The organism is Blastococcus aurantiacus (assembly GCF_900102425.1).
Lineage (GTDB): Bacteria > Actinomycetota > Actinomycetes > Mycobacteriales > Geodermatophilaceae > Blastococcus > Blastococcus aurantiacus.
Map to the genome: position 1 here is coordinate 170,058 of NZ_FNBT01000004.1, position 224,034 is coordinate 394,091.

At 73.9% G+C, this 224,034-nt stretch carries 228 protein-coding genes, 3 tRNA genes, 1 other RNA gene, 1 pseudogene and 3 riboswitches (2 of these 236 running past the window's edge); of the genes and pseudogenes, 119 read left to right on the plus strand and 114 right to left on the minus strand.

The window, feature by feature from the left end:
* On the plus strand, positions 1–707 hold the 3' portion of the coding sequence (locus tag BLS70_RS09560; RefSeq protein WP_091766536.1) for an acyl-CoA dehydrogenase family protein. It extends 457 nt beyond the left edge of the window; the window shows 707 of its 1,164 coding nt (coding positions 458–1,164); its start codon lies beyond the left edge, outside the window; its stop codon occupies positions 705–707.
* Between the two features lie 26 nt (positions 708–733).
* Complete coding sequence (locus BLS70_RS09565; RefSeq protein ID WP_091766539.1) at positions 734–1,498, plus strand: SDR family NAD(P)-dependent oxidoreductase; 765 nt, start codon at positions 734–736, stop codon at positions 1,496–1,498.
* On the opposite strand, the gene BLS70_RS09570 is transcribed toward BLS70_RS09565, so the two are convergent.
* Complete coding sequence (locus BLS70_RS09570; RefSeq protein ID WP_091767192.1) at positions 1,476–1,907, minus strand: Fur family transcriptional regulator; 432 nt, start codon at positions 1,905–1,907, stop codon at positions 1,476–1,478. The genes BLS70_RS09565 and BLS70_RS09570 overlap by 23 nt on opposite strands.
* 83 nt (positions 1,908–1,990) lie before the next feature.
* Here BLS70_RS09570 and BLS70_RS09575 point away from each other — a divergent pair, with 83 nt between their 5' ends.
* The 5 genes from BLS70_RS09575 to BLS70_RS09595 all read left to right on the plus strand — a co-directional run bounded on the left by BLS70_RS09575 (position 1,991) and on the right by BLS70_RS09595 (position 5,193).
* Positions 1,991–2,266, plus strand: coding sequence for an antibiotic biosynthesis monooxygenase family protein (locus BLS70_RS09575; RefSeq protein ID WP_143030381.1), 276 nt, complete (start codon positions 1,991–1,993; stop codon positions 2,264–2,266).
* Between the two features lie 52 nt (positions 2,267–2,318).
* Entirely contained in the window at positions 2,319–2,732 is a 414-nt protein-coding gene (locus tag BLS70_RS09580) for a rhodanese-like domain-containing protein (protein WP_176946350.1), read from the plus strand.
* 46 nt (positions 2,733–2,778) lie between these two features.
* A complete protein-coding gene (locus BLS70_RS09585; protein WP_255362352.1) occupies positions 2,779–3,165 on the plus strand; it encodes an HNH endonuclease in 387 nt (128 codons plus the stop codon).
* Between the two features lie 72 nt (positions 3,166–3,237).
* Positions 3,238–3,702, plus strand: a complete 465-nt coding sequence (locus BLS70_RS09590; protein ID WP_091766543.1) for a hypothetical protein — start codon at positions 3,238–3,240, stop codon at positions 3,700–3,702.
* 87 nt (positions 3,703–3,789) lie between these two features.
* Positions 3,790–5,193, plus strand: coding sequence for a glycine--tRNA ligase (locus BLS70_RS09595; protein WP_255362353.1), 1,404 nt, complete (start codon positions 3,790–3,792; stop codon positions 5,191–5,193).
* A gap of 4 nt (positions 5,194–5,197) precedes the next feature.
* On the opposite strand, the gene BLS70_RS09600 is transcribed toward BLS70_RS09595, so the two are convergent.
* Entirely contained in the window at positions 5,198–5,830 is a 633-nt protein-coding gene (locus BLS70_RS09600; protein WP_091766549.1) for a class I SAM-dependent methyltransferase, read from the minus strand.
* A 62-nt stretch (positions 5,831–5,892) separates the two neighbouring features.
* Between BLS70_RS09600 and dusB the strand changes: the two genes are divergently transcribed.
* The 3 genes from dusB to ppdK all read left to right on the plus strand — a co-directional run bounded on the left by dusB (position 5,893) and on the right by ppdK (position 10,266).
* Positions 5,893–7,053, plus strand: a complete 1,161-nt coding sequence (dusB, locus tag BLS70_RS09605; RefSeq protein WP_091766551.1) for a tRNA dihydrouridine synthase DusB — start codon at positions 5,893–5,895, stop codon at positions 7,051–7,053.
* Positions 7,050–7,484, plus strand: a complete 435-nt coding sequence (locus tag BLS70_RS09610) for a hypothetical protein (protein WP_091766553.1) — start codon at positions 7,050–7,052, stop codon at positions 7,482–7,484. Before dusB ends, BLS70_RS09610 begins: the two co-directional genes overlap by 4 nt.
* 76 nt (positions 7,485–7,560) lie before the next feature.
* The gene (gene ppdK / locus BLS70_RS09615; protein WP_091766556.1) at positions 7,561–10,266 is read left to right on the plus strand and encodes a pyruvate, phosphate dikinase; all 2,706 of its coding nucleotides are present in this window, start codon (positions 7,561–7,563) and stop codon (positions 10,264–10,266) included.
* An 11-nt stretch (positions 10,267–10,277) separates the two neighbouring features.
* Here the strand turns inward: ppdK and BLS70_RS09620 are convergent, their stop codons facing one another.
* The 3 genes from BLS70_RS09620 to aztD form a co-directional block, all read right to left on the minus strand.
* Positions 10,278–11,636: a cytochrome P450 gene (locus tag BLS70_RS09620; protein ID WP_255362354.1), complete on the minus strand. Its 1,359-nt coding sequence runs from the start codon at positions 11,634–11,636 to the stop codon at positions 10,278–10,280.
* Between the two features lie 124 nt (positions 11,637–11,760).
* Positions 11,761–12,630 (minus strand): metal ABC transporter substrate-binding protein, encoded by an 870-nt coding sequence (locus tag BLS70_RS09625; protein ID WP_143030382.1) that lies wholly within the window; start codon positions 12,628–12,630, stop codon positions 11,761–11,763.
* Complete coding sequence (aztD, locus tag BLS70_RS09630; protein ID WP_091766562.1) at positions 12,627–13,919, minus strand: zinc metallochaperone AztD; 1,293 nt, start codon at positions 13,917–13,919, stop codon at positions 12,627–12,629. Before aztD ends, BLS70_RS09625 begins: the two co-directional genes overlap by 4 nt.
* A 152-nt stretch (positions 13,920–14,071) precedes the next feature.
* Between aztD and BLS70_RS09635 the strand changes: the two genes are divergently transcribed.
* From BLS70_RS09635 to BLS70_RS09650, 4 genes are read left to right on the plus strand one after another with little or no spacing between them, the layout of a single operon-like run.
* The gene (locus BLS70_RS09635) at positions 14,072–14,677 is read left to right on the plus strand and encodes a YdcF family protein (RefSeq protein ID WP_255362355.1); all 606 of its coding nucleotides are present in this window, start codon (positions 14,072–14,074) and stop codon (positions 14,675–14,677) included.
* A gap of 9 nt (positions 14,678–14,686) precedes the next feature.
* A complete protein-coding gene (locus tag BLS70_RS09640; protein WP_091766569.1) occupies positions 14,687–15,196 on the plus strand; it encodes a hypothetical protein in 510 nt (169 codons plus the stop codon).
* Positions 15,196–17,076 carry a DNA primase gene (dnaG, locus tag BLS70_RS09645; RefSeq protein WP_091766572.1) on the plus strand — a complete coding sequence of 627 codons (1,881 nt, stop codon included), beginning with the start codon at positions 15,196–15,198 and terminating at the stop codon, positions 17,074–17,076. The genes BLS70_RS09640 and dnaG overlap by 1 nt, the downstream gene beginning before the upstream one ends.
* Positions 17,073–17,627 (plus strand): hypothetical protein, encoded by a 555-nt coding sequence (locus tag BLS70_RS09650; protein WP_091766575.1) that lies wholly within the window; start codon positions 17,073–17,075, stop codon positions 17,625–17,627. Before dnaG ends, BLS70_RS09650 begins: the two co-directional genes overlap by 4 nt.
* Before the next feature lies 1 nt (position 17,628).
* Here BLS70_RS09650 and BLS70_RS09655 read toward each other — a convergent pair whose 3' ends face one another.
* On the minus strand, positions 17,629–17,838 hold the full coding sequence (locus BLS70_RS09655; RefSeq protein WP_091767207.1) for a hypothetical protein: 210 nt from the start codon (positions 17,836–17,838) through the stop codon (positions 17,629–17,631).
* Between the two features lie 144 nt (positions 17,839–17,982).
* Here BLS70_RS09655 and BLS70_RS09660 point away from each other — a divergent pair.
* The 5 genes from BLS70_RS09660 (at position 17,983) to BLS70_RS09680 (ending at position 22,186) form a co-directional block, all read left to right on the plus strand.
* Positions 17,983–18,055 (plus strand) — tRNA-Asn (locus BLS70_RS09660).
* A gap of 112 nt (positions 18,056–18,167) precedes the next feature.
* Positions 18,168–18,743 (plus strand): hypothetical protein, encoded by a 576-nt coding sequence (locus tag BLS70_RS09665; protein ID WP_143030383.1) that lies wholly within the window; start codon positions 18,168–18,170, stop codon positions 18,741–18,743.
* Positions 18,744–18,787: 44 nt separating this feature from the next.
* Complete coding sequence (locus BLS70_RS09670) at positions 18,788–19,369, plus strand: RNA polymerase sigma factor (protein WP_218122356.1); 582 nt, start codon at positions 18,788–18,790, stop codon at positions 19,367–19,369.
* A complete protein-coding gene (locus BLS70_RS09675; RefSeq protein WP_143030384.1) occupies positions 19,356–20,504 on the plus strand; it encodes a hypothetical protein in 1,149 nt (382 codons plus the stop codon). The genes BLS70_RS09670 and BLS70_RS09675 overlap by 14 nt, the downstream gene beginning before the upstream one ends.
* 113 nt (positions 20,505–20,617) lie before the next feature.
* Positions 20,618–22,186: an HNH endonuclease signature motif containing protein gene (locus tag BLS70_RS09680; protein WP_091766583.1), complete on the plus strand. Its 1,569-nt coding sequence runs from the start codon at positions 20,618–20,620 to the stop codon at positions 22,184–22,186.
* Between the two features lie 10 nt (positions 22,187–22,196).
* Here the strand turns inward: BLS70_RS09680 and BLS70_RS09685 are convergent, their stop codons facing one another.
* From BLS70_RS09685 to BLS70_RS09710, 6 genes are all read right to left on the minus strand, one after another.
* A complete protein-coding gene (locus BLS70_RS09685; protein WP_091766586.1) occupies positions 22,197–23,741 on the minus strand; it encodes an acyl-CoA synthetase in 1,545 nt (514 codons plus the stop codon).
* A 6-nt stretch (positions 23,742–23,747) separates the two neighbouring features.
* Positions 23,748–24,836 (minus strand): acyl-CoA dehydrogenase family protein, encoded by a 1,089-nt coding sequence (locus BLS70_RS09690; protein ID WP_091766589.1) that lies wholly within the window; start codon positions 24,834–24,836, stop codon positions 23,748–23,750.
* Positions 24,837–24,864: 28 nt separating this feature from the next.
* A complete protein-coding gene (locus BLS70_RS09695; protein WP_091766592.1) occupies positions 24,865–26,046 on the minus strand; it encodes an acyl-CoA dehydrogenase family protein in 1,182 nt (393 codons plus the stop codon).
* A 169-nt stretch (positions 26,047–26,215) separates the two neighbouring features.
* Positions 26,216–26,857: a TetR/AcrR family transcriptional regulator gene (locus BLS70_RS09700; protein ID WP_176946351.1), complete on the minus strand. Its 642-nt coding sequence runs from the start codon at positions 26,855–26,857 to the stop codon at positions 26,216–26,218.
* Positions 26,854–28,017 carry a thiolase C-terminal domain-containing protein gene (locus tag BLS70_RS09705; RefSeq protein ID WP_091766595.1) on the minus strand — a complete coding sequence of 388 codons (1,164 nt, stop codon included), beginning with the start codon at positions 28,015–28,017 and terminating at the stop codon, positions 26,854–26,856. The genes BLS70_RS09700 and BLS70_RS09705 overlap by 4 nt, the downstream gene beginning before the upstream one ends.
* Positions 28,014–28,418: a Zn-ribbon domain-containing OB-fold protein gene (locus BLS70_RS09710; RefSeq protein WP_091766598.1), complete on the minus strand. Its 405-nt coding sequence runs from the start codon at positions 28,416–28,418 to the stop codon at positions 28,014–28,016. Before BLS70_RS09710 ends, BLS70_RS09705 begins: the two co-directional genes overlap by 4 nt.
* 173 nt (positions 28,419–28,591) lie before the next feature.
* On the opposite strand from BLS70_RS09710, the gene BLS70_RS09715 reads away from it, so the two are divergent.
* The 3 genes from BLS70_RS09715 (at position 28,592) to BLS70_RS09725 (ending at position 31,256) form a co-directional block, all read left to right on the plus strand.
* Positions 28,592–29,518 carry an SDR family oxidoreductase gene (locus BLS70_RS09715; RefSeq protein WP_091766601.1) on the plus strand — a complete coding sequence of 309 codons (927 nt, stop codon included), beginning with the start codon at positions 28,592–28,594 and terminating at the stop codon, positions 29,516–29,518.
* Between the two features lie 8 nt (positions 29,519–29,526).
* The gene (locus BLS70_RS09720; protein ID WP_218122357.1) at positions 29,527–30,540 is read left to right on the plus strand and encodes a TIGR03617 family F420-dependent LLM class oxidoreductase; all 1,014 of its coding nucleotides are present in this window, start codon (positions 29,527–29,529) and stop codon (positions 30,538–30,540) included.
* Between the two features lie 116 nt (positions 30,541–30,656).
* Entirely contained in the window at positions 30,657–31,256 is a 600-nt protein-coding gene (locus tag BLS70_RS09725; protein ID WP_091766604.1) for an ATP-dependent Clp protease proteolytic subunit, read from the plus strand.
* 3 nt (positions 31,257–31,259) lie between these two features.
* Here the strand turns inward: BLS70_RS09725 and BLS70_RS09730 are convergent, their stop codons facing one another.
* The gene (locus tag BLS70_RS09730) at positions 31,260–32,204 is read right to left on the minus strand and encodes a pirin family protein (protein WP_218122358.1); all 945 of its coding nucleotides are present in this window, start codon (positions 32,202–32,204) and stop codon (positions 31,260–31,262) included.
* A gap of 31 nt (positions 32,205–32,235) precedes the next feature.
* Positions 32,236–33,081 (minus strand): SMP-30/gluconolactonase/LRE family protein, encoded by an 846-nt coding sequence (locus tag BLS70_RS09735; RefSeq protein ID WP_091766607.1) that lies wholly within the window; start codon positions 33,079–33,081, stop codon positions 32,236–32,238.
* Positions 33,082–33,137: 56 nt separating this feature from the next.
* On the opposite strand from BLS70_RS09735, the gene BLS70_RS09740 reads away from it, so the two are divergent.
* From BLS70_RS09740 to BLS70_RS09750, 3 genes are all read left to right on the plus strand, one after another.
* Positions 33,138–33,683 (plus strand): bifunctional adenosylcobinamide kinase/adenosylcobinamide-phosphate guanylyltransferase, encoded by a 546-nt coding sequence (locus BLS70_RS09740; RefSeq protein ID WP_255362357.1) that lies wholly within the window; start codon positions 33,138–33,140, stop codon positions 33,681–33,683.
* A gap of 117 nt (positions 33,684–33,800) precedes the next feature.
* Positions 33,801–34,940, plus strand: a complete 1,140-nt coding sequence (locus BLS70_RS09745; protein ID WP_255362389.1) for a zinc-dependent alcohol dehydrogenase — start codon at positions 33,801–33,803, stop codon at positions 34,938–34,940.
* Positions 34,941–34,953: 13 nt separating this feature from the next.
* The gene (locus tag BLS70_RS09750; RefSeq protein ID WP_091766613.1) at positions 34,954–35,535 is read left to right on the plus strand and encodes a hypothetical protein; all 582 of its coding nucleotides are present in this window, start codon (positions 34,954–34,956) and stop codon (positions 35,533–35,535) included.
* A gap of 5 nt (positions 35,536–35,540) precedes the next feature.
* Here the strand turns inward: BLS70_RS09750 and BLS70_RS09755 are convergent, their stop codons facing one another.
* The 3 genes from BLS70_RS09755 to BLS70_RS09765 form a co-directional block, all read right to left on the minus strand.
* Positions 35,541–36,521, minus strand: a complete 981-nt coding sequence (locus BLS70_RS09755; protein WP_091766616.1) for a hypothetical protein — start codon at positions 36,519–36,521, stop codon at positions 35,541–35,543.
* A gap of 65 nt (positions 36,522–36,586) precedes the next feature.
* Complete coding sequence (locus BLS70_RS09760) at positions 36,587–37,372, minus strand: lipase family alpha/beta hydrolase (RefSeq protein WP_218122359.1); 786 nt, start codon at positions 37,370–37,372, stop codon at positions 36,587–36,589.
* Between the two features lie 4 nt (positions 37,373–37,376).
* The gene (locus BLS70_RS09765; protein WP_091766619.1) at positions 37,377–37,682 is read right to left on the minus strand and encodes a hypothetical protein; all 306 of its coding nucleotides are present in this window, start codon (positions 37,680–37,682) and stop codon (positions 37,377–37,379) included.
* Between the two features lie 165 nt (positions 37,683–37,847).
* Between BLS70_RS09765 and BLS70_RS09770 the strand changes: the two genes are divergently transcribed.
* Entirely contained in the window at positions 37,848–38,102 is a 255-nt protein-coding gene (locus BLS70_RS09770; RefSeq protein WP_091766622.1) for a hypothetical protein, read from the plus strand.
* Positions 38,103–38,120: 18 nt separating this feature from the next.
* Here BLS70_RS09770 and BLS70_RS09775 read toward each other — a convergent pair whose 3' ends face one another.
* Positions 38,121–39,320 (minus strand): acyl-CoA dehydrogenase family protein, encoded by a 1,200-nt coding sequence (locus BLS70_RS09775; protein WP_091766625.1) that lies wholly within the window; start codon positions 39,318–39,320, stop codon positions 38,121–38,123.
* Positions 39,321–39,387: 67 nt separating this feature from the next.
* Here BLS70_RS09775 and BLS70_RS09780 point away from each other — a divergent pair, with 67 nt between their 5' ends.
* Entirely contained in the window at positions 39,388–40,413 is a 1,026-nt protein-coding gene (locus BLS70_RS09780) for an ion channel (RefSeq protein ID WP_091766628.1), read from the plus strand.
* A gap of 18 nt (positions 40,414–40,431) precedes the next feature.
* On the opposite strand, the gene BLS70_RS21275 is transcribed toward BLS70_RS09780, so the two are convergent.
* From BLS70_RS21275 to BLS70_RS09790, 3 genes are read right to left on the minus strand one after another with little or no spacing between them, the layout of a single operon-like run.
* Positions 40,432–40,566, minus strand: a complete 135-nt coding sequence (locus BLS70_RS21275) for a hypothetical protein (protein WP_255362359.1) — start codon at positions 40,564–40,566, stop codon at positions 40,432–40,434.
* A gap of 53 nt (positions 40,567–40,619) precedes the next feature.
* A complete protein-coding gene (locus BLS70_RS09785) occupies positions 40,620–41,048 on the minus strand; it encodes a hypothetical protein (RefSeq protein ID WP_091766631.1) in 429 nt (142 codons plus the stop codon).
* Positions 41,038–41,229, minus strand: a complete 192-nt coding sequence (locus BLS70_RS09790) for a helix-turn-helix transcriptional regulator (protein ID WP_091766633.1) — start codon at positions 41,227–41,229, stop codon at positions 41,038–41,040. The genes BLS70_RS09785 and BLS70_RS09790 overlap by 11 nt, the downstream gene beginning before the upstream one ends.
* Positions 41,230–41,357: 128 nt before the next feature.
* On the opposite strand from BLS70_RS09790, the gene BLS70_RS09795 reads away from it, so the two are divergent.
* From BLS70_RS09795 to BLS70_RS09805, 3 genes are read left to right on the plus strand one after another with little or no spacing between them, the layout of a single operon-like run.
* Positions 41,358–41,732 carry an ArsR/SmtB family transcription factor gene (locus BLS70_RS09795; protein ID WP_091766635.1) on the plus strand — a complete coding sequence of 125 codons (375 nt, stop codon included), beginning with the start codon at positions 41,358–41,360 and terminating at the stop codon, positions 41,730–41,732.
* Positions 41,729–42,424: a cation diffusion facilitator family transporter gene (locus BLS70_RS09800; protein ID WP_255362360.1), complete on the plus strand. Its 696-nt coding sequence runs from the start codon at positions 41,729–41,731 to the stop codon at positions 42,422–42,424. Before BLS70_RS09795 ends, BLS70_RS09800 begins: the two co-directional genes overlap by 4 nt.
* A complete protein-coding gene (locus BLS70_RS09805; protein WP_091766641.1) occupies positions 42,421–43,008 on the plus strand; it encodes a methyltransferase family protein in 588 nt (195 codons plus the stop codon). Before BLS70_RS09800 ends, BLS70_RS09805 begins: the two co-directional genes overlap by 4 nt.
* 1 nt (position 43,009) lies before the next feature.
* On the opposite strand, the gene BLS70_RS09810 is transcribed toward BLS70_RS09805, so the two are convergent.
* Positions 43,010–44,209 carry a serine/threonine-protein kinase gene (locus tag BLS70_RS09810; RefSeq protein WP_091766644.1) on the minus strand — a complete coding sequence of 400 codons (1,200 nt, stop codon included), beginning with the start codon at positions 44,207–44,209 and terminating at the stop codon, positions 43,010–43,012.
* A gap of 279 nt (positions 44,210–44,488) precedes the next feature.
* Between BLS70_RS09810 and BLS70_RS09815 the strand changes: the two genes are divergently transcribed.
* Positions 44,489–45,070, plus strand: a complete 582-nt coding sequence (locus BLS70_RS09815; protein ID WP_091766647.1) for a hypothetical protein — start codon at positions 44,489–44,491, stop codon at positions 45,068–45,070.
* Between the two features lie 3 nt (positions 45,071–45,073).
* Here BLS70_RS09815 and BLS70_RS09820 read toward each other — a convergent pair.
* Positions 45,074–45,147: transfer RNA gene (locus BLS70_RS09820), tRNA-Ile, on the minus strand.
* Between the two features lie 190 nt (positions 45,148–45,337).
* Positions 45,338–45,496: riboswitch (cyclic di-AMP (ydaO/yuaA leader) on the plus strand.
* 11 nt (positions 45,497–45,507) lie between these two features.
* Here BLS70_RS09820 and BLS70_RS09825 point away from each other — a divergent pair.
* Both BLS70_RS09825 and BLS70_RS09830 read left to right on the plus strand, forming a co-directional pair.
* Entirely contained in the window at positions 45,508–46,776 is a 1,269-nt protein-coding gene (locus BLS70_RS09825; protein ID WP_255362361.1) for a M23 family metallopeptidase, read from the plus strand.
* Between the two features lie 35 nt (positions 46,777–46,811).
* Positions 46,812–47,474 carry a TVP38/TMEM64 family protein gene (locus BLS70_RS09830; protein WP_091766653.1) on the plus strand — a complete coding sequence of 221 codons (663 nt, stop codon included), beginning with the start codon at positions 46,812–46,814 and terminating at the stop codon, positions 47,472–47,474.
* Here the strand turns inward: BLS70_RS09830 and BLS70_RS09835 are convergent.
* Positions 47,461–48,390 carry a maleylpyruvate isomerase N-terminal domain-containing protein gene (locus BLS70_RS09835; protein WP_255362362.1) on the minus strand — a complete coding sequence of 310 codons (930 nt, stop codon included), beginning with the start codon at positions 48,388–48,390 and terminating at the stop codon, positions 47,461–47,463. The two genes, BLS70_RS09830 and BLS70_RS09835, sit on opposite strands and share 14 nt — an antisense overlap.
* Positions 48,391–48,481: 91 nt before the next feature.
* On the opposite strand from BLS70_RS09835, the gene BLS70_RS09840 reads away from it, so the two are divergent.
* Positions 48,482–49,624, plus strand: coding sequence for a GGDEF domain-containing protein (locus BLS70_RS09840; protein ID WP_091766656.1), 1,143 nt, complete (start codon positions 48,482–48,484; stop codon positions 49,622–49,624).
* A 438-nt stretch (positions 49,625–50,062) separates the two neighbouring features.
* Positions 50,063–50,530 carry a DUF3145 domain-containing protein gene (locus BLS70_RS09845; RefSeq protein ID WP_255362363.1) on the plus strand — a complete coding sequence of 156 codons (468 nt, stop codon included), beginning with the start codon at positions 50,063–50,065 and terminating at the stop codon, positions 50,528–50,530.
* A gap of 154 nt (positions 50,531–50,684) precedes the next feature.
* Here the strand turns inward: BLS70_RS09845 and BLS70_RS09850 are convergent, their stop codons facing one another.
* From BLS70_RS09850 to BLS70_RS09875, 6 genes are all read right to left on the minus strand, one after another.
* Positions 50,685–52,097, minus strand: a complete 1,413-nt coding sequence (locus BLS70_RS09850) for an acyl-CoA carboxylase subunit beta (protein ID WP_255362364.1) — start codon at positions 52,095–52,097, stop codon at positions 50,685–50,687.
* A 43-nt stretch (positions 52,098–52,140) separates the two neighbouring features.
* Positions 52,141–53,376, minus strand: coding sequence for a beta-ketoacyl-[acyl-carrier-protein] synthase family protein (locus BLS70_RS09855; RefSeq protein WP_091766662.1), 1,236 nt, complete (start codon positions 53,374–53,376; stop codon positions 52,141–52,143).
* A 96-nt stretch (positions 53,377–53,472) separates the two neighbouring features.
* A complete protein-coding gene (locus BLS70_RS09860; protein WP_040336827.1) occupies positions 53,473–53,718 on the minus strand; it encodes an acyl carrier protein in 246 nt (81 codons plus the stop codon).
* Positions 53,719–53,815: 97 nt separating this feature from the next.
* Positions 53,816–54,781, minus strand: coding sequence for a beta-ketoacyl-ACP synthase III (locus BLS70_RS09865; RefSeq protein ID WP_091766665.1), 966 nt, complete (start codon positions 54,779–54,781; stop codon positions 53,816–53,818).
* On the minus strand, positions 54,778–55,980 hold the full coding sequence (locus tag BLS70_RS09870) for an acyltransferase domain-containing protein (protein ID WP_091766668.1): 1,203 nt from the start codon (positions 55,978–55,980) through the stop codon (positions 54,778–54,780). The genes BLS70_RS09865 and BLS70_RS09870 overlap by 4 nt, the downstream gene beginning before the upstream one ends.
* A 141-nt stretch (positions 55,981–56,121) precedes the next feature.
* On the minus strand, positions 56,122–57,288 hold the full coding sequence (locus tag BLS70_RS09875; RefSeq protein ID WP_255362365.1) for a PucR family transcriptional regulator: 1,167 nt from the start codon (positions 57,286–57,288) through the stop codon (positions 56,122–56,124).
* Between the two features lie 57 nt (positions 57,289–57,345).
* Between BLS70_RS09875 and BLS70_RS09880 the strand changes: the two genes are divergently transcribed.
* From BLS70_RS09880 to BLS70_RS09890, 3 genes are read left to right on the plus strand one after another with little or no spacing between them, the layout of a single operon-like run.
* Complete coding sequence (locus tag BLS70_RS09880; protein WP_255362366.1) at positions 57,346–58,032, plus strand: phosphatase PAP2 family protein; 687 nt, start codon at positions 57,346–57,348, stop codon at positions 58,030–58,032.
* Entirely contained in the window at positions 58,029–58,583 is a 555-nt protein-coding gene (locus BLS70_RS09885; protein WP_091766674.1) for a pirin family protein, read from the plus strand. Before BLS70_RS09880 ends, BLS70_RS09885 begins: the two co-directional genes overlap by 4 nt.
* Positions 58,584–58,628: 45 nt before the next feature.
* A complete protein-coding gene (locus BLS70_RS09890; RefSeq protein ID WP_091766677.1) occupies positions 58,629–59,831 on the plus strand; it encodes a M20 metallopeptidase family protein in 1,203 nt (400 codons plus the stop codon).
* Here the strand turns inward: BLS70_RS09890 and aceE are convergent.
* Positions 59,824–62,625 (minus strand): pyruvate dehydrogenase (acetyl-transferring), homodimeric type, encoded by a 2,802-nt coding sequence (gene aceE, locus BLS70_RS09895; protein ID WP_091766680.1) that lies wholly within the window; start codon positions 62,623–62,625, stop codon positions 59,824–59,826. The genes BLS70_RS09890 and aceE overlap by 8 nt on opposite strands.
* A 390-nt stretch (positions 62,626–63,015) precedes the next feature.
* Between aceE and BLS70_RS09900 the strand changes: the two genes are divergently transcribed.
* From BLS70_RS09900 to BLS70_RS09910, 3 genes are all read left to right on the plus strand, one after another.
* Positions 63,016–63,435, plus strand: a complete 420-nt coding sequence (locus BLS70_RS09900; protein ID WP_091766684.1) for a DUF3052 domain-containing protein — start codon at positions 63,016–63,018, stop codon at positions 63,433–63,435.
* Positions 63,436–63,456: 21 nt separating this feature from the next.
* Positions 63,457–63,918 carry a peroxiredoxin gene (locus tag BLS70_RS09905; protein WP_091766687.1) on the plus strand — a complete coding sequence of 154 codons (462 nt, stop codon included), beginning with the start codon at positions 63,457–63,459 and terminating at the stop codon, positions 63,916–63,918.
* 40 nt (positions 63,919–63,958) lie between these two features.
* Positions 63,959–64,030 (plus strand) — tRNA-Val (locus BLS70_RS09910).
* 79 nt (positions 64,031–64,109) lie between these two features.
* Here BLS70_RS09910 and BLS70_RS09915 read toward each other — a convergent pair.
* Complete coding sequence (locus BLS70_RS09915) at positions 64,110–64,922, minus strand: esterase/lipase family protein (RefSeq protein ID WP_091766690.1); 813 nt, start codon at positions 64,920–64,922, stop codon at positions 64,110–64,112.
* A 172-nt stretch (positions 64,923–65,094) separates the two neighbouring features.
* Here BLS70_RS09915 and BLS70_RS09920 point away from each other — a divergent pair, with 172 nt between their 5' ends.
* Positions 65,095–66,048: an alpha/beta fold hydrolase gene (locus tag BLS70_RS09920; RefSeq protein ID WP_255362367.1), complete on the plus strand. Its 954-nt coding sequence runs from the start codon at positions 65,095–65,097 to the stop codon at positions 66,046–66,048.
* A gap of 13 nt (positions 66,049–66,061) precedes the next feature.
* Here BLS70_RS09920 and BLS70_RS09925 read toward each other — a convergent pair whose 3' ends face one another.
* The 4 genes from BLS70_RS09925 to BLS70_RS09940 form a co-directional block, all read right to left on the minus strand.
* Positions 66,062–67,102: an NAD-dependent epimerase/dehydratase family protein gene (locus tag BLS70_RS09925; RefSeq protein ID WP_091766696.1), complete on the minus strand. Its 1,041-nt coding sequence runs from the start codon at positions 67,100–67,102 to the stop codon at positions 66,062–66,064.
* A complete protein-coding gene (locus BLS70_RS09930) occupies positions 67,099–68,580 on the minus strand; it encodes a WS/DGAT/MGAT family O-acyltransferase (RefSeq protein WP_255362391.1) in 1,482 nt (493 codons plus the stop codon). Before BLS70_RS09930 ends, BLS70_RS09925 begins: the two co-directional genes overlap by 4 nt.
* Before the next feature lie 159 nt (positions 68,581–68,739).
* Positions 68,740–69,723 carry an alpha/beta fold hydrolase gene (locus BLS70_RS09935; RefSeq protein ID WP_255362368.1) on the minus strand — a complete coding sequence of 328 codons (984 nt, stop codon included), beginning with the start codon at positions 69,721–69,723 and terminating at the stop codon, positions 68,740–68,742.
* Positions 69,724–69,769: 46 nt separating this feature from the next.
* Entirely contained in the window at positions 69,770–71,731 is a 1,962-nt protein-coding gene (locus BLS70_RS09940; RefSeq protein ID WP_091766704.1) for an FUSC family protein, read from the minus strand.
* A 76-nt stretch (positions 71,732–71,807) separates the two neighbouring features.
* Between BLS70_RS09940 and BLS70_RS09945 the strand changes: the two genes are divergently transcribed.
* The 3 genes from BLS70_RS09945 to BLS70_RS09955 are packed head-to-tail and all read left to right on the plus strand — an operon-like array spanning position 71,808 to position 74,498.
* Complete coding sequence (locus tag BLS70_RS09945) at positions 71,808–72,638, plus strand: Nif3-like dinuclear metal center hexameric protein (protein WP_091766707.1); 831 nt, start codon at positions 71,808–71,810, stop codon at positions 72,636–72,638.
* A gap of 31 nt (positions 72,639–72,669) precedes the next feature.
* Complete coding sequence (locus tag BLS70_RS09950; RefSeq protein WP_091766710.1) at positions 72,670–73,410, plus strand: zinc ribbon domain-containing protein; 741 nt, start codon at positions 72,670–72,672, stop codon at positions 73,408–73,410.
* The gene (locus BLS70_RS09955; RefSeq protein WP_091766713.1) at positions 73,407–74,498 is read left to right on the plus strand and encodes a bifunctional RNase H/acid phosphatase; all 1,092 of its coding nucleotides are present in this window, start codon (positions 73,407–73,409) and stop codon (positions 74,496–74,498) included. The genes BLS70_RS09950 and BLS70_RS09955 overlap by 4 nt, the downstream gene beginning before the upstream one ends.
* A gap of 21 nt (positions 74,499–74,519) precedes the next feature.
* On the opposite strand, the gene BLS70_RS09960 is transcribed toward BLS70_RS09955, so the two are convergent.
* The 4 genes from BLS70_RS09960 to BLS70_RS09975 form a co-directional block, all read right to left on the minus strand.
* Positions 74,520–75,269, minus strand: a complete 750-nt coding sequence (locus BLS70_RS09960) for an amino acid ABC transporter ATP-binding protein (protein WP_091766716.1) — start codon at positions 75,267–75,269, stop codon at positions 74,520–74,522.
* The gene (locus tag BLS70_RS09965) at positions 75,266–76,129 is read right to left on the minus strand and encodes an amino acid ABC transporter permease (RefSeq protein WP_176946353.1); all 864 of its coding nucleotides are present in this window, start codon (positions 76,127–76,129) and stop codon (positions 75,266–75,268) included. Before BLS70_RS09965 ends, BLS70_RS09960 begins: the two co-directional genes overlap by 4 nt.
* A gap of 5 nt (positions 76,130–76,134) precedes the next feature.
* On the minus strand, positions 76,135–77,001 hold the full coding sequence (locus BLS70_RS09970) for an ABC transporter substrate-binding protein (RefSeq protein ID WP_091766719.1): 867 nt from the start codon (positions 76,999–77,001) through the stop codon (positions 76,135–76,137).
* Between the two features lie 97 nt (positions 77,002–77,098).
* Positions 77,099–77,857: a sulfite exporter TauE/SafE family protein gene (locus tag BLS70_RS09975; RefSeq protein ID WP_091767237.1), complete on the minus strand. Its 759-nt coding sequence runs from the start codon at positions 77,855–77,857 to the stop codon at positions 77,099–77,101.
* A gap of 23 nt (positions 77,858–77,880) precedes the next feature.
* On the opposite strand from BLS70_RS09975, the gene BLS70_RS09980 reads away from it, so the two are divergent.
* The 4 genes from BLS70_RS09980 (at position 77,881) to BLS70_RS09995 (ending at position 79,984) form a co-directional block, all read left to right on the plus strand.
* A complete protein-coding gene (locus BLS70_RS09980; protein ID WP_091766722.1) occupies positions 77,881–78,240 on the plus strand; it encodes a DoxX family protein in 360 nt (119 codons plus the stop codon).
* Positions 78,241–78,304: 64 nt separating this feature from the next.
* Positions 78,305–79,024 carry a PIG-L deacetylase family protein gene (locus tag BLS70_RS09985; protein WP_091766725.1) on the plus strand — a complete coding sequence of 240 codons (720 nt, stop codon included), beginning with the start codon at positions 78,305–78,307 and terminating at the stop codon, positions 79,022–79,024.
* 33 nt (positions 79,025–79,057) lie between these two features.
* An RNA gene (rnpB, locus tag BLS70_RS09990) (RNase P RNA component class A) lies at positions 79,058–79,469 on the plus strand.
* A 101-nt stretch (positions 79,470–79,570) separates the two neighbouring features.
* A complete protein-coding gene (locus BLS70_RS09995; RefSeq protein ID WP_091766728.1) occupies positions 79,571–79,984 on the plus strand; it encodes a hypothetical protein in 414 nt (137 codons plus the stop codon).
* 21 nt (positions 79,985–80,005) lie between these two features.
* On the opposite strand, the gene BLS70_RS10000 is transcribed toward BLS70_RS09995, so the two are convergent.
* Both BLS70_RS10000 and BLS70_RS10005 read right to left on the minus strand, forming a co-directional pair.
* On the minus strand, positions 80,006–80,365 hold the full coding sequence (locus BLS70_RS10000; protein WP_091766731.1) for a DUF1801 domain-containing protein: 360 nt from the start codon (positions 80,363–80,365) through the stop codon (positions 80,006–80,008).
* A 121-nt stretch (positions 80,366–80,486) separates the two neighbouring features.
* A complete protein-coding gene (locus BLS70_RS10005; protein ID WP_218122360.1) occupies positions 80,487–80,828 on the minus strand; it encodes a DUF8129 domain-containing protein in 342 nt (113 codons plus the stop codon).
* 174 nt (positions 80,829–81,002) lie between these two features.
* Here BLS70_RS10005 and BLS70_RS10010 point away from each other — a divergent pair, with 174 nt between their 5' ends.
* The 5 genes from BLS70_RS10010 (at position 81,003) to BLS70_RS10030 (ending at position 84,053) form a co-directional block, all read left to right on the plus strand.
* Positions 81,003–82,133, plus strand: a complete 1,131-nt coding sequence (locus BLS70_RS10010; protein ID WP_091766737.1) for a baeRF2 domain-containing protein — start codon at positions 81,003–81,005, stop codon at positions 82,131–82,133.
* A 29-nt stretch (positions 82,134–82,162) separates the two neighbouring features.
* Positions 82,163–82,420 carry a DUF2795 domain-containing protein gene (locus tag BLS70_RS10015; RefSeq protein ID WP_091766739.1) on the plus strand — a complete coding sequence of 86 codons (258 nt, stop codon included), beginning with the start codon at positions 82,163–82,165 and terminating at the stop codon, positions 82,418–82,420.
* A gap of 1 nt (position 82,421) precedes the next feature.
* The gene (locus tag BLS70_RS10020) at positions 82,422–82,652 is read left to right on the plus strand and encodes a hypothetical protein (protein WP_091766742.1); all 231 of its coding nucleotides are present in this window, start codon (positions 82,422–82,424) and stop codon (positions 82,650–82,652) included.
* A gap of 95 nt (positions 82,653–82,747) precedes the next feature.
* Complete coding sequence (locus BLS70_RS10025) at positions 82,748–83,539, plus strand: alpha/beta fold hydrolase (protein WP_255362369.1); 792 nt, start codon at positions 82,748–82,750, stop codon at positions 83,537–83,539.
* 79 nt (positions 83,540–83,618) lie between these two features.
* Positions 83,619–84,053 (plus strand): ChaB family protein, encoded by a 435-nt coding sequence (locus tag BLS70_RS10030; protein WP_091766748.1) that lies wholly within the window; start codon positions 83,619–83,621, stop codon positions 84,051–84,053.
* A gap of 26 nt (positions 84,054–84,079) precedes the next feature.
* Here the strand turns inward: BLS70_RS10030 and BLS70_RS10035 are convergent, their stop codons facing one another.
* Both BLS70_RS10035 and BLS70_RS10040 read right to left on the minus strand, forming a co-directional pair.
* Positions 84,080–85,375, minus strand: coding sequence for a M24 family metallopeptidase (locus tag BLS70_RS10035; protein WP_091766751.1), 1,296 nt, complete (start codon positions 85,373–85,375; stop codon positions 84,080–84,082).
* A 12-nt stretch (positions 85,376–85,387) separates the two neighbouring features.
* Positions 85,388–86,584: a GGDEF domain-containing protein gene (locus BLS70_RS10040; protein ID WP_255362370.1), complete on the minus strand. Its 1,197-nt coding sequence runs from the start codon at positions 86,582–86,584 to the stop codon at positions 85,388–85,390.
* A 117-nt stretch (positions 86,585–86,701) separates the two neighbouring features.
* On the opposite strand from BLS70_RS10040, the gene BLS70_RS10045 reads away from it, so the two are divergent.
* The 4 genes from BLS70_RS10045 (at position 86,702) to BLS70_RS10060 (ending at position 88,429) form a co-directional block, all read left to right on the plus strand.
* A complete protein-coding gene (locus BLS70_RS10045; RefSeq protein ID WP_091766754.1) occupies positions 86,702–86,884 on the plus strand; it encodes a hypothetical protein in 183 nt (60 codons plus the stop codon).
* A 70-nt stretch (positions 86,885–86,954) separates the two neighbouring features.
* On the plus strand, positions 86,955–87,650 hold the full coding sequence (gene npdG, locus BLS70_RS10050; RefSeq protein WP_091766757.1) for an NADPH-dependent F420 reductase: 696 nt from the start codon (positions 86,955–86,957) through the stop codon (positions 87,648–87,650).
* Between the two features lie 35 nt (positions 87,651–87,685).
* Entirely contained in the window at positions 87,686–87,934 is a 249-nt protein-coding gene (locus BLS70_RS10055) for a DivIVA domain-containing protein (protein ID WP_218122361.1), read from the plus strand.
* Between the two features lie 72 nt (positions 87,935–88,006).
* On the plus strand, positions 88,007–88,429 hold the full coding sequence (locus BLS70_RS10060) for a DUF2784 domain-containing protein (protein ID WP_091766760.1): 423 nt from the start codon (positions 88,007–88,009) through the stop codon (positions 88,427–88,429).
* Here BLS70_RS10060 and BLS70_RS10065 read toward each other — a convergent pair.
* Genes BLS70_RS10065 through BLS70_RS10075 form a run of 3 tightly spaced genes read right to left on the minus strand, consistent with a single transcriptional unit; the run spans position 88,341 to position 91,486 of the window.
* Positions 88,341–88,820: an SRPBCC family protein gene (locus BLS70_RS10065; protein WP_091766762.1), complete on the minus strand. Its 480-nt coding sequence runs from the start codon at positions 88,818–88,820 to the stop codon at positions 88,341–88,343. The genes BLS70_RS10060 and BLS70_RS10065 overlap by 89 nt on opposite strands.
* A gap of 3 nt (positions 88,821–88,823) precedes the next feature.
* A complete protein-coding gene (gene panB / locus BLS70_RS10070) occupies positions 88,824–89,654 on the minus strand; it encodes a 3-methyl-2-oxobutanoate hydroxymethyltransferase (protein WP_091766765.1) in 831 nt (276 codons plus the stop codon).
* Positions 89,651–91,486: an NAD+ synthase gene (locus BLS70_RS10075; RefSeq protein WP_255362371.1), complete on the minus strand. Its 1,836-nt coding sequence runs from the start codon at positions 91,484–91,486 to the stop codon at positions 89,651–89,653. The genes panB and BLS70_RS10075 overlap by 4 nt, the downstream gene beginning before the upstream one ends.
* 106 nt (positions 91,487–91,592) lie before the next feature.
* Here BLS70_RS10075 and BLS70_RS10080 point away from each other — a divergent pair, with 106 nt between their 5' ends.
* The 4 genes from BLS70_RS10080 (at position 91,593) to BLS70_RS10095 (ending at position 97,298) form a co-directional block, all read left to right on the plus strand.
* Positions 91,593–91,970, plus strand: coding sequence for a DUF4345 family protein (locus BLS70_RS10080; protein ID WP_091766768.1), 378 nt, complete (start codon positions 91,593–91,595; stop codon positions 91,968–91,970).
* Positions 91,971–92,104: 134 nt separating this feature from the next.
* Positions 92,105–93,445, plus strand: a complete 1,341-nt coding sequence (glnA, locus tag BLS70_RS10085) for a type I glutamate--ammonia ligase (protein ID WP_091767248.1) — start codon at positions 92,105–92,107, stop codon at positions 93,443–93,445.
* Positions 93,446–93,468: 23 nt separating this feature from the next.
* Entirely contained in the window at positions 93,469–94,206 is a 738-nt protein-coding gene (locus tag BLS70_RS10090) for a type 1 glutamine amidotransferase (RefSeq protein ID WP_091766771.1), read from the plus strand.
* Entirely contained in the window at positions 94,203–97,298 is a 3,096-nt protein-coding gene (locus BLS70_RS10095; protein WP_218122362.1) for a bifunctional [glutamine synthetase] adenylyltransferase/[glutamine synthetase]-adenylyl-L-tyrosine phosphorylase, read from the plus strand. The genes BLS70_RS10090 and BLS70_RS10095 overlap by 4 nt, the downstream gene beginning before the upstream one ends.
* Positions 97,299–97,314: 16 nt before the next feature.
* Here the strand turns inward: BLS70_RS10095 and BLS70_RS10100 are convergent, their stop codons facing one another.
* Complete coding sequence (locus BLS70_RS10100) at positions 97,315–98,766, minus strand: glycosyltransferase family 4 protein (RefSeq protein ID WP_255362372.1); 1,452 nt, start codon at positions 98,764–98,766, stop codon at positions 97,315–97,317.
* Positions 98,763–99,584, minus strand: a complete 822-nt coding sequence (locus BLS70_RS10105; RefSeq protein ID WP_091766774.1) for a glycosyltransferase — start codon at positions 99,582–99,584, stop codon at positions 98,763–98,765. Before BLS70_RS10105 ends, BLS70_RS10100 begins: the two co-directional genes overlap by 4 nt.
* Before the next feature lie 385 nt (positions 99,585–99,969).
* On the opposite strand from BLS70_RS10105, the gene BLS70_RS10110 reads away from it, so the two are divergent.
* Positions 99,970–100,689, plus strand: coding sequence for a class I SAM-dependent methyltransferase (locus BLS70_RS10110; RefSeq protein ID WP_218122363.1), 720 nt, complete (start codon positions 99,970–99,972; stop codon positions 100,687–100,689).
* Positions 100,690–101,035: 346 nt separating this feature from the next.
* Positions 101,036–105,268 (plus strand): alpha-(1->3)-arabinofuranosyltransferase domain-containing protein, encoded by a 4,233-nt coding sequence (locus tag BLS70_RS10115; protein WP_091766777.1) that lies wholly within the window; start codon positions 101,036–101,038, stop codon positions 105,266–105,268.
* Here BLS70_RS10115 and BLS70_RS10120 read toward each other — a convergent pair.
* A complete protein-coding gene (locus BLS70_RS10120) occupies positions 105,237–105,935 on the minus strand; it encodes an FkbM family methyltransferase (protein ID WP_176946354.1) in 699 nt (232 codons plus the stop codon). The genes BLS70_RS10115 and BLS70_RS10120 overlap by 32 nt on opposite strands.
* Positions 105,936–106,244: 309 nt before the next feature.
* Between BLS70_RS10120 and BLS70_RS10125 the strand changes: the two genes are divergently transcribed.
* Positions 106,245–106,556 (plus strand): CDGSH iron-sulfur domain-containing protein, encoded by a 312-nt coding sequence (locus BLS70_RS10125; protein WP_091767303.1) that lies wholly within the window; start codon positions 106,245–106,247, stop codon positions 106,554–106,556.
* A gap of 6 nt (positions 106,557–106,562) precedes the next feature.
* On the opposite strand, the gene BLS70_RS10130 is transcribed toward BLS70_RS10125, so the two are convergent.
* Entirely contained in the window at positions 106,563–107,576 is a 1,014-nt protein-coding gene (locus BLS70_RS10130) for an iron-containing redox enzyme family protein (RefSeq protein ID WP_091767306.1), read from the minus strand.
* Positions 107,577–107,651: 75 nt separating this feature from the next.
* Between BLS70_RS10130 and BLS70_RS10135 the strand changes: the two genes are divergently transcribed.
* Complete coding sequence (locus tag BLS70_RS10135) at positions 107,652–108,497, plus strand: SDR family oxidoreductase (protein WP_091766783.1); 846 nt, start codon at positions 107,652–107,654, stop codon at positions 108,495–108,497.
* 537 nt (positions 108,498–109,034) lie between these two features.
* Here BLS70_RS10135 and BLS70_RS10145 read toward each other — a convergent pair.
* Together BLS70_RS10145 and glnA (BLS70_RS10150) are read right to left on the minus strand one after the other, a co-directional pair.
* Positions 109,035–109,310 carry a hypothetical protein gene (locus BLS70_RS10145; RefSeq protein ID WP_091766789.1) on the minus strand — a complete coding sequence of 92 codons (276 nt, stop codon included), beginning with the start codon at positions 109,308–109,310 and terminating at the stop codon, positions 109,035–109,037.
* Between the two features lie 103 nt (positions 109,311–109,413).
* A complete protein-coding gene (gene glnA, locus BLS70_RS10150) occupies positions 109,414–110,847 on the minus strand; it encodes a type I glutamate--ammonia ligase (RefSeq protein WP_091766792.1) in 1,434 nt (477 codons plus the stop codon).
* Between the two features lie 187 nt (positions 110,848–111,034).
* Between glnA (BLS70_RS10150) and BLS70_RS10155 the strand changes: the two genes are divergently transcribed.
* Together BLS70_RS10155 and BLS70_RS10160 are read left to right on the plus strand one after the other, a co-directional pair.
* The gene (locus BLS70_RS10155) at positions 111,035–111,454 is read left to right on the plus strand and encodes an RDD family protein (RefSeq protein ID WP_091766794.1); all 420 of its coding nucleotides are present in this window, start codon (positions 111,035–111,037) and stop codon (positions 111,452–111,454) included.
* A gap of 49 nt (positions 111,455–111,503) precedes the next feature.
* Complete coding sequence (locus BLS70_RS10160) at positions 111,504–112,037, plus strand: GNAT family N-acetyltransferase (protein ID WP_091766797.1); 534 nt, start codon at positions 111,504–111,506, stop codon at positions 112,035–112,037.
* On the opposite strand, the gene BLS70_RS10165 is transcribed toward BLS70_RS10160, so the two are convergent.
* The 3 genes from BLS70_RS10165 to BLS70_RS10175 form a co-directional block, all read right to left on the minus strand.
* Positions 112,034–112,801, minus strand: coding sequence for a DUF4191 domain-containing protein (locus BLS70_RS10165; RefSeq protein ID WP_091766800.1), 768 nt, complete (start codon positions 112,799–112,801; stop codon positions 112,034–112,036). The two genes, BLS70_RS10160 and BLS70_RS10165, sit on opposite strands and share 4 nt — an antisense overlap.
* A gap of 25 nt (positions 112,802–112,826) precedes the next feature.
* Entirely contained in the window at positions 112,827–113,801 is a 975-nt protein-coding gene (gene lipA / locus BLS70_RS10170) for a lipoyl synthase (protein WP_091766803.1), read from the minus strand.
* Between the two features lie 83 nt (positions 113,802–113,884).
* Positions 113,885–115,018 carry a hypothetical protein gene (locus BLS70_RS10175; RefSeq protein WP_143030386.1) on the minus strand — a complete coding sequence of 378 codons (1,134 nt, stop codon included), beginning with the start codon at positions 115,016–115,018 and terminating at the stop codon, positions 113,885–113,887.
* A 116-nt stretch (positions 115,019–115,134) separates the two neighbouring features.
* Between BLS70_RS10175 and BLS70_RS10180 the strand changes: the two genes are divergently transcribed.
* Positions 115,135–116,064 carry an LLM class F420-dependent oxidoreductase gene (locus BLS70_RS10180; protein ID WP_091766809.1) on the plus strand — a complete coding sequence of 310 codons (930 nt, stop codon included), beginning with the start codon at positions 115,135–115,137 and terminating at the stop codon, positions 116,062–116,064.
* Between the two features lie 6 nt (positions 116,065–116,070).
* Here BLS70_RS10180 and BLS70_RS10185 read toward each other — a convergent pair whose 3' ends face one another.
* The 3 genes from BLS70_RS10185 to BLS70_RS10195 all read right to left on the minus strand — a co-directional run bounded on the left by BLS70_RS10185 (position 116,071) and on the right by BLS70_RS10195 (position 119,728).
* Positions 116,071–116,826, minus strand: coding sequence for an HAD family hydrolase (locus tag BLS70_RS10185; RefSeq protein WP_091766812.1), 756 nt, complete (start codon positions 116,824–116,826; stop codon positions 116,071–116,073).
* Positions 116,823–118,355, minus strand: coding sequence for a mannitol dehydrogenase family protein (locus tag BLS70_RS10190; protein ID WP_255362373.1), 1,533 nt, complete (start codon positions 118,353–118,355; stop codon positions 116,823–116,825). The genes BLS70_RS10185 and BLS70_RS10190 overlap by 4 nt, the downstream gene beginning before the upstream one ends.
* Positions 118,356–118,660: 305 nt before the next feature.
* Positions 118,661–119,728, minus strand: a complete 1,068-nt coding sequence (locus BLS70_RS10195; RefSeq protein WP_176946355.1) for a class I SAM-dependent methyltransferase — start codon at positions 119,726–119,728, stop codon at positions 118,661–118,663.
* Positions 119,729–119,903: 175 nt separating this feature from the next.
* Here BLS70_RS10195 and BLS70_RS10200 point away from each other — a divergent pair, with 175 nt between their 5' ends.
* The 3 genes from BLS70_RS10200 (at position 119,904) to BLS70_RS10210 (ending at position 124,765) form a co-directional block, all read left to right on the plus strand.
* Positions 119,904–120,626, plus strand: coding sequence for a winged helix-turn-helix transcriptional regulator (locus BLS70_RS10200; protein WP_091766818.1), 723 nt, complete (start codon positions 119,904–119,906; stop codon positions 120,624–120,626).
* Positions 120,627–120,762: 136 nt separating this feature from the next.
* Positions 120,763–123,660, plus strand: a complete 2,898-nt coding sequence (gene leuS / locus BLS70_RS10205; RefSeq protein WP_091766821.1) for a leucine--tRNA ligase — start codon at positions 120,763–120,765, stop codon at positions 123,658–123,660.
* A 73-nt stretch (positions 123,661–123,733) separates the two neighbouring features.
* The gene (locus BLS70_RS10210) at positions 123,734–124,765 is read left to right on the plus strand and encodes a GNAT family N-acetyltransferase (RefSeq protein ID WP_091766824.1); all 1,032 of its coding nucleotides are present in this window, start codon (positions 123,734–123,736) and stop codon (positions 124,763–124,765) included.
* Positions 124,766–124,774: 9 nt separating this feature from the next.
* Here BLS70_RS10210 and lipB read toward each other — a convergent pair whose 3' ends face one another.
* From lipB to BLS70_RS21285, 3 genes are all read right to left on the minus strand, one after another.
* Positions 124,775–125,434: a lipoyl(octanoyl) transferase LipB gene (lipB, locus tag BLS70_RS10215; protein WP_091766827.1), complete on the minus strand. Its 660-nt coding sequence runs from the start codon at positions 125,432–125,434 to the stop codon at positions 124,775–124,777.
* The gene (locus BLS70_RS21280) at positions 125,431–126,156 is read right to left on the minus strand and encodes an FAD-dependent oxidoreductase (protein ID WP_255362374.1); all 726 of its coding nucleotides are present in this window, start codon (positions 126,154–126,156) and stop codon (positions 125,431–125,433) included. Before BLS70_RS21280 ends, lipB begins: the two co-directional genes overlap by 4 nt.
* Before the next feature lie 339 nt (positions 126,157–126,495).
* Positions 126,496–126,624, minus strand: a complete 129-nt coding sequence (locus BLS70_RS21285) for an NAD(P)-binding protein (RefSeq protein WP_255362392.1) — start codon at positions 126,622–126,624, stop codon at positions 126,496–126,498.
* Between the two features lie 88 nt (positions 126,625–126,712).
* On the opposite strand from BLS70_RS21285, the gene BLS70_RS21290 reads away from it, so the two are divergent.
* Positions 126,713–127,540: a serine/threonine-protein kinase gene (locus tag BLS70_RS21290; RefSeq protein WP_255362375.1), complete on the plus strand. Its 828-nt coding sequence runs from the start codon at positions 126,713–126,715 to the stop codon at positions 127,538–127,540.
* Positions 127,531–128,277 (plus strand): hypothetical protein, encoded by a 747-nt coding sequence (locus tag BLS70_RS21295; RefSeq protein WP_255362376.1) that lies wholly within the window; start codon positions 127,531–127,533, stop codon positions 128,275–128,277. Before BLS70_RS21290 ends, BLS70_RS21295 begins: the two co-directional genes overlap by 10 nt.
* A 10-nt stretch (positions 128,278–128,287) precedes the next feature.
* Here the strand turns inward: BLS70_RS21295 and BLS70_RS10230 are convergent, their stop codons facing one another.
* From BLS70_RS10230 to lpdA, 3 genes are all read right to left on the minus strand, one after another.
* Positions 128,288–129,196: a TIGR01777 family oxidoreductase gene (locus BLS70_RS10230; protein ID WP_091766830.1), complete on the minus strand. Its 909-nt coding sequence runs from the start codon at positions 129,194–129,196 to the stop codon at positions 128,288–128,290.
* A 74-nt stretch (positions 129,197–129,270) separates the two neighbouring features.
* Positions 129,271–131,175 (minus strand): 2-oxoglutarate dehydrogenase, E2 component, dihydrolipoamide succinyltransferase, encoded by a 1,905-nt coding sequence (sucB, locus tag BLS70_RS10235; RefSeq protein ID WP_091766833.1) that lies wholly within the window; start codon positions 131,173–131,175, stop codon positions 129,271–129,273.
* A gap of 44 nt (positions 131,176–131,219) precedes the next feature.
* On the minus strand, positions 131,220–132,599 hold the full coding sequence (lpdA, locus tag BLS70_RS10240) for a dihydrolipoyl dehydrogenase (RefSeq protein WP_091766836.1): 1,380 nt from the start codon (positions 132,597–132,599) through the stop codon (positions 131,220–131,222).
* 117 nt (positions 132,600–132,716) lie between these two features.
* Here lpdA and BLS70_RS10245 point away from each other — a divergent pair, with 117 nt between their 5' ends.
* Positions 132,717–133,103 (plus strand): oxidoreductase, encoded by a 387-nt coding sequence (locus BLS70_RS10245; protein WP_255362393.1) that lies wholly within the window; start codon positions 132,717–132,719, stop codon positions 133,101–133,103.
* 99 nt (positions 133,104–133,202) lie between these two features.
* On the opposite strand, the gene BLS70_RS10250 is transcribed toward BLS70_RS10245, so the two are convergent.
* Positions 133,203–134,714 (minus strand): leucyl aminopeptidase, encoded by a 1,512-nt coding sequence (locus BLS70_RS10250; protein ID WP_091766842.1) that lies wholly within the window; start codon positions 134,712–134,714, stop codon positions 133,203–133,205.
* Positions 134,715–134,802: 88 nt separating this feature from the next.
* Between BLS70_RS10250 and gcvT the strand changes: the two genes are divergently transcribed.
* Positions 134,803–135,921: a glycine cleavage system aminomethyltransferase GcvT gene (gene gcvT, locus BLS70_RS10255; protein ID WP_091767312.1), complete on the plus strand. Its 1,119-nt coding sequence runs from the start codon at positions 134,803–134,805 to the stop codon at positions 135,919–135,921.
* Between the two features lie 12 nt (positions 135,922–135,933).
* Here gcvT and BLS70_RS10260 read toward each other — a convergent pair whose 3' ends face one another.
* From BLS70_RS10260 to BLS70_RS10275, 4 genes are read right to left on the minus strand one after another with little or no spacing between them, the layout of a single operon-like run.
* Complete coding sequence (locus tag BLS70_RS10260) at positions 135,934–137,073, minus strand: YihY/virulence factor BrkB family protein (RefSeq protein WP_091766845.1); 1,140 nt, start codon at positions 137,071–137,073, stop codon at positions 135,934–135,936.
* A gap of 10 nt (positions 137,074–137,083) precedes the next feature.
* Complete coding sequence (locus BLS70_RS10265) at positions 137,084–137,386, minus strand: DUF4235 domain-containing protein (protein ID WP_091766848.1); 303 nt, start codon at positions 137,384–137,386, stop codon at positions 137,084–137,086.
* Positions 137,383–137,703, minus strand: coding sequence for a DUF3618 domain-containing protein (locus BLS70_RS10270; RefSeq protein WP_091766851.1), 321 nt, complete (start codon positions 137,701–137,703; stop codon positions 137,383–137,385). The genes BLS70_RS10265 and BLS70_RS10270 overlap by 4 nt, the downstream gene beginning before the upstream one ends.
* On the minus strand, positions 137,700–138,146 hold the full coding sequence (locus BLS70_RS10275) for a phage holin family protein (RefSeq protein ID WP_091766854.1): 447 nt from the start codon (positions 138,144–138,146) through the stop codon (positions 137,700–137,702). Before BLS70_RS10275 ends, BLS70_RS10270 begins: the two co-directional genes overlap by 4 nt.
* Before the next feature lie 107 nt (positions 138,147–138,253).
* Here BLS70_RS10275 and BLS70_RS10280 point away from each other — a divergent pair, with 107 nt between their 5' ends.
* Positions 138,254–138,466 (plus strand): hypothetical protein, encoded by a 213-nt coding sequence (locus BLS70_RS10280; RefSeq protein WP_091766857.1) that lies wholly within the window; start codon positions 138,254–138,256, stop codon positions 138,464–138,466.
* Between the two features lie 25 nt (positions 138,467–138,491).
* Here the strand turns inward: BLS70_RS10280 and BLS70_RS10285 are convergent, their stop codons facing one another.
* The 3 genes from BLS70_RS10285 to BLS70_RS10295 form a co-directional block, all read right to left on the minus strand.
* On the minus strand, positions 138,492–139,481 hold the full coding sequence (locus tag BLS70_RS10285) for an aldo/keto reductase family protein (RefSeq protein WP_091766860.1): 990 nt from the start codon (positions 139,479–139,481) through the stop codon (positions 138,492–138,494).
* A 48-nt stretch (positions 139,482–139,529) separates the two neighbouring features.
* Positions 139,530–140,213 (minus strand): MBL fold metallo-hydrolase, encoded by a 684-nt coding sequence (locus BLS70_RS10290; RefSeq protein ID WP_218122365.1) that lies wholly within the window; start codon positions 140,211–140,213, stop codon positions 139,530–139,532.
* Positions 140,214–140,339: 126 nt separating this feature from the next.
* Positions 140,340–140,960 carry a DUF3043 domain-containing protein gene (locus BLS70_RS10295; protein WP_091766866.1) on the minus strand — a complete coding sequence of 207 codons (621 nt, stop codon included), beginning with the start codon at positions 140,958–140,960 and terminating at the stop codon, positions 140,340–140,342.
* Between the two features lie 123 nt (positions 140,961–141,083).
* On the opposite strand from BLS70_RS10295, the gene BLS70_RS10300 reads away from it, so the two are divergent.
* The gene (locus tag BLS70_RS10300) at positions 141,084–141,473 is read left to right on the plus strand and encodes a HesB/IscA family protein (RefSeq protein ID WP_255362377.1); all 390 of its coding nucleotides are present in this window, start codon (positions 141,084–141,086) and stop codon (positions 141,471–141,473) included.
* A 105-nt stretch (positions 141,474–141,578) separates the two neighbouring features.
* Here the strand turns inward: BLS70_RS10300 and asnB are convergent, their stop codons facing one another.
* From asnB to BLS70_RS10315, 3 genes are read right to left on the minus strand one after another with little or no spacing between them, the layout of a single operon-like run.
* Positions 141,579–143,510 (minus strand): asparagine synthase (glutamine-hydrolyzing), encoded by a 1,932-nt coding sequence (gene asnB, locus BLS70_RS10305; RefSeq protein WP_091766869.1) that lies wholly within the window; start codon positions 143,508–143,510, stop codon positions 141,579–141,581.
* A 49-nt stretch (positions 143,511–143,559) separates the two neighbouring features.
* Complete coding sequence (locus BLS70_RS10310) at positions 143,560–143,910, minus strand: DUF3817 domain-containing protein (RefSeq protein WP_091766872.1); 351 nt, start codon at positions 143,908–143,910, stop codon at positions 143,560–143,562.
* A complete protein-coding gene (locus BLS70_RS10315) occupies positions 143,900–144,265 on the minus strand; it encodes a metalloprotease (protein ID WP_091766875.1) in 366 nt (121 codons plus the stop codon). The genes BLS70_RS10310 and BLS70_RS10315 overlap by 11 nt, the downstream gene beginning before the upstream one ends.
* A 232-nt stretch (positions 144,266–144,497) precedes the next feature.
* Here BLS70_RS10315 and ctaC point away from each other — a divergent pair, with 232 nt between their 5' ends.
* Entirely contained in the window at positions 144,498–145,385 is an 888-nt protein-coding gene (gene ctaC, locus BLS70_RS10320; RefSeq protein WP_091766878.1) for an aa3-type cytochrome oxidase subunit II, read from the plus strand.
* A 51-nt stretch (positions 145,386–145,436) separates the two neighbouring features.
* Positions 145,437–145,841 carry a cytochrome c oxidase subunit 4 gene (locus BLS70_RS10325; protein ID WP_091766881.1) on the plus strand — a complete coding sequence of 135 codons (405 nt, stop codon included), beginning with the start codon at positions 145,437–145,439 and terminating at the stop codon, positions 145,839–145,841.
* 674 nt (positions 145,842–146,515) lie between these two features.
* On the opposite strand, the gene qcrB is transcribed toward BLS70_RS10325, so the two are convergent.
* From qcrB to ctaE, 4 genes are read right to left on the minus strand one after another with little or no spacing between them, the layout of a single operon-like run.
* Positions 146,516–148,195, minus strand: a complete 1,680-nt coding sequence (gene qcrB / locus BLS70_RS10330; protein WP_091766884.1) for a cytochrome bc1 complex cytochrome b subunit — start codon at positions 148,193–148,195, stop codon at positions 146,516–146,518.
* Positions 148,195–149,307 (minus strand): cytochrome bc1 complex Rieske iron-sulfur subunit, encoded by a 1,113-nt coding sequence (gene qcrA / locus BLS70_RS10335; RefSeq protein WP_091766887.1) that lies wholly within the window; start codon positions 149,305–149,307, stop codon positions 148,195–148,197. The genes qcrB and qcrA overlap by 1 nt, the downstream gene beginning before the upstream one ends.
* Positions 149,304–150,158, minus strand: a complete 855-nt coding sequence (qcrC, locus tag BLS70_RS21490; protein ID WP_218122366.1) for a cytochrome bc1 complex diheme cytochrome c subunit — start codon at positions 150,156–150,158, stop codon at positions 149,304–149,306. Before qcrC ends, qcrA begins: the two co-directional genes overlap by 4 nt.
* A 7-nt stretch (positions 150,159–150,165) precedes the next feature.
* Positions 150,166–150,780, minus strand: a complete 615-nt coding sequence (gene ctaE / locus BLS70_RS10345; RefSeq protein ID WP_091766890.1) for an aa3-type cytochrome oxidase subunit III — start codon at positions 150,778–150,780, stop codon at positions 150,166–150,168.
* A gap of 134 nt (positions 150,781–150,914) precedes the next feature.
* Between ctaE and BLS70_RS10350 the strand changes: the two genes are divergently transcribed.
* Positions 150,915–151,340 carry a hypothetical protein gene (locus BLS70_RS10350; RefSeq protein ID WP_091766893.1) on the plus strand — a complete coding sequence of 142 codons (426 nt, stop codon included), beginning with the start codon at positions 150,915–150,917 and terminating at the stop codon, positions 151,338–151,340.
* Positions 151,341–151,386: 46 nt separating this feature from the next.
* Positions 151,387–152,409, plus strand: coding sequence for an anthranilate phosphoribosyltransferase (gene trpD / locus BLS70_RS10355; RefSeq protein ID WP_091766896.1), 1,023 nt, complete (start codon positions 151,387–151,389; stop codon positions 152,407–152,409).
* 4 nt (positions 152,410–152,413) lie between these two features.
* On the opposite strand, the gene BLS70_RS10360 is transcribed toward trpD, so the two are convergent.
* Both BLS70_RS10360 and BLS70_RS10365 read right to left on the minus strand, forming a co-directional pair.
* On the minus strand, positions 152,414–152,701 hold the full coding sequence (locus BLS70_RS10360) for an Lrp/AsnC family transcriptional regulator (RefSeq protein WP_091766899.1): 288 nt from the start codon (positions 152,699–152,701) through the stop codon (positions 152,414–152,416).
* A complete protein-coding gene (locus BLS70_RS10365; RefSeq protein WP_255362378.1) occupies positions 152,698–154,518 on the minus strand; it encodes a DEDD exonuclease domain-containing protein in 1,821 nt (606 codons plus the stop codon). Before BLS70_RS10365 ends, BLS70_RS10360 begins: the two co-directional genes overlap by 4 nt.
* Positions 154,519–154,701: 183 nt before the next feature.
* Between BLS70_RS10365 and BLS70_RS10370 the strand changes: the two genes are divergently transcribed.
* From BLS70_RS10370 to BLS70_RS10390, 5 genes are all read left to right on the plus strand, one after another.
* On the plus strand, positions 154,702–156,456 hold the full coding sequence (locus tag BLS70_RS10370; RefSeq protein WP_143030387.1) for a D-alanyl-D-alanine carboxypeptidase family protein: 1,755 nt from the start codon (positions 154,702–154,704) through the stop codon (positions 156,454–156,456).
* A 64-nt stretch (positions 156,457–156,520) separates the two neighbouring features.
* Entirely contained in the window at positions 156,521–156,844 is a 324-nt protein-coding gene (locus BLS70_RS10375; RefSeq protein WP_091766905.1) for a hypothetical protein, read from the plus strand.
* A gap of 195 nt (positions 156,845–157,039) precedes the next feature.
* Positions 157,040–157,220: riboswitch (cyclic di-AMP (ydaO/yuaA leader) on the plus strand.
* Between the two features lie 16 nt (positions 157,221–157,236).
* Positions 157,237–158,361: a C40 family peptidase gene (locus BLS70_RS10380; RefSeq protein ID WP_091766908.1), complete on the plus strand. Its 1,125-nt coding sequence runs from the start codon at positions 157,237–157,239 to the stop codon at positions 158,359–158,361.
* Between the two features lie 232 nt (positions 158,362–158,593).
* Positions 158,594–159,862, plus strand: coding sequence for a M48 family metallopeptidase (locus BLS70_RS10385; RefSeq protein ID WP_091766910.1), 1,269 nt, complete (start codon positions 158,594–158,596; stop codon positions 159,860–159,862).
* On the plus strand, positions 159,859–160,980 hold the full coding sequence (locus tag BLS70_RS10390; RefSeq protein ID WP_091766914.1) for a glycosyltransferase family 4 protein: 1,122 nt from the start codon (positions 159,859–159,861) through the stop codon (positions 160,978–160,980). Before BLS70_RS10385 ends, BLS70_RS10390 begins: the two co-directional genes overlap by 4 nt.
* A 102-nt stretch (positions 160,981–161,082) precedes the next feature.
* Here the strand turns inward: BLS70_RS10390 and BLS70_RS10395 are convergent, their stop codons facing one another.
* Complete coding sequence (locus BLS70_RS10395) at positions 161,083–162,876, minus strand: AMP-dependent synthetase/ligase (RefSeq protein ID WP_091766916.1); 1,794 nt, start codon at positions 162,874–162,876, stop codon at positions 161,083–161,085.
* A gap of 158 nt (positions 162,877–163,034) precedes the next feature.
* Here BLS70_RS10395 and BLS70_RS10400 point away from each other — a divergent pair, with 158 nt between their 5' ends.
* Genes BLS70_RS10400 through BLS70_RS10415 form a run of 4 tightly spaced genes read left to right on the plus strand, consistent with a single transcriptional unit; the run spans position 163,035 to position 165,959 of the window.
* Complete coding sequence (locus BLS70_RS10400) at positions 163,035–163,466, plus strand: SRPBCC family protein (protein WP_091766919.1); 432 nt, start codon at positions 163,035–163,037, stop codon at positions 163,464–163,466.
* Between the two features lie 5 nt (positions 163,467–163,471).
* Positions 163,472–164,620 (plus strand): ArsA family ATPase, encoded by a 1,149-nt coding sequence (locus tag BLS70_RS10405; RefSeq protein ID WP_091766922.1) that lies wholly within the window; start codon positions 163,472–163,474, stop codon positions 164,618–164,620.
* Positions 164,617–164,973 (plus strand): hypothetical protein, encoded by a 357-nt coding sequence (locus BLS70_RS10410; RefSeq protein ID WP_091766925.1) that lies wholly within the window; start codon positions 164,617–164,619, stop codon positions 164,971–164,973. Before BLS70_RS10405 ends, BLS70_RS10410 begins: the two co-directional genes overlap by 4 nt.
* On the plus strand, positions 164,970–165,959 hold the full coding sequence (locus BLS70_RS10415) for an ROK family protein (protein ID WP_091766928.1): 990 nt from the start codon (positions 164,970–164,972) through the stop codon (positions 165,957–165,959). The genes BLS70_RS10410 and BLS70_RS10415 overlap by 4 nt, the downstream gene beginning before the upstream one ends.
* A gap of 4 nt (positions 165,960–165,963) precedes the next feature.
* Here BLS70_RS10415 and BLS70_RS10420 read toward each other — a convergent pair whose 3' ends face one another.
* On the minus strand, positions 165,964–166,638 hold the full coding sequence (locus BLS70_RS10420) for a hypothetical protein (RefSeq protein ID WP_091766930.1): 675 nt from the start codon (positions 166,636–166,638) through the stop codon (positions 165,964–165,966).
* Positions 166,635–167,444 carry an alpha/beta hydrolase gene (locus BLS70_RS10425; protein WP_091766932.1) on the minus strand — a complete coding sequence of 270 codons (810 nt, stop codon included), beginning with the start codon at positions 167,442–167,444 and terminating at the stop codon, positions 166,635–166,637. The genes BLS70_RS10420 and BLS70_RS10425 overlap by 4 nt, the downstream gene beginning before the upstream one ends.
* A gap of 112 nt (positions 167,445–167,556) precedes the next feature.
* On the opposite strand from BLS70_RS10425, the gene BLS70_RS10430 reads away from it, so the two are divergent.
* Positions 167,557–168,318, plus strand: coding sequence for a lysophospholipid acyltransferase family protein (locus BLS70_RS10430; RefSeq protein ID WP_255362379.1), 762 nt, complete (start codon positions 167,557–167,559; stop codon positions 168,316–168,318).
* 24 nt (positions 168,319–168,342) lie between these two features.
* On the opposite strand, the gene BLS70_RS20760 is transcribed toward BLS70_RS10430, so the two are convergent.
* From BLS70_RS20760 to BLS70_RS10445, 4 genes are all read right to left on the minus strand, one after another.
* Positions 168,343–168,501, minus strand: coding sequence for a hypothetical protein (locus BLS70_RS20760; protein ID WP_176946356.1), 159 nt, complete (start codon positions 168,499–168,501; stop codon positions 168,343–168,345).
* Positions 168,502–168,600: 99 nt separating this feature from the next.
* Positions 168,601–169,191, minus strand: coding sequence for a TetR/AcrR family transcriptional regulator (locus BLS70_RS10435; RefSeq protein WP_091766934.1), 591 nt, complete (start codon positions 169,189–169,191; stop codon positions 168,601–168,603).
* Positions 169,192–169,201: 10 nt separating this feature from the next.
* Positions 169,202–170,152, minus strand: a complete 951-nt coding sequence (locus tag BLS70_RS10440) for an alpha/beta fold hydrolase (RefSeq protein WP_091766936.1) — start codon at positions 170,150–170,152, stop codon at positions 169,202–169,204.
* A complete protein-coding gene (locus BLS70_RS10445) occupies positions 170,149–171,693 on the minus strand; it encodes a flavin-containing monooxygenase (RefSeq protein WP_255362380.1) in 1,545 nt (514 codons plus the stop codon). The genes BLS70_RS10440 and BLS70_RS10445 overlap by 4 nt, the downstream gene beginning before the upstream one ends.
* A gap of 118 nt (positions 171,694–171,811) precedes the next feature.
* On the opposite strand from BLS70_RS10445, the gene BLS70_RS10450 reads away from it, so the two are divergent.
* Entirely contained in the window at positions 171,812–172,714 is a 903-nt protein-coding gene (locus BLS70_RS10450) for an SDR family oxidoreductase (protein WP_091766939.1), read from the plus strand.
* 51 nt (positions 172,715–172,765) lie between these two features.
* On the opposite strand, the gene glpK is transcribed toward BLS70_RS10450, so the two are convergent.
* Positions 172,766–174,241: a glycerol kinase GlpK gene (gene glpK, locus BLS70_RS10455; RefSeq protein ID WP_091766941.1), complete on the minus strand. Its 1,476-nt coding sequence runs from the start codon at positions 174,239–174,241 to the stop codon at positions 172,766–172,768.
* Positions 174,242–174,331: 90 nt separating this feature from the next.
* Here glpK and BLS70_RS10460 point away from each other — a divergent pair, with 90 nt between their 5' ends.
* Genes BLS70_RS10460 through BLS70_RS10470 form a run of 3 tightly spaced genes read left to right on the plus strand, consistent with a single transcriptional unit; the run spans position 174,332 to position 175,902 of the window.
* Positions 174,332–174,778: a RidA family protein gene (locus BLS70_RS10460; RefSeq protein WP_091766943.1), complete on the plus strand. Its 447-nt coding sequence runs from the start codon at positions 174,332–174,334 to the stop codon at positions 174,776–174,778.
* Complete coding sequence (locus tag BLS70_RS10465) at positions 174,775–175,266, plus strand: polyadenylate-specific 3'-exoribonuclease AS (protein WP_091766945.1); 492 nt, start codon at positions 174,775–174,777, stop codon at positions 175,264–175,266. Before BLS70_RS10460 ends, BLS70_RS10465 begins: the two co-directional genes overlap by 4 nt.
* A 51-nt stretch (positions 175,267–175,317) precedes the next feature.
* A complete protein-coding gene (locus BLS70_RS10470; protein WP_091766947.1) occupies positions 175,318–175,902 on the plus strand; it encodes a GNAT family N-acetyltransferase in 585 nt (194 codons plus the stop codon).
* A gap of 36 nt (positions 175,903–175,938) precedes the next feature.
* Here BLS70_RS10470 and BLS70_RS10475 read toward each other — a convergent pair whose 3' ends face one another.
* Positions 175,939–178,098: a methyl-accepting chemotaxis protein gene (locus tag BLS70_RS10475; protein WP_255362381.1), complete on the minus strand. Its 2,160-nt coding sequence runs from the start codon at positions 178,096–178,098 to the stop codon at positions 175,939–175,941.
* A 233-nt stretch (positions 178,099–178,331) separates the two neighbouring features.
* Here BLS70_RS10475 and BLS70_RS10480 point away from each other — a divergent pair, with 233 nt between their 5' ends.
* The 4 genes from BLS70_RS10480 (at position 178,332) to BLS70_RS10495 (ending at position 182,794) form a co-directional block, all read left to right on the plus strand.
* Positions 178,332–179,357, plus strand: a complete 1,026-nt coding sequence (locus BLS70_RS10480) for a 6-phosphofructokinase (RefSeq protein ID WP_091767333.1) — start codon at positions 178,332–178,334, stop codon at positions 179,355–179,357.
* A 46-nt stretch (positions 179,358–179,403) separates the two neighbouring features.
* A complete protein-coding gene (locus BLS70_RS10485) occupies positions 179,404–180,741 on the plus strand; it encodes a class II 3-deoxy-7-phosphoheptulonate synthase (RefSeq protein WP_091766949.1) in 1,338 nt (445 codons plus the stop codon).
* Positions 180,741–181,742, plus strand: a complete 1,002-nt coding sequence (locus tag BLS70_RS10490) for a threonine aldolase family protein (protein ID WP_091766952.1) — start codon at positions 180,741–180,743, stop codon at positions 181,740–181,742. The genes BLS70_RS10485 and BLS70_RS10490 overlap by 1 nt, the downstream gene beginning before the upstream one ends.
* Before the next feature lie 131 nt (positions 181,743–181,873).
* Positions 181,874–182,794, plus strand: a complete 921-nt coding sequence (locus BLS70_RS10495; RefSeq protein ID WP_091766954.1) for a DUF559 domain-containing protein — start codon at positions 181,874–181,876, stop codon at positions 182,792–182,794.
* A 52-nt stretch (positions 182,795–182,846) separates the two neighbouring features.
* Here the strand turns inward: BLS70_RS10495 and BLS70_RS10500 are convergent, their stop codons facing one another.
* From BLS70_RS10500 to BLS70_RS10515, 4 genes are all read right to left on the minus strand, one after another.
* Positions 182,847–183,740: a deoxyribonuclease IV gene (locus BLS70_RS10500; protein ID WP_255362382.1), complete on the minus strand. Its 894-nt coding sequence runs from the start codon at positions 183,738–183,740 to the stop codon at positions 182,847–182,849.
* A gap of 12 nt (positions 183,741–183,752) precedes the next feature.
* Positions 183,753–185,726 (minus strand): Stk1 family PASTA domain-containing Ser/Thr kinase, encoded by a 1,974-nt coding sequence (gene pknB / locus BLS70_RS10505; RefSeq protein ID WP_091766959.1) that lies wholly within the window; start codon positions 185,724–185,726, stop codon positions 183,753–183,755.
* A gap of 108 nt (positions 185,727–185,834) precedes the next feature.
* The gene (locus tag BLS70_RS10510; protein ID WP_091766961.1) at positions 185,835–187,304 is read right to left on the minus strand and encodes a glycine hydroxymethyltransferase; all 1,470 of its coding nucleotides are present in this window, start codon (positions 187,302–187,304) and stop codon (positions 185,835–185,837) included.
* 26 nt (positions 187,305–187,330) lie between these two features.
* Positions 187,331–187,415, minus strand: a riboswitch (ZMP/ZTP riboswitch).
* Positions 187,416–187,419: 4 nt separating this feature from the next.
* Complete coding sequence (locus BLS70_RS10515) at positions 187,420–188,556, minus strand: alpha-hydroxy acid oxidase (protein WP_091766963.1); 1,137 nt, start codon at positions 188,554–188,556, stop codon at positions 187,420–187,422.
* 13 nt (positions 188,557–188,569) lie between these two features.
* Between BLS70_RS10515 and BLS70_RS10520 the strand changes: the two genes are divergently transcribed.
* The 3 genes and pseudogenes from BLS70_RS10520 to BLS70_RS21310 all read left to right on the plus strand — a co-directional run.
* Positions 188,570–188,893 carry an Rv2175c family DNA-binding protein gene (locus tag BLS70_RS10520; protein WP_091766966.1) on the plus strand — a complete coding sequence of 108 codons (324 nt, stop codon included), beginning with the start codon at positions 188,570–188,572 and terminating at the stop codon, positions 188,891–188,893.
* Between the two features lie 43 nt (positions 188,894–188,936).
* Positions 188,937–189,281 carry a lycopene cyclase domain-containing protein gene (locus tag BLS70_RS10525; protein ID WP_091766968.1) on the plus strand — a complete coding sequence of 115 codons (345 nt, stop codon included), beginning with the start codon at positions 188,937–188,939 and terminating at the stop codon, positions 189,279–189,281.
* A pseudogene (locus BLS70_RS21310) lies at positions 189,278–189,487 on the plus strand (lycopene cyclase domain-containing protein); the annotation flags it as partial. The gene BLS70_RS10525 and the pseudogene BLS70_RS21310, both read left to right, overlap by 4 nt.
* On the opposite strand, the gene BLS70_RS21055 reads toward BLS70_RS21310, so the two are convergent.
* The 3 genes from BLS70_RS21055 to BLS70_RS10545 form a co-directional block, all read right to left on the minus strand.
* Positions 189,484–190,437 (minus strand): phytoene/squalene synthase family protein, encoded by a 954-nt coding sequence (locus BLS70_RS21055; protein ID WP_091766973.1) that lies wholly within the window; start codon positions 190,435–190,437, stop codon positions 189,484–189,486. The pseudogene BLS70_RS21310 and the gene BLS70_RS21055 sit on opposite strands and share 4 nt — an antisense overlap.
* A 73-nt stretch (positions 190,438–190,510) precedes the next feature.
* The gene (gene crtI, locus BLS70_RS10540; RefSeq protein ID WP_091766975.1) at positions 190,511–192,004 is read right to left on the minus strand and encodes a phytoene desaturase family protein; all 1,494 of its coding nucleotides are present in this window, start codon (positions 192,002–192,004) and stop codon (positions 190,511–190,513) included.
* Between the two features lies 1 nt (position 192,005).
* The gene (locus tag BLS70_RS10545) at positions 192,006–193,205 is read right to left on the minus strand and encodes a polyprenyl synthetase family protein (RefSeq protein ID WP_091766978.1); all 1,200 of its coding nucleotides are present in this window, start codon (positions 193,203–193,205) and stop codon (positions 192,006–192,008) included.
* A gap of 107 nt (positions 193,206–193,312) precedes the next feature.
* On the opposite strand from BLS70_RS10545, the gene metF reads away from it, so the two are divergent.
* Entirely contained in the window at positions 193,313–194,224 is a 912-nt protein-coding gene (gene metF / locus BLS70_RS10550; protein ID WP_218122367.1) for a methylenetetrahydrofolate reductase [NAD(P)H], read from the plus strand.
* Here metF and BLS70_RS10555 read toward each other — a convergent pair.
* Positions 194,208–194,849 (minus strand): hypothetical protein, encoded by a 642-nt coding sequence (locus BLS70_RS10555; RefSeq protein ID WP_091766983.1) that lies wholly within the window; start codon positions 194,847–194,849, stop codon positions 194,208–194,210. The two genes, metF and BLS70_RS10555, sit on opposite strands and share 17 nt — an antisense overlap.
* Before the next feature lie 91 nt (positions 194,850–194,940).
* On the opposite strand from BLS70_RS10555, the gene BLS70_RS10560 reads away from it, so the two are divergent.
* The 3 genes from BLS70_RS10560 to BLS70_RS10570 are packed head-to-tail and all read left to right on the plus strand — an operon-like array spanning position 194,941 to position 197,773.
* Entirely contained in the window at positions 194,941–196,050 is a 1,110-nt protein-coding gene (locus BLS70_RS10560; protein WP_091767336.1) for a LolA family protein, read from the plus strand.
* Positions 196,047–196,967: an ABC transporter ATP-binding protein gene (locus BLS70_RS10565; protein ID WP_091766985.1), complete on the plus strand. Its 921-nt coding sequence runs from the start codon at positions 196,047–196,049 to the stop codon at positions 196,965–196,967. Before BLS70_RS10560 ends, BLS70_RS10565 begins: the two co-directional genes overlap by 4 nt.
* Positions 196,964–197,773, plus strand: coding sequence for an ABC transporter permease (locus BLS70_RS10570; protein ID WP_091766988.1), 810 nt, complete (start codon positions 196,964–196,966; stop codon positions 197,771–197,773). Before BLS70_RS10565 ends, BLS70_RS10570 begins: the two co-directional genes overlap by 4 nt.
* Before the next feature lie 128 nt (positions 197,774–197,901).
* On the opposite strand, the gene BLS70_RS20455 is transcribed toward BLS70_RS10570, so the two are convergent.
* Entirely contained in the window at positions 197,902–198,324 is a 423-nt protein-coding gene (locus tag BLS70_RS20455) for a hypothetical protein (protein WP_143030388.1), read from the minus strand.
* A gap of 359 nt (positions 198,325–198,683) precedes the next feature.
* Complete coding sequence (locus BLS70_RS10575) at positions 198,684–199,481, minus strand: esterase/lipase family protein (RefSeq protein WP_091766990.1); 798 nt, start codon at positions 199,479–199,481, stop codon at positions 198,684–198,686.
* A gap of 68 nt (positions 199,482–199,549) precedes the next feature.
* Between BLS70_RS10575 and BLS70_RS10580 the strand changes: the two genes are divergently transcribed.
* On the plus strand, positions 199,550–200,239 hold the full coding sequence (locus BLS70_RS10580; protein ID WP_091766993.1) for a CDP-alcohol phosphatidyltransferase family protein: 690 nt from the start codon (positions 199,550–199,552) through the stop codon (positions 200,237–200,239).
* A gap of 165 nt (positions 200,240–200,404) precedes the next feature.
* Positions 200,405–201,382, plus strand: coding sequence for a carbohydrate kinase family protein (locus BLS70_RS10585; protein ID WP_091766996.1), 978 nt, complete (start codon positions 200,405–200,407; stop codon positions 201,380–201,382).
* On the opposite strand, the gene BLS70_RS10590 is transcribed toward BLS70_RS10585, so the two are convergent.
* The 7 genes from BLS70_RS10590 to BLS70_RS10620 form a co-directional block, all read right to left on the minus strand.
* Positions 201,383–202,039, minus strand: coding sequence for a flavin reductase family protein (locus BLS70_RS10590; protein WP_218122368.1), 657 nt, complete (start codon positions 202,037–202,039; stop codon positions 201,383–201,385).
* Entirely contained in the window at positions 202,036–203,184 is a 1,149-nt protein-coding gene (locus tag BLS70_RS10595; RefSeq protein ID WP_091766999.1) for a glycosyltransferase family 2 protein, read from the minus strand. The genes BLS70_RS10590 and BLS70_RS10595 overlap by 4 nt, the downstream gene beginning before the upstream one ends.
* Positions 203,181–203,996 carry a carotenoid biosynthesis protein gene (locus BLS70_RS10600; protein WP_255362383.1) on the minus strand — a complete coding sequence of 272 codons (816 nt, stop codon included), beginning with the start codon at positions 203,994–203,996 and terminating at the stop codon, positions 203,181–203,183. The genes BLS70_RS10595 and BLS70_RS10600 overlap by 4 nt, the downstream gene beginning before the upstream one ends.
* Positions 203,993–205,672: a phytoene desaturase family protein gene (locus tag BLS70_RS10605; protein WP_091767001.1), complete on the minus strand. Its 1,680-nt coding sequence runs from the start codon at positions 205,670–205,672 to the stop codon at positions 203,993–203,995. The genes BLS70_RS10600 and BLS70_RS10605 overlap by 4 nt, the downstream gene beginning before the upstream one ends.
* 2 nt (positions 205,673–205,674) lie before the next feature.
* Entirely contained in the window at positions 205,675–206,277 is a 603-nt protein-coding gene (locus tag BLS70_RS10610; protein ID WP_091767004.1) for a GNAT family N-acetyltransferase, read from the minus strand.
* Positions 206,274–206,828, minus strand: a complete 555-nt coding sequence (locus tag BLS70_RS10615) for a YbaK/EbsC family protein (protein ID WP_091767007.1) — start codon at positions 206,826–206,828, stop codon at positions 206,274–206,276. The genes BLS70_RS10610 and BLS70_RS10615 overlap by 4 nt, the downstream gene beginning before the upstream one ends.
* 64 nt (positions 206,829–206,892) lie before the next feature.
* Complete coding sequence (locus BLS70_RS10620) at positions 206,893–207,531, minus strand: maleylpyruvate isomerase family mycothiol-dependent enzyme (protein WP_091767009.1); 639 nt, start codon at positions 207,529–207,531, stop codon at positions 206,893–206,895.
* Positions 207,532–207,716: 185 nt separating this feature from the next.
* Here BLS70_RS10620 and BLS70_RS10625 point away from each other — a divergent pair, with 185 nt between their 5' ends.
* Genes BLS70_RS10625 through BLS70_RS10640 form a run of 4 tightly spaced genes read left to right on the plus strand, consistent with a single transcriptional unit; the run spans position 207,717 to position 212,972 of the window.
* Positions 207,717–208,040 (plus strand): DUF6504 family protein, encoded by a 324-nt coding sequence (locus BLS70_RS10625; protein WP_091767012.1) that lies wholly within the window; start codon positions 207,717–207,719, stop codon positions 208,038–208,040.
* Positions 208,040–208,510, plus strand: a complete 471-nt coding sequence (locus BLS70_RS10630; RefSeq protein ID WP_091767015.1) for an SAV_6107 family HEPN domain-containing protein — start codon at positions 208,040–208,042, stop codon at positions 208,508–208,510. The genes BLS70_RS10625 and BLS70_RS10630 overlap by 1 nt, the downstream gene beginning before the upstream one ends.
* Positions 208,507–212,337, plus strand: a complete 3,831-nt coding sequence (locus tag BLS70_RS10635) for a DNA polymerase III subunit alpha (protein WP_091767018.1) — start codon at positions 208,507–208,509, stop codon at positions 212,335–212,337. The genes BLS70_RS10630 and BLS70_RS10635 overlap by 4 nt, the downstream gene beginning before the upstream one ends.
* A gap of 26 nt (positions 212,338–212,363) precedes the next feature.
* Positions 212,364–212,972, plus strand: coding sequence for a GDSL-type esterase/lipase family protein (locus BLS70_RS10640; RefSeq protein ID WP_091767021.1), 609 nt, complete (start codon positions 212,364–212,366; stop codon positions 212,970–212,972).
* Here the strand turns inward: BLS70_RS10640 and BLS70_RS10645 are convergent.
* The gene (locus BLS70_RS10645; protein ID WP_218122369.1) at positions 212,969–213,382 is read right to left on the minus strand and encodes a GNAT family N-acetyltransferase; all 414 of its coding nucleotides are present in this window, start codon (positions 213,380–213,382) and stop codon (positions 212,969–212,971) included. The genes BLS70_RS10640 and BLS70_RS10645 overlap by 4 nt on opposite strands.
* A 126-nt stretch (positions 213,383–213,508) precedes the next feature.
* On the opposite strand from BLS70_RS10645, the gene BLS70_RS10650 reads away from it, so the two are divergent.
* From BLS70_RS10650 to BLS70_RS10660, 3 genes are all read left to right on the plus strand, one after another.
* Positions 213,509–213,997 (plus strand): VOC family protein, encoded by a 489-nt coding sequence (locus BLS70_RS10650; RefSeq protein ID WP_091767024.1) that lies wholly within the window; start codon positions 213,509–213,511, stop codon positions 213,995–213,997.
* Positions 213,998–214,063: 66 nt separating this feature from the next.
* Positions 214,064–214,819: a methyltransferase domain-containing protein gene (locus BLS70_RS10655; RefSeq protein WP_091767027.1), complete on the plus strand. Its 756-nt coding sequence runs from the start codon at positions 214,064–214,066 to the stop codon at positions 214,817–214,819.
* Complete coding sequence (locus BLS70_RS10660; RefSeq protein WP_091767030.1) at positions 214,819–216,000, plus strand: alkaline phosphatase family protein; 1,182 nt, start codon at positions 214,819–214,821, stop codon at positions 215,998–216,000. The genes BLS70_RS10655 and BLS70_RS10660 overlap by 1 nt, the downstream gene beginning before the upstream one ends.
* Before the next feature lie 16 nt (positions 216,001–216,016).
* Here BLS70_RS10660 and BLS70_RS10665 read toward each other — a convergent pair whose 3' ends face one another.
* The 3 genes from BLS70_RS10665 to BLS70_RS10675 all read right to left on the minus strand — a co-directional run bounded on the left by BLS70_RS10665 (position 216,017) and on the right by BLS70_RS10675 (position 218,570).
* Positions 216,017–216,982 carry a ferredoxin family protein gene (locus BLS70_RS10665; RefSeq protein WP_091767032.1) on the minus strand — a complete coding sequence of 322 codons (966 nt, stop codon included), beginning with the start codon at positions 216,980–216,982 and terminating at the stop codon, positions 216,017–216,019.
* Positions 216,979–217,974 (minus strand): cupin domain-containing protein, encoded by a 996-nt coding sequence (locus BLS70_RS10670; RefSeq protein ID WP_369406231.1) that lies wholly within the window; start codon positions 217,972–217,974, stop codon positions 216,979–216,981. The genes BLS70_RS10665 and BLS70_RS10670 overlap by 4 nt, the downstream gene beginning before the upstream one ends.
* 314 nt (positions 217,975–218,288) lie before the next feature.
* Positions 218,289–218,570 (minus strand): BatC protein, encoded by a 282-nt coding sequence (locus tag BLS70_RS10675; protein ID WP_091767038.1) that lies wholly within the window; start codon positions 218,568–218,570, stop codon positions 218,289–218,291.
* 216 nt (positions 218,571–218,786) lie between these two features.
* Here BLS70_RS10675 and dinB point away from each other — a divergent pair, with 216 nt between their 5' ends.
* From dinB to BLS70_RS10690, 3 genes are all read left to right on the plus strand, one after another.
* Positions 218,787–220,082: a DNA polymerase IV gene (gene dinB, locus BLS70_RS10680; protein ID WP_091767041.1), complete on the plus strand. Its 1,296-nt coding sequence runs from the start codon at positions 218,787–218,789 to the stop codon at positions 220,080–220,082.
* A gap of 126 nt (positions 220,083–220,208) precedes the next feature.
* On the plus strand, positions 220,209–220,619 hold the full coding sequence (locus tag BLS70_RS10685; RefSeq protein WP_091767044.1) for an SCO2097 family morphological protein: 411 nt from the start codon (positions 220,209–220,211) through the stop codon (positions 220,617–220,619).
* Positions 220,620–220,647: 28 nt separating this feature from the next.
* Entirely contained in the window at positions 220,648–221,112 is a 465-nt protein-coding gene (locus BLS70_RS10690; RefSeq protein ID WP_143030389.1) for a hypothetical protein, read from the plus strand.
* An 18-nt stretch (positions 221,113–221,130) separates the two neighbouring features.
* On the opposite strand, the gene BLS70_RS10695 is transcribed toward BLS70_RS10690, so the two are convergent.
* Both BLS70_RS10695 and BLS70_RS10700 read right to left on the minus strand, forming a co-directional pair.
* Positions 221,131–223,473 carry a transglutaminase TgpA family protein gene (locus BLS70_RS10695; RefSeq protein WP_091767049.1) on the minus strand — a complete coding sequence of 781 codons (2,343 nt, stop codon included), beginning with the start codon at positions 223,471–223,473 and terminating at the stop codon, positions 221,131–221,133.
* Positions 223,470–224,034: the 3' end of a DUF58 domain-containing protein gene (locus tag BLS70_RS10700; RefSeq protein ID WP_091767052.1), read on the minus strand. It continues 755 nt past the right edge of the window; only the last 565 of its 1,320 coding nucleotides appear in the window; its start codon lies beyond the right edge, outside the window; its stop codon occupies positions 223,470–223,472. Before BLS70_RS10700 ends, BLS70_RS10695 begins: the two co-directional genes overlap by 4 nt.

Sequence of the window (224,034 nt, forward strand, 5' to 3'; positions counted from 1 at the left end):
CCTGGATTTCCAACGCCCAGCACTCCGGGCTCATCGGACTGCTGTGCAAGACCGACCGCACCGCCGAGCCGGCCCACCGGGGCATGAGCGTGGTGCTCGTCGAGCCCGGCGAGGGCCTGACCGTCTCGGGCAAGATCCCGAAACTCGGGTACCGCGGGGTGGAGGCGTGCGAGCTGTCCTTCGACGCGATGCGGGTGCCCGTCTCCGCCGTCCTCGGGGGAGTGCCCGGTCAGGGATGGGCGCACATGATGCGCGGCCTGGAGGTCGGCCGGATCCAGGTCGCCGCACGGGCGGTCGGGGTGGCGCAGGCGGCGCTGCAGGCCGCGCTCCGCTACGCCCAGGACCGGGAGACCTTCGGCAAGCCCATCTGGCAGCACCAGTCGGTGGGCAACCTGCTCGCCGACATGGCCACGAAGACCCGGGCCGCCCGGCTGATGACCCTGGACGCCGCCGACCGGCTGGACAGCGGGCAGCGCGCCGACCTCGAGGCCGGCATGGCCAAGCTGTTCGCCTCGGAGACGGCCATGCAGGTGGCACTGGACGCCATGCGCGTGCACGGCGGCTACGGCTTCTCCCGCGAGTACGACATCGAGCGCTACTTCCGCGACGCCCCGCTGATGATCCTCGGCGAGGGCACCAACGAGGTGCAGCGCAATGTGATCGCCGCCCAGCTGGTCGCCCGCGACCGCAACCGCGAACGCATCTGAACCCCCTGGAAAGGACGTCCCCACCCATGCAGCTCTCCGGACTCACCACCGCCGTCACCGGCGGCGCCTCGGGCCTCGGCCTGGCCACCGCCCAGCGGCTCGTCGCCGCCGGGGGACAGGTCACGATCATCGACCTGCCCAGCTCGGCCGGGGAGCAGGTGGCCGCCGACCTGGGCGACGCCGCCCGGTTCGTCGCCGCCGACGTCACCGACAGCGAGCAGTTCGCCGCCGCCCTGGACGCCGCGGGGGAGAGCGGACCGCTGCGCGGGCTGGTGCACTGCGCGGGGGCCGGCCGCCGGCTGCGCGTCCTGGACAAGGACGGCGAACCGGGATCCCTCGAGGACTTCGAGTGGGTCATGAAGCTCAACGTGACCGGGTCGTTCAACGCCCTCCGCCTCGGCGCCGCCCGCATGGCGCGCAACGAGGCCGTGGACGGCGAGCGGGGCGCGATCGTGCTGACCGCGTCGGTGGCCGCCTTCGAGGGGCAGATCGGGCAGCTGCCCTACACCGCGTCCAAGGCGGCCATCGTCGGCATGACCCTCAACGCCGCCCGCGACCTCGCGAGCAAGGCGATCCGCGTGTGCACGATCGCGCCCGGGATCATGGACACCCCGCTGCTCGCCCGGCTCCGCGACGACGTCCGCGCCTCCCTGGAGGCCTCGGTGCCGAACCCGCCGCGGCTGGGGAACACCGCCGAGTTCGCGCTGCTGGCCGGCCAGATCTTGGAGAACGGCTACCTCAACGGCGAGACGATCCGCCTCGACGGTGCTATCCGGATGGCTCCGCGCTAACCGCCGCGTCGGCCGCCGGGGACCCGGCGGCCGACCGGCACCGGGCGCAGGTGCCGAAGATCTCGAGCGTGTGGCTGACGTCGTCGAAGCCGTGCTCGCCGGCGACGCGGTCGGCCCACTGCTCCACGGCCGGGCCCTCGACCTCCACGGTGAGCCCGCAGCCGCGGCAGACCAGGTGGTGGTGGTGCTGCGGGCTGCAGCGCCGGTACAGCGCCTCGCCGGAGTCGGTGCGGATGGAGTCCAGCTCGCCGTCGTCGGCCAGCGACTGCACCGCCCGGTAGACGGTGGAGAGCCCGACGGAGTCACCGGCGGCGCGCAGCCGGGCGTGCACGTGCTGGGCGCTGTGGAAGCCGTCGAGGTCGGCGAAGACCGCGCGCACGGCCTCGCGCTGGCGGGTGGTCCGGACCATGCCCTCCATGGTGACAGGCCGGCGGTGTGGTCAGACGGCATGGCACCGTTCGCCCCATCGCCTCGACGGACAGGAGACAGCCGGTGTTCGCAGTGACACGCCTCCGGGCGACGGGTGGGGACGGCGCGGCGCTGGAGGCCGCGGTCGGGCCGCTGCTCGAGGCCCTGGGCGCCATGCCGGGCTTCCGCGGCGGCGACTTCGGTCGCGCGGCCGACGACCCGACGCTGTGGGCGCTGGTGACCCGGTGGGACGGCGTCGGCGCCTACCGCCGAGGGCTGTCGGCCGCGGCGGTGAAGATCGCCGGGGCGCCGGTCTGGGTGCACGCCCTCGACGAACCTGGCGTCTACGTCACGGAGTGAGCGTCAGGACGACGGCGGGCGCGCAAGCGCGGGCGCTGGCAGGCTCGGAGCCGTGACGACCGTGGACTGCCGGGGCATCGACGCGGTGCTGGCCGCCAGCCGGGAAGGGGTGCGCCGGCTGTCACCCGCCGGGCTGCGCGACGCCGCGGGCCGCGGTGCGCTGGTCGTCGACACCCGCACCGAGGCGCAGCGGCGTCGGCAGGGCGAGCTGCCCGGGGCGGTGGTCATCGACCGGACCGTGCTGGAGTGGCGCCTCGATCCCGCCGGGGACCACCGCATCCCCGAGGCGACCGGGTGCGACCTGGAGGTCGTCGTCGTGTGCCGGCAGGGGTACAGCTCGAGCCTGGCCGCGGCGTCGCTGCGGGCCGTCGGCCTGCACCGGGCCACCGACCTCGAGGGCGGGGTGGAGGCGTGGCTCGCCGCCGGGCTGCCGATGTCGGACGGCCCCGCCGACGTGCGGGAGTGACGCGCCGCTCCCACGACCGGCGCCGCTCGGCGCTTACCGTCGGCCGGTGGTCAGCCGCACCCGCACCGCCCGGTACGCCCGCCGGCGCAAGCGCCGCATGGACGCCGTCGAGCACGACCTCACCCCTGAGCAGTGGGCCCTGCTGCAGCAGGTGTGGGGAGGCTGCGCCTACTGCGGCGCGACCGGCGTCCCGCTGCAGCGCGACTGCGTGCTCGCCCTGTCCCGCGGCGGCCGCTACACGCTGGACAACATCGCCCCGGCCTGCGGCTCGTGCAACGCCAGCAAGTGCAACGACGAGGTCACCGGCTGGCTGCGGCGCAAGCGCCTGGACGAGCGGGCCTTCCTGGTGCGGCATGCCGAGGTCCGGATGCTGCTCGCCCAGGAGTTCGCCGAGGAGGCCGACGACGAGGAGCCGGTGCTCCGCGAGGCGTAGGGCGCGCGCGGACGGGCACTGAGCACCGGAGTCCCCGCCGCCGGCGGGCCGTGGACACCCGGAGACGCCCCCATGACCGACCGGACGCACGACGATCCGCCGGCGCCCGACGACCGCACCCGCGACATCACGCTGCCGCCGCTGCCCGACCGCCCCCCGCCGGCCCTGCCCAAGGCGTGGGCGGGCCTCGCGTCGCCGTCCCCGCTCGACTCCCCGACGACGGCGGTGCCCGGCCCCGCCCGGCCACCGGCGGCCTCGGCTCCGGAGGTCGAGGTGGTCGAGGAGGCCGACCCGGCCGCCGAGGAGGCGCGGCGGCTGGCCAGGAGCCGCACCGACGAGATGCTGCCTCCCCCCAGCGCCGCGGTGCGGGAGCGGACCCTGGCCTTCAGCTCGCCCGAGATGAGGCACCGGCCCATCGAGCCCGTGCGGGTGGACCGCAACCCCCGCCGCTGGCCCTGGGTGGTGCTGACCCTGCTGCCCATCCTGGTGATCCTGGCCTCGGCGATCGGCTGGCTGATCCTGCTGCGGGGCAGCTGAGCGCACCGCGGGCGGAGGCGTCGTCCACGGCACAACTACCGTGGACAGGTCAACCCGCCGACCGCCAGCCGGATGGAGCCTCTCGCCGTGAGCGACAGCACCGCCAAGCACGACCCCGCCCGCCTCGACAAGGTCGTGAACCTCTGCAAGCGACGGGGCTTCGTCTTCCCGTCGGGGGAGATCTACGGCGGCACCCGCTCCGCATGGGACTACGGGCCCCTGGGCGTCGAGCTCAAGGAGAACATCAAGAAGCAGTGGTGGCGCACCGTCGTCCAGAGCCGGGACGACATCGTCGGGCTCGACTCCTCGGTCATCCTGCCGCGCCAGACCTGGGTCGCCTCCGGGCACGTCGGCGTCTTCACCGACCCGCTGACCGAGTGCCAGAGCTGCCACAAGCGCTTCCGGGCCGACCACCTCGAGGAGGCCTTCGAGGAGAAGAAGGGCCGCGCCCCGGAGAACGGGCTGGCCGACATCAGCTGCCCGAACTGCGGCACGAAGGGCGCGTGGACCGAGCCGCGCGACTTCAACATGATGCTGAAGACCTACCTCGGCCCGGTCGAGGACGAGTCCGGTCTGCACTACCTGCGCCCGGAGACCGCCCAGGGCATCTTCGTGAACTTCGCCAACGTCATGGGCGCCGCGCGCAAGAAGCCGCCGTTCGGCATCGGGCAGATCGGCAAGTCGTTCCGCAACGAGATCACGCCGGGCAACTTCATCTTCCGCACCCGCGAGTTCGAGCAGATGGAGATGGAGTTCTTCGTCGAGCCGGGCAGCGACGAGGAGTGGCACCAGTACTGGATCGACGAGCGCACCCGCTGGTACACCGACCTCGGCATCGCTCCGGACAACCTGCGGCACTACGAGCACGCGAAGGAGAAGCTGTCCCACTACTCGAAGCGCACCGTCGACATCGAGTACCGCTTCGGCTTCCAGGGCTCGGAATGGGGCGAGCTCGAGGGCATCGCCAACCGCACCGACTTCGACCTGAAGACGCACACCGAGCACTCGGGCACCGACCTTTCCTACTTCGACCAGGCGACCAACACCCGCTGGACGCCCTACGTCATCGAGCCCGCGGCCGGCCTCACCCGGTCGCTGATGGCCTTCCTCATCGAGGCCTACTCCGAGGACGAGGCGCCCAATGCCAAGGGCGGCGTCGACACCCGGACGGTGCTCAAGCTCGACCCGCGCCTGGCCCCGGTCAAGGCCGCCGTCCTCCCGCTGTCGCGCAACGCCGACCTGTCGCCGAAGGCGAAGGACCTGGCCACCGCACTGCGACGGAACTGGAACGTCGACTTCGACGACGCCGGTGCCATCGGCCGCCGGTACCGCCGGCAGGACGAGGTCGGGACGCCGTTCTGCATCACGGTCGACTTCGACACCCTCGAGGACCAGGCCGTGACGATCCGCGAGCGGGACTCGATGAGCCAGGAGCGGGTGGGCCTGGACCAGGTCGAGTCCTACCTGGCCGCCCGCCTCGTCGGTAGCTGACGCGTCAGGCCGGCTTCTGCCAGACCACCAGGTAGCGGAAGAACAGCAGCCGCCGGACGCGGACGTCCGGCAGGACGGCGCTCGCCTGCGCCCGCACCTCGCGGGTGGTGAGGGCGCCGTCCTGCACCGGCATGGCGTCGTGGGTGTCCTCGTGCCGGTGCAGGTCGGCCCCGGTGAGCGGCCGGGCGGCGGCGAACGCCAGCCCCAGCGCGTGGTGCGCGGCGGCGGCGGCCACGTCCACCGGCAGCTCGCGGCGCAGGTCGCCGCGGGGGAGGGCTACCGCGGCCAGGACGCCGCCGGGCCGGAGCCAGCCCGCCATCCGGGGCAGCGCCTCGTCCAGCGGCAGATGGTGCAGCACCGCCGAGCTGAGCACGGCGTCGTAGGACCCCGCCGGTGGGTCGAAGGTCAGGGCGTCGCCGACGCTGAAGGTGGCGTTGGGCGGTGCATCCCGGCGGGCGGCCTCGACCATCTCGACCGACCGGTCGACGCCGTCCACGTGCGGGACCGCCTGCGCCAGCTTGCGGGCCAGCGTGCCCGCGCCGCAGCCCACGTCCAGCACCCGCTGCGCGCCCGCGGGCACCGAGCGGATCAGCAGCGGGTGGTACCAGCTGTTGTGGTCCCAGTCCGTGACACCCATGCGGGGAGGCTGCCAGACCGGCGCGCCCGGGGTGACGTGGCTCGCCGCCTACTCTGGGTGCCGTGACCGCCACCCTCGAGCCGACGACGACGGCGCTCCCGCCGTTGCGGCTGGGGGCGCTGACCGTCGACCCCGCCGTGGTCCTCGCGCCGATGGCCGGCATCACGAACCCGGCGTTCCGGACGCTGTGCCGCGAGTTCGGCGCGGGGCTCTACGTCTGCGAGATGATCACCACCCGCGCGCTGGTGGAGCGGAACGACAAGACGCTGCGGATGATCCGCGCGACCACCGACGAGAAGGACGCCTTCTCCGTCCAGCTCTACGGCGTCGACCCCGCCACCGTGGGCCGGGCCGTCGAGATGCTGGTCGACGAGGGCGTCGCCGGCACCCGCCCCGCGCACATCGACCTGAACTTCGGCTGCCCGGTGCCCAAGGTGACCCGCAAGGGCGGCGGCTCGGCGCTGCCGTGGCGCCGCGTGCTGCTGCGCGACATCGTCCGCGCGGCCGTGCGCGCGGCGAAGGACGTCCCGGTCACCATCAAGACCCGCATCGGCATCGACGCCGACCACGTCACCTACCTCGACGCCGGGCGGATCGCCCAGGGCGAGGGTGTCGCGGCCATCACCCTGCACGGGCGCACCGCCGACCAGCTCTACAGCGGCACCGCCGACTGGGCGCCGATCGCGCGGCTGGTCGACGCCGTCGACATCCCGGTGCTGGGCAACGGCGACATCTGGGAGGCCGACGACGCGTTGCGCATGGTCGCCGAGACCGGGTGCGCCGGCGTCGTCATCGGACGCGGCTGCCTGGGGCGGCCGTGGTTGTTCGGCGACCTGGCCGCCGCGTTCGCGGGGGAGGACCGCCGCGCGCTGCCCGGCTTCCGCGAGGTGGCCGCGGTCATGCACCGGCACGCGACGCTGCTCGCCGAGGAGCACGGCGAGCGGCACGGCTGCTCGGACTTCCGCAAGCACGTGGCCTGGTACCTCAAGGGGTTCTCGGTGGGCTCGGACACCCGGCGCGCGCTGGCCATGGTGAGCGGCTTGGACGAGCTGGCCGACCTGCTCGCCCGCATCCCGGACCAGCCGTACCCCACCGCCGTCCTCGGGGCACCCCGCGGCCGCACCACCCCACCGCGGCCGGTCTCCCTCCCCGAGGGCTGGCTGGCCGACCGGGACGACCCGCGCCCCCCGGTGGGCGCGGAACTGGAGACGAGCGGCGGATGACCAGCACCGAGGGGCCCTTCCTCTACGACGACGACCCGGCGCCGCTGCACACCGGGGCCCCGCAGCGCTCGGGCAAGATCCTGGTGTTCATCCTCGGCGGCACCGTGATCGCCGCGTTCCTGGCCGTGTGGGCCAGCGTGGCGCTGCGCGGCACCCCGGGGGAGCAGGCCACCGAGGTCACCGGCGTCTTCCTGGCCGCGCTGGCCGCGGACGACACCGAGACCGCCCACGCGCTGCTCTGCGAGGACGAGCGCGCCCGTCTGGAGCCCGACGAGGTCGCCGCCGCCTACGTCGGCGAGGGCTCACCCGAGTTCGGGGAGCCGGGCCGGGACGGCGACAAGCGACTGGTGCCGGTGCAGTGGGAGGACGGGACGACGTCGGAGTTCACCGTCATCGGCGAGGACGGTCTGCGCGTCTGCGGCATCGACTGACCGGGCCGCACGCGCTCCTGTGCGGCACGATCGCCTCCACGCGGTAACGGGCCGGCGAACGCGGAGGTACGGGGCGATGACGAGCGCGACCACCTGGGTCTACGACTTCAGCGAGGGCGGCAGGGACCAGAAGGACCTGCTCGGCGGCAAGGGGGCCAACCTCGCCGAGATGACCAACCTGGGGCTGCCCGTCCCGCCCGGCTTCACCATCACCACCGACGCCTGCCGGTACTACCTCGAGCACGGCGGCACGCCCGAGGAACTCGACGCCCAGGTCACCGAGCACCTGACGGCGCTGGAGAAGGCCATGGGCAAGACGCTGGGCGACCCGGCCGACCCGCTGCTGGTCTCGGTGCGCTCGGGAGCCGCCGCCTCGATGCCCGGGATGATGGAGACCGTCCTCAACGTCGGCCTCAACGACGAGTCGGTCCAGGGGCTCGCGGCGCAGGCCGGCAGCGAGCGGTTCGCCTGGGACTCCTACCGCCGGCTGATCCAGATGTTCGGCAAGACGGTGCTGGACATCGACGGCGAGCTGTTCGACGACGCCTTCGACGCGGTGAAGCGCGAGCTCGGCACGGAGTCCGACCTGGACCTGGACGCCGACCACCTGCGCGACGTCGTCGGCAGGTTCAAGGCGATCGTGCGGGACCGCACCGGCCGCGACTTCCCGCAGGACCCGCGCGAGCAGATGGACCTGGCGATCAACGCCGTCTTCGACTCGTGGAACTCCGACCGCGCGGTCATCTACCGGCGGCGCGAGCGCATCCCCAGCGATGCCGGGACCGCGGTCAACGTCTGCGCGATGGTGTTCGGCAACCTCGGCATGGACTCCGGCACCGGCGTCGCCTTCACGCGGGACCCCGGCAGCGGCGCGCAGGGCGTGTACGGCGACTACCTGCAGAACGCCCAGGGCGAGGACGTCGTCGCCGGCATCCGCAACACCGTGCCGCTGGTCGACCTGGAGAAGATCGACGCGGACGCCTACGGCGAGCTCATGGAGATCATGGGCCGGCTCGAGTCCCACTACCGCGACCTGTGCGACATCGAGTTCACCGTGGAGCGCAACAAGCTGTGGATGCTGCAGACCCGCGTCGGCAAGCGGACCGCCGCAGCGGCGTTCGTGATCGCCACCCAGCTCGTCGACGAGGGCCTCATCGACCTGGACGAGGCGGTCCGCCGGGTGACCGGTGACCAGCTGGCGCAGCTGATGTTCCCGCGGTTCGTCGCCGGCGGGAACGCCAGGGAGCTCACCCAGGGCATGAACGCCTCCCCGGGTGCGGCCGTCGGGAAGGCGGTCTTCTCCTCGGAGGAAGCCGTGCGGTGGCAGCAGCGGGGCGAGCAGGTGGTCCTCGTCCGCCGGGAGACCAATCCCGACGACCTGTCCGGGATGATCGCCGCGGAGGGTGTGCTCACCAGCCGGGGTGGCAAGACCTCGCACGCCGCCGTCGTCGCCCGGGGGATGGGCAAGACCTGCGTCTGCGGCGCCGAGGAGCTGCAGGTCGACACCAAGGCGAAGAAGTTCACCGCCCCCGACGGCACGGTGGTGGGCGAGGGCGACGTCATCTCCATCGACGGGTCCACCGGGCGGGTCTGGCTGGGCGAGGTGCCGGTGGAGCCGTCGGCGGTGGTCCGCTACTTCGAGGGCGAGATCGACCCCGGTGCCGCGGACACCGACGACGTCGTGCGCAGCGTGCACAGGATCCTCACCCACGCCGACCGGGTGCGGCGCCTGGACGTCCGCACCAACGCCGACACTCCGGAGGACTCCGCCCGCGCCCGGCGGTTCGGCGCCCAGGGCGTCGGCCTGTGCCGGACGGAGCACATGTTCCTCGGCAGCGACCGGCGGAAGCTGGTCGAGCAGCTGATCCTGGCCGACGGCGACGACGAGCGGCAGCGTGCCCTCGACGCCCTGGAACCGCTGCAGAAGCAGGACTTCCTGGAGATCTTCGAGGCGATGGACGGGCTGCCGGTGACCGTCCGGCTGCTCGACCCGCCGCTGCACGAGTTCCTGCCCGACCTCACCGAACTCTCGGTGCGCGTGGCGCTGGCCGAGGAGCGCGGCGAGCCCGACGAGGGCAACCTGCGGCTGCTGGCCGCCGTCCGCGGCATGCACGAGTCCAACCCGATGCTGGGCCTGCGGGGTGTCCGGCTGGGCCTCGTCGTGCCGGGGCTGTTCGCCATGCAGGTGCGGGCGATCGCGGAGGCGGCCTGCGAGCGGAAGCAGGCCGGGGGAGACCCCCGGCCGGAGATCATGATCCCGTTGGTCGGCGCGGTGCAGGAGCTGGAGGCGATCCGCGAGGAGGCCCAGCGGGTGCTCGAGGAGGTCTGCCGGGACTGCGGCCTGGACGTCCAGCCGCTGATCGGAACCATGATCGAGGTGCCCCGGGCCGCGCTCACCGCCGGGGAGATCGCCGGCTCGGCGGAGTTCTTCTCCTTCGGCACCAACGACCTGACCCAGATGACGTGGGGCTTCTCGCGGGACGACGTCGAGGCCGCGTTCTTCCACCAGTACCTGGACAAGGGGATCTTCGGCATCTCGCCGTTCGAGTCGCTCGACCGGGACGGCGTGGGGCGGCTCGTGCAGATCGCCGCCGAGGCGGGCCGCGCCGCCCGTCCGGACCTCAAGCTCGGGATCTGCGGCGAGCACGGCGGTGACCCCGACTCGGTGCACTTCTTCCACGAGGTGGGCCTGGACTACGTCTCGTGCTCCCCGTTCCGGGTGCCGGTGGCCCGTCTGGAGGCCGGCCGGGCCGCGCTGGACGGCGACCGGGCCGGCTCCTGACGACCCCCTCCCTAGCCGGGGACGGCGGTCGAGTGCTCGTCGGACGGGGCCGTCACCGGATGGCCGAGGGTGACCGGCAGCGACTCGTAGCCGCGCAGGATGATCGTGCGGCGGCGCGTCCCCGCACCGGCGAGGGAAAGGTCGGGGAAGCGCTCGAACAGCGCGCGCAGCGCCACCTCGCCCTCCATCCGGGCGAGCGCGGCACCGAGGCAGAAGTGGATGCCGCTGGAGAAGGCGACGTGGTCGCGGGCGTTGCCGCGGGTGACGTCGAAGCGGTGCGGGTCCTCGAACATCTCGGGGTCGCGGTTGGCGGCCGCCAGGCCCAGGAGCACGAGCTCGCCCTCGCGCAGGTGCACGCCTCGCACCGTGGTGTCCCGCTTCACCCGCCGCCCGGTGCGCTGCACGGGCGACTCGACACGCAGCATCTCGTCGACGGCGTTGGGCCACAGCGACGGGTCGTCGAGCAGCAGGCGCCGCTGGTCGGGGGCGGCGAACAGCAGCGCTGCGCCGTTGCCGATCAGGTTGACCGTCGTCTCGAACCCGGCTCCGAACACCAGGGCTGCCGTGGCGACCAGCTCCTTCTCGGTGAGCCCACTGCCGTCGTCGTCGACCAGAGTGGCGAGCTGTGAGAGCAGGTCGTCGCCAGGGTCCTGGCGCAGCCGGCCCAGGTGGCCGCGGAACCAGGCGTCGAGTTCGGCGAGGTTGCGCTCGACGCTGCGGTGAGTGGTCAAGGACAGGCCCATGTCGAGGCTGGGTGTGGCGCCGTCACCCCAGGCGAGGAACTGCTCCCGCATGGCCACCGGGACGCCGAGCATCTCGGAGATGACCGTGACCGGCAGCAGGCTGGCGTAGCGGGCCACCAGGTCGACCGGCCGGCCCGCGGCGGCGTCGCGCTCCAGGTCGTCCAGCAGCTCCGCAGCGATCTGGCCGGTGCGCTCGCGCAGGTGCGCGACGGCGCGGGCGGTGAAGGCCCGGCTGACCAGCCGGCGGTAGCGGGTGTGCTCCGGCGGATCGACGGCCAGCATCGACGGCGGGTCGATGGGGCCGATGCTCTTTCGCGGGCCGGCCAGTCGCAGCACCGTCCGCAGCACCGGGGGGAGGCCTTCGGGGCGGGCCCCGCCGATCACCCCGAAGTCGTCGCTGCGCAACACCTCGGTGCAGACGTCGTGGTGGACGCTGACCCGGGCGAACGCGCCGCGGCCGAAGGGTTCCGCCGTCCGCAGCCGCTCGTAGTGCCCGTACGGGTCCTCGCGCACGGCGGGGTCGCTGAGCACCTCGGCGTCGGGGTTGCCCCGGCGTACCTGGGCACGGATGGCCAGCCGCATCGCACCGTGGGTCGCGGCCCAGCGGACCGTATCGCGCACCGTCACGTCGCATGCCTCCGCATCGGGGGAACGGGATGGTCCTTGGTACCGGACGCGCCCGGCGGACGCGAGTGGGGCGCCGACGACCTTCCCATCGGCGTCCGGGGTCGACGCGGGGTGGCCCTCGCGTTCAGCCTGCGCAGACGAGTCCCCGCTGCAGGGCGGCCAGGTTGGCCGCCATGAGCTCGGGATAGGACTCGTCGTCGGCCACCCGCTCGATCGGGTGCAGCACGTCGGTGGTCAGCCCGAGGTCGCCGGCGAGCACCTCCGCGACCGAGGAACCCGCGGCCGCCTCGAAGAAGATCGTCCGCGCACCCGAGGACTCCACCGCCTCGGCGACCCGGCGCAGCCGGCTGGGGGGCGGCTCCACGTGCGGGTCCAGTCCGGCGACCCCCACCTGCCGCAGGCCGTAGCGGTCGGCGAGGTAGCCGAAGGCCTCGTGCGCGGCGAGGAGCGTGGCTCCCCGGCACGGGGCCAGCCCCTCGGCGTAGTCGCGGTCGATCGCCGCCAGCGACTCCTCGAGCCGGTCGGCCGCCGCCGCGTAGTCCCCGGCGTGGTCCGGGTCGACCTCGGCCAGCTCACCGGCCACCTGATGCCCGAGCTCGGCCAGCCGGAGCGGGTCGAGCCAGAAGTGCGGGTCGGGCCCCTGGTCGGCCAGGCCCGCGGCGTCCACCAGGTGTTCGGGCGCCTGCTGGGCGAGGGCGTCGTCGACGGCCGGCTGCATGCCGCCGGACAGGTGCACGACGAGGTCGGCCTCGCCCAGCGCGGCGACGTCCCGGGGGGCCGGCTCGAGCCCGTGGGTGTCCCCGCCCCGCGGGGTCAGGTTGGCCACCATGACGTGCTCGCCACCGACCTGCTCGGCGACGTACTCGAGGGGGTAGGAGGTCACCAGGACCTCGGGTCGCCCGCCGTCCCCGGCGGGCTCACCGCCGCACGCGGTGAGCCCGCCGACGAGGCAGCCGGCCAGGGCGAGGACGCCCAGTGGTGCCAGGCGGCTCACTCGTCGTGCTCGCCCTCGTGCTCGTGCTCTGCGTGCTCCTCGACGTCGCCGCTCACGCCGGCCAGCTCGTTGGGGACGACCTCCAGCCCGGCGCTCTTCCAGACCTCGCCGGCCTCGACGTCCACGGCGTGGATCTCACGGGTGGCGGGCTCGGTCACGTACGCCATGCCGTCCACGACGACGACCTGCGGGTGCGGGTCCTGCCAGTCGTCGGACTCCTCCCACGGCCCGGTGACGGGGATGGAGCGGGTGACGGTGCCCGTGACGACGTCGATCACCTGGAGGTTGCCGTCGTAGGTGAGGACCAGGCCCTCGCCGTTCGGGCCTCGGTCGAACGACTGGTACCAGTACGGAGCCGGGAGGTCGACCAGGCGCAGGGACGCGGTCGTGGTGTCGATGAGCGCCACGGTGCTGGACCGGTCGTCCTCGCTGCGCTCGTAGTCGCCGAGCACGATCGGGGAGTCCTCGGTGCCGAACTGGTTGCCGATGCGGCCGTAGGCGTCCGGGCTCTGGATCTTGGTGAGCTCGCCCCCGGCGTAGAGGACGGCGCCGTCCTGGCAGCCGATCACGATCGCCTCGCCGGCGGCCACGGTCTCGCCGTGCACCGCGGGGCAGTCGTCGCGGGCGGTGATCTCCTGCCCGTCGGCGTCCAGGATGCGGACGCCGGAGCGCTCGTCCTCGGTGCCGTCGGAGACCAGCATCGTGCCGTCCTCCAGCTGGACCGCGACGCCGTGGTGCGCCTCCGGCGTGGTGAGGGATCCGACCTCGGCGTCGTCGCCCTCGGCGAGCTCCGCGCTCTCGAGCACCGTGATCTCCCCGGTGCCGTCGTCGAAGAGCACGGCGTGCCCGGCGTGCGCGACGACGTGGCCGGGCTTCTCGGCGTCGAAGAGCACGTCGGTCAGCCGGGGGTCTGCGGTGTAGTAGTGCGAGTGGTCGCCGTGCGGCTCTGCCCAGGCGCCGCCGTCGAGCAGGCGGAAGCCGCCCTGGGTGGAGACGAGGAAGTGGCGGCCGTCGCCGGCGGGGTTGAGCCGGTTGAACCCCTCGAGCGGCTCGTCGGCCAGCACCTCGAGCGTGGTGGCGTCCAGCACCTGGATCCCGCCGTCGTAGGTGAACGCCAGGCGCGGAGCGCTCGCTCCGGCCTCCGTGGGCTCCTCGGTGGCGGCTGCCTTGCTGGTGGAGGAGGCGGCGTCGTCCTCGCCGTCGGACGAGGCGCATCCGGCGGCGAGGAACAGCGGCAGCGTCGCGGCCAGCGCGACGGCGCGGAGGGAGGGTGCGGGGCGGGTGTGCATCAGGGGCTCCTGGGTCGTGGCGATCTGTCAGGAGCACCTAAGCACAATGGGAATCATTCCCATGTATGGGGTGCGCGGGTCCGTCCCTCGCTGGTCCCCGCCTCCATCCCGCGTGGTACCCATGTCGCGTGGGGGTGCGGTTGCGGAGTCTGGTGGCACGGGTGCTGGGCGCCGCCGTGCTCGCCTCCCTCCTGCTCGTCGCCGCGACCGCGCTGGCGATCTGGTGGACGGCGCGCCAGGACTCCCGCCCGCAGTCCGACGCGATCGTGGTGCTGGGCTCGGCGCAGTACAACGGCGTCCCCTCGTCGATCTTCGAGGCGCGGCTCGAGCACGCCCTCTCGCTCCACGAGGCCGGCGTCGCCCCGGTGATCGTGACCGTCGGGGGCAAGGCGGCCGGTGACGCGTTCACCGAGGCCGAAGCCGGCCGCGACTACCTGGCGGCCGCCGGCATCCCCACCGAGGCGCTGCTCGCCGTGCCCGAGGGCGTGGACACCCTGGAGAGCATCCGGGTCGTCTCGGACGCCTTCGCCGAGCGCGGCTGGTCCAGCGCCGTCCTCGTCACCGACCCCTGGCACGCGATGCGCGCCGAGCGCATGGCGGCCGACGCCGGCCTCAGCGCCCAGAGCTCGCCGACCCGCCAGGGCCCGGCGGTGCAGACCCGTGTCACGCAGTTCCGCTACATACTCCGCGAGACGGCCGCCTACCTGCTCTACCGGGCGACCGGGGAGTCCGTGGCCGGGGCTCCGGGGATCGGCTGAGGGGGCGCGGTGCTGGAACTGGGCAAGGCCGGCGCGCTCGGCGTCGGCAGAGGTGTCCTCCCGCTGCTCTCCGGCGGTGCGGTCGTCGGCACTCTCCAGGCGTCGAACTGGAAGGAACAGGCGACGGCGGTCATCGGCGACCGCGTGTGGCAGTACTCCAAGCGCAAGGGCGAGCTGAGGGCGCGCTGGGCGGTCGAGCCCGAGGACTCCGCCCGGCTGCGGGCGCGGCAGGCATCCTCGTGGAAGGGGACGTGGGTCGCCGACCTCGAGGGCACGCGGGTGGACGTGGAGGTCCTGTCCTACTGGAAGGGCACCCACCGCTTCGTCTCCGGCGGTCAGCAGGTCGCGCACAGCGCCTCGACCGGCGGCTGGTCGCCGCGGCCGACGCTGACCGCGACGCCGGGAATGCCCCTGGGCCACCAGATCTTCCTGCTGTGGCTGGAGCTGGTGATCAGCCGGCGCAACACCGCCGCGATGACCGCGGCGACCGGGGTAGCGGTCGTGGGAGGGAGCAGCTGATGGCAGGGCGAGGACGCATCCGGGCCGCCGACATCGCGCTGGTCCGCGAGCGCTCGCGCATCGACGAGATCGTCGGCGAGCACCTGCAGCTCAAGAACGCCGGCGGCGGCAGCATGAAGGGCCTGTGCCCCTTCCACGACGAGAAGTCGCCGTCGTTCCAGGTCACGCCCAGCCGCGGGCTCTACCACTGCTTCGGCTGCGGGGTCGGTGGCGACGTCATCTCCTTCATCCAGCAGATCGACCACCTGACCTTCTCCGAGGCCGTCGAGCTGCTGGCCGGCCGGGCCAACATCGAGCTGAAGTACGAGGACGACGGCGGTCGCCCGACGGCCGGCCCGGACCGCGCCTCGGTCGGTCAGCGCGCGCGGCTGGTCGCCGCCAACGCCGCCGCGGCCACCTTCTTCGCCGAGCAGCTGGGCACCCCGGAGGCAGCCCCGGCCCGCCAGTTCCTCGCGGAGCGCGGCTTCGACCGGCAGGTGGCGCTGGACTTCGGCTGCGGCTTCGCCCCCGGCGGCTGGGACGCGCTGACCCGGCACCTGCGCGGGGCCGGCTTCACCCAGAACGAGCTCATCACGGCGGGCCTGGCCAAGGAGTCCTCGCGAGGCACCCTCATCGACCGCTTCCACCGCCGGCTGGTGTGGCCCATCCGGGACATCACCGGCGACGTCATCGGTTTCGGCGCCCGCAAGCTGATGGACGACGACTCGGGCCCCAAGTACCTCAACACCCCGGAGACCCCGCTCTACAAGAAGAGCACCGTGCTCTACGGCATCGAGCGGGCCAAGCGCGACATCGCCAAGCGCCACCAGGCCGTCGTCGTCGAGGGCTACACCGACGTCATGGCCTGCCACCTGGCCGGCGTCACCACCGCCGTCGCCTCGTGCGGCACGGCCTTCGGCGGCGAGCACATCAGCGTGCTGCGCCGGCTGCTCATGGACCAGGACGAGTTCCGCGGCGAGGTGGTCTACACCTTCGACGGCGACGCGGCCGGTCAGGCAGCGGCGATGAAGACGTTCAAGGAGGACCAGCGCTTCGTCGCGCAGACCTTCGTGGCGGTCGAGTCCGAGGGGCGCGACCCGTGCGAGCTGCGCCAGGAGCAGGGGGACGCCGCGGTGCGCGACCTCATCGCCCGGCGGTCGCCGCTGATCGAGTTCGTGCTCAAGACGACGCTGGCGGACTACGACCTGGACACCGTCGAGGGCCGGGTCGCCGCGCTGGAGAAGACCGCGCCGCTGCTCGCGCAGATCAAGGACCACGCGCTCCGGCCTGCCTACGCCCGGCGGCTGGCGTCGCTCATCGGCGACACCGACGAGGCCGACGTCCTGGCGCGGGTCCGCCGGCACACCGGCGAGGGGCAAGCGCCCTCGCGCGGGCGGCCGCGCACGCCGCAGCGCACTCCGGACGACGCCGCGATCGCCATCGAGCGCGAGGCGGTCAAGGCCGCTCTGCAGGTGCCGGAGCTCGCCGGTCCGGCCTTCGACGCCGTGCCGCCCTCGGCCTACACCGATCCGGACTACGCCGCGGTGGCCGCCGCGGTCGCCGGGACCGGGGGAGCGGCAGGGGCAGCGGTGACCGGCCCGGCCTGGCTGGACCTGGTGGCCGAGCAGTGCGACCGCGAGAGCGCGCGGGCCCAGCTGACGGCGTTGGCCGTCGAGCCGCTGCGGTCCACCGGTGAGGCCGACGCCGGGTACGTCACCGCCGTGATGGCCCGGCTGCAGGAGATGGCCACCGTGCGAGAGGTCTCCGCTCTGAAGGGCCGGCTGCAGCGGATGAACCCCGTGGAGAGCGGCGACGAGTACATGAAGGCGTTCAAGCAGCTCATGGACCTCGAACAGTTGGCCATCTCGCTGCGCAAGCGCGCCATCGGCGGTCTCGGGTGAGCCTGCTCGACGCGCTCCGGCGCCGGTTCGCCCGCGCGCCCGAGGCGGTGCGGACGGCGCTGCCCGGCGACGAGCAGGTGCTGGCGTGGGGCTCGCTCATCCGCGACGAGGGCTGGCTGGTGGCGACCGACCGCGGGCTGCGCCGGCTGGCTGCCGACGGCGTCGCGGGAGAGCCGCTGCCGTGGCACGAAGTGGGCTCGGCGACCTGGTCGGCGGCGGGGGAGACGGGTGGCACGTTCCTCGTCACCCCGCTGGCCGAGGTCGAGCCGGGCGTGCAGGCGCGGCAGCCGGTGGAACGCCACTCGCTGGCCGACGCCGGTGACCTGCCCGCGGTGGTGCGCCGGCGGGTGGACCAGACGGTCGTCGACAGCCGGCGCTCGCCGCTGCCGGGGAGGGGAGGGGTGCTGCTGGTGGCCCGGCGCATCCCCGGCCGGCCGGGGCGCGAGTGGACCGTCGTGTTCGACGACGACGCCGACCGCGCCGACCCGGTGGCGCGCGAGGCGGCCCGGCAGAAGCTGGCCGAACTCGTGGCGGCCGACCAGCCCGACTGACTCAGCGGGGGGCGTCGGTGCCCATCTTCGCCCGGAGCGAGGAGAGGGCGTCGTCGGCCCGCGCCTGGGCCATGCCGGCCAGGCTCTGGAGGCGCGGGTCGTCCTTCGCGCGGTCCCAGCCCTGTCGAATTTGCTCGTAGCGCTCACGTCCGGCCTTGGAGCCGAGCACGTAACCGGCGCCGAATCCGGCCAGGAACGACAGCTTCGCCACGGGGACCTCCTGGGCTTCGGGAGCGGAACTGGCGATGACGCTACCTGTGAGCATCGTCGCCTCCGGACACGGCCGAGGGGGGCGAGGTCGGCCAGGACCGTTGCGGTAGTCTCGTCGGCGCCAGCGGGTGCTCGCGCCCGCTCGTCCCCCGTAGCTCAATTGGCAGAGCATGCGACTGTTAATCGCAGGGTTACTGGTTCAAGTCCAGTCGGGGGAGCAGAAAACGGCCCTGGTCAGCGCATGCGGATCAGGGCCTTCGCCGTCTCCGGGGCCGGAGATCGATCCGTGGGAGAGGCCCTCCCGGTCGGTCGGTGCGACATGATCCGGGGATGTCATCCGCCCGAGAGACGTCGTCGTTGCCGTTGCCGGACTTCGTGAAGTGGTCGATCTTCCCGTTCGAGGGTGAGCTCCGGGTGCGGCGGCCCAAGCCGCTGTACCCGACGGACCGTCCACGCTCCGGTGAGCCGGGCGGTGGACCCTGTCACGCGTGCGCGGCCACCGACGACGAGTACATCTGGGCCGACCAGCACTGGCGCGTCAGCGCGACGAAGCCGTCAGGGGTGCCGGTGCAGGTGTTCCTCGAGACCCGTGAGCACCTCGACATGGACGACCTCGACGACGAGCTGGCCGGTGGACTGGGGCGGATGATCGTCCGGCTCGACCGCGCCATCCAGGCCGTCGGTGGCATCGGCCGGGTCCACGTCGCTCGCTGGGGCGACGGTGGCTCGCACTTCCACATGTGGCTGTACGGCCGGCCTCGCGGCGCCGGGCAGATGCTCGGCTTCTGCCTGCCGATGTGGGCGCAGATCCTGCCGCCGACCCCGGAGGACGTGTGGCAGGCCAACATGGCGGTCGTCGCCGCCGAGCTCGCCAAGGTGAGCGGCACGGCGATCGTCAGGCCGTAGTGGCGCTGTAACGCTCGGCCTCGTGCCGGACATGTAGGTGTGTGATGGCCATGCAGGGCGAAGCCGCGCCCGCCCCCGAACACCCGCCCCCGTCCTCCGCGTCGCTCGTCGAGGAGGCCTACCGAACCACCGGTTCCGCCGTGCTCGGCTACGCGCTGCGTCGGACGGCGACGCGCGAGGACGCCCTCGACGTCGTGGCCGAGACCTTCGCCACCGCCTGGCGTCGCCGGGACGACGTGCCGGTCGACGCCGACCAAATCCGTCCCTGGCTGTTCGGCATCGCGCGGCGGTGCCTGGCCAACACCGCGCGGGGACACCGACGCGCCGCCCGGCTGGGTGAGCGCCTGGCCGACGCCTTCGGCGAGACGGGCGCCTGCATCCCCGACCACGCCGGCAGCCCCGACGAGGACGGCCGCCTGCACGAGGCACTGGAGCTGCTCACGCCGGATGACCGTGAGCTCGTGACCCTCGTCGCGTGGGAGTCCCTGACTCCTGCGGAGGCGGCCCAGGTGCTCGGCATCCCGGCAGGAACTGCTCGTGTCCGGCTCCACCGGGCCCGCACCCGGCTGCGTGCCGCACTGTCCGTACCCGACCGTGACCAGGAGGCCCTCCGTGATGATGTCTGACCAGGAGCTGGACGCCCGGCTCGCTGCCGCGCGCGGCGTCCGGGACGAGACCCTTCCAGCCCTGCCCGAGAGCTTCCTCGACCTGCTCCGCAGCGAAGGCTCGGCGGACCTGCCGCGGAGCTTGGAGCTGCTGTTTCCCGAGGAGCCGGCCTCCGTGGTGGCCGCCCGTCAGCTGGCCGAGGATGCCCGGAGCGGTCGACGGACCAGCCCGCGTGCTCGGCGCCGGACGCTCGTCCGACTGGGCGCCGGGGTGCTCGCGCTCGCGGCTGCCTGGGCGGTCGCCGTCGCCGTCGCCCCGTCCGATCGACCGACTGCGCCCGACGGCCGCACGGACGTGCCGGGCGAGACCGTGCCCGGGGCGATCGACCTCGTCGCGGTCGAGGAGGTCACCTTCCCCCTGACCATCGGGGCGCCCCCGCCCGGTGTGACGCCGTTGTTCAGCCGCTGGGGCGGGGTGCCGTTCTTCGGTGACCAGCCGTTGGTCCACGCCGCCGACTACACCTCCGACAGCGGCGACCGCGTGCTGGTGGTCCTGTACCCGCAGGATCCACGCGGCATGGACGACGTCGGCCTCGGCGACGAGCCGGCGGGGACGGTCGCGGTCGGTGATGCCGAGGCGGAGGTCCTGCGCGGTGACGGGTCGACGGAACTCCTGTGGGCACGGCCCGACGGCACGTGGGTCACGGTCTCGGGGGAAGGCGCCTACGACAGCCCGTCGGCGCTGATCCCCGTGGCGGCCTCGATCGTCGACCGGCCGCAGCCCCTGGATCTCCAGTTCGGGCTCGCGCCGGCCGGCTGGGAGGTCGGCGGCTACGAGGAGAGCCGCAGCATCGACCTGGTCAGCGAGACGCAGCCGGACGAGCTCCTCCGGCTGAGCCTGTGGGCCTTCGGCGGCGACGAGGCGCTCGACGGTGCTCTCGAGGGCATCACCTTCACCGGCATCCCGGAGCCGGTCACCATCCAGGGCGGCGCGGGCCGCATCGCACTCGGAAACGGGGGCGACGGTTCGTGCGCGTGCTGGTACGTCGTCGGCCAGTTCCCCGGCGCGAACCGGTTGTTCCTGCTGCTGGGGAGCGACGGCCTGAGTCGCGAGCAGATGCTCGCGATGGCCGAGCAGGTGACGTTCACCCCCTGAGCGGCGTGCTATCGGTCGGCGAGTGGATCAGCTCGCCGACCGATACCGCTCGGAATCGCGAAGTGGCTGGTCAGCGCGCCAAAAGTGTCAGACCCTGGGCCTAGCTTCGAGGCATGGCAGGAAGAGGCGGGTTCGCGGTCGGTGTGACCGTCGTGCCGGTCGATGCCGCCCCGTCTCCGTGGGAGGAGATGGAACACGAGCCGCGGCCGCAGGTGGAGCGATTGGGTGCCTGGCTGCCCCGGCGACGCTCCTCGTCGGAGTCGGCCGCGCTGATGCAGCAGGTCATGGCCGCCGAGGCAAAGCTGGCCGCGCTCAAGCTGGAGCTGGCCCTCGACATCGCCGCGGATCGCCCGGCTCCTGTCGACCCCCGCCCGGGAGAGGCCGGGGCCGCCGGCGTGGGACCCGACGGCGTCAGCGAGTTCGTGCTCGACGAACTGGCGTTGGTCATGAACACGAGCCGGACGGCAGCCGTCACGCTGCTCGACCAGGCCCAGATCCTCGCGACCCGCCTGCCCGCGACCTGGGCGGCACTGGCCACCGGCCGGCTGGACTGGCCACGCGCCCGGGCGATCGCGGCGGAGCTGGGACGGCCGGCCGACGACAGCGATCCGGCGGTCATCGCCGCCGTGGAACGGGCTGTTCTCCCCATCGCGACGGAGCTGTCGGTACGGCGGCTGCGGGAGCGTGTCCAGCGGGAACTCGTGGCGCGCGACGCGGCGGCCGCGGACCGGCGCCGCACGCAGGCCCGGGACGCCGCGGACGTCAAGGTGCGGCGGATCGGGAACGGGATGAGCGAGCTCAGCATGCTGATGCCGCACCCCGATGCGGTGGCCTGCCGGAAGACGCTCGACGGGCACGCCCGCGCCGCCCAGGAGGCGGGGGACCGTCGGCCCATCGGGATGCTCCGCGTGGGAGCCGGCATCGACCTGATGCTCCGGCCATGGCAGCAGCAGCCGTCGGTGTCGGCGCACGTCACGGTGGTCGCCCCGCTCCATGCGCTCACCGTCGGGGCCTTCCTGCGCGACGGCGCGACGCCGCCAGCCGTCTTCGTGCCGGGGCCGGTCCCCGCGTCGGTGGGCGAGGTCGACGGGGAGGCGATCACCTCCGCTCACCTCCGGGAGCTGCTCGAGCAGCTGGACGCGCTGTGCCCGGGCGGGCTGCAGGCGCCGACCGGCGGCACGCTCGACATCGCGGTCACCGACGCGTGCGGGCGGCTTCTCGCGGTCACCGGCCGGCGGGAGCTGGAGCGCCTCGCCGCTCGCGGGTGCACTGCCCACCCCGGAACGCGGTGCGACTGCCCGGTCCTCTCCGCGCCTCCGGCGGTGGACCGGTACAGCCCCTCCGCGGGGCAGCGCCGCTTCCTGGTCACGCGGGACCGGACCTGCCGTCATCCCGGTTGCAGCGTGAGCGCCGGCTGGGCGGACCTCGACCACGTCGTCGCACACGGAGCCGGCGGCGGAACCGACTGCAGCAACCTGTGCTGCCTGTGCCGACGGCACCACCGTCTCAAGACCCACGCGGACGGCTGGACGCACACCATGAGCGACGACGGTGTGCTCACCGTCATCACGCCGTCCGGGGTCACCCGGGTCAGCCGACCCCCCGGGTGGCGGGTGCTCGCGGTGCCCCCCGGCCCACCGCCGGCGCCGCCGGCGGTGGGCGAGGATCCTCCACCGTTCTGAATTCGAGCGGTCAGCTCACCGTGGCGGCGTACTCGTCGCGCAGCTTGCCCTTGACCATCTTGCCGGTGGGCGTGCGCGGCAGGGCCTCCCGGAAGTGGAACTCCCGGGGCACCTTGTAGCCGGCCAGGTGCTCGCGGGCAAACGTCGCCAGCTCGCCGGCCAGGTCGTCCGTGACCTCCACGCCAGGAGCTGGCTCGACGAAGGCCACCACGCGCTCGCCCATCTCCGGGTCGGGCACGCCGATGACGCCGATGTCGGCCACCTTCGGGTGCAGCGTGAACGCGTTCTCGATCTCCTGCGGGTAGATGTTGACCCCACCCGAGATGATCATGAACGACGAGCGGTCGGTCAGGTACAGGAACCCGTCCTCGTCCAGGTAGCCGAGGTCGCCCACGGTCGTCCAGTCCGGGTGCTCGGGGTGCTCGGCTCCCCGGGACTTCTCCTCGTCTCCGTGGTAGCTGAACGGCCGGGTGCCCGTCGCCGAGGCGAAGTAGATCGTCCCGACCTCGCGCGGGCCGAGCTCCTTGCCCTCGGCATCGCAGATGTGCAGGCTCCCCGGCGTGCTCGGCCTCCCGACCGACCCCGGGTGTTCCAGCCACGTCGCCGAGTCGATGAAGGTCGATCCGGCGGCCTCGGTCGAGGCGTAGTACTCCATGATGATCGGCCCCAGCCAGTCGATCATCGCCCGCTTGACGTCCGGCGGGCACGGCGCGGCCGCGTGGATGACCATGCGCAGCGAGGACAGGTCGTAGCTGCTGCGCAGGCTCTCCGGCAGCTTGAGCAGCCGCACGAAGTGCGTCGGCACCATCTGCATCTCGGTGACCCGGAACCGCTGGATCGCCTCGAGCACGCCCTCGGGGTCGAACTTCTCCATCATCACCACGGTGCCGCCCAGCGACTGCACCGCGGCCATGAACGCCATGGGTGCTGCGTGGTACGCCGGAGCCGGCGACAGGTAGATCGTCTGCTTCGTCATCCCGTAGAGCAGCTGCAGCGTCGCCGACATGGTGCTCTGCTCGTCCACCTGCGCCCCGGTCAGCGGCCGCTTGATGCCCTTCGGCCGGCCGGTGGTGCCCGACGAGTAGAGCATCGTGTCGCCGCGCGGCTGGTCACCGAGCGGCTCGTCCGAGGCGGCGTCCCGCACCGCCTCGTAGCTCTCGTACCCGGGCACCGCTCCACCGAAGACGAGACGGTGCTCCACCGACGGTGCCGTCAGCTTCGACGCGAGCTCGGCCAGGTTCGCCGACACGAACAGCACCCGCGCGCCGGAGTTCTCGATGATGTAGTCGGCCTCCGGTGCGGCCAGGTGGCTGTTCGCGAAAGTCACGTACAGCCCGATCCGCACGCCGGCCCAGTACAGCTCCAGCGTCTCGGGCACGTTGTCGCTGAGCACCACGACCGAGTCGCCGGGCACCAGCCCGACGGTGTCGCGCAGGAAGTGCGCAGTCCGGCGACTGTTGTCGTCGAGCTGCTTGTAGGTGAGCGACCGGCCCGAGCCGGCCATCACCATCGCGAGCTTGTCCGGCGCCGTCTGCGCCCAGGTCCCGGGATACATCGGCGGTCAGACCCCGAGCATCTCGGCGACGCGGTCCTGCTGCGCCGTAGGGCCGCCCAGTAGCACGTTGCCGGTGATGGCGTTCCGGTAGTACAGGTGCGCGTCGTGCTCCCAGGTGAAGCCGATGCCGCCGTGCAGCAGCATCGTCATCTTGGCGGCCTCGACGTACCCGCTGGAGGCCAGGAGCCGGGCCGACGCCGCGTCCAGCGACGCCGTGGGGCTGCCCTCGGCCAGCGACTCCGACGCCTTGCGGACGGCGGCGTCGGTCAGGGCCCAGTCGGTGTAGATGTCGGCGAGCGGGTGCTTGACGCCCTGGTAGATGCCGATCGGCTGGCCGAAGCTGTAGCGGATCTTGGCGTACTCGGTCGTCATGTCCAGGCAGGCCTTGGTCGCCGCGGCCTGCTCGGCCGCCAGGGCCAGGTTCGCCAGGTCGGCCACCTTTTCGATGGCGGCGGCCGCGTCGCCGGCGAGCAGGCGCCCCGGCGTCCCCTCGAACGAGACGTTCGCGATGCCGCGGGTCAGGTCCAGCGACTCGACGCGGGTGATGGTGAGGCCGGGAGCACCCTTCTCCACGAGGAAGACGCCCTCGGCGGTGGTCACCAGCAGGACGTCGGCGTCGGCGGCGTTGAGCACCGCCGTCTTCGTGCCGGTGAGCGCCCCGTCCGCCACGACGACGGCCGAGTCGGCCACGGGCCACTCGCGCCGCGGACCCTCGCTGACCGCCAGCGTGCCGATCGCGGTGCCCTCGGCGAAGCGGGGCAGCCACTCGCGCCGCGCCTCCTCGTCGTCCAGGGCCAGCAGCGTGCCGGTCGCCAGGACGCTGGTGGCCAGCAGTGGCGTCGGCACCAGGCCGGCGCCGAGCTCGCGCAGCGCGACGACGAGCTCGGCCCACGAGGCGCCGGCGCCGCCGTACTCCTCGGGGATCGCGAGTCCCGCGACACCGAGGTCCTGGCTCAGCCGCCGCCAGACCTCCGGGTCGAAGGAGGCCTCGGAGGCGATCGTCTTCCGGACGGCGGACATCGGCGCCTGACCGGCGACGAAGCGCTTGACGCTGCTCGCCAGATCGCGCTGGTCGTCGGTGTCGATGAGGGTCACGAGGTCGCTCCTTGGGCGGACGCGGCGGTCACTTGGACAGCTTCAGCTGGTTGAAGGGGACGTTCTTGTCGACGCCGGCGTCCTTGGGCAGGCCCAGCACGCGCTCGGCGATGATGTTGCGTTGGATCTCGTTGGAGCCACCCGCCGTCGCGCCGCCGGGGGCGGCCAGGATCGAGCGGGCCAGGGGGAGCATGTCCGGGGTCTGCAGCGCCAGCTCCTCGCCGAAGATCTCCTGGACGAGGTCGGAGACCCACAGCGGGAAGACGGCGCCGGCGAGCTTGGCCGCCGAGCCCCGTGCGCCGATGGGCAGGCCGGCTTTGGCCTCCTGGTGCAGCACCGCGCTGTAGGACCGCATGGCACTCTCGCGGGCGGCGACCTGGGCGAGCACCCGGCGCACGGTCGGGTCCCCGTCGAGGCCCCGCGCGCGGACCAGCTCGACCAGCGCGTCGTAGCCCAGCGGGTTGGCCCGCGCGCGGACACCGGTGCCGATGGTGACCCGCTCGTACCGCAGCATCGCCACGGCGACGGCCCAGCCGTTGTTGACCTCGCCGATCACCGCGTCCTCGGGGACGTGGACGTCGTCGAAGAAGACCTCGTTGAACGGTGCGTCGCCGGTGGCCACGACCAGCGGGCGCACCGTGACGCCAGGGTGGTGCAGGTCGACGATGAACATCGTGAGGCCCTGGTGCTTGGGCCGCGTCGGGTCCGTCCGGACCAGCACGGCGCCGTAGTCGCTGAACTGCGCACCGGAGGTCCACACCTTCTGGCCGTTGATCAGCCAGCCGTCCTCGACGCGGACCGCGGAGGTCTGCAGGCTGGCGACGTCGGAGCCGCCGCTGGGCTCGGAGAACAGCTGGCTCCAGATCTCGTCGCCGCGCAGCATCGGCGGGATGTAGCGCTTCTTCTGCTCCTCGGTGCCGAACTCCAGCAGCGTCGGCGCGGGCATGCCGAGGCCGATGACGAACGGGCCCACGGGCATGCGGAAGTCGGCGGCCACCTCGTTGAAGGCGAGCTGCTCGGCGGTGCCCAGGCCCTGGCCGCCGTACTCCTTGGGCCAGGTGATGCCGGCGAGACCCGCCTCCCACAGCCCCTTCTGGAACGCCTTGGACTCCTCGAGCGTCGCGGAGCTGCCCTGGGAGTTCTCGTCGAACGGCTTGGCGTTCTGCTGGAGCCAGGCCAGGGCCTTGGCCCGGAACTCGTCGGTCGACATGGTGGTGAGCCCTTCTTGCAGGGGGTGGCGAGACGGTCTGAGCGCGTCGGCGACGTGGTGATCGCTGGGGAGAACACGCTCTACTTACGCGGCGCGGTCATCGTAGCCGCAGGAACGGGAATGAGGCGAGGGTCACGTCCGCGGGTTCTGCGCACGCCGGCGACGGCGGTCAGCCGAGCAGCTTCTCGGCGGCCAGGCGGATGCGCTGCTCCGCGGCGTCGGCGGTCAGCCGGCTGTTGAGCCAGTCGACGGTGCAGCCGATCCAGAGCGACTCGACCATGTGCAGCGCGAGGTACTCCGCCGCCGTCACCTCGTGGTCGGCGCCCCAGGCGGCGGCCGCGGCGATGTCGACGAACGTGTTGTCGTGCCCCACCGGGGGGGTGCGCTCCTCGTGGGCGCCGAAGGGCACCGGCGACTGGCGCACCGACAGCGCCGCGTGGGCGAAGCCGGGGTCCTTGATCATCGCGTGGAACGCGCGGGCGAAGACCTCGCCGGCCCGTGCCTGTGGCGTCGCCCCGCGGGGACGGCGCGCGTCGACGTCTTCGCTGAGCTTGGCCATCTCGGACTGGACGGCGGCGAGCAGCAGCTGCTTCTTGGAGGGGTAGTAGCGGTAGAACGTCGCCAGCGCGACCTTCGCCCGGGCCGCCACCTCCCGCACCTGGACCGCCTCGTAGCCGCCCTGCCCGGCGAGCTCGATGGCCGCGCGGATCATGCGCTGCGTGCGGGCGGCGCGCGCCTCCGACGACCGCCCGGACAGGCGCTCCTCGGCCAGGTCGTCGTCGGTCACCTCGACCGCGTCCGGCGACGTCACGGCCGGCTGTTCGAGAGGACGAGGCTGCCGGCGGCGGCGAAGAACATGCCGACGCCCTGGACGAAGCTGGTGCGGACGCCGGGCACCTGCGCGAAGGCCTCACCACGCAGCTGGCGCACCGCCTCCTGGATGGCGAACATGCCGTACATCCCGGTGTGCGTGTAGGACAGCCCGCCGCCGTTGGTGTTCATGGGCAGGCGGCCGCCCTTGCCGGTGTGGCCCTCGGCGATGAAGTCGCGGGACTCGCCCCGCCCGACGAACCCGATGTCCTCGAGCATGTACAGCGGCAGGTGCGCGAACGCGTCGTAGGCCATGAGGTGGTCGACGTCGGCGTGCGCGATCCCGGCCGTGGCCAGTGCCTCCGCGCTCGCCAGCCGGAACGCCCGGAAGGATCCCGGGTCGGCCATCTGGGACACCATCGGCGCCTCGGCGGACTCGCCCGAGCCGAGCAGGTAGACGGCGCGGTCCCCGGCCGGCAGATCGGCGGCGCGCTCGGCGCTGGTCAGCACCAGCGCGCCACCGCCGTCGGTGACGACGCAGCACATGTCCTTGGAGAACGGCCACGCCACGGGCGGCTGCTCGAGGACCGCCTCGACCGTCGTCGGCGTGCGTCGTGACGCCCGCGGGTTGCCGACCGCCCACTCGCGCTGGGTCACGACGACCTGGGCGAGCGCCTCGCGGTCGAGGCCGCGGTCGTGCAGGAAGCGCAACGCGGGCACGGTGAACGTGGAGTACGGGGTGACCGCCCCGTAGACGGCCTCGAACTGGCCCTGGGGCGACGAGGGGTTCGGCCCCCGGCCGCCCATGCCCACCCGCGACCGCCCGGACTCCCCGTGGGTGACCAGGACGACGTCGGCGGCTCCGGCGGCGATGGCGGCCGCGGCATGGCGGACGTGCAGCATGAAGCTGCAGCCACCGACCATCGTGCCGTCGAGCCAGCGCGGGGTGATGCCGAGGTGGTGGGACACCTCCATCGCCAGCGGTCCGGCCGTCGCGACGCCGTCGACGTCCTTGGTCGTGAGGCCGGCGTCGGCGAGGGCGTTGCGCGCGGCGTCGGCGTGCAGGTTCAGCATCGAGACGTCGGGCAGGCTGCCGATCCCGGTGGTCTCGGAGGCACCGACGATGGCGATGTCGCCGCCGTGCATCGACGTGGTGCTCATCGGGTTCCCTCCGCCGGGGCGAACACGGGGATGGCGTGGTCGCCGCGCTGCTCGAAGGTCACCTGCAACGGCAGGTCGAGCGGCAGGTTCTCCGGCTCCGGCTCCACCCCGACGATGTTGGACATCATCTGCGGCCCCTCCTCGAGCTGGACGAGGGCGATGACCACGGGTGTGTCGGACGCAGGGATCGGCCGGTGGTTGATGACGTAGGAGACGAGCGTCGCCCGGCCGCTGACCACGCGCCAGACGACCTCCGCCGACCCGCAGTTCGGGCAGAACGGGCGGGGGTAGAAGTAGTGCCTCGTACAGCTGGTGCACTGCTGGATGCGCAGTTCGCCGGCCGCCGCGCCCTCCCAGTAGGGGGCGGTGTCCGGTGTGGGCAGTGGTGTCGGCCCGGGCATCGGCCGTCCTTTCGCGTGTCGCTGCTGACGGAGCCGACCTCGTCGAGGCGCACCCTTGCGGGTGTCGTTCCTACCGTAGTAGAACGTGCTCTCACAACCGGTAGAACGTGCTCTCACCACGTCGAGCGCGGGTTGTCACCGACTGCTGCGTTCGACCCCACGAGAGGCATTCCATGAGCGGCACACTCGATGGCCGGGTCGTCATCGTCACCGGAGCGGGCAGGGGGATCGGGGCGTCGGTCAGCCGGCTGTTCGCCGAGCAGGGCGCGAAGCTGGTGGTCAACGACCTCGGCGCCGGACCCGACGGCACCGGCGGCGACGAGGGCCCGGCGCGCGACATCGCCGACGAGATCGTCGGGGCCGGGGGAGAGGCGGTCAGCGACGGCGGCGACATCGCCGACACCGCGACCGGCAAGCGGCTCGTCGACCTCGCCGTCGACACCTACGGCAAGCTCGACGTCGTCGTGAACGTCGCCGGCATCCTGCGCGACAAGATGATCTTCAACCTCGACGACGAGGACTGGGACGCCGTCATCCGCGTCCACCTGCGCGGGCACTTCAGCACCGTCAAGCCGGCGGCCGCCTACTGGCGCCAGCAGCGCAACCCGGACGGCCACTTCCGGATCATCAACTTCACCTCGGACTCGGCCCTGCAGGGTTCGCCGGGACAGCCGAACTACGCCGCGGCCAAGATGGGCATCATCGGCCTGACCGCGTCGCTGGCCAACGCCCTGGGGCGCTACGGCGTGACCGCGAACGCCATCGCGCCGGGTGCTGCGACGCGGCTGACCGCGACCATCCCGCAGGACAAGCAGCTGCGCAGCTCCGAGCGACCGGCCGACGACGACTCGAGGTCCCCGGACAACATCGCGCCGCTGGTGACCTACCTGGCGAGCGAGGCCTCCGACTGGATCTCCGGTCGCACCCTCGGAGCGGCCGGCTACGGCGTGACGCTGTGGAACAACCCGGAGGTGCGAGCGTCCATCGCCTCCGACGGTCCCTGGGACCTCGACGACCTGGCCGCGCAGATGGAGCAGGAGTTCCGGCCGCTGGCCGACGGGCTCCACCCCTCGATCTTCATGCGCCAGGTCCCGAAGTAGGCCGGGCCGTGCGCATCGGATACGGGCTGCGGGGCGGGGCGGCAGAGGTCGCGGAGGAGGCCGCCCGCGCGAGAGACCTCGGCTTCGACGCGATCTCCACCGCCGAGGTCGCGCACGATCCCTTCCTGCCCCTCGCGCTGGCGGCGGGCTCGGCGGGGGACATGCGGCTGGAGACGCACATCGCCGTGGCCTTCGCGCGCAGCCCCATGGTCGTGGCCGGGGCGGCCCACTACCTGCACCTGCTGTCCGGCGGGCGGTTCGTGCTGGGGATGGGGACCCAGATCAAGCCGCACATCCAGCGGCGGTTCCACATGCCCTGGAGCGGCAAGCCGGCCGCCCAGATGCGCGACTACATCCAGGCCCTGCACGCGATCTGGCGGGACTGGAACGAGGGCGTCCCGCTCGACTTCCGCAGCGAGCACTACACGCACACGCTGATGACCGACAACTTCCGGCCGGCGCCGGCGGAGACCGCCCCTGAGGTCCACCTCGCCGCCGTGGGCCCGGTCATGACGCGGCTGGCGGGCGAGCTGGCCGACGGGCTGATTCCGCACGCCTTCAGCACCCCGGAGTGGTTCCGCGAGGTGACCCTGCCCGCGCTGCACGACGGGCTGGAGCGCGCGGGCAGGGAGCGCTCGGACGTCGTCGTGCACTGCCCGGGCTTCGTCGTCGTCACCGCGGAGGACGGGCCCGGTGAGCAGGAGCTCACCGCCCTCCGGCGGCAGATCGCCTTCTACGGCTCGACCCCCTCCTACGCCGAGGTGCTCCGTCAGCGGGACCGCGGGGACCTGTACGAGCAGCTCCACCAGCTGTCCGTCGGCCGCGACCCGGACCGCTGGGTGCGGATGGGCGACCTCGTGGACGACGAGCTGCTCGAGGCGTTCGCGGTGATCGGGACGCTGGAGCAGGTCGCCGGTGAACTGCGGGCCCGCTACGGCAGCGACATCGACCAGGTGCACCTCGCCCTGCCGTCCGACACCGGCCGGGACGCCCTGGAGGAATTCCGGCGCCGCCTGTCCTGACCACGCCCGTTCCGCTCTCCGCGCAACCCTCCGCCCTCAGCTGAAACGGCTTGGCCGGCGACCGCGGATGCCCGAGCGTCGACCTCCTCACCGATCAGGCAGACGGAGGTCATGGGATGAGCAGGATGCTTCTCGCAGTCGGCACAGCAGGCTCGACCGGGACGAGCGAGTCGGTGCGCGACCGGCTGCTCGAGGAACGGATCGTCTTCCTCGGCCAGCCGGTCGACGACGACGTCGCCAACCGGATCACCTCGGAGCTGCTGCTCCTGGCGGCGCACGACCCGACCCGGGAGATCACCTTCTACATCAACTCACCCGGTGGCTCGGTCACGGCCGGGATGGCCATCTACGACACCATGCAGCTGATCCGGCCGGACGTGTCGACCTGGGCGCTCGGCTTCGCCGCGTCGATGGGGCAGTTCCTGCTCTCGGCCGGGGCTCCCGGCAAGCGGTACGCGCTCCCGAACGCCCGCATCCTGATGCACCAGCCGTCGGCCGGGCTCTCCGGTGTGCAGTCCGACATCGCCGTCCAGGCCGCGGCGTTCAGCTCCATGAAGCGGCGGATCGCCGAGCTGACCGCGCAGCACACCGGCCGGTCGGTCGAGCAGATCACCGCGGACGCCGACCGGGACCGCTGGTTCACCGCCGAGGAGGCGCGCACCTACGGCCTGGTCGACTCCGTGGTCGAGCCGGGGAGCGTCCAGCCCGGAGCGTGACGCTCAGCCCCAGGCGCTGGGGTCCCGGGCCGCGGGCGGTGCCATCCGGGCCTTGAGTCGGACGGTGGGCAGGGGCGGTGCGGGCAGGCGCTGCACCTGCCCGCCGTACCCCTCGACCTGTCCGAAGCGGGCCGAGCCGGACTCCCAGTCCTCGCGGTAGCGGGCGATCTCCTCGTGGGTGCGCCCGATGAAGTTCCACCACATCACCACGGGTTCCGGGAACGGCTCGCCGCCCAGCAGCATGACCCGGGCGCCCCGGTCCCCGGGGTTGCCGATCGTCAGCTGCTGTCGGCCGGGCGCGGTGTACCCCAGCTCGGCGCGGCCCAGCTCCACGCCGTCCAGGACGACCGGCCCCCGGTCCACCAGCACGCCGTGCTCGAACCCCGGCGCTACGTCGAGCACCAGCTCCGTCCCGGGCTGGAGCACCACCTCCGCGCCGAGCAGCGGGGTGTGCGTCGGCACCGGGGACGTCGAGCCGGCCAGCGTCCCGAGCAGCACCCGGACCGTGGCGCCGTCCAGCGCGACCACCTCGGGGACGTGGTGCACGAAGGACCGCGGCAGGTGGCGCGCGGCATCGGGCAGCGCCGTCCACAGCTGGACGCCGTGCAGCGTGCCGGTGTCCGGGGTGGAGACCTCCGAGTGCGCGACGCCCGACCCGCCGGTCATGAGGTTCAGCTCGCCGGCCCGGACGATCGCGTGGGCGCCTGTGGTGTCGCGGTGCTCGATCTCGCCGCTGAACAGCCAGCTGACCGTCTGCAGGCCGGTGTGCGGATGCGGCGGGACGTCCATGCCGCCGGTGGTCGCGACGTCGTCGGGCCCGTAGTGGTCGGCGAAGCACCACGCCCCGACCAGGGACCGCGCGCGCTGCGGCAGGGTGCGGCGCACCGTCATGGCCCGCGGTCCACCCAGCGGCACCTCCCGGCTGGTGACCACCTGGACGTCGCTCACGCTCATCAGCCTGGCACAGACGACCACATGCTCAGCCGGCGAACTCCCGGACCGGCAGTCCCCGCACGCCGACGTCGGCACGGAAGAGCGAGCCCGCCAGCGGGTCCTCACCCGGCGGCACGTTCTCCCGCGACGTCGTGATGAACAGCTGGTCGAGGTCCGGCCCGCCGAACGTGCAGGCGGTCACCATGCCGACGGGCACCTCGACGACCTCGTCGTGCACCCCCTCGGCGGTGAAGTGCCACACCTCGCCTCGATCGGCCAGCGCCACCCAGACCCCGCCGTCCGCGTCGACGGCGAGCCCGTCGGGCAGGCCCCCGTCGGGGATCTCGGCGAAGGGACGGCGTCCGTGCAGCCCGCGGTCCGGGTCGTGGTCGAAGACGTCGACGCGGTGCGTGGCGGTGTCGTCGTAGTAGGCGAGGGAGCCGTCGGGACTCCACTCCAGCCCGTTGGAGACGGTGACGCCCTCGAGCACGGCGGTGGTGCCGCCGTCGGGGTCCAGGCGGTAGAGGGTGGCGGCGCCCGGGCGCTGGTCGTAGGCCATCGAGCCGCAGTAGAAGCGCCCCTGGGGGTCGCAGCCGCCCTCGTTCATCCGCACGCCCTCGTCGTCCCACAGCGGCGGGAGGCGGGTCACCGTGCCGTCGGCGTCCTCCAGGGCGAAGCCGCGCTCGATCCCGAGCACCGCACCACCGCCGCGCCGGGGCCGCAGCGCCGCCACGACCGTGCTGACCGACCGCCGCTGGACCGAGCCGTCCGCGGCCAGCGAGAGGACGTCGCCGGCCAGCATGTCCACCCAGCGCAGCCCGCCCCAGGACGGCGACCAGACGGGCCCCTCGCCGTGGTAGGCCACCGGGTCGGTCACCTGCTGCGCGCGCATCCCGCCTCCATGCCCCCGGCGGAGACCCGGCGAACCCGGGCGGCAGACTCGGGGCCGTGCCGCTCCGCCGTCCCCGTCGTGTGCTCGTGCTCGGCGGCGCGCGCTCGGGCAAGTCCTCCTACGCCGAGCGGCTGCTGGCCCGCGAGCGGGTGGTCGACTACGTGGCCTGCGGGCGCCCGGCCGGCCCGGACGACCCTGAGTGGGCCGACCGCGTCGCGCTGCACCAGCGCCGCCGGCCGGCGTCCTGGCGGACGGTCGAGACGCTGGACCTGCCCGGCGTGCTGGGCCGTCCCGGACCGCCGGTGCTCGTCGACTGCCTGACCACCTGGCTCGCCGGGACGATGGACGGGTGCGGCGTCTGGGACGAACGCCCGGGCGCCGACGACCGGCTGGCCACCGCGGTGGACGACCTGCTCTCGGCGTGGTCGGCCACCCGCCGTCGGGTGGTCGCGGTCAGCAACGAGGTGGGCAGCGGGATCGTGCCGGCCACCGCGTCGGGACGACGGTTCCGAGACGAGATGGGGATGCTCAACTCCCGCGTCGCGGCCGCCTCGCAGCGGGTGGAGCTGCTGACCGCGGGAGTGCCCCAGCGGTTGCGCTGACGCCGTTTCGCCCGAGGGGTGCACGGGCAGGTGCGGAGCGGTGCTGCCCTTCGAGCCAACGGAGACGGCGTACCGCCCGGCCAGCGGCCGTGATCCAGGGAGCTCCCCGTGCGCGCGATGGTCTACCGAGGCCCGTACAAGATCCGGGTCGAAGACAAGCCGATGCCGGTCATCGAGCACCCGAACGACGCCATCGTCCGGGTCACCCTCGCCGCCATCTGCGGCTCGGACCTGCACCTCTACCACGGGCTGATGCCGGACACCCGGGTCGGCCACACCTTCGGCCACGAGTTCATCGGCGTGGTGGAGCAGGTCGGCTCCTCGGTGCAGAACCTCCAGGTCGGCGACCGGGTCATGGTGCCGTTCAACATCTTCTGCGGCAGCTGCTGGTACTGCGCCCGCGGGCTGTACAGCAACTGCCACAACGTGAACCCCAACGCGACCGCCGTCGGCGGCATCTACGGCTACTCGCACACCACCGGCGGCTACGACGGCGGCCAGGCGGAGTTCGTGCGGGTGCCCTTCGCCGACGTCGGGCCGGTGAAGATCCCCGACTGGATGGACGACGAGGACGCCGTCCTCCTCACCGACGCCGCCGCCACCGGCTACTTCGGCGCCCAGCTGGGCGAGATCGCCGAGGGCGACACCGTCGTGGTCCTCGGCGCCGGGCCGGTCGGACTGGTCGCGGCCCAGTCCGCCTGGCTGATGGGGGCCGGCCGCGTCATCGTGGTCGACCACCTCAAGGAGCGCCTGGAGAAGGCCCGGACGATGGCCTACGCCGAGACGCTGGACTACGACGAGTACGACGACGTGGTGGTCGAGCTGAAGAAGCAGACCGACTACCTCGGTGCCGACGTCGTCATCGAGGCGGTGGGCGCAGAGGCCGACGGGAACCTCGCCCAGCAGGTCACCGGCCCCAAGCTGAAGCTGCAGGGTGGTGCGGCCACCGCGCTGAACTGGGCGATCGACGGCGTCCGGAAGGGCGGGAACGTCTCGGTGGTCGGCGCCTACGGACCGATCCCGAACGCGGTCAAGTTCGGCGACGCCCTGAACAAGGGCCTCACGCTGCGGATGAACCAGACACCGGTGAAGCGGCAGTGGCCGCGGATGTTCGAGCACGTGCGCAACGGCTTCCTCACGCCGCGCCAGATGGTCACCCACCGGTTCTCCCTGGAGGAGATCCCCGAGGCCTACCACGTGTTCTCCAGCAAGCTGGACGGCTGCATCAAGCCGCTGATCGTGCCCAGCGCGGCCTGAGCGAGGAGCCGACATGACCCACCCCGACATCCCCAGCGCCTACGTCCGCGACAAGCGCACGCCGCCGCCCAGCAGGGAAGAGCTGCGCGCGCGGATCCCCGGCTGGGGCGTGGACCTCGACCCGGTCGACCGGCCCTCGTACCCGAAGCTCCAGTACCCGGCCGACACCGGCGCGCACTGGGACTTCCCCGAGCGCCAGCCGCAGAAGTGGCCGCGGGAGCACTCGATCGAGCACGCGTTCGTCACGCCGGTCTTCGGGACGGCCCAGCCGCCGAAGGGGCTGTCCGGCGTCGTCCGGAAGTACGCCTACGCCCGGTTCAGCGAAGGGCGGCTGGCGCACTGGCTGCTGCTGGTCGCCGGTGACCGGATCGACGCGGCCGAGCACCGGCTGCGCTCCTTCGCCTCCACCCGGCCCGACGTGCCGGCCACCGGCATCCGCAGCGAGTTCACCCGGGGCGGTCTGCGCTCCCGCCGCGGACGGTCGGACGCCCGGCACCACCTGCTCGACCCGGTGGTCGTCGCCGGGCCCTGGGTCGCCGGCGCCGGCGCGGCCGTCCTCGGCGTGCGGAAGGTGACCCGGGCACTGCGCCGCTGAGCGACCTACTCCAGCTCGACGACGACCTCGCCGGCCTCCCGGCCGGCGGCGTGCCGCACCCACGCGGCCACGACCTGCCGCGCCACGTCGGGGTCGCCGGCGATGCCGAGCCGGCGGCCGCCGTCGGCCGGCAGGTGCGGCCGGTGGTCCTGGTCGTCGACGACCCCCTCCGAGCAGGCCCGGCAGAGCACGCCCATCTCGGTGGTCCAGTCCTCCACCTCGAGCTCCGCGAGCTCGAGCGCGTGTCGCAGCTCGGTCACGTCCTCGTCCGCGGCGCGCACTCCCACGCTGGACGTCGGGATCGGTGACCGCTCCCACAGCTCGATCTCCTCGAAGACCGGGTGGTCGGTCCCGTCGTGTCGGCGGGTGCCCTGCGGCTCGCCGTCGTGCAGGACGACGTCGCCGAACCGGTGCCCCGACTCCGGCAGGGGCACGCTGGCGATCCTGATGCGGGCCGGGTCGAGGCGCAGGCCCCACACGACCTCCGGCTCCCACACGCGGCCGTCGAGCTCCAGGTCGCGCTGGCCGACGTAGCGCACGGGCGGGTTGAGCCGGACTGCGCCAGGGCCCCGGTCGTCCTCGATCGGCTCGTCCCCCTCACCGCCCACCCGGAGGCCGTAGGCGGTCCAGGCCCGGCGGGCGGTGGCCCAGTCGCGGCGCGCCGTCGCCGCGATGCCGAGGTTCCAGGCGGCCGGCTCCTCCTCGCGCTGCGACTCCGGGGTGAGCTCGAGCGACCGGGCGCTGTAGTCCTGGGACGCCGGCCAGTCCCGCCGCCACTTGGCGAACATCCCGCGGTCGAACCACATGTTGCGGTCCTGGTCGTCCCGGTCCAGCAGCTCCGCGGCGATGCGGTCCGCTTCTTCGGCCCGCGCCGCGTCGACCTCCTCGTCGTCGTTCGCGCGGAAGCCGAGCTGCTGATAGCGCTCGAGCAGGGGGTCCGTGGACTGCGCGTCGGGACGGCGGTCGGACGAGCGGAACCAGCGCATGGCGGCGATCTTGCCGGTCAGCGGGGCCGATCGGGTCGCTCGATCGGGTGCGATGTGCGACCCGGTCAGCCCTCCGGCGGGAACAGGGCGCCGAGGCCGAAGCGGGTGGGCCGCTGGAAGGGTTGCCACTCGTGCCGCGGCTGGGCCAGCCGGTCGGCGATGACCCAGAGCACGGCGGGGTCGTGGCCCATGCCGAGGTGGCTGGCGTGCACGGCGACGTTCTCGCTGCGCGGGCCGGGCTGCTGGCGGCAGGCGCGCCAGTCGACGACGCCGTCCCACCGCGAGTAGACGGCGGTGCTCGGCACCGGCAGGGGAGCGGCCAGCGAGGTCCGCGGCCTGACGGGTCGCTGCGTGCCGTGCTGCGAGGAGTAGCGCCGGTACAGCCGGGCGGCCGGGCTGTCGTCGACGTCCCCGCCGCCGAACGGCGACCCGAGCGAGACGACCTGTCGGACCTGGCGCGGGACGCGACGGGCCAGGGTCCGGGCGAAGATCCCGCCCAGGCTCTGGCCGACGATGCTCACCGCCGTCCCGTGCTCGGCCGCGAGCCGGTCGAGCAACCGTGGCAGCGCGTCGAAGACCTCGTGCGTCGGTCCGCGGTTGCGGCCCAGCTCCCATCCGACGACGGGGTAGCCCAGCCGCCGAAGCCACACGCGCAGCACCCGGGTGGAGACGTCCGAGGCCATCAGGCCCGGCAGCACCAGCACCGGGTGCGGCTCGCCGCGGGGGGCCAGCTGCAGGAGCGGCAGGCCCGCGGCGAAGGCCCCGGCGCTGGCCAGCGCGCGGACGGGCTCGGTGACCCCGAGCAGGTCGGTGCGCCGGCGCCGGGCCGGCCGGGCGGGGAACTCGGGCACGCCGTCAGTCGACCGTCGGCGGCAGGAGACGGGGAGCGAAGACCTCGTCGATCGGGCGGGGGCCGACGTACTGCCGGCAGGTGCAGGGCACCCAGTTGTGGCCCGACCACCGGCCGCGCTTGTCGTAGGTGTCGCGCTTGAGCTCGGCGTAGCAGGTCGAGGTGTCGCGGTCGTGCTGGCTCAGCGCGTGCCCGCAGCCGCACACCGGGGTGACCGGCGGGGGAGGGGCGGACCGACGCCGGCCCAGCCTGCCCGCGAGGAACCCTGACGCGAGCAGGACACCGCCCACCAGCAGGCTCACCGGATCCATGCGCCCACTCCCTCGACTCGGCCCTCCCGACGGTAACGCGGCTGCGCCACCGCCCGCCTCCGGCAACACCCTGAGGAACACCCGGAGAGCATTGGGGAACGGTTCGGTCGCATTCGTCCCAACGGGCGGGATTGACCGGCTGTGGAACCGGGCACACAAGGTTTCGTGGACACGTACGCCGTAGGGTTCGCCCGCCCGGACCGCTGGTCCAACGGGGAGCCAGCCGAGCAGGCACATCCCTGGCACGCAGTCGAGGCGCATCGCCCACCCGCCGAGCTGGACGGCGAGATCGAGCTGGCCGTCTGCGGCGCGATCGTCCAGATCTGGGGATCGCAGAAGTGGTCCCGGGTCGGTGCCGGGCGCACCGCCTGCCCCGAGTGCGCGCGGGTGACGGCGAAGACGCTCACCTCCGCGCGCTGAGGTTCCGCGGGCCGGGGCTCAGCGCTCCGGCTTGCGCCCGCTGATCGCCGACAGACCGGTGATCTCCCGGCCGACGATCAGCGCCTGCACCGAGTCGGTGCCCTCGAACGTGAAGATCGCCTCCATGTCGGCGTGGTGCCGCGCCACGTGGTGGTCGAGCAGGATGCCGTCGCCGCCGAGGATGTCGCGCGCGTCGGCCACGATCGCCCGGGCCTTGGCCGCGCAGTTCATCTTGGCCAGCGAGGCCATCGCCGCCGTCATCCGGCCGGAGTCGGCGAGCGTGGACAGCCGCCAGCACATCAGCTGCATCGTGGTGATCTCGGAGAGCATCCGTGCCAGCTTGTCCTGCACCAGCTGGAAGCCGGCGATCGGCTGTCCGAACTGCTCCCGCTGCAGGGCGTGGGCCAGCGCCAGCTCGTAAGAGGCCATCGCGAGCCCCAGCGCGCGCCACGCGACGGTGTACCGGGTGCGGTCGAGCATCCGGGAGACGTCCTTGAAGGAGTGGCACTCGGCGAGCTTGTTCTCCACCGGAACCCGGACGTCGGTCAGCGTGATCTCGGCCTGCCAGACCGCCCGCAGCGCCGTCTTCCCGGTCATGACCGTCGCCTCGTAGCCGGGCAGCCCTCCCTCGCGCCCGCCCGTCTCCACGACGTAGCCGCCGACGGCGCCGTCCTCACCACGGGCCCAGATGATCACGTAGTCGGCGATGGAGCCGTTGCCGATCCACTTCTTCCGGCCGTTCAGCACGAAGGAGTCGCCGTCCCGGCGGGCGGCGGTCTCCAGGGCCACGGCGTCGGACCCGTGCTCGGGCTCGGTGAGGCCGAAGGCCCCGATCTTCTCCAGCCGCGCCATCTCCGGCAGCCAGCGCTCCCGCTGCTCCTCCGAACCCAGCACCGCGATCGACTGCATCGCCAGGAAGCTGTGCACCCCGTTGAACGTCCCGACGCTGCCGTCCGCGCGGGCGAACTCGGCTGCGACGAGCCCGGCCGCGACGTTGCTCATGCCTGGGCAGCCGTAGCCCTCGATGGTGCCGCCGACGACGCCGAGCCCCGCCAGCTTCGGCACGACGTCGAAGGGGAACTCGGCACGGTCCCAGAACTCGTTGATCGTCGGCGTCACCTCCTTCGCGCAGAAGGCGCGGACCCGGTCGCGGATCGCGATGTCCTCGGGAGCCAGGAGCTCGTCGAGCAGGTAGAAGTCGGGACTGGGAGCGGTCACCCGCCGGACGCTACGACGACGGGGGGCATGCTGCTCGTCGTGAGCGGGCCGACGTGAGGGAGTTGCGGTGCTGTTCCTGATCCAGCGCCTGTCGCGATTCGCCAGGCTGCGGCTGCACGGGTGGCGGCTGCCGCTGTGCGTCGCCGCACTGGTCTTCGCCACCAGCTGGCTCGTCATGGCGCTGGTCGAGCCGGCCGACAGCGAGATCGTCCACCCGGACACCTACTGGTGGTACTTCGTCGTCACCTCGGCCACGGTCGGCTACGGCGACGTCTTCCCCGTCTCCACCGGCGGACGGGTCGTCGGTGCGTTCGTCGTCGTGGGCGGGATCGTCACCCTCACGCTGCTGTTCACCCAACTGGCCGACGCCCTGCAGTCGATCCGCGGGCGTCGCACGAGAGGAGTGGTCGCCCTGGATCTGTCCGAGCACGTGGTGCTGATCGGCTACTGGCCCGGCCGGACCCAGCGGATCGTCGCGGAGCTGACCGCGGAAGGCCGGTACCAGGTGGCGCTCTGCGCCTGGGACGACGTCGCCGAGAACCCCATGCCCGACGAGCCGGCGCTGCACTTCGTGCGCGGTGACCTGACCCGCGAGGACGTGATGGTCCGCGCCTGCGTCGACCGAGCGCGGACGGTGGTCATCGACGGCCGGGACGACAACGAGACGCTGGCTATCGCGGTCGCCGTCGACCACGCCAACCCCGACGTGCACCTGGTCGCCGCGGTCCGGGACCTCAGCCGCCAGGAGAGCCTGCGCTACGTCAACCGGGGCGTGCAGGTCGTGCAGTGGCACATGCCCTTCCTGCTCACCGAGGAGGCGACCGATCCGGGGATCACCCAGGTCTACAACGACCTGATGAGCAGCCACGGGCACGGCAACACCTACTCGGTGCGGGTTCCGCAGGGCTTCGCCCACGCCACCTTCGGCGAGTGCCAGACGTTCTTCGGGCGCACGTTCGGGGCGACGGTGCTCGCCTTGCGCGGAGAGGCGGGCCTGCGGGTCAGCCCGCCGTGGGACGAGCCGGTGCCGGCCGGCAGCACGCTGTACTACGTGGCTGCCGGCCGGATCGACCACGCACGGCTGGGCGGCTGAGCAGCTGCCCGTCGCTGCCTAGGAGGGGTGAGCTCCGCCCACGGCCTCGTCCGAGGTGCCCTCCGGCTCGCTCTGCGCCTCGAGGTCGGCGGCCTGCTCGGGGGTCTCCTGCTCGAGGGCGATGTCGCGGGGCTGGGGCTCGGGTGTCGTCATGACCTCACCTTGGCCCAGGCGGCCGCGGTCAGCACGGCGAACGCCGGCCCGCCTCAGCTCCGCCGGTCGATGACGGCGAAGGCCAGCGCCCCGACGCCGATCTCGGCGAAGAGCAGGAGCGCCAGGCACATCTCCACCGAGGCGCCGAAGGCGATGGAGATGGCCGCGACGGCGGTCAGCGGGAAGGAGGCCAGGCCCAGCACGGCCAGGGCCCGGGTCAGGACGGCGTCGTCCCGCTCGTCGCCGGTCTGGCTCCACGCCCGCTCGAACGTCGTGACGCGCTCGGGTCGCCGGACCAGGCGCCAGCCCATGACGGCGGCGAGCACCAGGCCGAAAGCCGCTCCTTGGAGCAGGCCGTTGCCCATGTTGCCCGGCCCGTGCTCCCGCAGCAGCAGCCCGACGGTGAGCACGACCGCGAGGGTGCCGCCGAAGACCAGCAGGAGGATGGCGACCTGCTTCGCGGAGGGTCGGTCAGTCGACATGGAAGATCTCCTCGACGGGTCGGGCGAAGTGCCGGGCGATGGCGATGGCAAGCGGGAGCGAGGGGTCGTACCGGCCGGTTTCGATGGAGTTGACCGTCTGCCGGGAGACGGCCAGCGCCTCCGCGAGCTCGCGCTGCGACAGCCCTGCGGCCACGCGCAGCTCCCTGACGTCGTTGTCCATGGCTCCTCTGCTCACCGAGGGTGCATGACAAGCGTGCTTGACACCCGGAGACCTGTCAAGCGTCCTTGTCCTCGGTGTCGGGAACCCTGCCTGTTCCTCTGCCCGTCATGTGTCGATATCATCGCCGCATGACGATGGTTCACGCGGCCTCATCGGTCCTCCACGTGAACGAGCCGGTGGCGATGTCCGCGGCCGCGTGCATGTTCCGCAGCCTGGGCGACCCCGGCCGGCTGGCGATCCTGCGCCACCTCGCCTCGGGCGAGCACCGGGTCGTGGACCTCACCGCCCATCTCGGCCTGGCGCAGTCGACCGTCTCGGCGCACCTCGCCTGCCTGCGCGATTGCGGCCTGGTGTCCTCGCGGCCGCACGGCCGTGCCTCGATCTGGTCGCTGGCCCACTCCGCCCAGCTGATGGAGCTCCTGGCCTCCGCCGAGCGGCTGCTCGCCGCCACCGGCGACGCGGTGGCCCTGTGCCCCACCTACGGCGAGACGGCACTCCGGTGACGACCGAGCGGATCCGCCTCGGCCGGCGGGCGCAGCTGCTGGCCGGGGCGTCGGTCGCCTACAACGTGGTCGAGGCGGTGGTGGCCGTGGTCGCGGGGCTCGCGGCCGGCTCGGTCGCCCTCGTCGGCTTCGGGCTGGACTCCGTCGTCGAGGTGTCCAGCGGTCTGGTCATCCTGTGGCAGTTCCGCTCCCGGCTCCCCGAGTCGCGCGAGCGACAGGCGCTGCGGCTGATGGCGCTGTCGTTCTTCGCGCTCGCCACCTACGTCGGGGTCGAATCGGTCCGTGCGCTGTTCTCGGGCAGCGACCCGGACGCCTCACCGATCGGCATCGGGCTGGCGATCGCCTCCCTGGTCGTCATGCCCTTCCTCTCCTGGGCCCAGCGCCGCACCGGCCGCGCGCTGGGCTCGCAGGCGGTCGTCGCGGACTCCACGCAGACGCTGCTGTGCACCTACCTGTCCGCGGTGCTGCTGGCCGGCCTCGTCCTGAACGCCACCCTCGGCTGGGGGTGGGCCGACCCGGTCGCCGGCCTGGTGATCGCCGCCGTCGCCGTCCGTGAGGGCCGCGCCGCGTGGCGAGGCGAGGGGTGCGGCTGCGGGCCGGTCCTCCCCGGCGCTGCCGCGGAGCACTGCGCCGACGGCTGCTGCGCGCCGGCGCCCACCCTGCAGATCTCGCACCGGGAGGTCGGCCGGTGACCGTCGGAGCCCTGGTGCTGTACGTCGTCGCGCTCGTCGTCCTGTTCGGCGTCCGCTCCTGGGTGCAGCGGCGCCGCACCGGCTCGGCCGGTTTCCACGGCATCTCCGGGACGCCGGCCGAGGCCGGGTGGTGGGGTGGCGTGCTGTTCGTCGCCGCGATCGTCCTGGGGCTCGCCGGGCCGCTGCTCGCGGTGGCCGACGTCGTGCCGACCGATCCGCCCCTCGTCGTCCGGGTGGCCGGTCTCGTGCTGGCGCTGGCCGGCTTCGCCGTGACGCTCGCCGCACAGACCGGGATGGGGGAGTCCTGGCGGATCGGTGTCGACCCGGGCGAGCGCACCGAGCTCGTGACGACGGGCGTGTTCGCCCACGTCCGCAACCCGATCTTCACCGCGATGGTGGTCGCCCAGGTCGGCGTCGTGCTCATGGTGCCCACGTGGGTCAGCGCCCTCGCGCTGGCCGCCCTCGTCGTCGCCGTGCAGCTGCAGGTGCGGGCGGTGGAGGAGCCCTACCTGCGCGCCGTCCACGGTGACGCGTACGGCGCCTACTCCGCGCAGACCGGCAGGTTCTTGCCGGGGATCGGCTGACTCAGTCGAAGAAGGCGCCGATGGCGAGAGCCGCGCCGACCAGCAGTACCAGGAGGACGAGCAGGGTCGTCACGACCGGCACGACGACCCAGCGGCGCTTGAACCGGAACCTCGACTTCGACCGGGCCGGGGGAACGGGCGGGGCCGGCTTCACCACCGGACGCGACTCCTTGCGCTCGCGCCGGGTGCCGCGGATGTGCCGCGCCTGGTCACGGGCGTCGCGGGCGACCGATCCCAGCAGCGCGCGGGACGCCGACGCCAGCGCCAGCAGATCGGCGGCGTCGATGCGCTCCGCCGTTCCGCCCGGGATGGGTCCCGGTGACGACGGAGGAGGCGGTGGCGCCGGGGCAGGGGCCTTCGGAGCCGACGCGTTCCCGGCGGCGACGGCCGCGAGCTGCGACCGGGCGATGGCCGCGGTGCTCCGCTGGGCGGGGTCCTTCGTCAGCAGGCCGCGCAGCACCGGCTCGAGCGGTCCGGCGCGCAGCATCGGGGCCGGGGGCTCGGACACGACGCTCATCAGCGTGGCCATGGACTCGCCGCCGTCGAACGGAGGACGGCCCTCCACCGCGGCGTACAGGGTGGCGCCCAGGGACCACAGGTCTACCGGTGGGCGGGGCTCGTCGCCGTGCGCCCGCTCCGGCGCCATGTAGGACGGCGAGCCGATCAGCGCACCGTTCGTCGTCAGGCTCGAGTCGCCGGTCGTCGTCGCGATGCCGAAGTCGGTCAGGCAGCCGGAGCCGTCGGGGCCCACCAGGACGTTCGCCGGCTTCACGTCACGGTGCACGATCCCGAGGGCGTGCGCGGCCCCGAGCGCGTCCAGCACGTGCAGCCCGATGCGCGCCACCTCCGCCGGCGGCAGCGGTCCCCGCTCCTCGATGACCTCCTGCAGGCTCCGGGCGGCGACGTGCTTCATCACCAGCCACGGCTTGCCGCCCTCCTCCACGACGTCGTAGACCGTCGTGACGTGGGGGTGCTCCAGCCGTCCCGCGGCGCGCGCCTCGCGCATCGTGCGCTCGCGGAGGATGGCCCGCTCCTCTTCGGTGACGTGCAGCGGGAAGGTGACCTCCTTGACCGCCACCTGGCGTTCGAGGACGCGGTCGGTCGCCAGCCACACGGTGCCCATGCCGCCCTGGCCGAGCACCTCCCCGAGCGCGTACCGGCCGGCGACGACCCGTGTCTGGGGTCCCGTGTCAGCGCTCATGGGGCGATGTCTACCCCTCCGCGGGGCAGCCGACCCCCCCGGCGGACCTGCTCGTGGCGACCAGGGCCCGATCCGGTCGGCTCGTCGCCGCGTTGTTGCGGTTCGGCATCGTGCGGCCCTCCGCTGTCACGAGCTGCGGTACAACTCCTCCCTCACGACCGTGGAGGTCCGATGGTCAGCATCGGGGCCGGAGCCGTGGAGGACCTGCCGACGGCGACCGACCTGATCCGCGAGTCCTAGGTCGTCGCCCGCGGCCGCTTCGTCGGCGGTCCCACCGTCGTGGCGTCCTCGCCGGACGATGAGGAGCTGTCGCACTCCCTGGTGGTGTGGGAGTTCGTCCCGGACGAGGTGTACCGCGACGTGCGGACCGACGACGCCCCGTCCCGGGTCGCGGAGGACCATCAAGGCTCGATCCTGGTCGCCGCGAGCGTGAACGAGGTGGGCCGGATGCGCGGGGACGAGCCCGTCGAGGTCTTCGTCCAGAGCTTCACCAGCGTGTACAACCTCAACAGCTTCCCGGTCGACCGACCGCTCTTCGTCTTCCTCCGCCCGGGTCAGGTGCCGAAGGACGAGGTCGCCCGGGACGGTGAGCTCGCCCACGTCATGATCGTGGCGGAGAGCACGCAGTGCTATCCCGTCGACGACCTCGAGCGGTCCTGCGCGTACGTGGCGGACACGCCGGGAGGGAAGCCGGAGGCAGCGCTCGCCCGAGGAGACCTCGTGCCCCGCGGCCTGTCGCAGGAGGTGATCGAGGCGGCCGGGGCGGTGCCCGAGGTGGTCGACTCCGGGTACTTCCAGGCCACCGCGCCGATCGACGCGGAGCGCTACACCGCGATCCCCGGCGGAGGGGGCGAAGGCTGACCGTGGGGCGGGTGGGGCTCGAACCCACGACCCAGGGATTATGAGTCCCATGCTCTGACCAGCTGAGCTACCGCCCCGGCGCGAACAGCCTGCCAGAGAGATGCGGATCACAGTCGGACCGATGTGGAGGCATGTCCGCTGGTCGCGTCGGCGAGTTCGCCGGATGGCCGCCTCATGGGCGTCGTTATCGGCCTGTGACATACCCAGGTTCCGGTTGTACCGTCGCCTGCGGTCCAGCCGAGCTTCGCCCTCGAACCCGAGAGCCTCGGCCGGACCCCGCCGAACCCGCCGGCCTGATGGCCGGGGGACCGGGGACCCACCGCAGTTCTGGGGTGAGTCCTGCCCGCGTACGGGGACGCCGGGCAGGTAGGGCACCTAACGGCCCGAACCCGTCAGCTAACTCGGTAGGCGGACGTGAGGAACGGAGAACCGTCGCCTTGGCGACCTCGCACCACCTGCACACCACCACCTCTCCCCGCCGCCGACGTCTCCGGACGTCCCTGATCGCCGCCACGCTGCTGGCCGCCGCGTTCGTCGGCGCACCAGCCGCCACCGCGGCGCCCGCCGACGACGCCCGCGTCGAGGCGGCCCGCTCCCAGCACGACGCCGTCGCCGCGGAGATCGCCGCTCTCGGCGGACGCGTGGCCGAGGCCGAGCAGAAGCTGCAGCGGATGACGCTGGAGGCCGAGGCCGCCAGCGGGAACGCGCTCGCCGCCCAGGCCGCGCTCGACGCCGCGACACAGGAGGCGGAGGCCGCCGAGGTCGCCCTCTTCGAAGCGAAGCAGGCCGTCGGGCAGGCCCAGGACGAGGTCTCCGAGATCGGGCGCCAGGCCTACATGGGCGGTGGCCAGCAGGCCTTCGGCGACCTGCACCTGCTCCTGGACGCCGGGGGGCCCGCCGAGCTCCTCCAGCAGGCCGCGACGCTCGACACCCTCGGCGAGCAGCGGGCGAAGACCCTGGACGCCATGAAGATCCTCGAGGTGCAGCAGGCCCGCGCCGAGCAGGCCGCGCAGGCAACCGTCGGGGAGCGGGACCGCGCCGCCGGCGCCGCCGCGGAGGCGCACGCCGCCGCAGCGCGGCAGCTGTCCGGTGCGCAGGCCGAGTTCGACGCCCTGGCCCTGCAGCGGCTGGGGCTGGCCCGGCAGCTGCGGGACGCCGAGATCCGGCTGCTGCAGATGCAGGGCGCCCGCGACGCCGCCCGGGCCTGGGAGACCCAGCGGGCCGCCCGCGAGGCGGCCGCCGCAGCCGCCAGCGCCGTCACGACCACGGCGGCTCCCGCGACCCGGACCCTCGCCTCGGGCGGCGGCGGCGCCGTCGCGCCGACGACCGGCCGGGTCACCTCCTGCTACGGCTCCCGTTGGGGCACGCTGCACGCCGGCGTCGACATCGCCGCCCCGATCGGCACGCCGGTGTTCACACCGGAGAGCGGCGTCGTCCTGCAGGCCGGGCCGGCCAGCGGGTTCGGCCTGGCCGTCGCGGTGCAGCACGGCGACGGGACGATCACCCTCTACGGCCACGTCAACCGGTTCTTCGTCAGCGCAGGCCAGACGGTCGGCGCGGGGGAGCAGATCGCCGAGGTCGGCAACCGCGGGCAGTCCACCGGCCCGCACCTCCACTTCGAGGTGCACAAGGGCGGCCTGTACGCCAACCGCACCAACCCGGTGCCGTGGCTGAACGCGCACGGCATCTCCCTCGGCGGCTGCTGACCACCGGCGGCGCCCCCGTGCCGGATCATGAACCGGTGCGGACGCCGGGCAGGGACGACACCACGTGGCTGCGGGCGTCGCTGCTGGTGCTCCTGCTCGTCGCGGGCCTCGTCGTCGCGCTGACCGTCGAGCTCCCCGACGTGGACGTCGTCCGGCGCTGGCTGGACGACGTCGGGGGAGCGGGCTGGGCCGGGCTGGTGGGCGGCGTCGGCCTGGTGCTGATGGCGCCCGTGCCGCGCACCGCCGTCTCCGTGCTGCTCGGTCTGGTCGCGGGGTTCGTCCCCGGCCTGCTCGTGGCCCTGGCGGGGGCGATGCTGGCCGCGCTCGGCAGCTTCGGGCTGGCCCGCTGGCTGGGCCGGGCCGCGGTCACCCGGCTGGCCGGACCGCGGCTGGCCCGGCTGGACCGGCTGCTGGTCGACCGCGGCTTCGTGTCGCTGCTCGTCGGCCGGCTGCTCCCCGTCGTGCCGTTCGTCGTGCTCAGCTACGGCAGCGGGCTGACCGCGATGCGCCTGTTGCCCTACCTTGCCGCGACCGCGCTCGGCATCCTGCCGAGCACCGTCGTCCAGGTGGGCGTCGGGGCCTCGGCGCCCGCACTGGTCTCCGGCGTCACGGCAGCCGTGGCGCTGCCGCTGGTGGCCCTGGCCGTGGCCGGCGCGTTGTGGTTCCGACGGCGCCGCGCGGGCGTCAGCCCTTCCTGAACAGCCGGCCGAGCACGCCGCCGGCCCCGCCCATGGTGCGCGCGGCCAGCTGCAGGATCGGGCCACCGGGGATGCCCGGCACTTTCTGCACGATCGGCGCCAGCGCGAGCAGACCCCCGACGTCGTGCACTCTGAGCTGGCGCCGCGCCACGGCGGGCACCGGGTTGACCCGCCCCGACGCCGCCTCGAGGAGCAGCTCCGCCGACGCCTCGACCGCCGGCCCCTCGTGGCAGCCGCCGGGCACCGGCCGCACGACCCAGCCCTCCGGATCGGCGGCGAAGGACCAGCCGCCGTCCGGCGTCGCCAGCGTGACCCCGCCGGTGATGCCGCACGAGGTGGCCAGGGCCCCGGTGACGTCGGTGAGCGCGGCCAGGCCCGACTGCAGGACCTCCGGTGGGGGCGGCTGCGCGCCGCACGAGACCAGGTCCAGGCCGTGCACGGCCAGCTCGTAGGCCTGCCCCAGGACGACGCTGAGCAGAGGTACCCGGCCGACCACCGAGACCGTGGGCGCGGTGTCGAGCTCGACCGGCTCCTCGGCGAGGTAGCGCGCGGTCGCCTCGCGGTTGCGGCGGAGCGCGTCCAGCACCTCCTCGCGGGAGGCCCCGGCGTGCGCTGCGGTGACGCGGGCGTTGACGGCGTCGGGGTCGGGCTGGGGGCCCGTGGCGCCGGTGCGGGCGGACTGCACGAGATCGGTCATCGCCGTGTGGTCGTCCCAGCAGCCGAGGTGCACGCAGATCTCGTGCGCCCGCCATCCCGGCAGACGCGAGGAGCGGCTCAGGTCCACCCGCTCGGCCTCGGCGAGGAAGGCGTCCCACGCGCCCAGCACGCGCGCCCCCACCTCCTCGCGCCCGGCGTCGGCCATGCCCTGGCGTCGTCCCATGTCGGGCGCGTACCCGGGCGGGAGCGCGGCAGGCATGACATGCGGCTCACGCTGTTCCGCAACCTGCCCTCACCCCCTGGGGTGAGGGCAGGTCAAGCGGCGGTGCCGCGACGACGATCGCAGAGGTGTGACCAGGACAGTTCCGGGGGACCGCCGCTTCCGCGGCGCACCGGCGGGCGCCCGCGACGCGGGTCGGTTCCGCCGGCTCCTCGGGGTCCTCCGCGACGGGCTGTACCGGCCGCTGGCCGAGGACGACGACCGCGTCGCCTACTGGGTGCGCCACGTGCGCTACGGCGTGCTGCTCAGCGAGATCAGCGCCGTCGCCGTGCTGGTCTACACGCTCTTCACCGAGACCCCGGGTCGGCACCACCCGCTGCTCCTGGGTGCCGCGGCGCTCGTCGTCCTGACCTGCCCGGCGCTGCTGCTCCTGCCGCTGGCCGACATGATGCGCGACTCCCGCGGCCCCACGATGTTCTACCTCTGGACGCTGGCCACGACCGTGGTCGTCCTCTTCGGCACCTGGCTGGACGGTGGGGCCGCGAGCCCGCTGGACGCCCTGCTGTTCCTCACCCTGACCTACATGGCCGTGGCCTATCCGCCGCACGGCGTCGTCGCCATGGGCGCGGCGATGATGGGCGGCTACGTCGCGCTCTTCGGGATGTCCGGGCTGACGACGTCCGCCGCGTTCTTCGTCGCGGTCATGGGCGCGTTCACGCTCATCTGCACCATGGCGTCGGCCAATTCGTGGGCGGCGCACGAGCGCCAGGTCCAGCTCATCACCACCCAGCGCACGCTGGCCGCCACCGACCCCCTCACCGGCATCCCCAACCGGCGCACCCTCATCGAGCGGCTGCCGCTCGCCGTGGAGGCCGCTGCGAGCGGGCGGCGGACGGTGGTCTGCGCCGTCGACCTCGACGGCTTCAAGGCCGTCAACGACCGGGACGGGCACGCCGCCGGCGACGCGCTGCTCAAGGCCGTCGCCTCGGTCCTGGGGGCAGCGGTGCGGGAGACCGACACGGTGGCCCGGCTGGGTGGCGACGAGTTCGCCGTCCTGGCCGACGTCTCGGACGCCTTCTCCGGCGAGATGCTGGCCGAGCGCCTGCGCCAGGCGATCGCGCTGGTGGGCGCCCGGGGCGGTGTGACCGCCAGCATCGGCGTGGCGGAGATCGTGCCGGGCGAGGACGTCGCCGACCTGATGCACCGGGCCGACGCCGCGATGTACCGCGCCAAGGCCGCCGGCGGCGACCGGTTCGCCCTGCCGCACGCCTGAGCACCTGGCGCCCGCCCGCTGCGACACGCCGTTCTGTACGGGCGGTACCACTGTCCGTTGCCCACACTCGTTACGGTGAGTCACCGGGCCGGACGGTCTCCGGCAGGAGCCACGCCGGTCGGCCCGAGCCCTCCCGCTGGGCTCCGCGAAAGAGCCGTACAGCGTCGCCGGCCGGTAGACGGAGCGCCGCGGAGCGTGCTATGGCTGTTGACCAGCGGGAAAGCGGCCGATCCGGTCTCCTGCGTCACATGCAGCACAACCGCCCCACTCGGGCTGGCGCGATCGGGTCACCATCGTGCAGACTGTTGACGGGAGCCCTGCTCCGCCACTGCCGAACACAGCCAGTCACCGAATCGATGGGTCCGTAGGGGAAGACGAGACCGATCGAGTCGATGGAGGTGCCCCGTGCAGCGACGGTCAACCCAGGGTGTCGTTTTCGTGCACGCGTGCCCGAAGGCGCTCTGCCAGCATGTCGAATGGGCGCTCGAGCGCGTCGTCGGCGCGCCGGTCTCCCTGTCGTGGGACGACCAGCCCGCAGCGCACGGGTCCTACCGTGCGGAGGTGGCCTGGACCGGTTCGCCGGGGACGGGTGCCCGGCTCGTGGCTGCCCTGCGCCAGTGGCCGATGCTGCGCTTCGAGGTCACCGAGGAAGCCAGCCACGGCAACGACGGCGAGCGCATGTCCTACGTGCCCGGCCACGGTGTCTTCCGTGCGCCGACCAGCGCCAACGGCGACATCATGATCAGCGAGCAGCAGCTGCGGCACCTCGCGGCGACGACGTCGTCCATCGAGGCCTTCCGGCACGGTGTGGACGAGCTGCTGGGGGCGGCCTGGGACGCCGACCTCGAGGTCTACCGGCACGCCGGCGACGGCAGCCCGGTCACCTGGCTCCACCAGGTCGTCTAGTCCTCGAGCTCATCTGGTCATAACCTGGACCCGGTCGTTCGGGCGCCGTCGGGGAAGCGGCGCCCGGGCGATCGTCTCCAGGTGACGTGCTGGAACGGCCCGTCGCAGGGGCCCACCGCGAGCGTGCGAGCGGTGGGGGGCGACGGGTCCTTCTTCAGAGCGGGATGTTGCCGTGTGCTCCGCGGCCGTGCGGGGCGGCGGTCAGCGCCGTCACCAGCCGCCGCCGGGTCTGCGCCGGGTCGACCACCTCGTCGACGACGCCGATCTGCACGGCCCGGTTCACGCCGCCGGCGATCCGCTCGTGCTCCTCCGCCAGCTGCGCGTGCAGCGCCTCACGCTCACCGGGCTGGGCGGCGGCCAGCTTCTTGCGGTGCAGGATGCCGACGGCGGCCTTGGCACCCATGACGGCGACCTCGGCCCCGGGCCAGGCGAAGACGGCGGTGGCGCCCAGCGAGCGGGAGTTCATCGCGATGTAGGCACCGCCGTAGGACTTCCGGGTCACCAGCGTCACCCGCGGCACCACCGCCTCGGCGAACGCGTGCAGCAGCTTCGCGCCGCGCCGCACGACGCCGTCCCACTCCTGGCCGACGCCGGGCAGGTACCCGGGCACGTCGACGAGCACCACCAGCGGGACCCCGAAGGCGTCGCACATGCGCACGAACCGGGCCGCCTTCTCCGCCGAGGCCGAGTCCAGGCAGCCGCCCAGGCGGATCGGGTTGTTGGCGATGACCCCGACGGTGCGCCCGGCGAGCCGGCCCAGGGTGGTGACGACGTTCGGTGCGAAGCGCGGGTGCAGCTCCAGGCCCGGCTCGTCCAGCAGGGCGGTGATCAGCGGCTTGACGTCGTAGGCGCGCTGCGGCTGCTCCGGCAGCAGGGCCTTGAGGTCGACGTCGGGCTCGTCGGCGGCGGGCGTGAAGCTGCCCTGCGCGGCCAGCAGGTCCACGGCCTGCCGCGCCGTCTCCAGCGCGGCCGCCTCCGAGTCGGTGACCACGTGCACCACACCGGACCGACGGCCGTGGGTGTCCGGCCCGCCAAGGGTCTCCTGGTCGACGTTCTCGCCGGTGACCGAGCGGACGACGTCCGGCCCCGTGACGAACACCCGGCCGGCCGGACCCATGATCACGATGTCGGTGAGCGCCGGCCCGTAGGCGGCGCCTCCCGCGGCGGCGCCGAGGACGACGGAGATCTGCGGGATGCGGCCCGAGGACCGGACCATCGCCGCGAACACCTCGCCGACGGCGTGCAGGGCGGTGACGCCCTCGGCCAGCCGGGCGCCGCCGGAGTGCCAGATGCCGATGACGGGCACCCGCTCGCGCAGGGCCGCGTCGATCGCGTCGACGATGTGCCGGCAGCCGTCGACCCCCATCGCGCCGCCCATGACGGTGGCGTCGGTGCAGAAGGCGATCGCGGGGCTGCCCGACACCTCGCCTCGCGCGGCCAGGACGCCGGAGGTGTCGCGGGAGGCCAGCAGCTCCATCGAGCCTGCGTCGAAGAAGCGCGCGAGGCGGTCCTCGGGGTCGCGCGGGTCCGGAGCGGTCAGGAGCGGGGCGGCGGGCGCGGTCGTCACGGGACCTCCACGAAGAGGGATGGGCTGGGCAGGTGCGGCCGCGTCAGGCGGTCGTGAAGACCAGCGCCATGTTGTGGCCGCCGAAGCCGAACGAGTCGTTGACCGCGGCGGTGAGGGTGGCGCGGCGCGGTTCGCCGCGGACGATGTCGAGGGCCTGGACGTTGGCGTCGTCGTCGGGGTCGTCGAGGTTGGCCGTCGCCGGGACGACCTGCTCGCGCAGGGCGAGGACGGTGAACACGGCCTCCAGCGCCCCGGCGGCGCCGAGCAGGTGCCCGGTCTGGCTCTTGGTGGCGCTCACCAGGACGTGGTCGCCGAGCGAGGACCGGATGGCGGCGGCCTCGGCGGTGTCGCCGACCGGCGTCGAGGTGGCGTGGGCGTTGACGTGCCCGACGTCGGCCGGCGTCAGGTCGGCATCGCGCAGCGCGGCGGTGATCGCCCGCGCCGCCCCCTCGCCCTCCGGGTGGGGGGCGACCAGGTCGTAGCCGTCGGCGGTTCCGGCGGCGCCGGCGAGCCGGGCGTGGATCCGGGCGCCACGCGCCCGGGCGGAGTCGCCGCGCTCGAGCACCAGGGCGGCCGCACCCTCGCCGAGCACGAAGCCGTCGCGGCCCTTGTCGAACGGGCGGGAGGCGCGCTCGGGCTCGTCGTTGCGGGTGGACATGGCGCGCATCGCCGCGAAGCCGGCCATGGGCAGGGGGTGCACGCACGCCTCCGTGCCGCCGACGAGGACGACGTCGGCACGGTCGAAGCGCAGCAGGTCCAGGCCCCAGCGGATCGCCTCGGCGCCCGATGCGCAGGCGCTGACCGGCGCGTGCACGCCACCCTTGGCGCCGATCGAGAGCCCGACCGCGGCGGCCGGGCCGTTGGGCATGAGCATCGGGATGGTGAAGGGGGAAACCCGCTTCGGGCCCTTCTCCTCCAGGACGTCGTCCTGGCCGAGCAGGGTCAGGGCCCCGCCGATGCCGGTGCCGAACACGACCGCGATCCGCTCGGGGGCGACCCCGGAGTCGGCGGCGCCGGACTCGGCCCACGCCTGCTCCGCGGCGACGACGGCGACCTGCTGGCTGCGGTCGAGCCGGCGGGCCCGAACCCGGTCGAGCTGCTCGGACGGCTCGGTGGCGAGCCGGGCGACGAGCTGGGCGGGGTACTCCTTGATCCAGTCGTCGGTGATGCGGCTGACCCCCGACCGCCCGGCGAGCAGCGCGTCCCAGGTGGTGGGCACGTCCCCGCCCAGGGGTGTGGTGGCCCCGAGGCCGGTGACGACGACGTCGGACGTGCTCATTGCTTCTCCTCTGGGAACGTTGGCCGGGCGGCCGGACGGCCCTCCTGCGGGGTCCCGCCGCGAGCATGCGAGCGGTGGGGGGCAGGAGGGCCCTTCTCAGCCCTGGTTCTTCTCGATGTAGCTGATGGCGTCGCCGACGGTCTTGATGTTGCCGAGCTCGTCGTCGGGGATGGCGACGCCGAACTTGTCCTCGACCGCCGTGGCGATCTCGACCATCGACAGCGAGTCGACGTCGAGGTCCTCGGTGAACGACTTCTCGGGGGTGGCGTCGGCGGGGGTCACGCCGGCGACCTCCTCCAGGATCTCGGCCAGACCGGACTGGATCTCCTGGGTGCTGCTCACGCGGCGGGGTCCTCTCTCTCGGATGGGACGGCGCCCCGGTGCGGGGCGGACGTCGTCGTCCGGGACGCGGTGTCCCGGGGATCTGGGGTGGTGGTGCTCATGGAAGCCGCAGCACCTGACCGGCGTAGGTCAGGCCCGCGCCGTAGCCGAGCACCAGGGCCAGGTCGCCGGACTTCGCCTCGCCGGACTCCAGCAGGGCGCCCAGCGCCAGCGGGATGGAGGCGGCCGAGGTGTTGCCCGAGCGCACGATGTCGCGGGCGATGACCGTCTTCTCGCCGAAGCCCAGCCGCTTGGTCATCGACTCGATGATCCGGAGGTTGGCCTGGTGCGGCGCGAACACGTCGATGTCCGCGGGCGTGACCCCGGCCCGGTCCATCGCCTGGGCCAGCGCCTCGGTGAGCCGGGTGGTGGCCCAGCGGTACACCGCCTGCCCCGCCATGGCCATGAACCCGCTGTCGACGATCTCGATGGCGGAGTGCTGGTCGCCGTCGCTGCCCCAGGCGATGGGGCCGATGCCCGGCTCGTCGGCGGGACCGACGACCGCCGCGCCCGCGCCGTCGGCGAAGATCACCGCGGTCGATCGGTCGGACATGTCGGTGACGTCGGTGAGCCGCTCGACCCCGATGACGATCGCGTTGCGCGCGGAGCCCGCCCGAATGGCGTCGGAGACGAGGCCGAGGGAGTAGCAGAAGCCCGCGCACCCGGCATTGAGGTCCAGCGCACCCGGGCGGGGGATGCCCAGGCGGTGGGCCACCTGCGGGCCGATCCCGGGGATGGGCTGGCGCAGGCTCGCGCTGGCGAGGACGACGAGGTCGATCTCGTCGGGGGCCAGGCCGCTGGCCGCGATGGCCTTGCCCCCGGCCGCCGTGGCCATCTCCACGAGCGTCTCGTCGTCGTCGGCCCAGCGCCGCTCGGCGATGCCGACCCGGCTCTGGATCCACTCGTCGCTGGTCTCCATGACCTGGGCGAGCTCGTCGTTCGTCACCCGCCGCTTGGGGCGGTAGTCGCCCAGCCCGAGGATCCGGGTGCCGGGCGCGCCGGTCGCCAGCTTCAGAGCGGTCACGCGGATACCTCCGGGTAGAGACGGGCGATCGGGTCGCCGGCGTCGACGAGGTCGCCCTCGTGGACCAGCCACTCGGCCAGCACGCCGTCGTAGGCGGCGGACACGTTGACCTCCTCGCGCCGGCCGCGGATGCAGCCCAGCGGGGTTCCGGCCGGCAGCCGCGTGCCCTCGGCGACCTCCGCCGGGCTCACCGTGCCGCGGGCGGGCGCCACCACCACGCGCCAGTCGGGGAAGTGCTCGGCCTCCGCGCGGCCCCGCTCGGCGGCGATCAGCTCGCGGGCCCGGTCGAGGTCGGCGGGGCTGCTGACCGCGAGGAGCTCGATGCCGGCGCCCTTCCACTCGCGCTTGGCCAGCCCCGTCAGCGCGCCGGCCGGGGGCAGTTCGATGACGGCGGTGACGCCGAGGTCGCGCAGGGTGGCCAGGCAGGCGTCGAACCGGACGGGGCTGGTCACCTGGCTGACCAGCCGGCGCAGCGCCTCGGCGCCGGAGTCGACCGCCGCACCGTCGGCGTTGGACAGCAGCAGGCGGCTGGGGTCCTCGGGGCGCAGCCCGTCCACCAGCCCCTCCAGCTGCCTGCGCGCCGGAGCCATGTACGAGGTGTGGAAGGCGCCGGCCACCGACAGGGGCATGACCCTCGCCTTGGCCGGGGGCTCGGCCTTGAGCGCGGCCAGGCCCTCGAGGGGGCCGGCGGCGACGATCTGGCCGGCACCGTTGAGGTTCGCCGGCGCCAGGCCGTGCCGCTCGATCGCGGCCAGCACCTCGTCGGGGTCACCGCCCAGGACCGCGGACATGCCGGTCGGGGTCTGCGCGCAGGCGGCGGCCATGGCACGGCCGCGGACGGCGGTCAGCGCGATCGCCGCCTCGACGGAGAGGACTCCGGCCAGCGCGGCGGCGGTGAGCTCGCCGACGCTGTGCCCGGCGATCACGACGTCCCGGCCGGCGGAGGGGCTGTGCGCGACCGGCCCCGGCATCCCACCCAGCTCGCGGGCGACGAACAGGCTCATCGCCACCACGAGGGGCTGGGTGACGGCGGTGTCGGCGATCGCCTCGGCGTCGCCCTCGGTGCCGAGGGTCAGCAGGTCGGCGTCGGCGATGGCGCCCGCCCAGCGGAAGAACGACTCGGCGCCGGGGAGCCCGAGCCAGTCGGTGAGCATTCCGGGCTTCTGGGCACCCTGACCGGGAGCGAGGACGGCGAGCACCCCCTCACCGTGCCAAAGACGGCGGTCTCCCGCGGTGGGGAGCGGCACGAAAGGACACCGGTGATCTTTGTAGGAACCCTCTAACACAGGCGCGGTTCCGCGGCCGTATCGCGCGGTCGAGTGGTGGAGACCACTGCACGGTCACTCCCAGAGTGAGCGGTCCCGGTCGAGATGGGCGAGGGCCAGCGCCACCTGCAGCGTCCAGCCGCCCCGGGGGTCGGTGGCCGACAGCCCGGTGAGCTCGGCGGCCCGCTTGAGCCGGTACCGCACGGTGTTGGGGTGGACGAAGATGGCCCGCGCGCTGGCCTCCAGGTTGCCGCCGCTGGCCAGCACCGCGCGCACCGTCTCGAGGACCCCGCTCCCCGCGGCGTGCAGCGGACCGGCCACCTCGTCGCGCAGTGCGGCGCGCGCCAGGGGGTCGCCGTCGAGCGCCCGCTCGGGGAGCAGGGCGTCGGCGGTCACCGGACGCGGTGCCTCCGGCCACGCCCGCGCCGCGCGCCGGCCGGCGAGCGCCGCGGCGGCCGAGTCGCCCGCGCGGCCCAGGCCGTCGACCACGGGGCCGTAGACGACGGGGCCGGGGCCGAACTCCTCGGCCACCCGCGTCACCACCGCGGGCAGGTCCTCGTGCCCGCCCAGGACGACGACCAGCTCGTCGGCGTGCACGCCGACCAGGACCTCGCTGCGCAGCCCCCGAGCGGCCCGGCGGACGGCGCCGTGCGGATCGGCGATCCCCTCCGGCGCGGGGCCGACGACGACGGTGACCGGGTTCATCGCCGACCAGCCCAGCGCGGCCGCGCGACCGGCCAGCTCCTCGGACCGCTCCCCGCGGACGAGGGCGTCGACCAGGAGCGCCTCGAGCCGGGCGTCCCACGCGCCGCGGCTCTCCGCGAAGCTGGCGTACACGTGGGCGGTGGCGAAGGCGACCTCGCGGCTGAACTGCAGGACGGCCAGCCGCAGCATCTCCTCGTCACCGGGCTCGGCGACCGAGGTGACGTGGTCCTCCAGGGTCTCCACGGTGATCTTGATGAGGTCGACGGTCTGCTTGAGGGCGACCACGCGCACCAGCTCGCGGGGCGCGGCGCCGAACACCTCACCGGTCAGCCGCGGGGGGCGGCCCGGGTGCCGGCACCACTCGACCAGGGACGCCAGTCCCGCCTGCGCGACCAGCGTGACCCAGGAACGCTGGTCGGCCGGCATGGTGCGGAACCAGGGCAGCTCCTCGTCCATCCGGGCGACGGCCTGCGTGGCCAGCGCCCCGGACGAGCGCTCGAGCCGCCGGAGCGTGGCCGCGCTCGGGCGGTCGGTCACCCGGCTCCTCACGCGGTCAGCGTGTCACGCGCGGCCCGGATCGGGGAGAGTAGGGCGGTGAGCGCACCCACGGACGCCCGTCCCGCCGCGCCCGGCACGCGCGCCCTCGGGCGCCCGCTGGCGGTGGTGGCCCTCTGCGCGGCGGTGCTGGCGCTGCTCGGCGCCGGGGTGCGCGCGGATACCGGGCCGCTGCTCGACCTGGACACCCGGGTGAGCGAGGCCCTCTACGCCGGGGACGACCGTCCCGCAGCCCTGACCGTGCTGCTGGAGGTCCTCACCGCACCCGGGCTGTCCCTCGTCCGGTACGTGCTGGCGGTCCCGGTGCTGATCTGGCTGGTCCGCCGGCGGGCCTGGCGCACGGTCCTCTGGGTGGTCGTCGCCGCGGTGTTCGTGCGGCACGTGACCTCGGCGCTCAAGGAGTCCTTCGGCCGGGTCCGTCCGGCGTTCGAGGACGGCGGGGCCGACTACGGCTCGCTGAGCTTCCCGAGCGGCCATTCCTCCGGTATCGCCACCCTCGTGACGGTGGGCCTGGTGCTCGCCTGGCCGCTGCTCGCCCCGGGGGCGCGGCGGCTCTGGGCGGTGCTGGGCGTGCTGGCCGTGCTGCTGGTCGGGCTCACCCGCATGTGGCTGGGTGTGCACTACCTGTCCGACGTCCTGGCCGGCTGGGCGCTCGGTGTGGGCTGGACCGTGCTCACCGCCGTGGTGCTGGGCGTGCTGCCCCTCCGCGGGAGGGAGCTCCGGTGACGGGTGCGCCCGAGCAGCGGACCGTGCTTGCGCCCGACGATGGCTCCCTGGGCCCCCTGCTGCGGGTGTCCGACGACCGGCTGGCGCCCCGGCAGGGCTACGGCGCGCACGAGCACGCCGCCGTCGACGTCGTCGCCGTGGTGCTGGCCGGTTCGCTGCGGCACGACTGGGGCGACGGCGCCTCGATGGCGGACGGGGACGTCGCCGTGCTCCGTTCCGGCAGTGGCCTGGTCCACGACGAGTCCGCGGGCGACGAGGGCGCCCGGGTGCTGCAGTGCTACCTGCGGCCTGCCGAGCCGTCCGCACCACCGGCCCACGAGGTGCACCGCGACGTCACCGGCCCGGTGGACCTCCGCCGTCCGGACGCCGGGCTCTGGGTGGCCCGGGCCGCTGCCGGCGTGCCCGTCGAGGTCCCAGCCGGGCTGTTGCTCCAGGCGGGCGCCGAGACCGCCGTCGTCCGGCACGACGGCGGCGAGCTCGTGCCGGCGGAGGCGGGCACGTTGCTGCTCTGGCGGCTGGAGATCGGCCGGCCCTCCTGGGCCGACGGATGACCTCAGCGGTGGTCAGCCGGCCGCGCCCTGGGTGAGAGTGGGGCCATGGCGACCACCTCCTCCGAGCTCCTCTCCGCCGCCTACGACGACGCCGACCGCACCATCGACCTGCGCCGCCGGCTGCACCGGCACCCGGAGCTCGGCCTGCACCTGCCGCGCACCCAGGCGACGGTGATCGAGGCGCTGGCCGGGCTGCCGCTGGAAATCACCACCGGCAAGCGCACCAGCTCGGTGGTCGCGGTGCTGCGCGGCGCACGGCCGGGGCCCACGTACCTGCTGCGGGGGGACATGGACGCGCTGCCCGTGCAGGAGGACACCGGGCTCCCGTTCGCCTCCGAGGTGCCCGGCGTCATGCACGCCTGCGGGCACGACACCCACGTCGCGATGCTGGTCGGTGCGGCGCGGCTGCTGGCCGAGCGCCGCGACGAGCTCGCCGGCCAGGTCGTGTTCATGGTGCAGCCGGGGGAGGAGGGCTTCCACGGCGCCCGGTACATGCTCGAGGAGGGGCTGCTCGACGTCGTCCCCGAGGCGCCGGTGAGCGGCGCGTTCGCGCTGCACATCTCCTCGACCCTCGCCAGCGGCAGCGTGAACGTGCGGCCCGGCCCCGTCATGGCCGCCGCGGATCAGTGGGCGATCACGCTGCGCGGCCGTGGCGGACACGCCTCGGAGCCGCACGCCGCCGCGGACCCCATCCCGGCGGCGGCGGAGATCGTGCTGGCGCTGCAGTCGATGGTCACCCGGCGGGTGAACGTGTTCGACCCCGCGGTCGTCACCGTCGGGCACCTGCAGGCCGGGTCGACCAACAACGTCATCCCGGAGTCGGCGTTCCTCGAAGGCACCATCCGCACGCTGTCGGCCGAGCGGCGGGCCGACCTCGTCGCGGCCGTGCAGCGGGTGGCCACCCACGTCGCCGCGGCCCACGAGCTCGGCGTCGAGTTCGAGCACCGGCAGGGCTACCCGGTGACGATCAACGACGCCGCCGCCGCGGCCCGCGTGCTGGAGACCACGCGCGAGCTGCTCGGCGAGCAGGCCGCCGTCCTGCTGGCGGCGCCGCTGATGGGTGCGGAGGACTTCTCGTACGTGCTGCAGGAGGTGCCCGGCGCGCTGGCGTGGCTGGGCGCCCGCCCGCCGGGCGTGGACCCGGCGGACGCGCCGCCCAACCACTCGAACCTGGTCGTGTTCGACGAGGAGCCGCTGCCCGCCGGGGCCGCCCTCTACGCCCGGATGGCGCTGGACGCGCTCAGGTAGCCGGGCTCGGGTCGCTCCGCTCCTCCGCCGGGGCCGCCTGCACGTCGCGGACCCGGTACTTCTCCACGGCCTCCCGCACCGTCGCGCGGTCGACCTGCCCCTCGTCGGCGAGCGACGCCAGGGTGCGGACGACGATCGACTCGGCGTCCACGTGGAAGTGCCGGCGCAGCGCGGGACGGGTGTCGGACAGCCCGAACCCGTCGGTGCCCAGCGAAGTCAGCCCGCCCGGGACGTAGGGCGCGATGAGGTCGGGGACGGCGCGCATCCAGTCCGACACCGCGACCACCGGCCCGAAGGTCTCCTGCAGCCGCCGGGTGACGTAGGGGGTCTGCGGCTCCTCCTCGGGGTGCAGCAGGTTGTGCTGCGTCACCTCGTCGGCCTGGCGCCGGAGCTCGCCCCAGGAGGTCACCGACCACACGTCGGCCGAGACACCCCAGTCGTGCGCCAGCAGCTCCTGCGCCCGCAGCGCCCACGGCACGGCCACGCCCGAAGCCAGCAGCTGCGCCTTCGGGCCCTCCGTCATCGGGCCCTCGGCGTAGCGGTGCATGCCGGCCAGCACGCCCTGGACGTCCAGGCCCTCGGGCTCGGCCGGCTGGGTGAACGGCTCGTTGTAGACCGTCAGGTAGTACATGACGTCGGGGGAGCGGTGCCCGCCCAGCGGCGCACCCGGGTCGTCGCCGTACATGCGGACGAGGGCGTCCCGGGTGATGTGCGCCAGCTCGAAGGAGAACGCCGGGTCGTAGGACACCACCGCGGGATTGGTGTGCGCCAGCAGCAGCGAGTGCCCGTCCTCGTGCTGCAGGCCCTCGCCGTTGAGCGTCGTCCGGCCAGCCGTGGCGCCGAGGACGAACCCGCGCGCCATCTGGTCGGCGGCGGCCCAGAAGCTGTCGCCGGTCCGCTGGAACCCGAACATCGAGTAGAAGATGTAGATCGGGATCATCGGCTCGCCGTGCGTGGAGTACGACGTGCCGACGGCGGTGAACGACGCGGTCGAGCCGGCCTCGTTGATGCCCTCGTGCAGGATGACGCCCGACTCGGACTCCTTGTACGCCAGCATCAGTTCCCGGTCGACCGACGTGTACTGCTGGCCGCCCGGATTGTAGATCTTGTGCGAGGAGAACAAGGAGTCCAGACCGAACGTCCGCGCCTCGTCCGGGATGATCGGCACGAGCCGTGGCCCGATCTCGTCGTCCTTGAGCAGCTCCTTGAGCAGGCGGACGAACGCCATCGTCGTCGCCACCTCCTGCTTGCCCGAGCCGCGGCGGAGCACGTCGAGCGCCTTGTCCTCGGGCGCCTTGAGCGTCTTGTACTCCGCGCGCCGGCGCGGCACCGCGCCGCCCAGGGCCCGTCGCCGCTCGAGCATGTACTGCATCTCGTCGGAGTCGGGGTCGGGCTTGTAGTAGGGCGGCAGGGTCTTGTCCAGCGCCGAGTCGGGGATGTCCAGGTAGAGCCGGTCGCGGAAGAGCGCGAGGTCCTCGGCGGTCAGCTTCTTCATCTGGTGGGTGGAGTTGCGGCCCTCGAAGTGGCTGCCCAGCGTCCAGCCCTTGATCGTCTTGGCCAGGATGACCGTCGGCTGGCCCTTGTGCTCCATCGCCGCCTTGTAGGCCGCGTACATCTTCCGGTAGTCGTGCCCGCCACGGGAGAGGTTCCAGATCTCCTTGTCGCTCATGGACTCGACGAGCTTGCGGGTGCGCGGGTCGCGGCCGAAGAAGTGCTCGCGGACGAAGGCGCCGTCCTCGGCCTTGTAGGTCTGGTAGTCGCCGTCCGGCGTGGAGTTCATCAGGTTGACCAGTGCGCCGTCCCGGTCGCCGGCCAGCAGCGGGTCCCACTCGCGGCCCCAGATCACCTTGATCACGTTCCAGCCGGCGCCGCGGAAGAAGGACTCCAGCTCCTGGATGACCTTGCCGTTGCCGCGCACCGGGCCGTCGAGGCGTTGCAGGTTGCAGTTGACGACGAAGGTGAGGTTGTCCAGTTCCTCGCGGGCGGCGAGGCCGATCACGCCGAGCGACTCGGGCTCGTCCATCTCGCCGTCGCCGAGGAAGGCCCAGACGTGCTGGTCGGAGGTGTCCTTGATGCCGCGGGCGTGCAGGTAGCGGTTGAAGCGGGCCTGGTAGATCGCGTTCATGGGCCCCAGGCCCATGGAGACGCTGGGGAACTCCCAGAAGTCGGGCATCAGCCGCGGGTGCGGGTAGGAGGACAGCCCGCCACCGGGGTGGCTGACCTCCTGCCGGAAGCCGTCGAGCTGGTCCTCGGAGAGGCGGCCCTCGAGGAAGGCGCGGGCGTAGATGCCGGGGGAGGCGTGCCCCTGGAACCAGATCTGGTCGCCGCCGCCGGGGTGGTCCTTGCCGCGGAAGAAGTGGTTGAAGCCCACCTCGTAGAGGGAGGCGGAGCTCGCGTAGGAGGAGATGTGCCCGCCGACGCCGATCCCGGGCCGCTGCGCGCGGTGCACCATGATCGCGGCGTTCCACCGGATGTAGGCGCGGATGCGGCGCTCCGCGTGCTCGTCGCCGGGGAACCACGGCTCGCGCCCGGGCGGGATCGTGTTGATGTAGTCGGTGCTGCGCAGCGCCGGGACGCCGACCTGCTGCTCCCGGCTGCGCTGCAGCAGGCGGAGCATGAGGTAGCGGGCGCGTTCACGGCCCGCGTGGCCGACGACGGCGTCGAGGGAGTCGATCCACTCCTGCGTCTCGTCCGGATCGATGTCCGGCAGCTGGCTGGGCAGCCCGTCGGTGATGACCGCGCGGGGTGCGCCTGTGTCGCGGGCGGGGTCGCCGTCCGACTGCTGTGCGCTCATGTCCCCATGGTCTCCCCTGGGGGAGCCGCCCGTCACGTTCCGGGCCTCCGCCGCGCGCCCGTACCGTGCCCGGGGGGGTGTGCACGGGTCGTGCAGGCTTGCGTCGTGGCGGTCATGCCCTACGCTTCCGCCCACGTGGCCCGGTGGATCGGGCCCCGGACGGAACCCCTGCACAGCGGGGGGACGAGAGGGGTGACATGACCAGGCAGCGGGGAGCTCTCCCGCCGGTCGTGTCCGTGCTCGTCCACCGTCGCACCGCCCGGGACGACGGTCCGCGCCGGAACCGGTGCGCATGGCTGTGACGCGTCCCCGCGCGGACGGCCCGCAGGCAGGGCACCATCCACCTCACGAGCGATCAACAGCACGTCCACCCATGGAGGAGCAGCACGGATGAGCGTCGACAGCGCCGGCATGGCGGCCCGGCTGGGCATCAAGCCGGGCATGGTCGTGCAGGAGCTCGGCTGGGACGAGGACGCCGACGAGGACCTGCGCGACGCGATCATCGAGCTGTCGGGTGGCGAGATGGTCGACGAGGACACCGACGAGGTGGCCGACGTCGTCCTCCTGTGGTGGCGTGAGGACGACGGCGACCTGTTCGACGCCCTGACCGACGCGATCACCTCGCTCGGCGAGGACGGCGTCGTCTGGCTGCTCGTTCCCAAGTCGGGCCGCCCCGGCCACGTGGAGCCCGGTGACGTCACCGAGGTGGCCCCCACGGCGGGCCTGCAGCAGACCAGCAGCGTCTCCGCCGCCAAGGACTGGTCGGGCATCCGCCTGGTCAGCCCGAAGACCGCGCGCAGCCGCCGCTAGGCCGTACGGCACGATCGGGCCATGACGCTCTCCGTCGGCGACGCCGCGCCCGATTTCAGCCTCCCCGACCAGGACAAGCAGGTCGTCACCCTCGCCGAGCTGCGGGGCACGCCCGTGCTGCTGGTCTTCTACCCCTTCGCCTTCTCCGGCATCTGCACCGGTGAGCTGTGCCAGCTGCGCGACGAGCTGGCGAACTACACCGACGCCGGCGTGCGCGTGCTCGCCGTGAGCACCGACCCGGTGTTCAGCCTCAAGGCCTTCAAGGCGCAGGAGGGCTTCGACTTCCCGCTGCTGTCTGACTTCTGGCCGCACGGCGCCATCGCCCAGGCCTACGGCGTGTTCAACGACAAGGCCGGCATGGCCCTGCGCGGCACCTTCCTGGTCGACGCCGAGGGCGCCATCGCCTTCGCCGAGGTCAACCAGCCCGGCGACGCCCGCGAGCAGTCCGGCTGGAAGGACGCGGTCGGCAAGCTCGCCGCCTGATCCTTCGGGGCGTCCCGGGGTCCTTACCCTGGGGCGCGCAGGGCGTGTAGCTCAGCGGTAGAGCTCTCGGCTTACAACCGAGCGGTCGCAGGTTCGAACCCTGTCGCGCCCACAACATGACGTGCTGGAACGGCCCCCCTCCAGGGGCCCGCCGCGAGCGTGCGAGCGGTGGGGAGGAGGGGGGTCCTCTTTCAGGCGGCGGTGCCGGCCATCGTGCCCACGGGGGCGCAGGGGGACGCCTGCGCGGGCTTCGGGAAAGCCGGGCGGAGGAAGCGCGGCGCCTGGAACGGCTCCCACGTGCCCTCGGGCTGGGCCAGCCGGTCGGCCACGGCCCAGAGGGCCGCCGGGTGGTGGCCGAGCCCCAGGTGGCTGGCGGTCACCGCGATGTTCTCGCAGCGCTCTCCCGGGGTGTTCAGGCAGGCCTGCCAGTGCACGATGCCGTCGTAGTGGGAGTAGATCGACGTCGCCGGCACCGGCAGGGGCACGCCCTCGGGCTCCAGTGGCAGCGTCCGCTGCTCCACGTGCAGGTGCGAGTAGCGGTCGAAGACCCTGGCCGCGCGCGTCTGGTCGTAGCTCGTGAGTCGGAACGGGCTGCCGAGAGTGATGACCTGGCGGACGCGGCTGGGGGAGGTGCGGGCGAGGTCGCGGGCGAAGATGCCGCCCAGGCTCCAGCCGATGATCGTGACGGGCCGGCGGTACCGGCCGTGCAGGTAGTCCAGCTTGTCCCGGAGGCCGTTCACGCACAGTGCCGTCGGGCCGATGTTGCGGCCCAGGCCCCAGCCGTGGACGCGGTAGTCCAGACGGCGCAGAGTGCTCCGCAGGGCGGCGGTCGAGACGTCGTCGGCCAGCAGGCCCGGCAGGACGAGGACGGGGTGCCCGTCGCCCTTGGGCAGGCGCTGGGCGAGCGGCTTCGTGGCCAGGTAGAGGCCGTAGTCGGCCACGGCGCGGCCGGGCTCGCTCAGGTAGAGCGGCAGCGCCGGCCCCGAGCTCGTGCGTCCTGCCACGTCGACCTCCCCGTTGAATTGCTATGAACGGCCAGTACCAATCTGAGGTCTGGCTCACACGCCGTTCATCTGCCTCGCGGGCGAATGTTGCCCAAATGTGTCCCAGGTCATAGTCGTTTCGCCGGGTCACGGACAAGGCCTGTGTGCGCGGCCGGGCCGACGGCATGCCACCGTGGACGCCGGTCACAGGGGCGACGAGGGGACGGGCGGGATGGCGGCGGAGCAGGAATTGCCGGGGGAGAACCGGACGATCGACCTCGGCGGCTTGGTGCACTACGTCGACTTCGGCGGGCCGGAGGACGCACCGCGGGTGGTCCTGGTCCACGGCCTGGGTGGCTCGCACCTCAACTGGGACACCTTCGCGCCGCTGCTGCGCCCGCACGCGCGGGTGCTGGCCGTCGACCTGCCCGGCTTCGGCCGGAGCGAGCCCGGCAACCGCCGGGCGACGGTGCACGCCAACGTGGAGGTCCTGCACCGCTTCCTGCTCGAGGTGGCGGGGGAGCCGGCCGTGCTGGTCGGGAACTCGATGGGCGGGATGATCTCGATCCTGGAGAAGGCACAGCACCCCGAGGCGGTGAGCGGCCTGGTGCTGCTGGACCCCGCCGTCCCGGGCCCGCGCCGCTCGCTGGACCCCCTGGTGGCCGCCATGTTCGCCCTCTACGCCATGCCGGTGCTGGGGGAGCGCTTCCTGTGGCTGCGGCGCGCCCGGCAGACACCCCTGCAGCGGGTGCGGGAGGTGCTGCGGCTGGTCGGCGTGGACCCCGACACGCTGCCCTCGTCGGTCATCGACCGATCCGTGACGCTGCTCGAGGAGCGCGAGGACCACGCCGGCATGGACAGGGCCTACCTCGCCGCCGCCCGGTCGCTGCTGCGCCAGCTGGCCGACCCGCGCCGCTACCGCGCCGCGATGGAGCGGGTCACCGGGCCGGTCCTGCTGGTCCACGGGGACGTCGACCGGCTCATCCCCGTGCAGGCCGCCCGCGACGTCGCCCGCCGCCACCCGGCCTGGCGGTACGTCGAGCTCGAGGGCATCGGGCACGTGCCGCAGCTGCAGTGCCCGGAACGGCTGGCCGACGAGGTCCTGCCGTGGCTGGCCGAGGTCGGCGCCGTCCCCACCGGGCGCTGACGCCGGCGCCCGGTCAGGACCGGTCGCGCAGGGTGTCCCGCAACGCCTCGAGCCCCGTGTAGCGCGGGCGCCAGCCCAGCTGCTCGCGGGCGCGGGTGGTGTCCATGATCGCCGGGCGGCTCGCCGCCTCGATCCACTCGGCCACCGGCGGCAGGAAGGGCAGTCGCGACATCGCACGGGCCGCGGCCTGGCCTGGACCGGCGGGCACCCGGATCGGGAGGACGCCGAACTCCCGGGCGACGTCGGCCGCGGTGACCACGCCCTCCCCGGCGATGTTGTAGGCGCCCGGCGGGCCGGCGCCGACGACGCACAGCTGCAGCGCGCGCCCGACGTCCTCCTCGTGGATGAGCTGCAACGGGTGCTCCGGCACGACGAGTGGGAGCGGTACGGGCAGCCGGCGGGGGCGGCCGAACAGCCGCCTGCCCAGCGGGGCCAGCGGTCCGGGCAGCACGTCCTTGGCGCCGACGGCGTTCGGGCCCAGGACCACGGGTGGGCGCAGCAGGTACAGCGCCAGCTCGGGCGCGGTCTCCGCCTCGCGGTGCAGGAGGTCCTCCAGCTCGGCCTTCTCCTGCGCGTAGAACAGCCGCGCGGCGGGGCGCACCGGCCAGTCCTCGTCGATCAGCGCGGGGTTGTCGGCGTGGAAGCCGTAGGCGGCCACCGACGAGGCGTAGACGAACCGGCGGGCACCGGCGGCCGCCGCGGCGCGGAACACGTTGAGCGTCCCGTCCACGTTGATCGCCCGGATCGTCTCCCGCGAGGCGTTGCCCGAGATCAGGAAGGCCAGGTGGACGACGACGTCGGCACCGGCGAACGCCTCGCGCAGCGCGTCGGGGTCGCGCACGTCGCCCTGCCGGTACTCCATCTTCGTCCAGCCGCGCTCGGCCGGATCGAAGGGCCGGCGGGCCATGCCGATCACCCGGGCGACGCGGTCGTCCTCCTGCAGCAGCGGGACCAGCCCCGCGCCGAAGGTGCCGGTGGGGCCGGTGACCGCGACGGTCAGGTCGAGGTCACCCGCCCGGCGGCGCTCGCCGGAGCGCTTCTTCCCAGGACTCACCGGGCCGCCGCCGCGGAGCGCTTCCGCGGCTTCCCGCCATCTGCCGCCGGTGCCGGCTGCTCCACCTCGGGCTGCGTCACCTCAGGCGTGGCCTGCTTCGCGCGGGCGTGCTCGAGCAGCTCCTCGATGCCGCGCCGGATGCCCGCGGAGAGGACGTCGACGTCGGCGAAGGCGTCGAAGTCGGCGTTGATCCCGAAGGTCATCGTCCTCTGGTAGCTGAAGATCCCGATCGAGCAGCGGGTGCCACCGGCGATGGGCACGTAGGCGTACGCCGAGCGCATCTTCCGTCCCAGCACGTACAGCGGGACGGGCGGGCCGGGCACGTTGGTCGTGACGGCCTGGCACCAGACCTGGCCGGCCGCCAACGCCGCGCGCACCCCCAGGGAGAGCAGCGTGGGGGCCACGTAGTCGCCCATGCCGATGATCGAGGGCACGTCGACGGCCTGCATCGCCTTCTTGTACTCGTCCATCTGGCCGCGGATGGACTCCAGCCGGGCGAGCGGGTCCGGGTTGCCGACGGGCAGGTCGACGAAGACGCAGGAGACCTGGTTGTTCAGGTTGCCCTTCTGGCTGTCCGACCGCACCGACACCGGCACCATCGTCCGCACGACCAGCTTGTCCGACGACAGCTCGCCACGGCCCTGCAGCAGGTCGCGGAAGCCGGTGGAGATCGCGGCCAGCACGACGTCGTTCACGGTGCCGCCCAGGGCGGTGCGCACCTCCTTGAGCTCCGCGAAGTCGCCGGACGTCCACGCCCAGCGGCGGTGCGGCCCGATGGGCCCGTTGAGCGAGCGCGCGGTGGGCGTGAGCGCCTGCTTGGCCAGCGACGGGAGGGTGGAGGCCACCGTCTTCCCCGAGTCGACGAGCTGCTTGACGATCCGCCCCGCGCCGCCGCCTGCCGGCATGGACGAGATCTGCCGCAGCGGGTGCGCCACGGCCTCGGCGAGGGCTCCGGCGACCATCCCGGCACCGGTCGGGGTGCGCTGCGGCGACCAGTCGCGCGGCGCCTCGTGGGTGGCGTCGGGGGAGAGGTCGAACATCAGCTGCATGAGGTCGCTGCCCGCGACGCCGTCGACCATGCAGTGGTGGACCTTCGAGATGATCGCCCAGCGGTCGTCCTGCAGGCCCTCGATCAGGTAGAGCTCCCACAGCGGCTTGGACATGTCCAGGCGCTGACCGAGCACGCGGCCGGCAAGGTTGCGCAGCTGCTCGTCGCTGCCCGGACGGGGGACCGCGGTGTGCCGGACGTGGTACAGGATCTGGAAGTGCGGGTCGTCCACCCACATCGGCCGCCCGAGCTGCATCGGCACCTCGCGCACCCGCTGGCGGTAGCGGGGCACCATGGGCAGCTTGCTGAGCAGCAGCCGCACCACGTCGCCGTAGGTGGGGGCCGGGCCGTCGAAGACGGCCACCGACCCGACGTGCATGGGCGTGTTCTCGCTCTCGGCGAAGTAGAAGCCGCTGTCGAGCGCACTCATCCGGTCCACGTTCTGCTCCTCGCCGCCCCTCGGCACCGCTGCTGGGGCGAGGGGTCGATCACGTCGTCGGGTGGCCGCTGAAATTAGGGGTGTCGCCGAGTTACTGCAAGATGAAGGTGGTGACGGGCGCCACACTCGCATGCCCCGCGCTGCGCCGCTTCAACCGGCCCTCCTCGGGGCCGCATCCACCCGGTCGAGCAGGTCGAGGAAGGCGCGGTCGACGACCTCCGTGCGGGTGAGGTTCACGCTGTGCCCGGCCCCCGGCACGACCACCAGCTCCGCACCCACGGCCTCGGCGATCCGCCGGCCGTGGGCAGCGGGGGTGAGTCGGTCGTGCGTGGCCGCCACGACGGTCACCGGCACCCGCGCCAGCACCTCCAGCGCCGCGCTCTCGTCGTGGTCGAGGAACGTCGCGTAGAACGCCGCGACCACCGGGTACGGCGTCTCCTCCAGCAGCCGTTGCACCAGTCGCACGCGGGCCGGTTCGGCGTCGTCGCGCCCGAACAGCAGCCGTCGGGTGAACCACCGGCCGAAGGGGCTGCCGCGCCAGCGGAGGCGCTCGAGCACCGGCGCGGCCAGCTGCACCCCGCGGAGGTACAGCGGGAGGAGCCCCACCCGCCGGACCAGCTTCACCAGTCGCCCGAGGACGCCCGTCTCGACCAGCCCACCGGCCGACGTGGCGAGCAGGAACGCGCCGACGACGCGGTCGCCGAAGAGCTCCGGTCGCTGTCGCGCCAGCGCCAGGACGCTCATGCCGCCCATCGAGTGCCCGGCGAGCACCACCGGACCGGCCGGGGCGACGGCGTCGAGCACCTGACCCAGGTCGCGGCCGGTGCGGTCGATCGTCGCCTGCGTCAGCGGCGTCCAGCCCGAGCGGCCGTGCCCCCGCTGGTCCCAGAGCACCAGCCGGGCGCGGTCCCGGAGCGCGGTGCGCTGCAGCTCCCACTCGGCCAGACGGGCGGTGAAGCCGTGCGACAGCACGACGGTCAGGGGCGCGTCCTCGTCCCCGTCCACCTCGACGTGCAGGTCGACGCCGTCGTCGGTGCGCACGGTGCGCGAGCCCGGCGGGGGAGGGCCGGTCAGGGGCGGGAGGACGGGAACGGGCGGCGACGGCGGCGGGGTGGGCAGGGAATCCGTGGGCACTCGGCCCATCCCAGGGCCTTCCTCCGGCGGCGCGCAACCGGAGCGCTCAGCGGCGGCCCCGCCGGCCGGGTGCATTGGCGCGGACCAGGCGGCGGGCGGTGTCCACCTCGCGGGCGACGGGGGCCAGCACGCCGTCGGCCAGGATCTCCGCGTCGTCGTCGGCCCCGGTGGTGCGGACGTCGTCCTCGAGCTGCCGGATGGCGCGGCGCAGCACAGCCACCTGGGCCAGGTCGGGGCCCGGCTCGCCGGCCCGCGTGGCGATGACCGCCTCGGTGACCGCGTCCGACGTCCGTTCCAGCGCCACGATGACCGGCCACCACGCCGCGGCGCGCGTGCTGATCGGCGGCGGCTCGGCCAGCCGCCGCTGCAGCTGGGTCTGCAGCTCGGTGAGGGCCCGGTAGTTGCGCCGGCGGGCGCGCCGCCGGTCGGCGGCCCCGCCCGTGAAGGCCGCCTCCACGAAGCCGTCCAGCGCCACCGCGGCGTCGTGCAGGGCGCGGTCCAGCTGCGCCCGGAGGGTCTGCGGCCAGAGCAGGTAGCCGAACACGAGCACGATCCCGCAGCCCACCAGGGTGTCGACCAGCCGCTCGCCGACCAGGCCGGCGTCGTGGGTCAGCGTCAGGTCGAGCATCAGCAGGATCACCGGCGTCTGGAACACCGAGAAGAGCCCGAAGTTGGCCGCCCGGGCCCACGGCAGCACCGCGGCCGACGCCGCCATCGCCACGAGCAGCCACGGGCTCCCGCTGAGCACCGCCAGCACGGCCGAGCCCAGCAGCACGCCGAGCAGCGTGCCCGCGCCCCGCTGCACGGCCCGCCCGAAGACCGATCCGAAGTCCGGCTTGAGCACGATGGCCACGGTGAGCAGCACCCAGTAGGGGCGCTGGGCGGGCAGCAGTTGCCGGGCGATCTCGGCGATCGACATGCACAGCGTCAGGCGGACGGCGAAGGCCCGGCTGTCGGGGCTGCCCAGCGTGCGGTCGGCGAGGTCGCGGAGCCGGGTGCGCAGGTCCGTCCCGGGTGGGGGCGCGGCCGCTCCGGCGCGCTCCTCCGGGTCACCGACGACGTTCCACACCAGGCGCACGCCGTGCCGCACCGCGCGGCGGGCGTGGTGACCCTCCTCCACCGGGGGCGGGCGCTCGCCGGGCAGCTCCTGGTCACCGGTCAGCGCGGCGGCGAGGGCGCGCACGGCGGCGACGTCGTCGTCGGCCGGTACGCGGGCGCGGGCGGCCGCCACCGCAGCTTCCACCAGCGGAGCGGCGGAGTTGAGCACGCCGGCCAGCTCGGAGAGCTCCCGGACCCGGCCGGCGTGATGGCTGCGGCTGCGGATCACGCGGTCGTAGGCGGCGTTGAGGGCGGTGGTGAGCTCCCGGCGCGCCTCCTCGGCGTCCGGTGCGTCCCCGGCCTCGAGCAGGTCCGCGATGCGGCTGAACACCGCGGCGACGGCGGCGCGGTCGGGATCGCCGACCTCGGTGCGGGTCTGCACCAGGGTGGCCAGGGTGGCCCAGAGGGCGCCGGCGAGGAAGAAGGCGATCTCGGTCTGCCAGGGCAGCGAGGTGACGAAGCCCGAGGCGAGCGCGGTGTAGATAAGCAGCTGCAGCGAGCCCAGGGACATGGTGGCGCTGATCGCGCTGATGGCCGCGGCCACCAGGGAGATCAACGCGACCACCGCCACCGGCGGCCAGCCCCCACCCGTCGCGAAGCCGCCGGCGAGTAGCCCCACCGCCCCGAACGCCGTGGCGGTGACCGTCCGCCCGATCTTCTCCCGCAGCGGTCCCGCCTGCGGGGCGAGCGTGGCCACCAACGCCCCCATCGTGCCGAAGGTGCCGGCGCTCAGCGTCGTCCCCGGCTCGATGCCGCCCTCGACGGCGACGGCCACGGCCAGCGGCGCGGGGATGGCCACGGCGAAGCGGACGACGTCGCGCCACTGCACGGCGGGGTGGCCGGTGCGGACCAGCTCCTCGAGCCACGCCGGGGCGCGCAGGCCCCGGCCCCTGCCCGCGTCCGCACCCACGTCGGAAGCTTGTCACCGCCGGGCCGAGCTCTCCTGTCGGCCCGGGGGTGCCGGCCGCTCGCCTACAGTCCCCGGCGTGGCCGTGCTGCTGGGGAAGGCGATCGAGGCCCTCGAGGCGCGCTACGACCCGGCGCTGGCCGAACCGTGGGACGCCGTCGGGCTGGTCTGCGGCGACCGGGACGAGCCCGTGCGGCGGGTGCTGTTCGCCGTCGACCCGACCGCGGCGGTGGTCGACGAGGTCGTCGCGAAGGGCGTCGACCTGCTCGTCACCCACCACCCGCTGTTCCTGTCACCGGTGCACGGGGTTCCCGCCGACGACCCGAAGGGCCGGCTCGTGCACCGGCTCGTCCGCGCCGGCGCCGCCCTGTTCGTCGCGCACACCAACGCCGATCGCGCGTCGGGTACCGGCGTCAACGCCGCGCTCGCCGACGTCCTCGGGCTCTCCGGAGCCCTGCCGCTGGAACCGGCTCCGGGCCGGGCCGGCGCGGGGCTCGGCCGGGTGGGGGAGCTGCCCGGCCCGCTGAGCCTCCGCGACTTCGCCGCCCTGGCCGCCGAGGTGCTGCCCGCGACCGCCGGTGGGGTGCGGGTGGCCGGCGACCTGGACCGGACGGTGCGGCGGGTGGCGGTGTGCGGCGGGAGCGGCGGCTCCCTGCTCGCGTCGGCGGCCGCTGCCGGGGCCGACGTGCTGCTGACCAGCGATCTCAAGCACCATCCGGTTTCCGACGCGCTCGAGGTCGCCGGGCCGGCGCTCTGCGACGTCGCCCACTTCGCCAGCGAGTGGCCCTGGCTGCCGGTCGCCGCGGAGGCGCTGCGCGACGACCTGGGCGGGGCGGTGGAGGTGGCCGTCTCCGGGCTGCGCACCGATCCGTGGAGCCTCGCCGTCGGGCAGTCGGCGGACCCGGCCTGAGGCAGCAGGGAGCACCGGTACGTTCTCCCTCGTGAAGGTGGACCATTTCGAGCAGCAGAAGCTCCTGGATCTCGCGGCCGAGGACGTCGCGCTGAGCCAGCTGGCGCACCGCAGGCGGACGCTGCCGGAGGTCGCGGCGGTGGAGGCCGCCGAGGAGTCCGAGCGCGAGCTGTCCGCCGACGTCGTCCGTGCCGAGACCGAGGTCAAGGACCTGACCCGCGAGGTCCGGCGGCTGGAGTCCGACGTCGACACCGTGCGGCAGCGCGCCGCCCGTGACCAGCAGCGGCTGGACTCCGGCAGCGCGACGCCCAAAGAGATGACCAACCTCCAGCACGAGATGGAGTCCCTCGCCCGCCGCCAGGCCGACCTGGAGGACCAGCAGCTCGAGCTCATGGAGCGGCTGGAGGCCGCGGAGTCCGCGCTGGCCGCGGCGCAGCAGGGCGTGCTCCAGGCACGTGAGGCGCGGGAGCGCGCCGAGCAGCTGCGCGACGACGCGCTGGCCGACATCGCCGACGGCACCGTGCGGCACGAGTCGGCCCGGGCCGCGGTCGCCGGCGTCATCTCCGCACCGTTGCTGTCGCTGTACGACCGCATCCGCGCCCAGACCGGGGGCACCGGTGCGGCGATGCTGCAGGCGCGCGCCTGCCAGGGCTGCCGCATCGAGCTCAACGGCCGCGAGCTCGCCGCCGTCCGCAACGCCGACCCGCACGAGGTCGTGCGCTGCGAGAACTGCGGTCGGATCCTCGTCCGCACGGCCGAGTCCGGGCTGTGACGCGCCGCTTCGTCGTCGAGGCGGACGGCGGCTCGCGCGGCAACCCGGGCCCGGCGGGCTACGGCGCGCTGGTGCGGGACGCCGGGACCGGCCGGGTGCTGGCCGAGCGGGCCGCGTCCGTGGGGCGGGCGACCAACAACGTGGCGGAGTACGGCGGGCTGGTCGCCGGGTTGCAGGCCGCGCTCGACCTGGACGCCTCGGCCGAGGTGGAGGTCCGGATGGACTCGAAGCTGGTCGTCGAGCAGATGTCGGGCCGCTGGCAGATCAAGCACCCGGACATGCGGCAGCTCGCGATGCAGGCCCGCGCCATCGCGAGCCGGCTGGGCGGGGTCCGCTACACCTGGGTGCCGCGCGCGCAGAACGGCGCAGCCGACGCCCTGGCCAACAGCGCGATGGACGGCAAGCCGGTGCACCGGGACATCGCCGCCGAGCCCTCGGTGGCCGAGACCGATGTGCAGCCGGAGGAGCCGAAGCCCGTCGTCACCACCGTGACGCACCTGCTCCGGCACGGGCAGACCGAGCACACCCCCGAGCGTCGTTACAGCGGCCGCAACGACCTGCCGTTGTCCTTGACCGGCCGGGCCGAGGCCGAGGCGGCCGCCTCCCGCGTGGCCGACCTGGGCGTCGAGGTCATCGTGGCCTCCCCGCTGCGCCGCACCCGCGAGACCGCGGAGATCGTGGGCGGGGTCCTGGGGCTGCCGGTGGAGCTCGACGACGACCTGGTCGAGCTGGACTTCGGCGAACTCGAGGGGCTCACCGGCGCGGAGGCGCTCGAGAAGCACCCGTTGGCGGTCCGCCGATTCATGACCGACCTGACGGTGGCGGCCCCTGGCGGGGAGTCGATCGCCGACGTGAGCACCCGGGTGGCCCGGGCGCGACGGCGCATCCTCGACCGCTGCGCCGGGCAGTCGGTGCTCCTGGTCAGCCACGTCACGCCGATCAAGCTGATGGTGGCCGCCGGGTTGGGCGCCGGCGACGACGTCGTCCACCGGATCTACCTGCAGGCGGCCTCGCTGTGCACCGTCGCGTGGTCCTCCGACGGCCGGACCTCGGTCCGCCTGGTCAACGACACCGCGCACCTGCGCTGAGCCCGGGGGCCGGGCAGCGGTTCAGAGCCGCCCGGCGTCGATGACGCGGGACAAGAACTGCCGGGTGCGGGCCTCGACCGGGTCGCCGAGCACCTGTTGCGGCGGACCGGACTCCAGCACCACGCCGCCGTCGAGGAACGCGACCGTGTCGGCGACCTGCCGGGCGAATCCCATCTCGTGCGTCGCCATCACGATGGTCATGCCCTGCGCGGCCACCTCGCGGACGACGGCCAGCACCTCGCCGACCAGCTCCGGGTCCAGCGCGCTGGTGATCTCGTCCAGCAGCAGCACGCGGGGGCGCACCGCCAGGGCCCGGACGATCGCCACGCGCTGCTGCTGGCCGCCGGAGAGCCGGTCGGGGTACTCGCCGGCCTTCTCCGCCAGCCCGATGCGGGTCAGCAGGGCCATGGCCTCGTCGCGCACCTCGGCCTTGGGGCGTCCGTGCACCACGGTCGGGGCCAGCGTCACGTTGTCCAGGACGGACAGGTGCGGGAACAGGTTGTAGGCCTGGAAGACCACGCCCATGCGCCGGCGGACCTGGTCGGCGTCGATGCGGGGGTCGGTGACGTCCTCGCCGTCGAGGAGCACCTGCCCGTCGTCCACGGTCTCCAGCAGGCTGGCGCAGCGCAGCAGCGTCGACTTGCCCGAGCCCGAGCCGCCGATCAGGGCGACCACCTGGTGCTCGCCGACGGCCAGGTCGACGCCGCGCAGGACGGCGTTGTCACCGAACACCTTGACGACGCCGCGGACGTCGAGCACGGGCTCGCTCACAGCAGGCTCCCCGATTGCTGGCGCCGCCGGGCCCGGGCGCTCACCGCGTCCGCCACCCGCGCCGACGGGATCGCCAGCAGGACGAACAGCAGCCCGGCGACGACGTAGGGCGTGAAGTTGAAGCTCTGCCCGACCAGGATCTGCGCCTGCCGCACCGCGTCGAGTGCGCCGAGGACGGAGATCAGCCCGACGTCCTTCTGCAGGGCGATGAAGTCGTTGAGCAGCGCCGGAGTGACCGTCCGCAGGGCCTGCGGCAGGACGACGATCCGCATCGTCTGCCGGTGGTTGAGGCCCAGCGAGCGGGCCGCGGCGCGCTGGCTGGGGTGCACCGACTCGATGCCGGCGCGGAACACCTCGGCGACGTACGCGCCGTAGACCAGCACGATCGCGACCGTGCCCAGGACGAACGGGGAGGTGGGCATGCCCTGCAGGCCGAGCGCGGGGAACCCGAAGCCGACCAGGTACAGCACGATGATCAGCGGCATGCCGCGGAACAGGTCGACGTAGGCGGTCGCCAGGATCCGCAGCGGGGCCAGGGCGGCGCCGCGCAGCGTGCGGGTGAGCGAGACGAGCAGGCCGACCACCAGTACCAGGAACCCGCCGAGCACGAGCACCTGCAGGTTCAGCCACAGCCCCTCGAGGATCAGCGGCAGCGACTCCCAGGCGACGCTGGGGGAGAAGAACGTCGTCTGCACCCGGGGCCAGCCGGGGGCGTTGGTGACGACCAGGTAGGCGACGACCGCGAACACGAGCGTCGACAGCAGGCCGATCAGTGTCGACCGCCGGGCCCGGCTCCTGCGCCAGGCCCGGCGGGACAGCTCGAGGGCGCTGGGCTCCGGCAGCCCGACGCCCTGGTCCACCGGGGTCAGGAGAGGACGGGGGCGTCGGCGACGTCGGAGAGCCACTCCTGCTCGAGGTCGGCCAGGGTGCCGTCCTCGCGCAGGGTGTCGACGGCCTGGGTGACGCAGTCGGTGAGCGGGCTGTCCTTCTCCAGCAGCAGGCCGAACTGGTCGCCGCCCTCCCCGGAGTTCTCCACCTGGCCGACGATCACGCCGTCGTCCAGCTCCGCGGAGGTGATGTAGAAGGCAGTGGGCAGGTCGACGACGATGGCGTCGACCTGGCCGTTCTGCAGGGCCAGCTTCGCGTCGTCGTTGCTGTTGAAGACGACGGGGTCCGCGTCGGGGGCGATGGTGTCGCTGAGCACCTGCAGGCTGGTGGTCGCGACCTGCGCGCCGATCTTCAGCCCCTCGAGGTCGGCGAGGCTCTCGGCGCCCTCGGCTGCCGAGCCCGCCGTCGTGATGACGGCCTGGGTGGCGGTGTAGTACGGCGAGGAGAAGTCGACCGCCTGCTTGCGCTCTTCGGTGATCGAGAACTGGTTGATGTCGAAGTCGAAGGGCCGTGCGCCGGGCTGGATGGCGGCGTTGAACGGCACCCGGGTCCAGGTCACGTCGTCCTCGGCGTAGCCCAGCTCCTCGGCCACGGCGTAGGCGACGGCGGCCTCGAAGCCCTCGCCGTTCTCCGGGCTGTCGTCGGTGAACCAGGGCTCGTAGGCCGGCTGGTCGGTGGCGACGGTGAGCGTGCCCGACTCGAGGGTGTCGAGGTCGTCGGGGGCGCACGAGGAGCCGGAGCCGCCGGCGGAGGCGTCGGAGTCGCCGGAGTCCTCGGTGGCGCACGAGGCGAGGACCAGCGTGGACGCGGCGAGCGCGGCGAGGGTGAGCGAGCGACGGCGCATGGGGTCGGCCCCTTGGGAACTGTTGCGTGAACCTTCAACGACGCAGCGGATTCTAGGGGGCGTCGGTACCGCGGTCGTGCAGGGCCTGCGCGGCCGCTCAGGCCCGGGCGAAGAGGTAGACCGAGACGGCGACGCCGAAGACGACGATCAGGACCCGCAGCGCCGTGGCGGGGATGCGCGTGGCGATCCGTGCGCCGAGGAACCCGCCCAGCAGGCTCGCCGGAGCCGCGACCGCGACCACGCCCCAGTGGACGTCGCCGAAGAACCCGAAGACGACCACGGTCACCGACGCGGTGACCGCCGCGATCGCCGACTTGAGCGCGTTGGCCAGCGGCAGCCGGTTCAGCGCCAGGCCCAGCACCCCGACGAGGATGACGCCCAGCGCGCCGCCGAAGTAGCCGCCGTAGACCGTCGCCAGGAACAGCGCGACGTACAGCCAGCGGGGGTCGTGCGCCGCGGCGTCGTCCCGCTGGGCGCTCCGGAGCCGCCGGTTGAGCAGCGGCTGGACGGCCAGCAGGCAGCTGGCCAGGAGGACGAGTACGGGGACGACGACGTCGAACGCCTCGGACGGCGTGGTCAGCAGGAGGATGCTGCCCGTCGTCCCGCCGAGGACGGCGACGGCGCCCAGCCGCACGAGCCGGCGGCGCTGCCCGGCGTACTCGGCGCGGAAGCCGGCCACCCCGCCCAGGTAGCCCGGCCACTGCGCGACGGAGTTGGTCACGTTGGCCTCGACCGTTCCCAGCCCGAGGGCCACGAGCGTCGGGAACAGGATCAGCGAGCCGCCGCCGGCGATGGAGTTGACCCCACCGGCGAGCAGCGCCACCGCCGCGGCGATGACCAGGTCGAGGGCGGACACGGCGGTCAACCTACGGTGACCGGATGCGGCTCCCGAGCACGGACACCTGGCTGGCGGCGTTGCTGGGCGGTGCCGGGGCGCTGCACCTCGTGCGGCCGCGCATCTACGAGTGGCTGGTGCCCCCGGAGCTGGGCGACGCCCGGACGTGGGTGCTGGCCAGCGGCGTGGCCGAACTGGGGACCGCCGCGCTGCTCGCCGCGCCGGCCACGCGACGGGCCGGCGGGTGGGCGGCAGTCGGACTGTTCGTCACCTTCGTGCCGGCGCACCTGCACACCTTCCGCGCCGTGCCGAGGAAGCCGGTGCCGCTGGCCGTGGCCACCGCCCGCCTCCCGCTCCAGGTGCCGCTGATCGGCGCCGCGCTGCGGGTGGCCCGCGGCCGCTGACAGCGGGGTCGGCGCGCGACGGAAGGGGCTGGTCCGGCGGGCCTCCCGGAGCCAGACTCCGCCCATGCCTTCCGCACCGATGCCCGACGACTGGCAGCGCGCCCTCGTCGTGGCCGCGCACCCCGATGACATCGAGTACGGCCTGGCCGCAGCCGTCGCGGTCTGGACCGCGGCCGGCAAGGAGGTGCACTACCTCCTGGCCACCCGCGGCGAGGCCGGGATGGAGGGCGTGCCCCCGGCCGAGGCCGGCCCGATCCGCGAGGAGGAGGAACGGCGCTCGGCCGCCGTCGTCGGGGTGACCGAGGTCGAGTTCCTCGACCACCGGGACGGCACCCTCGTCGCGGGGCCGGAGCTGCGCCGCGACCTGGCCGCGGCGATCCGCCGGCACCGCCCGGAGCTCGTCGTCACCGGCTACTTCGGGGCGACCTGGACCCCGCCCGGCGTCTCGCCTGCCTACGTGAACTCGGCCGACCACCGGGCGCTGGGGCAGTCGGTGATCGACGCGGTCGCCGACGCCGCCAACGAGTGGATCTTCCCGGACCTCGCCGAGGAGCGCTGGAGCGGCGTCCAGTACATCGCGGTCGGCGAGATGACCGACCCGCCGCACGAGGTGGACGTCAGCGGGACCGTCGAGCTGGCGGTCGCGTCGCTCTCGGAGCACGGCCGCTACCTGGAGCTGCTCTCCGACGAACCGGTCGAGGCGCAGGCGCGGCAGGTCGTCGACATGTCGACGCTCACGGAGGACGGCGGTCGCTGCGTCGGCTTCCGCCTCTACTGGGGCTGAGCGCGCGCCGTCTACAGTGCTGACCACGACGGACGAGTCGGCTGGGCGGTCGCGTCGGCGGGGGAGACCCCGTCGCCGAGGAACGTCCGGGCTCCACAGGGCAGGGTGGTCGTTAACAGCGACCCGGGGTGACCCGCGGGACAGTGCCACAGAGAACAGACCGCCAGTGCTTGCACTGGTAAGGGTGAAACGGCGGTGTAAGAGACCACCGCACACCGGGTGACCGGTGTGGCTCGGTAAACCCCACCCGGAGCAAGGTCAAGAAGGGACGACGGTCCGGTTCGCCGGGACGTCGTCCTGCGCAGGCGTTCGAGGGCGGCCCGCCCGATGCCTGCGGGTAGACCGCTCGAGCCTGCCGGCAACGACAGGCCTAGATGGATGACCGCCCATCGGGAGGCCGTGAGGCACCCGGGGACAGAACCCGGCGTACAGGCCGACTCGTCCGTCGTCCTCCCCGGAACGCGCCCGCAGCAGTGGTGTGATGTCCGCGACTCGCGACTGAGCGTGTGTGGACGGGGGCAGAGCGTGGTCAACAGGAGATCGCTCGTGGCTGCCGCAGCGGTCGTCGGCACGGCGGTCGGCGCCCTGGCCGTGTACCTGGACCCGGACGACTTCCGTTACGGAGGGCGCGCGCACATCGACCTCGACTCCTGGGTCGAGGCCGACGACTCGTGGACGCGGACGGCCATGCCGGGCGCAGCGTGGGCCACGGACGAGCTCTGCGGGACCGACCTGCCCTGCGTCCAGGCGGTCCGGTCGGACACGCTGACGATGTACCGGTTCGGGGACCGGGACGACGCGGTGACCGCCGCACGCGGGTACGCCGACGAGGGCCACCTGTCCGGATGGATCGTCGTGCGGTTCGAACCCGATGGCCTCACCACCGCGGAGCGCAGCGAGTTCGCCGGCTACCTCGACTGCATTAACGTCGGCGTCGCCGAAGGCGGGGTCGAGTGCTGACGGTCCAGGCGTGGAAACACCTCAGGCGAGGACCGCGCGGACGAGGTCGCGCAGGTGCTCGTCGGGGATCCGCGCGGCGTCGGCGTGGGGGATCTTGAGCGTCCCCTTGTCGCCGCACAGCTGCGGGTAGCGGTCGCAGAAGCCGCCGCTGCGCTCCGGGCTCCACCCGTACAGCGAGAGCCCGTGCTTCCAGACGCCGACGTGCAGGCTGCTGTCGCCGACGACGAAGGTGGGCATCTTGTAGGCGAACCGCACCTCGGCACCGGGATGCTCGTCCGCGATCAGGGCGTGCAGCCGGTCGAACAGCGCCCGGCCGGCCGGGTCGAGCCCGTCGACGTAGGTGCGCGCGGCCTCGTCGACGATCGTGTCGGGTCGCTCCACGACGGCTCCCTCCGGTGCCGGTCGAAGGCACTCTCCCGCACCCAGGGGCCGAATGTCGTCGGGCGGAGACGCGACGCGCCCCTCCCCGAGACGGGTAGGGGCGCGTCGCGGTCGTCGCGGATCAGCCGGTGGAGCGGGGCTGGGCGGGGTTGGTCGGGTCGCCCTGCGACGGGGGGTTCATCGGAGGCCCGCTGGTCGCCTCGGACGCCTTGGAGCCGCCCTCGGGCGCCGGCGGTGCGTCCGCCCCGGTGGCCGCGGGGTCCCCGCCGGAGGGCTGGGCGCCGTTCTTCAAGCCGGCCAGCCGGCTCTCCATGACCGTGACGACCTGGAAGCGGTTGCCGTGCGCACGCTCGTAGTCCAGGAGCGTCGTCAGGTCCTCGGCGTCCAGCTGGCGGATACGGGAGGTCAGCGAGCCGACGGGCAGGTGGTCGTAGTCCTTCAGCGGCAGATCGCGCTCTGGCACGTCGCGTCCTCTCGGTGGGTCGTCCATCTCTTCCGATGAGCGCCTACCCCTGCCCGTCGGATCCGACACCGGGTGTGAGGAAGCGGTCGGTGGGTAGGCGGCGATCACGACCTTGTTGCGGCTCAGACGCGGCCGCCATGTCTCCCAGATCGATCGAGGAGTTGTCCCCCTGACATGAACGTGTCCTTCCTGGAGCCGGTGTTCGCCGCCCCCGGTCCGTACGCCACGGTCTGCGCCGACGTCACCCACACCACCGAGAACGCCGACACCGAGCTGGAGCTCCGCGTCCGCGCCATCTCCGAGAAGCTCACCGGGCAGGGTGCCCCCGAGGCGGTCGTCGAGGCGGTGCGCGGCCGGTTGCTCGAGGGCAACGAGGGTGGCGAGGCGGGCACGTTGCGCGGCCGGGCGGTCGTGGTCGACTCCACCGGCACAGTCCTGTTCGACCAGCCGCTGACGGACGCGCCGACGCGCGAGCTGGCCGAGTGGTCGCCACAGCCGGACCTGATGCCGGTGCTCCGCCAGCTCCCCGGCCGGGTGCCGCACATCGTGGTGATGATCGACCGCACCGGTGCCGACATCACCTTCGTCAACCTGCCCGAGCAGGAGGACGAGGAGCACACGGTCCAGGGCGACACCTTCCAGATCCGCAAGTTCCAGGGCGGCGGCTGGGCGCACCACCGCTACCAGCACAACGCCGAGAACAAGTGGATCCACAACGCTGAGGAGGTGGGCCAGTACATCGCCTCGATGGTCCGCCGCCACTCGCCGCGCTTCGTGCTCATGGCCGGTGACATCCGGGCCCGGCAGATCCTCAGCGACCGCGCCAGCGACCTCTGGTCGAACCTGATCGTCTCGATGGACGAGGGCGGCCGGGCAGCCGGGGCCGACCGGGAGCCGGTCGACGCGCGCGTGGCCGAGCTGATTGCCGAGCACGAGGCCCGTGAGATCGCCGAGATCGCGGAAAAGGTGGTGGGCGCGGCCGCCCACGGGCTGTCGGTGACCGGTACCGACCGGGTCGTGGAGGCGCTGCGCAAGGGCCAGGTCGAGACCCTTGTCCTCGCCGACGATCCGGACGATGAGAAGCTGCTGGTCGGCGGCTCGCCGCTCGAGCTCGGCGTCAACCAGCACGACATGGACGCACTCGGCATCCACGGCACCGTCGTACCGGCCGACCGGGCGCTCCTGCACGCCGCCCTGGCCGGCGCCGCCGACGTCGTCGTGCTGCCCCGGTCCGCGATGCCCGACGAGGTGCCCGTCGCCGCCGTCCTGCGCTACACCGACGAATCCACCGATTCGGGCCTGTGAGCCCGCAACCCCCTGACGAAGGAGATCCCATGACCGACCCGCACCAGCCCGCCACCTCGCCCGGCGTCGACGAGGGCGACATCGATCGCCGCGCGGCGCTCGCCGAGTCCCTGGGCAAGGAGGTGTGGCCGGCCGACCGCGACCAGCTCATCGCCAAGGCGCAGGAGGGCACCCCGCCGGACCGTGTGCTCGCCGACCTGCGCCGGCTCCCCGCGGGGCAGCAGTTCGAGAACGTCCAGGACGTGGCCCGCGCCCTGGGCATCGGCACCGAGCAGCAGCGGTTCTGACATGACCACGCAGAAGGAGCCGAGCCCCGAGGCCCTGGCGAACGTCACCGAAGGGAACGTCGCCAGCCGCGCGGAGCTCCTGCCCGAGGAGGAGGCGCTGAAGGGCAGCGGCATGGAGGAGGTCGCGGCCGAGATCATCCTTGCCGAGTCGGAGGAGCGGACGGTCAACACCGACCCCGACGACGCCCAGGGCGGGCACCGGCAGTCGGCCGAGACCGCCGACCTGCCCTGACCGGGCCGTTCTTCGCCGGGTTCGAGGAGTCGCGGGTCGACGTCGGGAACGACGTCGTCCTGCGGCTCCGGACCGGTGGTGCGGGCCCGCCGGTCGTGCTCCTGCACGGCCACCCGCGCACCCACACGACCTGGCACCGGGTAGCGCCGCTGCTCGTCGCGGCCGGCCACACGGTGGTCTGCCCCGACCTGCGCGGCTACGGGGGGTCGAGCACACCCACGACGACGCCGGACCACGCGCCCTACTCGAAGCGGGCGATGGCCGGCGACATCGTCGCGCTGATGCGCACCCTCGGGCACGACCGGTTCGCCGTCGTCGGCCACGACCGCGGCAGCTACGTCGCGCTGCGGACGGCGCTGGACCACCCCGACGCCGTGACGCACCTGGCCGCGCTCGACTGCATCCCGATCGTGGAGCACCTCGAGCGTGCCGACGCCCGGTTCGCCACCGCGTGGTGGCACTGGTTCTTCTTCGCCCAGCCCGAGAAGCCCGAGCGCGCCATCTCCGCCGACCCCGAGGGCTGGTACGGCTCGCTGGCGCCGGGCAAGGCGGAGGCGATGGGGGAGGAGAACCACGCCGACCACCTCGCCGCGATCCGCGACCCGGCGACCGTGCACGCGATGATCGAGGACTACCGGGCCGGCCTGGGCGTCGACCGGGAAGCCGAGGAAGCCGACCGTGCAGCCGGTCGCCGGGTCAGCTGCCCGACCCTTGTCCTGTGGTCGGCGCGCGACGACCTCGAGCAGCTGCACGGTGACCCACGCCTGATCTGGGCGGAATGGACGACCGACCTGCGGGGTGGCGGGCCGATCGACAGCGGCCACCACATGGCCGAGGACGCGCCGGAGGAGCTGGTCGCCGCGCTCGTCCCGTTCCTCGCCGGCTGAACCCGGACGGGTGACCGCAGATGTGATCTTGGGGCGCGCCGCGGGTAGGGCCCGGACCAGCACCCGAGGAGGAGAGGTCATGCCGAAGACCACCAAGAAGGGCGACGCCAAGAAGTCGGAGCTGCCCAGCACTCTGCTGCGCTCGCCGAAGAAGGCCCAGCGCACGTTCGCCAAGGCGCACGACTCCGCCGCCGACGAGTACGGCGACGAGCGTCGCGCGAACCAGGTCGCGTGGGCCGCGGTGAAGCACTCCTTCGAGAAGGTGGGCGACCACTGGGAGCCCAAGGAGGGCGGCAAGAAGGGCCCCTCCGACGCGCAGGCCGAGGGTGGGCGCGGCACGAACCGGGAGACCAAGGGCGGGGTCGACGCCAACGCGACGAAGGACCACCTGCTGAAGGTCGCCAAGAAGCTCGACATCTCCGGGCGCTCGTCGATGAAGAAGAAGGAACTGGTCGACGCGATCCAGAAGGCCAGCACCAAGAAAACCGCGGACGCGCGCAAGAAGACGAAGTAGCCGCCGGCCGGTCGGCTGGGCGTCGCTCAGCCGGCCGGCACCAGCACGAGGTCGGTCCGGCGGACGTCGAGGTACTCGACGCCGGCCTCGGTCAACGCGACGCCCTGCTCCAGGCCCAGGCGCACGCACTGGCCGCCCCACTCGGGCACCGGCCGGCGCACGGCGAGCTCGAGGGCGTACGCGGTGTCCACGTGCACCGGGTAGTCACCCGCGCCCGGAACACCGCCCTGCTCGTCCCACTGCCCGATCGCCGGGCCCGCGCCGTGGCCGTGGACGCCGATCGGGTGGGAGTAGACGTCGGCGTCGATGCCCTCCCGGGCGGCGGCGGACCGGGCGGCCGCGAGCACCTCGTTGCCGGTCCGGCCCGGCAGCAGCTCCGCGGTCGTGAGGTCCTGCATCCGCCTGCCCACGGCCAGCAGCTCGTCCAGGCCCTCGGGCGCCGCGGTCTCGTCGGGCAGCAGGACGTAGGCGTTGCGCTGGCTGTCGGTGCGCAGGCCGAGGCTGGTCAGGCCGACGTCGCAGTGCACCAGGTCGCCGGGTTCGATGACCGCGTCGTAGGGGACCGCGGGCAGCAGCGCCCCGGCCTGCTCCACCAGCGGCACCCCGGCCCGCTGCAACGCCACGGACGGCTGGAACCACGGTTCGACGCCCAGGTCGTGCAGCCGCTGGCGCAGCCACCAGGCGACGTCGATCGCGGTCGTGGTGCCCGGGACGACGGCGGTGGCGAAGGCCTCGGCGATCACCTCGTGGGCCAGCCGGTTCAACGCGTGCAGTGCCGCGATCTCCTCGGGCAGCCGGGTCTCCAGCCAGCCGACCGCCAGCTCCTCGGCCGGCACGAGACGATCGGCGTAGGGCCCCAGCGCCTCGACCAGCGCACGGTGCTCGCTGTGCGAGAGCCCGTCGGCGAGGGCGAAGTCGGCCGAGACGTCGATCCCGATTCGCGCCGGCTGGGCCTGCTCGACGAACCGGCGGACGACGTCCCACTCACCCGCGGGACCGGCCGCGGGCTCCGCCGTCGCCGGGAGGAACTGGCCCACCGGGTAGCGCGAGACGGCGACCGGCGTGACGCCGTCGTCGCTGCGGTGCAGGAGCAGGACCGTGCGTCGTCGGGAGGACAGCCAGGCACCGGGCAGGAGCGTGGCGAGCACCGGGTCCTCGTTGCACTCCCGGCCGGTCACGATCCACAGGTCGATGCCGGTCCGGTCCATGAGCACGGGCATCAGGTCCAGCAGGCGCTGGCTCAGCCACCGGTCGCGGACGGCGGCCTGCTCGCGCAGCGGCAGGGGGACCGTTAGCGTCGGATCGGGCTCGACGAGGCGCACGCCCCCAGCGAATCAGAGTTCGGCCGAACCCACCGCTCGGGAGGTCTCCGACCACCCCGCCGACCCGGGCGCGTGCCCGCGCTGCCAGGTGGAGGACTCGGCATGCCCCGCGCGGGACCTCGGCCGGTCGGCCAGGGCCACCCGGTCCCGGCCGCTGCGCTTCGCCACGTACATCGCGGCGTCCGCCCGGTCGACCAGCCGCCAGAGCGCCGCCACCGGGTCCTCGCCCTCGACCGGCCGGGCCACGGCGATGCCGATGGAGGCGGTCACCGCGTGGCCGTCGTCGCTGCGGGCGTTGGCGACCGCGAGGCGGAGCCGTTCGGCCAGCCGGCGCCCTTCCGCGACGACGCCGACCGAGCCGAGGACCACGAGCTCCTCCCCGCCGGTGCGCGCGAGCAGGTCGGCCGGCCGGACCGCGCCGGTCAGCGACCGGGCGACGGCGCGCAGGACCGAGTCGCCGACGGCGTGCCCGAACTCGTCGTTGAGCCGCTTGAAGTGGTCCAGGTCCAGCACCATGGCGCTGAGCTGCACGCCGTCGCGCCTGGCCTGGCCCCACATCCGGGGAGCCTGCTCGACCAGGTACCGGCGGTTGTACAGCCCGGTCAGCGCGTCCTGGTGGCTGAGCGTCTCGGTTGCGACGAGCAGGCGCTGCACCCGCTGCCGCAGCAGGTACACCCCCATCGCGGCGGCGTTCAGCGTGCCGGCGCTGACGCCGGCCTGGACGATCAGGCCGACGGCGCTGTCGTAGCTCGGCCACAGGGCGGCCAGGCAGATGCCGGTCGTCGCGATCATGTGCACGCACAGCGGCCGCAGCGGGAGGAACCACGCACCGGCGAGCGCCGGGAACAGCAGCATGAGCGGTGTGGCGTACCGCAGCGGGTCCTCGATGCAGAGGACGACCACGAGGTAGATGACGTCGCCCAGGAGCACCAGCCCGAACGTGTGCGCCTGCCCGACCCGGCGGCGGATCGCGAGGTGCGCCGACAGCGCGAACAGCAGCGCCATGGTCGCGGCGTAGGCCCACCGCCCGGCGCCGTCGCGCAGCACGCCGTCGACCAGGAGGTTCAGCGATCCCATGAGGGCGCCGATGAGCAGGAGCGCCGCGAGGGAGAGCGCCGCGACGCGGGAGTCGAGCCCCGCGGGCAGACGGCGCTCCCCGGCTCCGTCGCCGCTGGAGAGGTCGGATGCGTGCGAGGGCCGGCCGATCACTGGAGCAGGATGCCGTACCGCTCCGCATTTCGGGGATCTCGCTGCGTCACTGTCCCTCGCCCGGGTCCGGCGTTCCGGTGGAAGAGTGGGGGCACGACCGGCAGCGAGGAGGCACACATGGCCGCAGGACCCTGGTTCTACTGCCTGAAGCACCACACCGTCGAGGGGCGCGACGGCTGCGCGGAGCGGCACCGGCTGGGCCCGTACGCCACCCGGGAGGAGGCCGAGCACGCCCTCACCTCGGTGGCCGAGCGGGAGAAGCAGATCACGGCGGAGGACCGCGCCTGGGAGGGCGACTGACGGCCGCCGTCCCGCCCCCTGGATGATCGGTGCAGGCGCCGGGCCGTCCGGTACCGGAGAAGGGGCTGACGTGACCGAAGGTCGTGCGGTGGAGGAACTGGTCGTCGGGATCCTCGGGGGGACCGGGCCGCAGGGCCGCGGGCTCGCCGTGCGCCTGGCCGCGGCCGGTCAGCGGATCCTGCTGGGTTCCCGCGACGCCGACCGCGCCGCCGAGGTGGCCGCGGAGGTCGCCACCCGTGCCGCGACGGCCTCGGCCGGGACCGAGGTCTCCGTGCAGGGTGGGTCCAACGCCGACGTAGCGGGCGCCGCCGACCTGGTCATCATCGCCGTCCCCTTCGCCGGGCACGCCGCGACCGTGGCCGAGCTGGCGGCCCCCCTGGCCGGGAAGATCGTCGTCGACTGCGTCGTCCCCATGGGGTTCGACGAGCTCGGCGCCTACGTGCTCGACGTCGAGGAGGGCAGCGTGGCCCAGCAGGCCGCCGCCCTGCTCCCGGACTCCCACGTCGTGGGCGCCTTCCACCACCTCTCGGCCCGCCTGCTCGAGGACCTGTCCAAGCCCACCATCGACGGCGACGTGATGGTCGTGGGCGACGACCGCGCCTCGATGGACACCGTGCAGGCGCTGGCCGGCCGGCTGCCGGGGATGCGCGGCATCTACGCCGGGCGGCTGCGCAACGCCCGCCAGGTCGAGGCGCTGACCGTCAACCTGGTGTCGGTGAACCGCCGGTACAAGGTGCACGCCGGCATCCGCGTCACCGACGTGTGAGGGCCGCCCCGATCTCTGCCGACGAACTGCGGGCGGTGCAGCTCTGCCGCCCGGGCTGGGGGAAGAAGGGCTACGCGACGGTGGAGGTGGACGCGTTCCTGGGGCGTGCGGTCGAGGCACTGACCGCGCTCGCGCTGCGGCGGGAACCGCAGTTGAGCGCGGACGAGGTGCAGCACGTCCGGTTCCGCACGCAGCCGTTCGGCCGCGGCCGGGGCTACGACGAGGACCAGGTGGACGCCCTCCTCGACCGGCTCGAGCAGACCTTCCGCAGTTCGGCGGCCTGACCGACCCCGGTCGACGTCCGGAATGCCGTCCGGCCCTGGCCCTTCCCGCCCCGGCGCTGCCAGGATGAGGATGTGCTGTTCGCGCACGCGGTGGCGCTCCTGCACGCGGCCGCCGTCCTGTTCATGCTCACCGGGGCGCTGCTCGCCGTCCGGTGGCCCCGGCTGGTGCTCCCGCACGCTCCGCTCGCGCTGACGATCCTCGCGGTGAACCTGGCCGGCGCGGACTGCCCGCTCACCGACCTGGAGCTGGCGCTCCGCCAGCGCGCGGGGCTGGCCGCCTACGACGGCGGCTTCCTGGACCACTACTTCTTCGGCCCGCTGGGACTGGACGTGCGGGCCGCCGGGACGCAGCTCGGCATGTACGGCACCGCGCTCGGTCTCAACGTCCTCGGGTACGGCCTCGCGCTCAGCCGGCGCCGAGGACGGCCAGCTCCAGTCGGCGCAGCGACTCCGGCATCGAGCGCGCCATGCGCGCCGGGTACCCGGGCAGCTTGATCGTCAGCGGGGGGAGACGGGCGCGGCCCCATTCGTAGGAGTGGCGCACGAGCGTCCCGGCGTCGCGGGGGACGAGCTCGTAGCGCCACCACTGACCGCCGACGACGGTGCGCCCGCGCCACTCCCCGGTGGTCCGCCACGCGATGACGCGGTCGGGCTCGAAGACCACGACCTCGTTGACGCTGCGGTAGCGCAACGGACCCTGCCGCATCGCCATGGTGAACCGGGCGCCGAGGTGCAGCGGGTCCGGGCCGAGCGGCGCACCGTTCACCGTCCCGCCGCCGTCGAGGGCGCTGTGCCGGGCCGGTGAGACCAGCACCGAGAAGACGTCCTCGGCCGGCGCGGGGATCAGCAGCTCCACGGTGACGGTGCGGCCCTCGGCGCTGCCCACGGGCTACTCGAAGGAGTGCTCGGGGCCGGGGAAGACCCCGCCCCGGACCTCGTCGGCGAACTCCTGCGCCGCGCGCAGCAGCTCGCCCCGCAGGTCGGCGTACTTCTTGACGAACTTCGGCACCCGGCCGGCGTTGAGCCCGGCCATGTCCGGCCACACCAGCACCTGGGCGTCGCAGTCGACGCCGGCGCCGATGCCGATGGTCGGGATGGTCAGCTCCTTGGTCACCTCCGCGGCGATGGCGGCCGGCACCATCTCCATGACGACGGCGAACGCGCCGGCCTCCTGCACCGCCCGCGCGTCGGCGAGCAGCTGGTCGGCCCCGGCGCCGCGACCCTGGACCCGGAAGCCGCCGAGGGCGTGCTCGCTCTGCGGCGTGAAGCCGATGTGCGCCATCACCGGGATGCCGGCCTCGTGCAGCAGCCGGATCTGCGGGGCCACGCGGACGCCGCCCTCCAGCTTGACCGCCTGCGCGCCGCCCTCCTTCATCATCCGGACGGCGGTGTCGAAGGCCTGCTGCGGGCCCGACTCGTAGGAGCCGAAGGGGAGGTCGGCCACGATCAGCGCGCGCTTGGTCGACCGGGTGACGGCCTTGGTCATGAGCAGCAGGTCGTCGACGGTCACCGGAACGGTGCTGCTGTGCCCCAGGACGACGTTGCCCGAGGAGTCGCCCACGAGCATCACCGGGATGCCGGCCTCCTCGAAGATGGCCGCGCTGTAGGTGTCGTACGCGGTGAGCATCGCCCACTTCTCGCCGCGCTCCTTGGCCTGCTGCAGGTGGTGGATCCGCACCCGCGCGCTCGACGTCCCGCCGTACAGCACCGACTCCGTCATGACTGGGCTCCTTCGCGCACGGTGGGCAGGGTCTCCCGCCACCGGTTGGTCACGGGCAGCCGCCGGTCGCGGCCGAACGCCTTGAGGCTGATCTTGGTGCCGGGAGCGGATTGCCGGCGCTTGAACTCCGCGGTGTCGATCAGCCGGAGCACCCGGGCCACGACCTCGGGGTCGTGGCCGCGCTCGAGCAGCTCCGCCATGCCGAGGTCGCGGTCGACGTAGTCGGCGATGACGGCGTCCAGCACCTCGTAGGAGGGCAGGGAGTCGCTGTCCTGCTGTCCGGGCGCGAGCTCGGCCGACGGCGGCTTGTCGATCGAGTTCTGCGGGATGGGCTCGGTCTCGCCGCGGTCGCGTGCGTAGGCGTTGCGCCAGCGGGCGAGGTCCCACACGAGCGTCTTCGGCACGTCCTTGATCGGCGCGAACCCGCCGGCCGCGTCGCCGTAGAGCGTCGAGTAGCCGACGGCCACCTCGCTCTTGTTCGACGTCGCGAGCAGCAGGTGCCCGTGCTGGTTGGACAGTCCCATGAGCAACGTGCCCCGGACGCGGGCCTGCAGGTTCTCCGCGGCCACCCCGGACAGCTCGACCGACGCCTCGTACGCGTCCACCATCGGGGCGATCGGGACGACGGAGTAGTGCATGCCCAGGCGGCGAGCGGAGTCCTCGGCGTCGGACAGCGAGTGCTCGCTGGACCACTTCGACGGCAGCCCCACACCGTGCACCCGGTCGGCGCCCAGCGCGTCGGTCGCGAGCGCGGCGACCAGCGCCGAGTCGATGCCCCCGGACATGCCGAGCACCACCGAGGGCATGCCGTTCTTGTCGATGAAGTCCCGCAGACCCAGGACGAGCGCGCGCCAGACCTCCTCGCAGTCGCTGAGCGGGTCGACGACGGTTGCGGGCCGCCGGTCGAAGGCAGCCACCGGCTCCTCGGAGACCACGTGCCGGGTCACCGTCATCGGCCCGATCCGGCCCTCGCGCCGCTCGGGAACCGACGACGGGTCGAGGTCCAGGTCGACGGTGGCCAGGTGCTCCACGAACTGGGGGGAGCGGGCCAGCAGCGTCCCGTCCGCGGCCACGGCCATCGAGTCGCCGTCGAAGACGAGCTCGTCCTGGCCACCGACCTGGTTGCAGTAGAGGACCGTCGCGCCCGCCTCGGCCGCGCGGCGGCGGACCAGCGGCAGCCGCAGGTCGTCCTTGGCCCGCTCGTAGGGGGAGGCGTTGGGGGACACGACCAGGTCGACCCCGGCCTGCCCGGCGACCCCGCACGGGCCGCCCTCCACCCACAGGTCCTCGCAGACGGTCAGCGCGACGTCGATGCCGTGCAGCCGCACGACCGGTAGCTCGGTCCCCGGGACGAAGTACCGGGCCTCGTCGAAGACGCCGTAGTTGGGCAGGTGCCGCTTGTAGTAGCGGACGACGACCTCGCCGCCGAACAGCAGCGCCGCGGCGTTGCGGGGGGCGCCCCGGCGGGGGTTCGCGTCGCCCGGGCGGTCGTCGTCGGTGGGCGTGCGGTCGACCGGGGCCGGCCCGCTCCCCTCCGTGTGCGCGAGGTACCCGACGACGACGGCGATCCCGCCCAGCCCCTGGTCGGCGAGGGTGGCCGCGAGCTCGACCAGCGAGCGTTCGCTGGCGCGGGCGAAGGACTCCCGCAGCACGAGGTCCTCGGGCGGGTACCCGGTCAGCGTCATCTCGGGGAAGACCACGAGGTGCGCGTTCTCCTGGGCCGCCCGTGCGGTCCACCGCACCACGAGCTCGCAGTTGCCCTCGAGGTCACCGACCCGGGTGTCCACCTGGGCCATCGCCACCCGCAGCTGCACAGGTCCTTGATCGCTCACGCCGCACAGTCTGGTCTCGGACCGGCGGGCGCGGCCAGGCGGGCACCCGCTCACGCAGTACCCGGGGCGGTGTCGCGAGCGGGTCGGCGGCGCTACGGTCCCGGCCATGGCCGACCTCAGCGGACCGGAACTGCTGCTCGCGGGCACGTACGCCGCCATCGGCGTCGGCGCCGCCGTCCGTCCCGACCTCGTCCCGGCCCTGTTCGGCGGTACCGCTGGCACGCCCGAGGCCCGTACGGAGGTCCGGGCCGTGTACGCCGGGATCCCGCTGGCGCTCGCGGCCTCGGTGGTCCGCGCAGCCACCGCACCGCCGGCCCGGCGGAACGGCGTCCTCACCGTGGTCCGCGACGCCAGCGCGGGCATGGCGCTCGCGCGCCTCGGCGGGGCCGTCCTCGCCCGGCGGCTGCGGCCCTGGCCGACGGGTGCGTTCCTGGCGCTCGAGGCGGGCCTCGCGGTCGCCGCCTCCCGGGCGCGGGGCGGCTAGCTCCCGACGGGCGGGCGACCGGCAGGAGAAGAAGCCGCCCGGTTCCGTGACGTCCTCACCCCGACGGGGCAGGGTGGGGCCAGAACGGCAGGGCTGTCACATCCCGGAAACGAGCGGACGCGATCATGGCGAGCATGGACCGACAGCAGGAGTTCGTCCTGCGCACCCTGGAAGAGCGCGACATCCGGTTCGTCCGGCTGTGGTTCACCGACGTCTCGGGCTACCTCAAGGCCGTGGCGGTCGCGCCGGCCGAGATCGAGGCCGCCTTCGCCGAGGGCATCGGCTTCGACGGCTCGGCCATCGAGGGCTTCGCCCGCGTCTACGAGTCCGACATGCTCGCCAAGCCCGACCCCGGCACCTTCCAGGTGATGCCCGCCCGGGACGGGCGGCCCAGCGACACCGCGCGGATGTTCTGCGACATCACGCTGCCCGACGGCTCGCCGTCGTGGGCCGACCCGCGGCACGTGCTGCGCCGGACGCTGGCCAAGGCCGCGGACATGGGCTTCACCTTCTACACCCACCCCGAGATCGAGTTCTTCCTGCTGAAGGACCTGCCCACCGACGGCACGCCGCCCCAGCCGGCCGACACCGGTGGCTACTTCGACCTGTCCACGCACAACGTGGCGCACGACTTCCGCCGCGAGGCGGTCTTCGCGCTGGAGGCCATGGGCATCTCGGTGGAGTTCAGCCACCACGAGGTCGCGCCGGGCCAGCAGGAGATCGACCTGCGCTACGCCGACGCCCTGTCGATGGCGGACAACATCATGACGCTGCGGCACGTCGTCCGGGAGGTCGCGCTGGCCCAGGGCGTGCACGCCACCTTCATGCCCAAGCCGTTCACCGACCTGGCCGGCTCGGCGATGCACACCCACCTGTCGCTGTTCGAGGGCGACCGCAACGCCTTCCACGACGCCGCGGACCCGATGCGGCTGTCCACGACGGCCAAGCAGTTCATCGCCGGGCTGCTCGTGCACGCCCGCGAGGTCACCGCCGTCACCAACCAGACGGTGAACTCCTACCGGCGGCTCCTGGCCGGCACCGAGGCGCCGACCGCCGCCACCTGGGGCCGGGCCAACCGCTCGGCCCTGGTCCGGCTGCCCGAGTACAAGCCCAGCAAGGCGCAGTCGGCCCGCGTCGAGGTCCGCTCCCCGGACTCGGCCTGCAACCCCTACCTCACCTTCGCCATCCTGCTGGCCGCCGGTCTGCGCGGGATCGAGAAGGCCTACGAGCTGCCGCCCGAGGCCGAGGACGACGTCTGGTCGCTCACCGACACCGAGCGGCGCGCCGCCGGCTACGAGGACCTGCCGGTCTCCCTCGGCGAGGCGCTGACGGCCATGCAGGGCAGCGAGCTCGTCGCCGAGACCCTGGGCGAGCACGTGTTCGAGTTCTTCCTCCGCAACAAGTGGGAGGAGTTCAACTCCTACCGGCGCAACGTGACGCCCTTCGAGCTCCAGCGCTACCTGCCGGGGCTGTGAGCGGGCGCGGTTAACCTCCACGGGTGGCCCGCCTCCTCGTCGTCGTCCCGAGCGAGACCGACCCGCCCGCCCGGCTGGGCGGGTGGCTGGCCGACGCGGGCCTGACCCTCGACGAGCGGCACCTCGGGCTGGGCGAGGCGCTGCCGGAGTCCCTCGACGGGCACGACGGGCTGCTCGTCCTGGGCGGCCCGCAGTCGGCGACCGACGACGAGGCGACCAGCCCCGAGCTGGTCGGCGTCCGCGCGCTGCTGCGGGAGGCCATCGTCGCCGACCTGCCCACGCTGGCGGTCTGCCTGGGCGCCCAGGTGCTCGCCGAGGCGGGGGGAGGAGCGGTCCGGGTGGGCGCGGAGGGCCCCGAGGTCGGCCCGACGCTGGTCGCGAAGCGGGATGCCGCCTACGCCGATCCGGTCTTCGGCCCGCTGCCGCTGGCTCCCGACGTCCTCCAGTGGCACCACGACGAGATCGCCACGCTGCCGCCGGGGGCGACGCTGCTGGCCAGCAACCCCCACTACCCGCACCAGGCCTTCCGCGTGGGCGAGGCGGTGTACGGCATCCAGTTCCACATCGAGACGACGCCGGAGCTCGTCCGGTCCTGGGCCGCCGCCGACCCGGTCGGCGTCGCAGCCGCGCCGGTCGACGTCGAGACGCTGTGCGCCCGGTCCGACGCCGTGCACGACGACCTCGCCGAGACGTGGGCGCCCTTCGCCACCCGCTTCGCCGAGCTGGTGCGGGCGCGCGCCGCCGGCGGTGGCAGCCGGTGACCTCCGAGGTGGAGATCCCGCGCCGCGCCGTCGTCCGGCTCGTGCGGTTCGGCTTCGAGGACGGCGAGCGCGCCGCGCGGCTGCTGTCCCACCCCGACCTCGGGCTGTGGGACCTCGAGCGCAACGAGCCGGCCGATCCCGAGGCCGGGCCGGTCGTCGCGGCGCTGGCCCGCGCCGGTGACCCCGACCTCGCGGTCCGCTCCCTGCACCGGCTGATCGAGGCGCTCGACGAGGCCGACGAGACCGGTGGGTGGGCCGCCTCGCTGCTTGCCCGGCTGCGCGGGTCGGCGCTGCTGCGCAGCCGGCTGCTGGCGGTGCTGGGCGCCAGCTCTGGGCTGGCCGACCACCTGGCCGCCCACCCCGACGACTGGACGGTCCTCGACGACGGGGAAACCGGCATGGCCCGGCCGACACCGCAGGCGCTGGAACGGCAGATGCTCACGGCCGTCGGCGCGGATCCGGACGACCCGCCCTGGGGCGTCCGGCTGGGCAAGGGCGCGCCCGACGCCTCGCCGCCCCGCGTCTCGGCCCTGCGGCTGGCCTACCGGCGGGCCATCCTGTCCCTCGCCGGCCGCGACCTCGGGGACAACCTGCCGGCCGAGGACGCCGCGGCGGAGCTGGCCGACATCGCCGCCGCGGTGCTCACCGCGGGGCTGGCGCTGGCCGTGGGGGAGCAGCCCGCCGACGCGGCCGCCTGCCGGCTCTCGGTCATCGCGCTCGGCAAGACCGGCGGACGGGAGCTCAACTACGTCAGCGACGTCGACGTCGTCTTCGTCGGCGAGCCGGTGGACCCCTCGGACTCCGACAGCGCCGCCCTGAGCAGCGCCACCCGGGTGGCCGCCGCGCTCATGCGGATCTGCCGCGAGGCGGCCTGGGAGGTCGACGCCGCGCTGCGCCCCGAGGGCAAGGCCGGCGTGCTCGTGCGCACCGTCGCCGGGCACTCGGCCTACTACGAGCAGTGGGCCAGCACGTGGGAGTTCCAGGCGCTGCTGAAGATGCGCCCGGTCGCGGGCGACCCCGACCTGGGGCGCGACTACGTCGAGGCGCTGTGGCCGATGGTGTGGCGCGCCGGGGACCGGCCCGGCTTCGTCGGCGAGGTGCAGGCCATGCGCCGCCGCGTGGAGGACAACATCCCCGCGGGACAGGCCGAGCGCGAGCTCAAGCTGGGCCGCGGCGGGCTGCGCGACGTCGAGTTCGCCGTCCAGCTGCTGCAACTCGTGCACGGCCGGGCCGACCCGACGCTCCGGGTGGGCGGCACCCTGCCCGCGCTGCTGGCGCTGTCGGCCGGCGGGTACGTCGGCCGGGACGACGCCGCGACGCTGATCGCCTCCTACCGCTTCCTGCGCACCGTCGAGCACCGGCTGCAGCTCCTGCGGCTCCGGCGCACCCACCTGCTGCCCACCGACGAGCAGCAGCTCCGCTGGCTGGCCCGCTCGCTGGGCTACAAGCCCGACGCCCGGGGCGGCGCCGTCGACGTGCTGCAGGCCGAGCTCGCCCTGCACACCCGCGAGGTGCGGCGCCTGCACGAGAAGCTCTTCTACCGGCCGCTGCTGTCGGCGGTGGCCCGGGTGCCGGGGGAGCACCTCCAGCTGGGCTCCAAGGCTGCCGGCGACTGGCTTCGGGCCCTGGGCTTCGGCGACCCCCACGCCGCGCTGCGGCACCTCGCGGCGCTGACCGGTGGCGTCTCGCGGTCGGCGTCGATGCAGAAGTACCTGCTGCCGGTGCTGCTGCAGACCTTCGCGTCCTGCCCGAACCCCGACGCCGGGCTGCTGGCCTACCGGCAGGTCAGCGAGGCCCTCGGCGGCAACCAGTGGTTCCTGCGGCTGCTGCGCGACGAGGGGCAGGTGGCCGAGCGGCTCGCGCAGCTGCTGGGCTCCAGCCAGTACGTCGCCGGGCTGCTCACCCGAACCCCCGAGGCGCTGCGCCTGCTCGCCCACGACGCCGAGCTCGAGCCGCGCGGCGTGGCGGCGCTGACCAAGGCGTGGCGCCAGGCGGCCGGCCGGGCCGGCGACCCGCAGGCGAGCATGCACGTGCTCCGCGGACTGCGCCGCCAGGAGCTGCTGCGGATCGCCTGCGCCGACCTGCTGGGACGCCTCGACGTGCTGCGCGTCGGCGAGGCGCTGACCGACGTCGCCGTCGCCACCCTGCAGACCGGCCTGGACGTCGCCCTGCGCGCCCAGGCGCTGGACTCCGGTACCGACGTGGCGGACCTGCCGATGGACATGGCGGTCATCGGCATGGGCCGGCTCGGGGGCGGCGAGATGGGCTACGGCTCCGACGCCGACGTCCTGTTCGTGCACCGGCCACGGGCGGGTGCCGAGGACGGCGCGGCGACGGCGACCGCGAACGCGGTGGCGCACACGCTGCGGCGGCTGCTCGCCGAACCCGCGCCCGACCCGGCCTTCGAGATCGACGCCGACCTCCGGCCCGAGGGCCGCCAGGGCGCCATGGTCCGCAGCCTGTCGGCGTTCCGCGAGTACTACGAGCGCTGGATGTCGGTCTGGGAGGTGCAGGCGCTGCTCCGGGCCACACCCGTGGCCGGCGACGAGCAGCTCGGCGCCGACTTCGTCGCGATGATCGACCCCATCCGCTACCCCGCCGGAGGGCTGGGCGCCGAGCAGGTCGCCGAGATCCGCCGGATCAAAGCCCGGGTGGAGCGGGAGCGGCTGCCGCGCGGGGCCGACCCGGCCACGCACACCAAGCTCGGGCGGGGCGGGCTGGCCGACGTCGAGTGGACCGTCCAGCTGCTGCAACTGCAGCACGGCGCCGACGTCGAGGGGTTGCGGGTCCGCCCGACCGTCCAGGCCCTCGCGGCGGCCGGTGACGCCGAGCTGCTGGCTCCCGAGGACGCCGACGCCCTGCGTGCGGCCTGGGAGCTCGCCACGCGGGCGCGAAACGCGATCTTCCTGGTGCGGGGACGGCCGAGCGACCAGCTGCCCCGGCCGGGACTGGAGCTGGAAGGGGTGGCGCGGGCCTGCGGCTACGGCGCGGACGCGGAGCCCGGCCAGTTCCTCGACGACTACCACCGCACCACGCGGCACGCGCGCATGGTCGTCGACCACGTGTTCTACGGGCAGGGCACCGAGGGGTGATCGAGCGCTGTGGGCGTCAGGCGCTGTGGAGCCCGAGCTGACCGAGCTCGCCTTCAGGGGCGAGCGGGGCGGTGGGGCCTGCCAGGATGAGCCGGTTGTCCATCAGCTGCACGGAGATCGGCCGCTCGCCGAGCCGGGTCATCACCGCGACTCCGGTGGTCTCGTCGCAGCCGTTGAGCACGACCGCGGTCCGGTCCTCGCTGTGGATCACCTCGTCGGTCGCCCGCAACCGAGCGCGCAGCTCGGGTGCCCGGCGCGGGACGACGGCGAGCACGGCGATGTCGGACCGCGCTGTCCGGGACTGGACCGGGCGGCCGTCGGTGACGGCGGCCATGCGCGCGATCTCCGCGCGGACGACGCCGGCGAGGAGGTCGGCGCTGCGGTCCCAGGAGAAGCACCCGGCCCACGTCCGGCAGGTCTCGGCGATCTGGTCGGCCCGTACCGGGTCGGCCAGACAGCGCAGGGCGTCGGTCAGGGCCGCGCCGAGCTGCCGCGGCTCGTCCACCAGCCAGCCGGTCTCGCCGTCGAGGACCGAGTCCCGCACGCCCGGCACCCGCAGCGCGAGGCACGGGACGCCCCAGGCGGCCGCCTCGAGGACCGAACAGCCCCACCCCTCTGCCTGCGAGGTCGAGGTGGTCAGCCAGGCCCGCGAGAGCAGCTCGTCACGGACCTCGTCGGAGGCCCGCCCGTGGAAGGTGACGGTCGCCTGCATGCCCAGCTCGTCGGCGAGGCTCTCCAGGCGGGCCCGGTCCGGTCCGTCGCCCACGATGTCGACCCGCAGGCCGGGAATCGACTCCGCGACCGTGCGCAGGTGGCCGAGCAGCAGGTCGATGCGCTTGTGCGGCACGAGCCGGCTCACCAGCGCGATGGTCGGCTCGGCGGCTCGCCGGATTCCCGCCGGCGGCAGCTCGACGGTCCCGTTCGGGACGACGAAGATCGGCCCGCGCCACCCCAACCGGTCCCGCAGCTCGTGCCGTGTCGACGGCGAGACCGCCACTACCGGCCGGTCCCCGTAGACGCGGCGCGCCGCTGGGCCCTCGAGCCACCGGCCCAGGGCGGCGACGGGCGCGGGGAAGTGCGTGCCGAACTGGTCCTGGTGCACGTGGTGGACGAGCTGCACCACCGGCGTCCGCCGGCCGGCGAACAGTGGCGCGAAGAAGGGCGTCCCGTTCTGGCAGTCCACGACGGCGTCGAAGTGCCCACGGGCGACGCTCCCGCGCAGGGCCGTGCGCGGATAGACCGTCAGCTCGCCCCCGGCCCGGAGGATGTGCATCCCGTCGAGCCGCTCGTGCTCGGGCTCTCCGGGCACCGCGGCCGTCAGCCAGGTGACGTGGGCGCCGGACCTGACCCAGCGTGACCCGATCTCGTGCATGTACTGCTCGGCACCGCCGGCCAGGGGATGACGGACGTCGCGCCAGTTCAGGACGAGGATCCGGAAGCCGCGCAGCTGCTCGGAGTTGCCGATCACGGCGCGAACCCGGCCGCCACGCGCTGCAGCTGCAGCACGGTGAGGAAGGCGGACATCCCGTCGCGCAACGGGGAGAACGACGATCCTTCCGCATGGCTCCACGAGACGGGGACCTCCACGATCTCCGCGCCCGCGCTCTGCAGGTGTCCCAGCAGCTCGACGTCGAAGGCGAAGCCCGTGGTCCGGCAGGTGACCAGCGCCGGCACGAGCGCGGCCCGGTCGAAGAACTTGAAGCCGCACTGGGTGTCGTGCACCCCCGAGACGAGGCTGCGGGTTGCCATGCGGAACGCGGCACCGCCCAGCCGGCGGGTCGCGGGCTGGTGCTGGACGAAACGGGCTCCGGGGGCGTGCCGTGACCCGACGACCGCCGTCGCACCTGCCTCGAGGTGAGCCATCACGATGGAGAGGGTCTCGACCGGGGTGGCGAGATCGGCGTCGAAGAAGCCGACGAAGCGCGACCGACTGCCCAGCAGCGCCCGCCGGACGGCCGCGCCCTTCCCGGGCCGCGCGCAGCCGACGAGCTCCAGCGGCACGGCCTCGTCCCTCGCCGCTCTGAAGGCGCGCACGACGTCGGCGGTCCCGTCCGAGCTGCCGTTGTCCACGACGACCACGCGGGAGGACCAGGCCTGCTCGCGGAGGAAGTCGACCGTGCGTCGCAGCGTCTCCGGCAGACGCGTCGCCTCGTTGTAGGCGGGGATCGCCACCTCGAGGTCGACGGTCGGCCGGAGCGCGGGGAGCACCGCCGAGCACTCGGTCGCCGGCGCGGCGTCGCGCTGATCCCGCACCTGGACGAGGACGGGCCGCTCGGCGTGGGCCATGCCCGTCGATCCGCCCGTCGGGCCTGTTCTGGGCATACCGCCCGCGGCGAGTGCGCTTCGAGTCATCGGACGCTTTCCTCCGTGCAGCTTCGAGCGCCGAGGTGCGGCGACCGGTGGGCGAGTTCGGTGGTGACCGGAGACGGGAGGATCCGAGAGCGGTCCGGACGAAGGCCGCGCCCCGGGTCGGGCGAGCACGTCGGTCGCTGGCTCGTCACGTCTCGGTGCTCCCTTCGGCCCCGGCATCGCACTCGGCGCCTGCTTAGATCCATTGCGCTGCGGGGCCGTCAATATGAAGCGCGTCCCCCCTGAGGTCAAGCCATACATCCCGCGGCGACGACCACTTAATGGGCACGTGTCCTGGATGGAGTACACCCAAATGGATCGTTTGGCCACCTTTTCGCGCTCGCTGCGGCTGTTCCGGGCGTTCAGGAGGGAGCAGGTCGACCCGGCGGGCTTCTACGGCGTCCTCGCGGCGGACTCGGTCGCGCAGCTCTCGCGCTGGTCCGATGTGAATGGGCGGTCGGTCCTCGACGTCGGTGGCGGGCCGGGCTACTTCGCCGACGCTTTCCGAGCAGCAGGCGCCACCTACGTGGGACTGGAGCCGGACGCCGGGGAGCTCACGGCCCGGGGCGGTACCGAACCCGGCACGGTGCGGGCCAGCGGGGAGGAGCTCCCGATCCGTTCGGCAGCTGTGGACGTCTGCTTCTCGTCCAACGTGCTGGAGCACGTGCCCCGGCCGTGGACGATGACCGCGGAGATGGTGCGGGTGACGAAGCCGGGCGGCCTCGTCTACCTGTCCTTCACGCCGTGGTGGTCGCCCTGGGGTGGCCACGAGACCGCGCCGTGGCACTTCCTCGGTGGGCACCGCGCCGCGCGCCGGTACCGCCGACGGACAGGTCAGGAGCCGAAGAACCGCTTCGGGACGTCGCTGTTCGTGGTCCGGGTGGGTGCGGCCGTGCGCTGGGCCCGCAGTTGCCCGGACGTGGACCTCGTCGCGGTGTACGCCCGCTACTACCCGTGGTGGGCGTCCTGGGTCGCTCGCGTGCCCGGTCTGCGGGAAGTTGCTTCGTGGAACGTCGTGCTCGTGATGCGTCGCCGGTCCTGAGTTGGTCTTCCGTCCGCGCTTATCTGTACTGCTGCCGGTTACGCACAGGATTTACGCGCTTCCTCAGCGTGCTGGTCGCAACATTCCATAACTGCACGGACACAAAGCGTCAGCATCACAATGATGTAAGTCGGGGTATGCCCACCGCCGGCTCGAGAAATGTCGTCTGTACGGTCGAACTTCCGTTCCGAAAGGGCGCCGGGCACGATCCGTCCCTCTAGAGTCCTCGCGTTCGCGTTCCGGAGCCGAGTACCCGGGAGATCCGGTGCGGACGGGCGGCAGCGGGTGTTCCCGCACCGAGGGAGACGGGGGCGGTCGTGGCCGTACAGGACGGATCGGGTCCTGGATGACGACGACCGTCGCGGGCGATTCCGTCGACCGGGGGGTGGCTGCCTCGCCGGCCGCCGGCGCGGCTCCCGCGTCGTCGGCCTCGCGGGCTGGAGCGGAGCTGCGCAGGATGTGGCCGGCGCTGATCTGCCTCGGCTTCGTCATCCTCTGTCTTCTGCAGTCGCCCGGCCAGATCGTCGGGGACACCAAGCTCGACCTGGCCGTGGACCCGCTCAAATTCCTGGCGCGTGCCCTGTCGCTGTGGGACCCGCAGGGGTTCGCCGGTCAGCTGCAGTACCAGGCGTACGGCTACCTCTTCCCGATGGGGCCCTTCTTCTCCGTGGGGAACCTCGTCGGGCTGCCGATGTGGGTGGTCCAGCGACTGTGGCTGGCCGCCCTCCTGTGCACCGCCTTCCTCGGCGTGGTCCTGCTCGCCCGCCGCCTGCGCATCGGGACGCCGTCGACGGTCCTGCTCGCCGGCATCGCCTACGCGATGGCGCCCCGGATGCTCACCGCGCTGTCCGGCACCTCGTTCGAGGTGATCCCGATGGCGCTAGCCCCGTGGGTCCTCGTGCCACTGGCGGGACTGTCGCGGCACGGGTCGGCGAGACGGGCCGCAGCGCTCTCGGGGCTCGCCGTGTTCTGCGCCGGGGGCGTCAACGCCGTGGCCACGGCCGCCGTCTTCCCCCTCGCGCTGCTGTACCTGGCGACGCGTCCCCCCGGCCGGCTCCGCCGCAGGCTGATCGGGTGGTGGGTGCTGTGCGTCGGCCTGGCGTCGTTCTGGTGGGCGGTGCCGCTGCTGCTGCTCGGCCGGTACAGCCCCAACGTCTTCGACTACGTCGAGAGCGCCGGTGACACGACGGCCCCCACGGACGTGCTCAGCGTGCTGCGCGGCACCACGCAGTGGATCGCCGGGATGGCTTCGCCCTCGTCGGGGCCCTACCTGCCGGCCGGGTGGGCGCTCCTCAAGGACACCCTGCCGGTGGCAGCCACCCTGGCGCTGGCCGTGGCCGGGCTGGTGGCGCTCACCCGACGTGACCTGCCCGAGCGCACATGGCTGGTCCTGGGGCTGCTGACCGGCGTCGGGCTGGTGTCGATGGGCCACCTGGCCACCGTGGACGGCGCCTTGGCGGGTCCGCTGCACTCGGCGCTCGACGGCGGGCTCGCCCCACTGCGCAACGTGCACAAGTTCGATCCGGTGCTGCGGCTCCCTCTGGCGCTCGGCACGGCGCACCTGGCCGCCGTCCTCCTGCAGGCGGCGCGACGCGGACGGCAGCCCGGATCCCGGGTCTGGTTCGGCCAGGCCCGGCGGGTGTGCGCCGGCGCCGTCCTCGCGGCGATCCTGCTCGCGCTGGGTGGATCGGCGTCGCCGGCGCTGGCGGGCCGAATGGCGCCCCCGGCCGGGTTCACGGACGTCCCCGCGCACTGGCAGGAGACGGCCGACTTCCTCGCCGACCAGCGATCCACCGGGCGGGCTCTCCTGGTCCCGGCCTCGTCCATCGGCAGCTACGAGTGGGGCAGGCCGGGTGACGAACCGCTCCAGCCGCTGGCGGAGTCACCCTGGGAGGTCCGCTCCGCCATCCCGCTGACGCCCGAGGCGCACATCCGGATGCTGGACGCCGTCGAGGCACAGCTCGCGCGCGGGAAGGCCTCGGCCGGTCTGTCCCGGTACCTCGGCCGGGGCGGGATCTCCCACCTGGTGCTGCGCAACGACCTCGACATCACCGACACGGGCTCGACCCGGACCTCCCTGGTGCGCCAGGCCCTCCTCGGGTCGCCCGGGATCACCCGTGTGGCCTCGTTCGGCGACGACTACCCGCAGGCGGAGCTGCCCTCGCGCACCCTCCTCGACGCGGGTCTGAGCGAGCCGGCGCCGGCCATCGAGGTCTACGCGGTCGCCGACCCCGCGCCCCGGGCGTGGACGGCACCGCTGTCCTCGGCGGTCACCGTCCACGGTGGTCCGGAGGCCGTGCTAGCACTGGAGGAGCGCGGGTTGGTGACCGGGCGGCCGACGCTGCTCGCCGGGGAGTCCTCCGTCGGAACCCGGTCCACCATGGTCAGCGACGCGTTGCTACGCCGGGAACGGGCCTTCGGGCGGGTGATCGGCGCGACCTCCGGCGGTCTGACCGCGGACGCACCCACGATGGCGGACGAGCCGGCCGCGGACTACGCCTTGCCAGGACTGGCTCAGGCGCAGAGCGTCGTCGAGTACGTCGGCGCGACCCCGACCGCGTCGAGCTCGGCATCGGACCTCGGGACGCTCGCCGGCAACCGGCCCGAGGCCCAGCCGTGGGCGGCGGTGGACTCCGACCTGTCCACCGCATGGCGGCCGGCGGACGTCGCCGACCGGTCCCGCCCGGACTGGTGGCGGCTCACGACCGAGCAGCCGTTCGTCGCCTCGCAGGTCACCGTCGCGCTCGGCGCGGACTTCGGCGGGAACCGGCCGGACGAGCTGCGGCTGACGACCGACGTCGGCACGGAGGTCGTGCGGGTCAGGAACACCGGAGAGCCGCAGGTCCTCCCGCTGCCGGCGGGGTCGTCGAGGACGCTGACGATCAGCGGGACGTCGACCGGCGCGGACGCCCCGGCGCTGGTGCTGGTGGAGGTGGCCGTCCGCGGCGTCGACGTGGACCGGACGGTGGTCACCCCCACCCCGTCGGCCGCGGCGGACGTCTACGCGTTCGAGGCGGTGCCCGGGCGTCCCGGCTGCCTCACCCTGGCCGGTGGCTCCGTCCGCTGCGCCGCCGAGCTGGTGACCGGTAGCGAGGAGCCCGTGGCGCTCGACCGGGTGTTCACGACTCTCGAGGCGGCGGACCACGACCTCACCGTCACGGCGGTCCCCCGTCCGGGCGCCGCGCTCGACGCCCTGCTCGCGGCGATCAGGGGCGGTGTGCGGGCGGCGGCCAGCAGCGTCGAGGTGTCCGACCCGCGCGCGGGCGCGGCCGCGGCCGTGGACGGTGATCCGGCCACCTCCTGGCTGCCCGCTCCCTGGGACGAGCGGCCGGGCCTCGTCCTCACCTGGCCCGAGCCGCGCACGGTCGACGCGCTGCGCATCGTCCCGGACCCGGGAGTGGCCGCGCTGCGTCCGGGGACCGTCACGGTCGACGCCGGGGACGGGCCGACGCCCGTCCCACTGGCAGAGGACGGGACGGTGCGGTTGGCGCCCGTCCTCACCGACCGGCTCGAGCTCACGTTCGCATCGGCCGTGCAGGCGGAGTCCTTCGATCCCTACACGCAGTGGACGAGACCGCTGGCCGTCAGCATCAGCGAGGTGGAGGTCGGCGGCCCGAACGAGACCGTCCCCGCCGACAGGCCGGTCGTCCTGCCGTGCGGCGAGGGGCCGATGCTGCTCCTGAACGACCGCTTCGTGTCCACCCGGGTCGACACCGACCTCGGTGCCCTGCTGGCCATGCAGAGCATCCCCGTGACGACCTGCGACGACGCACCGGCGGTCGGGATGGCTGCCGGGGAGCACCGGATGATCGCGCTGGGCACCGCGGCGCTGACCGTGGACTCGGCCACCCTCGTACGCACCGACGGGGCGGCGACCACGGCTCCGGTCCTCCGGGAGCCGGTCGCGGTGGACCGCTGGGACGCCGAGGCCCGGGTGCTGGACGTGGAGGCGCGCGACCGGGAGGAGCTCCTCGTCGTCCCGGAGAACACCAACCCCGGCTGGACCGCGACCCTCGAGGGCCGGCGTCTCGAGTCGGTCGCGGTCGACGGCTGGCAGCAGGGCTACGTGCTCCCGGCCGGGCCGGCCGGCACGGTTGAGGTGACCTTCGCCCCCGGGACGATCTACCGGACGGCGCTGATCGCCGGCGCGGCGACGGTCGTCCTGGTGGCCGTTCTCGCGGTCCTCCCCGTACGACCGCCCCGGGACGCACCGGCCGGCGGGCGGCACCGGGGCCGGTCGCGCGTCCGCGCCGTGGTGCTCGTCCTCGCCGCACTGGGGGGCATGGCTCTGATCGGGGGCGCGGTGGGCGCCGGCGCGGTCCTGCTGCTCTGGGCGGTCTCGGCGTCGCTCCGCCGAAGCCGCTCACTAGGTTTGGCTCTGGTGGTCGCCGGCACGTCGGCCACCGCCGGTGTGCTGCTCCTCGAGTTCCCTGACGGAACGGGGACCGCCCGCCAGGTGCTGGCCATCGTGGCTCTCGGCGCGGTCGTAGCGGGGATCCTCCCGGTGCCGTCGGGGGAGCGCACGGGGCCGTCGTCCGGTCGAGCCGTCAGTGCTTCGGGCGGAAGAGGAAGTTGTTGACGTAGCCCGTCGACATGACCATGTTGCCCAGCAGCCCGCGGCTGCGCACCGCCCCGGCCATCGAGGACTGGTCGCGGTGGACGTCGAACTCCGCGAACGGCAGCCACCGGCGCCCGCGCAGGAAGCTCGCGGAGTACCCCAGTCCCTCGACCAGCGATACGACCTCGTCGACGTTCCCCGGACGGTCGTCGTGGGCCTCGGCCTCGACCAGCAACACCGGTCGGTGGGTCTCGATGGTGTCGAGCGCCCCCTTCAGCACCTGCGCCTCGTGACCCTCGACGTCGATCTTGATGAAGCCGATGTCGTCGGGGATGTCGACGCTGTCCAGCGTCCGCAGCTGGACCGTCACATCCGTGGCGTCGGCGAAGCCGGGTATGCCCAGGGTGGAGCGGCCTTCGCTACCCGGCCCCCCGGAGGGCACGTGCAGCACGGCCTCGCCCGCTGCGTCGGACAGCGCGACCTCGTGCACCGTCACGTTGTCCGCGCTGACCGACTGCAGGAACCGCGCCACGTGCGGAACCGGCTCGAACGTGTGCACCGCGGTCGCGTGGCGCGACAGCCAGTACGTCCACGGTCCCCACCAGCCACCGACGTCGATGGCGGCCTTGTCGGCCGGGACGAAGTCGCGCAGCCGGCGCAGCTCTGCCTCCGACATCCGGTACTGCATGGCGATCAGACGATGCCGCGTTGCTGGTGGCAGGACCGCGAAGCCGGAATTGAGCACGCCCATGGAACTCCCAATCGCAGTGGCCACCCGGCTGAGGGGGCCGATCGGGCGTGACCGTACCGCGCCTCCAGCTCCAGACAGAGGGATGTCAACCGCTGGTGGACCGCTCCCCGGGACCGCGGGAGCAGGCTGTGACGGGTGCTGCCGGTTCGCGCGCCGCGGTGGCTCCGTGGCGGGCCCGGTCACCCGTCCGCGTAGGCGCCGCACCGTGGGCGTGTGCCGGCCGGGGGAGCAGGGCAGTGTGTGCACGTGCAGCCATCGCCGTCCGCCGAGTCCGAGCACCCCGACGACGTCGCCTCCGTCGCCGACGACGGGGGCGCGACGATCACGCCCTACCGAGACGGGCCGCTGATCGTCCGCGGCGACTTCCGCCTCATCGACCAGGACGGTGCCGAGATCGATCCCGGACGCCGGACCATCGCGCTGTGCCGGTGCGGCAAGTCGGGCATCAAGCCGTTCTGCGACGGCACGCACAAGCGGGCCGGCTTCTCCGCGCCCAGCGCTCCGAGCCGGCCGCGGCCCGCCGCCCACCTCCGGGCGGCCGGCGACGCCGAGGACTGACCCGCGTCAGGCGGCCAGCGAGGGCTCCCGGCGCAGGGCGCTCCGGCCGGCCTCCCAGGCGCCGAGCAGGTGCTTCGCGGCCAGACCGTCCATCGCCAGCGAACACCGGGCGCCGAACAGGACATCGGCGGCCAGCTCCGGGTTCTCGGCGACGAACGCGCCGCACATGTCGACCGAGGCGATCTGCTCGTGCACGGCGTCGGCCTCCACGTGCTCGTCGTAGAACACGGTGGTCGACTCGTCGAACCCCAGGCGGCGCAGGCCCGAGGAGTACCGCCGGCTCGGCTCCGAGGAGGTCATCTCCACCGTGGTCAGGTGGCCCAGGGCAGCACCCCGCCACCGCCGGTGCAGCCCGAACAGCGACATGGTGTTGACGTTCGAGAACGCGACGGCGGGGGCGTCGTCCCACAGCGCGCCGTAGCCGGAGTCCAGGCCGAGGTCGCGCATCAGGCCACCGAACAGCTCGCTGTGCATGCGCGCGGCCGACCCGCCGCCGTACTCGTCGGCCTGGATCTCCACCATGGCCGCCTTGGTCCGGCCGCTGAGCCGGGGGATGGCGAAGGTGTGCGGGTCGCCCTCCTTGAGGTGGTAGACCGAGCGCACGGTCAGGTACTCCCGCCACTGCTCGAGGTCGCCCTCCCGCGCCATGAACCTCGACAGCGAGGGGCCGTCGTCCGCGGCGATGGTCGCCGTGAGCTGCACGTCGATCGGCTCGTCGGTCACGGACACCGGCCCGACGAGCTCTTGGAGCGCGGAGAGGTGCAGCTGCTCGAGGATGGCGCGGAGCCGGAGGAGCTCGGGGTCCCACTCCCAGGCGTCGTCGACCTCGTCGAAGCCGCGGTAGTGCAGCTCGTAGCAGATCGCCAGCGAGAGCTGCAGGTCCTCGTCGGTGAGAGCGTCGGTCACCTCGTCGGCCAGGCGGGCGGCGCTCTCGAGGGTCCGGTCCGAGAGGGCCGGCCGGGTGGCCAGGTCACGGACGAGGGACTCGCTGAGCGGACCGCGGGCAGCAGGGAGGCGCATGACAGTCGGCATGCCCAGCATCGAGGAATTCGATACCTGGCCGCATGTGATGTCCCCCGTGGGTAGGACAGCGGCATGCCCGCATCGAGCACCCGCGTCGTCGTCGTCACCGGGGGGAGCGCCGGTATCGGCCGTGCCGCCGTCGAGAGGTTGGTCGCAGAGGGCGCCCGCGTGGTCACCTGCGCCCGGGACGGCGACCGGCTCGCCGAGGCGGTCGCGGGGCTGCCCGGGGTGACCGCGGTCAGCGCCGACATGGCCGACGCCGACGACCGCGCCCGGCTGGTCGAGGCGACGCTGGCCGAGCACGGCCGGCTCGACGGCCTCGTCCTGAACGCGGGGCTGGGGTGGGCAGGCCTCGTGGAGGACATGCCGGGCGAGGCGGTCGCCGGCATCGTCGCGCTCAACCTCACGGGGGCGATCGAGCTGACCCGGATCGCGCTGCCGCACCTGCTCGCCGCCGCGCAGGAGCGGGGGAGGGCAGACGTCGTCGCCGTCTCTTCGGTGGCGGCGTGGTCGCAGGTGCCCCCGCTGACCGTGTACTCGGCCACCAAGGCCGGCCTCACCGGCTTCGTCAAGGGCATGCGTCGCGAGGTCACCGCCCGGGGCGTGCGGGTGCACACGGTGAACCCGTTCTTCGTGGAGACCGAGTGGCTGGCTCGCGGGCACGGGCATCCGCCGACGTCGGACGACGACGCCCGCGGGCGGCTGTCCCGTGGCGTGGCGCCGTCGCGGGTGGCCGACGCCATCGCCGGGTGCCTGACCTCGCCGTGGTCGCGCACGGTCGCGGTGCCGCGCTGGGCCGGGCTCGCCCGGCTCGGCGAGGTGACCCCGGTCAACCGGCTGCTCGACGTGACCCTCTCGCGACTCGCCGGCCGGGTCCGCGAGCAGGCCCGGCGGGCGGTGGACGCCCGCGTCGACTGACATCGAACGCCCTGGTCACCGCGGCAGCGGGCGTTCCCCGTATCGCGGCGGTGCGTTGCTGCGCTGCGGTCGTCCTGTTGCGCGTCACGCAGTCGGGCTCGAGCGGGTCGCGAATTGTTTGCGGTCCCTGGGGCAGCTCAGCCTGCGCGGGCAGTCGCTCGACGCGCTGCTGCAGCAGGTGGCAGATCTGTCGAAGACCGCATGCCGGGTGAGCCCGAGGCGTCGATCCTGATCATGGTGAAGGACCGGCCGACGACGGTGGTGTCCACCGGCGACCTCGCCACGCGGTTGGACGAGGTGCAGTTCTCCAAGAGGCATGGGCCCTGCATGCATGCGGCGACCACCGGTGACTGGCCGGGCGGATCCGTGGCGGTAGCTGTTCCCGTGCCGCGCCTCCACCGTGTGACGGGGTGGTGAGGTCGACGCTCGCGGCTCCGGAAGCGCGTAGCGTCCCGGGCAGCCGTCGGCCAGTTCAACCCAGAGCTTCCGTGGTCAGGCTCCTGCCGGCGCAGCACCGGCTGGTGGGAGCCGACCGGCTCAGGAGCGCTCCTCATCGGCCTCCCGGCCCAGGCGGTCCCACCGCGTCTCGTTGAACCGCGACCGGTTGACCTCCGTCGGCCCGCCGTGCGCGCGCCCGTACTTCTGCACCGTGTTCGGCGAGATCCCGAGTTCGGTCACCGCGCGCACCGACGCCCCGTTGAGCAGCGCGCCGGCGACGGCCTCCTCGAGTTCGGCCTGCGCCGACCGGAGGCCGGCCTGGGCAGTCTTGATCCGCTGCGCATCCTTCTCGTGGACCGGCCTGGCGTCGGGCACGTGATCGACGCCAGGCCTCCCACGTGTGTGTCACCACCTGACACGGACGCACCGCGGCCCCCGGCCTCGCGAGGAGGTCGGGGGCCGCGGCGGACGCCTGGGATCAGATGTCGTAGTACATGGCGAACTCGTGGGGGTGCGGGCGCAGGCGGATCGGGTCGATCTCGTTGGCCCGCTTGTAGTCGATCCACGTCTCGATCAGGTCGGGGGTGAACACCCCGCCGTCGATCAGGTACTCGTGGTCGACCTCGAGCCGGTCGAGGACGGCGTCCAGCGACGCGGGCACCTTCTCGATGCCCAGGGCCTCCTCGGGCGGCAGCTCGTAGAGGTCCTTGTCCACCGGCGCCGGCGGCTCGATCTTGTTCTTCACGCCGTCGAGGCCGGCCATCAGCATCGCCGAGAAGGCGAGATAGGGGTTGGCCGACGGGTCGGGCACGCGGAACTCGATGCGCTTGGCCTTCGGGTTGTCACCCGAGATCGGGATGCGGGTGCACGCCGAACGGTTGCGCGCGGAGTAGACGAGGTTGATCGGGGCCTCGTAGCCGGGCACCAGGCGGTGGTAGCTGTTCACCGTCGGGTTCGTGAACGCCAGCAGCGACGGCGCGTGCTTGAGCAGACCACCGATGTAGTGGCGGGCCATGTCCGACAGCCCCGCGTAGCCGGTCTCGGCGTGGAAGAGCGGCTGGCCGCCCTGCCACAGGCTCTGGTGGCAGTGCATGCCGGAGCCGTTGTCACCGAACAGCGGCTTGGGCATGAAGGTGGCGGTCTTGCCGGCGGCCCAGGCGGTGTTCTTGATGATGTACTTGAACAGCATCAGGGTGTCGGCCGAGCGCAGCAGGGTGTCGAACTTGTAGTTGATCTCGGCCTGCCCGCCGGTGCCGACCTCGTGGTGGCCGCGCTCGAGCACCAGCCCGGCGCTCATGAGGTTCTTCATCATGTCCGACCGCAGGTCGCTCTGCTGGTCGTAGGGCTCGACCGGGAAGTAGCCGCCCTTGGGGCGGGCCTTGTAGCCGCGGTTCGGGCTGCCGTCGAGCTCGGTACGGGCACCGGAGTTCCATGCGCCCTCGGCCGAGTCGATGTGGTAGTAGCCCTCGTTGATCCCGGTGTCGTAGCGGACCGAGTCGAAGATGTAGAACTCCGCCTCGGCACCGAAGTAGGCGGTGTCGGCGATGCCGCTGGCGGCCAGGTAGGCCTCGGCCTTCTTCGCCACGTTCCGCGGGTCGCGGCTGTAGGCCTCGCGCGTGATCGGGTCGTGGATGAAGAAGTTGACGTTCAGCGTCTTGTGCTTGCGGAACGGGTCCAGGAAGGCGCTGTTCGCGTCGGGCAGCAGCAGCATGTCCGACTCGTTGATCGCCTGGAAGCCGCGGATCGACGAACCGTCGAAGCCCAGGCCCTCGGAGAACGTGTCCTCGCCGAACGTCGACGCCGGGATGGTGAAGTGCTGCATGACGCCGGGCAGGTCGCAGAAGCGCACGTCGACGAACTCGACGTCGTTGTCGCGGATGTAGGCGGCGACCTCGTCGGGACTGGTGAACATCGATCCTCCGGGTTTGTGGACGGCCGAACGAAAGCTACGAGCCCGGAGTTGCCCCGGGGTGTCCCAAGTGTTTCGCGGGCGTAACAACGGCTTTCGGCGTGTCGGGTGTGGGTCGGCCCCCTGCAGGGGTCCCGCCGCGAGCTGGCGAGTGGTGGGGGCAGGGGATCCGCTTACTACGCTGGCAGTCATGATCAGGGACGGGTCCTCACCCTCTCAGGAGCGGCCACGGGGCGCCTCCCTGGGGCTGCCGGCTGACGGCCCGGGCTCTCTGGCGGCGTTCAGCACCCGGGTCGGGGCCTTCCTGATCGACTCGCTGGCCGCGGCGCTGGTCGCCGGCCTCTTCACGGCCCCGCAGCTGCCCGGCAACTGGAGCCTCCTCTCCTTCGGCGTCCTCACCGTCGTCTCGCTGGTGGCCGCCGGGCAGACCCCGGGCATGCGGCTGCTGGGCCTGCGACTCGCTCATCCCAGGCCGGGTGCGCGGCTGGCCCTCTGGCGGGCCGTCGTCCGCACGGGGCTGCTGGTGCTGCTCGTCCCCGCGCTGCTGGTCGACGCCGACGGCCGCGGGCTGCACGACCGGCTGACCGGCACCGCCGTCGTCCGGGACTGAGCCCGTCAATCCGCTCGACCGGCACCCCTCGGGGTCGCACACTGCCCCGGTGATCATCCGGCGGGAGCGCCCCCGCGACCACGACGCCGTGCGCGCGGTGCACCTCGCCGCCTTCACCCGCGATCCCGTGTCCGGAACGGTCCGCGCACCGGAGGACGTCGTCGAGGCGCGGCTGGTCGACGAGTTGCGCGAGGACGCCGGCTTCCTGCCGCACCTCTCGCTGGTCGCGGTGGTGGACGACGTCGTCACCGGCCACGTCCTCGCCACGCGCGGGTGGCTGGAGCCGGCCGGCGCGCCGGTGCTGGGTCTCGGCCCGCTCGGCGTGCTCCCGGGAGCGCAGGGGCGTGGCGTCGGCACCGTCCTGGTGCACGCGCTGCTGGCGGTGGCCGAGGCGGCCGGCGAGACGCTCGTGGCGCTGCTCGGGCGGCCCACCTACTACGCGCGGTTCGGCTTCCGGGCCGCCCGGGATCTCGGTGTCGCCGCGCCGGAGCCGCTCTGGGGCGGGCACTTCCAGGCGCGGTGGCTGGCCGGGCCGCGGCCCGGCGGCACGTTCCGGTACGCCGAGCCCTTCCAGCGCCTCTAGCGGCGGCGGACCTGCCGCTGGCTGATCGACATCTGGCGGCCACCGGGCAGCGGACCACCCGGGACGGGCATCCGCGGACCGCCCAGGGCGCTCATCCGGCGTCCGAGGCTGTTGACCTCGGCGGCGGTGAGGTTGCGGGGGAGCTTCATGATGTGCGCGCTGAGCTTCGGCAGCGGCACCTGGCCCTCCTCGTCGCCGACCAGGATGTCGTAGATCGGGGTCTCGCCGATGATCCGGGCGACCTTCTTCTTCTCCTGGGCGAGCAGGTTGCGGACCCGGGAGGGCGCGCCCTCGGCGACCAGGATCACCCCGGGACGGCCCAGCACGCGGTGGACGGCGTCGAGCTGCGTGGTGCCCGCGACCCCGGAGGTCACCCGCCAATCACCCCGCATGCCCTCGAGCACCCAGGCGGCCGCACCGGGCTGCCCCTCCACCTGGCGGTAGGCCGAGCCCTGCGCGCGACGCCCGAAGACGATGAGCGTGGCCAGGACGGCGAACAGCAGCGCGATCGGGATGAACACCAGCGGCAGGCTGAGCAGGATGCCGATCAGCTCGACCACGGCGCCGACCGCCACGAAGGTGATAAGCAGCAGCCAGGGGAGCTTCGGGTCGTTCTTGGCCGTCAGCGTGTACGCCTGCTTGATCATGCGGGCGTTGGTGCCGAGCTTCTTCAGACGCCCGACCTTGGGGTTGCCCTTCTTGTCCAGCTTCACCGCGGGAGCGGAGGCGGCGGTGGAGCCGGACGAGGGCTTGCTGCGTGCCATGCCGCAAGGATACGGCCGGGCGAGGTCAGGCCTGGGAGGCGAGTCCCCGGGCGGTCATGGCCTGCTGGTACAGGCGGCCCGCGCGGTAGGAGCTGCGGACCAGCGGACCGGCCAGCACGCCCGGGAAGCCGATCGCCTCGGCGTCCGCCTGGAAACCGACGAACTCGTCGGGCTTCACCCAGCGGACCACGGGGTGGTGCCGCGGCGAGGGGCGCAGGTACTGGGTGATGGTGAGCAGGTCGCAGCCGGCGTCGTAGAGCGCCTGCATCGTCTCCCGGACCTCCTCGGGCTCCTCGCCCATGCCCAGGATGAGGTTGGACTTGGTCACCAGACCGGCCTCGCGGGCGGCGGTGATCACGGCGAGGGAGCGGTCGAACCGGAAGCCCGGGCGGATGCGCTTGAAGATGCGGGGCACGGTCTCGACGTTGTGCGCGAGCACCTCGGGGCGGGAGGAGAAGACCTCGGCCAGCTGCGCCGGGTCGGCGTTGAAGTCGGGGATGAGCAGCTCCACCCCGCAGCCGGGGAGCTGGGCGTGGATCTGCCGGACGGTCTCGGCGTAGAGCCACGCGCCGCCGTCGGGGAGGTCGTCCCGGGCGACGCCGGTGACGGTCGCGTACTTCAGGCCCATGGTCGCGACGCTCTCGGCGACCCGGCGGGGCTCGTCGGCGTCGAAGTCGGCGGGCTTGCCGGTGTCGATCTGGCAGAAGTCGCAGCGCCGGGTGCACTGGTCGCCCCCGATGAGGAAGGTGGCCTCGCGGTCCTCCCAGCACTCGTAGATGTTGGGGCAGCCGGCCTCCTCGCACACCGTGTGCAGGCCCTCGCGGCGGACCAGCGACTTGAGCTCGGTGTACTCCGGCCCGGTCTTGAGCCGGGTCTTGATCCACTCGGGCTTGCGCTCGATCGGCACCTGGCTGTTGCGCACCTCGAGCCGCAGCAGCTTGCGGCCGGCGGGCTCGAGCGGGGAGTCCTGGGCGGGGACCGGGGACACCGACTGGCTCATGATCCCCACGGTACTCGCGGAGACGCCGCAGCCCCCGTCGCACGGGCGACGGGGGCTGCGGCGTGGAGCACAGGATGTGCGGATCAGACCTCGCGGCCCGCGGGGCCGGCGGTCGGGCCCTCGTCCGCACCGCCGCCGCCCGAGGTGAAGGGCTGCGGGGTGTTCTGGATGTCCTCACCGGTGGCCGTCGGACCGTCACCCTCGACGAACTGGGCGTCGCGCACGCCCATGTCCGACTCGGAGGGCGCGGAGTCGCCGGTCGTGTTGGCGGTGGAGACGGTCTTGCCGCCGAAGTCGTCGGAACTGGGCACGGGGTCCTCTCGGTAGCTCGGGACCGGGCCGTCGCTCGCGGGCGCGGGGGTCCAGTCGTCCTCCTGCTTGCGCCGCAGGAAGACGAAGGCGGCCGTACCCAGCGCGAGGGCGGCGAACACCCACGGCCAGCGACGGCGCGGCTCGGGCTCGGCGCCGATCGTGCGCTTGACCGTCGCGGCGGTGGCCAGCGCCGCCTTCTCGAACTCGCGGTGCTTCTTGCCGGCGTTCTTGCGCGCCTTCTTCGCCGCCTTGCGGGCCTTGCGGCCGGACTCGGCGGCGGCCGCCACGAACTCGGCGCGGCGGGCGTCGATCTCGCCGCGGGCACTGTCCACCCCGGCGAGCAGCGTCTCGCGGGCGCTGTCCAGGGCCGGGGTGACGACGTCGCGGGCGGCGGTCACCTTCGGGGCGGCGTAGGCCAGGGCGGCGACCTGTGCGGCCTCGAGCCGGGGGGCGACGTCGTCCTTCAGCGTCTTCTGGGCGGCCTTCTGCGCGGCCTCGACCCGCGGCGCCAGGTCGGCGGCGGCCTTCGCGGCGGCGGCCTGTGCGGCGGCCACCGCTGCCGCGGCCCGGGGGCCGGCGGCGTCGAGGTGCGGTGCCAGCGCGTCGCGGGCCGCCTCCACCCGGGGTGCGACGGCGTCGAGCGCTGCCTCCACGCGGGGCGCGACGACCTCGCGGGCGCCGGCCACGGCCGGGGCCGCGGCCGCCACCGCGGCGGCGACCTTGGGGACGACGGCGACCTTGGCCGCCTCGTATGCGGGTGTGGCTGCCTCACGGGCGGCCGCCACTCGGGGGCTCACCTGCTCTGCGGCGAGACGGCCGGCCTGGGTGGCCGCCACCCCGAGGTGGGTGAAGCCCTCCTGCAGTTCGGCGCCGATGACCTGACCGCGCGTCTTCTTGCGGAACACGAGCTGCACCTCCGAGTTGATCGCTTGGCGATCATCCTGCCCGGTCCGGGCGGTGAGCACACCCCCGGCTCCCAGGTCGGGGCGCGCAGGGGGCGATGTGTGGCTAGCGTCGCAGCGTGCAGCTCCGCATCTTCACCGAACCGCAGATGGGTGCCACCTACGACGACCTGCTCGCCGTGGCGCGGCGCACCGAGGAGACCGGCTTCGACGCGTTCTTCCGTTCCGATCACTACCTGACCATGGGCGGCGACGGCCTGCCGGGCCCGACCGACGCCTGGCTCACCCTCGCCGGCCTGGCGCGGGAGACCAGCAGGATCCGGCTGGGCACGCTCATGACGGCGGGCACCTTCCGGCTGCCCGGGCCGCTGGCGATCTCCGTCGCCCAGGTGGACCAGATGAGCGGTGGCCGCGTCGAGCTGGGCATCGGCTCGGGCTGGTTCGAGCAGGAGCACGCCGCCTACGGCATTCCCTTCCCGTCGCTGGGGGAGCGGTTCGACCGGTACGAGGAGCAGCTGGCGATCATCAGTGGGCTGTGGAGCACCCCGCCGGGGAAGACCTTCGACTTCACCGGGCAGCACTACCGCGTGACGAACTCGCCGGCACTGCCCAAGCCGGTGCAGGCCGGGGGCATCCCGATCCTCGTGGGCGGGGCCGGGAAGAAGCGCACGCCGCGGCTGGCCGCCCGGTACGCCGCCGAGTTCAACGTGCCGTTCATGTCCGCCGAGGACAACGCGCGACTGTTCGCCGGGGTCCGGGAGGCCTGCGACGAGGCCGGCCGCGACCCGTCGTCCCTGGTGTACAGCTCGGCGCTGGTGCTGTGCGTGGGCAGGGACGAGGCCGAGCTCGCCCGCCGGGCCGCCGCCATCGGCCGCGAGGTCGACGAGCTCCGGGCACACGGCGTCGCCGGGACGCCGGCCGAGGCCGTCGACGTCCTCGGCCGCTACGCCGAGGCAGGGGCCACACGGGTCTACCTGCAGGTGCTCGACCTGTCCGACCTGGATCACCTGGACCTGGTGGCGTCGGAGGTCGCGCCGCAGCTCGGCTGAGCCGGCTCAGCCGACGACGCCCTCCCGGAGCGCCGGCAGGAGGAGGTCGCCCAGTTCGCGCCACGTGCCGACGACGGCAAAGGCTCCGGCGTCCTCGAGCCGGCGCCGGCGGTCGGCCTGCTCCGCCTCGGGCACGAAGGCGACGATGCCCACCGTCGGACACCCCGCGCGGACGGCAGAGGTGGCACCGGACACGGAGTCCTCCACCGCGAGCCCCTCGGCCGGCTCGATGCCCAACTCGCGGCAGGCATGCAGGTAGACCGCAGGGTCGGGCTTGCTGGTCGGCGTGGGCAGCGAGTCCTCGGCGCTGAACCGGCGGGCGGGCGGGAGCAGGTCGGCCAGCCCCGCCGCGCGGAAGCTGCCGTCCAGCCGGGCGAGCGCGCTGGAGCTGACCGCGGCGAGCTCCAGTCGGCTGCTCACCGCCCTGAGTACCTCGAACACCTCGGGATCGGGCCGGAGGACGGCGCTCAGGTGCCCGGTGACGGCCCGCTTCTCCTCGGCCACCCACGTCTCGAGGTCGGGGACCTCCACCCCGGCGGCGGCCGCCAGCTCGCGCGCCGTCGTCCGGAAGTTCTTCCCGGTGAACTCGCTGCGGAGCTCCTCGCCGGTCACCCGGCGGTCGATGCCGGCCGCCGCGAGGAGCCGGTTGGTCACCTCGGCCGAGGCCTCGAAGGCCGGCACCTCGGACGGGACGAGGGTGTCGTCGGCGTCGAGCAGCAGTGCGCGCAGGCCCCCGAGCTCGTTGTCCACTGTCCCGGTCACGCCGGCTGCGACCGCTCGCCGAGGGCGTCGACCGGCTGCGGGACCGGCCCGGAGAGCTCCACCGACTCGGCGACGGTTGCCCGCACGCCGCGCTCCTCGAACCGGACGAGCAGCCGCTCGAGGCGCTCGGCGAAGTCCTGGTCGTCGGCCAGGGCGCCGAAGACGGCCCGGTCGGCCAGCAGCGCCCGGGGGTCCGTGCCCCCGCTGCGTGCCAGCGGCTGCAGCTCCTCGCGGCGGGCGTCCTCGACCTCCAGCGGCCCGCCGGACTCGTCGGTGCCGCGCAGGTAGCGCAGCCACCCGGCCACGGCGAGGGTGAGCAGGTCGTGCGGGCGGCGCTCCGCCCTCGCCTGGTGGAGCGACGGCAGGAGGTACTCGGGCATCTTGCTCGACCCGCGCCGGCTGACGCGCTGGAGCCGGTCGGCGATCGCGGGGTTGGCGAAGCGCTCGAGCAGTGTCTCGGCGTAGCCGGGGAGGTCGACGCCCTCCGGGCACGGGAGCAGCGGGACGACCTCGGTGAGCATCAGGCGACGCAGGTAGTCGCGCAGGACCGGGTCGGCGACTGCCTCGTCCGTGGTCTCCAGGCCCGCGACCTGGCCGAGGAACCCCATCGCGCAGTGGCCGGCGTTGAGCAGCCGGGTCTTCATGAGCTCGTAGTCACCGACGTCCCGCACGAAGCGGACGCCCACGCCGTCCAGCGGCGGGCGACCGTTGCAGAACTCGTCCTCCACGATCCACTGCATGAACGGCTCGGTGATCACCGGCCACCGGTCGTCGACGCCGAAGGTCGCCGCGATCTCGTCCCGCTGGTCGGGCGAGGTGCTCGGGGTGATGCGGTCCACCATGCTGCTCGGGAAGGTCACGTTGTCGGTGATCCAGCGGGCCAGCACCTCGTCGCGCAGGCGCGCATAGCCGACGACGGCGGCGCGGGCGGCGTCGCCGTTGGACTGCATGTTGTCGCAGGACAGCACCGTGAACGGCGGAAGTCCGGCCCGGCGGCGGCGGTCCAGGCCCTCGACCACGAAGCCGAAGACCGACTGCGGCTCGGTCGGGTGCTCCAGATCGGCGCGCGCCTCGTCGTCGGGCTGGAAGGCCCCGGTGTGCGGATCGATCCGGTAGGCGGTGCCGGTGACCGTCATGGTGACCAGCCGCGTCCGCTCGTCGGTGAGCAGCGCCAGCACCCGCTCGGTGTCCTCCGGCGCGTAGACGTAGTCGACCATCGCGGCGATCACGCGGGCGGTCTCGCCGGCACCGTCGCGCTCGACGACGGTGAAGAGGTTGTCCTGGGGGGCGAGGGCGTCGCGCATGTTCGCGGAATGGAGGCCGACCCCGACGACCCCCCAGTCGGTGTTGCCGGCCTCGGCCAGGTCGTCGAAGTACACGAGCTGGTGCGCGCGGCTGAAGCCGCCCACGCTCATGTGAACCACGGCCGGGGCCAGGGCCGAGCGGTCGTAGGTGGGCACCCGGACGGAGCCGGAGTGCGAGGGGAGCGTCGAGTCGTTGAGCGGTGCGGCGTCTGCCATGGGGAACATGCGGTGGTGGGTCCTCGCGAGCATGCCGTCCCCGGGACCGGTCGCCGGTGGAGGCGGGACGTCCGCGCGCACGACCGGCGGCCCCCTGCGGGGGACGTCGTCGGTGCGGGAGGGGTGGCGTGTGCCGGGTACGTCCAAAACCTCCACCGCGTACTCCGGGGTCCGGATGGGGCGGTGGGGGGAGGCGCTGCCATGCTGAACGCCGCCTGGTGCATGGGTGCCCCGGAGGAAGAGGGCGAAACCGTTCCGCCCCGTGACGTCGGGCACGGGCGGCCCACGTCGGAAGGCCGCCCCGCGCCGCACCGTCACGGCCGGCGGCCCCAGGTGAGCGCGTGCATCGGCGTCAGGGACACGCTGCCCAGGTCGGTGAACCCGTGCCTGCCCAGCAGTTCGTCGTAGGCGGCACGAGGGAGCAGCTGGTCGTCGATCTGCGCCTCGAAGAACTGGATGCCGCTCATGATCCGGCCCGGCACGGCGCGCAGCCCCTCGTCGGTGTCCGGGAACGGGAAGTCGGAGATGACGAACCAGCCCCCCGGCTCCAGAGCGGCGCGCACGTTGGCGGCCACCCGATCGATGTCGCGGCACTCGTGCATCGAGATGTTGTTGACCACGAGGGTGGCCGGGTCGTCGATCGCCATGTCCTCGAGCGCGCTGTGCACCAGCGTGACGCGGTCGGCGACGCCGGCGGCCTCGACCCGTTCGCGGGCCAGCGCGATCGAGTGCGCGTCGCCGTCGACGCCGGTCACCGTGCACCGCGGGTACGTCGTGGCGAGCCGGACGGCGCCGACCCCCGCTCCGCATGCGGTGTCGACGATCCTGCAGCCCGCGTCGAGGCGCTCGGCCAGCCCGGGCACGCGCTCCAGGCCGCCGGGCACCAGCCGCGTGTAGAAGGGCGTCCCCGTGCCGGCGACGGCCGCGATCCACTCCGGGCTTGTGTCCTCCCACCACATGCGCTCACCGGAGGACAGCGACGCCTCGAAGCGGCCGAACACCTCCGGTGCCTCGAGCACGCCGAACACCCCGCCGACGAAAGCGGGCGACGAGCTGTCCAGCAGCAGGGTGGCCATGTGCTCGCGCAGCCGGACGCCGGCACCGTCGCGCTCGAGGAGGCCCGCGCCCAGCGCCGCCCGGCACCAGACGGCGACGTAGAAGGGATCCATCCCCAGCGCCTCGGCGAGGTCGTCGGGCGTGCTGCCCGGGGTGTCGGCGAGCCGCCGGAGCAGGCCGCTGCGCAGGCCGGTGGCCACGGTGCGGTGGCCGACGTAGCCCGCGATCAGCGACAGCACCGCCGGGGCGGTCTCGGCGAGGGTGGGCGCCGCGTCGGTGGCCGGTGCGGGAGCCGGGACGGTGGACGTGGTGCGGGTCGTGGTCATGAGGAACTCCTGGGGGAGGGAGGGACGTCGTCGAGGGTCCCGCCCCCGCCCTCCACCCCTCCAGTGCTGGATCTGTAGCGACCCGCTACCGGATCTGTACCGCCGCGGCGCAGGGGGTTCCGGCGGCCGCGGTCCGGTCCTACGGTCGGGGCGTCCCGTGGACGGGAGGGGAGCCATGCCCTCGCAGTACGGACAGTTCTGCCCGGTGGCCAAGGCCATGGAGCTGCTCGACGAGCGGTGGACGCTGCTCGTCGTCCGGGAGCTGATGCTCGGCAGCCGGCACTTCAACGCCCTGCGCCGCGGGGTGCCGCGGATGTCGCCCGCATTGCTGTCCAAGCGGCTGCAGACGCTGGCGAAGGCCGGCGTGGTCGAGCGGTGGCAGGAGGGCAACCGGGTCAGCTACCGGCTCACCGAGGCCGGCCGTGAGCTGGAGCCGATCGTGGAAGCCGTGGGCCGGTGGGGCGTCCGATGGATCCCCGAGCTCGGTGACGAGGACCTCGACCCGCACCTGCTGCTGTGGGACATGCACCGCAACGTCGACACCGAGGCGGTACCCGACGGGCGGACGGTCATCGCGTTCGTCTTCCCGGAGCTGGATCCGACGACCCGGCGTTGGTGGATCGTCGTCACCGCCGACGGGGTCGACGTCTGCGACGTCGACCCGGGCTGCCCGCCCCGCGTCACCGTGGAGTCGAGCCTGCGCACCCTCACCCGGCTGTGGCGCGGCGACCTCGACTGGGCCGGCGTGCTCCGCTCCGGGGAGATCGTGCTGCACGGCGAGCCGCAGGCCCGCCGGGCGCTGCCGCGCTGGCTCCCGCTGACCGGTCTGGCCGGCACGCCACGGCCGCGGCGGGAGGCGCCCGTGCCGGTCGGACCCGGTGCCGGCCCTCCGGAGTAGCATTCACGGCGTGACCAGGCGGCTCCTGCTTGCCAGGCCGTGCTGACCTCCAGACCTCCTGTCAGCACGGCGACCCCTCCTGCGTGAGGGGTTTTTTGATGTCCGCCGCCGGTACCAGTCCCCGGGAGCACGAACGATGAGCCAGACGGCCGACCAGCCCAGCGTCGAGCACAGGGCGGGAGACGTACCCCCGCACCGCTACACGCCCGCGCTGGCCCAGCAGATCGAGCTCTCCTGGCAGGACCGCTGGGAGGCCGAGGGGACGTTCCACACGCCCAACCCGACCGGGCGGCTGAGCGAGGGCTTCGAGCGGGTCGCCGACCGGCCGAAGTTCTTCGCGATGGACATGTTCCCGTACCCCTCGGGCGCGGGGCTGCACGTCGGCCACCCGCTGGGCTACCTGGGCACCGACGTCACCAGCCGCTTCCGCCGCATGGACGGCGACAACGTGCTGCACCCCATGGGCTACGACGCCTTCGGCCTGCCGGCGGAGCAGTTCGCCGTCCAGACCGGTCAGCACCCGCGGGTGACCACCGAGGCCAACATCGCCGCCATCAGCGCGCAGCTCCGGCGGCTGGGCGTCGACCACGACCAGCGCCGCACCTTCGCCACGATCGACCCGGGCTACTACAAGTGGACCCAGTGGATCTTCCTGCAGATCTTCGGCTCCTGGTTCGACGAGGACGCGAACAAGGCCCGCCCCATCGAGGAGCTGGTCACCGAGCTGGACGCCGGCACCCGCGAGCCCGCCGCCGGCACCAACCCCTCGGGCCGGCCGTGGGCGGAGCTGGACGAGCGCGAGAAGAAGACCGTCGTCGACGCGCACCGGCTGGCCTACCTGAACGAGGCGCCGGTCAACTGGTGCCCGGGGCTGGGCACGGTGCTGTCCAACGAGGAGGTCACCGCCGACGGGCGCTCCGAGCGCGGCAACTTCCCCGTGTTCCGGCGTCCGCTCAAGCAGTGGATGATGCGGATCACCGCCTACGCCGACCGGCTGCTGGCCGACCTGGACAGGCTGGACTGGTCGGACTCGCTGAAGCTGATGCAGCGCAACTGGATCGGTCGCTCCACCGGCGCGAAGATCCGGTTCGCGTGTTCCTCCCGGGCGATCGAGGTCTTCACCACCCGGCCGGACACGCTGTTCGGGGCCACCTACATGGTCCTGGCACCGGAGCACCCGCTGGTCGGCGAGCTCACCGCGGACGCGTGGCCCGACGGCACCGACCCCCGCTGGACCGGCGGCGCGGCCACCCCGGCCGAGGCCGTGCGCGAGTACCAGCGGCAGGCCTCCCGGCGCTCGGAGCTGGACCGCCAGGACGCCGGCCGCGAGAAGACCGGCGTCTGGCTGGGCGTCACCGCGGTCAACCCGGTCAACGACCGCGAGCTGCCGGTGTTCATCGCCGACTACGTGCTGACCGGCTACGGCACCGGCGCGATCATGGCGGTGCCGGGCGAGGACCAGCGCGACTGGGAGTTCGCCCATAGATTCGGCCTGGGCATCGTGCCCACGGTCGAGCGCCCCGAGGGCTTCGACGACGCGAGCGGCGCGTACACCGGCCCCGGCCGGATGATCAACTCCGCCAACGACGAGATCTCGCTGGACGGGCTGGACAAGGCCGCGGCGATCGCGAAGGTGACCGAGTGGCTGGTCGCCCACGGCGCCGGCGAGGCCACCACCACCTACAAGCTGCGCGACTGGCTGTTCAGCCGGCAGCGCTACTGGGGCGAGCCGTTCCCGATCGTCTACGACGAGGACGACCGCCCCGTCGCCGTCCCCACCTCGATGCTGCCGGTGCTGCTGCCGGAGGTCGACGACTACTCGCCGAAGACCTTCGCCGACGACGACGCCGACTCCGCACCCGAGCCCCCGCTGTCGCGCGCGACCGAGTGGACGACGGTGGAGCTGGACCTGGGCGACGGCCTGAAGAAGTACCGCCGCGAGACCAACACGATGCCCAACTGGGCCGGTTCGTGCTGGTACTACCTGCGCTACCTGGACCCGGGCGACGACGAGCGGATGGTCGACCCCGAGCTGGAGGCCTACTGGATGGGTCCCCGCTCCGAGGGCGACACCGGTGGCGTGGACCTCTACGTCGGCGGCGTCGAGCACGCGGTGCTGCACCTGCTGTACGCCCGGTTCTGGCACAAGGTGCTGCACGACCTGGGCCACGTCTCCAGCGAGGAGCCGTTCCGCCGGCTGGTCAACCAGGGCTACATCTCCGCCTACGCCTACACCGACGAGCGGGGCTTCTACGTGCCCGCCGCCGAGGTCGTGGAGAAGGACGGCCGGTTCCTGTTCGAGGGCAAGCCGGTCAACCGCGAGTACGGGAAGATCGGCAAGAGCCTCAAGAACATGGTGACGCCGGACGAGATGATCGGCGCCTACGGGGCCGACACCTTCCGCGTGTACGAGATGTCGACCGGCCCGCTGGAGCAGTCGCGGCCCTGGGAGACCAAGGCCGTCGTCGGCTCGCAGCGGCTGCTGCAGCGCATCTGGCGCGTGGTGGTCGACGAGCAGACCGGTGCCGTGCGGGCGGCCGACGACGGCCGGCCCGCCGAGGCGACGCTGCGCGCCCTGCACCAGGCCATCGACGGCGTCCGCGACGGCTACACCACCCTGCGGTTCAACATCGCAATCGCCCGCATCACCGAGCTGACCAACCACCTGACCCAGGCGTACGGCGCGTCGTCGCCGGTGCCGCGGTCGGTGGTGGAGCCACTCGTGCTACTGGTCGCGCCGCTGGCCCCGCACCTGGCCGAGGAGCTGTGGGCCCGGCTCGGCGGCGAGGGCTCGGTGGCCTGGGCGCCCTTCCCGGTCGCCGACCCGCGCTGGCTGGTCGAGGACACGGTGCAGGTCGCGGTGCAGGTGAACGGGAAGGTGCGCTCCCAGGTGAGCGTGCCGGCCGACGCCGACGCCGCCGCGCTGGAAGCCGCGGCCCGCGCGGACGAGAAGATCGCCGCCTACCTCGACGGCGCGACGGTCCGCCGCGTCGTCGCCGTCCCCGGCCGGCTGGTCAACTTCGTCCTCGGCTGATTCCTGCTCTTCCGCGGAAAGGCGGCCCGCTCTTCCGCGGAAAAGCGGTTGTCCGGGGCGGTAGAACGGGGAGATGACCATCTCTGCGGTCCGGCTCGTCGGGATCGGGCCGGACGACCCGTCCTTCGCGCAGTGGTGCGGCGTCTGGGCGGCCGCCGAGCTCCTCGACCGCCCGGACGAGGCGCCCCGGCCTGCGCCTGAGCACGTGGTCCTCGGCCGGGAGCTGGTCGGGCCCGGCGGCTCCCGGGGCGGCACGCACCGCGCGGCGCTGCTGGGGGACGACGTCGTCGGCGCGCTCCGGCTGATCCTCCCGCTGCGCGACAACACCACGGTGGCCTTCGTCGACCTCGTCGTGCACCCGGCGCACCGGCGGCGGGGCATCGGCGGGGAACTGCTGGCCGAGGCCCTGCGGCTCGCGGCGGAGGCGGGCCGCACCGAGCTGATCGCCGAGGTCGACGAGCCGGTGACCGACACGGCCGGCCGGGCGTTCGCGCTGCGGCACGGCTGGACGTGCGACCTGCTGGAGACCCGCCGCGACCTCGTGCTCCCGCCGGACGAGGCGCAGCTCGCCGCCGTGGAGGCCGAGGCCCGGCAGGCGTCGGCGGGCTACGAGCTGGTCACCTGGCGAGGCTCGGTGCCGGACCCGCTCCTCGACGACCGGGCGTTGCTCGAGCAGCGCATGAGCACCGACGCCCCGCACGGCGACCTCCCCGTGGAGGAGGAGCGGTGGGACGGACGGCGCGTTCGCGAGATCGAGGCCATGAACGCGGCGCGTGGGCGCACGGTGCTCGCTGCAGGGGCGGTGCGCGACGGCCGACTGGTCGCGTTCACCGAGCTGCACGTCTCCGTCTCCCGGCCCGAGCACGCGCGGCAGGGCTCCACGCTCGTGCTGCGGGAGCACCGGGGGCACCGGCTGGGCGCGCTGGTGAAGGCCGCCACCCTCCGGGACCTCGCGGCGGCCTTCCCGCACACCCGGCGGATCACGACCTACAACGCCGAGGACAACCTGCCGATGGTGGCGGTGAACCGGGCGTTGGGCTTCGAACCCGCCGGGCACCTGTCGATGTGGTCGCTGCGCGTGGGCGCGGGCAGCCGGCCGGGATGACCCGCCCGGTCAGCCGGCGGACGCGGGCACGCCGGCCAGCACGGCCCGCATCGCCTGCTCGACCGGGTCGATCGCCTCGGCCACCGGGACGTCACGGCCGAGCTCGGCCGAGAGCGAGGTGACACCGGCGTCGGGGATGCCGCAGGGCACGATCGACCCGAAGGCGCCCAGGTCGGGATCGCAGTTCAGGGCGAAGCCGTGCATGGTCACGCCGCGGGCGACCCGGATGCCGATGGCGGCGACCTTGCGCTCCGGCCGGACGCCCCGGCCCGGCTCGTCCGCGGGCAGCCACACGCCGCTGCGCCCCTCGACCCGGCCCGCGGTCACGCCGAGCGCGGCGCAGACGTCGATCAGCGCACCCTCGAGCCGGCGTACGTAGGCGACGACGTCGACGGGGTCGGGCAGCGCGACGACCGGGTAGCCGACCAGCTGGCCGGGGCCGTGCCAGGTGATCTTCCCGCCGCGGTCGACGTCGACCACCGGCGTGCCGTCGGCCGGCCGCTCGTGGGCCTCGGTGCGCTTGCCCGCGGTGTAGACCGACGGGTGCTCCAGCAGCAGCAGCGTGTCCGGCCCCTCGCCGGACACCCGCCGCGCGTGCACCTCGCGCTGCATCTCCCAGGCCCGCTCGTACGGGACGACGCCTGCCCGGATCACCTGCAGTTCGCTCACCGGCCCAGCGTAGGCCCGCAGGGTGCGCCGGGCCCGTCCGTCAGGCCGACGTCGCGGAGTCCGGCCGCAGTCGGCGCAGCACCGCCCGGGCGGTGCGGGCACCGCTGGCCATGGCGCCCTGGATGGACGGGGTGTCGCGGTGGTCGCCGCAGACGAAGAGCCCGCCGCCCAGGTCCACCGGACGGCGCAGCTCCAGCGGGGGGAGCGCGGCGGGCTGGGCGCCGGTGACGGTGACGCTGGTCAGGTGGGAGAGGTCGGTGGTCGCGACGCCGTGCGCGCGGGCGACCTCCTCGCGTGACGGCGCTGTTGACCAGCTGCCCGTCCGGCCGGCCCGGCACCAGCAGCGGCTCGTCCCACGGCGAGGCGGGGAGCACGTGGAAATGGGTGGTGACCTGCCGAGGTGCGGAGGCGGTCACCGACGGGAGCAGGCCGGCGGCGGTGCCGGGATCGGTGGCGACGACGACGGCGTCGGCGTCGATGCGGCCGGACGTCGTGCCGACCACGCCGTCGGCCACCTCGGTGACCCGGCAGCCCAGGTGCACCGTGCCGGCCGGTAGCCGGTCGGCGAGCTGCTGCCCGATCGACTGCATGCCGCGGGCAGGCAGACCGATGCGCCCCCGGACGAAGCTGCGCCAGAGCAGGTCCAGGTAGCGGCTGGAGGTCTCGAGCCGCTCCTCGAGCAGCGCCCCGGCGAGGAACGGGCGCAGGAAGCGCTCCAGCACGACGCCGCCGGCGCCCGCGCTCCAGCGCCTCCTCCGCGGTGCGTTCCGGGGCTCGCAGGAGCCGGTCGACGGGGAGGTAGCCCGCGCGCACCGAGAAGGCCGCGAGCGCCGCTTTCTGGGGAAGCGTGCCGATGGGAGCGGCCGCCGTCGCGCCGATCGACGTGGGCCTGCTCCGCGGGTCGAGGACGCGGTGCGAGCGGTCGTCGACCCAGACACGGGCGCCGGTGAGGAACCAGCCCAGCTCGAGGGCGGCCGGGTCGAGATCGGCGACCCGCGGATAGCCCGTGTTGAGCACCTGGAACCCGCGGTCGAGGAGGAAGCCGTCGATCCGGTCGGTCGTCAGCCGGCCCCCGACGTGCTGTGCGCCTTCCAGGACGCGACGTCGCAGCCGGCGGCCGCCAGCCGGGTCGCCGTCGACAGGCCGGCCAGGCCCGCACCGATCACCACGACCTCTGCGCGCGCCGGCATCGTCACCACGCCAACGTAGCCAGCGGGGCGGCCGGCCACCTGTGGACAACCGGGACGGCGCCCGGCCGGTTCTGCCTAGGGTCCGGGCATGCCTGCAGCCGAGCCGGTCGCCGCACCTCCCGTCGTCCCCGGGTACACGGTCCAGGAGCTGCTCGGCCGGGGCGGCTCGGGCGAGGTGTGGCGCGCGGTGCCGCGCCGCGGCGGCCCGCCGGTGGCGGTCAAGGTGCTGGTCGAGGGGGAGCCGCAGCGACAGGCCCGCGAGGCCGCGCTGCTGGGGGAGCTCGACCACCCGCACCTCGTCCGGCTCGTCGAGGTGGTGCACCAGCCCCGTCGCGGCGGGGTGACCCGGGTGGCCCTGGTGCTTGACCTGCTGGAGGGCGGCAGCCTGGGCGCGCTCCTCGCGGTGCGCGGCCGGCTCAGCCCCGGCGAGGTGGTGACCGTGTGCGCCCCGGTGGCCGCGGCCCTTGCCCACGTGCACGCCCACGGCGTCGTCCACGGCGACCTGTCCCCGGGCAACATCGTGTTCACCGCGGAGGGCCGCCCGGTCCTCACCGACCTCGGCGTCGGGCGGATCATCGGGGAGACGGCGGCCGCCGAGGTCACCCCCGCGTACGTCGACCCGGCGGTGGCGCGCGGGAGCGCACCGGGGCCGGCTTCCGACGTCTTCGGCGTCGCCGCGGCCGCGTTCCACGCGCTCACCGGCATCGCGCCGTGGAACGCCGCCACGCCGGCCGACACGCTGGTGGTGGCGGCGCACGGCCACCTGCCCGACCTCGCCGAGCTGGCTCCCGACGCCCGCCCGCGCTGCTGGAGGTCATCGGGCGCGGGCTGTCGCCGGACCCGCACGAGCGCGGGTCGGCCGCCGCCTTCGCCCTCGACCTCCGGCACGCCTGCCGTCCGGAGCCCGTGGCCCTGACGCCGGGGGCGGTGCCGGGCGCTGGCGCCGACCCGCGGACCGAGCTCACCCACGTCGTGCCGGGACGGCGGCCGAGGCCCGCCCCGGTCGTGGTGGAGGCACCCGGTCGGCTGGACCGGTGGCGCGCCGTCCTGGCCGACCGCACGCCTGCGATGCCGCTGCGCGTCCTGGCCGGGACGGCGACGGCGGTCCTGGTCCTGGCGGTCACCGCGTGGCTCGCCGTGCGCTGGGGGAGTGGTGAGGACCCGGGGACGACCGTGGCGGCGGCCACCGCGCCGGCGTCGGCCTCGCCCACGCCGGCACCGGGTGCCGGGCCGCCGCCGGAGGACGCGGGACCGGTGACGGCGGCTGACTGGTCGGCCGTTGTCGCCGAGTTGTACCGGGTCCGGGCGCAGGCGTTCGCGGCCGCGTCGCCGGAGCTGCTCGGCGGCGTGTGGGTCGACGGCAGCCCGCAGCGGGCCGCCGACGAGGCGCACGCCCGGAGCCTGGCCGACGCCGGGGAGCGGCTGCGGGGCTTCGCCCCCACGGTGGCGGACGTCGCGGTGGTGTCCCGGTCGCCGGAGCGCGTGGAGCTGCGGCTCTCCGACGGCTGGGACGCCTACGACGTCGTGGCCGCCGACCGGCCCGACGAGGCGCCGGTGCGGACGGAACCCGCTCGCGCGGTCACCCCGGTGCGGGTGGTGCTGGTACCCACCCCGGCGGGGTGGCGGCTGGAGAGCGCGCAGCGCCTGGGCTGAGGGGGCTCACTCAGCTGCGGCCCAGCGCCTTCCGCAAGGTCGCCTCGAGGTCGGTCCCGGTGAAGACGTAGCCGGACTCGAGGAGCTTCGCCGGAACCGCCTGCTGGCCGCCGATGACGCTGGCCCGGCCGAACTCGCCCAGCCCGGTGGAGACCGCGAAGGCGGGCACCGGCAGCGGTGTGGGCCGGTGCAGCACCTTCCCGAGGACGCGGGTGAACTCGGCGTTGGTGACCGGGCCTGGGGCGGTGAGGTTGACCGGGCCGGAGACGTCGGCGGTGAGCAGGTGGCGCATGGCACCGATCTCGTCGTCCAGGGCGATCCAGGGCCAGTACTGCTTCCCCGACCCCAGCCGGCCGCCCAGCCCGAGCCGGAAGACCAGCCCGAGCACCTTGACCAGCATCGCGCCCGGGCCGAGCACCAGGCCGGTGCGCAGCAGGACCACCCGCACGCCGGCGTCGGCGGCCGCGGCGGTGGCCGCCTCCCACCGGACGCACAGCTGGGCGAGGAAGTCCTCGCCGGGCGGGGCGTCCTCGCGGATCTCCCCGGGGCCCGTGTCGCCGTAGTAGCCGATGCCCGACGCGTTGAGCAGCACCCGTGGCCGCGACGGATCGGCGGTCGCGGCGGCGGCGAGCGCCTGGCTGATCGTCGCCGTCGCGTCCAGCCGGCTGTTCACCAGCTCGTGCCGGTAGCCCCGGGTCCACGGACGGGGCCGGATGGGGGCGCCGGCGAGATTGATCACCGCGTCGACGTCGCTGAGCACGGTGGGGTCGATCCTGCGGTGCTGGGGATCCCAGCGGTGCTCGTCGACGGTGCGGGGGGTACGCCGCACCAGCTGCAGCACCTCGTGACCCTCGGCGCGCAGGGCGGGCACGAGTGCGCCCCCGATGAGGCCGGAGGCTCCGGCCACGGCGATCTTCACGAGCTACCTCCTTCGGTCCCCCCGGACGCGATCAGGGCCTCGGCTTGGCAGCCGAGGCCCTGATCGAGGTGCTGTCAGGCGAGCCCGAGCTCGCCGTGGAACTGGCCGGACTCCAGCCGCTCCTTCACCGTGGTGAGGAACCGGGCCGCGTCGGCGCCGTCGACGATGCGGTGGTCGTAGGTCAGCGCGAGGTAGGCCATCGAGCGGACGGCGATGACCTCGCCGAGCTCGTCGTCCTCCATGACCACCGGGCGCTTGACGACCGAGCCGACGCCGAGGATGGCCACCTGCGGCTGGTTGATGATCGGCGTGTCGAACAGCGCGCCCCGGCTGCCGGTGTTGGTCAGCGTGAAGGTGCCGCCACCGAGCTCGTCCGGGGTGATCTTGTTGGACCGCGTGCGCTCCGCGAGGTCGGCGATCTTGCGCGCGAAGCCGCCGAGGCTGAGATCGCCGGCGTCGTGGATGACCGGCACCAGCAGACCGCGCTCGGTGTCCACCGCGACGCCGAGGTTCTCGGTGTCGTGGTAGGTGACGGTGCCCGCCTCCTGGTCGATCGAGGAGTTCACCGACGGGTGCACCTTGAGCGCCTCGACGGCGGCCTTGGCGAAGAACGGCAGGAAGGACAGCTTGACGCCCTCGCGGGCCTCGAAGTCGCCCTTGGCCTGCTGCCGCAGGTGCGCGATGCGGGTGACGTCGACCTCGACGACGGTGGTGAGCTGCGCGCTGACCTGCAGCGACTCGACCATCCGCTTGGCGATGACCGTCCGCAGCCGCGACATCTTCTCGGTGCGGCCCCGCACGGAGGTGTCGGGCGTGGCGGCCGGCGACGGCTTCCGCGCGCCACCGGCGGCCGGCGCGGCGGGCGCCGCTGCAGCCGGGGCCGGCGCGGAGGCCTTCTCCGCGGCGGCGAGGACGTCCTGCTTGCGGATCCGGCCACCGACACCGCTGCCGGTGACCGAGGAGAGGTCGACGCCGCGCTCGGCCGCGAGCCGGCGGACCAGCGGGGTGACGTAGCTGCCGCCGCCGTCGCCACCGGAGGACTGCTGCTGGCCGGCCTGCGGTGCCACCTGCGGCGGCGGCGCGGAGGTGGGAGAGGCAGCCGGCTGGGCGCCGCTGGCGCCGTAGTCGCCACCGGGCTGGGCGGTCGCCGTCGTGGCCGGCTTGGCCTCGGGCGCGGCCTGTGGCTTCTCCTCGGCCGGTGCCTGCTGGGGGGTCTCCTGTGCGGGGGCCTCCTGCGCGGGGGCCCCCTGCTCGGGTGCCTCCTGGGCGGGCGCGGCCGGAGCGGGGGCGGAGCCGCCGCCCGACCCGGAGCCGATGACCGCCAGCTGCGCGCCGACGTCGACGGTCTCGTCCTCGTTCACGGTGATCTCGAGCAGCGTGCCGCTCACCGGGGCGGGGATCTCTGTGTCGACCTTGTCGGTCGAGACCTCCAGCAGCGGCTCGTCGGCGGTGACCTCGTCGCCCACGGCCTTGAGCCAGCGGGTGACGGTGCCCTCGGTGACGCTCTCGCCGAGCGCCGGCATGGTCACCGGGGTGCCCTCACCGCCACCGCCACCACCGCCGGAGCCGCCGTCGGCCGGTGCGGCCGGGGGCTCCTCCTGCTGCGCTGCGGGCTCCTCGGACTCGGACGAGCCCGGTCCGGCGTCCTCGACCTGCTCGGCAGGGGACTGCGGGGTGGTGTCGGCGTCCTCCGCGGAGGCCGGGGGAGCGGCCTGGCCGCCGCCGTCCCCGCTTCCGTCGCCGTCCCCACCGATCACCGCGAGTTCGGCGCCGACGTCGACGGTCTCGTCCTCGGCCACCAGGATCTTGGTCAGCACGCCGGCGGCGGGCGAGGGGATCTCGGTGTCGACCTTGTCGGTCGAGACCTCGAGGAGGGGCTCGTCGACCTCGACCTGCTCACCCTCCTGCTTGAGCCATCGGGTGACCGTGCCCTCGGTGACGCTCTCGCCCAGGGCGGGCATGGTGACGGACGTCGGCATCGGGGCAGGACTCCTTCGGTGGCGCTGGCAGGTGGGTGTGCGGGTCAGCCGTGGACGTGCAGCGGCTTGCCGGCGAGGGCCAGGTGGGCCTCGCCCAGCGCCTCGCTCTGGGTGGGGTGGGGGTGGATGAGGCTGGCGACGTCGTCGGCCTCGGCCTCCCAGTTGTAGATGAGCTGGGCCTCGGCGATGAGCTCGCCGACCCGGCTGCCGACCATGTGGATGCCGACGACGGGGCCGTCGGGCGCCTGGATCAGCTTCACCGCGCCGGTGGTCTTGAGGATCTGGCTGCGGCCGTTGCCGGCGAGGTCGTAGGTGAGCGTCTTGACCTCGCCGTAGCGCTCCTTGGCCTGCGCCTCGGTGAGGCCGACCGAGGCGACCTCGGGGTCGGAGTAGGTGATGCGGGGGACCCCGGCGTAGTCGATCGGGGCGGGCTCCAGCCCGGCGACCCGCTCGGCCACGAGGATGCCCTCGCCGAAGCCCACGTGGGCCAGCTGCAGCGTGGGGATCAGGTCGCCGACGGCGGAGATGGTCGGGACGCTGGTCTGGCAGTACTGGTCGACGAGGACGTAGCCGCGGTCCATCTTCACGCCGGCCTCCTCGTAGCCGAGGCCCTGGCTCACGGGACCTCGGCCGACGGCGACGAGCAGCAGCTCGGCCTCGATCTCCTTGCCGTTCTCCAGCGAGACCTTCACGCCGTTCTCGGTGTGCTGGACGCCGGAGAAGCGGCTGCCCAGCTCGAAGGCGATCTTGCGACGGCGGAACGCGCGCTCCAGCAGCTTGGAGGCCGACTCGTCCTCGAGCGGCACCAGGTGGGGCAGGGCCTCGACGATGGTGACGTCGACGCCGAAGGACTTCCACGCGCTGGCGAACTCGCAGCCGATGACGCCGCCGCCCAGGATGATCGCCGAGGCGGGGACCCGGTCCAGGTTCAGCGCGTGGTCGCTGGTGATGACCTTGGTGCCGTCGACGTCCAGGCCGGGGAGGCTGCGGGCGTAGGAACCGGTGGCCAGCAGGATGTGCTTGCCCTCGTAGCTCTGGCCGTTCACCTCGACAGTGGTCGGGGAGGTCAGCCGCCCCTCGCCCTCGACGTAGGTGATCTTGCGGGCCTTCACCAGGCCCTGCAGCCCCTTGTAGAGCTTGGCGATGACGCCGTCCTTGTAGGCGTTGACGCCGTCCATGTCGATGCCGGCCAGCGAGGTCTTCACGCCGAACTGCTCGCCGTCGCGGGCCAGGTCGGCGACCTCGCCGGCGTGCAGCAGGGCCTTGGTCGGGATGCAGCCGCGGTGCAGGCAGGTGCCGCCGACCTTGTCCTTCTCGATGAGGACGACGTTGAGGCCGAGTTCCGAGGCCCGGAACGCCGCGGCGTAGCCACCCGAGCCACCGCCGAGGATGACCAGGTCGGCGGGGGAGGTGGGTGCGCTCACGTGAACTGCTCCTCAGGTGCGGTGGCTGGCCCCGCTCGAGCGGGCGGGGCCTCGCGTCCATCCTGCCACTCCGGGAACGACGCGGCCGGGAGCGCCGTTGCCTTCCCGAGCGTGCCGATGATCACGCCGACCGACGACGGGAGATGCGCCATGGGGCTGTTCGACCGGCTGCGCGGCCGAGGGCGCCCACGCCCGGGCCGCGGGGAGGGCGACGGACGCCGCGGGACGCTCGACCGCGGCTCCCAGCGCAGCGACCTCACGCACCTGGAGCAGTTCGTCGCCTCGCGCCGCGGCGTGGAGGGCTACGTCGAACCGCGGACGGCGGTCACGGAGACCACGATCGTGCTGGTGGCGGCCGACGGTGAGTGGACGCGGCGGCGCATCGCCGGCCCCGACGTCGCCCGCAAGCTCTCGCGTGATCTGTCCATCCCGGTCTACGACGCCCAGGTCACCGGCTACCCGCAGCGCATGCGCGACTGGTCGTCCCGCAACAAGGGCTCCTAGGGACACCCCGGGACTCCCTGTACGGGAAGTCCCGGCCGGCCGCCGACGAGCCTGCTTTTCCGCGGAAAAGCGGTCTGCTTTTCCGCGGAAAAGCGGTCGTCAGTCGGCGATGAGGGCCTCGATGGTGGCGAGGAGCGTGCGCATGGGGACGCCGGTGCCGCCCTTGGGCGTGTAGCCCCACGGGCCGCCGGTGTTGAAGCTCGGGCCGGCGATGTCGATGTGCGCCCACGGCAGGTCCGCGGGCACGAACTCCTTGAGGAAGTGGCCGCCCACCAGCATGCCGCCCATGCGGTCGGCGTTGGCGTTGACGAAGTCGGCCACGGGGGACTCCAGTCCGCGGCGGAGCTCGGGCGGCAGCGGCATGGCCCACATGGACTCGCCGGCGCGCTTCGAGGCGAGGACGACGGCGTCGCGCAGGTCGTCGCTGCCCATGACGCCGGAGGTGCGGGCGCCGAGGGCGACCATCTGGGCGCCGGTGAGCGTCGAGGTCTCGAGCAGCGCGTCCGGGCGGTCCTCGGCGGCCCGCGCGATGGCGTCGGCCAGGACGACGCGGCCCTCGGCGTCGGTGTTGGTGATCTCGGCCTTCTTGCCGTTGCGGAAGGTGACGACGTCGGCCGGCCGGTAGGCGGTCCCGCTGGGCAGGTTCTCGGCCATGGGCACCGTGGCGGTGACCTCGACGGGCAGGCCCAGCTGAGCGACGAGGCAGACGGTGGCGATCACGGCCGCGGCACCGGCCATGTCGCTCTTCATGTCCTCCATCTTCGCGGCGGGCTTGATCGAGATGCCGCCGCTGTCGAAGGTGATGCCCTTGCCGACCAGCGCGATCTTCTTGCGGGCGCCCTTGCCGGTGTAGGTCAGGCGCAGCAGCCGCGGCTTGCGGGTGGAGCCCGAGCCGACGGCGAGGATGCCGCCGTAGCCGCCGGCGGCCAGCGCGTCCTCGTCGAGGATCTCCGAGGTCAGCCCGAGCTTCTCGCCGGCGGCCGCCCCCCGGGCGGCCAGCTCGGCGGGGTAGAGGTCGTTGGGCGGGGTGTTGACCAGGTCGCGCACGAGGGCGACGGCGTCGGCGACGGCGCGGGCCCGGCGCAGCGCGGTCTCGGCCTCGGCGGTGCCGGGCACGACCACCGTGATCTGCTGCGGCGGCAGGGGCCGGTTCGCGGGCAGGTCGGACTTGTAGGCGGTGAACTCGTAGGCGCCCAGCAGCGACCCCTCGCCGACGGCGTGCAGCCGCTCGGCGTCCGGTGCGCCCCCGACGGCGGCGAGCAGGCTGACCAGCGACCGCCGTCCGCTCAGCGCCCGGCTGGCCGCACCGGCGGCGCGTCGGACCGCCTCGGGCGTGTAGCCGCCGTCGGCGCCGGGTGCGCCGAGGCCGGTCACGGCGACGACCGGGAAGGGGCCCTGGCCGAAGGACGCCAGGCGGGTGACCTCGTCCTCCCCGCCGCGGGCGCCGAGGTCGGCCAGCGCGGCGAACAGCCGGCCGCCGAGCAGCCGGTCGACGGCCTCGGCCCCGGGCGTCGGCAGCGGGCCGTCAGGGCCCTTGCCCACGGCGACGACGACGGCGTCGGCGGTGAGCTTCTCGAGGGGCTGGTCGGTGGCGGTGATCGTCGGCGGCACGGCTCGATCGTAAGAGGACCCCCTTCTCCTCACCCCTCGCAGGCTCGGGGCGAGCCTCGGAAGGGGGCCACCACTACCTTTGGCCGTCGTGAGCCCGTTGACCTCCCCGCTGCACGACCGGCATGTCGCCGCCGGTGCCAAGCTCGCCGACTTCGGGGGCTGGTCGATGCCGATCGAGTACGCCGGTGGCGGGGTCCTCGCCGAGCACACCGCCGTCCGCGAGGGCGTCGGGCTGTTCGACGTCTCGCACCTGGGCACCGGCACCGTGCGCGGTCCCGGCGCGGCGGCGTTCGTCGACTCCTGCCTCACCAACGACCTGGGCCGCATCGGCCCGGGCCAGGCGCAGTACACGCTGTGCTGCCTGCCCGACGGCGACCCGCGGGCCGGGGGAGTGGTGGACGACCTCATCGTCTACCTGCACGGGCCCGACGACGTGCTGCTGGTGCCCAACGCCGCGAACGCCGCCGACGTGCTGGGCCGGCTGGCCGCGGAGGCGCCGGCGGGCGTCGTGGTGGAGGACCGGCACGCCGAGGTCGCCGTCCTGGCGGTGCAGGGACCCCGCGCGCTGCAGGTGCTCGAGCTGCTCGGCCTGCCCGGCGAGCTCTCGTACATGTCGTTCGTGACCGGGTCCGGCGCGGGCGGCTCGGAGGTCACCGTCTGCCGTACCGGCTACACCGGCGAGCACGGCTACGAGCTGCTGATCGGTGCCGACCGCGCCGGCGAGCTGTGGGACGCCCTCCTCGTGGCCGGCCAGGATCTCGGGATCCGGCCGTGCGGGCTCGGCGCCCGCGACACGCTGCGCACCGAGATGGGCTATCCGCTCCACGGCCACGAGCTGTCGCACGACATCACGCCGGTGCAGGCGGGTGCCGGCTGGGCGGTCGGCTGGAAGAAGCCCGCGTTCTGGGGCCGGGAGGCGCTGCTGGCCGAGCGGGAGGCCGGTCCGCGGCGCCTGCTCTGGGGCCTGCGGGCCACCGGTCGGGGCATCCCGCGTGCGGGCATGGCGGTGCTCGACGCCTCCGGCGAGAAGGTGGGCGAGACCACCAGCGGCACCTTCTCGCCGACGCTGAAGACCGGGATCGCCCTGGCGCTGATCGACGCGTCCGCCGGCGTCGCGGAGGGCACCGAGCTCGCCGTCGACGTCCGCGGCCGCCCGCAGGCCGTCGAGGTCGTCAAGCCACCGTTCGTGCCCTCGCACGTGCGGTAGCGGCCTCCTCCGTCAGGAGGCGTTCTTCGCGGTGGGGCTGCTGTCGCCCTTGGCCGGCTCCGGCTTCTCCGGCAGCGTGTCCGCGACGACGGCACCGCGGGCACCCATGGGCGCCGGGTCGCCGTCGGTCGTGTCGACAGCGGTCTGGTGCTCGGTCTCGGCGTTGATCTCCGCACCCAGCAGCACCAGGTAGCAGGTCAGGTAGAGCCACAGCATCAGCACGATCACGCCGGCGATGGCGCCGTACGTCTTGTCGTAGGACCCGAAGTTGTTCACGTAGATGCTGAAGCCGACGCTGACCGCCGCCCAGACCAGGGTGACCACCAGCGAGCCGAGGCTGACCCACCGCATCTGCGGCGCGTCCCGGTCCGGCGCCAGCCGGTAGAGGACGGCCAGCGAGCCGGCGAAGACGACGAACAGCAGGCCCCAGCGGGCGACCTGCGCGAGCACCGTGCCGACGACGCCCAGCGGCAGGTCCTCCAGCACGGCGGGGACGACGGCGACCAGCGTGAGGGCGACCAGCACGAAGACGACGGCGCCCAGGGTGAGCCCGAGCGAGAGGAGCTTGCGCTTGACGAAGCCGCGGGTCTCCACCTCGTCGTAGGCGAGGTTGACGGCGGTGACCAGGTTGCCCACGCCACCGGAGGCGCTCCACAGCGCGGCCAGGATCGAGGTGATCAGGCCGAAGGTCAGCGCGCTGCCGCTGTTCTCCGTGATGCTCGTCAGCTGCTCCCCGATGAGCGTCGCCGCCTCGTCCGGGAGCTGGGAGGAGAAGCTCTCGACCTGCTCGGTCACGGTCTCCGGGGACGCCACCAGGCCGTAGATCGAGATGCTCGCGATGAGCGCGGGGAAGATCGCCAGGAAGCCGAAGAACGCCACACCACCGGCGATGATCGGCATGTTGTCGGCGTTGTGCTCGGCCCACGAGCGCTTGACGATCTGCTTCCAGCCGGCCCACGGGATGTGGGTCGGGCTGTGCGCCGTGACGCCGGGCAGCTGCTCCGGCGTGGGAAGGCCCGCCGGCGGCCGGTCGGGGTCGGCGGCCGGCGGACGGGTGGCCGCCTCCCGGGCCGCTGCCCGCCGCGCCGCCTTCTCCTCGACCCGCTCGCGGATGCGGTCGACGGCGCTCTCGCGCGGCCTCGTGCCGGTCATCGGTCCTCTTTCAGTCGCCGGGCCAGGCGCCGGTGACCTGCTTGAACCCCTGGGCCCCGGCGCGGTCGACGGCGGCCTTGGTCGCGGCGAAGATCGCCCCCTGGATGGCGGCGGCGAGCACGACCTCGCGCATCCGGTACTCGCTCTGCAGCGCGGAGGGGGCCTCCTCCTCCTTGGCCACGACCTTCCAGATCTGCTTGAACACGATCCCGCTCAGCGACCCCGCGATGAGACCGCTGACCAGACCGATCGGGCGGTAGGCGAGCTTGGCGCCCTTGTTCTTCTTCGCCTCGCCCTTGTTGCGCTTGCTCAACGGTTCCTCCTCGCAGTGGCGCGCCGACGGCGCAGCACGATCAGTCCGACGACGAGCCCGGCCAGGGCGAGCCCCGCACCGATGACCGCAGGCGGGCTCTCCCGGTAGGTCTCGACGGCAGTGTCCTTGGTCCGCGCGGCGCGCTCGCGGGCACGGGCCGGCACGTCCAGCCGGTTGCTGAGCTCGTCCACCGTCCGACCCAGCTGCGCCCGGGTGGCCTCGATGTCGGCCCTGATCACGTCGGGATCGGTCGGGTCGGGGGTGGTGGCGGCCTCCGCCGTCCCCTCGTCCGGCCGGCCGTTGCTCGGTGTGCTCACCGGCGCGCACTCTCCTTCACGGTCGCGATGTCGGCCTTGACGCTCGAGATCGCCTCGGTGGGCACCGGCGGTGAGCCCTTCGCGACGTCCTTCTTGCCGACGAGGGCGAGCACCCCCGCGATGGCGAACAGGACGACGGCCACGATCAGCGCTGCCAGCCAGGCGGGCAGCACCAGGTCCAGCGCGAGGACGGCGGTGGTGACCAGGACGGCCAGCCCGAGGAAGGCGAACAGGCCCGCGCCGCCGAACAGCCCGGCACCGATCCCCAGCCGCTTGGCCTTCTGGGTGACCTCGGCCTGGGCGAGACGGGCCTCGTCGCGGACCAGGCGGCTGATCTGCTCCGTGAGCTGGCCGATCAGCTGGCCGGTCGAGGCGTTCTCGGGCGCCGGCTGCTGCTCGGTGCGGGTCGCGCCGACGGCGTTGGGGGAGTGCGGTGCGGTCATCGGTCCTCCGGCTGGGACGTGTCGATGGACTGCCATGCCCGGCCGACGAGGGCGGTAACCCGGATGATGATCACGTCACGGCATCGGGGGCGCACTAGCCTGCGGGCATGAGCTGGCACTGGCGCCTGGCCGACCCTTCCGGGGCGACCGTCGATCCGTCGTCCATCGGGGTCGAGATCCCGCCCTCGGACAACCAGGGGGACGCCGAGTCGTGGCTCGGGGAGAACTGGCGGGAGCTGCTCGACCGCGGCGTCGCCACCGCGACCTTGTTCGAGGACGACCGGTTGGTCTACGGCCCGATGGGCCTGGCGGCCCCGTAGGCCGCCAGGCCCCCGGCCCACTTCTTCAGGCGCCGCGCTGGACCTTCGACGGGTCGCGCTCCACGACGTCACCGAGCACGTCGTCGATGCGGGCCAGGACGTCGGCGTCCAGCGTCACGCCGGCGGCCTTGACGTTGTCCTGCACCTGCTCGGGCCGGCTGGCGCCGATGATCGCCGCGGCGACGTTCGGGTTCTGCAGCACCCAGGCGACGGCCAGCTGGGCCATCGACAGGCCGAGGTCGGCCGCGATCGGCTGCAGGTCCTGGACGCGGGTGAGCAGCTCCTCGTTGCGGAGGAAGCGCTTCATCGACCCGCCGGCCTCGGCGTGCCCGCCCCGGGAGTCCGGCGGCGGCTGCTGACCCGGCAGGTACTTGCCGGTCAGGATGCCCTGGGCCAGCGGTGACCAGACGATCTGCGACAGGCCGTGCGTGGCCGACGTCGGCACGACCTCGTCCTCGATGACCCGCCACAGCATCGAGTACTGCGGCTGGTTGCTGATCAGCTGGATCCCCAGCTCGCGGGCGAGCTCCGCACCGGCGGCGATCTCCTCGGCGTTCCACTCGGAGACGCCGATGTAGAGGACCTTGCCCTGCCGCACGAGGTCGGCGAAGGCGGTCATCGTCTCCTCCAGCGGCACCGTGGAGTCGTAGCGGTGCGCCTGGTAGAGGTCGACGTAGTCGGTCTGCAGCCGCCGCAGCGAGGCGGTGCAGCTCTCCATGATGTGCTTGCGGGACAGGCCGCGGTCGTTCCGGCCGGGGCCGGTGGGCCAGTAGACCTTGGTGAAGATCTCCAGGCCCTCCCGCCGCTGGCCGGCCAGCGCCCGGCCGAGGACGGACTCTGCCTTGGTGCCGGCGTAGACGTCGGCGGTGTCGAAGGTCGTGATGCCCTCGTCGAGGGCGGCGCGCACGCACGCGTGCGCGGCGTCCTCCTCGACCTGGCTGCCATGCGTCAGCCAGTTGCCGTAGGCGATCTCGGAGATGGTCAGGCCGGAGCGGCCGAGGCGTCGGAATTCCACGGACGCCGACGTTATGCCTGTCGGCGAACGCTCGCGCGACCGCCCGGGTCAGCCGCGCGCGACGCGGGCTGGCACGTCCAGCTCGGCGCCGTCGGGGAGCATCCGGGCGCCGTACCGGGCCAGCCGTTCCGCCAGGACCCCCGCCGGAGGGTCGTGGTGGCCGAGGTGGACCGCGACGACGTCGGTGGCGGCGGTGACCGCGCCGACCGCCCGCAGCCGGTCGAGCTGGGCCGGGAATCCGGCCAGGTCGAGGTGACGGGTGCCGTGGTCGAGCCGGTCGCCGAACGTCTCCTCCAGCAGCACGACGTCGAACTCCGCCCCGGCGACCGCCTCGACCGCGGCGTCGGGCAGGGGCCCGGTGTCGGTGGCGTAGAGCAGCCGGGCCCCGTCCGGACCGGCGACGTCGTAGAGCACGGTCGGGACCTCGTGGTCGGCGGGCAGGACGCGCACCTGGTAGCCGCGGCAGCGCAGCGTCCGCCCGGGCACCGCCTCGACGAGGTCGACCGGTGCGCCCGGTGCCAGCCAGGGCCGGCACGCCTCGAGGACGTCGGCGGGGCCGGCGAGCGCCAGGCGCTCGTCGGGCAGCACCCAGTGCCGCCACAGCAGCGCGGCCGGTGCGCAGTGGTCGGGGTGGGCGTGGGTCACCAGGACCGTGTGGACGCCGGCCAGCGAGACGCCGTCCGGGGGAAGGGCGGGGGAGAGCTCGAGCAGCACGGCGCCGTCGACCAGCACCGAGGTCTGCCGACGGGTCTCACCCCGGCTCCGGGCGTCCGAGCACGACGCGCAGGAGCACCAGGGGTTCGGCCAGCCGTCGGCAGCACCGGTGCCGAGCAGCCGGACGTGCACGGACGGCGGCGGTCAGCCGCGGGTGCTGAGCGGGACCTCGGGCTTGGGGAAGCGCCAGCGGCGGATCATCGTCGCCCGGCTGATGCCGTACCAGGCCGAGCCGCGCACCTTCTCCGTACCGGCGGGGAACCGCTCGGCCAGCGTCCGCTTGATCTTCCGGTTGAGGACGACGGAGTCGACGATCAGCAGGAGGAAGAAGCCGAACAGCAGGAAGCTCGCGTAGCCCCGGAGCGTCTGGCTCGGCACGAACGTGCCGATCAGGGCGATGCCGGCGACGGCCAGGAACCAGCTGCCCACGTTGCGCCGGCTGTCGACGAGGTCGCGCACGGCCTTGCGGACCGGGCCCCGGTCGCGGGCGGGCAGGAAGGCGTCGTCACCCCGTGCTGCCGCCTGGCGGGCGTCGCCCCGGCGGGCGGCCTGCTGCTCGCGCATGCGGCGGTAGGCCTCCCGGCGGGTGGTCGGCGGGGGCGGCGGCGGCCCGGGCCGGCGTCCCTGCGCCTCGTTGCGCCGGGGCGTGGGGCGGCCCTTGCCCGAGGCCTTCACGAGGTGGGCGGTCAGCTCGCTCGAGTCGTCCGGGGCGGCGGGCGCGGTCGTGTCGGCGGCGTTCCGGCGGCCGGGCAGGCGGAGCTTCACGGGTCAGGAGTCTACGTGGACCCTTTCGCGGGCTCCGGAAACACGGATCGGCGCCGTACAGTGGAAGAAGCTCCGCCACGGCGGCGTTGGTCCGCCGCAGATGGTGCGCAGCGGACCACTCGGATGCAGGAGGACACGGACATGTCGGTGCAGGACACCACGACTCTCGACGGTGGCACGGCCGGATCCACGGGCGTGCTGCTCAGCGACCCCGCGGCCGCCAAGGTCAAGGCGCTGCTGGACCAGGAGGGCCGCGACGACCTGCGTCTGCGCATCGCCGTCCAGCCCGGCGGCTGCTCGGGCCTCCGGTACCAGCTGTTCTTCGACGAGCGGTACCTCGACGGCGACCAGACCTACGAGTTCGGCGGGGTCGAGGTGATCGTCGACCGGATGAGCGGGCCGTACCTCGGCGGCGCCACGATCGACTTCGTCGACTCGATCGAGAAGCAGGGCTTCACGATCGACAACCCGAACGCGGGCAGCTCCTGCGCGTGCGGGGACAGCTTCAGCTGACGAAGGATCCCGTTCTCCTCTCCACTCGCACGCTGGTGGCGAGCCTCTGAACGGGGCCGAACACGAAGGCCCGGTCCCCTCGCGGGGACCGGGCCTTCGTCGTCGTCAGAGGCGGACGGGGTAGACCGTCTGCGGGATCTCCGGGCGGATGCGCTGCTCGACGAAGATGCCGTGCCAGATCATGAAGACCAGCAGGGTCCACAGCTTGCGCGAGTAGTCGACCGGTGAACCGCTGCGCTGGTTCTGCCGGTGCGCGGCCAGCATCGCCAGCACCTGGGACTTGTCCAGCCACTCGTCGGTGCGGCTCGCCTCGATCACCGAGCGCGCCCAGTCGTGCAGGTCCTCGGCCAGCCAGTGCCGGGTGGGGACGGGGAAGCCGAGCTTGCGCCGGTTCAGCACGTGCGCCGGCACGATCTGCTCCAGGGCGCGCCGCAGCGCGTACTTCGTCGTCTCCTTGGTCACCCGCTGGTCGACCGGGAGCGTCCCGGCGACCTTGAAGACCTCGGGGTCGAGGAAGGGCACCCGCAGCTCGAGCGAGTTGGCCATCGTCATCTTGTCGGCCTTGACCAGGATGTCGCCGCGCAGCCAGGTGAACAGGTCGACGTACTGCATGGCGGTGACGTCGTCGTAGCCGGCGGCGCGGGTGCGCTCGTAGAGCTCGCGGGTGACGGTGACGTGCGAGAGGTCGGCGTCCCGGCTGCGGAGGAAGCCCAGCTCGTCGTCCCGGAAGAGCCGCGCGTTGCCGTAGTAGCGCTGCTCCAGCGGGATCGAGCCCCGGCGCAGCAGGTCCTTGCCGCGCATCCCGTCGGGCAACTTCGCCGACAGCGCGCCCAGCGCCCGCCGGACGCCCGAGGGCAGCCGCTCGAACGCGGCCAGCGACAGGGGCTCGCGGTAGATGTTGTAGCCGCCGAACAGCTCGTCCGCGCCCTCCCCGGACAGCACCACCTTCACGTGCTTGCGGGCCTCGCGGGCGATGAAGTACAGCGGCACGAGAGCGGGGTCGGCCACCGGGTCGTCGAGGTACCAGACCACCAGCGGGATCGCGTCGGCGAACTCCTGCGCCGTCACCACCTTGGTGATGTGCTCGACGCCGATCGCGGCCGCGGACTCCGCCGCCACGTCGATCTCGGAGAAGCCCTGGCGCTCGAACCCCGTGGTGAAGGTGAGCAGCTTCGGGTTGTACCGCTTGGCCAGCGCGGCGATGGCGGTGGAGTCGATGCCTCCGGAGAGGAACGAGCCGACCGTGACGTCGGCGCGCATGTGCACCCGGACCGAGTCGTCCAGGACCTCGGCGATCCGGTCGTACAGCGCCTGCTGCTCGTCCTTGGCCACGGGCCGGATCGGGAAGGTGGGGTGGAAGTAGCGCGTCGTCGTCAGGTCGCCGTCGGCGACGGTGAAGGACGTGCCGCTCTCGATGCGCCGGATGCCGCGGTGCAGGGTCGCCGGCTCGGGGACGTACTGCAGGGTCAGGTAGTGCTGCAGGGACGCGGGGTCCACACCACCGGCGGCCGCGCTGCCACCGAGCATCTCCAGCAGCGCCTTCTTCTCCGAGGAGAAGGCGACCGCGCCGTCGGCCAGCCGGGTGACGAACAGCGGCTTGATGCCGAAGGGGTCACGCGCGCCGAAGACCGTCTTCTCCTGGGTGTCCCAGATGAGGAAGGCGAACATGCCGCGCAGCCGGTGGACGACGTCCTCGCCCCACAGGTGGTAGCCCGCGACGATCGCTTCGGTGTCGCCCTCGGTGGCGAACGTCGCGCCGAGGGCCTTGAGCTCGGCGCGCAGCTCCACGTAGTTGTAGATCTCGCCGTTGAAGACGATCCGGTAGCGGCCGTCGGCGTAGGGCATCGGCTGGTGGCTGTGCTCGATGTCGATGAACGACAGCCGGTTGAAACCGAAGACGGCGCGGTCGTCGGACCACTGCTCGGTCTCGTCGGGACCGCGGTGGCGCAGGCAGTGCTGGGCCGAGCGCACCGCCGAGACGGTGCCGTCGTCGACGCGGTCCGCGTCGGTGGAGAAGTAGGCGAGCAGGCCACACATCAGGCGCAGAACTCCTGGGATCGCAGGGGGTGGGCGGGGCCCGCGGTGGTCAGACCCGCTGGCCGGCGCGCGTCTTGGCCGTGGCGCGGCGCTCGGCGAAGAAGGAGAGCACCGGCACCGTGCCGGCGATCACCGTGAGCAGGAAGCCCTTGAGGGTCCACCGGGCGCGCAGGGCGAGGTCCACCGCGGACAGGAAGAACAGGCCGTACAGCCAGCCGTGCGCGGTGCCCAGGACGGTGGACGGCTCCGGGATGTCCGCCAGGTGGTTCAGCGGCACCGCTACGAAGATCAGCGCGATGAGCAGGACGCCGACGACGGTCGCCATCACCCGGTAGCGCAGCAGTGCCTGGCCGATGGCCTCGTCGGTGGTGCGGGACGAGGCGGCGCGCTCACTGGCCATGACCGGCTCGCTGGCCCAGGGCCCGCTCGTTGAGCTCGGCGAGGTAGGCGTTGTAGGCGGCGAGCTCCGGGTCACCGGTCGTGTCGATCCGCGGGCGCTGGTAGAGGACGACGGCGTTGCCCGGCTGGTCCTCGTCCGGGTCGCGGCGCAGCTCGTCGCGCACCATGCGGACGTAGAACCAGAGCCCCATCCCGCCGTAGAGCGGCCACTGCAGCGCGTAGCTCCAGTTGACCGCCCCGCCGCCGGCCTCGGCCTTGGACAGCTGCCAGTACCCGAGGAAGAAGGTGGCGACGAAGAGGGCGGCCACGAGCAGGTGCAGGAGCACCCACTTCGGGGTCAGCAGCCGGTACCACACACCACGACTCTAACCGGCCCGCCCGACCGTTCCCCGCCGTCGCGGCGGCGTCGTCGGCCACAGTCGGTGCGACCCGCCGTGCAGGTGTCTCCGGTGGTCGACCGCCGAGCGGGGTCGGCTAGTCTCGGCTCACACTGAGATCGGCGTGGACGCCGCCTGCCGACACCGGTCGGCGGCCCCGCTGGAAGGACCGTCCGGGTGCACCGGACGGAGGACGAGGAGGCAACGAGCAGTGGCTCGAGGCAGCAGGCTCGCGCGGCTGGCCGCGCTCGGTCTCCTGGGGGTGTTCACCCTCAGCGGGTGCGACATGCCCAACAACGAGTTCTGGCGGTTCGGCTGGCCCGAGGGCATCACGGACCAGGCCGAGTCGATGCGCGAGCTGTGGACCGGCTCGGTCATCGCGGCGCTCATCGTCGGCGTCCTGGTGTGGGGGCTGATCCTGTACTCGGTGGTCGCCCACCGGAAGCGCAGCGACGAGCTGCCCCGGCAGACGGCGTACAACCTGCCGCTGGAGATCGCGTACACGATCGCGCCGTTCCTGATCATCGCCGGCCTGTTCTTCTTCACGGTGGTGACGCAGAACGAGGTCCAGGAGCGCAGCGACACCCCGGACGAGACGATCGCGGTCAACGCCTTCAAGTGGAACTGGCAGTTCGTCTACCCGGAGACCACGGGCGCCGACGGCGAGCCGGTGAACACGATCGGCAGCAGCACCGAGATCCCGGTCCTGGTCCTCCCGACCGACCGGACTATCCGCTTCGAGGTCGCCTCCGCCGACGTCATCCACTCGTTCTGGGTGCCGGAGTTCCTCTTCAAGCTCGACGTCATCCCCGGCAACGAGAACGGCCGCGACAACGTCTTCGAGGTGACCGTCCGCGAGGAGGGTGCCTACGTGGGCCGCTGCGCCGAGCTGTGCGGGACTTACCACGCGTACATGAACTTCGAGGTCCGCGCGGTCTCCGGTGACGACTACGACGCCTACCTCGCCGCTCGCGAGGAGGGCCTGGACACCTACGCGGCTCTGGACGAGATCGGCCAGCCCGGCGCAGCGACGTCCACGACGCCGCTGGAGCTGTTCCAGGCCAAGCAGGACAACCAGCAGCAGTCGAACAATGGCTGAGCAGCGGATGCCCGCGGTCGGCATCGACACGACGCCTGAGGAGGCACGGCCGTGAAGGTCGAGTCGATCATCTTCAACATCATCGCGTTCTTCTGCGTCGCGGCGGCCGTGGTGTACGGCGTGTGGGCGAAGGAGCCGATCGGCACGACTGCGCTCGTGCTCTCGGCCGGCCTGACCGGCATGATCGGCTTCTTCTTCCTGTTCGTCTCCCGGCGCATCGACGCCCGTCCGGAGGACCGCAAGGACGCCGAGATGGCCGACGGCGCCGGTGAGCTCGGGTTCTTCAGCCCGTCCAGCTACTGGCCCTTCGCGCTGGCGCTGTCCGTGGGCCTCACCGGCCTGGGGCTGGCCTACTGGTACTTCTGGCTGATCGCCATCGGTGCCGCCGCCATCCTGGCGACCGTCGGCGGGCTGCTGTTCGAGTACTACGTGGGGCAGAACGCCACGCAGAGCTGAGATCCACCCGGTCCGAGGGCCCCTTCCGCTGCGGCGGGAGGGGCCCTCGGCCGTTCGGGGCGCTGGTGGGGTCGATCTCGCGCTCCTGCGGTGCTGCAGGACCTCACCAGCGCGTGGAGCGCCCGAGGAGCCGCGCCGAATCGGGTCACTGGGCGCTGGGGGTGCTGGCGGTGTTCGAGCGTTGGGGCCCGGGCACGGTCGGCAAGCCGTGAACAGCACCGCCGATGCGGACCACCGACGCAGGCGGGGCCCGCGCCACGGGCGGGCGTGCGAGGCGACGTCTCGGGCCGTTGGCGGGGTCGATCTCTTGCTGATGCGGTGCTGCAGGACCTCACCAGCGCGAGGAACGCCCGAGAAGTGCAACGGATCGGGGGTATCGGGCGGCGGGTGGCTGCGGCGTCGGGCGGAGGGCGCCCGCCTACGTCGCCATCGCACGCAGGACCGCTGTTGCTCTCGTGGGTGAGGCCCCAGGGCGGAGGAGGGCCGGCCGCGGCGTCAGGGGGCACTGATGGGGTCGAACTCGTGCTCATGGGGTGCTGCAGAACCGCAGGAGCACGAGGAACGCCGCACGAGCGGGGGAGTGGCGGGCCGGGGCGCGGCCGAGGACGTCCACACATGCAGCAGGGCCCCGGTGGACGGATCCACCGGGGCCCTGCTGTGCGAGCGGTTCTTCGTCAGTCCTGCGGCGCCTGGGGGCGGCCACCCTCCGAGGGGCGGCCCCCCTCGGACGGCCGGCCGGAGGAGGTGAGCTCCCGGCTCTCGTCGGCTGCGAGTCCACGACCCTCGGCGCGCTGCTCGAGCTCGACCTGCGACGGCTCCTCGATGGGGCTGAAGAACCCGCGGATCGCACGACGGGCGCCGCCGATCTGGTTCATCTTCTTCGGCACCGGCGCACCGCCGTAGGCGAGCGTGCCGTGACCGTGGTCGTCCACCGGGCCGAGCGGCTGGTGGACCTCGATGAACTCACCGTGCGGCAGACGCCGGATGACACCGGTCTCGATGCCGTGCTCCAGCACCTCCCGGTCGTGCTTCTGCAGACCGAGGCAGATGCGGTAGGTGAGCACGTACACCACCGGCGGCAGGACGATGACGCCGAGCCGGCCGAACCAGATCATCGCGTTGAGGCTCACGTCGAACTTGTCCGCGAAGACGTCGTTGGCGCCGGAGAGCATCAGCACGAGGTAGAACGTCAGCCCCATCATGCCGAGCGAGGTGCGCACGGGGACGTCGCGCGGACGCTGGAGCAGGTGGTGGGACGCTGTGTCGCCGGTGAGCTTGCGCTCGATCATCGGGTAGAGCGCGAGCACGGTGAACATTGCGCCGGCGACCACGACCGTGGGCCAGAACAGCGCCGGGATCGTGTAGTCACCGGGCAGGTTGATGTCCCACGCCGGGAAGATTCGTGTCGAACCGTCCAGGAAGAGGATGTACCAGTCCGGCTGCGACGCGGCTGAGACCTGCGCCGGGTTGTACGGGCCCCACAGCCACACCGGGTTGATCTGCACCAGACCACCCAGGCCGGCGATGACGCCGAACACGATGAACAGCAGACCGGTCGCCTTCGCCGCGAAGGTGGGGAAGAGCCGGTTGCCGACGACGTTGTGCTCGGTGCGGCCCGGGCCGGCGAACTGCGTGTGCTTCTGCTTGACCAGGATCAGCAGGTGCACCGCGATCAGGGCCAGCAGGATCGCCGGGATGATCAGCACGTGGGCGATGTAGAAGCGGCCGATGATCAGCTCGCCCACGAACTCGCCGCCGAAGACCGCCCAGTGTGCCCACGTCCCGATGACCGGGATCGACAGGATGATCGCGCTGATGATGCGGAGCCCGGTGCCCGAGAGCAGGTCGTCGGGGAGGGTGTAGCCCGTCACGCCCATGAGCAGGGCGAGCACCAGCATGACCACGCCGATGAGCCAGTTGGTCTCGCGCGGCCGGCGGAACGCGCCGGTGAAGAAGATGCGGAGCAGGTGGATGACGATCGAGGCGACGAACATCAGCGCCGCCCAGTGGTGGACCTGCCGCATGAACAGGCCGCCGCGGACGTCGAAGGAGAGGTTCAGCGCCGAGTCGTAGGCCGCCGACATCTCCACGCCGCGCAGGGGGGCGTAGCTGCCCTCGTACACGACCTCGCGCAGCGACGGGTCGAAGAAGAACGTCAGGTACGTCCCCGACAGCAGCGCGATGAGGAACGAGTAGAGCGCGATCTCCCCGAGCAGGAAGGACCAGTGGTCGGGGAAGACCTTGTTGAGGGTCCGGCGCAGGGGCCCGGCGACGATCAGGCGGTCGTCGATCTCGACGGCCTGCTTGCCCAGCCGGGTTGTCGGAGCCCCAGGGGCCGTGGCCGTTGCTGCCATCAGATGCGCTCCCGGTTCCAGTACGTGGGGCCGACAGCCTCAGGGTAGTCCGCGCGGGCGACGAAGTAGCCCTCGTCGTCGACCGTGATCGGCAGCTGTGGCAGGGATCGCGTAGCGGGCCCGAAGACGGGCTTGGCGCCCTGGGTCACGTCGAACTGCGACTGGTGGCACGGGCAGAGGATCCGGCTGGTCTCCTGCTCGTACAGCGACACCGGGCAGCCGGCGTGCGTGCAGATCTTCGAGTAGGCGACGTAGTCGCCGTAGCCGAAGTCGTCCTGGCCCTCGCGCGGCCGCGCCTCCGCGAGCTGCGCCGGGCGCAGGCGGATGAGCATCGTCGCTGCGTCGGACTGCCGGTTGCCACCGGGCACGGCCGGGAAGACCGTCTCCAGGGAGCCGGGCTCCTGGTCGCCGGGGCGGATCGGGCTGCCGTCGTTGCGGACCAGCCGCACGCCCTCGGCCCACGCGGTGCGGCCGAGCGGGTTGCCGGTGTTCGGGTTGTTGATCAGACCGCCCAGCGGCATGAGCAGCATGAGCCCGAGCCCGCCGCCCATGAAGCCCAGCGAGCGGGTGATGAGCTTGCGCCGGGCCAGGCCGCTGTTGTGCAGGCCGCCGACGAGCGTCGCGCCGGTGGTGACCCGGTCGAAGTGCGAGCCGTCGTGCTTGTCCTGCACCGCCGTCTCGTGCGGCAGGAGCTTCTTCGTGTAGAGGACCAGACCGACGCCGACCAGGAAGAGGGACAGGCCCATCGTCAGGCCGAGGAGCGGCGTGAACAGCGCGCTCCAGCCGCGGTCGGTCACCTCCCACTGCCAGTCCGGGAAGAACCAGCCGGAGCCGATGTACACGACGACGAACGCGAAGGCGAAGAGGCCGGCGAGCGTGAAGACCAGGCCGACCTGGCGGATCGCCCGCTTCTCCATCCGCGAGCCGGGCTCGGGGCCCGGGTCGACGTGCAGGATCTCCACGCCGTCGTACCGGGCGCCGAGGCGGTCCAGGTCCTCCCGCGGCATCGCCGCGAGCTGCTCGGGGGTGTAGTCCTCGTCCGGGCCGCCGTACAGCGGACCGGGGGTGTCCGCGCCGCCGGACGAACCGGGGCGGGTGTCGTGCGTCGTCACGCCTTGCTCCCCATCCAGAAGATCCCGAACATCAGCACGCCGATGCCGACCACCCAGATGACCAGGCCCTCGGCCACCGGACCCATCCGGCCGGCGCCGGCACCACCGGGGTCGGCCTGGGAGTTCATCGTCTGGACGTAGGCGATGATCGAGCGCTTCTCCTCGGAGGTCAGCTGGTTGTCCCCGAACACCGGCATGTTCTCCGGGCCGGTCAGCATCGCCGTGTAGATCTCGAGGTCGTTGGCGTCCTTGAGGCTCGGCGCCGCCTTGCCGCCGGACAGCGCCCCGCCCTCACCGACGAAGTTGTGGCACGAGGCGCAGTTGAGCCGGAACAGCTCACCGCCCTCGGCGACGTCGCCGTCGCGCAGGTCGCCGGACGGCAGGCGCGGCCCGCCGCCGTTGGCCTGGACGTAGGCCATCAGCTGGTCGATCTCCTCGTCGGAGAAGACCGCGGGCTTGTCGGGGGCGTCGGCCTCCTGGCGCACGAGCGGCATGCGCCCGGTGTGCACCTGGAAGTAGACGGCCGCCTCGCCGACGCCGATGAGCGACGGGCCGCGGTTGGGCACGCCCTCGAGGTTCTCGCCGTGGCAGGTGATGCAGCTGCGCTCGTACAGCTCGCGGCCGGCCGCCTCGGCGGCGGACTCGCTGCCGCCCTCGGCCGGTGCGGCCTGAGCGGGGCTGAAGACCGAGTACAGCGCGCCGGTGAGCACGAGGCTCGCCATCAGCCCGGCGACGTTGGCCACGCGGCGGCGGTGCTTGCTGCGCCGCCGGGCTCGGGCCCGTGCGACCGGACTGGTGCTCGCGGTGGCGACGACGGGCGCGGCGTCGGACTGCGGGTTCGAGGTGGACACCGTTCCCCTAGCGGATCAGGTAGATCGTGACGAAGAGCCCGACCCACACGACGTCGACGAAGTGCCAGTAGTAGGAGACCACGATCGCCGCGGTCGCCTGGGCAGGCGTGAATCGGCCCATGGTGGACCGGATGAGGATGTAGACGAAGGCGACCAGGCCGCCTATGACGTGCAATGCGTGGAACCCGGTGGTCAGGTAGAAGACCGAGCCGTACGTCGACGACGAGATCGACGTGCCGTGCTCGGTCACCAGGACGCGGTACTCGTTCATCTGGGCCAGCACGAAGACCAGGCCCATCACGAAGGTGATGGTGAACCAGCGCCGGAGGCCGTAGACGTTGCCGCTCTCCGCCGCGAACACCCCGAACTGGCAGGTGAACGACGAGGCCACCAGGATCAGCGTGAAGAAGGTCGCGTACGGGAGGTTCAGCTCCGTCGGCTCCGGGGGCCAGCCGTCGACTGCCCGGGCTCGCGCGGTGAAGTACATGGCGAACAGGCCGGCGAAGAACATCAGCTCGCTCGAGAGCCAGATGATCGTGCCGACGCTGACCATGTTCGGTCGGGTCAGGGAGTGCACCCGCGAGGTGTCGAAGGTGCTGCTCGCCACGGGGGCCGTTGTCACCCGGCCATCATGGCATCGCCCCCCCGTTGCCACGACCGCGGGTCGGCCCGGCGTGGCGAGCCGGGAGACCCGCTCCCGGTCCGCGGTCGCCGCCCTCCCATGGCGGCGGCGTCGCAACCACTAGGCTCGCCCGCGTGAGCCCAGCCGGAACCCCCGACGCACCGGCCACCGTGCTGGTCTACAGCTCCCGCGCCGCCACCCGCGAGGCCGTGCGCACCGCCGTCGGGCGCCGTCCCGCACCGGACGTGGGCCCGCTCACGTGGGTCGAGTGCGCCACCGGCGACGAGGTGGTCGCCGCCGTCGACGGCGGGGGCATCGCGCTGTGCATCCTCGACGGCGAGGCGCAGCCGACCGGTGGCCTGGCGCTGGCCCGCCAGCTCGAGCAGGAGGTGCCCGACCGCCCGGCCGTGTGCGTTCTCATCGCCCGGCAGCCCGACCACTGGCTGGCCCACTGGTCGCGCGCCGAGGGCACGCTGCCGCTGCCCGTCGACCCGCTGACCGCGCCGGGGCTGGTCGCGGACCTGCTGCGCAGCGCCGCTCGCCGCCCCGCCGTCCGGTGACCGCGCGGTGACTGCCGCCCCACCCTCCCGACCGTCCTGGCCGGGCATGCTCAACCGGCTGCTCGCCGGGCAGGACCTCGCCGCCGCTGACACCGCCTGGGCGATGCGCGAGGTGATGACCGGCGAGGCCACGCCCGCGCAGATCGCCGCCTTCGCCGTGGCGCTGCGCGCGAAGGGCGCCTCGGCGCAGGAGGTGGCCGGGCTGGCCGCCGAGATGCTGGCCCAGGCGACGCCGGTCGACCTCCCGCTCGCGTGCGTCGACATCGTGGGCACCGGGGGCGACGGCGCGCACACCGTGAACATCTCCACGATGGCGGCGGTGGTCACCGCGGCTGCCGGCGTGCCGGTCGCGAAGCACGGTGGGCGGGCGGCGTCGTCGTCCTCCGGTGCGGCGGACGTGCTGGAGGAGCTCGGCGTGGTCATCGACCTGCCGGCCGCCGGTGTCGCCCGCTGCGTGCAGGAGGCGGGCATCGGCTTCTTCTTCGCGCCGGTCTTCCATCCCGGCATGCGGCACGCCGGTGCCCCCCGGCGGGAGATGGGCATCGCCACCGTCTTCAACTTCCTGGGACCGCTGACGAACCCGGCACGGCCGGTCGCCGCGGCCATCGGCTGTGCCGACCGGGTGATGGCGCCGGTCCTCGCGGAGGTCCTGGCCGCCCGCGGTGGCCGGGCGGTGGTGTTCCGCGGCGACGACGGCCTCGACGAGCTGACGACGGCGACGACGTCGTCGGCCTGGGTGGTCCGGGACGGCGTGGTCGTCCCCGACCGGGTGGACCCCGCGGGGCTGGGGATCCCGGCATCGGGGCCCGACGCCCTGCGCGGTGGCTCACCCGCCCACAACGCCGACGTCTTCCGGCGGGTCGTGGCGGGGGAGCGGGGGCCGGTGCGCGACGCCGTGCTGCTCAACGCCGCCGCGGCGCTCGCCGCCTTCGACGGGGAGTCCACCGCCCTGCGCGAGGGGCTCGCCGCCGGGCTGGAGCGGGCCGCCGCGGCGGTCGACGACGGCCGGGCCGGAGCCCTGCTGGAGCGCTGGGTGACGGTGAGCCGCGCCGTGCGCGACGATCGCTGAGCTGCTAGTCCGCGGACTCGAAGCCGATCGAGAACGCCGCGTCGAGGTCGTGGCGGGAGTAGGCGCGGAAGGCGATGTGCGTCTCGGTCTCGAGCACCCCGGGCACCTTGTTGATGCGCCCGGCGATGACCTCGGCGATCTGCTCGAACTCGCGCACCCGGACGATCGCGATCAGGTCGACCTCGCCGGCGGTGGAGTAGACCTCGCTGACCCCGTCGAGGTCGGCGATCGCGGCGGCCACCTCGGGGATCGAGTCGGTGGCGGCATCGATCATCACGATGGCGGTGATCACGTCGGCGATGCTAGCCGGGCCCGCGGTCCGGTGCCCACGCCCGCGGTGATCCGGTCCGGGCGTGCCCGGGTGCCCAGCGACCGCCCGTCGGCGAAGGGGTCGCGCCGGGTGCTGCTGCCGTCGGCCATGGCGAGGAACCTGCTGAAGGGGCCGGTGCCGGGGGCGGGGCTGGCCAGCGTGCCGTCCAGCTCGACCAGCCGGGTGCCCGACTTCTCCATCCAGCGCAGCACGAGCTCGGTCTCGTCGACCGATGCGGCGATCTCGCCGTCGGGACCCAGCGGGGTCTCCGCGGTGGCGAGCAGGCCCGCCAGCGTCCCGCGGACCGAGGCGCCGCGGGGTGCCACGCCCGCGGACACCAGCCGCCCCCGGCGGACGACGGACAGTTCCCAGCCGCCGGTGCCGTCGGGCCTGGCCAGGACCAGCTCCGGGACGGCGGCCAGCGACTCCAGCCGCTGGCGCCGGCGGACGGCCCGCAGCAGGACGGCGACGCGGTCGCGCAGGACCGCTGCGTCCTCGTAGCGCTCCTCCGCGGCCAGCCGCTCGACCCGGTGCAGGAGCGGCGTGACCAACGCGGTGGGATCGCAGGCGACGGCCGCCCGAAGCACGGCTGCGACGTCGGCGTACTCGGTGACGGACTGGGCGCCCGTGCACGGGGCACCGCACCGGCCCATGTCGGCCAGGGCGCACGCCGAGCCGGAAGGTGCCCGCGCCGGGATGCGGGCGGTGCACTGCCGCAGCGGGAGCGATTCGTGCACGGCCGCGACGGCGGCGTCGGCGGCCCGCCGGTCGGGGAAGGGGCCGAGGAACACGCCGGAGCCGGGGCGCACGCGGCGCACCACGGACAGCCGGGGGAACGGCTCGTCGGTGAGCCGGACCCACAGGGCGCGCTCGGGGAACCGGGACCGGCGGTTGTACCGCGGCTTGTGCTCGGCGATCAGCCGCAGCTCGCGCACCGCCGCCTCGAGGGCGTGGGCGCACGGGATCGCGTCGACCCGCTGGGACAGCGCCACCATCTCGGTGATCCGGCTGCGCTGCTCACCCGAGGTGAAGTAGCTGCGCACCCGCGTGCGGAGGTCGGTCGACGTCCCGACGTACAGCGGCTCGTCGCGCGGGCCGCGGAACAGGTACACGCCGGGGCCGTGCGGGACGGAGTCGGCCAGGTGGCGCTTGCGGCGGCGTTCGGGGTCGACCTGGCGGGTGAGGCCGGTCAGCTCCTCCAGCGACGAGATGCCCAGCGGCCCGAGACGTTCGAAGAGCCCGTGCAGGACGTCGACGGTGGCACGGGCGTCGTCCAGGGCGCGGTGCGTCGGGGAGGTGGTGGCCCGGAAGAAGGGTGCGAGGGTGCCCAGCTTGCAGTTGGGCACCTCGTCGCGGGTGAGCAGCCGGCGGGCCAGCACCGCGGTGTCGACCGACGCCGCGGCGGGCCACAGGATGCCGTTCTGGGCGCACGCCGCCTTGAGGAAGCCGAGGTCGAAGGGTGCGTTGTGGGCGACGAGCACGGCGCCGCGGGCGAACTCCAGGAAGGCCGGCAGGACCGTCCCGATCCGGGGCGCGGCGGCGACCATGGACGTCGTGATGCCGGTGAGCACGCTGATGTAGGGCGGGATCTCCTGACCCGGGTCGACCAGGGTCTGGAACTCGCCCAGCACCACACCCCCGCGCACCTTGACCGCGCCGATCTCGGTGATCGCGCAGTCCTTCGGCGACCCACCGGTCGTCTCGAGGTCGACGACCACGAAGGTGACCTCGGCCAGCGGGGTGCCTAGTTCCTCGATCGTTCCCTGCACGTACCGGGGAAGGGGAGGGGAGGAGCTCACGGGCCGGACGGTAGGTCGGGGTGCCGACAGTCCTGGGGACGCCGCGCCGACCGGTCCGGACCCGCCCGTGCCGCCCGGTTCGCCCGGCCGGGCGGAACCGGGCCGCTCACCTGGCGCTTCTCCCGTGATGGGGACAACATTCCAGCGGTGGGCGACGCTGCCCACATCCGCGAAGGTGGTCCGATGTCCCCGCGCTCCCCGTGGCGCTCCCCACGGCCGAGGGCGATCCGCCGCTCGGCGTCGCTGCTGCTCGCGCCGCTGGCCCTCGTGGCCCTGACCGCGACGGCTGCTCCCGTGTCCGCTGCGCCCAGCGACCAGCCCGGGGGCACCTCCGGTGTCCTGGACAGCCGTGCCCTCGACGAGCTCCAGCAGCGCGCCGCGGAGGTGCAGCGCGGCCTGCGGTCGCAGCAGGGCGAGGTGGAGGCCGCGCGTGAGGCGCTGGGCGAGGCCGAGCGCGCCGTGGCCGACGCCCAGGCGGTGCTGGGCGACGCCGAGGGCGAACTGGCCGGCCACCAGCAGCTCGTCGCCCGGTACGCCTCGGCGGTCTACCGGGACGGCGGGGCGATCACCCCGCTGTCGTTGCTGCTCAGCGGCGGCGATCCCGGTGACGTGGTCTCCGCCCTGGGCTTCCTGGACGTCGTCGACCGGCACGCCGCCACGGTGATCGGCGCGGCAGAGACGCAGCGGCAGGCGGCCCTGGAGCAGCAGCAGCGGGCCGCCGCGGCGCTCGAGCAGGCGCGGTCCCGTGCCGACGAGGTGGGTGCCCGGGCGGCCGAGCTCGAGGCCGAGGCGTCGGCGGTGACCGAGGAGCTGGACGCCGCGCTCGGTGCGGTCGACCGTCAGCTGGCCCAGCTGCAGCGCGAGCAGGTCGAGGTCAACGAGCGGACGGCGGCCAGCTGGCGCGCCTATCTCGACCAGCTCACCGCCACCGGGGTGGTCCCGCCGCCGTCCGGGGCGCTGCGGGACCCGGCCGCCGGGCTTCCCGAGCGCCTGGTGCCGGTCGGTGCCGCCGGTGGGGGCGCCCAGCCCGGTGCCGCACAACTCCCCGGTCAGCCCGCGTCGCTGCTCGTGCTGCCCGCCGAGACGCTCGCCGCCGTGACGGCGGCGATGGATGCGCTCGGGCAGCCCTACGCGCCGGGCACCGCCGGGCCGGAGTCCTGGGACTGCGGCTCGCTGGTCCAGTCGGTGTACGGCCGGGCCGGCATCCCGTTGCCGGAGGACCAGGCGGAGCTGTTCGCCGTCACGACCCCGGTCGCCCCCGTCGACGTGCTGCCCGGCGACCTCGTCTTCCTCGGGACCCAGGAGGCCGGGCTCGGGCACGTGGGGATCGCCCTCGACCCGCGCACCATGCTGGCGGCCGACGCCCGTGCCGGCGCGGTCGTGGTGCGCACCCTGCCCGCCGACCAGGTACTCGGGGTGGGCCGGCCGGCCCTCGGCCAGCGGGCGCCCGTGGCGGCGCCCGGACCGGCCGCGGGTGCGCTGCGCATGGAGTGCGGCAACACCGTCTACCCGCCGAGCTACGACGGGGCGCGGCAGTGGGGCGGGTACCCCAACGGCCTGATCCCGCCGAGCGCGATGTGCCCGCTCGGAGCGGCGGGCCACTCCCTGCGCTGCGACGCGGCCGCGGCCTACCGCGCGATGTCGGCGGCCTACGCCGCCGCGTTCGGCGGCCCGCTGTGCATCACCGACTCCTACCGCACCTACGCCGGCCAGGTGAAGCTGTACGGGGAGAAGCCCGCGCTGGCCGCCGTCCCGGGCACGAGCAACCACGGGTGGGGCCTGGCGGTGGACCTCTGCGGCGGCGTCGAGACCTTCGGGACGCCGCAGTACGCGTGGATGGTGGCCAACGCCGGCCGCTTCGGCTTCCTGCACCCGACGTGGGCCGATCCCGGCAACGGCCGCGAGGAGCCCTGGCACTGGGAGTACGCCGGGACCTGAGCTCCGGGACCGCGGATTGTCGGTGGCCGCTCCTACCGTGCGGACGACTCACGGAGGAGAAGACATGCTCATCGACTGCGACACCTGCACCGTCCGCGGCACCGGCTGCACCGACTGCGTCGTCACCGTCCTGCTGGGGGCCCCGCCGGGCTGGGAGGGCGTCGACCCGGTCGTGGTGCCCATGACCGGACGCGCCCGCGCCACCGGCCCCGCGCCCGCCGCCGAGGACGTCGTCGTGCCACCGCCCGGCGTCGTGGTGGAGTTCGACGACGTCGAGCGCCGCGCCGTGCGCGCCCTCGCGGAGTTCGGGCTCGTCCCGCCCCTGCGGCACCGCGGCGGCGGGACGGCCGACGGCGGCGGGATCTCGCCCGACCAGCAGACCGGCTGAGCCGTGCGGACCGCCACCCATCCGGCTGCGGACGGTGCATGTACCCCTACGCAGCGCTGAACTGTGGGAGGCGCGCTGAGCGCGTCGAGATTCTCGTCACAGGTTTACCTGCTGCTCGGGTTTGTCACGGCTACATCACGAACGTAGGGTCGCTGCGTCCGACCGGGTGGTCGTCATCCGCAGACGGGTGGCCTCGGCCGGACACCGCCGAATCGCCGCACGACGTCCGACAGGCCGTCCGAGGTGAACCGGGGACCCACCGCAGTTCTGGGGTGAGTTCCCCTGTAGAGCCGGTCCGCCGGTCCAGCAGGGGATAGGGCCGATCTTCCCCGCCCGAACCCGTCAGCTAACTCGGTAGGCGGTGAAGAGGAAGAAACGGAGAGCCGCCGCTCGTGGCGACCCCTCACGCCCTGCCCCCGCACGTACTCACCCCCTTCCGCCCCGATCCGGCCGGTCCTGCCCGCCGGGTGGGCCGCCTCCGCGCCGGCCTGCTGATCGGCGCCGCGAGCGCCCTGACCTTCACGGTCCTCCCGGGCACCGCCGCCGCCGTCCCCGGCAACCCCACCAGCACGGCCGAGGCTGCCCAGTTGGTGGCCGACGCCAGCCGCGAGCTCGAGGTCGTCAGCGAGAAGCTGAACGAGGCCAAGGTCGACCTGGAGCGCCAGCAGTCGGCCGTCGACAGCGCCGAGAAGGCCGCTTTCGAGGCCCAGCAGCAGCGGGCCGCCCTCGACGGGCGCATCCGCCAGCTGGCTCGTTCCGCCTACACCGGCGGGAACAGCACCATGAACCAGCTCGACGTGCTGCTCTCCAGCGGCTCCGCCGAGGAGCTCGTCTCCCAGATGGGGACGCTCGAGGCGATCGCCGGCCACACGACTGCGGCCGTCAGCGAGGTCGCCGAGGCCTCCGACCGTGCCGAGGACTCCCGCGACGAGGCCCGCTCGGCCCGCGAGGAGGCCGAGCGCAGCGTCGCGGACATCCAGGCGCAGCAGCAGGCCCTCGAGGCCAAGATCGCCGACTACCAGCGGCAGTACGAGGCCCTCGACGCCGCGCAGCGGGCCCTCGTCGAGCGGGCACAGGGTGACTCCCAGCCCGTGCGCGCCTCCCGCGGCACGGAGCGCAGCGCCCCCAGCGCAGCCCCCGCTCCGGCCCGGGCCGCCGCAGCCAGCGGAGCGGCCGCGGTCGCCGTCGACACCGCGCTGGCCCAGGTGGGGGACCGCTACGTGTGGGGCGCCGGTGGCCCCGACGCCTTCGACTGCTCCGGTCTGACGTCCTACGCCTACGCGGCCGCAGGCATCTCGCTGCCGCACTCCAGCCGCAGCCAGTCGCAGATGGGCCGGGCGGTCTCCCGGAGCGAGCTGCAGCCGGGCGACCTGCTGTTCTTCTACAGCCCGGTCAGCCACGTCGGCATGTACATCGGCAACGGTCAGATGGTGCACGCCTCGACCTCCAGCCAGCCGGTGAAGGTCGCCAGCATCGACTCGATGCCGAGCTACAACAGCGCCCGTCGCGTCGCCTGAGAAAGGACCCCGTCCTCCCCACCCTTCGCAGGCTCAGGGTGGGACCAGGGACGGGGCCGAACTCGACGAGGGCCGGTGATCTCCTGCGGGAGGTCGCCGGCCTTCGTCGTGGGTGCGCGGGGTCCTGCCGGGGGAGCCGGAGAGACCCCGCTCAGTAGCATCGAGGTCGTGCGTGCCGGTGCCCCTTGCTCGTGACGGTTCCGGGCCAGGCGACCGTTCCCGGGGGCCTCGGATGACCGGCCGCCGTGCGGCGCTGCTGGCCGCGGCCGTCCTGCTCGCCGCCTTCGCCGTCGTCGTCGCCGTCGGCACCCCCTGGGAGGTCCTGCCGGAGCCGCCGGGCGGGCGTACGCCGACCGATCCGACGGCGGGCCTGCCGGCCGAGCAGGTCGATCGCGCGCAGGCCTTCGCCGCCGCCATCCGGCCCGCCTCCCTCGCCTCCCTGCTGCTGGGGCTGGCCGTCTCCGCCGCGCTCGGGCTCACCCGCCTCGGCGCCCGGCTGGTGCGGAGCCTGCCCGCGCCCCGGCGCGGGCGCTGGGCGTGGCAGGTGCTGCTGGGTGTGTTCGCGCTCGCGGTGATCGGCCGGCTGCTCACGCTCCCGCTCTCGGCCTACGGCGAGGTGGTGCGACACCGGTACGGCCTGTCCACGCGCAGCTGGGGCCTGTGGGCGCGCGACGTGGCCGTGTCGACGGCGATCGACGCCGCCCTGACCGCCCTGGGGGTGGCCGTCCTCGTCTGGCTCGCCCGTCGCGCCTCGCGCGCGTGGTGGGCCCTCGCGAGCGCCGGTGCGGCCGTGCTGGTGATCGTCGGCTCCTTCCTCTGGCCGGTGGTCATCGAGCCGGCCTTCAACAGCTTCGAGTCGATGCCGGCCGGCCAGCTGCGCAGCGACCTGCTCGCCCTGGCCGAGGAGAACGGCACCCCCGTGCAGGACGTGCTCGTCTCCGACGCCTCCCGCCGGACGACGACGCTCAACGCCTACGTGTCGGGCTTCGGCTCCACCCGCCGCATCGTCGTGTACGACACGGTGCTCGACCGGCTGCCCGACGAGCAGATCGAGTCCATCGCCGCGCACGAACTCGGGCACGTGGCCGCGGACGACGTCCTCACCGGCACCCTCCTGGGCGCGCTCGGCGGCGCCGGCGGCGTGGCGCTGCTCGGCGGGGTGCTGACCTCGCCCCGGCTGCTGCGGCGTGCGGGTGCCGAAGGACCGGGCGACCCGGCTGTGGTGCCGCTGCTCCTGCTGCTGGTCGCCGCGGGGACCCTCGTGGCGACGCCGGTGCAGAACCTGGTCTCCCGCCACATCGAGGCGCGGGCCGACGTCGCGGCACTGGAACTCACGCGGGACCCGGAGGCGTTCGTCGCCATGCAGCGCGGCCTGGCCGAGAGCAACCTGTCCGACCCGGACCCGCCGGCGGCCTGGCGCTGGTTCTTCGGCTCGCACCCGACGACCTCCGAGCGGATCGCGCTCGCCGAGGACTGGGCCCGGTTGGAGGGCCGGCGGTGACCCGGACCCTGGTCGTCACGAACGACTTCCCGCCCCGCCAGGGCGGCATCCAGACCTTCGTCGCCGCCCTGCTCGAGCGGCGGCCGCCGGACTCCCTGGTCGTGCTGGCCTCGGACCACCCCGGCTCGGCAGAGCACGACGCCACGCTGCCCTACCCGGTGGTGCGCCGGCCCACGGGCATGCTGCTGCCCACGCGGGCGACCGCCCGGGCGGCCGTCGAGCTGGTCGACCGGTACGGCTGCGACACCGCGTTCTTCGGCGCCGCCGCGCCGCTGGGACTGCTGGCGCCCACGCTGCGCAGGGCCGGCGTGCGGCACCTGGTCGGTGCCACGCACGGCCACGAGACCGGCTGGGTGGCGCTACCGGGGAGCCGGCAGGTGATGCAGCGCATCGCCGGGGGGCTGGACGTGCTCACCTTCATCACCGAGTACACCCGCGCGCGGCTCGCCCCGGCGCTCGGCGGGCGCACCCGGCTCGCACAGCTGTCCCCGGGGGTGGACGTCGACCGGTTCACCCCGCGGGTGGACGGCGCGGCGGTCCGGCGCCGGCACGGCCTGGGGGAGGCGCCGGTGGTCGTCTGCGTGTCCCGGCTGGTGGCCCGCAAGGGGCAGGACGTGCTGGTCCGCGGGTGGTCCCAGGTGCTGGCCCGGCACCCCTCCGCCCGGCTGCTCCTGGTGGGCGGCGGACCCGACGAATCGGCGCTCCGGCGGGCCGTCGCCGCGCGGGGGCTGGGGGGATCCGTCGTCCTCACCGGCGGGGTGGACACCGCCGAGCTCCCGGCGTACTACGCGGCGGGCGACGTGTTCGCGATGCCGTGCCGCACCCGCCGGGGCGGGCTCGACGTGGAGGGCCTGGGCATGGTGTTCCTCGAGGCGGCCGCCTGCGGCCTGCCCGTCGTCGCCGGGACCTCCGGCGGCGCGCCGGAGGCCGTGCAGGAGGGCGTCACCGGGCACGTCGTCGACCCGCGGTCACCGGACGCGGTGGCGGCCACGCTGGCCGGCCTGCTCGACGACCCCGCGCGGGCCCGGGCCATGGGCGCGGCCGGCCGGGCGTGGGTGGAGCAGAGCTGGTCGTGGGAGACCATCGCGCGCACCTTCGGCGACCTGCTCGACCCCTGAACGCGACAAGGCGCCGCCCTGCAGGTGCAGGACGGCGCCTCGGCCCCCTCGCAGGGTCCCGCGGCGAGCGTGCGAGCCGTGGGGGGCGAGGGGGTCCTTCTGCTAGCGGGTGTAGAGCGCCTCGACCTCGTCGCCGAACTCCTTCATGACGACCGAGCGCTTGAGCTTCAGGCTCGGGGTGAGCATCCCGTTGTCCTCGGTGAAGTCCGTGCCCAGGATGTGGAACTTCTTGATCGCCTCGGCCTGCGAGACGGCCTTGTTCGCGTCCTTCACCGCGGCGTCGATCTCGGCCTTCAGGTCGGCGTCCTCACGGATCTGCTCGACCGTCGTGCCCGCGGGCTTGCCCTTGGACTCCAGCCACTGGGGCAGCGCCTCCTCGTCGAGGGTGATGAGCGCGGCGATGAACGGGCGCTGGTCGCCGACGACGATGCACTGGCTGACCAGCCGGTGGGAGCGCAGCCGGTCCTCCAGGACGGCGGGGGCGACGTTCTTGCCGCCCGCGGTCACCAGGATCTCCTTCTTGCGACCGGTGATCTTGAGGAAGCCGTCCGCGTCGAGCTCGCCGATGTCGCCGGTGTGGAAGAAGCCCTCGGCGTCGATGGCCTCCTTCGTCGCGTCCTCGTTCTTCCAGTAGCCGCGCATGACGATGCCGCCCTTGATGAGCACCTCGCCGTCGTCGGCGATCCGGAACGTGACCCCGGGCAGCGGCTGGCCCACGGTGCCGATCCGCAGAGCCTCGTCGTGGTTGACCGACGCGGCGGCGGTCGTCTCGGTGAGGCCGTAGCCCTCGAACACGGTGACGCCGATGCCGCGGAAGAAGTGCCCGAGCCGGTCGCCCAGCGGAGCGCCGCCGGAGATGGCGCCCAGGCAGTTGCCGCCGAGGGCGGCGCGCAGCTTCCCGTAGACCAGCTTGTCGAACAGGGCGTGCTGGACGCGCAGGGCGATGCCGGGGCCGCCGGTGTCCTGGGCGCGCGACCAGTCGATGGCGACCTGGGCGGCCTTGTCGAAGATCTTGGCCTTGCCGTCGGCCTCCGCCTTGCCCCTGGCCGAGTTGTAGACCTTCTCGAACACGCGGGGCACGGCCAGCACGAAGCTGGGCTTGAACTCGCCCAGGTCCTCGAGCAGGTTCTTGACGTCCGGGGTGTGCCCGATGACCGTGCGGTTGTAGATCGCGCCGACCTGCAGGACGCGGGCGAGCACGTGGGCCAGCGGGATGAACAGCAGCAGCGAGCCCTGCACGCTCATGAACCGGTCGAGCAGCGTGATGCCGTTCTCGATCTCGAACAGGAAGTTGCCGTGGGTGAGTTCGCAGCCCTTCGGCCGGCCCGTGGTGCCGCTGGTGTAGATCAGCGTCGCCAGGCTGTCGGCGCCCAGGGTCGCCCGGCGGGCATCCAGCTCGGAGTCGGGGACGTCCTTGCCCGCGGCGATCAGGGCGCCGACGGCGTCGTCGTCGATCACGTGGACGCTCACGAGGCTCGGCGCCTGCTCGCGCACGGACTCGACCGCCGCGGCGTGCTCGCCGCTCTCCACGACGATCGCGGTGGCACCGGAGTCGGAGAGGATCCAGGCGACCTGGTCGGGGCTGCTGGTCTCGTAGACCGGGACCACGACCGCGCCGGCGGTCCAGATCGCGAAGTCGAAGACGGTCCACTCGTACCGGGTCTTGGCCTGGAGGGCGACGCGGTCGCCGGCGGCCACGCCCGAGGCGATGAGCCCCTTGGCGACCCCCCGCACCTCGTCGCCGAACTGCTGCCACGTGACATCCCGCCACTGGCCGTCGCGCCGCCGCCGCAGGCCCACCTCCGAGCCGTGCTCCGCCACGTTGCTGGCGAGCATGTCGGTCAGGGCCGCGTCGGGCTGCACCTCGGTGGTCACAGGAACGCTGAACTCGCGCACGCCTGGTCCTCTCCTCCCTGGCCGCCGGCGGGCACCGTCGCCCACCGGTCCCTGACCAGGATCGTTCCGGACAATCTAGCGGGCACTTCCTACCCGTGAGTAGCGGAACGGGTGACTGACCGGCTCTCCGCCCTCCGGGAACCGTTAGCCTGCTGACCATGGCCGACCAGTCCACGCAGTCGATCGTCGTCGAGGCACCCGCTGCCGACGTGATGGCGGTCATCGCCGACTTCCCCGCCTACCCGCAGTGGGTCTCCGCGGCCAAGCAGGTCGAGGTGCTGGAGGCCGGACCGGACGGGCGGGCCCGCCGGGTCCACTTCGTCCTCGACGCCGGCGCGGTGAAGGACGACTACGTCCTCGACTACACCTGGGACGACGACCGCAAGGTCACCTGGACCCTGGTCAAGGGCCAGATGCAGAAGCGCCAGGACGGCTCCTACACGCTCGTGGAGACCGGCGGTCGGACCGAGGTCACCTACTCGATCACCATCGACCTCTCGATCCCGATGCTGGGCATGATCAAGCGCAAGGCCGAGAAGGTCATCCTGGACACGGCTCTCAAGGAGCTCAAGAAGCGCGTCGAGGGCTGAGCCGCGTGCGCACCCTCGTCGTCACCGGCCCCGGCGGGGCCGGTTCCACCACGCTGGCCGCAGCCGCCGCGGTCCGTGCGGCCGGCACGGGGCGCGCCACCGTCCTGCTGACCCGCCGGACGCCCGCGGTCGGCGGTCTCGACGCCGTGCCCGGTCTCGAGGTCCGGGTCGTCGACGCCGGCGCGGCGGTGGAGCGGTTCTGGAGCACCACGGTGGTCCCCGCGGCGTCCTCGGTGCCGCAGGTCGCGCTGCCGCCGGCGTCCTCGGTGACGCCGCTGCCCGGAGCGGCCGACCTGGCGCTGTTCGCCGAGCTGGGGCAGGCCCGGGCCGACCTGGTCGTCGTGGACGCCGGCACGCCCGAGCAGACCGCCGCCCTGCTCGGCCTGCCGGCGACGCTGCGCTGGTGGCTGGACCGGCTGATGCCCCCGGGTGCGCGTGCGCTCGGCGCGCTCCGCTCGGCCGCCGTCGGCACCGGCGCCGTCCGGCGCGGCCCGGTCGACGCCGCCCTCGCACTCGTGCCACAGATCGAGGCGCTCCTGGCGGCCGACCGGCTGGCCGACGCCTCGGGGACCGCGGTGTACCTGGCCGCCGTGCCCCGCGCCGGGACGGCGGCGTCGCTCCGGGAGCCGGCCGCGGTGCTGGGCCTGCACGGGGTGCGCCCGGCGGCCGTGCTGGCCCGGATCCTGCCGGAGGACGGCACGGGGGAGTGGTGGCGCACCCGTCTCGAGGAGCAGGCCGCCGAGCTGGCCGCCCTGGCGGAGCTGGCGCCCGTGCAGCGCATCCCCGAGGGGGCCACGGGGCCCGCGGACCTCGCGGCCCTGTCCGCCCTCCTCGCCGACGTCGCGCTGCCCCACGGCGGCGGCCTCCCCGAGCCGGTCACCGAGCGCCGCGACGACGTCTGGGAGCTGGCCGTCCCGCTGCCCTTCGCCGAGCGCGGCGCCGTCGGCGTGACCCGCTGGGAGGACGACCTCGTGGTCACCGTCGCCGGCGGCCGCAGGTCGCTGCGGCTGGACCCGCTGCTGCGCCGTTGCGAGGTCACGGGGGGCAGGATGACCGACCCGGGCAGCGCGGACGCCCGGCTCGTGGTCTCCTTCCGACCCGACGAACAGCTCTGGCCGGCTGACCTGCTGGCCGCGGTGAGGAGAACGCCATGACCACCCCCGCCGACTGGGCCGACGCCGCCCGCAGGCTGCTCGACGTGCTCCGCCCGCCCGCCGGCGCTGCGGCGGCCGACCCGGGGAACTCCGGCGAGGGCCGGCCGGCGCACGGGGGCGACTGCCGCTGGTGCCCCGTCTGCCAGGCCGCGGCGGTCGTGCGGGGCGAGCGCCCCGAGGTCACCGCCGCGCTGGCCGACGTGCTCGCCACCACCGCCTCGGTGCTGCGCGACCTGGCGGGGGAGCCGGCCCGGTCGAGCGGTGCGGCTGCCGACGCGGAGGCACCCGGGCCGGCGGACGACCGGGACGGCGACAGCGGTCCCGGAGCGGTGCAGCGGATCGACATCGCGTGAGCGGCGCGGCACCCGCGTCGCTCGCCGCGCTGGGCATCGACATCGGCGGCACCAAGGTCGCCGGTGGGGTCGTGGCGCCCGACGGCACCATCCTGGCCACCGCCCGGCGGGCCACCCCCGGCGCCTCGGTCTCCGACACCGAGGACGCCATCGCGGCCGTGGCCGAGGAGCTGGCGGCCGGCCACGACGGCGAGCTGGTGGGTGCCGGCATCGGCGCGGCCGGCTGGTTCGACCGCACCGGGGACACCGTGCTGTTCAGCCCGCACCTGGCCTGGCGGCACGCCTCGCTGCGCAAGGACCTGGCCGCGCGGCTGCAGCGCCCCCTGTGGGTGGGCAACGACGCCGACGCCGCCGCCTGGGCCGAGTACCGCTACGGCGCCGCCCGCGGAGCGGATCTCGCGCTGATGATCACGCTGGGCACCGGCATCGGTGGCGGGATCGTCATGGACGGCCGGCTGCAGCGCGGCGCGCACGGCGTCGCGGGGGAGTGGGGCCACATGCGCGTCGTCCCCGATGGACGGCTGTGCGCGTGCGGCAACCGCGGGTGCTGGGAGCAGTACGCCAGCGGCTCGGCCCTGGGGCAGACCGCGCGCGAGGTGGCGAGCACCTCACCGGCCGCGGCCGCGCTGCTGCTCGAGCGGGTGGACGGGCAGGCCGCCCGGCTGACCGGCGAGGACGTCGCCCGCGCGGCCTACGACGGCGACCCGCTGGCGCTCGAGCTGGTCACCGAGGTGGGGGTGTGGCTCGGCCAGGGCATCGCCGACCTCGCCGCCGTCCTCGACCCCGAGGTCGTCGTCATCGGTGGGGGTGTGAGCGTGCTGGGCGAGATGGTCCTGGGGCCCGCCCGGGCCCGGCTCGAGCGCGCGCTGCCGGGCCGCGGGTTCCGTCCCGGCCCGCGGATCGTGGCCGCCGAGCTCGGTGCGCAGGCGGGTCTGGTCGGAGCCGCCGATCTCGTCCGTCGCGCCGTCGCCGAGGGCGAGGCCTGACCCGTCAGACGACGGCGCCGTCGTCCCCGTCGTGGTCGGAGCGGTCACGCATGCGCGACACCAGCATCGCGGCACCGCCGGCGATCGCGGCGACCCCGAGCACCAGCCCCAGGTCCGCCGACAGGCGCAGCGACCCGGGGACGGCGATGAGCACCAGGCCGAGGAGCACCAGCAGCCCGGCGTAGAGCGCGTGCGGGGCCGGGACCGGCACGGGTGGCGGCGCCGGCGGCTCGTAGTGCTCCTCGGGCAGGTCGAGCACCGACACCTCGTGGGGAGGAGGCGGGGGTGCGTCGGACGGCTGCTCGTCGACCCGTGCCGCACCGTGCTCGGCCTCGTAGGCGGCGACGATGCGCGACCACTCGGCGTCCTCGTCCAGGTCGGCGCGCACCGGTGCCGGCTCGGCCGCCCGGCGCGGGTGCTCGTCGGCGTGCTCGTCCACGAGGACGCGCGCCTCGGACTGCCGGGCGCGGTCGACGAAGAGCCGGTCCGACGGCGGGCTCGGCAGCGAGACCTCGCGGGTGTACGGACCCACGTCGGCCGACGGGTCGAGGTAGGCCGCGATGCCCGCCGCCTCGAGGACGTCGAGCAGGTGCTCGCCCACGCGCGGGTCGACGTCGCGCAGGGGACTCCACGAGGTGGCCGGCAGCCCGTTGTCCCGCCGCCCTCGGCGACCGGTCACGACGTCGTCCTCTCCCGCTCGGGAGCGGGTGTGCGCTCGCGGATCCAGGCCGCCGAGCGCTCGAAGATCTGCGGGGCGTCGTTGTCCAGGGTGGCGACGTGGTAGCTGTTCCCGAGGACGACCTCGGTGGTGTCGCGGCTGGACACCGACGCCAGCAGCACCTCGCTGTTGGCCGGCTCGACCACGTGGTCCTCGATGCTGTGGAAGACGATGACCGGCGCGGTCACGCGCCGCAGGTCGGCGCGGGTGAGCCCCCAGAGCGTGCGCAGCTGCAGCATCGCCCGCGTCGGCAGCTTCGGGTAGGCCAGCTCGACGACGCCGGGCTTCTTGATGTCGCTGGCGATCGGGGCCCAGCTCGGGGTCAGCCGGGCGATGAGCGGCAGCAGCTTCGCGTCCAGGCGCTGGGTGAACAGCGCCGGGTTGACCAGCAGGAGGCCGGCGACGTCGGCGGAGCGCACCTCGGCCAGCCGGGTGGCCAGCGTGCCGCCCATGGACAGCCCCGCCACGAACACGCGGTCGCAGGTGGCGGCCAGCTCGCCGAAGGCGCGCTCGACCTCGGTCGTCCACTGCTCGTGGGTGCTGGTGTTGCAGTCCTGCCAGCTCGTGCCGTGGCCGGGCAGCAGCGGGCAGCGAACCGTGAAGCCCTGCGCGGCGAGGTGCTCGCCCCAGGGACGCATGCTCATCGGGGTGCCGGTGAAGCCGTGCACCAGCAGCACACCCGTGCGCCCGTGGTCGCCGCTGCCCGGGAAGTCGAAGGGCTCCGCGCCCGGGAGGACCGGGGGCGTCGGCTCGAACGGTGCGGGCACGGGCGTCTCCTGTGGTGGGGCGGGCCGGGGGCGGCGAGTGATCCCTCGCACTGGACGCACCGATTGTCCTACGGCCCCCCTGCTCCCTAGTCTGGCAGTCCACGAGGGAGGCGTGTTGTTCTACTGGTTCCTCAAGTTCGTCGCCATCGGCCCCGCGGTGCGCGTGCTCTTCCGTCCCCGCGCCGAGGGCGTCGAGCACGTCCCCGCCAGCGGTGCGGCCATCCTGGCGAGCAACCACCTGTCCGCGGCCGACTGGATCTTCATGCCGCTGTCGATCAGGCGGCGGGTCACCTTCCTCGCCAAGGCCGAGTACTTCACCGGCACGGGGGTGAAGGGGTTCCTCCAGCGCGCGTTCTTCTCCGGAGCCGGGCAGGTGCCCATCGACCGCACCAGCGCCTCGGCGGCCGAGGACGCCATCCAGACCGGTCTGGGCATCCTCCGCGACGGCAAGCTCCTGGGCATCTACCCCGAGGGCACGCGCTCGCCCGACGGCCGGCTCTTCCGCGGCAAGATCGGCGTCGCGCGGATGGCGCTGCAGACCGGTGTGCCGGTCGTCCCGGTCGCCATGTGCTACTCGCACCAGAAGCTGCCGTTCGGGAAGAAGATCATGCGGGTGAAGGTCCGCTTCGGGGAGCCGCTGGACTTCTCCCGCTACGAGGGCCTGGCCGGTGACCGCTTCGTCGAGCGCTCGATCACCGACGAGATCATGTACGAGATCATGACGCTGTCGGGGCAGGAGTACGTCGACGTCTACGGGGCGACGGTGAAGAAGTCGATGACGGCGGGGAGCTCCAGCGCCGCCGACGCCGTCGCCACCCTGCAGCCTCCGGTGACCGAGGCGGCCGACCGCGCCCCGACGACGCTCGCCGGCTGACCTACCGGCGGCGTCGCCGGGCGGTCAGGACTTCTTGCTCTTCTTGCCGCCTTTCTTCCCGCCCTTCTTCCCCAGCTCGCTCTGCGCGGCGGAGCTGGTGCGCGGGTTCTTCTTCCCCTCCTTCCCCGCCTTCGCGTTCGCCTTCTTGGCCGTGTCGCTGCCCTTGCCGCTCTTCTCGGCCATGCCGGACCTCCCCGTGCCGGGTGCCGCCCGGGTCGGACGGTCGGACGGCTGCCCTACCCGGGTCCGACCTGCTGCAACATGCCGGGCTGCCGCGGACGCCTAGCTGTGCGCGACGAGGCGGTCCAGGACGTCGCGGAGCAGGGCGAGCAGCTCGGGTCGGCTCATGGTGGGCTCGTCGGCCCAGGAGCCGACGAGGTCCTCGGTGAAGGCGAACCAGGCGAGCACCAGCTGCCGGCGACGGACGTCGTCCGGGAGCTCGAGCGCCGTCAGCGCAACCTGGACCAGCCGTTCCCGGGTCTCCTCGTAGACCTCCGCGACCCACGGGTCACCGCCGCCCGCACCGCGCACGAACGCCAGGTGGCTCTCCCGGAAGGTCTCCACCCAGCCCACGTAGCGGTCCAGCATCCCGGAGACCTGTTCCTCCGGTGAGGTGCCGGGAGAAGGCAGGAGGTGGTCGAGCATGAAGTCCGCCGCCGCCCGGGTGACCGCGGTGTAGTACTCGCGCTTGGTCGCGAAGTAGTGGAAGAGCAGGCTGCGGCTGATGCCGGCCCGCCGCGCCACCTCGTCGATGGTCAGCTCCTGCACCGGGGTCGTCGGCAGCAGCTCGAGGCCGATCTGCACCAGCTGCGCCCGACGGTCACCCGCGGTGCGGCGCAGCCGGGGCGAGCCGGGCGTGGAGGACGCCGCCATCAGCGCGCGGTCAGGCGGCGGCCCGGCCGGCGGTCGCGGCCGTGAGCAGCCGCTCGATCGCGTCGGCCACCAGCCGCGGCCGCTCCTGGATGAGCATGTGTCCGGTGCGGTCGGCCACGTGCAGCGCCGCGTCGGGCAGCGCCTCGGCCAGCTGCCGGCTGTGCCGCTGGGGGGTCAGCTTGTCGCTGTCGCCCACGAGGACCTCCACCGGCACCCCGCTGAGAGCCTTCAGCTCGGTGCGCTTGTCGTGCTGGCCCAGGGCCGGGTAGAAGGCGGCGAAGGCGCGCACCGTCGAGGCGTGCATGATCTCGGCGCCGGCGATCACCATCTCGTCGGTCGCGTCGGCCCCGTACAGCAGCTCGCGGACGATCTTCCGGTGACGGGGGTGCGACGGGGGCACCAGCTGGCGGAAGCGCTCGACGAGCCGCGCTCCGCCGATCGCGGCGGTGACCAGGCCGGGGGCCAGCTTGAGCTGCAGCCGCTCGGCCAGCTTCTCGCCGGACGGCGCGAGGTCGCCGGCCGACGTCGACACCAGGGCGACGCCGCCGACGCGGTCGGTGAACAGCTCGGGGCGGGCCGCGGCCAGGCACATGATCGTCATGCCCCCCATGGAGTGGCCGCCCAGCACCACCGGGCCGGTCGGGACCAGCTGGTCGAGCAGGGCACCGAGGTCCGCGCCGAGCTGGTCGATGGACAGCTCCGCGACGTCGTCGGCGTACCGGCCCCAGGTGCTGCGGCCGTGCCCGCGCTGGTCGTAGCGGATCAGCCGCAGCTCGCCCGCGGCGACCTTCGGCGTGAGCAGGTGGGCGACGTCGTCCCAGGACGCCTGGGCCAGGGTCCAGCCGTGCGCCAGGACGAGGGTCACCGGCGCGTCGTCGGACCCGTCGACGACGGCGTGGATGAGCGCGCCGTCCCCGGTGCGGACGGCGGCGACGCGGCGGAGGACCGTGCCCGCGCTCATGCCGCCACCTCCGGGGTGGTCGCCGGGGCAGCGGCGGGGACGCCGACGTAGTTCTCGCGGTCCAGCTTCCTGGTGAGCTTGCGGAACCGGAAGGTGAAGTCCGGCCACAGCGTGGTGTTGTGCCCGTGCTTGTCCAGGTACCAGCTGGCGCAGCCGCCGCCCAGCCACACGGTGCCCTTCGACTTCTCCGCGATCAGCGCGCGGTAGGCCTCCTGCGCCTCGCGGGTGGTCTCGAGGACCTCCAGCGCCTCGGCGTCCATCGTGCGCAGGGCGTCGTCGACGTAGTTCACCTGCGACTCGATCATGTAGACCATCGACGTGTGGCCGACGCCCACGTTCGGCCCGACCAGCAGGAACATGTTGGGGAAGCCCGCGACGGTGGCGCTGCGGTTGCTCACCATGCCCTCCTCCCAGACCTCGGCCAGGCTCCGGCCGTCGCGGCCGCGGATCTTCTCCGCGATCGGCAGGTCGGTCACGTGGAAGCCGGTGGCCAGCACGATCGTGTCGGTGGGCCGCTCGACGCCGTCCTTGCTGACGACGGAATGCGGCCGGACCTCGGCGATGCCGGCGGTGACCAGCTCGGCGTTGGGTGCGGCAACGGCCGGGAAGTAGTCGTTGCTGATGAGGATCCGCTTGCAGCCGATGGTGTAGTCCGGCGTCAGCGCCTTGCGCAGCTTCGGGTCGCGCACCTGGCGCTCGAGGTGGGCCTTGGCGAGCTTGCCCACCGGCTTGAGGAAGCGCCGACGCTTGGCCAGGCCGATGACCAGGAACTCGCGGAAGAGGTACAGCCCCCCGCGGACGGCCTTCTGGAAGCCGGGCACGCGCCGGTAGAGCCGCTGCATCAGCGGCTTGACCGGGTGGTCGGTACGGGGCACGACCCACGCCGGCGTGCGCTGGTAGACCGCGATGCTCTCCACGATCGGCTGGATCGCCGGGACCACCTGGATGGCGGAGGCGCCGGTGCCGATGACGGCGACCTTCTCGCCCGAGAGGTCGTGCTCGGCGTCCCAGCGGGCGGAGTGCATGACGGTTCCGGCGAAGGTGTCCAGGCCCGGGATGTCGGGATAGGTGGGATCGGCCAGGGCGCCGGCCGCCGAGACGAGGATGCGGGCCCGGAAGTCGCCGGCCGCCGTCGACACCAGCCAGCGCCGCGCCTCGTCGTCCCACCGTGCGCCGGCGACCTCGGCGCCGAAGACGCAATGCCGGCGGACGTCGAACTCCTCCGCCACCCGCTGCAGGTACGCCTGGATCTCCGGCTGCTCGGAGTAGGAGCGGCCCCAGTCGGGGTTCAGCGCGAAGGAGAACGAGTAGAGGTTGGACTGCACGTCGCAGGCCGCACCGGGATAGGTGTTGTCCCGCCAGGTGCCGCCGACGTCCTGCGCGCGCTCCAGGAGGACGAAGTCGGTCTCACCCCGCCGCTTGAGAGCGATCGCCATGCACAGGCCGGCGAAGCCCGATCCGATGATCGCCACGCCCACCTCGCGGACGGCCCCCGAGGGCTCCCGGGTGGCGGTGGTCTGGGTCTCGAGCGTGCTGGTCACCGATCGGCTCCTCGTCGTCCTACGTCGCGACTCCCGGCTTGCTGAGCAACGCTCAACAAGCTACAACGACTGCTCAGCAGGCGCTCGATTCGAGCGCCCGGATCCCGAGGAGCCGACGATGGCCTTCCGCACTTCTCGCACGTCCCTGACCGGGAAGTCGGTGCTGATCACCGGCGCGGCACGCGGCATCGGTGCCGCGCTCGCCCGCAAGGCCGCCGCCCGGGGCGCCCGCGTCGCACTGGTCGGCCTCGAGCCCGACCAGCTCGCCCGCGTGGCCGACGAGCTGGGCCCCGAGCACCTGTGGGTGGAGGCCGACGTCACCGACCCCGAGGCGCTGAAGGCCGCCGTCCAGCGGACCGTCGACACCTTCGGCGGCCTGGACGTCGTCGTCGCCAACGCCGGCATCGCCCCGCTCACCACGGTGATGACGTCGTCGGCGCACGCCCTGGCCCGCACGATCGAGGTCAACCTGACCGGCACCATGCTCACCGCGCACGCCGCGCTGCCGGAGATCGCCGAGCGCAAGGGGCACGTGCTGCTGATCAGCTCCGCCGGCGCGTTCACGGTGCTGCCGGGCATGAGCGCCTACTGCGCCTCCAAGGCCGGCGTCGAGCGGTTCGGTGACGTGCTGCGGCTGGAGGTGGCCCACCGCGGGGTGACCGTGGCCAGCGCGCACCCGACCTGGATCGACACCGACATGGTCCGTGACACCGAGGCCGCGCTGCCCACCTTCAAGGCGGTCCGCTCGCAGCTCCCCGGGCCGCTGGGCGCCTTCACCTCCGTCGAGACCTGCGCCGAGGCGCTGGTGGAGAACCTCGAGACCCGAGGACGGCGGGTGTTCGTGCCGCGCTCGGTCGGCACGGTCGCTGCCCTCCGACAGCTGGTCACCGGCGCGATCGCGGAGAAGCTCGTCATGCGGGCCGCGGCCACCCAGGTGCCGCAGCTCGAGCGGGACATCGCCGCGCTCGACGGCCGCGAGTTCGGCACCAACTCCGTCGGCGGTCGCAAGGGCGCCGCCTGACTTCTGCTTTTCCGCGGAAAGGCAGCCTGCTTTTCTGCGGAAAAGCGGATCTCAGTTGGTCCAGTGGCCGGCGCGGCCGACGGCGTCCTTCCAGCGGTCGTGCCGGCCGTCGTCGCGGAGGCCGTGGGTCGGCTCGAAGCGGCGGTCCAGTGCCCACGTCTGCGCCAGCTCGTCGGTCGAGCTCCAGACGCCGGTGCCCAGGCCGGCCAGGAAGGCCGCCCCCAGCGCCGTCGTCTCGGTGACGACGGGCCGGCGCACCGGGACGCCGAGCTGGTCGGCCTGCAGCTGGAGCAGCAGGTCGTTCGCGCTCGCACCACCGTCGGCGGAGAGCTCGGGCACCGAGAGCCCAGCCTCGTCCACCATCACGTCGACGACGTCGCGCACCTCGAAGGCGAGCGCCTCGAGGGTGGCCCGGGCGATGTGCGCCCGCGTGGTCCCGCGGGTGATGCCGAGGATCGCACCGCGGGCGTGCGGGTCCCAGTGCGGTGCGCCCATGCCGGTCAGCGCGGGCACGAAGACGACGTCGCCGGAGTCGGGCACGGTGCGCGCCAGCCCCTCGATCTCGGCGGCGGAGTCGATGAGGCCCAGGCCGTCGCGCAGCCACTGCACCGCAGCACCCGTGACGAAGATGGCCCCCTCGAGCGCGTAGACCAGCCCGTCGCCGAGGTCCCAGGCGACCGTGGTCAGCAGGCCGGCGTCCGAGCGGACCGGGCTCGATCCGGTGTTGGTGAGCACGAACGAGCCGGTGCCGTAGGTGCACTTGCTCATGCCGGGGGAGAAGCACGCCTGCCCGAAGAGCGCGGCCTGCTGGTCGCCGGCCATGCCCGAGATCGGCAGCGAGAGCCCGAGGAAGGAGTCGGGGTCGGTCGTGCCGACGACACCGGAGTTGGGGACCAGCTCGGGCAGGGCGGACCGGGGGACGTCGAACAGGTCGCACAGCTCGTCGGACCAGGCGCCCTTCTCGAGGTCGAACAGCAGCGTGCGGCTGGCGTTGCTGGGATCGGTGACGTGCACGGCGCCGCCGGTGAGCCGGGCGATCAGGTAGGAGTCGACGGTGCCCAGCGCCAGTGAGCCGTCGTGCACCCCCGACCACATCCGTGGCTCGTGCTCGGCGAGCCAGGCGTACTTCGTGCCGGTGAAGTACGGGTCCAGCCGCAGGCCGGTGAGCCCGGCGACGCGCTCCTCCACGCCGTCGGCCCGCAGCCGGTCGCAGATCCCGGTGGTGCGGCGGTCCTGCCACACGATCGCCGGACGGGGGGAGTGGAGGGTGCGGCGCTCCCACACCACGGCGGTCTCCCGCTGGTCGGTGAGGCCGATGCACGTCGGCTGGTCCTCGGTCCCCGCCAGGGCCTCGCGGCAGGCGGCGACGGTCGCCGTCCAGATGTCGTCGGGCTCGTGCTCCACCCAGCCGGGGCGCGGGAAGAGCTGCGCGAACTCCCGGTAGCCGCGGGACAGCACGTCGCCCTGCTCGCCGACGACCAGCGCCGTCACCCCGGTGGTACCTGCGTCGATGGCCAGAACAGGCATGCCCGCGAACCTATAGCCCGGCGGCTCCGGCGCATCTCGGCGGCGGGTGCTCCGGGCGACACCGGCGCGCGGGTGCCCGATGATCACGGGGTGACCACAGGCATCGAGCTCGTGCGCCCGTCGACGTTGAGCGCCACCGCCCCGTACGCGTACGCCGCCGTGACCGACCCGGGCCGCATGGTGTTCACCGCCGGCGCCTGCCCCCTGGACGCCGACGGCGCGACGGTCGCCGTCGGGGACGTCGCCGGGCAGGCCCGGCAGGTGATGGAGAACCTGGTGACGGCGCTGGAGGCGGCCGGCGCCGGGCTCGACGACGTCCTCAAGACGACGGTGTACGTCGCGACGACCGACCGGGCCGACCTGCTCGCCGCCTGGCAGGTGGTGCGCGAGCGCTTCGGCGACCACGACGCGCCCAGCACCCTCGTCGGCGTGACCCTGCTCGGCTACGAGGACCAGCTCGTCGAGGTGGAGGCCGTCGCCGTGCGGGACAGCTGGCAGGAACCCGGTCCGCCGCAGGACGACGCGGTGACCGCATGACGGTCCGGCGCTTCTTCTACGACACCGAATTCATCGAGGACGGCACCACCATCGACCTCGTCTCCATCGGCGTCGTCGACGAGACCGGACGGGAGTTCTACGCGGTCAGCACCCAGTTCGACGAGCGCCGGGCCATCCCGTGGGTGCGGCGCAACGTCCTGGACCAGCTGCCCCCGCCGGCGGACAAGGCCTGGCGCACCCGGGACCGGATCCGCGACGACCTGCTCGCCTTCCTCACCGGCCCCGGCGAGGAGATCGAGCTGTGGGCCTGGTTCGCCGCCTACGACCACGTCGCCCTCGCGCAGCTGTGGGGTGCCATGCCGGCGCTGCCGCGGCCCATCCCGCGCTTCACCCGCGAGCTGCGCCAGCGCTGGGACGACCGCGGCCAGCCACCGCTCCCGCCCAAGCCGGCCGGCACGCACGACGCCCTGGTCGACGCCCGCTACAACCTCGCGCGCTGGCGGGCGATGGAGGAGCAGAGCGGCTGATCGTCCGCCGGCCCCTGGCGCCGGCCCGGCTCGTCCGGGACGCTGCACGGCGTGGCAGAGATCAGCGTCGCCCGGGCGCGCACCGTGCTGGCCCGCTCCTTCTTCGACGACCCCCTCATGGTGTGGTTCTTCCCCGACCCCGACGTGCGCCCGCACGCCTGCGCGGCGATGTTCGGTCTGTTCGCCGAGCACTACCTGGCCGACGGGCGGGTCGACGTCGCCACGCGGTCGGAGCCCGTGGGGGTGGCGATGTGGCGGTGGCCCGGGCCGGACGCCGCTCCGCCGGACGGGCCGGAGGAGCTGCCCTCGATCGGCGGGCTGATGACGGGGTTCATGGGAGCCGCCCGCGCCCGCGAGGTCGGCGTGGCGATGGCCTCGCTCGACGCACTGCGGCCGCCGGAGCCCTACGCCTACCTGCACCTGCTCGCCGTCGACCCCGACGCCTGCCGCCAGGGGCTCGGGGGCGAGCTGCTGGACCGCGGGCTCGCCGCCGCCCGCGACGCCGGTCTGGTCGCCTGCCTCGACACGATGAACCCGGCCAACGTGCCCTTCTACGAGGCGCACGGGATGTCGGTCCGGCACGAGGTGCAGCTCGCCCCGGACGGCCCGACGAGCTGGGCCATGGCGACCGGCTGAGCGAGGGACCCCGCCCGGGCGGGCGGGGTCTCTCGCTCAGACCGTGAAGACGCCGAGCAGGCGGTTGAGCTCGCGGGAGAGGTCGTCGAGCTCCTGGGCGGCGGTGCGCGCCCGCTCGACGTCGATGGCGCTGGCGTCGGCGTCCTCGGCCACGGTGGTGAGCGTCGTCGTCACCGTGCCGGCACCGTCGGCCGCCGAGGCGACGCTGCGGGTGAGTTCTCCGGTGGTGGCGGTCTGCTCCTCGACGGCGCTGGCGATCGTCGTCTGGTGGTCGTTCATCGAGCGGACCACGTCGGCGATCTGCGAGATCGAGCGCACCGCGGCCGACACCTCGTGCTGGATGGCCTGCACCCGCTGCGTGATCTCCTCGCTGGACCGGGCCGCCTCCTGGGCGAGCTCCTTGACCTCGTTGGCGACCACCGCGAATCCCTTGCCGGCGTCCCCGGCGCGCGCCGCCTCGATGGTGGCGTTCAGCGCGAGCAGGTTGGTCTGCTCGGCGACGCCGGCGATCACGCGCACGACGTCGCCGATCTCCGCGGAACTCGCGCCGAGCGCGGTGATGGTGGACTCGGTCTGCTCGGCCAGGCCCGCGGCCTTGCGGCCCACGTCGGCGGCCTCCGCCGCACTGCGGGAGATCTCGGTGATCGAGGCACCCATCTCCTGCGCGCCGGTCGCGGCGGCGGACACGCTGCGGCTGATCTCGGCCGCCGCCCGGTGCGCGCCCTGTGCCTGGTCCCGGCTGCGCGCCGCGCGCTGGGCCAGGCCGTCGGCGACGGCGGACACCCCGCCGGCCGAGACGGCCACCTCGCGGGCGCACCGGCCGATGTCGCGCACCGTGGCCGCCACCTTGTCCACGAACCGGTTGAACGCCCCCGACAGCTCGCCGACCTCGTCGGAGCGCGAGTCGTCCATGCGCTGGGTGAGGTCCCCCTCGCCGTCGGCGATCTCGGCCATGCGGTTCCGCAGGTGCTCCAGCGGTGCGGTGAGCCGGCGGCCCATCCACAGCGCCAGCAGCGCACCGAGGACGGCGATGACGAGACCCGCGACGACCAGGGCGGTCAGCATCGAGGAACGGCCGTCGGCCAGGGACTCGACGGGCCCCGCGAAGTCGCCGTCCCGGGACACGGTCGCGATCACCCAGTCCCACGGGGCGTAGTACGACAGCCGCACCGTGGTGGGGCCCGCGTCGGGGTCGACGTAGCGGACGGTGGCCTGCTCGCCGGCCTCCAGCTCGACGCCGGCCTCGACCATCCGCTGCACGTAGGGGGAGCCCTCCGCGTCGGTGGCCTCGAGCATGTTCTCGCCGTCGCGCACCCCGTCAGGGCTGATCAGCACGGTGCCGGCGCGGTCGCCGGTGCCGCCGTAGACCTCGACGTGGCCCGTCGCGCCGACCTCGGTGCCGTCGAGGCTCTCGCGCAGGGCGGGCAGGTTCTCCTGCTTCACACCGACGTAGAGGACGCCGATCACCTCGCCGGCGCGGTCGAACAGCGGTGCGTAGGCCGAGACGAGCCAGGAGTCGACGACGAGCGCGTTGCCCCGGTAGGTCTCCCCGCCCAGCACCGTCGAGACGACGGCGTTCGGGGTGCCGTCCGGGTTGGTCTCCGGGATGTAGGTGCCGATCGCGCGAGCCCCCGAGGCGGCCTGCACGTTCGTCGCGACCCGCAGGAGACCCTGCGGGGTGCGCTGGAAGATGGTGACGGTGGCGCCGACCATCGTCTTGATCTCGTCGACGACCGGGGCGGGGACGTCGACGTCGGCGTTCTGCCCGAGCCAGCGGCCTCCGACGAGGACCTGCGGCAGCCGGACCGGGGTCACCTCGCCGGTCGCCTGGTTCCTGGCCTCCCACGGCACGAGGTCCTCGGTGCCGTCGCCGATGGCGAAGCCGCCGTTCTGCGCGAGCACGTACTGGGCCGCGGCCAGGTCGGAGTCCACCTTCGCCGCGGTGGAGGCGCCCTGCGTGGCGACGACGTCGTGGACGCCGGCCGCCGTGCGCGAGATGTCCTCGGCGACCAGCGCGCTGACGTCCGTGGCGGCGTCGTCGGCGAAGCGGTCGCTCTGCCACGCGCTCACCCCGCCCATCGCGACGCCCGTGACCGCCACGCTGGACACCGCCAGCGCCACCACCTTGGTGCGGATGCCCCAGGCGCTGGGGTCCGTCCAGCCGGGGAGCGTCCTGTCCTCGAGCAATCCCCGCACGCGTCGTCCTCCATCCGGTCCGCGGCGGTCCAGTGACCGCCGTCCGGAAGGGTTCTCGGCAGGGCGGCGACGATCCGGAACGGAACTGGCCGGTGGTGACCGGAACGACACCTGCGAGGCCGCCGGCGGCGGTCACGGGGATGCCGCGCAAGGGGTCCGGTGCGGTTCCCACCTGCGGCATCATGGCCGGTGCCAACCCGGCCACAGTCCCGCTCCTCGACGCGGAGGTACGCATGCGCATCGGCATCCTGACCGGCGGCGGTGACTGTCCCGGCCTCAACGCCGTCATCCGGGCGGTCGTCCGCAAGGGCATCGGCGAGCACGGCGACGAACTCGTCGGCTTCCGGGACGGCTGGCGCGGGGTGCTCGAGGGCGACACGGTGCCGCTGGACCTGGCCGCCGTGCGCGGGCTCCTGCCCCGCGGCGGCACGGTGCTCGGCACCTCGCGCACCAACCCCTACGCCGTCGACGGCGGCCCCGAGCGCGTGCTCGCGACGCTCGACCGGCTCGGCATCGACGCGCTGATCCCGATCGGCGGCGAGGACACCCTCGGCGTGGCCACCCGGCTGGCGGAGGCGGGGGTGACCGTCGTGGGGGTGCCGAAGACGATCGACAACGACCTCGACGCCACCGACTACACCTTCGGCTTCGACACCGCCGTCGGCGTCGCGATGGAGGCCATCGACCGGCTGCACACCACCGGCGACAGCCACCACCGCACGCTGGTCGTCGAGGTGATGGGGCGGCACGCGGGCTGGATCGCCCTGCACGCGGGCATGGCCGGCGGCGCCAACGTCGTCCTCATCCCGGAGAAGCCGTTCGACATCGACGCCGTCGTCGGCCACTGCCTGCACCGGTTCGAGTCGGGGTTCTCGCCCATCGTCGTCGTCTCGGAGGGAGCGGCGCCCAAGGACGGCGGGCTGATGCTCTCCGGCGGGGAGAAGGACGCCTTCGGGCACGTGCGCCTCGGCGGCATCGGCGCGGCGCTGGCCGCGGTCATCGAGGAGCGCACGAACCGGGAGGCGCGGGCCGTGGTGCTCGGGCACGTCCAGCGGGGCGGCACGCCGTCGCCGTTCGACCGGGTGCTGGCCACCCGGTTCGGCCTGGCCGCGATCGACGCCGTCCACGACGGGCAGTCGGGGATCATGGTGGCCCTCCGCGGCACCGACATCGTGCGGGTGCGGTTGAGCGAGGCGACCGCGCAGCTCAAGCTGGTGCCGCCGGAGCGCTACGCCGAGGCCGAGGTCTTCTTCGGGTGAGGCGTCTCTCACGAGCTACAGGAGGCCGCGCCGTACCCTCAGGGGTGTGAGTTCTCCCGTCTCTGCCGAGCAGGTCCCCGGTCTCGACCGGTGGCGGGAGCTGCCCGCCGCCCAGCAGCCGACGTGGCCCGACCGCGCCGCCCTCGACGCGGTGCTCGGCACGCTGTCGACCGTGCCGCCGATCGTCGCGCCGAGCGAGGTGGACGCCCTCCGCGCCCAGCTCGCCGATGTGGCCCGCGGGAAGGCGTTCCTGCTCCAGGGCGGCGACTGCGCGGAGACCTTCGACCTCAACACCGAGCCGCACCTGCAGGCCACCACGCGGACGCTGCTGCAGATGGCCGTCGTCCTCACCTACGGGGCCAGCGTCCCGGTGGTGAAGGTCGGCCGGGTGGCCGGGCAGTACGCCAAGCCGCGCTCGTCGGACACCGACGCTCTCGGGCTGCCCTCCTACCGCGGCGACATGGTCAACGACCTCGAGCCGGTGCTGGAGAAGCGGATCCCCGATCCCTACCGGCTGGTGCGCGCCTACGCGAACTCCGCGGCGGCGATGAACATGATCCGCGCCTACGCCCGCGGTGGTCTCGCCGACCTGCACGCGGTGCACAACTGGAACCAGGACTTCGTCGCCAACTCGCCGGCCGGCGTGCGCTACGAGGTCATCGCCCGCGAGATCGACCGGGCGCTGGCGTTCATGCGCGCCTGCGGCATCGAGTCCGACGCGATGCGCGGGGTGGAGCTCTTCAATTCGCACGAGGCGCTGATCCTCGACTACGAGCGCGCGCTGCTGCGCATGCACGAGGGCCGCCCCTACGCCCTCTCGGCCCACTTCGTGTGGGTGGGGGAGCGGACCCGGCAGATGGACGGCGCGCACATCGAGTTCGCCTCGAAGCTGGCCAACCCGGTCGGCGTCAAGATCGGCCCGACGACGACGCCGGAGCAGGCCACCGAGCTCGTCGAGCGGCTCGACCCCGACGGCGTGCCCGGCAAGCTGACGCTGATCAGCCGCATGGGCAACGGGAAGATCCGCGACGTGCTGCCGGCCATCGTGGAGAAGGTCACCGCCAGCGGCCACGAGGTCGTCTGGCAGTGCGACCCGATGCACGGCAACACCCACGAGTCGCCCAGTGGCTACAAGACCCGCCACTTCGACCGCGTCGTCGACGAGGTGCTCGGCTTCTTCGACGTGCACCGCGGCCTGGGCACCTGGCCCGGCGGCATCCACGTCGAGCTCACCGGCGAGGACGTCACCGAGTGCCTCGGCGGCGCGATGGAGATCAGCGACGAGGACCTCAACAGCCGGTACGAGACGGCCTGCGACCCGCGCCTGAACACCGGGCAGTCCCTGGAGCTGGCCTTCCTCGTCGCCGAGATGCTGCGCGGCTGATGATCGACCTCCGTTCCGACACGGTCACCCGGCCGACCGACGGCATGCGCAAGGCCATGGCCGAGGCCGAGGTGGGGGACGACGTCTACGCCGAGGACCCGACCACGCGCGAGCTCGAGGAGCGGACGGCGGAGCTGTTCGGCCACGAGGCGGGGCTGTTCGTGCCCTCGGGGACCATGGGCAACCAGATCGGGATGCGGCTGGTCGCCGAGCCCGGCCAGGAGGTGCTCTGCGACGCCGACGCGCACGTGGTCACCTACGAGATGGGTGCCGCGGCCGCGATCTTCGGCCTGTCCACGCGCACCGTCGTCTCCGACCGGGGTCTGCTCGACGCCGACGCGCTGATTGCGCAGGTCCGGCCCCAGGGCGACTCGTACCTGACCGGCACCGCGGCCATCGCCGTGGAGAACACGCACAACCGGGGCTTCGGCCGCGTGCAGCCCCTGGGCGAGCTGCAGAAGCTGTGGGACTGGTCCCGCGGCGCCGGCGTCGCCGTCCACCTCGACGGGGCCCGCATCTGGAACGCGCACGTCGCCTCCGGCGTCGACCTGGCCACCTACGGCCGGCTGGCCGACACCGCCTCGGTCTGCTTCTCCAAGGGCCTGGGGACGCCGGTCGGCTCGGTCCTGCTGGGCTCGGCGCAGCGGATGGCGACGGCCCGGCTGTGGCGCAAGCGCCTGGGCGGCGGGATGCGCCAGGTCGGCGTGCTGGCGGCCGCGTGCCTGTACGCGCTGGACCACCACCTTCCGCGGCTGGGCGAGGACCACGAGAACGCGCAGCACCTGGCCGAGCGCCTCGGCGTGGACCCGGCGTCGGTGGAGACCAACATGGTCGTGCTGGACGACGTCGAGGCGCCGGTGCTCGCCGAGGCGGCCAAGGCGCAGGGCGTGCTGGTGTCGCAGGTCAGCCCCTCGCGCGTCCGGCTGGTCACGCACCTCGACGTCGACCGGACCGGCATCGACCGCGCCGCCGACGTCCTGACGGAGCTGCTCGACCGCTGAGCCACCGCTGCATCGTGCGCTGATGCGCACATCCGGCTGCGAGAAGTGCGCATGAGTGCACATCGCCGACCGCTGTCCCCAGATCTCGCGCCAGGGAACCGTGCCGGCCACCACGGCAGCAGGCTGACGGCGTGGCGCGGGACCCGGCACGGCTGATCGGCGAGGCGGGCTGGGCCGCCGTCCCGGAGCTGCTCACGCACGTCAGCCGGAGAACGCTGACGGACTGGGTGGCGGCAGGGAAGCTCGTGCGACTGCGTCCGGGCGTCCTCGCGCTCCCCGGCACCGCGGCGGACTGGCGAACCCGGCTGGCCTCGGCCCTGCACCGGCGTGAGGCCGTCGCGAGCCATGTGACCGCACTGGCCCTGTGGGAGCTGATCGAGCATCCGCCCGGCCCCGTGCACATCACCGTGGGCCTCCAGGGCAGCGGCCGTGGGCCGGCCGGAGTGATGGTGCACAGGGCCGCGGGCGCCTGGGCGGACAGGCGCCGCGTCGACGGTCTGGCTGTCAGCTCGCCGGAGCGCGCGGTGCTCGAAGCCTGGGGCTCCGGGGGGCCTGGGGGCATGGCCGCCATCCGAGCGGCAGCCATCGGCGGAGTGCGCCGTCGCATCTGCTCGCCCCGCGAGCTGCGGCACGAGCTGTCGAGAAGCCCTGCCCTGCGCGGACGAGGCGAGCTGGCCCACCTCGTCGACCTGCTGATCGGCGGGTGTCAGAGCGAGCTCGAGATCTGGGGGTGCCTGCACGTGCTCCGGACGCCGGGCATGCCGACATTCGTGCAGCAGCGGCGGGTGAGCATCGGGTCCGAGACCTTCGCCCTCGACGCCGCGTGCGAGGAATCGATGCTCGCTGTCGAGATGGACGGAGCGGCGTGGCACGGGACGCGCGCGCAGCGCGAGGCCGATATCCGCCGGGACGCGCTGGTGGCCACGGTCGGTTGGCAGACCTTGCGGTTCAGCTTCGCCCGCCTGACGCGGTCGCCCGAGGCGTGCCGCCGCGAGATCGTCGCGGTCCACACCGCCCGGCTCCGCCTACTCCGGCGCGGCGCTGAGCAGTGATGCGCAGTTCCGGACCGGAGATTCGCGCATCAGCGCACAGTGCGGCGAGTACTCAGGCGGCCGGGGCGTCCGGGATGAGGGAGTTGAGCAGCTTGATGTCGGCGGCGTGGCCGCCGCACGGGTCGCCGTCCTTGAGGCTGGGCGTCTCGACGACGACGGGGACGCCGGCCATCGACGGGTGCGCGAGCAGCTCTGCGAAGGGCGCGACGCCGATCGAGCCCTCGCCGATCGTGGTGTGCCGGTCGCGCTTGGAGCCGCACCCGTCGAGGGAGTCGTTGGCGTGCACCAGCCCGAGCCGACCCGGTCCGACCGTGGCCTCGACCAGGTCCAGCGTCGCGGTCATCCCGCCCGGGGTCGCCAGGTCGTGCCCCGCCGCCCACACGTGGCAGGTGTCGAAGCAGACGCCGACGAGCGGGTGGTCCTCGAGCGCGGCGAAGTAGGGGCCGAGCTCCTCGACGGTGGCCGCCAGCGCCTTGCCGCCACCGGCGGTGGGCTCGATCAGCAGCCGCGGCCCGGACGGGTCGGCGGCCTCGAGCACCGGCAGCAGCCGCTCGTGCAGCTGGCGTAGCGCGTCGGCGTAGCGGTCCTCGCCGACGGCGGAGCCCGCGTGCACGACGACACCCTCGCAGCCCAGCTGGGCGCCGCGGGCCAGGTTGTGCGCGATCGTGGCGACCGACTGCTCGACGGTGGCCTCGGTGGGGGAGCCGACGTTCACGAGGAACGGCGTGTGGATGAACGACGGGACGCCGCGCTCGGCGCAGCCGGCGGTGAAGAGCGCGTCCTGCGCCGGGTTACCCGGGGTGAGCTTCCAGCCGCGGGGGTTGCCGACGAAGACCTGGACGGCGGCGGCACCGACGGCGTCGGTGTAGGGCAGGCCGCCCTTGGCCAGGCCACCCTTGATCTGGATGTGCGCGCCGATCGGCGGCACACGGCGGGGAGAACTCACAGCAGGTGGGACCTATCCGAACGTCAGGAGGATCGTGACCTTGGTGCCCTGCTCGACGGTCTCACCGGGGCTCACGCTCTGCCGGAAGACGCGGTCGCCGAAGAACCGGGTCGACTCGACCTGCAGGCCCACCGCCCGCAGCTTGGCGGTCGCGTCGGCCTCGTTCAGCCCGACGACGTCAGGGACCTCCACCAGCGGGACGCCGACCGAGACCCGGATCGTGACCGTGCTCCGGTACGGCGCCTTCTGGCCCGGCGCCGGGTCGACGGCCATGACCTCGCCCTTGTCGACGTCGGCGCTGCGTCCGTCGTCGCCCCGCACGACCTTGAAGCCGCGCTCCTCGAGGTTGGCGGTCGCCTGCTCCGGCGTCTGGCCGGTCACGTCGGGCACGGCCACCGGCGCGTGACCCTTGCTGACCAGCATGGTGACGACCTGCTCGCGCGTCAGCTGGGTGCCGGCCGGCGGGTCGAAACCGGTCACCATGCCGACGGGAACCGCGTCGTCGAAGACCTCGGTGCGGGTGATCTGCACCGGGACGTTCTCCTGCAGCTCGGCCTCGACCTCGTCGGCCGGCCGGCTCACCAGCTCCGGCGCGATGACGTAGCGCTCGGGCCCCTTGGACACCACGACCTCCACGTCGGTGCCCCGGATGGCCTCGCCGCCGGCGACGGGATCGATGGAGATCACGGTGCCGGCGGGGACGGTCTCGCTGAACTGCTGCACGATCGGCTCGGGGTCGAGGCCGGCCTCCTGGAGCAGGTCCACGGCCGCCTCGCGCGACTTGCCGACCAGCGCCGGGACGTCGGTCCAGCGACCGCTGCCCAGCCACCAGCCGACGGCGCCGATGGTGATCGCGAGCAGGAGCACGAGGGCGACGGCGAAGCGGGCTCGGCGCCGGCGGATGTGCTGCGGCACGCCGGGGCGGGCGCGGTCCACGCCGGGACGGCGGCCGCCGACGTCGGTGGTCGGGCCGGCACCCATCCCGGGGAGCGTGCTCGTGCGGCCGCTGCGCTGGGCACCGAGGACGGCGGTGCCCGGGTCGCTGGGGTGGCGCGGGCGGGTCGGGCGGTTGGTCGGGCGCAGCGTGCCCGGGCCGGCGGTGCTGCGCCCGGTGGGGACCGGCACCGGCTCGATGCCCAGGTCCTTGCGCACGTCGAACAGCTCGGAGAGGAAGGCGCCGGCATCGATGGGGCGGCCGGCGGGGTCGCGCCGGGTGCCGCGACCGACCAGCTCGTCGACCTGCCAGGGCAGGCCGGGGACCTCGGCCGACGGCGCGGGGACGTCGTGGTGCACGTGCTGGTAGGCGACCGCGAGCGGGGTGTCGCCGCCGTAGGGCGGGTGCCCGGTGAGCATCTCGTACAGCACGATGCCGGCGGCGTAGATGTCGCTCCGGGCGTCGGCGCGGCCGCGCTCGAGCTGCTCGGGGGAGAGGTAGGCGACGGTGCCGATGAGGACGCCGCCGGTCTGGCTGGTCTGCCCGGTGCCGACGACGGCGCGCGCGAGCCCGAAGTCGGCGACCTTGACCACGCCGTCGATGCCGATGAGGACGTTCTCCGGCTTGATGTCGCGGTGCACGATCCCGGCCCGGTGCGCGGCGGTCAGCCCGGAGAGCACCGGCTCGAGGACGGCGAACGCCTCGGCCACGGTCAGCCGGCCGCGGGCGGTGAGCAGGTCGCGCAGCGTGCGCCCGCGCACCAGCTCCATGACCAGGAAGACCAGGCCCTGGTCGCTCCCCTGGTCGCTGACCCCCACGACGTTCGGGTGGCTGAGCATCGCCGCCGCCCGGGCCTCGCGGGTGAACCGGTCGACGAAGGTCGGGTCGTGGGCCAGGTGCTCGGCCATGACCTTGACCGCGACCGTCTTGTGCAGCCGCAGGTCGGTGGCCGAGTAGACGGTGGACATGCCGCCGCGCGCCACCCGTTCCTCGAGGCGGTAACGCCCCTCGAGAACGAGGCCGACCACGGGGTCGGTCACGGCGGTGTCCACCCCGTCGAGTGTAGGAGCGCCACCGGGCCAGCGGCGCCCACACGCGGGAGGGCCGCCGGCGGGATGGGTTCTCCTGTCACACCGGCCCCACGGGCAGTCGCCGCCGGGTCAGGCGAGGTCGAGGCCCGGGTAGAGCGGGTGGGCGGCGAGCAGCTCGGCGGTGGCCGCACGGGTCCGGTCGGCGAGGCCGTCGGTGAGCACGTACTTGGCCTTCGAGACGCCGCCGTCCCGGGTCGCGGTCGGGGTGGCGCCCTTCAGGACGTCGACGATGAGCTCCGCCGTGCGGTCGAACTCGGCGGCGCCGAAGCCGCGGGTGGTCAGCGCCGGGGTGCCCAGCCGGACGCCGGAGGTGTACCAGGCGCCGTTCGGGTCGGAGGGGATGGCGTTGCGGTTGGTGACGATCCCGGCGTCCAGCAGCGCGGACTCGGCCTGCCGGCCGGTGAGGCCGAAGGCGGTGACGTCCAGCAGCACCAGGTGGTTGTCGGTGCCGCCGGTGACCAGGCGGGCACCGCGGCTGCTGAGCCCCTCGGCCAGGCTCTGCGCGTTGTCGGCGACGGCCTGCGCGTAGCCGGCGAAGGACGGCTGACGCGCCTCGGCGAAGGCGACGGCCTTGGCGGCCATCACGTGCGGCAGCGGGCCACCGAGCACCATCGGGCAGCCGCGGTCGACGGCGTCGGCGAACTCGGGCTGGGCCAGGACGAAGCCACCACGCGGACCGCGCAGCGACTTGTGGCTGGTGCTGGTGACGACGTGGGCGTGCGGCACCGGGTCGAAGTCGCCGGTGAGCACCTTGCCGGCCACCAGGCCCGCGAAGTGCGCCATGTCGACGACGAACGTTGCGCCGACCTCGTCGGCGATCTCGCGCATCGTCGCGAAGTTCACGCGGCGCGGGTAGGCGGAGTAGCCGGCCATCATGATCAGCGGCTTGAACTCGCGGGCCCGGGCGCGGACGGCGTCGTAGTCGAGCAGCTCGGTGGCCGGGTCGGTGCCGTAGGAGGACTGCTCGAACATCTTGCCGCTGATGTTGGGGCGGAAGCCGTGGGTCAGGTGCCCGCCGGCGTCCAGGGACATGCCGAGCATCCGCTGGTCGCCGAGGGCCCGGCGCAGCGTGGCCCAGTCGGCGTCGGTGAGGTCGTTGACGTGCTTCGCGCCGGCCTTCTCGAGTGCCGGCAGCTCCACCCGCTGGGCGAGGACGGCCCAGAAGGCGACCAGGTTGGCGTCGATGCCCGAGTGCGGCTGGACGTAGGCGTAGGGGGCACCGAACAGCTCGCGGGCGTGCTCGGCGGCCAGGGACTCGACGGTGTCGACGTTCTGGCAGCCCGCGTAGAAGCGGTGCCCCACGGTGCCCTCGGCGTACTTGTCGCTGAACCAGTTGCCCATGGTGAGCAGCACGGCCGGGCTGGCGTAGTTCTCGCTGGCGATCAGCTTGAGCGACTCGCGCTGGTCGGTCAGCTCCTGGCCGATGGCAGCGGCGACCCGCGGCTCGACGGCGCCGATCACCGCCAGGGCGCTGCGGTAGGCGTCCGAGGCCGTCGCGGCGTCGAAGGGCGTGGTGTGGGTGGGGGGCGCAGTGGTCATGGGGGTCTCCTGGCCGGCGTCGTCAACAGGGTCGCCCAGGCGCGCGGCAGGGATGTCGCGGACCGCTCCCCGGTGGGTGCCCACCTCTTCGCGCCAGTCACGGCCCGGGACGAGGTTATCGCGCGGGGACGACGGTGTCGCGGGGCACCGACCGGACGTCGTCGACGCCACACAGCGCCATGGTGTGCGCCAGCTCCTCGCCCAGCGCGGTGAGGACGCGGGTCACGCCGTCGGCACCGCCGGTGGCCAGCCCCCAGATGGTGGGCCGGCCGACGAAGACCGCCCGGGCGCCCAGCGCCAGCGCGGTGAGCACGTCGGAGCCGGTGCGGACGCCGCCGTCGGCGTAGACCTCGACCTCCTCGCCCACGGCGTCGACCACCTCGGGCAGGGCGTGCGCGCTGGCGACCGCCGGGTCGACCTGCCGGCCGCCGTGCGTGGACACCCAGACGGCCGAGGCCCCGGCGCGCACGCAGCGGGCGGCGTCGTCGCCGCGGAGCACGCCCTTGACCACGACCGGCAGGCCGGAGAGGTCGCCGAACCGGGCGATGTCGTCGAAGGTCCAGGTCGCCGTCGCCAGGTCCTGCAGCGAGGGCCGGTCGCCGTCGGCCGGGTGGTTGGCCATGCGGAGGCCGGTGGGCAGGGCGAAGTCGTGCCGCAGGTCGCGCCGCCGGCGGCCCAGGAGGGGGAGGTCGACGGTGAGGACGAGCGCGGTGTAGCCGGCGGCACCGGCGCGGCGGGCGAGGTCGTCGGTGTGCGCGCCGGAGTGCAGCCGGTAGAGCTGGAACCACTTCCGGGTGGCGGTGGCCTCCGCCGCCACCTCCTCCAGCGCGTGCGTCGCGCTGGTGGAGACGGTCATGAGCGATCCGGCGGCCGCGGCGCCGCGAGCGGTGGCGAGCTCCCCGTCGGCGTGCGCCATGCCCTGGTAGGCCCAGGGGGCGACGCCGATGGGGGAGCGGACCGGGGTGCCCAGGAGTTCGGTGGCCAGGGGGACGGAGGTGGTCCCGGTCAGCACGCGGGGGCGCAGCCGCCAGGACCGCCAGGCGCCGGGGGCCTCGCGCAGCGTCGTCTCGGTCTCCGCACCTCCGGCGTAGTAGTCGAAGACGTCGGCCGGCAGCAGCTCGCGGGCCCGGTCCTCGAGCGCCCCGAGGTCGAGGTACGGGGGCTCGTGGCCGGCGTCCTCCGGGGTCTCCTCGCCGACCGCGCGGCGTCGCTGTCCGGGCACCGGGCTGTCAGCGGGTGGTGGAGGCGCCATAGGCTCGCAGCCTATGGACACGTTGACGCCCACGGAGGTCGCCCAGCTCCTCGGCACCTCCCCGAACCGCGTCCGGCAGCTGCTGCGCGACCGGAAGCTGATGGCCGTCCCCGGCAGCGGCAACGGCAAGATCCCGGCCGCCTTCGTCCAGGACGGCGTGATCCTCAAGCACCTGCCCGGGCTGCTGACCGTCCTCAAGGACGGCGGCTTCTCCGACGAGGACGCCTTCGACTGGCTGTTCCGCGAGGACCAGACGCTCCCCGGCACGCCGGTGCAGGCCCTGCGCGACGACCGGCACACCGAGGTCACCCGCCGGGCGCAGGCGCTGGCCTTCTGACCCGCGTGCATCCGGCGCCGGCGCCGGCGCGGAAGGGACTGCCGTGGAGCAGCTGACCTACCTGGGGCTGCTCGTCGGGTGCCTGGTGGTGACCGCGCCCCTGGAGCTGGTGCTCGGCGTTCGGGTGTACGCCCGCTGGCGGCGCTTCCTGGTGGCGATCGTGCCGGAGGTCTCGGTCTTCATCGTGTGGGTGCTCTACGCGATCGCGCAGGGCCACTGGGACTACTCGGCGGTGCGCACCCTCGACGTGCGGCTGCCCGGTGGCATCCCGGTCGAGGAGGTGCTGTTCTTCCTCGTCGTCCCGCTGTGCTCGGTCCTGGCGCTGGAGGCGGTGCGGCGGGTGACCGGCTGGGACGCCGGCTATCCCGCGGAAGAGGCCGAGCGATGAGCTACTCGGTCCTCGCGGTCGTGGCCGTGCTCGTCGTCCTGGTCGTGGACCTGGCGGTGTACCGGACCCGCATGGTCACCCGGAAGGTCTTCTGGACCGCCTACGCAATCATCGTGTTCTTCCAGCTGCTGATGAACGGCGTGCTCACCGGCCTGGACGTCGTGGTCTACGACGAGCGCGCCATCTGGGGCCCGCGGATCGCCTACGCGCCGGTCGAGGACCTGCTCTTCGGCTTCGCCATGGTGACCCTGACCCTCGCCAGCTGGGCGGCGGTCAACCGGCGGGCGAACACCGCCAGGCGCCGCGGCCTGGACACCGAGACCCGGCCGTCGAGCACCCGGTAGTCGGCGCGCTCGATCTCGCTGAGGATCCCGCCGTAGAGATCGGTGGCCGCCCGCACGCAGTCGCGGGACTCCGGCGCGAGCAGCGGCGTGCCGGGCGCGGCGTCGTCGTACCGGCGGCGGGTGATCGCCACCATCTCGCGCATCAGCGCCTCGAATCCGGGGGAGTGCCGCCTCTCGGCGAGCTGCTCCCGGGTGACGCCGTGCGCGGCCATGAGGTCGGCGGGCAGGTACACCCGCCCGCGGTCGACGTCCTCGGCGACGTCGCGCAGGAAGTTGGTCAGCTGGAACGCCTCGCCCAGCGCGATGGCGTGCGGCGCGGCCTCCTCGCGGGTCACGCCGGGCGCGGTGCCCAGGACGGGCAGCACCTGCAGCCCGATCACCGACGCAGAGCCCCACATGTACCGGTCGAGCGCGGCCATGTCGGCGTAGGAGTCGACGTCGAGGTCGCTGGTCATCGCGGCGAGGAAGTCGACGAGGTGGTCGACGCCGATGTCGTAGCGGCGCCAGGTGTGCACGAGCGCGAGCCGGACCGGGTCCTCCGACCAGCCGGCGGCCAGCTCGGCCAGCACCGCGCGGGACCACTCGGTGAGGTCGCCCACCGGGTCCGGGCCGGGCAGGTCGACGAGGTCGTCGGCCGTGCGGGCGGCCGCGTAGAGCGCGTGCACCGCGGGCCGCCGGTCCGGGGTGAGCAGCCGGGTGGCGAGGAAGTAGCTCTTGCCGTGCTCCGCGGCGACGGCGGCGCAGTGCGCGTAGGCCGCGGCGAGCTGCTCCTGCCGCGCCGCCTGCGTCCCCGGCGGGTGCACCAGCGTCATGAGACCTCCTCGCTGGCGCTCGTCGGCCCCATGCCGCGGCGTGCTCTGTTTCTGGATGACCTCGCAAGCTCGGTCATCGGGCCACCGGCCCGGTGATCCGCTCGGCGGCCAGCCGGCCACTGATCAGCACCATCGGCACACCGACCCCCGGCTGCACCGAGGAGCCGGCCAGCACCACGTTCTCCGGCCCGCGCCGGGGGAGGGTCGAGGGCCGGAAGGGGCCGGTCTGGCCGAAGGTGTGCGCCAGCGCGAACGGCGTGCCCGCGGCCATGCCCTGGTCGGCCCAGGTCAGCGGGGTGTCCATGTGCTCCACCTCGATCGCGTCGGCGATGCCGGTCCAGCCGCGCGCATCCAGGGTGGCCAGCAGCTCCTCGCGGTAGCGCGGGCCGAGGGTCGCCCAGTCCAGGTCGGGGTTGCCGCCGCTGCGCGGGTCGAGGTTGGGGGTGGGGGCCACGACGCTGACCACCTGACCGCCCTCGGGGGCCAGCGTGCGGTCGGTGACCGACGGCATGCTGATCAGCAGGCTGGGGTCGCTCATCGGCCGGCCGTCGCGGGTCAGCTCGTCGAAGACCTGCTGCCACGACCCGCCGAAGCTGATGGTGTGGTGGGCCTGGCCGGGCAGCTCGTCGCGCACGCCGACGTGCAGGGCCACGCACGACGGGGACCAGACCGGCCGGCGGGGGGCGGGCACGCCGGGCACCAGCCGCCAGGGCGCGTCGCTGGTGACCACGACGGCGTCGGCGGGCAGCACCTCGCCGTCGGCCAGGCGCACGCCGCTCACCCGCCGTCCCGACGTCGGGAGCGCGATGACGCTCGCCCCGTAGCGGAACTCCACGCCCGCGTCGGCGGCCGCGGCGGCCAGGGCGCGGGGGACGGCCGCGATCCCGCCCTCCGGGTGCCAGACCCCGGCGCCGATGTCGAGCTGGGCGATGACGGCGTAGGCCGCGATGGCCTTGAAGGGGGAGACGCCGGCGTAGAGCGCCTGGAAGCTGAACAGCCGGCGCAGGCGGTCGTCGGCGAAGTACTTGCCCACGTGGGTGGACAGCCGGCCGAAGCCGCCACGGCGGGCCAGCTGCACCAGCTCCGGCCCCAGCAGGTCGAGCGGGGAGTCCAGGTTGCGGTCGATGAAGGTCGTCAGCTGCAGCCGGTACAGCTCGGCGAGGTCGGCGAGGTAGCGGCGCAGCGCGTCGGCCTCGGCCGGCCCGCAGAGCCGGGCGACCTCCGCGGCGAACGCGTCCGGCGCGGCGTGCACGTCGAGGGAGGTGCCGTCGGCGAACTGCGCGCGGTAGCTGGTCTCGAGCGGCGTCAGCGTGAGCCGGTCGGACGTCTTCTCGCCGACGGCGGCGAAGGTGTCGGCGAGCACCTCGGGCGCGGTGAAGACCGAGGGGCCGGTGTCCAGGGCGTAGCCGTGCGACTCGATTCGCCCGGCGCGACCGCCGGGGCCCTCCCCGCGCTCGACGACGGTGACCTCGCGGCCGGCGCCGCGCAGCCGGAGCGCCGTCGCCAGGCCGGCCAGGCCGGCACCGACGACGACGACGCGGTCGGTGGGTCCGGGAACGGTCCGCACGTCAGGCGGTACGGCTGGTCGCCGCGACGGCGAGCGCGTCGAGGGCGGCCTTGGCGTCGTGGGACAGCGGGGCGTCGGCGATGGCGGTGCGGGCGCGGGCGGTGCTCTGCGCGATGCGCTGCTCGACCCGGTCGCGGGCGCCGGTGTCCTCGATCAGTCCGCGCAGGGCCTGGAAGTCCTCCTCGCGGGCCGCGGCGTTGCCGAGCAGCTCGTCGAGCAGCCGGCGGCCGGCCGCGTCCGCGGCCTCCTCCGCCCAGGCGATCAGCAGGGTCTGCTTGCCCTCGCGCAGGTCGTCGTCGGCGGACTTGCCGGTGACCGTGGGGTCGCCGAACACCCCGAGGACGTCGTCGCGCAGCTGGAACGCCTCGCCCAGCGGCAGGCCGATGGCGGTGGTGGCCTCGACCACCCGGGGCCCGGCGCCGGCGATGGCCACGCCGAGCTGCAGGGGCCGCTGGACGGTGTAGCCGGCGCTCTTGTAACGGGCGACGGTGAGGGCGCCCTCGGGGCCGGGCAGGCCACCGGCGGCGCGCAGCAGGTCGAGGTACTGCCCGGCGGTGACCTCGGTGCGCATCGTGTCCCACACGGCCCGCGCCCGGCTCAGCGCGCCCTCGGAGATGCCCGAGCAGCGGAGCAGCTCGTCGGACCAGACCAGCGCCAGGTCGCCGACGAGGATCGCCGCACCGGTGCCGAAGAGGTCGCCGTCGCCGTGGAGCGCGTCGGCGGCGTGGCGGGCGGCGAAGCCGATGTGGGTGGCCGGGCGGCCGCGGCGGGTGACGGCGCCGTCCATGACGTCGTCGTGGACCAGGGCGCTGGCGTGCACGAACTCCAGGGCGGAGACCGCGCGGAGCACCGCTGCGTCGTCCTCGCCGGACCCGGGGCCGGTGTCGCGGGCGCCGCGCCAACCCCAGTAGGCGAAGGAGGGGCGCAGCCGCTTGCCCCCGGCGGCCAGTGCGGCGACCTCGTCGACGACGGGGGCCAGGCCCGCGGCCATCCCCGCGAGCGTGGTGCGCTGCCGGTCGAGGAATTCGGTCAGCGCCGCCTGCACCGCGGCGTGCAACCGGTCGAGGTCCGCGGCGGCCAGCGACGGCGCCGGGTGGGCAACAGCCGCGGCCTGCCGGGTCCTGGTGGTCACCCGGTCAGTATCGCCCCGCAGCTCCGGACGGGCCGGGCCGGCGAGGCCGGGCAGGATGCTGCCGAACATGTGTGGGTCCTCCCGGGTCGTCCGTTCGTGCCCTCTTCGCCGCGACGGCGCAATCCGGATGCGGTCGGTCGGGAGAAAGTGGACGGCCCTCCGTACCCTCGATGACCGTGACCCAGACCGTGCGTGAGCTGCTGGCCTCGGAGCGGCCGACCTGGTCCTTCGAGTTCTTCCCGCCGAAGACCCCCGAAGGCGAGCAGCAGCTGTGGAGCGCCCTGCGCGAGCTCGAGCGGCTGCAGCCCTCGTTCGTGTCGGTCACCTACGGCGCCGGTGGCAGCACCCGCGAGGGCACGGTCTCGGTGACCGAGCGCATCGCGACCGAGACGACGATGACGCCGCTGGCGCACCTGACCGCGGTCGACCACAGCATCGCCGAGCTGCGGCACGTCGTGAGCCGGCTGGCTGCCGCCGGGGTCCGCAACATCATCGCGCTGCGTGGCGACCCGCCGGGCGCTGACCCGCAGGCCGACTGGGTCGCCCACCCCGAGGGGCTGTCGTACGCCGCCGAGCTCGTCGAGCTGATCAAGTCGATGGGCGACTTCTCCGTCGGCGTCGCGGCGTTCCCGGAGCGGCACCCGCGCTCCCCGGACTTCGACAGCGATGTCGACATGTTCGTGGCCAAGTGCCGGGCCGGTGCCGACTTCGCCATCACCCAGATGTTCTTCCGGGCCGACGACTACCTGCGCATGCGCGACCGGGTGACCGACCGGGGCTGTGACGTCCCGATCATCGCCGGGGTCATGCCGGTGACCAACGCCAGGCAGATCAAGCGGATCGTGCAGCTGTCCGGGCAGGCGTTCCCCGCCGAGCTCGCCGAGCGGTTCGAGGCCCTCGACGGCGACCGGCCGGAGGACAAGGCGGCCGTCCGGGCCTACGGGGTCGAGGTGGCCACCGACCTGTGCCGCACGCTGCTGGACGAGGGCGTGCCCGGCATCCACTTCATCACCATGAACCGCTCGACGGCGACTCGTGAGGTCCACGCCAACCTGGTCGGCGCGCCCTCGGTCACGACGGCGGGCTGACCCGGCCGTCGAGGACCACCGCGGCCTTCGCCGCGGCACGGCGGAGGCCCTCGCGCTCGGCGGCGTACCCACCGACGACGCCCACGACGGGCAGGTTGGACAGGGCGCGGTGGCGCCACTTGCCCTTGGGGCGGGCGTCGAGGGACTCGTCGATGCGGCCCAGCAGGCGGGCGACCCGCCACACGGTGCGCGCGACCCCGGCCACGCCCCTGCGCTCGTCGGCGGCGCCGAACGCCTCCTCGCGGTAGGTGCCCTTGCTCCGGGCGAACAGCGGTTCGACCACGGACGCCGGCAGGTCGCGGTCCAGCAGCACGCGGGCCAGCAGCGCCACCCGCTCGGCAGGCTCCGTCACTCCGTGCTCCCCGGCGACCCCGAGGACGACGACCGACTGCACCGCCGTCCCGACGGTGTTCTGCAGCGGCAGGAGGTCGGCGAGCTTCCCGGCGAGACGCGGCGCGGCGGAGACGCCGGCCGCCACCCGCGACACCTGGTCGGCCCACCACTGGTCGCGCTCGGCCTGGGGCAGCGCCGGGGGGCGGCCGAGCCGGGCGGCCAGCGGAGTGGCCAGCCGGTCGACCCGGCGGAGGACGTCGACGACGACGGCGTCACTGATCTGGGCAGCCATGGCGAGGGGGTGCCCCGAACCGCACCGGCGCACGCGTGAGGTGCGTTCCGGGCCCGGCACGCACCGGCTGGGCGCACGTACCGTGGCCGGCATGTCGGACCGCGGGCGCGCCGCCGCGCCACGCTGGGCCGCCGTCGGGGTGCTCGTCGCGGTCCTGGTGTCCCTCCCCGCCGTCGTCGGCGCGCTGCCGGTAGAGGACGCCGACGTCTTCGCCCCCGACCTGCGCGCCGCCGTCCTGGCCAGCGACTCCGTCGGGTACTCCGGCTACGCCGAGTCCGCCGGCGGGCTGGCGCTGCCCGTGACCGACCAGCTGACCTCGGTGGCCGACCTGTTCAGCGACCGCACGACCATGCGCGTCTGGTGGCGCGGGCCCGCCGACCACCGGGTGGACGTCGTCACCACCGCAGGCGAGACCGGGGTCCACCGCGACGCCGGCGGCTCTTGGACGTGGGAGTACGAGCGGGCGACGGCGACCCGCACCGAGGCCGCCCCGCTGGAGCTGCCCGCCGCGCCGGACCTCCTGCCACCCTCGCTGGGCCGGCGGCTGCTGTCGGAGGCGGCGGATGCGGAGCTCACCCGGATCGGCGCGCGCCGGGTGGCCGGCCGCGACGCGCTCGGGCTCCGGCTGGAGCCCGCCGCCCCGGCGGCCTCGGTCCGCCGGGTCGACGTCTGGGTCGACGGCGACAGCGGGCTGCCGGTGCAGGTCGAGGTGGTGGCGAAGGGCAGCGACCGGCCGGCGCTGGACACCCGCTTCCTCGACCTCGAGCTCGCCGTCCCCCCGGCGGAGGTGACCGCCTTCCGGCCACCGCCGGGTGCCACGGCGCGGAACGGCCGGCAGGCCGAGGTGCTCCGCGAGGCCGGCGACCGCGTGCGCCCCGTGGCGCTGCCGCCGGAGCTGGCCGGCCTGCCCCGGCGGGTGCTGGACGGGGCGCCGCGCGGGATCGGGCTCTACGGCTCGGGCGTGACGCTGCTCGCCGTCGCGCCCGTCCCGGAGGGGCTCGCACGGGCCCTGGACGACACGCTCGCGCAGAGCCCGGACGCCGTCGTCGACGACGCGGGCGCGCGGATCGCCGCCGGGCCGGTCGGCCTGATGCTGGTCGAGCCCCCGGGTCGCGGTCCGTACGTGCTCACCGGCACGGTCACCCTTGATGCACTGGTCACCGCGGCCGGCCAGCTGCCCGAGCTGGCAGGCACCGGATGAGCGCGGTCATCAGCACCCGCGGCCTGGTGAAGCGGTACGGCCGCGTGCGTGCCGTCGACGGCATCGACCTCGACGTGCAGCAGGGCGACGTCTACGGCTTCCTGGGCGCCAACGGGTCGGGCAAGACCACCACCGTCCGCATGCTGCTCGGGCTGGTGCTGCCCACGAGCGGCGAAGTCGAGCTGCTCGGCGGCCGGATGCCGCGCGCTGGACGCCGGGTGCTGCCGAGGGTGGGGGCGCTGATCGAGGGCCCGGCCTCCTACGGGCACCTGTCGGGCCGGGAGAACCTGCGCCTGCTGGACGCCTCGGGCCGCGGCGGACCGTGGCGCACCCGCAGCGCCCGCGTGGACGCCGCCCTGGACCAGGTGGGACTCGGCGGCGCCGGGCGCAAGCCGGTCAAGGCGTACTCGCTCGGCATGCGGCAACGCCTCGGGCTGGCCGGTGCGCTGCTGCGCCGTCCCGAGCTGCTCGTGCTCGACGAGCCCACCAACGGCCTGGACCCGCAGGGCATCTCGGAGATCCGCGAGCTCCTCCTGGACCTGCACCGCGGCGGGACGACGATCTTCCTGTCCAGCCACCTGCTCGCCGAGGTGGAGCAGCTGTGCGACCGGGTGGGCGTGCTCGACCGCGGCCGGCTGGTGCTGCAGGACCGCATCCCCACGCTGGTGGCCCCGACCGGGTCGACGGTCGTGCACAGCCCTGCGCCCGACCGGGTGCGCGCACTGCTCGACGGGCGGGTCACCGCCGTCGAGGGCGACCGGCTCGTCGTGCGGGGCGAGGACCCCGCCGAGGTGAACGCGCTGCTCGTGGGCGCGGGCATCCCGGTGACCGGGCTGGCCCTGGACCGGCCGACGCTCGAGCAGGTGGTGCTGGCCGCCGCCGGTACGAGCCCCGACCGGGTGGAGGTACCGCGGTGATCACGGTCGAGCTGCGCAAGATGTTCCGCCGTCCGCGCACCTGGGCCACCATCGCCGTCCTCAACGCCCTGCCGGTGCTGGTGGCGGTGCTGCTGGTCGTCACCGACCTGGCGCCGCGGCCCGGCGAGGGTCCGCCGTTCCTCTCGGCCGTCCTGCGCAACGGGTCGCTCTACCCACTGGCCGCGCTGGCCATCGTGCTGCCGCTGTTCCTGCCGATCGCGGTGGCGGTGATCTCGGGGGACGCGGTGGCGGGGGAGGCCCAGGCCGGGACGCTGCGCTACCTGCTCGCCCGGCCGGTCGGGCGCACCCGGCTGCTGGTCGCAAAGCTCGTCGCCGTCCTTGCCTTCGTGGTGGTGACGGTGGTGGTGGTCGCCGCCGTCGGCTACCTGGTGGGGACGACGCTGTTCGACGCGCAGCCCATTGGCGGCACCTCGGTGTCGGGCACCTCGCTCACGTCCGAGCAGATCACCGGCCGGACCGTGCTCGCCATCGGCTACGTCGCGGTGTCGATGCTGGGAGTGGCGGCTTTCGGCCTGTTCTTCTCGACGATGACCGACTCACCGCTCGCCGCCACGATGGGGGCACTGGCGGTGCTGGTCACCTCGTCGCTGCTGTTCACCCTGGACGCCGCCTCGCCGATCGCGCCCTACCTGCCGACCCGCTACTGGCTGGCCTTCGTCGACCTCTTCCGCGACCCGATCCAGTGGCGCGACCTCACCCGCGGCCTGGCGCTGCAGGGCGTCTACGTGGGCGTACTGCTGGCGGCGGCGTGGGCGAACTTCACGACCAAGGACGTCACGAGCTAGTACCGGACCAGCATCGGTCGCTCCGCTGGCCCAGCGCCGGAATGAGCCGCCTGTCCCTGAGCGTCCCACGATGGGACATCCCGCGACCAACCTCCGCATTGCTTCGCTGAGGCGGCACGCCCGGGCGTCTAATCGTCCGGGGAACCCGCTGACCGAAGAACGGCGTTGCCCTCCTCAGCGGCCGTTGCCTGGGATTCCTTCACCGCTCGATAGCGGCGATAGCCGACCAGCAACAGGGCGTGCCGGAGTGCGCTGGTGGGCGCTACGAGTGCTGCCCATAGCGGGGACCGTCCACGGAGAATCACCCCACCGTTCCATCGAGCCGCCGCTGCGGGAGACAAAGTGAGGTAGATGAGGCCTGCGCCGGCCGCCCATCCGGGGATCTTCCGGTGCTTCAACCGCTGCCATCGCGCAGGCTGACGCACATAGTGCGTCAGGCCCAGCGCCATGAAGGTGTTGAGCAAGGTGACCAGTTTGGGGCCTGTTGGCACACCGGACTCGCCGCGTAGACGGCGCGCGACGGGAACGAAGATCGCGGCCGGTGCGCTCAAGAGCGCGACTCTGCGCATCACTGAGTGATATGGGGCAAAGCTCTCTATGACAGCAGCGATAGCCGGATCGAGGGGCGCTGTATCTCCGCGCGTCACGGCCGGACGGTAGCTGCTGATGCGTCGACAGATGAAGCCCGGAGCGACCCCGGCGCTTTCTCGTAGGCTCGGGTTCAGTGAGGCGGATGCCCGCAAGCGGCCCATTCAGCGACACTCGGCGTGACTCCGGAGTGATCGGGCTAAGGGCCGAGCAATGTGCGCCCATGGCCGGTTCCCGGGCCGGAACCTGCCTTCAGCGCACATCGTTCCGGAGGGGCGGTATCCCATAGCCGCCTTCGGGGCGATGGTTGCCGTACGCGGAACTAGCTGAGGCGCGCGCAGTCGGCCGGGCCCAGCTCCACGGGCTCGCCGGCCGCCAGCTCGGCGAGCACCATCTCCTGCACCAGCCCATCGCGCGGGAGGTCGCTGTGCTCCACCTGTGCACCGGCGCAGACCGACTGGACGGGCAGCTCGAGCGCGCCGCCGAGCCGGGAGCTCTCCGGCGGGACGACCCGGTCCCTGGTGGTCCAGATGGACACCCAGCTCGGCCCCTCCGGCGTCTCGTCGCCGGCGTTCAGCTCCGCGAGCAGCTCGCTGCCGGGCGCCAGCTGACGGCAGGCGACCGGGCACTGAGCGGGCGCCAGCGCCCCCGCCACCCCGGCGAGGTCGGTGCCGTGGTGCGGGGAGCCCAGCGTCACCACCCGGCGGACGACGTCGGCGTTGCCGTCGGCGACCCACAGGCGCGCGACGATGCCGCCGGCCGAGAAGCCGACGACGTCCACGGCCGGGTCGCCGGTGCGCTCCAGAGCGGCGGTCGCCGCGGCGTCCAGCGCGTCGGCGGACGCCGTGAGGTCGCCGGTGCCGTCGCCCGGGAGGCCGACCACCGTGGCGTCCCGGCCCGCCGCGGTCAGCCGGTCGGCGAGGAGCTGCAGGGCGCCGGTGGCGCCGCCGTAGCCGGGCACCAGCAGCACCGGGCCGAGCCGGTCCTGGTCGGCCGGCTGCGGGTCGGCGGCCGAGGGCCGCTGGTGCACGACGCCGGCCAGGACCGCCGCGCCGATCGACGCCAGGGCGAGGACGACGAGGACGACGCGTCGGCGGGCGGGGGAGAGACCGGCGAGCATCCACCTACTGTCCCTGTTCGGGAGCCGGGCATCACGGTCCGGACCGGCGATGCGGGGGAAGGGGCGCGGTGCTGAACCGGGACGAGTACCTGGCGGCGTGGTCGCGCTGGCACGGGGACGCCGACACGTCCTCGCCGCTGGTGCGCGGGTGGCTGACCCTCGCCCACACCCTCGCCCGGCCGCTCGCCGGGATGCCGCCGGTGGTCGCGACCGCCGCCGGCCTGGCCGTCGCCGCGGCCGCGGTCGCCCCCGCCGCCGCGGGGGGCGCCTGGCTGATCGCGGCCGGGCTCCTGGTGGGCCTGTCGGGACTGCTCGACAGCCTCGACGGCGCGCTGGCCATCGGGGCCGGGCGGGCCTCCCAGCGCGGGTTCGTGCTCGACTCGGTGGTCGACCGGCTCACCGAGGTCGCCTACGCCGGAGCGCTGTGGGTGGCCGGCGCTCCGGGCTGGCTGGTGGTCGTGTTCGGCGCGCTGTGCTGGCTGCCCGACTACGTGCGCGCCCGCGCCGGGCAGGCAGGCGTGGACCGCACCGGCCCGATCTCACTGTGGGAGCGCCCCACCCGCGTGGTCATGGCCGCCCTCACCCTCGGCGGTGCCGGCGTGGTCTCCGGTCTCGAGGTGCGCGGCGTGGACGGCGACGTGCTCACGGTGACCAGCGGAGCCGCCGTGGGCGCTGTCCTGGGCGCGGTGGCCACGGTCCAGCTGGGGTGGTGGCTCCGCTCGGAGCTGGCGGGACCGGAGGGCCCCGGGCCGCGCTGACGGGGCACCGTCCGGGGGAAGCGGCGCACCTCATGGCCTCTGGCGGTCCGGGCGGCGCCTACTCTGTTCGGTGCTCGACCCCTCCCGTTCGCCTCTCCGTCACCCAGGCCCGCCCGCGAGCCGGGGGCCCGTGCCCCTCCGGAGCCATCCCCCCAGGAGCAGCCCGTGCCCGTCGTCGTCACCGGGTCCATCGCCACCGACCACCTCATGACCTTCCCCGGGAAGTTCGTGGAGCAGTTCGTGGAGGGGCAGATGGAGAACGTCTCGCTGTCGTTCCTCGTCGACGACCTGGTCCAGCACCGCGGCGGCGCCGGCGCGAACATGGCCTACGGCCTGGGCCTGCTCGGCCTCGGGCCGGTGCTCGTCGGCGCCGTGGGCAGCGACTTCGCCGACTACGAGGCGTGGCTCAACCGGCACGGCGTCGACACCGGCAGCGTGCACTGGTCGGAGCTCAAGCACACGGCCCGCTTCGTCTGCACGACCGACGCGGCCAACAACCAGATCGCGTCGTTCTACTCGGGTGCCATGGCCGAGGCCTCGCAGATCGAGCTCGCGCCCGTCGCCCGGCGGGTGGGGGAGCCCGACCTGGTGGTCGTGGGCCCGAACGACCCCACCGCCATGGTGCGGCACACGCAGGAATGCCGGGACCGCGGGCTGGCCTTCGCCGCCGACCCGAGCCAGCAGCTGGCCTGGGCCGACGGCGCGATGATCCGCGACCTGGTCGACGGCGCCGACCTGCTGTTCACCAACGAGTACGAGTCGCACCTCCTCCAGCAGAAGACCGGCTGGGACGCCGACGAGGTGCTGGCCCGGGTGGGCATCTGGGTCACCACCCGCGCGAAGGACGGCGTCCTCGTGCGCCGCCAGGGCGAGGAGCCGATCGAGGTCATCGCGGTGCCCGAGACCAAGCCGGTCGAGCCGACCGGCGGCGGTGACGCGCTGCGCGCGGGGTTCATCGCCGGGCGCATGTGGGGCCTGGGCCTGGAGCGGGCCACCCAGCTGGGCTCCGCCGTCGCGACCGCCGCCGTGGAGGTCGTCGGCACGCAGGAGTACGACCTGCCGCGGGAGAGCTTCCTCAGCCGCTTCGCCGAGGCCTTCGGCGACGAGGCCGCGGCCGAGGTCGCGGCGCACCTGCCCGCCTAGCTACTCGTCGCGGAGACGTTCGCCGATGGCCGGGTCGGCCGCCCAGGCCCGGTAGGAGATCCGTTTGATCTCGCGCACCTCGCCGACGGTCGACCACTCGTTCCCGCCCAGCCGGGCCAGGGGCCGCAGGTGCTCGATGCGCGGCCGTCCGTCGTGCACCGCCTCGGCCCACACGCTGATGTGCCGCACCCGGCCGAAGACCACCGTGCTGTCGCCGAGGGCGAGCGTGCCGTGCAGGACGCACTCGATGGACACCGGCGACTCGGCGACCCGCATCGCGTCCACGGTCTCGGCGGGTTCCAGTCGCACCCCGGTGTGCTCGGCCTCGCTGGAGTCGGGCGGGAAGTCGGTGGCCGTGGCGTTGACCTGCTCGAACAGGGCCTCGGGCGTGAGGTTCACGGTGAACTCGCGTGTCGCCTCGGCGTTGCGCAGCGAGTCCTTGCGCCCCACCGACGTGAACTGCACGACCGGCGGGGTCACGCACGCCACCGTGTAGAAGGAGTGCGGCGCGAGGTTGTGCACGCCGGACGCCGAGCGGGTGCAGACCCACGCGATCGGCCGCGGGACGACGACGGAGTTCAGCACCCGGTAGAAGGCGCCGGTGTCCATCGCGTCGGGGTCGAAGGAGACGCGCTCGCGCGCTGCCGGGGAGGTCACCGGCCCATCCTCGCCGCAGCGCGGCCCTGCGGCGCGGGCGGCTCCGCGGTCACGCCGCGGCCCCGCCAGCGCAGCGTGCCGCGCCGGTGACCGGCCACCGAGCGCACCATCAGGACGTCCAGGGCCAGCACGGAGAGCGGGTGGGCCAGCGCGTCGGGCCACACCCGGCCACCGGTCGCCGCGGCGCTGACCGCCCGGCCGGCCACCCCGCCCGCGTACCCGACGAGCCCGGCCCGTGAGCCCCGCAGCGCCGCGGCCGCGGGGAGCACCCACACCGCGGTGAGGGCGCCGGCGGTGACGAGCCCGGCAGCCGGCGAGCCCCCGACGGCGGCCCACAGCGACTTCGCGTAGCCCTCCCGCACCCCGGCCCAGCCCTCGTACATGCGGCACACGGCCAGCCGCGACCCGTCGACGACGGCCCCGCGCCCGCCTGTCGCCTTCACCGCGCGCAGCAGGGCGACGTCCTCGATGACCTCGCCGCGGACCGCGGCGTGCCCGCCGGCCCGTTCGTAGGCCGCGCGCCGCACGACGAGGAACTGCCCGTTGGCCGCGGCCAGCGCGGGCCGTGGCGAGCGCTCGGCCAGCCGGAGGGGCAGGAACGTCGCCCACAGCCACTGCTGCAACGGCTGGACCAGCCGCTCGGCAGCGCTGCCGGTCAGCTGCCGCGGCCAGGGGGAGACCAGGTCCAGCCCCGCGTCGTCCAGCACCGCGACGGCCGCGGCGACGGCGTCGGGCATCAGCCGCACGTCCGCGTCGAGGAACACGAGGACGTCGGCGTCGTCCGCGATCGCGGCGCCGTGTGCGCAAGCATTCGGCTTGCCCAGCCAGCCCGGCCCGGGCGGTGGCGCCGTCACCAGCTGCACGCGGGGGTCGGGGTGGGCGGCGACGAGCTCGGCGGTGCCGTCGGTCGAGCCGTCGTCCACGACGACGACGCGCAGCCTGGGGACGCCGCGCTGGTCGAGGGCCGCGGCGAGGCAGTCGCGGACGTCCGCCGCCTCGTCGCGCACCGGGACGACCACGGTGACCGACCGGCGGACCGTGGCCGGCGCGGCGGGTGGGCGGCGCAGCAGCGCGGCGTTGAGGGCAGCGTGCGCCGCGCCCGCGACCGAGATCCCGGCCAGGGTGCGCAGGAACCTGCCGCTCACGGCTGCCGCGCGTGCTGGACGGCGAGCACGGCGAGGACGGCGGCACCGAGGCCGGCGCCCCACACGGCCGATCCGGGCAGCCCGAGCCAGCCGGCGTGGGCGAGCGCGCCGCCGAGGGTCATCCAGGCCAGCGCGAGCAGCGGGGCGGCGTCGCCGACGGCGGGGGGAGTGGCCGTGCGCTCGACGAGGAGGTCCAGCAGCGTCATCAGGACCACCCCGGCCAGCAGCCAGCCGGCGAGGTTGGTCAGCGGCACGGTGTCGATCCCCGGGAGGCCCGGCGAGGGGTGCGCCCACGTCCAGTAGCCGGCGTCGACCATCTGCGGGTCGAGGACGACGTCCCAGGCGGCGAAGACGGCCGCGGCCCACGCGATGCGCGCCGCCCGCCGTCGTCCGGGGCGCACCGGCCGGGCCAGCCGGCCGCCCAGCAGCCAGCTCGGCCAGGCCATCATCAGCCAGGCCAGAGGCACGAGGAACGGCACGCCGAGCAGCGTCGGGCCCAGGACGTCGCTGTAGGTGTAGCTCCCGTACGGGAATCCGGTGGCCAACCCGACGCTCTCGAACGCCACGGCGACGCCGCCGACGAGGACCAGGACGCCGAGGCCGGTGCGCGCTCCCCGGCTCAGCCAGGCGTGCACCACCGACAGCGTCGCGCCGAGCAGGACGATGGCCCAGCTGACGGCGTTCCGGGTGTCGCCGTCGGCGAGGGGATAGGCGATCGCGGTGGCCAGCAGTGCCGCGGCGAGGGCGAGCGGCACCAGCTCCCGGGCGGTGCGGAGCCGTGGCAGGGGGAGCGCGGCGATCGACGGGATCACGAAGGTCTCCGCCCGAGCCTGGCCCCCGCCCGGCGCAGGGACCCGATCGCCGCCGCGCGGGCGCGCGCCGGCCGCGACCGGTCGCCGAGCACGACCCGGGCCGCGCTGCGGCCGGAGTTCCCGGAGACGCCGCCGCCGGGGTGGGTGGAGGCGCCGGCGAGGTAGAGGCCGCGCAGGCCGGGGACGCGGTAGCCGGACAACGCGGGTGTGGGCCGGAACCCGAACATGCTGGCCAGCCCCATCTCCACGTGCATGACGTTGCCACGGGGCAGGGACAGCTCGCGCTCCAGGGCGACCGGGGTCTGGACGTACAGCCGCTGTACCGAGTCGGCGAACCCGGGCGCGAAGCGGTCGACCGCCTCGACGAGCCGCTGCGCCTCCGCGTCGGCGAGGGCGTCCCAGTCGCTGCCGTCGGCCAGGGCGTAGGGATACCACTGACCCCAGATCGTGACGACGTGCGAGCCGTCGGGAGCGAGCGTGTCGTCGCTGGCGGAGAAGGACATCGCCAGGGGCACCGGCTCGCGCGGCACCCGTCCGGCGCCCCAGTCGCCATGGGCGGCGGCGAGCTGCGCCCGGTCGGTGCACAGCAGTTGCAGTCCCTGCAGCGACTCCTCGGGAGTGGCGCCCGGATAGGCCGGCAGCGCGTCGGTGAGCGCGCGCACGACCAGCCCGAAGCCGTTGCCGACCGGCGGATTGGCCTCGGCCAGCGCCGGGGGTGCGTCCTCGCCGGCCAGCCGCCGGGTCACCCCGATGTGGCACGCGGCCACGACCGCGCCGGCGACCACGCGCCGCCCCGACTCCGTCTCGACGCCGGTCATCCGGGGCCCGGTGCCGTCGTCGTCGACGAGCAGGCGCGCGGCGCCGTCGCCGAGCACCACCCGTCCGCCGTCGGCCTCCAGCCGTCGCCGCAACGCCGCGGTCAGCCCACCCGAGCCGCCGACGGGGTGGCCGGGCGGCACGTCGTGCAGCAGCGCCACCCAGCCGACCATGGCGGCGGTGCCGGGCTCGGACATCGGCGGGCCGGACTGGGCGCCGAACCAGGCCAGGGCCGCCTTGAGCCGCTCGCTGCCGAACCAGCGGTCCAGCAGGGCGTCGCCCGAACCCAGGAAGTCGACCGCCAGCTCGCCTCCGGGGGTGCGGGTGCGGCCCTCCCCGGGGGCGCCCAGCGGCCAGAAGGAGCGGACCAGCCCGCCGGCGCTGGGACGACGGCCGAACGAGGCGACGACGGCCCGGCTGCGCGGCCCCCAGACCGCGACGAAGCGGCGGTAGGCGTCGGCGTCGTCCTGGCCGCAGGCGGCGGCGATGGAGGCGCAGGTCGCGTCCAGGTCGACGGAGAAGACCAGCGGCCGGCCGTCGGGACCGGCGTCGCCCGGGGACGGCGCGGGCGCGAAGCCCCACGGGTCGCAGTCGAGGTAGCGCAGGCCGTGGGCGGCCAGGCCCAGCTCCTCGACGATGCCGCTCTGCCGGATGATCACGTGCGCGCTCGAGCCGCGGTCGACGCGCACGCCGGGCCAGCGCTCGACGGTGGAGACCGCCCCGCCGAGGACGGTGTCGGACTCCACGACCTCGACCGACAGCCCTTGGCGCGCCAGGTAGCAGGCGGCGACCAGCCCGTTGTGGCCGGAGCCGATCACGACGACGTCGACGGGAGCCGGTTGCGCTTCGGGGGAGGGCACGCTCAGGTGTTCGCCGGCTGCGGGTCGCGCGGATGCATCGGGAGCTCGACGCCGAGGATCGCGAACGGCCGCGGATCGCCCGGGAAGTGGTAGCCGCGGGCCAGGTCGACGAAGCCGTCGGCGTGGTAGAGCCGGAACGCCTTCGTGTCGGCGTCGGGGGTGGAGAGCAGGGCCACCGGAGCGGTCGCGCCGGCCACCAGGGCGTGCAGCAGCTGCCGGCCCAGACCGCGGCTCTGGTGGTCGGGGTGGACGTGCAGCTCGCAGACCTCGAAGGCGCCGGGCAGCCACTTCTTCGCCGTCCGGCGGTCCAGGGCGGCGCGCACCTGGTCGTGCCACCACTGGCCCGGTGCGATCAGGTAGCCGTAGCCGAAGCCGACGAGCTGCTCGGCCGCCTCGCCCCCACCCGCCCCAGTGGCGGCGAAGGCGCCGACGGCGCGGAAACCGGGGCGGTCGGTGTGCTGGATGGCGTAGCCGTAGCGGCCGGCCACGACCGCCGGGTCGTACCCCATGGCGAGGCCGTAGATGGCCAGCGCCTCGTGCATGTGGTCGCGCAGCCAGGCGACCGGCAGCTCGACGATCCGGGTGCCGGGTCGGGTGTCGGTCACGGGCCGACCGCCTCCGGGACGTCGTAGGGGAGGGGGGCGGGACCGGTGGACGAGGGAACGGCGCCGATCGGGCCGTCGCCGACCTCGGCGGCGGTGCCGTCGGTGAGCCGGAGGAGTTCGTCGTAGGTGGTCGGGAAGACCGTCGCCGGGTGCCCTGCCGCCGCCCAGACCTGCGGGTGGCGGGACAGCTCGACGTCGACGAGGGTGCCGATCGGCTCGGGATGGCCCACGGGGGCGACGCCGCCGATGGGCTGGCCGGTGACCTCCCGGACCAGCTCGGCCGGTGCCCGGGAGACGGAGTCCACGCCCAGCAGGGCGGCGACCTTGGCCTCGTCCACCCGGTGCGCGCCGCTGGTCATCACGAGCAGCGGCTGACCGGCGGCGACGAAGACGAGGCTGTTGGCGATCGCGCCCACCGGCACGCCGAGCTCGGCGGCCGCCGCGGCGGCGGTGCGGACCTCGGCGGGGAGCACGCGTACCTCACCGGGCGCGCCGGCCTCCCGCAGCAGGTGGCTGACCGCGGCGACCCGGGGGTGCGCGGGCGAGGACATGGGTCGATCCTGCCACCGCCCCCGGGAGTCCGGCGGGTCGGGCGACGCGGCCGTCGGTGCTCCGTCAGCTGCGGGCCCAGGTCCGCAGCTCGTCGCTCCCGGGGCCGGTGAGCTGGTCGAGGTGGACCGGGCGCCGGGTGACGGCCAGTGCCAGCGCTTCGGCCGGCCCCTCGACCCGCGGCCCCGAGCCGCGCGACCAGTCGATGTCGGTGGCGGCCCAGGTCAACCGGGGCAGGCCGCGGGGGAGGAAGGCCGGGCTGGCCTTCTTGCTGACGAGGAGGTCCAGGACGTCGGCCCACGGGTCCGGGGACCGGCCGTGGTCGAGGCCGAGGGGGACGGTGATGTCGAGGCGGTGGACGAGCAGGTCGGTCAGCGGGGCGTGCCAGTCCAGGCCCGGTGGGGTGAACCGGTCGCCGGCCTTCTCCCGCAGGTCGGCGACGAGGGTGGCGGTCGGCAGCCGTGCGCGGTCGTCGGCCAGGAGGTGGTTGGCGCGGTCGAAGGACCCCCGGGCGCGCACCATCGCCCGGAGGAAGCCCGTCCAGGAGCCGGTGGGCCCGGCCATCAGGTGGGCGGCGACGTGCCGGACCGTCCAGCCCGCGCACAGGCTCGGGGTGGCCCACTGCTCGGGGCTCAGCCCGTCGAGCAGGTCGGCGAGGGCACGCCGCTCGGCGGCGACGGTGGTCCAGGCGGCGGTCTCGTCCATGGGGTGATCGTGGCAGGTGAGGACGACGGCGCGTCCGTCTTGACGCCCGTCCGGGGCTCGGGTCTACTGGACATCGTTCGAACACGCGTTCGAACGATGGAGTCAGTCGCCATCCGCACCCGTCCCCGCCTTCCCCACGGGGTGGTGCGGACGGCGGGGGTGTCGGAGACGTGGGGAGGTCCGTCATGAGCCGGGTGCTCGGTGAGGCCGTCGACCGGGTCGGCGAAGAGGTGCAGGTGGAGCGGGGCGCTCTCGGTCCGCTGCAGTTCTGGCGCGGGCAGTCCCGCTACCTCGTGGGGGAGCTGCTCGACTCGTGGATGGAGACCTCGCCGTGGTGGCAGCGCGACGCCGGGTCCGGGGGAGCGTCGGCCGACCTGGTCGCCACGCGCGAGGTCTGGCGCGTGGAAGCGGTGCGCGCGGGGCGCTCGCGGACGGACTTCGCCGGCGTCTTCGACCTGTCCTGGGACGCCGCGGCGAACCGCTGGTGGCTCGTCCGGGTGCACGACTGATGGGCGCCCGACCCCTCATGGCCGACCAGCTACCCCTGCCCCCGGCGCTGCCCGCCGCCGCCGTCACGCTGCTGGAGCAGGCCTATCGCGGGCTGTCCGAGGCGACCGGCTGCACCGACGCCCGCCAGCGCTACGCCACCGCGCACCTCGGCGCACTGCGGGCCGCGGCTGCCGTGCTGGCCGCCCGCACCCGTCCCGAGGGTGGCCGCCGCCGCCCGCGCAGCGCCTGGGTGCTGCTCGGCCAGATCGCGCCCGAGCTGGGGGAGTGGGCCACCTTCTTCGCCGCCGGTGCCGCCAAGCGGGCGGCCGCCGAGGCCGGGCTGTCCCACGCCGTCACCGACCGGGAGGCCGACGACCTCGTCCGCGACGTCGGCGCCTTCCTGATCGTGGTGGAGAACCACCTCGGTGCCGTCCCCGCCTACCCGCGGCCGCGGGTCGTCGGGGGCACCTCCTCCGAGCCCCGTCGGTGAACGACCCCTTCGTCCACCTGCACGTCGCGTCGGGCTACTCCATGCGGTTCGGGGCCAACCACCCCGCCGACCTCGTGGCACGCGCTGCCGAGCACGGGATGGGGGCGCTGGCCCTCACCGACCGCGACGGGCTGTACGGGGCGGTCAAGTTCGCCCTGGCCTGCCGCTCGGCGGGGATCCGCCCGATCTTCGGGGTCGACCTCGCCGTGGCCCCCGCGCTGGACACCACCGTGCCCCCGGCGCTCGCGCACGCCCTCGGCGGCGCGGCGTCCGGTGCGCGGGCACCGCGCCTGCACCCGTCCTCCCCGCCGGGCACCCGCCGGGCGCCTGCCCGCGGCGGATCGGCGGTCGACCTCCGGCTGCCGCGCACCACCTTCCTGGCCCGGGACGGCGCCGGCTGGGCGTCGTTGTGCCGGCTCACCAGCAGCACCCACCTGCGCGGCACCCGCGGCGAACCGGTCAGCTCGCTGGCCATGGCCGCCGAGCACGCCACCGGCCTGACCGCGCTGCTGGGCCCCGACTCCCCGGTGGGGCGGGCGCTGGCCACCGGCCGCACCGATCTCGCCGCCGCGCAGCTCGACATCTGGCGGTCGGTCTTCGGTCCGCACCTCGTCCTGGAGGTGGTGCACCACCGGGGTCGGGGCGACCGGCAGCGGGCGCAGGCGATGCTCCGGTTCGCCGCCGAGCAGGGCGTGCCGGCGGTGCTCAGCAACGCGGTCCGCTACGTCGACGCCCTCGACGCGCCGACCGCCGACGTCCTCGACGCCGCCCGCCGGCTCGTCCCGTTGGACCTGCGGCACGTCGACCGGCGCACCGCCGAGGGCTACCTGAAGTCGGGCAAGGAGATGGCGCAGGTCGCCGAGGACCTCGTCGGCCCCGACCGGGACGCAGCAGCGCGGCTGCTCGAGCGCACCGCGCGGCTGGCCGAGCAGTGCGCCGTCGACATCCGCGACGACCTCGGCATCGGCAGCGTCCGCTACCCCGAGCTCGACGTCGTCACCACGGCCGCCGAGCGGGGGATGACCTCCTCCCAGGTGCTGCGGGCCCGCTGCGAGGCCGGGCTCGGCCGGCGCGGGATGCTGCTGTCGGAACGGGTGCGCGTCCGGCTGGACGAGGAGCTGGCGGTGATCGACCAGCTCGGTTACCCCTCCTACTTCCTCACTGTCGCCGACGTGGTCGACCTCATCAAGAGCTTGAGGGTTCGGGCGGCGGCGCGCGGTTCCGGCGCAGGCAGCCTGGTCACCTACCTGCTCGGCATCTCCGACGTCGACCCGATCCGCTACGGCCTGCTGATGGAGCGGTTCCTCTCGCCGCTGCGCCACCAGCTGCCCGACATCGACATCGACGTGGAGTCCGCCCGGCGGATGGAGGTCTACGACGCCGTCCTCGACCGCTTCGGCGCCGACCGGGTCAGCTGCATCTCGATGATGGACACCTACCGGGTGCGGCACGCCATCCGCGACGTCGGCGCCGCCCTGAGCCTGCCGCAGGCCGAGATCGACGCCGTCGCCAAGGCGTTCCCGCACATCCGGGCCAACCAGGTGCACGCCGCGCTGCGCGACCTGCCCGAGCTGCGCGCCAGTCGGTACGGGTCGAAGCGAGCCGGGGGCTCGGGCGATCTCGACCTGCTGTTCGACCTGGTCGCCCGGCTCGACGGGTTGCCGCGGCACATCGCACTGCACCCGTGCGGGGTGCTGCTGTCCGACACCACCCTGCTCGACCGCACACCCGTCGAGAGCAGCTACCTCGGCTACCCGATGAGCCAGTTCGACAAGGACGACGTCGAGGAGCTCGGGCTGCTCAAGCTCGACCTGCTCGGCATCCGGATGCAGTCGGCGATCGCGCACGCCATGGACGAGGTGGCCCGGGTCGACGGCGAGACCCTCGACATCGACGCCGTCCCGCGGGACGACCCGGCGACCTTCGAGCTGATCCGCAGCACCCGCACGCTCGGCATGTTCCAGATCGAGTCACCGGGTCAGCGCGAGCTGGTGGGCAAGTTCGGGCCGCAGACGTTCGAGGACCTCGTCATCGACATCTCGCTGTTCCGGCCCGGGCCGGTGAAGAGCGACATGGTCACCCCGTTCCTCCTGGCCCGGAACGGCTGGCGGGACGCCGAGTACCCGCACCCCGACCTGGAATTCGCGCTGGCGGAGACCGCGGGGGTCGTGGTCTTCCACGAGCAGGTGCTGCACGTCGTCTCGCGGATGACCGGCTGCACGCTGGCCGAGGCCGATGAGGTGCGCCGGGCGCTGGGGGAGAAGGACGCCCACCCCGAGGTGCGGGCCTGGTTCATGCCCCGCGTGCTGGACGCCGGGTACCCGGAGGCGGTCGCCGAGCAGGTCTGGCAGGTGCTGGTGGCCTTCGGGTCGTTCGGCTTCTGCAAGGCCCACGCCGCGGCGTTCGCGCTGCCCACCTACCAGTCGGCGTGGCTCAAGACCCACCACACGGCGGCGTTCCTCGCCGGGGTGCTCACTCACGACCCCGGCATGTACCCGAAGCGGCTGATCCTCGACGACGCCCGCAACTTCGGCATCGCGGTGCTCGGGCTCGACGTGAACTCCTCGGGGGCGACCTACCGGGTCGAGCGCCTCGACCGGGAAGAGGGGTGTGACGAAACCCCGGCGGAGAGTCCGGCCGGGGGCTGGCGGCCGCCGGAGTGGATGCCGGCGGCGATGCCCGACCCCTCCCGGTACGGCATCCGGCTGTCGCTGGCCGACGTGAAGGGCATCTCCGACGACGAGGTCGCCCGCATCGTCACCGGGCAGCCCTACCGGTCGCTGAGCGACTTCTGGTCCCGGGCGTCGGTGTCGCGCCCGGTGGTGGAGCGGCTGGTGCTCGCCGGGGGCTTCGACGCGCTCTACGGGTTCGGCATGCGCGACCGCGAGTCGCGCCGGCCCGCGCACCGCCGCCGGCAGCTGACCCGCCGAGACCTCCTCCTGCAGATCGGCGAGCTCGACCGGTGGAGCCGCAGCGGCGCACGGGCGAGCTCCGCCGGGCAGCTGAGCCTGGACCTCCTGGGCCTGGGCTCGGAGGAGGCAGGCCAGGACGCCGGGCAGGACGGCCTGTTCCCGCTCGAGGACGTGACGGGGCAGGAGGAGGGCGCCGGCGGGCTCGGTGCCGGTCCGGGCTGGGCCGAGGGAAGCGGGCTGCCGGAGTTCACCGACGCCGAGCTGGTGCGCGCCGAGCTCGAGGTGCTCGGCCTGGACGCCAGCCGGCACGTCGTCGACTTCTACAAGCCGTTCCTCGCCGCGCTCGGGGCGGTGCCGGCGGCCGACCTGCTCGGCTGCCGCAGCGGCTCGGAGCTGCTGGTCGCCGGGGTGAAGGTGGCGACGCAGACCCCGCCGATCCGGTCGGGACGGCGGGTGGTGTTCGTGACCCTGGACGACGGCTCGGGATGCACCGACTCGACCTTCTTCGAGGACGCCCAGGGTCCCTACGCCGCCACGGTCTTCCACTCGTGGCTGCTGGTGGTCCGCGGGGTGCTGCGCCGCACCGGTGCGCGTGGGGTCTCGCTGCGGGCGACCGGGGCGTGGGAGCTGCCGGCGCTGCACGAGGCCTGGGAGACCGGCGGGCTGGACGCGGTGCGCGAAGTGATGGCCGCACCCGGGGAGTACACCGAGCAGGCGATCGCGGGGGCGGCGGCCTCGCACGGGCCGCGGCCGGTCGTGGTGCGCCCGGTGCTGGTGCACCCCACCGGCTTCCGGATGTCGCCCTACGCCGACATCAAGCCGGCCGGCGACGACGCCGGGACGGCGGCCCGGCGCGCGGCCTCCGGCCCACCGCGCAAGCTCTGGCACTCCAGCCCCGGCAGCTCCGGTCACTGATCGCACCGGGTGGGCAGGATGGGGAGGTGACCTGGGACCTGCGCGTCTGCTTCGTCGGCGACTCCTTCGTGGCCGGCGTCGGCGACCCCGAGCACCTGGGCTGGCCGGGCCGGCTCTGTGCGGCGAGCGAGCGCGCCGGTCTGCCCGTCACCCGCTACGTCCTCGGCGTCCGCCGGCAGACCACCGCTGAGGTGGCCGCACGCTGGGCCGCCGAGTGCCGCCCCCGGCTGGCAGGCGGCGACTGGAAGCCACGAGTCGTGCTGTCCACCGGGGTCAACGACACCACCGAGGTGGACGGCGCCCCGCGGCTCGACCCGCACGAGTCGGTCGCGGCCCTCGCCGGGATGCTGACCGGCGCGGCAGCCGCCGGGTGGCCGGTGCTCGTGGTCGGTCCGCCGGCCGTCGCCGACGACGCCCAGAACGAGCGGATCGCCGATCTCGACGACCGCTTCGCGCGGACCTGCGCCGGGCACGGCATGCCGTACGTCCCGGTCGTCGCCGCGCTGGCCGCCGACCCGACCTGGCGCGACGAGGTCGCGGCGGGCGACGGCGCGCACCCCGGAGCCGCGGGCTACGCGCTCCTCGCCGACCTCGTCCGCCCCTCCTGGGAGCGGTGGGTTCCCGCAGGTCCCTAGCGGAGCGAGGGCAGGTGGATCAGCCCGGCATCGGTGGTCCGGAAACCGCAGGCGTCGAGGTAGAAGGCGCGCAGCTCGGGTCGGAAGTCCACGTGCAGCCACTCGCATCCCGCTGCCTTCGCGGCTGCGGCCGCCGCTCCGACGACCATCGCCCCGATGCCCTGGCGCTGGTGGTCCTCCCGAGTCTTCGTGTCCAGGAGGAAGGCGTGGTCACCGCCGTCCCAGGCGACGTTCACGAACCCGAGCAGGGTGCCGCCCGCGCGGGCGGTCACCCAGCCGAGGCTGTGCGGGCGGATCCGGTCCCACCAGCCCGGTACGGGCGAGCCGCCGTGGGAGGCGACCAGCTCGACCATCTCGTCGTCGCCCAGGGGGCCGCGCCAGGCGAGGACGACTGCTGGGTCGGCGCGCACGTCCGGGACGCTAGGCGTGGCCTCCGACGACGGCACCTCCGTTCCCCGGCCGGCCGATGAGTTCGGGGCGGGGGGCTGGTCCACACCACGACAGCCATCGCCCGGCGAGGAGGAAGGACCAGCACCATGCCCCAGCAGATCCCGTGCCTGTGGTTCGACGGCCAGGCGGAGGAGGCGGCGAAGCTCTACACCTCGGTCTTCCCGAACTCCAGCATCGGCCAGGTGACCCGCTACGGCCCCGACATGCCGCCGCCGATGAAGGAGGGCGACGTCCTCACCGTCGACTTCACCCTCGACGGCCAGGCGTACACGGCGCTCAACGGCGGGCCGCAGTTCCCGTTCAGCGAGGCCGTCTCCTTCCAGATTCCCTGCGCCGACCAGGAGGAGAGCGACCACTACTGGTACGGACTCATGGCCGACGGCGGCGAGGAGAGCCAGTGCGGCTGGCTCAAGGACCGGTTCGGCGTCTCCTGGCAGGTCTACCCCGCCGAGCTGATCGCCCTGACGAGCGACCCGGACCCCGGCCGGGCACAGCGGGCCACCCAGGCGATGCTGCAGATGCGCCGCATCGACATCGCCGAGATCCGCCGGGCCGCCGACACGGTCGGCGCCTGAACGCGGACGCGGCGCCCACCGTCGGGGAAGCGGTGGGCGCCGCCCCTCGCCACTAGGCTCCGGCAGGTGCCGACACCGCCCGCGCCGTCCTCCGCCGAGCAGCTCCCACCGCGGAGCGCGGCCGTCTGGGCGGCGCTGGACCCGGTCATCGGCGCCGGCACCCCGCTGCGCGTGCTGGACGTCGGCGGCGGCAGCGGCATGTTCGCCGTCCCCCTCGCCCGGCTCGGGCACTCGGTCACCGTCGTCGATCCCAGCGCCGACGCGCTGGCCACCCTCGCCCGCCGCGCCGCCACGGCCGGTGTGGGCGACCGGGTGCAGGGCGTGCAGGGCGACGGCGACCTGCTCGGCGAGGTGCTCACCGCCCTCACCCCGGACGACGGCGGCTACGACCTCGCGCTGTGCCACTTCGTGCTGGAGGTGGTCGACGATCCCGCGGTCACGCTGCGGGAGATCGCCGGGGCCCTGCGCACCGGCGGTCAGGTGAGCGTGGCGGCGGCCAACCGCGCCGGCGCCGTCCTGGCCCGCGCCGTCGCCGGGCACCCGGTCGAGGCGCTGGCGCTGCACGAGGACCGCGACCCGGCGACCGCTCGCACCCGGCCCACGGCGCGGCGCCGCTTCACCCCGGAGGCCCTCCTCGCCCTGGTCGAGGGCGCCGGTCTGCAGGCCGGCCCGTGGCGCGGTGTCTCGGTGGTCGCCGACCTGCTCGACGCCTCCTCGGGCGCCGACCCCGACGCCGTGCGCGCCCTCGAGCTGGCGCTGGCCGGCGCGTCGCCCTACCGCGAGGTGGCCACCGGCCTGCACGTCCTGGCCGCCCGCCCCTGATGGAGTCGTCCGAGCTGCTGCCGGCGGACCTGCACCGGCCGGCCTACGGCGCCGCCTCCCTCGCCGACGTGCTGCCGGGTGCGGCGGCGGCGCTCGGCGTACCGCTGGACCGCGGGGACCTGCCCGCCGACCCGCTGGGCCTGACCACCGCGCTCGCCGGAGCCCGCCGGGTGGCCGTGCTGCTCGTCGACGGCCTCGGCGCGGACCTCGTCCGGCAGCACGCCCACCTCGCCCCCACCCTGGCGGCGCTGGCCTCCCCGGTCGGCGACCTCTCCGCGCCGTGCCCCAGCACGACCCCGGTCAGCCTCACCACCCTGGGCACGGGCCTGCCGCCCGGGAGCCACGGCGTCCTCGGCTTCGTCACCGACGTCCCCGGGGAGGACCGCGCCCTCAACCACACGCAGTGGCGCGACGACCCCGACCCCGGCACGTGGGCGCCGCAGCCCACCGTCTTCGCGCGGGCCGACGCGGCCGGGGTCCCGGCCACCGTGGTCGCGCCGTACCTCTACCAGGGCAGCGGCCTGAGCCTGGCGGCCTACCGGGGTGCGGCCTACTCGGGCACCGTGGGCGCCGGTGACCTGGCCGCCCTGGTGCTGCAGGCGCTGCACGCCACCCCGCGCGCCCTCGTCTACGGCTACTTCGCCGACCTCGACCTCACCGGTCACGTGCGTGGCGTGGACTCCGACAGCTGGCGGGCGCAGCTCCAGCTGGTCGACCGCATGGTCGAGCAGGTCGTCACCGGGCTGCCCGGCGACGCCGCCCTGCTCGTCACCGCCGACCACGGGATGCTCGACGTGCCGGCCGGCACGCGGTTGGACCTCGACGCGGTGCCCGACCTCGGCGAGGGCGTCCGCCTGCTGGCGGGGGAGCCGCGGGCCCGGTACGTGCACGCCGTGCCGGGTGCCGCCGCGGACGTCCTGGACCGGTGGCGGGAGGTCCTCGGCGAGCGAGCCTGGGTCGTGCCCCGCGACGAGGCGGTCGCCAGCGGCGTCTTCGGTGCCGTCGACGCCGGGATGGCCGCCCGCATCGGCGACGTGGTCGCGCTCGCCCGCGGCACGTGGGCGCTCACCGCCTCCGAGCGCGAGCCCGGCCCCAGCCGGCTGACCGCCTTCCACGGCTCGCTCACCGCCACCGAGCTGGCCATCCCGCTGCTCGCCGCCCACGGCTCCGCTCTGACCTGAGGGCGGCGCTCCGGCGTCAGGCGGCGGCCGTCACCGACAGCCGGTGCCAACTGCGCACCCGGCCGGGGCGCACGGCGGAGCAGGTCAGGTGCGCGGCCTCGGGTGAGGGCCGGCTCTCGACGACGACGGTGACCGGCCCCGTGGGCCCGGCCAGCGTCACCTCCCACCGCTCGACGTCGGGTCCGGGTTCCGGCAGCCGGGTCGCGCTCAGGGGAGCGAGATCGTCGATGCCCAGCAGGCCGAGCTCCTCGCGGGCGCCGTGCTGGGCGGCCTGCACGTGCGCCGGCAGCCCGGCCCGGCCGCGCAGCCAGGCGAGCGCGACCTGTCCCTGCTCGTGGGCGGCCACCAGCAGCCCGCCGTCCCCGGGCACCTGCCCGTAGTAGAAGCCGTGGGGGAGGACGACGACGTTGGCGGCGAACCGGTCACCACCGAGGTGGCTGCACTCCCACACGTCGGCGGGGCCGCGCGCGGGCATGGCGCGGGCCAGGGGCCGGCCCCGCAGCGCGCAGCAGGCGTCGTGCCCGCCGTGGGTGCACACCAGGTACGTCGGGCGCTCGGTCCGCTCGCCGACCGACCCGTCCCAGGGTGCGGCGAGCAGGTCGGCGTCCGAGGTCCGCACCGACCACCACAGGCCCTCGCGGCCGGGTCGGCCGTCGGCGTAGGCCCAGCGCCCACCCGCGTCGGACAGCCGGTCGCCGGGGCGGCGCACCAGCAGGACCCGGACGTCCTCCCGGCGGGCCCGCTCGGCCAGCAGCGGCGCCACGCGGGCGTCGAAGCGCGACTGCAGCAGCGCGTCCCGTCCCCACGGCCCGGGCTGCTCGACCAGCAGCCACCGCTGCACGGGGGAGGCCGTCGCCATGCCGGAGTCGCCCCGCGCCAGGGCCTGCACCGAGCAGCGCGCCGCGTCCAGCCGGCCGGCCGGCCGGGCCGGGAGGTCGGGGCGGCAGAAGTCGTCGGCGGGTGGGAGGTCCGCGGTGGTCACGGCCCGGGGGTCAGGGCATCGGGGGTCAGGGCATTGGAGGTCAGGGCGTCGGGGACCACCGCGACCGACTCGGTGACCAGCCGCCGGGCGAGGGCCAGCCGGTCGTCGGGTTCCAGGCCGGGCAGGTCGCCGACCTTCAGCTCGCCGACGGCCAGCAGCTCCGCGAGGGCCGGGCGCACCGAGGCCGGGAAGGAGTGCGTGCGGCGGCCGCCGATCAGGGTCACCCGCCCATCGTCCTCGTCGCGCAGCAGGCAGCGCAGGCGCGGGCGGAGTCGGAGCACGGTGTCGGGGCCGAGCGCCGCGGCGGCGGTCGCCTGCGCCAGGGGAGCGACCGGCTCGGGGCGCACCTGGGACCAGGTGCGGGCGCGGAGCCGCTCGGCCACCTCGGCCGGGTCCACCCGTGCCAGCCAGTCCCGGAGGCCCTCGACCACTGCCGTGACGTCGTCCCGCAGACCGTCGGGATCGGCGAGGTCGACGCCCAGGGGGAGGGAGCCCCGCAGGTCCGGGTCCTCGGCGGCCAGGGTCCGGACCAGGTCCAGGGCGGCTTCGGCCGCGCCCCAGCGGGTGACCGAGTGGACACCGATGGTCAGGTGGGCGCTGATCTCACCGAGCGCGGTGGCCGAGTGCAGGAAGCCGCGGGGGAGGTAGAGGACGTCGCCGGGCTCGAGGACGGCGTCGATCACCGGCTCGCGCGTGGCGGCGGCGGCCACCTCCTCGCGGCGGTCGGTCCACACCTGGGTGCGCAGCGGGTCGCGGAGCACCGGCTCGTGGATGGTCCAGTGCTTCTGACCGGCCACCTGCAGCACGAAGACGTCGTGGACGTCGTAGTGGGGGTCGAACCCGCGGGAGGACGGCGGGGTGATGTAGGCGTTGACCTGCGTGGGGTGGCCCAGGTCGGCGGCCAGCTGGTCGGCGAACTCGATCAGCGGCGGCCAGAGCCGGTGCAGGCCCTGCAGGACCACGGTGCTGCCGTCGGCGAACAGCCGCAGCACGGCGTCCGAGCTGACCTGGTCGGCGATCTCGGCGCCCGCGCCGCCGGAGGTGGTGAAGCGCGCGGTGTCGACGACCTGGCCGTCCTTGGCGATGCGCAGGAACGGCGTGCGCAGCCCGCGGCGGGAGAGCAGCTCGTCGACCGCGGCGAGGTCGAGGAGGTCGGTGAAGGTGTTCCCGGTGTCCGCGGCGCGGGTCAGCAGCGGGTGCCGGCCCCAGTGGTCACGGGCGAAGACCTCGGGGTCGGCGTTCGTGCAGCGCCGCAGGGCCGGGCGGAGCAGCTGCTCCGCCCGGCCCCGCGGGGCAGGGCTCTCGCTCAGGCCGAACCGTCCGCACCGCCGTCGGCGCCACCGTCGGCACCGCCGTCGGCGCCCTTGTCGGCGCCACCGTCAGCGCTCCCGTCGGCACCGCTGTCCGCGCCGCCGTCGGCACCGCCGTCGTGGGTTCCGGGCGTGCCACCACCGGAGCCGGCATCCATCGGACCCTCGTGGCCGTTGTCGGCGCCGGTCGCGCCGCCGCCGACGCCGCCGTCGGCACCGCTGTCGGCGCCGCCGTCCGCGCCGCCGTCGCCGCTGGTCATCTCGTCGTCCAGAGCCATGGGCTCCTCCGCTCGTCTGGGAACCGGCCGCCGGTCGGCGGCTCTCCGCCGCTGCTTACCTCCCCCGGAGCGGTCCGACACATGGTGCGCCCGCGGGTGCCCGGAGCGGAGCCGGTCACGACTGCGTCACGGCGGCCGGGCCGGTGCGCTGCGGCGAGCCGGGGCGGCTACGGTCGACCCCGGTAGGCGAACAGGTGTTCGAACGGAGGAGGCGGAGTGGGCGGGCGCGCGCAGGGCTGCACCGTGCTGCACGTCGACATGGACGCGTTCTTCGCCAGCGTCGAGGTGCGCCGGCACCCCGAGCTCGCCGGCACCCCGGTGATCGTGGGCGGGGCGGGCAACCGGGGCGTGGTCACCTCGGCCACCTACGAGGCGCGGCGCTACGGCGTGCACGCGGCCATGCCCACCGCCCGCGCGCTGCGGCTGTGCCCGACGGCGACGGTGCTCCCCGGCGACCTGTCCCTCTACGCCGAGGTGTCCCGGTCGGTGATGGCCCTGTTCCGCTCGATCACCCCGTTGGTGGAGCCGCTGAGCCTGGACGAGGCGTTCCTCGACGTCTCCGGCGCCGGCCGCCGGCTGGGCGACCCCGCCGAGATCGGCGAGTACCTCCGCGCCCGGGTCTTCGACGAGCAGGGCATCACCTGCTCGGTCGGCGTGGCGGGCAGCAAGTTCGTCGCCAAGCTGGCCTCCACCTCCGCCAAGCCCGACGGAATGCGGATCGTCCGCCCGGCCGAGGTCATGGACTTCCTGCACCCGCTGCCGGTCGGCGCGCTGTGGGGCGTGGGCCCCAAGACCGAGGAGCAGCTGCTGCGGCTCGGCATGCGCACCGTGGGAGATCTCGCGCACGTGCCGGCCAGGACGCTGCAGCGGGCCCTGGGTCCGGCCGCCGGCGCCCACCTGCACGAGCTGGCCTGGGGGCGTGACCCGCGCCGGGTGGTCCCCGACGAGCCGGAGAAGTCCACCGGCCACGAGGAGACCTTCGGCACCGACGTCGACGATCCAGTGGTCATCCACCGCGAGCTGCTGCTGCTCTCCGAGCGGACGGCGGGCCGGCTGCGCTCGGGCGGCTGGCTGGCCCGGACGGTCAGCATCAAGGTGCGCTTCGCCGACTTCGCCACGATCACCCGCAGCCGCACCCTCGACGTCCCCACCGACGTGGGACAGGAGCTCTACGACACCGCCCGGGCCCTCTTCGACGCGCTGGGGCTCGACCGGGCCCGCATCCGGCTGGTGGGCGTGCGCGCGGAACGGCTGGTGGAGGCCGGGTCCGCGCCCCAGCAGCTGGAGCTCGGCGCCCGCGAGCACGGCCGGCGGGACGCCGAGCTGGCGGCCGACCGCGCCGCCCGCCGGTTCGGAGCCGGCGCGGTGCGCCCGGCCACCCTGCTGCACCGCGACGGTCGCCCGGGGCGCGCCGGGCGGCCCTCCGCAGCCCGGCCGGCAGCCGGCGGACGGACCCCCGGGAGCACCCGCGGGGCCCCCGATCGGCCGGCCGCGGGAAACCCGGAGGGGTGATCACCGGCGGTTCGCCCCCGGCTCGCCGTATCGTCATCTTTCGCGCCCCCCAAAGGGCTCGTATCCTCGAAGTCACCGTCGGCGGAAGCCTCCGACGGCCATGGCTCCGCCCACCTGGAGGTCGACGTGCCGCTCTCCGAGCACGAACAACGGCTGCTGGAGCAGATCGAGCGCGCCCTCGTCGATGACGATCCCAAGTTCGCCTCCTCCGTCCGCACCGGCGATCGCCGGCTGAAGTCCCGTCGGCGCCTGCAGATCGGCGCCGCCCTCGTCGTCGTCGGCTTCGCGATCCTCGTCGGCGGCGCCGTCGCGCAGGAGTGGCTCATCGGGGCGCTCGGCTTCCTGGTCGCCTTCGGCGGCGCGGCGCTCGCGGTCCTGCACTACAAGGTCGCCACCGGCGCGGTCGAGCCCGGCCCCGCCCCCACGAGCGGTCGCGGACCGTCCGGACCCGCCCGCGGCAACCGCGGGGCCCGGGGCGGGCGCCAGCCGCTGAAGAGCCGCCTCGAGGAGCGCTTCCGCCGCCGCTACGACCAGTAGCCGGTAGCCCCTGCGCGACGCCCGGACCGTGGCGGGCCCTCTGAAGTACGCGGTGGTGGAGCGGGAGCGCCGTTACCTCCTCGCGAGCATGCCGGACGGGGTCACCGGCACCAGGGACATCGTCGACCGCTACGTGATCGGCACCCGCCTCCGTCTGCGCGAGGTGCGCGGGCCCGACGGCGCGGTGACCCGCAAGCTCGGCCACAAGGTCCGTCTCTCCGACGGGCCCGGCGAGATCGCCTGCACCACCTTCTACCTGGACGACGAGGAGTGGGCGGTCCTGGCGGTGTTGCCCGCCCGGACCCTCCGCAAGAAGCGGCACACGATCGCCCGTGACGGGTGGGTGCTCGCGGTCGACGAGCACGAGGACGGCGCGCTCGTTGCGGAGATCGACGACCGCGACGAGCCCTCCGACCGCCTTCCCGACTGGCTCGACGTCGTCAAGGACGTGACCCGGGACGAGGCGTGGACCGGTGGAGGCCTGGCGCGCTAGCCGCCCACGGTCCGCGCGTCAGACCCGGCGCACGCCCCGCCGCCAGGCCCAGAGGAGCGCGGGCAGCCGGCGTGCCCACGCCGGCAGGCCCGCCTGCACCGCCGCCGGCAGGGACGCCGGCCAGCACACCGCCCGCACGCGGGCCCACCGGTCGGCGCCCCGGACGAGTTCGCGTCGCGCGGTGCGCAGCGCCGGGCGCAGGTCGTCGTCCCGGGCTCCGGTCGTCGGGCCGTAACTGGCCAGCTCCTCGGCCTGCGCCAGGCGCGCGACCGCCTGGGCGCCCGCGGATCCGGCCGTCCGCTCCACCAGGGCTCGGCCCGCCTCCCGCGGCGTCCAGGCCGGGTCCCGGTCGATGCCGAGGTCGTCGGCGGTGGCGGTCAGTTCGTCCCACAGCGCCCGCGGCGTCCCCGCGACGAGCCGCCGGCGCCGCTGCAGCAGCCGCACCCCGGCCGGCAGCGCGAGCGCGGTGACCGCCAGCGCGCCCAGGCCGGCGCGCAGCAGCCAGGTCTCCTCGTCGGCGTCCGCGGAGTAGTCGCCGACCGCGTCGGAGGATTCCAGGTCAGGTCCCAGCGGCACCACCGGGTCGATGAGGAGCAGCTGGTCCGGGGGGATCTCCGGCGCCACGGGCGCCTGCTCCGGGAAGTCCTCGACGGCGACCCGGGGGGCCCACGGCAGATCCGCGCGCCGGTCGACGTCGATGGGCGTGGGGTCGAAGGGCACCCAGCCCAGGTCGTAGAAGTACACCTCGACCCAGGCGTGCGCGTCCTCGCTGGTGATCACCCGGCTGCCGTCCTCCTGGACGGCCCCGGGCGTGTAGCCGAGCGCGACCCGCGCCGGCATCCCGGCGGCGCGCACCATGACCGCCATCGCCCCGGCGTACTGCTCGCAGTACCCCCGGCGCTCGGTCAGGAAGTCGACCAGGTCGTCACCGCTGGTGCCGGGGGCGGTGGACAGGGCGTAGACGAAGCCGTTGGCGGGATCGGTGAGGAAGTCCATGATCCGCTGGACGCGTGCGTACCCGCCCTCCACGCCGTCGACCAGTGCGTCCACCTGCGCCCGGACGCGCGGGTCGAGGGGGGGCAGCGAGGTGAAGCGGTCGCGCACCGGGTGCCCGGGACGGAGCGGGGGCGCGGCCTGCAGCTGCTCCGGCGTCGGGCGCACCTCGGAGGCGGTCACCTCGTAGCTGCGGTCGGCGCTCGTGACGTCCTCGCCCACGACGCTGCCCGCCGTCGGGTCGAGCCGCCACCCGTCCCAGCCGCCGTCCAGCCGCACCGCCAGCGGTGAGACGGGCACCGGGAGGTACCGGTCGTCGTGCCCCAGCGCCTCGATCCGGGCGCTCACCTGACGGCCGGACGCCTTCTGGTGCGGCCGCGGCAGCTGGGCGCCCAGGGGGAGCAGCGAGCCGGGCTCCCCCTCGATCCAGCCCGCCTCCGCGTCGTACCGGTCGACCGTCACCGAGCGCAGGTAGCCGGGGTCGGGCACGTCGGTCTCCAGCCGCAGGAGGTCGACGGGGTCGTTGCGCGTCAGCTGCCCGCGCATGGCCGCGACCGGATCCAGCGCCGTCCCCGTGCCACCCGCGCCACCCGTGCCGCCGGAGCCGCCGTTCAGCGTCCCCTCGGCGAGGGTCGGCAGCATCCCGCCGCCGAGCACGCCCACCAGCACGGCCACCACGGCGATGCGGACGGCGGTGCCGCCGCCTGCCCCGCGCGCGGCGTCGGCCCGGGCGCCGGGGTCCAGCTGCCGCGACTGGTCGGCCCACAGCAGCAGGGCCAGTCCCGCGGCGGGTGCGACGACGGGGACCAGGCCGATGTCGCCGCCGAGGGTGAACACCGGTACGCCGAACAGCACCAGCAGCGCGAGTCCGGCGGCAGCGGCCTGACGCCCGGCCACGGCCAGCAGGTCGACGAACACCGCGACGAGCCCGACGAACACGGCGACCAGGGCCACGAGCGCGGCCACGGGGAAGGCGGGCGCGGTCTGCTCCCGGATCTCGTCCGCGCCGTCGCGCATCACGGCCAGCAGCGCCTCGACGCCGTCCGCCGTGGGGAGGACGCCCCACGTCGTCCCCACGGAGGTGAACCGCCCGGTGAGGTAGCCGGTCAGCGCGACCAGCTGGCCGACGGGGACGGCCAGCGTGCCGAGAGCCGCCCACAGCGGCGGGACCGGGCGCCGGGGGAAGGCGCGGGCCGCGATCGCCTCACCGGCGTACCGGAGCGCCAGTCCGGACAGCAGGACGACGACGACGGCGGCGATCACCGGGCGCACCCAGTCACCCGCCGAGAAGACGGGGGAGAGGGCCAGGGCGCCCGACAGGGTCGCGGCCGCGGCGGCCAGGGAGGTGCGGACGTCGGGGTGTCTCACCGGACTGCCTCCGCAACCGGCCGGCCGGCGAGCTCGGCCCACGCCCGGGCCACGGGGTCGCCGGCCCGGGCGACGGCGACCCGCCAGCCGGCCGCGCGGAGCACCCCCGCGACCTCCTCGCGCTGGTCGGACAGCGTCGTGCTCGCGCCGGACACGCCGGGGCGGTGGCCGCGGACCCCCGGCAGGAAGCTGCCGAGGTCGAGCAGCACCGCCAGGCCGGCCGAGGGGCCGGACCGGGCGCGGACGAGATCGGCGACGTCCTCGGGCCCCAGGGCGCCCAGCACGCAGACGACCTGGCCGTCACCGGCGATGCGCCGCACCACCTCGAGCCCCGGGGCGAGGTCGGTCCCGGAGGAGGGCGTGAGCGTGGCCAGCCGGTCGAGCAGCTCCTCGGGAGCGCCGCCCAGCGGGCCGGCCGGCACCCGACCGGAGCCGGCGAGCTCACCTGCCTCGGTGACCAGGCGCACCTCGTGGCCCCGGGCGCCGAGGGCGACCGCGATGCTGGCCGTGGCCTCGACCGCCCACTCCAGGCTGTCGGCCGGATCGGCGTCGTGCTGGGGG

Excerpts from the sequence above, each read along its gene's own strand:
- BLS70_RS09565 (WP_091766539.1), top strand. The coding sequence starts at position 734 with ATGCAGCTCTCCGGACTCACCACCGCCGTCACCGGCGGCGCCTCGGGC.
- BLS70_RS09570 (WP_091767192.1), bottom strand. The coding sequence starts at position 1,907 with ATGGTCCGGACCACCCGCCAGCGCGAGGCCGTGCGCGCGGTCTTCGCC.
- BLS70_RS09590 (WP_091766543.1), top strand. The coding sequence starts at position 3,238 with ATGACCGACCGGACGCACGACGATCCGCCGGCGCCCGACGACCGCACC.
- BLS70_RS09600 (WP_091766549.1), bottom strand. The coding sequence starts at position 5,830 with ATGGGTGTCACGGACTGGGACCACAACAGCTGGTACCACCCGCTGCTG.
- BLS70_RS09610 (WP_091766553.1), top strand. The coding sequence starts at position 7,050 with ATGACCAGCACCGAGGGGCCCTTCCTCTACGACGACGACCCGGCGCCG.
- ppdK (WP_091766556.1), top strand. The coding sequence starts at position 7,561 with ATGACGAGCGCGACCACCTGGGTCTACGACTTCAGCGAGGGCGGCAGG.
- aztD (WP_091766562.1), bottom strand. The coding sequence starts at position 13,919 with ATGCACACCCGCCCCGCACCCTCCCTCCGCGCCGTCGCGCTGGCCGCG.
- dnaG (WP_091766572.1), top strand. The coding sequence starts at position 15,196 with ATGGCAGGGCGAGGACGCATCCGGGCCGCCGACATCGCGCTGGTCCGC.
- BLS70_RS09665 (WP_143030383.1), top strand. The coding sequence starts at position 18,168 with ATGTCATCCGCCCGAGAGACGTCGTCGTTGCCGTTGCCGGACTTCGTG.
- BLS70_RS09670 (WP_218122356.1), top strand. The coding sequence starts at position 18,788 with ATGGCCATGCAGGGCGAAGCCGCGCCCGCCCCCGAACACCCGCCCCCG.
- BLS70_RS09680 (WP_091766583.1), top strand. The coding sequence starts at position 20,618 with ATGGCAGGAAGAGGCGGGTTCGCGGTCGGTGTGACCGTCGTGCCGGTC.
- BLS70_RS09685 (WP_091766586.1), bottom strand. The coding sequence starts at position 23,741 with ATGTATCCCGGGACCTGGGCGCAGACGGCGCCGGACAAGCTCGCGATG.
- BLS70_RS09695 (WP_091766592.1), bottom strand. The coding sequence starts at position 26,046 with ATGTCGACCGACGAGTTCCGGGCCAAGGCCCTGGCCTGGCTCCAGCAG.
- BLS70_RS09705 (WP_091766595.1), bottom strand. The coding sequence starts at position 28,017 with ATGAGCACCACGTCGATGCACGGCGGCGACATCGCCATCGTCGGTGCC.
- BLS70_RS09710 (WP_091766598.1), bottom strand. The coding sequence starts at position 28,418 with ATGCCCGGGCCGACACCACTGCCCACACCGGACACCGCCCCCTACTGG.
- BLS70_RS09715 (WP_091766601.1), top strand. The coding sequence starts at position 28,592 with ATGAGCGGCACACTCGATGGCCGGGTCGTCATCGTCACCGGAGCGGGC.
- BLS70_RS09725 (WP_091766604.1), top strand. The coding sequence starts at position 30,657 with ATGAGCAGGATGCTTCTCGCAGTCGGCACAGCAGGCTCGACCGGGACG.
- BLS70_RS09735 (WP_091766607.1), bottom strand. The coding sequence starts at position 33,081 with ATGCGCGCGCAGCAGGTGACCGACCCGGTGGCCTACCACGGCGAGGGG.
- BLS70_RS09745 (WP_255362389.1), top strand. The coding sequence starts at position 33,801 with ATGGTCTACCGAGGCCCGTACAAGATCCGGGTCGAAGACAAGCCGATG.
- BLS70_RS09750 (WP_091766613.1), top strand. The coding sequence starts at position 34,954 with ATGACCCACCCCGACATCCCCAGCGCCTACGTCCGCGACAAGCGCACG.
- BLS70_RS09755 (WP_091766616.1), bottom strand. The coding sequence starts at position 36,521 with ATGCGCTGGTTCCGCTCGTCCGACCGCCGTCCCGACGCGCAGTCCACG.
- BLS70_RS09765 (WP_091766619.1), bottom strand. The coding sequence starts at position 37,682 with ATGGATCCGGTGAGCCTGCTGGTGGGCGGTGTCCTGCTCGCGTCAGGG.
- BLS70_RS21275 (WP_255362359.1), bottom strand. The coding sequence starts at position 40,566 with ATGACGACACCCGAGCCCCAGCCCCGCGACATCGCCCTCGAGCAGGAG.
- BLS70_RS09785 (WP_091766631.1), bottom strand. The coding sequence starts at position 41,048 with ATGTCGACTGACCGACCCTCCGCGAAGCAGGTCGCCATCCTCCTGCTG.
- BLS70_RS09790 (WP_091766633.1), bottom strand. The coding sequence starts at position 41,229 with ATGGACAACGACGTCAGGGAGCTGCGCGTGGCCGCAGGGCTGTCGCAG.
- BLS70_RS09795 (WP_091766635.1), top strand. The coding sequence starts at position 41,358 with ATGACGATGGTTCACGCGGCCTCATCGGTCCTCCACGTGAACGAGCCG.
- BLS70_RS09810 (WP_091766644.1), bottom strand. The coding sequence starts at position 44,209 with ATGAGCGCTGACACGGGACCCCAGACACGGGTCGTCGCCGGCCGGTAC.
- BLS70_RS09835 (WP_255362362.1), bottom strand. The coding sequence starts at position 48,390 with ATGCCTGCCGCGCTCCCGCCCGGGTACGCGCCCGACATGGGACGACGC.
- BLS70_RS09855 (WP_091766662.1), bottom strand. The coding sequence starts at position 53,376 with ATGAGCACGTCCGACGTCGTCGTCACCGGCCTCGGGGCCACCACACCC.
- BLS70_RS09890 (WP_091766677.1), top strand. The coding sequence starts at position 58,629 with ATGGCGACCACCTCCTCCGAGCTCCTCTCCGCCGCCTACGACGACGCC.
- aceE (WP_091766680.1), bottom strand. The coding sequence starts at position 62,625 with ATGAGCGCACAGCAGTCGGACGGCGACCCCGCCCGCGACACAGGCGCA.
- BLS70_RS09900 (WP_091766684.1), top strand. The coding sequence starts at position 63,016 with ATGAGCGTCGACAGCGCCGGCATGGCGGCCCGGCTGGGCATCAAGCCG.
- BLS70_RS09905 (WP_091766687.1), top strand. The coding sequence starts at position 63,457 with ATGACGCTCTCCGTCGGCGACGCCGCGCCCGATTTCAGCCTCCCCGAC.
- BLS70_RS09930 (WP_255362391.1), bottom strand. The coding sequence starts at position 68,580 with ATGAGTGCGCTCGACAGCGGCTTCTACTTCGCCGAGAGCGAGAACACG.
- BLS70_RS09970 (WP_091766719.1), bottom strand. The coding sequence starts at position 77,001 with ATGCGCCGTCGCTCGCTCACCCTCGCCGCGCTCGCCGCGTCCACGCTG.
- BLS70_RS09980 (WP_091766722.1), top strand. The coding sequence starts at position 77,881 with ATGCGGCTCCCGAGCACGGACACCTGGCTGGCGGCGTTGCTGGGCGGT.
- BLS70_RS09985 (WP_091766725.1), top strand. The coding sequence starts at position 78,305 with ATGCCTTCCGCACCGATGCCCGACGACTGGCAGCGCGCCCTCGTCGTG.
- BLS70_RS10010 (WP_091766737.1), top strand. The coding sequence starts at position 81,003 with ATGAACGTGTCCTTCCTGGAGCCGGTGTTCGCCGCCCCCGGTCCGTAC.
- BLS70_RS10015 (WP_091766739.1), top strand. The coding sequence starts at position 82,163 with ATGACCGACCCGCACCAGCCCGCCACCTCGCCCGGCGTCGACGAGGGC.
- BLS70_RS10020 (WP_091766742.1), top strand. The coding sequence starts at position 82,422 with ATGACCACGCAGAAGGAGCCGAGCCCCGAGGCCCTGGCGAACGTCACC.
- BLS70_RS10030 (WP_091766748.1), top strand. The coding sequence starts at position 83,619 with ATGCCGAAGACCACCAAGAAGGGCGACGCCAAGAAGTCGGAGCTGCCC.
- BLS70_RS10045 (WP_091766754.1), top strand. The coding sequence starts at position 86,702 with ATGGCCGCAGGACCCTGGTTCTACTGCCTGAAGCACCACACCGTCGAG.
- panB (WP_091766765.1), bottom strand. The coding sequence starts at position 89,654 with ATGACGGAGTCGGTGCTGTACGGCGGGACGTCGAGCGCGCGGGTGCGG.
- BLS70_RS10080 (WP_091766768.1), top strand. The coding sequence starts at position 91,593 with ATGGCCGACCTCAGCGGACCGGAACTGCTGCTCGCGGGCACGTACGCC.
- glnA (WP_091767248.1), top strand. The coding sequence starts at position 92,105 with ATGGACCGACAGCAGGAGTTCGTCCTGCGCACCCTGGAAGAGCGCGAC.
- BLS70_RS10105 (WP_091766774.1), bottom strand. The coding sequence starts at position 99,584 with ATGGCCCACGCCGAGCGGCCCGTCCTCGTCCAGGTGCGGGATCAGCGC.
- BLS70_RS10115 (WP_091766777.1), top strand. The coding sequence starts at position 101,036 with ATGACGACGACCGTCGCGGGCGATTCCGTCGACCGGGGGGTGGCTGCC.
- BLS70_RS10120 (WP_176946354.1), bottom strand. The coding sequence starts at position 105,935 with ATGCAGTACCGGATGTCGGAGGCAGAGCTGCGCCGGCTGCGCGACTTC.
- BLS70_RS10130 (WP_091767306.1), bottom strand. The coding sequence starts at position 107,576 with ATGCGCCTCCCTGCTGCCCGCGGTCCGCTCAGCGAGTCCCTCGTCCGT.
- BLS70_RS10135 (WP_091766783.1), top strand. The coding sequence starts at position 107,652 with ATGCCCGCATCGAGCACCCGCGTCGTCGTCGTCACCGGGGGGAGCGCC.
- glnA (WP_091766792.1), bottom strand. The coding sequence starts at position 110,847 with ATGTTCACCAGTCCCGACGAGGTCGCCGCCTACATCCGCGACAACGAC.
- BLS70_RS10155 (WP_091766794.1), top strand. The coding sequence starts at position 111,035 with ATGATCAGGGACGGGTCCTCACCCTCTCAGGAGCGGCCACGGGGCGCC.
- BLS70_RS10165 (WP_091766800.1), bottom strand. The coding sequence starts at position 112,801 with ATGGCACGCAGCAAGCCCTCGTCCGGCTCCACCGCCGCCTCCGCTCCC.
- lipA (WP_091766803.1), bottom strand. The coding sequence starts at position 113,801 with ATGAGCCAGTCGGTGTCCCCGGTCCCCGCCCAGGACTCCCCGCTCGAG.
- BLS70_RS10190 (WP_255362373.1), bottom strand. The coding sequence starts at position 118,355 with ATGTTCCCCATGGCAGACGCCGCACCGCTCAACGACTCGACGCTCCCC.
- BLS70_RS10195 (WP_176946355.1), bottom strand. The coding sequence starts at position 119,728 with ATGACCACGACCCGCACCACGTCCACCGTCCCGGCTCCCGCACCGGCC.
- BLS70_RS10200 (WP_091766818.1), top strand. The coding sequence starts at position 119,904 with ATGCCCTCGCAGTACGGACAGTTCTGCCCGGTGGCCAAGGCCATGGAG.
- leuS (WP_091766821.1), top strand. The coding sequence starts at position 120,763 with ATGAGCCAGACGGCCGACCAGCCCAGCGTCGAGCACAGGGCGGGAGAC.
- BLS70_RS10210 (WP_091766824.1), top strand. The coding sequence starts at position 123,734 with ATGACCATCTCTGCGGTCCGGCTCGTCGGGATCGGGCCGGACGACCCG.
- BLS70_RS21285 (WP_255362392.1), bottom strand. The coding sequence starts at position 126,624 with ATGCCGGCGCGCGCAGAGGTCGTGGTGATCGGTGCGGGCCTGGCCGGC.
- BLS70_RS21290 (WP_255362375.1), top strand. The coding sequence starts at position 126,713 with ATGCCTGCAGCCGAGCCGGTCGCCGCACCTCCCGTCGTCCCCGGGTAC.
- sucB (WP_091766833.1), bottom strand. The coding sequence starts at position 131,175 with ATGCCGACGTCCGTCACCATGCCCGCCCTGGGCGAGAGCGTCACCGAG.
- BLS70_RS10245 (WP_255362393.1), top strand. The coding sequence starts at position 132,717 with ATGATCACGCCGACCGACGACGGGAGATGCGCCATGGGGCTGTTCGAC.
- BLS70_RS10260 (WP_091766845.1), bottom strand. The coding sequence starts at position 137,073 with ATGACCGGCACGAGGCCGCGCGAGAGCGCCGTCGACCGCATCCGCGAG.
- BLS70_RS10275 (WP_091766854.1), bottom strand. The coding sequence starts at position 138,146 with ATGACCGCACCGCACTCCCCCAACGCCGTCGGCGCGACCCGCACCGAG.
- BLS70_RS10280 (WP_091766857.1), top strand. The coding sequence starts at position 138,254 with ATGAGCTGGCACTGGCGCCTGGCCGACCCTTCCGGGGCGACCGTCGAT.
- BLS70_RS10300 (WP_255362377.1), top strand. The coding sequence starts at position 141,084 with ATGCAGGAGGACACGGACATGTCGGTGCAGGACACCACGACTCTCGAC.
- asnB (WP_091766869.1), bottom strand. The coding sequence starts at position 143,510 with ATGTGTGGCCTGCTCGCCTACTTCTCCACCGACGCGGACCGCGTCGAC.
- BLS70_RS10310 (WP_091766872.1), bottom strand. The coding sequence starts at position 143,910 with ATGGCCAGTGAGCGCGCCGCCTCGTCCCGCACCACCGACGAGGCCATC.
- qcrB (WP_091766884.1), bottom strand. The coding sequence starts at position 148,195 with ATGGCAGCAACGGCCACGGCCCCTGGGGCTCCGACAACCCGGCTGGGC.
- trpD (WP_091766896.1), top strand. The coding sequence starts at position 151,387 with ATGCTCAACCGGCTGCTCGCCGGGCAGGACCTCGCCGCCGCTGACACC.
- BLS70_RS10370 (WP_143030387.1), top strand. The coding sequence starts at position 154,702 with ATGTCCCCGCGCTCCCCGTGGCGCTCCCCACGGCCGAGGGCGATCCGC.
- BLS70_RS10375 (WP_091766905.1), top strand. The coding sequence starts at position 156,521 with ATGCTCATCGACTGCGACACCTGCACCGTCCGCGGCACCGGCTGCACC.
- BLS70_RS10385 (WP_091766910.1), top strand. The coding sequence starts at position 158,594 with ATGACCGGCCGCCGTGCGGCGCTGCTGGCCGCGGCCGTCCTGCTCGCC.
- BLS70_RS10400 (WP_091766919.1), top strand. The coding sequence starts at position 163,035 with ATGGCCGACCAGTCCACGCAGTCGATCGTCGTCGAGGCACCCGCTGCC.
- BLS70_RS10410 (WP_091766925.1), top strand. The coding sequence starts at position 164,617 with ATGACCACCCCCGCCGACTGGGCCGACGCCGCCCGCAGGCTGCTCGAC.
- BLS70_RS20760 (WP_176946356.1), bottom strand. The coding sequence starts at position 168,501 with ATGGCCGAGAAGAGCGGCAAGGGCAGCGACACGGCCAAGAAGGCGAAC.
- BLS70_RS10435 (WP_091766934.1), bottom strand. The coding sequence starts at position 169,191 with ATGGCGGCGTCCTCCACGCCCGGCTCGCCCCGGCTGCGCCGCACCGCG.
- BLS70_RS10440 (WP_091766936.1), bottom strand. The coding sequence starts at position 170,152 with ATGAGCGCGGGCACGGTCCTCCGCCGCGTCGCCGCCGTCCGCACCGGG.
- BLS70_RS10450 (WP_091766939.1), top strand. The coding sequence starts at position 171,812 with ATGGCCTTCCGCACTTCTCGCACGTCCCTGACCGGGAAGTCGGTGCTG.
- glpK (WP_091766941.1), bottom strand. The coding sequence starts at position 174,241 with ATGCCTGTTCTGGCCATCGACGCAGGTACCACCGGGGTGACGGCGCTG.
- BLS70_RS10465 (WP_091766945.1), top strand. The coding sequence starts at position 174,775 with ATGACGGTCCGGCGCTTCTTCTACGACACCGAATTCATCGAGGACGGC.
- BLS70_RS10480 (WP_091767333.1), top strand. The coding sequence starts at position 178,332 with ATGCGCATCGGCATCCTGACCGGCGGCGGTGACTGTCCCGGCCTCAAC.
- BLS70_RS10490 (WP_091766952.1), top strand. The coding sequence starts at position 180,741 with ATGATCGACCTCCGTTCCGACACGGTCACCCGGCCGACCGACGGCATG.
- BLS70_RS10510 (WP_091766961.1), bottom strand. The coding sequence starts at position 187,304 with ATGACCACTGCGCCCCCCACCCACACCACGCCCTTCGACGCCGCGACG.
- BLS70_RS10515 (WP_091766963.1), bottom strand. The coding sequence starts at position 188,556 with ATGGCGCCTCCACCACCCGCTGACAGCCCGGTGCCCGGACAGCGACGC.
- BLS70_RS10520 (WP_091766966.1), top strand. The coding sequence starts at position 188,570 with ATGGACACGTTGACGCCCACGGAGGTCGCCCAGCTCCTCGGCACCTCC.
- BLS70_RS21055 (WP_091766973.1), bottom strand. The coding sequence starts at position 190,437 with ATGACGCTGGTGCACCCGCCGGGGACGCAGGCGGCGCGGCAGGAGCAG.
- BLS70_RS10545 (WP_091766978.1), bottom strand. The coding sequence starts at position 193,205 with ATGTTCGGCAGCATCCTGCCCGGCCTCGCCGGCCCGGCCCGTCCGGAG.
- BLS70_RS10555 (WP_091766983.1), bottom strand. The coding sequence starts at position 194,849 with ATGGCTGCCCAGATCAGTGACGCCGTCGTCGTCGACGTCCTCCGCCGG.
- BLS70_RS10560 (WP_091767336.1), top strand. The coding sequence starts at position 194,941 with ATGTCGGACCGCGGGCGCGCCGCCGCGCCACGCTGGGCCGCCGTCGGG.
- BLS70_RS10565 (WP_091766985.1), top strand. The coding sequence starts at position 196,047 with ATGAGCGCGGTCATCAGCACCCGCGGCCTGGTGAAGCGGTACGGCCGC.
- BLS70_RS10575 (WP_091766990.1), bottom strand. The coding sequence starts at position 199,481 with ATGCTCGCCGGTCTCTCCCCCGCCCGCCGACGCGTCGTCCTCGTCGTC.
- BLS70_RS10615 (WP_091767007.1), bottom strand. The coding sequence starts at position 206,828 with ATGTCCTCGCCCGCGCACCCCCGGGTCGCCGCGGTCAGCCACCTGCTG.
- BLS70_RS10620 (WP_091767009.1), bottom strand. The coding sequence starts at position 207,531 with ATGGACGAGACCGCCGCCTGGACCACCGTCGCCGCCGAGCGGCGTGCC.
- BLS70_RS10625 (WP_091767012.1), top strand. The coding sequence starts at position 207,717 with ATGAGCCGGGTGCTCGGTGAGGCCGTCGACCGGGTCGGCGAAGAGGTG.
- BLS70_RS10630 (WP_091767015.1), top strand. The coding sequence starts at position 208,040 with ATGGGCGCCCGACCCCTCATGGCCGACCAGCTACCCCTGCCCCCGGCG.
- BLS70_RS10650 (WP_091767024.1), top strand. The coding sequence starts at position 213,509 with ATGCCCCAGCAGATCCCGTGCCTGTGGTTCGACGGCCAGGCGGAGGAG.
- BLS70_RS10660 (WP_091767030.1), top strand. The coding sequence starts at position 214,819 with ATGGAGTCGTCCGAGCTGCTGCCGGCGGACCTGCACCGGCCGGCCTAC.
- BLS70_RS10675 (WP_091767038.1), bottom strand. The coding sequence starts at position 218,570 with ATGGCTCTGGACGACGAGATGACCAGCGGCGACGGCGGCGCGGACGGC.